The 228,274-nt window shown below is 71.8% G+C and carries 203 protein-coding genes, 5 tRNA genes, 4 pseudogenes and 1 riboswitch (1 of these 213 cut by a window edge); of the genes and pseudogenes, 122 read left to right on the top strand and 90 right to left on the bottom strand.

The features are described from left to right. Nucleotides 1-39, top strand: partial view of a tetratricopeptide repeat protein gene (locus tag ACIP4X_RS04685; protein WP_358736575.1) — the 3' portion only. 2,529 nt of this gene lie to the left of the window's left edge; the window shows 39 of its 2,568 coding nt (coding positions 2,530-2,568); the start codon falls outside the window, past its left edge; the stop codon is at nt 37-39. Nucleotides 40-73: 34 nt separating this feature from the next. Here ACIP4X_RS04685 and ACIP4X_RS04680 read toward each other — a convergent pair whose 3' ends face one another. The 5 genes from ACIP4X_RS04680 to ACIP4X_RS04660 form a co-directional block, all read right to left on the bottom strand. Then, nucleotides 74-565, bottom strand: coding sequence for a S26 family signal peptidase (locus tag ACIP4X_RS04680; RefSeq protein WP_358736573.1), 492 nt, complete (start codon nt 563-565; stop codon nt 74-76). 23 nt (nt 566-588) lie between these two features. Continuing rightward, nucleotides 589-2,388 (bottom strand): ABC transporter ATP-binding protein, encoded by a 1,800-nt coding sequence (locus ACIP4X_RS04675; protein ID WP_401346629.1) that lies wholly within the window; start codon nt 2,386-2,388, stop codon nt 589-591. 95 nt (nt 2,389-2,483) lie between these two features. After that, entirely contained in the window at nt 2,484-3,041 is a 558-nt protein-coding gene (locus ACIP4X_RS04670) for a hypothetical protein (protein WP_358736570.1), read from the bottom strand. A gap of 25 nt (nt 3,042-3,066) precedes the next feature. Continuing rightward, nucleotides 3,067-3,630, bottom strand: a complete 564-nt coding sequence (locus tag ACIP4X_RS04665) for a MauE/DoxX family redox-associated membrane protein (protein WP_358736569.1) — start codon at nt 3,628-3,630, stop codon at nt 3,067-3,069. Between the two features lie 186 nt (nt 3,631-3,816). Continuing rightward, a complete protein-coding gene (locus ACIP4X_RS04660; protein WP_358736567.1) occupies nt 3,817-4,008 on the bottom strand; it encodes a hypothetical protein in 192 nt (63 codons plus the stop codon). A 365-nt stretch (nt 4,009-4,373) separates the two neighbouring features. Between ACIP4X_RS04660 and ACIP4X_RS04655 the strand changes: the two genes are divergently transcribed. Both ACIP4X_RS04655 and istB read left to right on the top strand, forming a co-directional pair. Further along, entirely contained in the window at nt 4,374-4,934 is a 561-nt protein-coding gene (locus tag ACIP4X_RS04655; protein ID WP_358736566.1) for a Mu transposase domain-containing protein, read from the top strand. Between the two features lie 200 nt (nt 4,935-5,134). Beyond that, nucleotides 5,135-5,932 carry an IS21-like element helper ATPase IstB gene (istB, locus tag ACIP4X_RS04650; RefSeq protein WP_358736564.1) on the top strand — a complete coding sequence of 266 codons (798 nt, stop codon included), beginning with the start codon at nt 5,135-5,137 and terminating at the stop codon, nt 5,930-5,932. 2 nt (nt 5,933-5,934) lie between these two features. Here istB and ACIP4X_RS04645 read toward each other — a convergent pair whose 3' ends face one another. Both ACIP4X_RS04645 and ACIP4X_RS04640 read right to left on the bottom strand, forming a co-directional pair. Next, the gene (locus ACIP4X_RS04645; protein WP_358736562.1) at nt 5,935-6,720 is read right to left on the bottom strand and encodes a GNAT family N-acetyltransferase; all 786 of its coding nucleotides are present in this window, start codon (nt 6,718-6,720) and stop codon (nt 5,935-5,937) included. An 847-nt stretch (nt 6,721-7,567) separates the two neighbouring features. Next, a pseudogene (locus ACIP4X_RS04640) lies at nt 7,568-7,704 on the bottom strand (cupin domain-containing protein); the annotation flags it as partial. Nucleotides 7,705-8,076: 372 nt separating this feature from the next. On the opposite strand from ACIP4X_RS04640, the gene ACIP4X_RS04635 reads away from it, so the two are divergent. Beyond that, entirely contained in the window at nt 8,077-8,850 is a 774-nt protein-coding gene (locus ACIP4X_RS04635; protein WP_391454106.1) for an SDR family oxidoreductase, read from the top strand. 50 nt (nt 8,851-8,900) lie between these two features. Next, on the top strand, nt 8,901-10,283 hold the full coding sequence (locus tag ACIP4X_RS04630; RefSeq protein ID WP_391454104.1) for an MFS transporter: 1,383 nt from the start codon (nt 8,901-8,903) through the stop codon (nt 10,281-10,283). Between the two features lie 64 nt (nt 10,284-10,347). Here ACIP4X_RS04630 and ACIP4X_RS04625 read toward each other — a convergent pair whose 3' ends face one another. Both ACIP4X_RS04625 and ACIP4X_RS04620 read right to left on the bottom strand, forming a co-directional pair. Continuing rightward, complete coding sequence (locus ACIP4X_RS04625) at nt 10,348-11,109, bottom strand: IclR family transcriptional regulator C-terminal domain-containing protein (RefSeq protein WP_391454102.1); 762 nt, start codon at nt 11,107-11,109, stop codon at nt 10,348-10,350. Nucleotides 11,110-11,157: 48 nt separating this feature from the next. Continuing rightward, nucleotides 11,158-11,313 carry a hypothetical protein gene (locus tag ACIP4X_RS04620; protein WP_401346620.1) on the bottom strand — a complete coding sequence of 52 codons (156 nt, stop codon included), beginning with the start codon at nt 11,311-11,313 and terminating at the stop codon, nt 11,158-11,160. A 154-nt stretch (nt 11,314-11,467) separates the two neighbouring features. On the opposite strand from ACIP4X_RS04620, the gene ACIP4X_RS04615 reads away from it, so the two are divergent. The 4 genes from ACIP4X_RS04615 (at nt 11,468) to ACIP4X_RS04600 (ending at nt 16,752) form a co-directional block, all read left to right on the top strand. Further along, nucleotides 11,468-12,298, top strand: a complete 831-nt coding sequence (locus tag ACIP4X_RS04615; protein ID WP_391454099.1) for an SDR family oxidoreductase — start codon at nt 11,468-11,470, stop codon at nt 12,296-12,298. 74 nt (nt 12,299-12,372) lie between these two features. Further along, complete coding sequence (locus tag ACIP4X_RS04610) at nt 12,373-13,782, top strand: FAD-dependent oxidoreductase (protein WP_401346616.1); 1,410 nt, start codon at nt 12,373-12,375, stop codon at nt 13,780-13,782. Then, nucleotides 13,779-15,176, top strand: a complete 1,398-nt coding sequence (locus ACIP4X_RS04605) for an FAD-dependent oxidoreductase (protein WP_401346613.1) — start codon at nt 13,779-13,781, stop codon at nt 15,174-15,176. Before ACIP4X_RS04610 ends, ACIP4X_RS04605 begins: the two co-directional genes overlap by 4 nt. Nucleotides 15,177-15,204: 28 nt before the next feature. Continuing rightward, the gene (locus ACIP4X_RS04600) at nt 15,205-16,752 is read left to right on the top strand and encodes an FAD-dependent oxidoreductase (RefSeq protein ID WP_401346610.1); all 1,548 of its coding nucleotides are present in this window, start codon (nt 15,205-15,207) and stop codon (nt 16,750-16,752) included. A gap of 320 nt (nt 16,753-17,072) precedes the next feature. On the opposite strand, the gene ACIP4X_RS04595 is transcribed toward ACIP4X_RS04600, so the two are convergent. The 5 genes from ACIP4X_RS04595 to ACIP4X_RS04575 all read right to left on the bottom strand — a co-directional run bounded on the left by ACIP4X_RS04595 (nt 17,073) and on the right by ACIP4X_RS04575 (nt 20,354). Next, a complete protein-coding gene (locus ACIP4X_RS04595; protein WP_401346607.1) occupies nt 17,073-17,369 on the bottom strand; it encodes a hypothetical protein in 297 nt (98 codons plus the stop codon). A gap of 204 nt (nt 17,370-17,573) precedes the next feature. Further along, nucleotides 17,574-18,467, bottom strand: a complete 894-nt coding sequence (locus ACIP4X_RS04590) for a phosphorothioated DNA-binding restriction endonuclease (RefSeq protein WP_401346604.1) — start codon at nt 18,465-18,467, stop codon at nt 17,574-17,576. Between the two features lie 403 nt (nt 18,468-18,870). Continuing rightward, complete coding sequence (locus ACIP4X_RS04585; protein WP_401346601.1) at nt 18,871-19,317, bottom strand: hypothetical protein; 447 nt, start codon at nt 19,315-19,317, stop codon at nt 18,871-18,873. Beyond that, nucleotides 19,314-19,580, bottom strand: a complete 267-nt coding sequence (locus tag ACIP4X_RS04580; RefSeq protein ID WP_358738348.1) for a hypothetical protein — start codon at nt 19,578-19,580, stop codon at nt 19,314-19,316. The genes ACIP4X_RS04585 and ACIP4X_RS04580 overlap by 4 nt, the downstream gene beginning before the upstream one ends. 363 nt (nt 19,581-19,943) lie before the next feature. Continuing rightward, nucleotides 19,944-20,354 carry a hypothetical protein gene (locus tag ACIP4X_RS04575; protein WP_358738350.1) on the bottom strand — a complete coding sequence of 137 codons (411 nt, stop codon included), beginning with the start codon at nt 20,352-20,354 and terminating at the stop codon, nt 19,944-19,946. Nucleotides 20,355-20,410: 56 nt separating this feature from the next. Between ACIP4X_RS04575 and ACIP4X_RS04570 the strand changes: the two are divergent. The 3 genes and pseudogenes from ACIP4X_RS04570 to ACIP4X_RS04560 form a co-directional block, all read left to right on the top strand. Further along, a pseudogene (locus ACIP4X_RS04570) lies at nt 20,411-20,668 on the top strand (transposase); the annotation flags it as partial. 393 nt (nt 20,669-21,061) lie between these two features. Further along, entirely contained in the window at nt 21,062-21,529 is a 468-nt protein-coding gene (locus tag ACIP4X_RS04565) for a transposase (protein WP_391454421.1), read from the top strand. Nucleotides 21,530-21,695: 166 nt separating this feature from the next. Beyond that, nucleotides 21,696-22,010 carry a hypothetical protein gene (locus ACIP4X_RS04560; protein WP_358738352.1) on the top strand — a complete coding sequence of 105 codons (315 nt, stop codon included), beginning with the start codon at nt 21,696-21,698 and terminating at the stop codon, nt 22,008-22,010. Between the two features lie 174 nt (nt 22,011-22,184). Here ACIP4X_RS04560 and ACIP4X_RS04555 read toward each other — a convergent pair whose 3' ends face one another. The 3 genes from ACIP4X_RS04555 to ACIP4X_RS04545 all read right to left on the bottom strand — a co-directional run bounded on the left by ACIP4X_RS04555 (nt 22,185) and on the right by ACIP4X_RS04545 (nt 23,929). Next, complete coding sequence (locus tag ACIP4X_RS04555) at nt 22,185-22,676, bottom strand: HNH endonuclease (RefSeq protein WP_391454083.1); 492 nt, start codon at nt 22,674-22,676, stop codon at nt 22,185-22,187. Between the two features lie 12 nt (nt 22,677-22,688). After that, on the bottom strand, nt 22,689-23,234 hold the full coding sequence (locus tag ACIP4X_RS04550) for a GIY-YIG nuclease family protein (protein WP_401346597.1): 546 nt from the start codon (nt 23,232-23,234) through the stop codon (nt 22,689-22,691). 317 nt (nt 23,235-23,551) lie between these two features. After that, nucleotides 23,552-23,929 (bottom strand): MerR family transcriptional regulator, encoded by a 378-nt coding sequence (locus ACIP4X_RS04545; protein ID WP_358738282.1) that lies wholly within the window; start codon nt 23,927-23,929, stop codon nt 23,552-23,554. A 174-nt stretch (nt 23,930-24,103) separates the two neighbouring features. Here ACIP4X_RS04545 and ACIP4X_RS04540 point away from each other — a divergent pair, with 174 nt between their 5' ends. The 3 genes and pseudogenes from ACIP4X_RS04540 to ACIP4X_RS04530 all read left to right on the top strand — a co-directional run. Continuing rightward, a complete protein-coding gene (locus tag ACIP4X_RS04540) occupies nt 24,104-24,520 on the top strand; it encodes a carboxymuconolactone decarboxylase family protein (protein ID WP_358738284.1) in 417 nt (138 codons plus the stop codon). After that, nucleotides 24,521-25,237 carry an SDR family oxidoreductase gene (locus ACIP4X_RS04535; protein WP_358738285.1) on the top strand — a complete coding sequence of 239 codons (717 nt, stop codon included), beginning with the start codon at nt 24,521-24,523 and terminating at the stop codon, nt 25,235-25,237. Between the two features lie 294 nt (nt 25,238-25,531). Continuing rightward, nucleotides 25,532-26,186: pseudogene (locus ACIP4X_RS04530) on the top strand (tyrosine-type recombinase/integrase); the annotation flags it as partial. 67 nt (nt 26,187-26,253) lie between these two features. Here ACIP4X_RS04530 and ACIP4X_RS04525 read toward each other — a convergent pair. From ACIP4X_RS04525 to ACIP4X_RS04515, 3 genes are all read right to left on the bottom strand, one after another. After that, nucleotides 26,254-26,329 (bottom strand) — tRNA-Arg (locus tag ACIP4X_RS04525). Nucleotides 26,330-26,385: 56 nt separating this feature from the next. Further along, the gene (locus ACIP4X_RS04520) at nt 26,386-27,885 is read right to left on the bottom strand and encodes an IclR family transcriptional regulator C-terminal domain-containing protein (protein WP_391454419.1); all 1,500 of its coding nucleotides are present in this window, start codon (nt 27,883-27,885) and stop codon (nt 26,386-26,388) included. A 348-nt stretch (nt 27,886-28,233) separates the two neighbouring features. Beyond that, nucleotides 28,234-29,529, bottom strand: a complete 1,296-nt coding sequence (locus ACIP4X_RS04515; protein WP_358736284.1) for a M6 family metalloprotease domain-containing protein — start codon at nt 29,527-29,529, stop codon at nt 28,234-28,236. Nucleotides 29,530-29,868: 339 nt separating this feature from the next. Between ACIP4X_RS04515 and ACIP4X_RS04510 the strand changes: the two genes are divergently transcribed. Continuing rightward, the gene (locus ACIP4X_RS04510; protein WP_358736282.1) at nt 29,869-30,522 is read left to right on the top strand and encodes a TetR/AcrR family transcriptional regulator; all 654 of its coding nucleotides are present in this window, start codon (nt 29,869-29,871) and stop codon (nt 30,520-30,522) included. A gap of 210 nt (nt 30,523-30,732) precedes the next feature. After that, nucleotides 30,733-32,286, top strand: a complete 1,554-nt coding sequence (locus tag ACIP4X_RS04505; RefSeq protein WP_391454026.1) for a DHA2 family efflux MFS transporter permease subunit — start codon at nt 30,733-30,735, stop codon at nt 32,284-32,286. 18 nt (nt 32,287-32,304) lie between these two features. Here ACIP4X_RS04505 and ACIP4X_RS04500 read toward each other — a convergent pair whose 3' ends face one another. Then, nucleotides 32,305-32,844 (bottom strand): MarR family transcriptional regulator, encoded by a 540-nt coding sequence (locus tag ACIP4X_RS04500; protein ID WP_358736279.1) that lies wholly within the window; start codon nt 32,842-32,844, stop codon nt 32,305-32,307. 97 nt (nt 32,845-32,941) lie between these two features. Here ACIP4X_RS04500 and ACIP4X_RS04495 point away from each other — a divergent pair, with 97 nt between their 5' ends. Both ACIP4X_RS04495 and ACIP4X_RS04490 read left to right on the top strand, forming a co-directional pair. Next, entirely contained in the window at nt 32,942-33,727 is a 786-nt protein-coding gene (locus ACIP4X_RS04495; RefSeq protein ID WP_358736278.1) for a class III extradiol ring-cleavage dioxygenase, read from the top strand. Between the two features lie 438 nt (nt 33,728-34,165). Continuing rightward, nucleotides 34,166-35,164: a sigma-70 family RNA polymerase sigma factor gene (locus ACIP4X_RS04490; protein WP_358736276.1), complete on the top strand. Its 999-nt coding sequence runs from the start codon at nt 34,166-34,168 to the stop codon at nt 35,162-35,164. A gap of 445 nt (nt 35,165-35,609) precedes the next feature. Here the strand turns inward: ACIP4X_RS04490 and ACIP4X_RS04485 are convergent, their stop codons facing one another. Continuing rightward, entirely contained in the window at nt 35,610-36,659 is a 1,050-nt protein-coding gene (locus tag ACIP4X_RS04485; protein ID WP_401346591.1) for a helix-turn-helix transcriptional regulator, read from the bottom strand. 62 nt (nt 36,660-36,721) lie between these two features. Here ACIP4X_RS04485 and ACIP4X_RS04480 point away from each other — a divergent pair, with 62 nt between their 5' ends. The 5 genes from ACIP4X_RS04480 (at nt 36,722) to ACIP4X_RS04460 (ending at nt 43,021) form a co-directional block, all read left to right on the top strand. Next, complete coding sequence (locus tag ACIP4X_RS04480) at nt 36,722-38,320, top strand: MFS transporter (RefSeq protein ID WP_401346589.1); 1,599 nt, start codon at nt 36,722-36,724, stop codon at nt 38,318-38,320. 294 nt (nt 38,321-38,614) lie between these two features. Next, entirely contained in the window at nt 38,615-39,376 is a 762-nt protein-coding gene (locus tag ACIP4X_RS04475; protein ID WP_358736271.1) for a DeoR/GlpR family DNA-binding transcription regulator, read from the top strand. Continuing rightward, nucleotides 39,373-40,320 (top strand): 1-phosphofructokinase, encoded by a 948-nt coding sequence (gene pfkB, locus ACIP4X_RS04470; RefSeq protein ID WP_358736270.1) that lies wholly within the window; start codon nt 39,373-39,375, stop codon nt 40,318-40,320. Before ACIP4X_RS04475 ends, pfkB begins: the two co-directional genes overlap by 4 nt. Nucleotides 40,321-40,465: 145 nt before the next feature. After that, nucleotides 40,466-42,655: a fructose-specific PTS transporter subunit EIIC gene (locus ACIP4X_RS04465; RefSeq protein WP_401346585.1), complete on the top strand. Its 2,190-nt coding sequence runs from the start codon at nt 40,466-40,468 to the stop codon at nt 42,653-42,655. 111 nt (nt 42,656-42,766) lie between these two features. Beyond that, entirely contained in the window at nt 42,767-43,021 is a 255-nt protein-coding gene (locus ACIP4X_RS04460; protein ID WP_358736266.1) for a hypothetical protein, read from the top strand. A gap of 93 nt (nt 43,022-43,114) precedes the next feature. Here the strand turns inward: ACIP4X_RS04460 and ACIP4X_RS04455 are convergent, their stop codons facing one another. Continuing rightward, nucleotides 43,115-43,861, bottom strand: a complete 747-nt coding sequence (locus ACIP4X_RS04455) for a DUF6227 family protein (RefSeq protein WP_358736264.1) — start codon at nt 43,859-43,861, stop codon at nt 43,115-43,117. A gap of 206 nt (nt 43,862-44,067) precedes the next feature. After that, on the bottom strand, nt 44,068-45,096 hold the full coding sequence (locus ACIP4X_RS04450) for a P1 family peptidase (RefSeq protein WP_358736262.1): 1,029 nt from the start codon (nt 45,094-45,096) through the stop codon (nt 44,068-44,070). A 69-nt stretch (nt 45,097-45,165) separates the two neighbouring features. Here ACIP4X_RS04450 and ACIP4X_RS04445 point away from each other — a divergent pair, with 69 nt between their 5' ends. After that, nucleotides 45,166-45,348 (top strand): hypothetical protein, encoded by a 183-nt coding sequence (locus tag ACIP4X_RS04445; RefSeq protein WP_358736260.1) that lies wholly within the window; start codon nt 45,166-45,168, stop codon nt 45,346-45,348. Between the two features lie 28 nt (nt 45,349-45,376). Here the strand turns inward: ACIP4X_RS04445 and mscL are convergent, their stop codons facing one another. The 6 genes from mscL to ACIP4X_RS04415 all read right to left on the bottom strand — a co-directional run bounded on the left by mscL (nt 45,377) and on the right by ACIP4X_RS04415 (nt 51,044). Beyond that, nucleotides 45,377-45,838: a large conductance mechanosensitive channel protein MscL gene (gene mscL / locus ACIP4X_RS04440; RefSeq protein ID WP_358736258.1), complete on the bottom strand. Its 462-nt coding sequence runs from the start codon at nt 45,836-45,838 to the stop codon at nt 45,377-45,379. A gap of 63 nt (nt 45,839-45,901) precedes the next feature. Further along, a complete protein-coding gene (locus ACIP4X_RS04435) occupies nt 45,902-46,456 on the bottom strand; it encodes a hypothetical protein (RefSeq protein ID WP_391454417.1) in 555 nt (184 codons plus the stop codon). Nucleotides 46,457-46,741: 285 nt separating this feature from the next. Then, nucleotides 46,742-47,575: an S-methyl-5'-thioadenosine phosphorylase gene (locus ACIP4X_RS04430; RefSeq protein ID WP_358736254.1), complete on the bottom strand. Its 834-nt coding sequence runs from the start codon at nt 47,573-47,575 to the stop codon at nt 46,742-46,744. A 75-nt stretch (nt 47,576-47,650) separates the two neighbouring features. Next, a complete protein-coding gene (locus ACIP4X_RS04425) occupies nt 47,651-47,968 on the bottom strand; it encodes an FmdB family zinc ribbon protein (RefSeq protein WP_358736252.1) in 318 nt (105 codons plus the stop codon). Nucleotides 47,969-48,035: 67 nt separating this feature from the next. Continuing rightward, nucleotides 48,036-49,328 carry an MFS transporter gene (locus tag ACIP4X_RS04420; RefSeq protein ID WP_358736250.1) on the bottom strand — a complete coding sequence of 431 codons (1,293 nt, stop codon included), beginning with the start codon at nt 49,326-49,328 and terminating at the stop codon, nt 48,036-48,038. A gap of 204 nt (nt 49,329-49,532) precedes the next feature. Beyond that, nucleotides 49,533-51,044, bottom strand: a complete 1,512-nt coding sequence (locus ACIP4X_RS04415; protein ID WP_358736308.1) for a potassium/proton antiporter — start codon at nt 51,042-51,044, stop codon at nt 49,533-49,535. Nucleotides 51,045-51,258: 214 nt separating this feature from the next. Here ACIP4X_RS04415 and ACIP4X_RS04410 point away from each other — a divergent pair, with 214 nt between their 5' ends. Next, complete coding sequence (locus ACIP4X_RS04410; RefSeq protein WP_401346579.1) at nt 51,259-54,123, top strand: penicillin acylase family protein; 2,865 nt, start codon at nt 51,259-51,261, stop codon at nt 54,121-54,123. A gap of 113 nt (nt 54,124-54,236) precedes the next feature. Here the strand turns inward: ACIP4X_RS04410 and ACIP4X_RS04405 are convergent, their stop codons facing one another. Then, on the bottom strand, nt 54,237-54,851 hold the full coding sequence (locus ACIP4X_RS04405) for a 5-formyltetrahydrofolate cyclo-ligase (RefSeq protein WP_391454006.1): 615 nt from the start codon (nt 54,849-54,851) through the stop codon (nt 54,237-54,239). A 103-nt stretch (nt 54,852-54,954) separates the two neighbouring features. Here ACIP4X_RS04405 and galU point away from each other — a divergent pair, with 103 nt between their 5' ends. The 8 genes from galU to ACIP4X_RS04365 all read left to right on the top strand — a co-directional run bounded on the left by galU (nt 54,955) and on the right by ACIP4X_RS04365 (nt 61,514). Continuing rightward, nucleotides 54,955-55,881 carry a UTP--glucose-1-phosphate uridylyltransferase GalU gene (gene galU, locus ACIP4X_RS04400; RefSeq protein WP_358736245.1) on the top strand — a complete coding sequence of 309 codons (927 nt, stop codon included), beginning with the start codon at nt 54,955-54,957 and terminating at the stop codon, nt 55,879-55,881. A 4-nt stretch (nt 55,882-55,885) separates the two neighbouring features. Continuing rightward, the gene (gene glp, locus ACIP4X_RS04395; protein WP_358736243.1) at nt 55,886-57,208 is read left to right on the top strand and encodes a gephyrin-like molybdotransferase Glp; all 1,323 of its coding nucleotides are present in this window, start codon (nt 55,886-55,888) and stop codon (nt 57,206-57,208) included. A gap of 86 nt (nt 57,209-57,294) precedes the next feature. Then, complete coding sequence (gene moaC / locus ACIP4X_RS04390) at nt 57,295-57,807, top strand: cyclic pyranopterin monophosphate synthase MoaC (protein ID WP_358736241.1); 513 nt, start codon at nt 57,295-57,297, stop codon at nt 57,805-57,807. Beyond that, on the top strand, nt 57,804-58,346 hold the full coding sequence (locus tag ACIP4X_RS04385) for a MogA/MoaB family molybdenum cofactor biosynthesis protein (RefSeq protein ID WP_358736239.1): 543 nt from the start codon (nt 57,804-57,806) through the stop codon (nt 58,344-58,346). Before moaC ends, ACIP4X_RS04385 begins: the two co-directional genes overlap by 4 nt. 20 nt (nt 58,347-58,366) lie before the next feature. Further along, nucleotides 58,367-58,993: a GNAT family protein gene (locus tag ACIP4X_RS04380; protein WP_358736237.1), complete on the top strand. Its 627-nt coding sequence runs from the start codon at nt 58,367-58,369 to the stop codon at nt 58,991-58,993. Nucleotides 58,994-59,188: 195 nt separating this feature from the next. Continuing rightward, nucleotides 59,189-60,451, top strand: coding sequence for a gephyrin-like molybdotransferase receptor GlpR (gene glpR / locus ACIP4X_RS04375; RefSeq protein WP_401346572.1), 1,263 nt, complete (start codon nt 59,189-59,191; stop codon nt 60,449-60,451). Between the two features lie 74 nt (nt 60,452-60,525). Beyond that, a tRNA-Ala gene (locus ACIP4X_RS04370) sits at nt 60,526-60,599 on the top strand. A gap of 588 nt (nt 60,600-61,187) precedes the next feature. Next, entirely contained in the window at nt 61,188-61,514 is a 327-nt protein-coding gene (locus tag ACIP4X_RS04365; RefSeq protein ID WP_391454002.1) for a hypothetical protein, read from the top strand. Nucleotides 61,515-61,765: 251 nt separating this feature from the next. Here ACIP4X_RS04365 and ACIP4X_RS04360 read toward each other — a convergent pair whose 3' ends face one another. Beyond that, on the bottom strand, nt 61,766-62,248 hold the full coding sequence (locus ACIP4X_RS04360; protein ID WP_358736231.1) for a GNAT family N-acetyltransferase: 483 nt from the start codon (nt 62,246-62,248) through the stop codon (nt 61,766-61,768). An 82-nt stretch (nt 62,249-62,330) separates the two neighbouring features. On the opposite strand from ACIP4X_RS04360, the gene ACIP4X_RS04355 reads away from it, so the two are divergent. After that, nucleotides 62,331-63,134: an exodeoxyribonuclease III gene (locus tag ACIP4X_RS04355; protein ID WP_401346568.1), complete on the top strand. Its 804-nt coding sequence runs from the start codon at nt 62,331-62,333 to the stop codon at nt 63,132-63,134. A gap of 20 nt (nt 63,135-63,154) precedes the next feature. On the opposite strand, the gene ACIP4X_RS04350 is transcribed toward ACIP4X_RS04355, so the two are convergent. Then, nucleotides 63,155-63,775 carry a MerR family transcriptional regulator gene (locus ACIP4X_RS04350; protein WP_358736307.1) on the bottom strand — a complete coding sequence of 207 codons (621 nt, stop codon included), beginning with the start codon at nt 63,773-63,775 and terminating at the stop codon, nt 63,155-63,157. A 205-nt stretch (nt 63,776-63,980) separates the two neighbouring features. On the opposite strand from ACIP4X_RS04350, the gene ACIP4X_RS04345 reads away from it, so the two are divergent. The 4 genes from ACIP4X_RS04345 (at nt 63,981) to ACIP4X_RS04330 (ending at nt 67,869) form a co-directional block, all read left to right on the top strand. Further along, complete coding sequence (locus ACIP4X_RS04345) at nt 63,981-65,546, top strand: NAD(P)/FAD-dependent oxidoreductase (RefSeq protein ID WP_358736227.1); 1,566 nt, start codon at nt 63,981-63,983, stop codon at nt 65,544-65,546. 38 nt (nt 65,547-65,584) lie between these two features. Next, nucleotides 65,585-66,694, top strand: a complete 1,110-nt coding sequence (locus tag ACIP4X_RS04340) for an alpha/beta hydrolase (RefSeq protein WP_358736305.1) — start codon at nt 65,585-65,587, stop codon at nt 66,692-66,694. After that, a complete protein-coding gene (locus ACIP4X_RS04335; RefSeq protein ID WP_401346565.1) occupies nt 66,691-67,584 on the top strand; it encodes an SDR family oxidoreductase in 894 nt (297 codons plus the stop codon). Before ACIP4X_RS04340 ends, ACIP4X_RS04335 begins: the two co-directional genes overlap by 4 nt. Nucleotides 67,585-67,680: 96 nt before the next feature. Beyond that, a complete protein-coding gene (locus ACIP4X_RS04330; RefSeq protein ID WP_358736223.1) occupies nt 67,681-67,869 on the top strand; it encodes a hypothetical protein in 189 nt (62 codons plus the stop codon). Between the two features lie 131 nt (nt 67,870-68,000). Here the strand turns inward: ACIP4X_RS04330 and ACIP4X_RS04325 are convergent, their stop codons facing one another. Further along, nucleotides 68,001-71,939 carry a S41 family peptidase gene (locus ACIP4X_RS04325; RefSeq protein WP_401346562.1) on the bottom strand — a complete coding sequence of 1,313 codons (3,939 nt, stop codon included), beginning with the start codon at nt 71,937-71,939 and terminating at the stop codon, nt 68,001-68,003. A 155-nt stretch (nt 71,940-72,094) separates the two neighbouring features. Here ACIP4X_RS04325 and ACIP4X_RS04320 point away from each other — a divergent pair, with 155 nt between their 5' ends. The 4 genes from ACIP4X_RS04320 (at nt 72,095) to ACIP4X_RS04305 (ending at nt 75,807) form a co-directional block, all read left to right on the top strand. Then, nucleotides 72,095-72,694 carry a TetR/AcrR family transcriptional regulator gene (locus ACIP4X_RS04320; protein WP_358736219.1) on the top strand — a complete coding sequence of 200 codons (600 nt, stop codon included), beginning with the start codon at nt 72,095-72,097 and terminating at the stop codon, nt 72,692-72,694. 104 nt (nt 72,695-72,798) lie between these two features. Further along, nucleotides 72,799-75,015 (top strand): MMPL family transporter, encoded by a 2,217-nt coding sequence (locus ACIP4X_RS04315; protein WP_401346559.1) that lies wholly within the window; start codon nt 72,799-72,801, stop codon nt 75,013-75,015. Nucleotides 75,016-75,158: 143 nt separating this feature from the next. Next, entirely contained in the window at nt 75,159-75,659 is a 501-nt protein-coding gene (locus ACIP4X_RS04310) for a YbaK/EbsC family protein (protein WP_358736215.1), read from the top strand. Between the two features lie 74 nt (nt 75,660-75,733). Continuing rightward, nucleotides 75,734-75,807: transfer RNA gene (locus ACIP4X_RS04305), tRNA-Met, on the top strand. Nucleotides 75,808-75,920: 113 nt separating this feature from the next. Here the strand turns inward: ACIP4X_RS04305 and ACIP4X_RS04300 are convergent. Further along, nucleotides 75,921-76,085, bottom strand: coding sequence for a hypothetical protein (locus tag ACIP4X_RS04300; RefSeq protein ID WP_401346555.1), 165 nt, complete (start codon nt 76,083-76,085; stop codon nt 75,921-75,923). A 93-nt stretch (nt 76,086-76,178) separates the two neighbouring features. Here ACIP4X_RS04300 and ACIP4X_RS04295 point away from each other — a divergent pair, with 93 nt between their 5' ends. Then, nucleotides 76,179-76,454: a DUF1876 domain-containing protein gene (locus ACIP4X_RS04295; RefSeq protein WP_358736213.1), complete on the top strand. Its 276-nt coding sequence runs from the start codon at nt 76,179-76,181 to the stop codon at nt 76,452-76,454. A gap of 21 nt (nt 76,455-76,475) precedes the next feature. Here ACIP4X_RS04295 and ACIP4X_RS04290 read toward each other — a convergent pair whose 3' ends face one another. The 4 genes from ACIP4X_RS04290 to ACIP4X_RS04275 all read right to left on the bottom strand — a co-directional run bounded on the left by ACIP4X_RS04290 (nt 76,476) and on the right by ACIP4X_RS04275 (nt 80,412). After that, nucleotides 76,476-77,645: a serine hydrolase domain-containing protein gene (locus ACIP4X_RS04290; protein ID WP_401346552.1), complete on the bottom strand. Its 1,170-nt coding sequence runs from the start codon at nt 77,643-77,645 to the stop codon at nt 76,476-76,478. Between the two features lie 172 nt (nt 77,646-77,817). After that, nucleotides 77,818-78,576, bottom strand: coding sequence for an energy-coupling factor ABC transporter ATP-binding protein (locus ACIP4X_RS04285; RefSeq protein ID WP_401346550.1), 759 nt, complete (start codon nt 78,574-78,576; stop codon nt 77,818-77,820). Then, entirely contained in the window at nt 78,564-79,355 is a 792-nt protein-coding gene (cbiQ, locus tag ACIP4X_RS04280; RefSeq protein WP_401346548.1) for a cobalt ECF transporter T component CbiQ, read from the bottom strand. The genes ACIP4X_RS04285 and cbiQ overlap by 13 nt, the downstream gene beginning before the upstream one ends. 1 nt (nt 79,356) lies before the next feature. Further along, on the bottom strand, nt 79,357-80,412 hold the full coding sequence (locus ACIP4X_RS04275) for an energy-coupling factor ABC transporter permease (RefSeq protein ID WP_358736206.1): 1,056 nt from the start codon (nt 80,410-80,412) through the stop codon (nt 79,357-79,359). A gap of 165 nt (nt 80,413-80,577) precedes the next feature. Between ACIP4X_RS04275 and ACIP4X_RS04270 the strand changes: the two genes are divergently transcribed. Then, nucleotides 80,578-80,931, top strand: coding sequence for an SsgA family sporulation/cell division regulator (locus tag ACIP4X_RS04270; RefSeq protein WP_358736204.1), 354 nt, complete (start codon nt 80,578-80,580; stop codon nt 80,929-80,931). 33 nt (nt 80,932-80,964) lie between these two features. On the opposite strand, the gene ACIP4X_RS04265 is transcribed toward ACIP4X_RS04270, so the two are convergent. The 5 genes from ACIP4X_RS04265 to ACIP4X_RS04245 all read right to left on the bottom strand — a co-directional run bounded on the left by ACIP4X_RS04265 (nt 80,965) and on the right by ACIP4X_RS04245 (nt 87,400). Beyond that, complete coding sequence (locus tag ACIP4X_RS04265) at nt 80,965-82,635, bottom strand: penicillin-binding transpeptidase domain-containing protein (RefSeq protein ID WP_401346545.1); 1,671 nt, start codon at nt 82,633-82,635, stop codon at nt 80,965-80,967. A gap of 173 nt (nt 82,636-82,808) precedes the next feature. Then, nucleotides 82,809-84,437, bottom strand: a complete 1,629-nt coding sequence (locus tag ACIP4X_RS04260; protein WP_401346543.1) for a penicillin-binding transpeptidase domain-containing protein — start codon at nt 84,435-84,437, stop codon at nt 82,809-82,811. Nucleotides 84,438-84,590: 153 nt separating this feature from the next. Beyond that, a complete protein-coding gene (locus ACIP4X_RS04255) occupies nt 84,591-85,139 on the bottom strand; it encodes a DUF4142 domain-containing protein (protein WP_358736198.1) in 549 nt (182 codons plus the stop codon). A gap of 139 nt (nt 85,140-85,278) precedes the next feature. Next, nucleotides 85,279-85,488 carry a hypothetical protein gene (locus ACIP4X_RS04250; RefSeq protein ID WP_358736196.1) on the bottom strand — a complete coding sequence of 70 codons (210 nt, stop codon included), beginning with the start codon at nt 85,486-85,488 and terminating at the stop codon, nt 85,279-85,281. Nucleotides 85,489-85,651: 163 nt separating this feature from the next. After that, on the bottom strand, nt 85,652-87,400 hold the full coding sequence (locus ACIP4X_RS04245; RefSeq protein ID WP_401346540.1) for a dolichyl-phosphate-mannose--protein mannosyltransferase: 1,749 nt from the start codon (nt 87,398-87,400) through the stop codon (nt 85,652-85,654). 120 nt (nt 87,401-87,520) lie between these two features. Between ACIP4X_RS04245 and rsmI the strand changes: the two genes are divergently transcribed. The 6 genes from rsmI (at nt 87,521) to ACIP4X_RS04215 (ending at nt 93,535) form a co-directional block, all read left to right on the top strand. Next, nucleotides 87,521-88,369, top strand: a complete 849-nt coding sequence (gene rsmI / locus ACIP4X_RS04240; RefSeq protein ID WP_358736192.1) for a 16S rRNA (cytidine(1402)-2'-O)-methyltransferase — start codon at nt 87,521-87,523, stop codon at nt 88,367-88,369. 246 nt (nt 88,370-88,615) lie between these two features. Next, nucleotides 88,616-89,074 (top strand): hypothetical protein, encoded by a 459-nt coding sequence (locus ACIP4X_RS04235; protein ID WP_358736190.1) that lies wholly within the window; start codon nt 88,616-88,618, stop codon nt 89,072-89,074. A gap of 81 nt (nt 89,075-89,155) precedes the next feature. Then, nucleotides 89,156-90,034 (top strand): TatD family hydrolase, encoded by an 879-nt coding sequence (locus ACIP4X_RS04230; protein WP_401346537.1) that lies wholly within the window; start codon nt 89,156-89,158, stop codon nt 90,032-90,034. A gap of 53 nt (nt 90,035-90,087) precedes the next feature. After that, a complete protein-coding gene (locus ACIP4X_RS04225) occupies nt 90,088-91,680 on the top strand; it encodes a ubiquitin-like domain-containing protein (RefSeq protein ID WP_401346535.1) in 1,593 nt (530 codons plus the stop codon). A gap of 95 nt (nt 91,681-91,775) precedes the next feature. After that, nucleotides 91,776-92,645, top strand: a complete 870-nt coding sequence (rsmA, locus tag ACIP4X_RS04220; protein ID WP_358736184.1) for a 16S rRNA (adenine(1518)-N(6)/adenine(1519)-N(6))-dimethyltransferase RsmA — start codon at nt 91,776-91,778, stop codon at nt 92,643-92,645. Continuing rightward, nucleotides 92,642-93,535 (top strand): 4-(cytidine 5'-diphospho)-2-C-methyl-D-erythritol kinase, encoded by an 894-nt coding sequence (locus ACIP4X_RS04215; protein ID WP_391453972.1) that lies wholly within the window; start codon nt 92,642-92,644, stop codon nt 93,533-93,535. The genes rsmA and ACIP4X_RS04215 overlap by 4 nt, the downstream gene beginning before the upstream one ends. Before the next feature lie 14 nt (nt 93,536-93,549). On the opposite strand, the gene ACIP4X_RS04210 is transcribed toward ACIP4X_RS04215, so the two are convergent. Beyond that, nucleotides 93,550-94,155, bottom strand: coding sequence for a Uma2 family endonuclease (locus ACIP4X_RS04210; RefSeq protein WP_391453970.1), 606 nt, complete (start codon nt 94,153-94,155; stop codon nt 93,550-93,552). 145 nt (nt 94,156-94,300) lie between these two features. On the opposite strand from ACIP4X_RS04210, the gene ACIP4X_RS04205 reads away from it, so the two are divergent. The 8 genes and pseudogenes from ACIP4X_RS04205 (at nt 94,301) to galK (ending at nt 105,093) form a co-directional block, all read left to right on the top strand. Continuing rightward, nucleotides 94,301-96,115 (top strand): ABC-F family ATP-binding cassette domain-containing protein, encoded by a 1,815-nt coding sequence (locus ACIP4X_RS04205; protein WP_358736180.1) that lies wholly within the window; start codon nt 94,301-94,303, stop codon nt 96,113-96,115. 264 nt (nt 96,116-96,379) lie between these two features. After that, nucleotides 96,380-98,308 (top strand): PQQ-binding-like beta-propeller repeat protein, encoded by a 1,929-nt coding sequence (locus tag ACIP4X_RS04200; protein ID WP_358736179.1) that lies wholly within the window; start codon nt 96,380-96,382, stop codon nt 98,306-98,308. A gap of 103 nt (nt 98,309-98,411) precedes the next feature. Continuing rightward, on the top strand, nt 98,412-100,277 hold the full coding sequence (locus tag ACIP4X_RS04195; protein WP_401346528.1) for a PQQ-binding-like beta-propeller repeat protein: 1,866 nt from the start codon (nt 98,412-98,414) through the stop codon (nt 100,275-100,277). Nucleotides 100,278-100,444: 167 nt separating this feature from the next. Next, nucleotides 100,445-101,116 (top strand): response regulator transcription factor, encoded by a 672-nt coding sequence (locus ACIP4X_RS04190; protein WP_358734953.1) that lies wholly within the window; start codon nt 100,445-100,447, stop codon nt 101,114-101,116. A 64-nt stretch (nt 101,117-101,180) separates the two neighbouring features. Then, a pseudogene (locus tag ACIP4X_RS04185) lies at nt 101,181-101,801 on the top strand (RNA-guided endonuclease InsQ/TnpB family protein); the annotation flags it as partial. Nucleotides 101,802-101,911: 110 nt separating this feature from the next. Then, the gene (galT, locus tag ACIP4X_RS04180; protein ID WP_401346525.1) at nt 101,912-102,973 is read left to right on the top strand and encodes a galactose-1-phosphate uridylyltransferase; all 1,062 of its coding nucleotides are present in this window, start codon (nt 101,912-101,914) and stop codon (nt 102,971-102,973) included. Further along, a complete protein-coding gene (gene galE, locus ACIP4X_RS04175; RefSeq protein ID WP_358734949.1) occupies nt 102,970-103,938 on the top strand; it encodes a UDP-glucose 4-epimerase GalE in 969 nt (322 codons plus the stop codon). Before galT ends, galE begins: the two co-directional genes overlap by 4 nt. Continuing rightward, nucleotides 103,939-105,093, top strand: coding sequence for a galactokinase (galK, locus tag ACIP4X_RS04170; RefSeq protein WP_401346521.1), 1,155 nt, complete (start codon nt 103,939-103,941; stop codon nt 105,091-105,093). Nucleotides 105,094-105,247: 154 nt separating this feature from the next. Here the strand turns inward: galK and ACIP4X_RS04165 are convergent, their stop codons facing one another. Further along, the gene (locus ACIP4X_RS04165; RefSeq protein ID WP_358734946.1) at nt 105,248-105,691 is read right to left on the bottom strand and encodes a GNAT family N-acetyltransferase; all 444 of its coding nucleotides are present in this window, start codon (nt 105,689-105,691) and stop codon (nt 105,248-105,250) included. A 273-nt stretch (nt 105,692-105,964) separates the two neighbouring features. On the opposite strand from ACIP4X_RS04165, the gene ACIP4X_RS04160 reads away from it, so the two are divergent. Beyond that, entirely contained in the window at nt 105,965-106,738 is a 774-nt protein-coding gene (locus ACIP4X_RS04160; protein WP_358734944.1) for a response regulator transcription factor, read from the top strand. Between the two features lie 12 nt (nt 106,739-106,750). On the opposite strand, the gene tamR is transcribed toward ACIP4X_RS04160, so the two are convergent. After that, nucleotides 106,751-107,248 carry a MarR family transcriptional regulator TamR gene (gene tamR / locus ACIP4X_RS04155; protein ID WP_100571061.1) on the bottom strand — a complete coding sequence of 166 codons (498 nt, stop codon included), beginning with the start codon at nt 107,246-107,248 and terminating at the stop codon, nt 106,751-106,753. Nucleotides 107,249-107,387: 139 nt separating this feature from the next. Between tamR and ACIP4X_RS04150 the strand changes: the two genes are divergently transcribed. Next, the gene (locus tag ACIP4X_RS04150) at nt 107,388-108,206 is read left to right on the top strand and encodes a trans-aconitate 2-methyltransferase (RefSeq protein WP_401346884.1); all 819 of its coding nucleotides are present in this window, start codon (nt 107,388-107,390) and stop codon (nt 108,204-108,206) included. A gap of 3 nt (nt 108,207-108,209) precedes the next feature. After that, nucleotides 108,210-108,569 carry a VOC family protein gene (locus ACIP4X_RS04145; protein ID WP_358734942.1) on the top strand — a complete coding sequence of 120 codons (360 nt, stop codon included), beginning with the start codon at nt 108,210-108,212 and terminating at the stop codon, nt 108,567-108,569. Here the strand turns inward: ACIP4X_RS04145 and ACIP4X_RS04140 are convergent. Both ACIP4X_RS04140 and ACIP4X_RS04135 read right to left on the bottom strand, forming a co-directional pair. After that, complete coding sequence (locus tag ACIP4X_RS04140; RefSeq protein ID WP_358734940.1) at nt 108,566-109,240, bottom strand: TetR/AcrR family transcriptional regulator; 675 nt, start codon at nt 109,238-109,240, stop codon at nt 108,566-108,568. The two genes, ACIP4X_RS04145 and ACIP4X_RS04140, sit on opposite strands and share 4 nt — an antisense overlap. After that, on the bottom strand, nt 109,237-110,244 hold the full coding sequence (locus ACIP4X_RS04135) for an acyl-CoA desaturase (protein ID WP_401346517.1): 1,008 nt from the start codon (nt 110,242-110,244) through the stop codon (nt 109,237-109,239). Before ACIP4X_RS04135 ends, ACIP4X_RS04140 begins: the two co-directional genes overlap by 4 nt. A gap of 290 nt (nt 110,245-110,534) precedes the next feature. Here ACIP4X_RS04135 and ppc point away from each other — a divergent pair, with 290 nt between their 5' ends. Continuing rightward, nucleotides 110,535-113,264 (top strand): phosphoenolpyruvate carboxylase, encoded by a 2,730-nt coding sequence (gene ppc / locus ACIP4X_RS04130; RefSeq protein ID WP_391453955.1) that lies wholly within the window; start codon nt 110,535-110,537, stop codon nt 113,262-113,264. 71 nt (nt 113,265-113,335) lie between these two features. Here the strand turns inward: ppc and ACIP4X_RS04125 are convergent, their stop codons facing one another. The 6 genes from ACIP4X_RS04125 to ACIP4X_RS04100 form a co-directional block, all read right to left on the bottom strand. Then, nucleotides 113,336-113,842 carry a hypothetical protein gene (locus ACIP4X_RS04125; RefSeq protein ID WP_358734934.1) on the bottom strand — a complete coding sequence of 169 codons (507 nt, stop codon included), beginning with the start codon at nt 113,840-113,842 and terminating at the stop codon, nt 113,336-113,338. A gap of 52 nt (nt 113,843-113,894) precedes the next feature. Next, the gene (gene pth / locus ACIP4X_RS04120; RefSeq protein WP_358734933.1) at nt 113,895-114,497 is read right to left on the bottom strand and encodes an aminoacyl-tRNA hydrolase; all 603 of its coding nucleotides are present in this window, start codon (nt 114,495-114,497) and stop codon (nt 113,895-113,897) included. 79 nt (nt 114,498-114,576) lie between these two features. Then, a complete protein-coding gene (locus ACIP4X_RS04115) occupies nt 114,577-115,167 on the bottom strand; it encodes a 50S ribosomal protein L25/general stress protein Ctc (protein ID WP_358734931.1) in 591 nt (196 codons plus the stop codon). Nucleotides 115,168-115,367: 200 nt separating this feature from the next. Further along, nucleotides 115,368-116,342, bottom strand: a complete 975-nt coding sequence (locus ACIP4X_RS04110; protein ID WP_358734929.1) for a ribose-phosphate diphosphokinase — start codon at nt 116,340-116,342, stop codon at nt 115,368-115,370. An 87-nt stretch (nt 116,343-116,429) separates the two neighbouring features. Further along, nucleotides 116,430-117,878, bottom strand: coding sequence for a bifunctional UDP-N-acetylglucosamine diphosphorylase/glucosamine-1-phosphate N-acetyltransferase GlmU (gene glmU / locus ACIP4X_RS04105; RefSeq protein WP_358734928.1), 1,449 nt, complete (start codon nt 117,876-117,878; stop codon nt 116,430-116,432). Nucleotides 117,879-118,006: 128 nt separating this feature from the next. After that, nucleotides 118,007-118,079 (bottom strand) — tRNA-Gln (locus ACIP4X_RS04100). Nucleotides 118,080-118,176: 97 nt separating this feature from the next. Here ACIP4X_RS04100 and ACIP4X_RS04095 point away from each other — a divergent pair. Next, the gene (locus ACIP4X_RS04095) at nt 118,177-119,523 is read left to right on the top strand and encodes a histidine kinase (protein WP_391453951.1); all 1,347 of its coding nucleotides are present in this window, start codon (nt 118,177-118,179) and stop codon (nt 119,521-119,523) included. Between the two features lie 75 nt (nt 119,524-119,598). Here the strand turns inward: ACIP4X_RS04095 and ACIP4X_RS04090 are convergent, their stop codons facing one another. Together ACIP4X_RS04090 and ACIP4X_RS04085 are read right to left on the bottom strand one after the other, a co-directional pair. After that, entirely contained in the window at nt 119,599-120,123 is a 525-nt protein-coding gene (locus ACIP4X_RS04090) for an SUKH-3 domain-containing protein (RefSeq protein WP_358734925.1), read from the bottom strand. A 102-nt stretch (nt 120,124-120,225) separates the two neighbouring features. Then, entirely contained in the window at nt 120,226-120,741 is a 516-nt protein-coding gene (locus ACIP4X_RS04085) for a YwqJ-related putative deaminase (RefSeq protein WP_358734923.1), read from the bottom strand. 313 nt (nt 120,742-121,054) lie between these two features. On the opposite strand from ACIP4X_RS04085, the gene ACIP4X_RS04080 reads away from it, so the two are divergent. From ACIP4X_RS04080 to ACIP4X_RS04070, 3 genes are all read left to right on the top strand, one after another. After that, on the top strand, nt 121,055-122,074 hold the full coding sequence (locus ACIP4X_RS04080; RefSeq protein WP_358734921.1) for an SMI1/KNR4 family protein: 1,020 nt from the start codon (nt 121,055-121,057) through the stop codon (nt 122,072-122,074). An 8-nt stretch (nt 122,075-122,082) separates the two neighbouring features. Further along, on the top strand, nt 122,083-125,052 hold the full coding sequence (locus ACIP4X_RS04075; RefSeq protein ID WP_401346512.1) for an SUKH-4 family immunity protein: 2,970 nt from the start codon (nt 122,083-122,085) through the stop codon (nt 125,050-125,052). 172 nt (nt 125,053-125,224) lie between these two features. Beyond that, the gene (locus ACIP4X_RS04070; RefSeq protein WP_391453946.1) at nt 125,225-126,112 is read left to right on the top strand and encodes a cellulose-binding protein; all 888 of its coding nucleotides are present in this window, start codon (nt 125,225-125,227) and stop codon (nt 126,110-126,112) included. 19 nt (nt 126,113-126,131) lie between these two features. Here ACIP4X_RS04070 and ACIP4X_RS04065 read toward each other — a convergent pair whose 3' ends face one another. Further along, nucleotides 126,132-127,625, bottom strand: coding sequence for an MFS transporter (locus ACIP4X_RS04065; RefSeq protein WP_358734915.1), 1,494 nt, complete (start codon nt 127,623-127,625; stop codon nt 126,132-126,134). Between the two features lie 415 nt (nt 127,626-128,040). On the opposite strand from ACIP4X_RS04065, the gene ACIP4X_RS04060 reads away from it, so the two are divergent. From ACIP4X_RS04060 to ACIP4X_RS04035, 6 genes are all read left to right on the top strand, one after another. Next, nucleotides 128,041-128,859, top strand: a complete 819-nt coding sequence (locus tag ACIP4X_RS04060; protein ID WP_391453943.1) for an ATP-binding cassette domain-containing protein — start codon at nt 128,041-128,043, stop codon at nt 128,857-128,859. Beyond that, nucleotides 128,856-131,435: an FtsX-like permease family protein gene (locus ACIP4X_RS04055; protein WP_391453941.1), complete on the top strand. Its 2,580-nt coding sequence runs from the start codon at nt 128,856-128,858 to the stop codon at nt 131,433-131,435. The genes ACIP4X_RS04060 and ACIP4X_RS04055 overlap by 4 nt, the downstream gene beginning before the upstream one ends. Before the next feature lie 240 nt (nt 131,436-131,675). Next, a complete protein-coding gene (mfd, locus tag ACIP4X_RS04050) occupies nt 131,676-135,218 on the top strand; it encodes a transcription-repair coupling factor (protein ID WP_391453938.1) in 3,543 nt (1,180 codons plus the stop codon). A gap of 164 nt (nt 135,219-135,382) precedes the next feature. Beyond that, nucleotides 135,383-136,099, top strand: coding sequence for a DUF1524 domain-containing protein (locus ACIP4X_RS04045; RefSeq protein ID WP_391453936.1), 717 nt, complete (start codon nt 135,383-135,385; stop codon nt 136,097-136,099). A 162-nt stretch (nt 136,100-136,261) separates the two neighbouring features. Beyond that, a complete protein-coding gene (locus ACIP4X_RS04040; RefSeq protein WP_391453934.1) occupies nt 136,262-137,047 on the top strand; it encodes a hypothetical protein in 786 nt (261 codons plus the stop codon). Further along, nucleotides 137,044-138,600, top strand: a complete 1,557-nt coding sequence (locus ACIP4X_RS04035) for a protein kinase domain-containing protein (RefSeq protein WP_391453932.1) — start codon at nt 137,044-137,046, stop codon at nt 138,598-138,600. The genes ACIP4X_RS04040 and ACIP4X_RS04035 overlap by 4 nt, the downstream gene beginning before the upstream one ends. A 34-nt stretch (nt 138,601-138,634) precedes the next feature. Here ACIP4X_RS04035 and ACIP4X_RS04030 read toward each other — a convergent pair whose 3' ends face one another. Both ACIP4X_RS04030 and ACIP4X_RS04025 read right to left on the bottom strand, forming a co-directional pair. Beyond that, nucleotides 138,635-139,042, bottom strand: coding sequence for a hypothetical protein (locus ACIP4X_RS04030; protein WP_358734903.1), 408 nt, complete (start codon nt 139,040-139,042; stop codon nt 138,635-138,637). 58 nt (nt 139,043-139,100) lie between these two features. Next, nucleotides 139,101-139,817: a hypothetical protein gene (locus tag ACIP4X_RS04025; RefSeq protein ID WP_358734901.1), complete on the bottom strand. Its 717-nt coding sequence runs from the start codon at nt 139,815-139,817 to the stop codon at nt 139,101-139,103. A gap of 223 nt (nt 139,818-140,040) precedes the next feature. Here ACIP4X_RS04025 and ACIP4X_RS04020 point away from each other — a divergent pair, with 223 nt between their 5' ends. The 10 genes from ACIP4X_RS04020 to ACIP4X_RS03975 all read left to right on the top strand — a co-directional run bounded on the left by ACIP4X_RS04020 (nt 140,041) and on the right by ACIP4X_RS03975 (nt 150,270). Further along, entirely contained in the window at nt 140,041-140,871 is an 831-nt protein-coding gene (locus ACIP4X_RS04020; protein ID WP_326802773.1) for a glycoside hydrolase domain-containing protein, read from the top strand. Between the two features lie 220 nt (nt 140,872-141,091). Beyond that, entirely contained in the window at nt 141,092-141,739 is a 648-nt protein-coding gene (locus ACIP4X_RS04015; protein WP_358734897.1) for a SurA N-terminal domain-containing protein, read from the top strand. A 136-nt stretch (nt 141,740-141,875) separates the two neighbouring features. Further along, entirely contained in the window at nt 141,876-142,856 is a 981-nt protein-coding gene (locus tag ACIP4X_RS04010; protein ID WP_358734895.1) for a nucleoside triphosphate pyrophosphohydrolase, read from the top strand. A gap of 65 nt (nt 142,857-142,921) precedes the next feature. Next, on the top strand, nt 142,922-144,208 hold the full coding sequence (locus tag ACIP4X_RS04005; RefSeq protein ID WP_358734893.1) for a cytochrome P450: 1,287 nt from the start codon (nt 142,922-142,924) through the stop codon (nt 144,206-144,208). 222 nt (nt 144,209-144,430) lie between these two features. After that, on the top strand, nt 144,431-145,456 hold the full coding sequence (locus ACIP4X_RS04000) for a transglycosylase family protein (protein ID WP_391453928.1): 1,026 nt from the start codon (nt 144,431-144,433) through the stop codon (nt 145,454-145,456). Nucleotides 145,457-145,638: 182 nt separating this feature from the next. Beyond that, nucleotides 145,639-145,806: riboswitch (cyclic di-AMP (ydaO/yuaA leader) on the top strand. 4 nt (nt 145,807-145,810) lie between these two features. Next, nucleotides 145,811-146,533, top strand: coding sequence for a transglycosylase family protein (locus tag ACIP4X_RS03995; protein ID WP_391453926.1), 723 nt, complete (start codon nt 145,811-145,813; stop codon nt 146,531-146,533). Nucleotides 146,534-146,784: 251 nt separating this feature from the next. Beyond that, nucleotides 146,785-148,080: a phosphopyruvate hydratase gene (gene eno, locus ACIP4X_RS03990; RefSeq protein WP_358734888.1), complete on the top strand. Its 1,296-nt coding sequence runs from the start codon at nt 146,785-146,787 to the stop codon at nt 148,078-148,080. Between the two features lie 144 nt (nt 148,081-148,224). Further along, the gene (locus ACIP4X_RS03985) at nt 148,225-148,701 is read left to right on the top strand and encodes a septum formation initiator family protein (RefSeq protein ID WP_358734886.1); all 477 of its coding nucleotides are present in this window, start codon (nt 148,225-148,227) and stop codon (nt 148,699-148,701) included. A 25-nt stretch (nt 148,702-148,726) separates the two neighbouring features. After that, nucleotides 148,727-149,332 (top strand): DUF501 domain-containing protein, encoded by a 606-nt coding sequence (locus ACIP4X_RS03980; protein ID WP_358734884.1) that lies wholly within the window; start codon nt 148,727-148,729, stop codon nt 149,330-149,332. Then, a complete protein-coding gene (locus ACIP4X_RS03975; RefSeq protein ID WP_358734882.1) occupies nt 149,329-150,270 on the top strand; it encodes a Ppx/GppA phosphatase family protein in 942 nt (313 codons plus the stop codon). The genes ACIP4X_RS03980 and ACIP4X_RS03975 overlap by 4 nt, the downstream gene beginning before the upstream one ends. A gap of 4 nt (nt 150,271-150,274) precedes the next feature. Here the strand turns inward: ACIP4X_RS03975 and ACIP4X_RS03970 are convergent, their stop codons facing one another. Further along, entirely contained in the window at nt 150,275-150,544 is a 270-nt protein-coding gene (locus ACIP4X_RS03970; RefSeq protein WP_210875125.1) for a type II toxin-antitoxin system RelE/ParE family toxin, read from the bottom strand. Further along, a complete protein-coding gene (locus tag ACIP4X_RS03965) occupies nt 150,541-150,813 on the bottom strand; it encodes a type II toxin-antitoxin system Phd/YefM family antitoxin (protein WP_358734880.1) in 273 nt (90 codons plus the stop codon). Before ACIP4X_RS03965 ends, ACIP4X_RS03970 begins: the two co-directional genes overlap by 4 nt. Before the next feature lie 534 nt (nt 150,814-151,347). On the opposite strand from ACIP4X_RS03965, the gene ACIP4X_RS03960 reads away from it, so the two are divergent. Next, the gene (locus ACIP4X_RS03960; RefSeq protein WP_358734878.1) at nt 151,348-152,733 is read left to right on the top strand and encodes an NAD(P)/FAD-dependent oxidoreductase; all 1,386 of its coding nucleotides are present in this window, start codon (nt 151,348-151,350) and stop codon (nt 152,731-152,733) included. A gap of 245 nt (nt 152,734-152,978) precedes the next feature. Next, the gene (locus ACIP4X_RS03955; protein WP_358734964.1) at nt 152,979-154,289 is read left to right on the top strand and encodes a cyclopropane-fatty-acyl-phospholipid synthase family protein; all 1,311 of its coding nucleotides are present in this window, start codon (nt 152,979-152,981) and stop codon (nt 154,287-154,289) included. Nucleotides 154,290-154,385: 96 nt separating this feature from the next. Here ACIP4X_RS03955 and ACIP4X_RS03950 read toward each other — a convergent pair whose 3' ends face one another. Both ACIP4X_RS03950 and ACIP4X_RS03945 read right to left on the bottom strand, forming a co-directional pair. After that, nucleotides 154,386-156,917, bottom strand: coding sequence for an FtsX-like permease family protein (locus ACIP4X_RS03950; RefSeq protein ID WP_358734876.1), 2,532 nt, complete (start codon nt 156,915-156,917; stop codon nt 154,386-154,388). A gap of 53 nt (nt 156,918-156,970) precedes the next feature. Next, on the bottom strand, nt 156,971-157,741 hold the full coding sequence (locus ACIP4X_RS03945) for an ATP-binding cassette domain-containing protein (protein ID WP_391453920.1): 771 nt from the start codon (nt 157,739-157,741) through the stop codon (nt 156,971-156,973). Between the two features lie 426 nt (nt 157,742-158,167). Here ACIP4X_RS03945 and ACIP4X_RS03940 point away from each other — a divergent pair. The 3 genes from ACIP4X_RS03940 to ACIP4X_RS03930 all read left to right on the top strand — a co-directional run bounded on the left by ACIP4X_RS03940 (nt 158,168) and on the right by ACIP4X_RS03930 (nt 160,826). After that, nucleotides 158,168-158,254: transfer RNA gene (locus ACIP4X_RS03940), tRNA-Leu, on the top strand. A gap of 279 nt (nt 158,255-158,533) precedes the next feature. After that, on the top strand, nt 158,534-159,709 hold the full coding sequence (locus ACIP4X_RS03935) for a 4-hydroxybenzoate 3-monooxygenase (RefSeq protein ID WP_391453918.1): 1,176 nt from the start codon (nt 158,534-158,536) through the stop codon (nt 159,707-159,709). A gap of 205 nt (nt 159,710-159,914) precedes the next feature. After that, nucleotides 159,915-160,826: a Bax inhibitor-1/YccA family protein gene (locus tag ACIP4X_RS03930; protein WP_358734870.1), complete on the top strand. Its 912-nt coding sequence runs from the start codon at nt 159,915-159,917 to the stop codon at nt 160,824-160,826. A 117-nt stretch (nt 160,827-160,943) separates the two neighbouring features. Here the strand turns inward: ACIP4X_RS03930 and ACIP4X_RS03925 are convergent, their stop codons facing one another. Then, nucleotides 160,944-161,171 (bottom strand): DUF4287 domain-containing protein, encoded by a 228-nt coding sequence (locus ACIP4X_RS03925; RefSeq protein ID WP_141360416.1) that lies wholly within the window; start codon nt 161,169-161,171, stop codon nt 160,944-160,946. Between the two features lie 98 nt (nt 161,172-161,269). Here ACIP4X_RS03925 and ACIP4X_RS03920 point away from each other — a divergent pair, with 98 nt between their 5' ends. Continuing rightward, the gene (locus ACIP4X_RS03920) at nt 161,270-161,581 is read left to right on the top strand and encodes a hypothetical protein (protein ID WP_358734868.1); all 312 of its coding nucleotides are present in this window, start codon (nt 161,270-161,272) and stop codon (nt 161,579-161,581) included. Nucleotides 161,582-161,612: 31 nt separating this feature from the next. Here the strand turns inward: ACIP4X_RS03920 and ACIP4X_RS03915 are convergent, their stop codons facing one another. The 3 genes from ACIP4X_RS03915 to ACIP4X_RS03905 all read right to left on the bottom strand — a co-directional run bounded on the left by ACIP4X_RS03915 (nt 161,613) and on the right by ACIP4X_RS03905 (nt 165,252). Then, nucleotides 161,613-162,434, bottom strand: a complete 822-nt coding sequence (locus ACIP4X_RS03915) for a hypothetical protein (protein ID WP_358734867.1) — start codon at nt 162,432-162,434, stop codon at nt 161,613-161,615. A gap of 324 nt (nt 162,435-162,758) precedes the next feature. After that, nucleotides 162,759-163,979 (bottom strand): acetyl-CoA C-acetyltransferase, encoded by a 1,221-nt coding sequence (locus ACIP4X_RS03910; protein WP_401346493.1) that lies wholly within the window; start codon nt 163,977-163,979, stop codon nt 162,759-162,761. 193 nt (nt 163,980-164,172) lie between these two features. Further along, a complete protein-coding gene (locus ACIP4X_RS03905) occupies nt 164,173-165,252 on the bottom strand; it encodes an SGNH/GDSL hydrolase family protein (RefSeq protein WP_358734864.1) in 1,080 nt (359 codons plus the stop codon). A 159-nt stretch (nt 165,253-165,411) separates the two neighbouring features. Between ACIP4X_RS03905 and ACIP4X_RS03900 the strand changes: the two genes are divergently transcribed. Continuing rightward, nucleotides 165,412-166,803: a cystathionine beta-synthase gene (locus ACIP4X_RS03900; RefSeq protein WP_358734862.1), complete on the top strand. Its 1,392-nt coding sequence runs from the start codon at nt 165,412-165,414 to the stop codon at nt 166,801-166,803. A gap of 409 nt (nt 166,804-167,212) precedes the next feature. Here ACIP4X_RS03900 and ACIP4X_RS03895 read toward each other — a convergent pair whose 3' ends face one another. Then, a complete protein-coding gene (locus tag ACIP4X_RS03895) occupies nt 167,213-167,650 on the bottom strand; it encodes a hypothetical protein (protein WP_401346491.1) in 438 nt (145 codons plus the stop codon). A 293-nt stretch (nt 167,651-167,943) separates the two neighbouring features. On the opposite strand from ACIP4X_RS03895, the gene ACIP4X_RS03890 reads away from it, so the two are divergent. Next, complete coding sequence (locus ACIP4X_RS03890; RefSeq protein WP_358734858.1) at nt 167,944-168,786, top strand: MurR/RpiR family transcriptional regulator; 843 nt, start codon at nt 167,944-167,946, stop codon at nt 168,784-168,786. Between the two features lie 115 nt (nt 168,787-168,901). Next, complete coding sequence (locus ACIP4X_RS03885; protein ID WP_358734857.1) at nt 168,902-169,504, top strand: hypothetical protein; 603 nt, start codon at nt 168,902-168,904, stop codon at nt 169,502-169,504. Nucleotides 169,505-169,766: 262 nt separating this feature from the next. Here ACIP4X_RS03885 and ACIP4X_RS03880 read toward each other — a convergent pair whose 3' ends face one another. From ACIP4X_RS03880 to ACIP4X_RS03860, 5 genes are all read right to left on the bottom strand, one after another. Further along, nucleotides 169,767-170,141 (bottom strand): hypothetical protein, encoded by a 375-nt coding sequence (locus ACIP4X_RS03880; RefSeq protein WP_100571015.1) that lies wholly within the window; start codon nt 170,139-170,141, stop codon nt 169,767-169,769. A 22-nt stretch (nt 170,142-170,163) separates the two neighbouring features. After that, the gene (locus ACIP4X_RS03875; protein ID WP_358734855.1) at nt 170,164-170,664 is read right to left on the bottom strand and encodes a roadblock/LC7 domain-containing protein; all 501 of its coding nucleotides are present in this window, start codon (nt 170,662-170,664) and stop codon (nt 170,164-170,166) included. A gap of 13 nt (nt 170,665-170,677) precedes the next feature. Next, nucleotides 170,678-171,526 carry a transcriptional regulator gene (locus ACIP4X_RS03870; RefSeq protein ID WP_358734853.1) on the bottom strand — a complete coding sequence of 283 codons (849 nt, stop codon included), beginning with the start codon at nt 171,524-171,526 and terminating at the stop codon, nt 170,678-170,680. Then, nucleotides 171,523-171,915 (bottom strand): hypothetical protein, encoded by a 393-nt coding sequence (locus ACIP4X_RS03865; protein WP_358734851.1) that lies wholly within the window; start codon nt 171,913-171,915, stop codon nt 171,523-171,525. The genes ACIP4X_RS03870 and ACIP4X_RS03865 overlap by 4 nt, the downstream gene beginning before the upstream one ends. A 250-nt stretch (nt 171,916-172,165) precedes the next feature. Continuing rightward, entirely contained in the window at nt 172,166-173,551 is a 1,386-nt protein-coding gene (locus ACIP4X_RS03860; protein ID WP_358734963.1) for a diaminopimelate decarboxylase, read from the bottom strand. 204 nt (nt 173,552-173,755) lie between these two features. On the opposite strand from ACIP4X_RS03860, the gene hutU reads away from it, so the two are divergent. The 4 genes from hutU (at nt 173,756) to hutI (ending at nt 179,305) form a co-directional block, all read left to right on the top strand. Beyond that, entirely contained in the window at nt 173,756-175,474 is a 1,719-nt protein-coding gene (hutU, locus tag ACIP4X_RS03855; protein ID WP_401346485.1) for a urocanate hydratase, read from the top strand. Nucleotides 175,475-175,557: 83 nt separating this feature from the next. Beyond that, the gene (locus tag ACIP4X_RS03850; protein WP_391454413.1) at nt 175,558-176,760 is read left to right on the top strand and encodes an allantoate amidohydrolase; all 1,203 of its coding nucleotides are present in this window, start codon (nt 175,558-175,560) and stop codon (nt 176,758-176,760) included. Beyond that, nucleotides 176,757-178,106, top strand: coding sequence for a formimidoylglutamate deiminase (locus ACIP4X_RS03845; protein WP_358734847.1), 1,350 nt, complete (start codon nt 176,757-176,759; stop codon nt 178,104-178,106). Before ACIP4X_RS03850 ends, ACIP4X_RS03845 begins: the two co-directional genes overlap by 4 nt. Before the next feature lie 26 nt (nt 178,107-178,132). Next, entirely contained in the window at nt 178,133-179,305 is a 1,173-nt protein-coding gene (gene hutI / locus ACIP4X_RS03840) for an imidazolonepropionase (protein WP_358734846.1), read from the top strand. An 84-nt stretch (nt 179,306-179,389) separates the two neighbouring features. On the opposite strand, the gene ACIP4X_RS03835 is transcribed toward hutI, so the two are convergent. Continuing rightward, on the bottom strand, nt 179,390-180,325 hold the full coding sequence (locus ACIP4X_RS03835; protein ID WP_358734844.1) for an RNA polymerase sigma factor SigF: 936 nt from the start codon (nt 180,323-180,325) through the stop codon (nt 179,390-179,392). 237 nt (nt 180,326-180,562) lie between these two features. Between ACIP4X_RS03835 and ACIP4X_RS03830 the strand changes: the two genes are divergently transcribed. Then, nucleotides 180,563-180,940, top strand: coding sequence for an STAS domain-containing protein (locus tag ACIP4X_RS03830; RefSeq protein ID WP_100571008.1), 378 nt, complete (start codon nt 180,563-180,565; stop codon nt 180,938-180,940). Between the two features lie 250 nt (nt 180,941-181,190). Further along, nucleotides 181,191-181,739, top strand: coding sequence for an ATP-binding protein (locus ACIP4X_RS03825; protein ID WP_358734841.1), 549 nt, complete (start codon nt 181,191-181,193; stop codon nt 181,737-181,739). Nucleotides 181,740-181,804: 65 nt separating this feature from the next. Here the strand turns inward: ACIP4X_RS03825 and ACIP4X_RS03820 are convergent, their stop codons facing one another. Next, a complete protein-coding gene (locus ACIP4X_RS03820; protein WP_358734839.1) occupies nt 181,805-183,343 on the bottom strand; it encodes an oligopeptide:H+ symporter in 1,539 nt (512 codons plus the stop codon). Nucleotides 183,344-183,878: 535 nt separating this feature from the next. On the opposite strand from ACIP4X_RS03820, the gene ACIP4X_RS03815 reads away from it, so the two are divergent. After that, a complete protein-coding gene (locus ACIP4X_RS03815; RefSeq protein WP_100571005.1) occupies nt 183,879-184,556 on the top strand; it encodes a response regulator transcription factor in 678 nt (225 codons plus the stop codon). Between the two features lie 35 nt (nt 184,557-184,591). Then, the gene (locus ACIP4X_RS03810) at nt 184,592-185,863 is read left to right on the top strand and encodes an ATP-binding protein (protein ID WP_358734837.1); all 1,272 of its coding nucleotides are present in this window, start codon (nt 184,592-184,594) and stop codon (nt 185,861-185,863) included. Between the two features lie 19 nt (nt 185,864-185,882). Here the strand turns inward: ACIP4X_RS03810 and ACIP4X_RS03805 are convergent, their stop codons facing one another. Next, a complete protein-coding gene (locus ACIP4X_RS03805) occupies nt 185,883-186,425 on the bottom strand; it encodes a GtrA family protein (RefSeq protein ID WP_358734959.1) in 543 nt (180 codons plus the stop codon). Nucleotides 186,426-186,694: 269 nt separating this feature from the next. Between ACIP4X_RS03805 and ACIP4X_RS03800 the strand changes: the two genes are divergently transcribed. Genes ACIP4X_RS03800 through ACIP4X_RS03790 form a run of 3 tightly spaced genes read left to right on the top strand, consistent with a single transcriptional unit; the run spans nt 186,695 to nt 189,542 of the window. Continuing rightward, the gene (locus ACIP4X_RS03800) at nt 186,695-187,834 is read left to right on the top strand and encodes a 5-(carboxyamino)imidazole ribonucleotide synthase (RefSeq protein ID WP_358734835.1); all 1,140 of its coding nucleotides are present in this window, start codon (nt 186,695-186,697) and stop codon (nt 187,832-187,834) included. Further along, the gene (gene purE, locus ACIP4X_RS03795) at nt 187,831-188,358 is read left to right on the top strand and encodes a 5-(carboxyamino)imidazole ribonucleotide mutase (RefSeq protein WP_358734834.1); all 528 of its coding nucleotides are present in this window, start codon (nt 187,831-187,833) and stop codon (nt 188,356-188,358) included. The genes ACIP4X_RS03800 and purE overlap by 4 nt, the downstream gene beginning before the upstream one ends. Before the next feature lie 5 nt (nt 188,359-188,363). Next, nucleotides 188,364-189,542 (top strand): dipeptidase, encoded by a 1,179-nt coding sequence (locus ACIP4X_RS03790; protein WP_358734832.1) that lies wholly within the window; start codon nt 188,364-188,366, stop codon nt 189,540-189,542. A 67-nt stretch (nt 189,543-189,609) separates the two neighbouring features. Here ACIP4X_RS03790 and ACIP4X_RS03785 read toward each other — a convergent pair whose 3' ends face one another. Further along, on the bottom strand, nt 189,610-189,969 hold the full coding sequence (locus ACIP4X_RS03785) for a VOC family protein (RefSeq protein WP_358734957.1): 360 nt from the start codon (nt 189,967-189,969) through the stop codon (nt 189,610-189,612). Between the two features lie 118 nt (nt 189,970-190,087). On the opposite strand from ACIP4X_RS03785, the gene ACIP4X_RS03780 reads away from it, so the two are divergent. Beyond that, nucleotides 190,088-190,594, top strand: coding sequence for a CGNR zinc finger domain-containing protein (locus ACIP4X_RS03780; RefSeq protein ID WP_358734830.1), 507 nt, complete (start codon nt 190,088-190,090; stop codon nt 190,592-190,594). 123 nt (nt 190,595-190,717) lie between these two features. On the opposite strand, the gene ACIP4X_RS03775 is transcribed toward ACIP4X_RS03780, so the two are convergent. After that, the gene (locus ACIP4X_RS03775) at nt 190,718-192,061 is read right to left on the bottom strand and encodes a UDP-glucose/GDP-mannose dehydrogenase family protein (protein ID WP_358734828.1); all 1,344 of its coding nucleotides are present in this window, start codon (nt 192,059-192,061) and stop codon (nt 190,718-190,720) included. 171 nt (nt 192,062-192,232) lie between these two features. On the opposite strand from ACIP4X_RS03775, the gene ACIP4X_RS03770 reads away from it, so the two are divergent. Next, on the top strand, nt 192,233-193,390 hold the full coding sequence (locus ACIP4X_RS03770) for an acyl-CoA dehydrogenase family protein (RefSeq protein ID WP_391453897.1): 1,158 nt from the start codon (nt 192,233-192,235) through the stop codon (nt 193,388-193,390). Nucleotides 193,391-193,587: 197 nt separating this feature from the next. Next, complete coding sequence (locus ACIP4X_RS03765) at nt 193,588-193,950, top strand: four-helix bundle copper-binding protein (protein ID WP_358734825.1); 363 nt, start codon at nt 193,588-193,590, stop codon at nt 193,948-193,950. 75 nt (nt 193,951-194,025) lie between these two features. On the opposite strand, the gene ACIP4X_RS03760 is transcribed toward ACIP4X_RS03765, so the two are convergent. Then, nucleotides 194,026-195,324, bottom strand: a complete 1,299-nt coding sequence (locus ACIP4X_RS03760) for an LCP family protein (protein WP_358734823.1) — start codon at nt 195,322-195,324, stop codon at nt 194,026-194,028. Nucleotides 195,325-195,444: 120 nt separating this feature from the next. On the opposite strand from ACIP4X_RS03760, the gene ACIP4X_RS03755 reads away from it, so the two are divergent. Then, the gene (locus ACIP4X_RS03755; protein ID WP_358734822.1) at nt 195,445-196,002 is read left to right on the top strand and encodes an acyl-CoA thioesterase; all 558 of its coding nucleotides are present in this window, start codon (nt 195,445-195,447) and stop codon (nt 196,000-196,002) included. Nucleotides 196,003-196,028: 26 nt separating this feature from the next. Here the strand turns inward: ACIP4X_RS03755 and ACIP4X_RS03750 are convergent, their stop codons facing one another. Further along, nucleotides 196,029-197,519, bottom strand: coding sequence for an LCP family protein (locus ACIP4X_RS03750; RefSeq protein WP_401346475.1), 1,491 nt, complete (start codon nt 197,517-197,519; stop codon nt 196,029-196,031). Nucleotides 197,520-197,644: 125 nt separating this feature from the next. On the opposite strand from ACIP4X_RS03750, the gene ACIP4X_RS03745 reads away from it, so the two are divergent. After that, nucleotides 197,645-198,673 (top strand): glycosyltransferase family 2 protein, encoded by a 1,029-nt coding sequence (locus tag ACIP4X_RS03745; RefSeq protein WP_358734820.1) that lies wholly within the window; start codon nt 197,645-197,647, stop codon nt 198,671-198,673. A gap of 57 nt (nt 198,674-198,730) precedes the next feature. On the opposite strand, the gene ACIP4X_RS03740 is transcribed toward ACIP4X_RS03745, so the two are convergent. The 3 genes from ACIP4X_RS03740 to ACIP4X_RS03730 form a co-directional block, all read right to left on the bottom strand. Further along, the gene (locus tag ACIP4X_RS03740; protein WP_358734819.1) at nt 198,731-200,377 is read right to left on the bottom strand and encodes an LCP family protein; all 1,647 of its coding nucleotides are present in this window, start codon (nt 200,375-200,377) and stop codon (nt 198,731-198,733) included. Between the two features lie 93 nt (nt 200,378-200,470). Next, a complete protein-coding gene (locus tag ACIP4X_RS03735) occupies nt 200,471-202,228 on the bottom strand; it encodes an LCP family protein (protein ID WP_401346470.1) in 1,758 nt (585 codons plus the stop codon). Between the two features lie 499 nt (nt 202,229-202,727). After that, nucleotides 202,728-203,483, bottom strand: a complete 756-nt coding sequence (locus tag ACIP4X_RS03730; protein ID WP_391453889.1) for a TIGR03089 family protein — start codon at nt 203,481-203,483, stop codon at nt 202,728-202,730. Nucleotides 203,484-203,622: 139 nt separating this feature from the next. Here ACIP4X_RS03730 and ACIP4X_RS03725 point away from each other — a divergent pair, with 139 nt between their 5' ends. Both ACIP4X_RS03725 and ACIP4X_RS03720 read left to right on the top strand, forming a co-directional pair. Then, a complete protein-coding gene (locus ACIP4X_RS03725; protein ID WP_391453887.1) occupies nt 203,623-204,810 on the top strand; it encodes an N-acetylmuramoyl-L-alanine amidase in 1,188 nt (395 codons plus the stop codon). Between the two features lie 37 nt (nt 204,811-204,847). Beyond that, a complete protein-coding gene (locus ACIP4X_RS03720) occupies nt 204,848-205,930 on the top strand; it encodes an NDP-sugar synthase (protein ID WP_358734812.1) in 1,083 nt (360 codons plus the stop codon). 91 nt (nt 205,931-206,021) lie between these two features. On the opposite strand, the gene ACIP4X_RS03715 is transcribed toward ACIP4X_RS03720, so the two are convergent. The 4 genes from ACIP4X_RS03715 to ACIP4X_RS03700 form a co-directional block, all read right to left on the bottom strand. After that, the gene (locus tag ACIP4X_RS03715; protein WP_391453880.1) at nt 206,022-207,023 is read right to left on the bottom strand and encodes a DNA-3-methyladenine glycosylase family protein; all 1,002 of its coding nucleotides are present in this window, start codon (nt 207,021-207,023) and stop codon (nt 206,022-206,024) included. A gap of 46 nt (nt 207,024-207,069) precedes the next feature. Next, nucleotides 207,070-208,395, bottom strand: coding sequence for a coenzyme F420-0:L-glutamate ligase (locus tag ACIP4X_RS03710; protein ID WP_358734809.1), 1,326 nt, complete (start codon nt 208,393-208,395; stop codon nt 207,070-207,072). Then, nucleotides 208,392-209,375 carry a 2-phospho-L-lactate transferase gene (cofD, locus tag ACIP4X_RS03705; RefSeq protein WP_391453878.1) on the bottom strand — a complete coding sequence of 328 codons (984 nt, stop codon included), beginning with the start codon at nt 209,373-209,375 and terminating at the stop codon, nt 208,392-208,394. Before cofD ends, ACIP4X_RS03710 begins: the two co-directional genes overlap by 4 nt. A gap of 72 nt (nt 209,376-209,447) precedes the next feature. Continuing rightward, nucleotides 209,448-209,987 carry a cysteine dioxygenase family protein gene (locus ACIP4X_RS03700; protein ID WP_358734805.1) on the bottom strand — a complete coding sequence of 180 codons (540 nt, stop codon included), beginning with the start codon at nt 209,985-209,987 and terminating at the stop codon, nt 209,448-209,450. Nucleotides 209,988-210,642: 655 nt separating this feature from the next. Here ACIP4X_RS03700 and ACIP4X_RS03695 point away from each other — a divergent pair. The 3 genes from ACIP4X_RS03695 to ACIP4X_RS03685 all read left to right on the top strand — a co-directional run bounded on the left by ACIP4X_RS03695 (nt 210,643) and on the right by ACIP4X_RS03685 (nt 216,439). Then, nucleotides 210,643-210,906 carry a WhiB family transcriptional regulator gene (locus ACIP4X_RS03695; protein WP_003975777.1) on the top strand — a complete coding sequence of 88 codons (264 nt, stop codon included), beginning with the start codon at nt 210,643-210,645 and terminating at the stop codon, nt 210,904-210,906. A 194-nt stretch (nt 210,907-211,100) separates the two neighbouring features. After that, nucleotides 211,101-214,910 carry a glycosyltransferase gene (locus ACIP4X_RS03690; RefSeq protein WP_358734803.1) on the top strand — a complete coding sequence of 1,270 codons (3,810 nt, stop codon included), beginning with the start codon at nt 211,101-211,103 and terminating at the stop codon, nt 214,908-214,910. Further along, complete coding sequence (locus tag ACIP4X_RS03685; RefSeq protein WP_401346464.1) at nt 214,907-216,439, top strand: DUF5719 family protein; 1,533 nt, start codon at nt 214,907-214,909, stop codon at nt 216,437-216,439. The genes ACIP4X_RS03690 and ACIP4X_RS03685 overlap by 4 nt, the downstream gene beginning before the upstream one ends. Before the next feature lie 49 nt (nt 216,440-216,488). Here the strand turns inward: ACIP4X_RS03685 and ACIP4X_RS03680 are convergent, their stop codons facing one another. Then, on the bottom strand, nt 216,489-216,938 hold the full coding sequence (locus ACIP4X_RS03680; RefSeq protein ID WP_358734955.1) for a metallopeptidase family protein: 450 nt from the start codon (nt 216,936-216,938) through the stop codon (nt 216,489-216,491). A 315-nt stretch (nt 216,939-217,253) separates the two neighbouring features. Between ACIP4X_RS03680 and ACIP4X_RS03675 the strand changes: the two genes are divergently transcribed. The 8 genes from ACIP4X_RS03675 (at nt 217,254) to ACIP4X_RS03640 (ending at nt 225,571) form a co-directional block, all read left to right on the top strand. Next, nucleotides 217,254-217,676, top strand: coding sequence for a DUF3499 domain-containing protein (locus tag ACIP4X_RS03675; protein ID WP_358734799.1), 423 nt, complete (start codon nt 217,254-217,256; stop codon nt 217,674-217,676). Between the two features lie 111 nt (nt 217,677-217,787). Next, nucleotides 217,788-219,152, top strand: a complete 1,365-nt coding sequence (locus ACIP4X_RS03670; protein WP_401346461.1) for a phosphomannomutase/phosphoglucomutase — start codon at nt 217,788-217,790, stop codon at nt 219,150-219,152. Between the two features lie 148 nt (nt 219,153-219,300). Next, nucleotides 219,301-219,471, top strand: a complete 171-nt coding sequence (locus ACIP4X_RS03665; RefSeq protein ID WP_079103719.1) for a Trm112 family protein — start codon at nt 219,301-219,303, stop codon at nt 219,469-219,471. A 103-nt stretch (nt 219,472-219,574) separates the two neighbouring features. Then, entirely contained in the window at nt 219,575-220,702 is a 1,128-nt protein-coding gene (locus ACIP4X_RS03660) for an SIS domain-containing protein (RefSeq protein WP_358734795.1), read from the top strand. Between the two features lie 50 nt (nt 220,703-220,752). Next, nucleotides 220,753-221,904, top strand: coding sequence for a mannose-6-phosphate isomerase, class I (gene manA, locus ACIP4X_RS03655; protein WP_401346457.1), 1,152 nt, complete (start codon nt 220,753-220,755; stop codon nt 221,902-221,904). Nucleotides 221,905-222,033: 129 nt separating this feature from the next. After that, nucleotides 222,034-223,014 carry a cation diffusion facilitator family transporter gene (locus ACIP4X_RS03650; RefSeq protein WP_358734791.1) on the top strand — a complete coding sequence of 327 codons (981 nt, stop codon included), beginning with the start codon at nt 222,034-222,036 and terminating at the stop codon, nt 223,012-223,014. A gap of 285 nt (nt 223,015-223,299) precedes the next feature. Continuing rightward, complete coding sequence (gene ahcY / locus ACIP4X_RS03645) at nt 223,300-224,757, top strand: adenosylhomocysteinase (RefSeq protein ID WP_358734789.1); 1,458 nt, start codon at nt 223,300-223,302, stop codon at nt 224,755-224,757. Between the two features lie 196 nt (nt 224,758-224,953). Further along, on the top strand, nt 224,954-225,571 hold the full coding sequence (locus ACIP4X_RS03640) for a hypothetical protein (RefSeq protein ID WP_358734787.1): 618 nt from the start codon (nt 224,954-224,956) through the stop codon (nt 225,569-225,571). Between the two features lie 54 nt (nt 225,572-225,625). On the opposite strand, the gene ACIP4X_RS03635 is transcribed toward ACIP4X_RS03640, so the two are convergent. Continuing rightward, on the bottom strand, nt 225,626-226,672 hold the full coding sequence (locus ACIP4X_RS03635; protein WP_358734786.1) for an RDD family protein: 1,047 nt from the start codon (nt 226,670-226,672) through the stop codon (nt 225,626-225,628). 131 nt (nt 226,673-226,803) lie between these two features. Here ACIP4X_RS03635 and ACIP4X_RS03630 point away from each other — a divergent pair, with 131 nt between their 5' ends. Then, nucleotides 226,804-227,811 carry a stage II sporulation protein M gene (locus ACIP4X_RS03630; RefSeq protein WP_358734784.1) on the top strand — a complete coding sequence of 336 codons (1,008 nt, stop codon included), beginning with the start codon at nt 226,804-226,806 and terminating at the stop codon, nt 227,809-227,811. Nucleotides 227,812-228,274: the final 463 nt, after the last annotated feature.

The following is a 228,274-nucleotide window of genomic DNA, read 5'->3' as shown; positions in this document are numbered from 1 at the left end:
GCGGCGGCGCGGACGGCCCAGGGCGGCTCGGGCCCATAATCCCACCCCGAGCGGCGGGTGGCGGCCGTCGGCCTCACCCCGCACTGTGGTCCGCGATCCGCGTGATGGCGCCGCGGCGGATCCGGCAGAGGACCACCGAGGTGAGCAGATCGACCGGCACGGGCCCGGTATGGCGGGAATCGTAACTGGCTTCGTGGTTGTCACCCACAACGAACACATGCCGGGCAGGGACGACGTCCGTTGAGGAGTGCGGCCCCGGTATCCGGTCTCCGGGAAGGGCGGCGACGCGTTTGATCATGGAGGTGATCAGGGTGTCTCCGGGGGTGATGTCCTCCTCGTCCGCGCCGGCCGGGTCGGCCGCCGCTCGCATCTGGATCGCGACGACCGTTCCCCGTCGTACCAGGCGTGTCGGTACCCTGAGCGCCAGGAGCCGGTCCCCATCGCAGTAGGTGGGGAGCATGCTGGAGCCGCTGACGTCGAGCAGGTTGCAGCGGCGGCGGAGCAGGAACGCCGCCGCCGGGACCAGGGCCGTGAACGCAGTGACGGCCACTGCCACCGCGCACACGGAGCGCCCCTTCACCGCCCGCCTCACGAGCCCGGGCCGAGCAGGGGAAGGGGGTGTGTCACGTCGGCCTCCTCACCCGCGGTGTCGTCCGTCCGTTCGCGGTAGCCACGGGACTGGAGCGTGAACAGCCGGTGATAGGTGCCGCCGCGGCCCAGAAGGTGCGCGTGGTCGCCGAGTTCGGTGATCTGCCCGCCTTCCAGGACCGCGATGGTGTCGGCGTCCTTGACCGCACCGAGCCGGTGGGAGATCAGTACGCTGGTGTGTCCGGCGCGGCGGGCCCGCAGCCGGGTGTGGATCTCGTACTCGGCGACCGGGTCCAGGCTGGAACTCGGTTCATCGAGGATCAGCAGGTCCGCGTCCGTGCGCAGGAACGACCTTGCCAGGCCCATCCGTTGCCACTGCCCCCCGGACAGTTGCACGCCGGATGCGTTGTCGTCCTCGGCCCAGAACGTGCGGCTGAGGAGGGTGGAATATCCGTGCGGCAGCCGTGCGATGTCCTCGTGCAGGCCCGCCAGCCCTGCCGCCTTCTCGCACCGGCCCGGTGTGTCGAGGACGCTCGAGTCACCGATGCCGATGTTCTCCCGGACGGTGAGTTCGTAGCGCATCGGATCCTGGAAGGTGGCCGCGATGCGTCGCCGAAGCTCCGACGGTTCCATGTCGCGAAGGTCGGTGCCGTCCCAAAGGATGCGGCCGCGGGTGGGGTCGTAGAACCGGCATACCAGCTTCACCAGCGTCGACTTCCCCGAGCCGTTGACCCCCACGAGCGCCAGGGCCTTCCCGGCCTCGATCCGCAGGTCAACGCCGCGCAGCACCCAGGGCATCCCCTCCTCGTAGCGGAACCACACGTCCCGCAGTTCGATGGCGTCACGCAGGGGCGGGACCGGGGTGGGGCGACGGGGGGTAGGGAGGTCGGGGCCGAGCCCCACCACGGTGACGTAGTGATCGAACATCATCAGGGAGTGGTGTGCCTGCCCGGTCTCACTGGCCAGTCCGCCGATGCCGCTCTGGACGGCCGGGACGGCGGCCAGCAGCAGGGAGACGTCGCCGACCGTCATGGTTCCCCGTGCGGCGGACTCGACCGCCCACAGCAGTGCGGTCCCCGCCAGGACGGAGGCCGCGACCTGCAAAGACGACTGCACGCGCAGCTCTTTGCGGTCCATCAGCTCCCGGAGAGCGTCGGCCTTGCGGCGCTCGGCCAGCAAACGCTCCCGCAGGAAGCGCCCCGCGGCGTAGAGCCGGATCTCCTTCGCGGCCTCGACGCTCGACAGCAGCGCTGCGTAGAAGAGCTCCCGGCGCTCGGTGGGGCTGATTTCCCAGAAGGTGACGGCACGCCGGCGGCTGAGCATGACCTCCGCCCAGAGCACGGGGGCGCCGGACAGCGACACGACGACGGCGAGCAGCGGATGCAGGACCGCGAGGGAACCGATGAAACCGACGAGGAGGACGGAGCTGCGGACGATGCCCGCCAACCCCTGGACCACTTGGAAGGGGGCGAGCCCGCCGGCGTGCTGCGCCAGCCTGAGTTGGTCCAGGAATTCCGGGTTCTCGAAGCGGCGCAGTCCCACGAATCCGTCGACGGAGGCATGCAGTCGTTCCTGGACGAGAAGGCTGGTCGCGCGCGTGATCCTGGCCTGAAGGTAGCCGGTGAGCTGGGGGGCGCATGCCATCACCGCGCCGACAAGGGCCAGTGAGAAGGCAGGGGCGAAGACCTCTCGTACGCCGGTGCCCGCCGCGAGCCCGTCCAGGATGTCCTTGACCAGCCAGGTGACCACCACGGGTGCTGCGGCGGAGACCAGGGTCACTGCCAGATATCCGGTCATCATGACGGGAGTGGCACAGACGGCAAGACCGAGGGCCGGCATCACGGCGCGGTGGAGCGGCGCCGTACGGGGCGGTGCGGCGGTCCCCGGGGCGGGGCTCATGCCCGCCCGGCCGGTACGGCGTTGAGGACCGAGTCCCCGACGGCGGCCACCGTGGGCGGTTCCCCGTCCGGAGCCGAGACGGCGAACTGGGAGGGGAAGGCACTGACTCCGAACGCGGTCGTGCAGGGGCCGTCGGGTTCCTCCCGTACAACCCGTGCCATGGACGCGAGTTGCTCGGTCATCTCCCGGGCCTCTTCCTCGTGCTGCTGCTCGCCTCTGCCCGACACCACGACGGCGATCACCTGGCGGCGGCCTTGGAGTGCGGTGGCCTTCTCGACGAAGAGGGGCAGCTTGTCCCGGCACGGTTGGCAGCCCGGCGTGAAGAACGACACCACGGCGCCGTCGGTGAGATCGCGTTCCGTGAGCCGCACGCCCTCGGAGCACCGGGTGCTGAAGGGTGCCACGACCGTGCCTACGGAGATGCCGCCCTCCTTGGTGAGGACCGGGACGGCGGAGGACCGGTCCCGGAGCCGGCGAAGGACCGCGAGCGTCAGCATAAGGTCCAGTGCGCAGAGCGTGGCGACAACCACGAGGGCTATGGCCAGGTAGACCATGGTCGGCCTCTTCTCGGTAGAGGGATCAGATGCTCGTACCGGTCGGAGAGGTGGGGACGGGCCGCAGCAGCGTCACCAGTTCGTCTCCGACCACCAGGACGAGAGCGGCCGTCGCCCCGCACAGCCAGGCGGCGAACCGGGCCTGCCAGGAGAGGTGTCCGCTCTCCGCCACTCCGGGGATGGCCACCACCGCGACCACAAGGAGCACGGCGTTGCGTACAAGTTGGGGCGGGCCGACAGGGCCGGCCGAGGCGCCGAAGCACCGGCAGGCCACGCGTGTTCCGGCACGCAGAGCGCGGGCGACGGCGTAGGTGAACGAGGCCAGCAAGCTGATCGCCGTCAGGAGACCGATCACCGCTGGCAGTTGGTCGCCGTGCGGCCATGGAACGGCCAGGAGCAGCACGGTCGTCGCTTCCGCGCAGACGACTCCTGCCGCGAGGACACCCGCCCGTGCGGCGGATACCCGACCCAGTGTCGCCACGGCGTGCTTGAACGCGAGGAACGACGCCGTGTTCCTGATCTTGCCGAGGACAGCTGCTGCGAAGACGAGGACCAGCGAGGCCTGGCTCAATGCCGAGACGAACTCCATTGGGTCTCCTGGGGAGAGATCCGTGGCCCGGCCCTGGCTCGGGCCGGGCCACGGGACGAGTGTGCACGGTGCCCGAGGTGGAGCAGCCCCCTCGGCGGTGGCGGCAGGTGACGGCGCCAGGAGCCGAGGGGAGGGCGACTGCCCTGTGTCTCCGCAGGGGTTCACGGAGTCCGAGCAGGCCCCGGCTTACGAGCAGCCGCAGAACAGGAACTCGCGCCTGTTGAGGTCGCAGGACCAGACGCGCTGCGTGTAGTTGCTGTAGTTGGCGCACGAGCCGGTGATGCACCGGGGAATCCAGTAGCCGGTGCACGCGCTCACCGTCTCCTGCGGCACCAGGCGCTCCAGCATGCGGTCAGCCAACCCGCGTACGGTCTTCATGGTGTGACGTCCCTTCCGTCGGGTCTTCTCTGGCGATTGCGCCGGGGCGCCGGACCGCACCTGGCGGTCCTCCCTGCGGTGCGGGGTGCGCCCCACCGGTCGGCCGGCCAGGTGTCCGGGTCGGCCGGGGCAGCACAGAGTCTTCGCCGGGCTGCGGTCGGTGACAACGGCCAGAGGTGTTCGGGACTGTTCAGGACACTGCGCGAAAGGGGTGTCACGGCGCCTGGAGCGCGTGCAGCGACGTCTCGGTCCGGCGACCGCCGGGGCGCTCCGGTACGCGGTGGCTGTTCCTGCGGCACGGGGACGTTGACTGTCCGCTTCCGCGCGTGAAGTGCGCTACGCCGCCGTAGTCATCCGCCCCGCTGGTGTCACCGGCCGTCCGCAAGGTCGAAGAGTGCTTCGCGCTCGAGCAGCCGCTGCTGATGCCCCTGCCCGAGGAGCCGTTCGAGACGGGCCGGCTGTTCACCCCGCGGGTCGACCGCTACGGCCGGATCCCGGTCCGCACCAACCGCTACTCGGTGCCGATCCGGCTGATCGGCAAGCGGGTGCGGGTCGTCCTGCACGCTTCTCACCTGGTGGTCTACGACCAGAACGTGGAGGTGGCACGGCACGAGAGGCTGATCGCCACGGGCGCCGTCCGCCTGGACCTGGATCATTACCTGGAGGTCCTGGTCCGCAAGCCCGGCGCGTTTCCCCACTCGACCGCCCTGGAACAGGCCCGCTCGGCGGGCAGGTTCACTCCGGTCCACGACGCCTGGTGGGCTCAGGCCCAGAAGGTCCACGGTGAGCGGGACGGCACCCGGGCCCTGATCGAGGTTCTGCTGCTGGGCCGGCACCTGCCGCACGAGCACATCGTCGCTGGCCTGGCCGTGGCCCTGCGGGCCGGGGCGATGACCGCCGACGCGGTCGCGCTGGAGGCCCGCTAGGCCGCCCAGGCCGAGACCGAGCCCGCGCCGTCAGGCGGGCCGTCGCCCGGCAAAGCGTCGGCGAACGTGACGTCCCTGCATGAGTGGAAGCTGTCCCCTCTCCCGCCGGACACCAGGCCACTGCCGTCGGTGACCCCCTATGACCAGTTGCTCCTACGTCGTCGCGCCAGCGGCGGTGACCACCGAGAGGGAGAAGCACAGTGACCCTGCCCCGCCAGCGCGGCTTGACCGAGCAGGCCGCCGACGCCGCCATCGACTCCGCCTGCCGCATTCTGCGGCTGCCGTCGATCCGCAACGAGTTCCCCGAGATCGCCGACCGGGCGATGAAGGACCAGATGACCTACCGTGGCTTCCTCGCCGAGCTGCTGATGGCCGAGTGCGACGACCGGGCCCGCCGCCGCTCGGAGCGGCGGATCAAGGCGGCGGGCTTTCCGCGGGAGAAGTCGCTGCGGACGTTCGACTTCGACGCCAACCCGAACATCGACCCGGCCACCATCCATACCCTGGCCAGCTGCGAGTGGATCAAGAAGAGCCAGCCGCTCTGCCTGATCGGCGATTCCGGCACCGGCAAGTCGCACATGCTCATCGCGCTGGGCACCGAGGCCGCGATGAAGGGCTACCGGGTCCGCTACACGCTCGCGGCCAAGCTGGTGAACGAGCTGGTCGAGGCTGCGGACGAGAAGCAGCTGAACAAGACCATCGCCCGCTACGGCCGCGTCGACCTGCTCTGCATCGACGAGCTCGGATACGTGGAACTCGACCGGCACGGCGCCGAACTGCTGTTCCAGGTCCTGACCGAGCGTGAGGAGAAGAACAGCGTCGCCATGGCCTCCAACGAGTCCTTCGGCGGCTGGACCAAGACCTTCACCGACCCCCGCCTTTGCGCGGCCATTGTCGACCGCCTGACCTTCAACGGCACCATCATCGAGACCGGCACCGACTCCTACCGCCTCGCCAGTACCCGCGCACGAGCTGACGAGCCCTCCAAGGCCGGCTGAGCTCAGGGCGACCAGACATACGGTGTCGTCGTGGTGACCGCGTGCAGGCCAAGGCGGGTGAGGATCGGGGCGCTGTCGGCTGAGGCGTCGACGTAGACGTAAGGGACATCGCGGGCAGCAGCGAGTTGGGCTCGGTGGGCGACCATGGCCCGGTAGATGCCCTGTCCGCGCCATTCCTTGAGCGTTGAGCCGCCCCAGAGGCCGCCGAAGTCGACGCCGTCATTGAACACCAGCCAGGCGACGCAGACGACTTCGGTGCGTGCCTCGGCGACGAGGACGATGGTGTTCTCTGGGGCGTTCTCGATCCGGGCGGCCAGGTCGTCGGCGAGCCAACTCCAGTCCTCGCCCCAGACGGTGCTCTCCAGAGCGGCGATGCGCTGGAGGTCTGATCTGGCGGTGACACGGCGGAGGGTCACGCCGTCGGGCAGGACGGGGTCGGCGGCAAGGTCTGCGGACTGCCCGATGAGCACGGTCTCGCTGTCCTCGGCGACGAAGCCGGCCGCGGTGAGTCGGTCGGTGAGGTCGGCGGGGAGATCGTGAGCGCGAGTCTTCCATTCGACCGCCTCACCACGGGCAGCGTAAAAGTCACGCTGCCGCGCTATGAGCGTGTCGAGTTCTGCCCCGTACACACCGAGGTCGCATGGGCCCGTGACGAAGCCACGGTGCCAACCGACGACACGGGTCAACGGGCCGTCCTTCTCGACGCGGGCGCTGCCGCCAGGCGGGGTGACACCACGGAGTTGGGCGTCATACGCGGTGCGGAGTTCGTCGATCAGAGTGTCCTTCACTCGAACACCGTACGGACCGGGTCAAGTGAATAATCACCGGTCGAAACCGCGCGAACATCAAGGGCTGCACTGTCTCATCCGGCCACCGGAGATCAGAAACAGGTACTGGCCTCTGCCGCTACCTGCCTCGACGGCCAGCCGCCCTTCGGGCGGCTGGCCGTCCCCACGTTCGCATCCACGCAGTGCCGTCATTTCTCATCCACATTCCAGAGCCGGTTGATCACCAACTGCCTCCGGAAACCGTCGACAAACGCTGTTCTTGGAGATCAACGAAGCGTCGTCCGTCTCCTCAGGGCGTTCGTCCTCACGCCACCCGTCCGGGACGCGGAACACGTCCTGCACTGGATGGCCTGGCGCCGCCGCCATCAAGCCGCCGCGCAATCCTGCCACCAGCGCCGACACGCTCTCAACGACCAACCATGAGCGGAACTACAGCTGCCGTGTCCGAAGGGCGGTCGAACGGAGCACGCTGCCCAACGGCGCGTTCCCATGTGCTCCCATGAAAGGTCAAAATGCCCCTCGGAGATTTGCTCCGAGGGGCATTTCTGATGCTCCGATGCAGGTCAGAGCGGTAACACGTTGTGCCCCGGCAGGATTCGAACCTGCGACACCCGCTTCAGGAGTTTTCCCTGGCGGGGCTGTGACCTGCGGAGATTCGGGCCGCGGTGTGGCTGAACAGGGCTGAACACGTGCGGTGGATGCCGTTTGACGAACGGGTTGCTCGGGAAGCCGGCGAGCGGCCGCAGTGAGGTGCGGGCGTCCCGTCAGACCTTCTCGACTCGCACGGAGCGGCCTGCGACGAAGCATCCGCGGCGCCGGGTCCCCTCAGCGGGGGTCCGGTGCCGTGTTCGCCGCGGTTCGTCGGCACCGGGTCGCCGCCGACGACCGTCCACACGCCCGAGCCCTCGATGAAGAAGCGGAAGGCGTGCTGGGTGTGGCGGTGCTCGGGGCGTCCTCGCCGGGCATCAGGTACTGGATGGCCGCCAGCCTCTTCTGCGTCGTGACGGGGTGTGGGTCCTCCAGCCCGTCACCCGCTTCGCTGCGTCCCCGTTCCACTGAGGTCACCGGGGCGCTCGTTCAGTGGTGGGTGCTTGATCCGCTCGAGCGCCCCCGGGACCGAGCCCAGGGTGCGTTGCACTTCTGACGACGAACCGCCGCCGCTGTTCCCCCGGCCACCGTGCGGCCACCCAGCGATACGGAAGGCCTCCTCGGCACCCGCTACGCGCTCATTGCGCTCATCGCAACTTTTTCGCGAACGCTTTGCTACCACCGCAAGTGAGCTTACCGTCACACCATCCCGGGGCAGAGGCAGCGGCGCCTCGGTGAACAGCGGGCGACGTTCACAGGGAGAGCGACATGGCAGCAGATCATCAGCAGCGCGAACCGGGTGGCCGGGGCCGGGGCGAAGGGGCTCCGCAGGAGCAGCACGCGGTCGTGGTCGGCGCCTCCAGCGGCATGGGGGCCGCGATCGTGGAGACGCTGCGCGCGCGGGGGATCAAGACGCTGGCCCTGGACCTGCCGTCGGCCTCGTGGGGCGACGAGGTGGCGGGCATGACGGGCCCGGTGGACGTCACGGACGTGGCGTCGGTGGAGTCGGCGCTGAAGGGTGCCGAGGAGGCGTTCGGGGCGGTCGAGATCGTCGTGAACTGCGCGGGGATCCTCGGCCCGGTCGCCCCGACGGTGGAGACCTCGCAGGAGACGTTCGAGCGGATCGTGGACCTCAACCTGGGGGGTGCGTTCACGGTGACGCGGGCGGCGCTGGAGCTGATGCTGCCGCGCGGCTACGGACGGATCGTGCACATCGCCTCCGTGGCGGGCAAGGAGGGCAACCCGCAGATGGCGGCCTACTCGGCCTCGAAGGCAGGGGTGATCGGGATGGTCAAGGCCGTCGGCAAGGAGTATGCCGCCTCCGGCGTGACGGTGAACGCCGTCGCGCCGGCGTCGGTGGAGACGCCCCTGATCCAGGGCATGACGCCGGAGCGCCAGGAGGTGCAGAAGTCCCTGATCCCGATGCACCGCTTCGGCACCGTCCAGGAGATCGCGCACCTGGTCTCCTACATCGTCTCGCCCCAGGCCTCGTTCACGACCGGGTTCGTGTACGACGCCTCGGGCGGCCGGGCGGACTACTGACACCGAGGCGTGCGACGACGCGCGACTCCCGACGAACAGGACGACGCACCATGTCAACGACGAACAGGTCACCCGTCTCTCCCTCGGGTGTGACCGGGGTGCCGCTGAAGCCCGGCGCGGTCCCTGCCTCCACCGCCTCCGGCAAGGGCGGCCTCAGCCAGGGCAAGAAGGCCTCCGCTGCCGGTTTCGTGGGCTCTGCGCTGGAGTACTACGACATGTACATCTACGCCTCGGCCTCGGCCCTGGTGTTCAGCCAGGTGTTCTTCCCGGACGCCGGGGCGATGGGTCTGCTGCTGAGCCTGGGCTCCTACGGCGTGGCGTACGTGGCCCGCCCGCTGGGCGGATTCCTGGCCGGTCACATCGGTGACCGGTTCGGGCGCCGCAACATCATGATCATCACGCTGATGGTGATGGGCTTGGCGACGTTCCTCATCGGCTGCCTTCCCTCGTACGCGTCGATCGGCATGTGGGCGCCGGCCGCGCTGATCGCGCTGCGCCTGTTCCAGGGCCTGTCGGTGGGCGGCGAGGCCTCCGGCTCGGCGTCCCTGACGCTGGAACACGCCCCGGAGGGACGCCGAGGCCTGTACTGCTCGTGGATGATCAACGGCATCTGGGTGGGCTACATCCTGGCCACCTTGGCGTTCATCGGGGTGGCGGCGCTTCCCGAGAAGCAGATGATGGCCTGGGGCTGGCGGGTGCCGTTCTGGGCCTCCGCGGTCATCGTGATCGTGGGCGTGGTCATCCGCCGCACCCTGGAGGACCCGAAGGCGTTCCGGGAGCAGAAGGAGCAGGGCAAGGTTGCCAAGGCACCCATCGGCCTGGTCTTCAAGCACCAGCCGGCGGACGTGGTGCGCGTAGTCTTCGCGGCCTTCCTGATCGTCATCAGCTCGGTGGTGCCGGTGTGGGGCCTGACGTACGCGACGCACGTGGTGGGCATATCGTCCTCGACGATGCTGTGGGCGGTCGTGTTCGGGTACGCCACCGCCCTGGTGACGCAGCCGCTTTTCGCCGCGCTGAGCGACAAGGTGGGTCGCCGCCCGGTGCTGATCGGCGGCAACCTGTTCGGCGCCGTGGCGGTGTGGCAGTTCTTCTGGGCCGTCGGGAACGCGGACGTGCCGATGATCTACCTGGGCTTCTTCCTGTCCATCACGCTCGGGTTCGCCGCGACGAACGCCGTGTACCCGGCCTTCTTCAGCGAGATGTTCAACGTCCGCTTCCGCGTCAGCGGCATGGCTGTGGGCCTGCAACTGGGCATGATCCTGACCGGGTTCTCCCCGACGATCATCCAGGCCGTCTCCACCGCCACCGGCGACTCCTGGTGGCCGGCGGCCGCGCTCACCTCCCTGGCCTGCGTGATCTCCGCGATCGCCGTGGCCACGGCCCGCGAGACCCACAAGGTCCCCCTGGCGCAGCTGGGCCGCCAGATCGACTGACATCGCGTCCTTCACGTACCCGAGGCGGGGTAGGTGCCCTCACGACGAGGGTGCCCACCTCGCCTCAGCGTGCCCGGCCCTGGTCGGCGAGGTAGCGGTCGGCGACGGCGACGAGGGCCTCGCCGAAGCGGGTGACGTCGGCGCGGCCGCACCGCATGACGGGCAGGGCGATGCTGAGGGCGGCGTGCTGCCCCTCCTGGCTGCCGAGGCTGATGGCGAACGCGGCCACGCCGACCTCGCTCTCCTCGAAGTTGGAGGCGACGCGCTGCTTGCGCACCTTGTCCAGGGCTTCCCGCAGGCGGTCCATGTCGGCCCCGAGGGGGCGTCGACGGCGCCCGCTGGAGGCCACCTGGTAGCGGGCCTGGATGTCGTCGTCGGAGAGGCTGGCGAGCATGGCCTTGCCGGAGGAGGTGACGTGGGCGGACAGGCGCACGCCGGTGCGCAGACCGAACCGGATGACGTGCTCGGTGGCCTCGATGCCGTCGACGTGGTGGATTTCGGTGCCGACCAGGGTGGCGAGGTGGACGGTCTCGTTGACCTCCTCGAAGAGCTGCTCCAGATAGGGGCGCACCTGGTCGCGCAGGGTGGGGGCGGTGGCTGCGGCGGGGCGGGCCATCTCGGGGCCGGGGAAGTAGCGGCGGCGCTCGCCCTGCCGGGCGAACCCGTCTCCGACCATCGTGGCCAGCAGCCGCTGGGCGGTGGACGGGTTGACGTCGAGGGCGGCCGCGGCCTCTCTGACGCTCAACGAGCCCGCCGAGCTCAGCAGTTTGACGAGGACGAGCACGCGGTGCGCCGCCTCTACGCGAAACCCTTCATTGCGCTCCATGCAACGAGCCTACTTTTTATTGCACGGTTCGCAAGTGGCTCGCTACGGTCACATCGAGCCTGGGAGCGGGGCCACACCGACGTGGTCGTCCGGAAGAACCCGCAGCTCGATCCGTGTCGAGACAAGGAGTTTCAGGGTCACGCTCGGCATCACGGCCTTCTGGATCGCGTCGATTGCCGCCGCGCTGCTCGTGATGGCCCGCATGGGCGACTACCGCACGCTCGAGGGCGAGCGCCGTCACTTCGACCGCGGCCGTGCCACTGGCCGCGCCGGCGACCGGCCGGGGAAGCCGCCCTCACCAGCAGCGCCCTGTCCGCGGCCCCGCGGCAGGAGAACACCGACGTCGGAGGTTCCTGGCATGACCACCACCCCTGCCCTGCCCGCGCGGAGCCCGGAGGTCGCGGGGACCTCGACCCCGGAGCGCTCGGCGATCGTGACCGGCGGTGCCGGCGGCATCGGTTCCGTGATTTCGGCCCGGCTGGCGCAGTCCGGCTACCACGTGGTCGTCGCGGATGTCGATGGCGCCCGCGCGGAGGCCACCGCCAAGGGCCTGCCCGGCGAGGGCCACCTCGGCTTCAGTGGCGACCTGACGTCGTCGGCCGTGAACGCGGACCTCGCGGCGGCGGCCACGGGCCTGGCCCCGATCGGAGCGGTCGTGAACGCCGTCGGTATCTCCCCGAAGCGAGAGGGGCGCAAGATCGAGCTGGACGAGATCGACGACGCCCTGTTCCACCAGGTGATGGCGGTCAACGTGGCTGCCCCGTTCTTCCTGGTGCGGGAGGCCGCCCGGCTGATGCCCGACGACGGCAGCGCAAGCGTCGTGAACCTGCTGTCCATCGCGGGGCGCACGGGGACCGGCGGCCCGGCGGCCGCCCTCCACCCGCCGTTCCTGCCGTCGGCGATGGTCTACGGGGCCTCGAAGGCCGCGCTGGCGAACCTGACGATCAGCCTGGCGCACGAGCTGGCCGAGCGACGCATCCGGGTCAACGGGGTCGCCCCGGGGTTCGTGCAGACGCCGATGATGGGCCAGGTCCCGCCGACCGGCCCGATCGTGGAGCAGGTCCCGGCCCGCCGGTACGCGCGCCCGGAGGAGGTCGCGGCGGCCGTGGAGTTCCTGCTGTCCCCGCAGGCGTCCTACATCACCGGCACCAGCATCGACGTCGACGGTGGCTGGGCGCCCCGCGCCTGACCCCGCCACGGGGTCGCCCCGCGGCCACGCGCACGACCCCGTGCCCCGACCTCGACGAGGAGAGCGAGAGCACCATGCAGCACCGCGAGCACGACCTGGTGGTCCTGGGCTCCGGCATCGCCGGGCAGACCACCGCGACCACGGCCGCCGAGGCAGGGCTGGACGTCCTGCTGGTCGAGAAGCAGCCCACCCTGGGCGGCACCTCGACGATGAGCGGCGGCTGGTTCGCCTTCTCCGGCACGCCGGAGCAGGCCGAGGAGGGCATCAAGGACTCCGAGGACCTGTTCCGGCACGACCTGCTGGAGGGCGGCCGGCACCTGAACGACCCGGACCTGGTGAACGCCTACCTGGCCCACCAGCACGTCGCCTACCGGTTCCTGAAGGACCACGGAGTGTGGTTCCGGGAGGTGGCGATCAGCTCCGGGATGTCGGCCGCGCGCGGGCACAACAGCGCGATCAAGGATGTCCTGGCGACCCTGCACGCGGCGTTCGTCGCAGCCGGCGGCACCACATTGACGGGCACGGCCGCGCAGCGTCTGCTGACCGACGACGGCCGGGTCGTGGGCGTTCTGGCGGAGGGCCCGGACGGGCCGGTGGAGCTGTACGGGCGCCGCGGCGTCGTGCTGGCCACGGGCGGGTTCAGCCGCGGCACCGAGATGCTGAAGGTCTTCGCGCCGGAGCAGCTGGCAGCCATCCCGTACGGCGGGCGCGGCAACACCGGCGACGGCCTGCGCATGGCCTGGCGCCTGGGCGCGGGGATGGCGGACATGTCGTTCGTGGCGGCGACCTACGGCTCCCACCCCGAGACGGGCGAGGAGTTCCACGAGCTGCTGACCGCCTACTACATGGGCGCGATCGTCGTGAACACGGCCGGGAGGCGGTTCGTGGACGAGTCGATCGACTACAAGGCGCTCGGCCGAGCCGTCCTGGACCAGCCCGGCGGGCTCGGCGTGCAGGTGTTCGACTCCCGGGTGCGCGCGCAGTCCCACCGCGGCATCCCCCTGAAGGACATGGACACCCTGCAGGAGCTGGGGCACCTGCACGAGGCCGACACCCTGGAGGAGGTCGCCCGGCTGGCCGGCGTCGCCCCCGAGGGGCTGGCCGCCACGGTCGAGCGGTACAACGCCGCCGTCGCCCGGAAGGCCGCGGACGAGCAGGGCCGCACAGGCCTGTGCAACGGCGTGGGCGAGCTGATACCGATCGACGCCCCGCCGTATTACGCCTACCCCGCCAAGGCGCTGATGACGACGACCTACTGCGGGGTCACCGTCACCCCCGACGCTCAGGTCACCACCGTCGACGGTGAGCCGATCGACGGCCTGTACGCCGTCGGGGAGGTCGTGGGCGGCTTTCACGGGGCCACGTACATCACCGGCACGTCCCTGGGCAAGGGCGCGGTGTTCGGGCACATGCTCGGCGCCGCCCTCGCCGGACCCGGGCCGCAGAGCCGGGACAGAAGCGAGCAGGAAGAGGTCGCGGAATGAGCACCGTGCGCACGGAGAGGTTCGACGTCGTCGTGGTGGGGTCCGGTATCGCCGGGTCCTCGGCCGCGGTGGCGGCCGCGCGGCGGGGCGCCCGGGTGGCGCTCCTGGAGAAGCAGGACACGTTCGGCGGATCCACGGCCCTGTCGGCGGGCATGTTCTGGACGGCCCCCGACCTGGACGCCTACCGGCGCCGTATCCCCCTCGGGGACGAGGCCCTGGGCCGCGCCGTCGTGGAGGACTATGCCGAGTGCCTGCAGGAGCTGCGCGCCACCGGCGAGCGGGTGGCAGACACCCCGAAGACGGACATCATGACGTTCGGCATCGGGTACTCCACGGACATCCACGCGATCCTGGCCTGGTGCCGAGCCCAGGTGGAGGCGGGCGGTGGCGTGTGCCGCACCGGCACGGCGGCGCTGCAGGTGCTGCACGACGACGACGGCGCGGTCACGGGCCTGCTGGCCCGCACCGCACAGGGCCGGGTGCGGTACGAGGCCCCGGCGGTGGTGCTGGCGAGCGGCGGCTTCCAGGGGGCGCGCGACGAGCTGACCCGTGCGATGGGACCGAACGCCGACCGGCTGCTGCTGCGCTCCAACCCGGGCAGCGTCGGCGACGGCCTGCGCCTGGCCCGGCAGGCCGGGGCCGGCGGCAGCACCGCGATGAGCACGTTCTACGGGCACCTCATCGGGGCCCCCGTGAACAGCTTCGGGCCGGAGGACTTCCTGCCGAACTCGCAGTACTACTCCGACCACGCCGTCCTGGTGAACCTGGAGGGCCGCCGGTTCGTCGACGAGACCTTGGGCGACGAGATCCTCAACCAGGACCTCCTGCAGCAGCCGCAGGCCCGCGGCGTGCTGGTCTTCGACGACCACGTGCGCTCCACCGTCGGCACCGACGAGCCCTTCCCCGGGCTGGGTGTCGTGGACCGCTACCAGGTCGCGGTCGACAACGGGGCCCTGCACGCCCAAGCCGACACCCTGGAGGACTTGGTCGCGCAGGTGGCCGCCTGGGGGATCGACCCGGCCGTCCTGGGGCAGACCCTCCAGGACTACGTCTCGGCCGCCTCCGCCGGGGGCGGGTTCGCGGGCGGCCACCCGGTATCCGCGCAGGCCCGCGCCCCGCAGACCGGCCCGTTTTACGCGCTGATGGTGCAGCCCAGCATCACCTTCACGTTCGGCGGCGTCCGCATCGACGACCAGGCCCGCGTCCTGGACGCCGACGGCCGCCCCGTACCCGGCCTGCACGCCGCCGGGGCGGACATCGGTGGGCTGTCCAACCACGGGTATGCGGGCGGCCTCGCCCCTTCCTACATCACCGGACGGCGGGCCGGGCGCAGCGCCGTTCAAGCCGCGAGCGCCGGACCCCGCCCGCAGGCCGACGTACTGGCCGGCATCTGAGTCACGGAACCTGACGAGGGGAAGCATCATGGCCTACACCGCAGACGTCCTGATCGTGGGGGCCGGGGGTTCCGGCATGGCGGCCGCGATCTCGGCGGCCTGCAGCGGGGCGTCGGTCGTCGTTCTGGAGAAGTGCCCGCAGGTGGGCGGGTCCACCGCGCTGTCCGTGGGGTCGTTCACGGCGGCGAACACGAGCTACCAGTTCCGGGCCGGGGTGAACGACAGCATCGACCTGTTCGTCGAGGACATGAAGACGGCGAACGGTGCGTACGAGGCGCGGGAGAACCAGTCGTTGCGGCGGATCCTGGCGGAGAACGCCGGGCCGACGGTGGAGTGGTTGTCGTCGCTGGGGGTGCAGTTCCTGGGCCCGACGCCGGAGCCGCCGTACGACAAGCCGCGCATGCACAACGTGCTGCCGAACTCGCGGGCCTACCGGGACGCGCTGCTGCGGGAGTGCCGCCGGCTGGGCGTGACGATCTACACGTCGATGCGGGTGGACGAGCTGCTGCGCAACACCGCCGGGGAGATCATCGGTGCGGCGGCGAACGGCACGCGGTACTTCGGGCGCCGGGGCGTCGTCCTGACGACGGGCGACTACTCCGCCTCCACGGAGCTGAAGGCGAAGCACGTGGGCGAGGACGCGGCGAGGATCCCGCCGGTGAACCCGGCGAACACGGGCGACGGGTTCTACCTGGGTGAGAAGGCCGGCGGGTACACCCTGCAGATGGACCGCCTGTACGAGGGCCTGCGGTTCGCGCCGTCGAAGCGGCCGGACCTGATCAAGATGCTGCCGTCGGTCCCCGCGCTGAACCGGGTGATGCGGTTCGTGGTGGAGCGGCTGCCGAAGAACCTGCTGGCGTACGTGATCCGAGGTGCGCTGACCAGCTGGATCGGCCCGAACGTCACCATGTACCGGGCGGGAGCGATTCTCGTGGACGGTACGGGGCGCCGTCTGGCGAACGAGGACACGGACTCGACGATGGCCCGGGCGGTGGCCGCCACGGGGAGCAACACGGGGTTCATGGTGTTCGATGAGCAGGTCGCGCAGAAGTTCTCCGCGTGGCCGAACCCGGTCTCCACGTTTCCGGGTGTCGCGTACGCGTACGTGCAGGACTACAAGCGGTACAGGCCGGACGTGTACCACCGCGCCGACACCCTGGAGGAGCTGGCGGACGAGATCGGCGTCGACCCGGCCACCCTGCGCGCCACGGTGGACCGGTGGAACCAGAACGTGCAGGACGGCAAGGACGAGGACCACGGCCGTCAGCACTTGGGCAGCGGGGTCACGCAGGGCCCGTTCTACGCGCTGGGCCCCATGAACGCCTACATCACGCTCGCCGACGGCGGCCTCGGCGTCGACGACCAGCTGCGTGTGGTACGTGAGGACGGTACGCCCGTGCCCGGCCTGTGGGCCGCCGGGTCCACCGGTCAGGGCGGCCTGCAACTCCTCAACCACGGCCTGCACATTGGCTGGGCGATGGTCTCCGGCCGCATCGTCGGCCGGAACGTCGCGGCCTGCCCGCACCGCACGGACATGCGCGTCGCCTCCACGGGGCCCACGACGGCGGACGCCTGACCGTCCGCAGGCACGGCCCCCGCGACGCCGCACCAGCCCGTGGCGGAAAGGTACGGCGTCGTCGTATTGCCCGTGAGCCCATGCTGAACTCGCAGTGGATTGTTCGACTTGTCCCCACGAGGTCGAGTTCAAGGCCCCTGAAAGCAAGGGGCCATGGACTTCGACAGGATCGGCCGACGAGAAAGGGCGGTGGGATCGGGTCTGCCAATCGAACGGTGTAACCCCGAGGGCGCCAAGTTGGAGGCCGTACGTCACCAGGTACATGGGGCTGGTTCCTTCCGGGGACGGGCGCCCGGCTGCTCAGCCGGGCCCCGGGGCCGTTAGGTGGTGCGGCGGACCATGCGCTGCTGCGCGGGGTCCCAGTTGCGCTCGGCGTAGAGGCGGTTGAGGTCCGGCAGGGGCTTCGTGCCGGGGCCGAGGTCGATGACGAAGCCGTACTCGACGCACTCGGTCTCGCCGGTCCAGCGGCCGGTCCAGCGGGTGTTGCACTCGTTGGTGGTGTGGGTGCAGCGGGCGACGTCGCAGCCGTCGATGTGGAAGTTGCCGGAGCCGGCACCGCAGTCGGGGCAGTTGGTGGTCCGGGGTTCGGGCTTGGTGGTGTCGGGTTCGGTGGCCATAAGTTCTTCTTGCGGTATGGGTCGGGCCGCTCACCTGGTGGGGTGGGCGGCTCGGTGTGGGGGTGCGGTCAGGAAGTGGTGGGCTTGTCGGCGGCCGGCTCGGTGTCGGTGCGCTTGCGGGTGGGCGCGGCCTGTCGTCGGTGTCGGCGGCCGTGGTGTCGGCCGGCTTGGCGCGGCGGGGCCGCATCGGGATGACCGCAGCGGTCAGGCAGTCGTAGCAGGGCGCGGCTCGCCGTGGAAGACCTGACGGGTGTGCCAGTCACGGTGAGCGGCAGCAACAGGGCGCGCGCCGGGCTGCGGGCCGACGAGTGGACGGCCCGCGAGGGCTATGACGTGCTCGCGGGCGGCTGCGCTGTGGCCGACGAAGCGCTGTGAGACCAGGATGCGGTCGCCGTCTCCCACACCGAGGACACCCTTGTCGAAGAGCTTGTGGTGCAGCGAGCACAGGCATAGCCCGTTCTCGATGTCGTCGGGGCCGCCGAACGCCCACCAGCGCACGTGGGCGGCCTCCAGCCCGACTGGCACCGCGCCGATCCTGCCGTCGTAACCGCAGAAGGCGCACCGGTACTCGTAGGCGGTCAGTACCAGCTCCCGCATCCGCGGGTCCCGCTGCCTGCGCGCCGTCGAGAGCTGCTCGGTCTCCGCCGGCTCCAGCTCCAGGCCGACGGCTTCGCACAGTTCACTGTGGAGGGCAGGTGGGAAGTGCAGGTCGAGCAGCAATCGTGCGATGCTGGCGAGCAGTTGCGGTTCGCGTCGCAGCGCCGCTCTCAAGTCCGGCGCGAGTCGTCCGGTGGCGCCCGTCTCCCGGAGGTCCCGGACCCCACTTCCGGGGCTGCCAGGCCCGCGATCGGTGCGCACTTCCCATACGCCGTCGCTGACCAGGTGATGGAAGGGGTAGGCGGGCGTCGTCTTGTTGGGCGGGCCGTACTCGGTCAGCAGGCGCTGCAGGTCCTGCTCCACCGCGGTGTACTGCAGATCGCCATCGGCGTCCTCCTGGAACCGGCCGAGGGCGTACAGGAGCAGCAGCGGCTTGTGCGGAGCGCGAGTCCCACTCCTGGTCCACTGCCTCAGCTTCGCGATCCGCTCCAGCCAGTCCATGGCGGCTGATCGTAGACGGGCCTTCTCAGGCACATGGCGTGGGCGGGGTTGGAAAGCTCCACCTCTGCCCGCAGCCGCAGGCGGTGCCATATGCGTACCGCGAGTACGAAGGCCCTCCCGTCCGTCGGACGGAAGGGCCTCTGACCAGGCGTTTTGCTGTGCCCCCGGCAGGATTCGAACCTGCGACACCCGCTTTGGGAGTTTTCCCGGAGCGGGGCTGCGACCTGCGTAGACGTGGGCCGCAGGATGTCTGACCAGGGGAAGGACCCCTCAGCGGTGCTCACGTGTTCATGGTGCTTCCCGTCCTCATGTGTGCGGAATACGGGCTGGTGGACGCTGTCCGGCGAAGGTCATGGGTTGTTTGGGGCCCGGCGAGCGGCTGGAGTGAGGTGCGGGCGTCCCGTCAGACCTTCTCGACTCGCACGGAGTGGCCCGCGAGGAGTTGATTCATGTCGTCGGTGTCGGAGGTGAAGACGGTTGCCTGGGTCCCCTGTGCGGCTTCCCACCCGGCCACAGCCGCCAGAACGGCGTCGAGGGCGTACTTGTGCCCGTGCAGGCCGGCTGCCTTCAGCATGTCGCGTGCCATGGCGGTCACCTGGTCGTCCGTGTGCACGATGCGGATCCGGGACAACGTCCAGTTCCAGAGTGCCTGCCGCGACGCTTCGCTCGGGTCCCATGCCTCCAGGGTCGTGAGCGCCGAGGTGACGATCGGGATGTCGAGCCGCGGGGCCGTCTTGATCAGCGCGGCCATCTCCCGATCGCCCTGGACTGCCTTGGAGAGGGCCTCGGAGTCGAACACGAAGACACGCCGGCGCGGCCGGTGCAGCTTCGCTCGGGTGGTGCGGCTCACGCGGCCTCGCCCGAAGCCGATCGCTGCTCGTCGTGCCAGCCGTCGATGGCGGCGATGCGGTCCAGCGCTGCCTGCTGTTCCTCGTCCGTCACGGCGCCGTGCTCTTCCTCGAGACGGTCAGCCAACTCGCGCAGTCGGTCCATGGCGTCCTGATGGGCGGCGGCGGCCGCGATGTAGCTCGATACTCCGCGTGCGTCGACGCGCTCCTTGATCGATTCCACCAGCTCTTCCGGCACGGTGATGGTGATCTTCCGGGTTGCCATACTTCAAATATGCCACACTCTGTGCGGCGTGGCTTGGCTCCTCGAAGAAGCCGGCTCCGAAGAGCATGCGGTGCGCGGGAAGCCGCCCTCCATCCGGGCGAAGACTCCGGCTTGGCCGGCCACGTCCCGATCGGGCGCCGTGCCTCACGACCCGCGACAGGTCGTGAGGCACGGCGAAGTTGGTGAAGGGCTCTTCACTCGGCGTGGTCGGCGTGCGCCATGGCCTGCGGCGAAGGATGTCGCCGTTGCGCGCCTGACAAATGCTTCCCCGAGCAATCAGGGTCCGCCGCAGACGTCCCGCTGATCCGCCTCGGTCAGAATCCGCGTGACCGCCGCAAAGTCGTCGGCACGGTTCCCGGCGGCTCACACGTAGTCGCCCCTGGCCGCCGAGTAGTGCACCACGGCGGCCGGTGTGCCGTCGGCGAGGATGCCGGTGATCCGGAAGTACGACGTCTCGCCGAGCGGCAGGGGCACGGCGGCGCGGTAGATGCGGTTCGGGGCCGCGGCGATGGAGGTGACCGGTTCGTACGTCCTGGTGGCCACGTTCCAGCGCTCCAGGTGGTGCTCGGTGATGCCGGCGCAGGCCGTCATGTCGGAGCAGGCCCACTCCAAGCGGCCGGTTCTGGTCACGGCGTCGGGGTTGAGGACGGTGAGCACACCGGAGTCCTCGCCGAGGGCGTCGTCGGGCCTGTTGTCGAGTTCGGTGGTGGTGACGGTGGGAGCCAGGTCGGGGCCGATGTGGTTGCCCCATTCGTCGATCGCTATGACGAGCAAGGTCACAGTCTCGCCGTCCGCCGGCCCGGCGCACAGCATCGCGTTCGGCGCGTAAGGGGCACAACTACGGCACGATCCTGGTGGACATCGAGACCCGCACCCCGGTCGATCTGCTGCCCGACCGGGAAATCTCGACGGTGGCCCGGTGGCTCACCGACCACCCCGGTGTCGAGGTGATCTGCCGCAACCGCTCCGCCGCCTACGCCGAAGCCGGGCGGCTCGGCGCCCCGGACGCGGTCCATGTCGCGGACCGGTGGCATATCTGGAAGAACCTGGTCGAGGCCGTCGAGAAAACGGTCATCCAGCACCGCGCCCTGCTGCGCGAGCCGGAGGAGCCAGGCCCGGTTCGTCCCGCACCGGCCGAACAGATCACAGACCTGGCATCACGTTCCGCAGGCGAGCCACGGCAGTCCGGCCGCCTGTCCGACAGGGTCCGCGAGCAGCACACAGCCGTCCACGCCCTCCTGGACGAAGGGCTCGGGCTGCGGCCCATCGCCCGGCGGCTCGGTCTGGCCCGCAACACCGTCCGCCGTCTCGCCCACGCGGCCACCGCAGACGAGCTCCTGGTCGGCCGCTGGACCGGCCGGTCCAGCATCCTTGATCCCTACAAGCCCTACCTGCACCAGCGGTGGACAGAGGGCTGCACCGTCGCCCGCCGCCTGTTCGAGGAACTCCGCGAGCGCGGCTACCCCGGAGGCGAGAGCGTCGTGAAGAAGCACGTGCAGCGGCTCCGCGAAGCCCTTCCCCACGACGATCCGCCCCGCAAAGCCCCGTCCGTGCGGGACGTGACCGGCTGGCTCACCCGCCGCCCCGACCGTCTCGACGACGACCAGGAACAGCAGCTCAAGACGATCCTCGCCCGCTGCCCCGAACTCGACCGGACCGCCGGGCACGTGCGTGCCTTCGCCGAGCTGATGAACAACCGCCAAGGCCAGGACCTGGACAAGTGGATCGAGCGCGTTCAGGCCGACGACCTGCCCGCCCTGCACGGCTTCGTCAGCGGGATCGGCCAGGACCGCGACGCGGTCGTCGCCGGACTCAGCCTCAGCTACAGCTCCGGCGCTGTCGAGGGCCACAACAACAAGATCAAGATGCTGAAGCGGCAGATGTTCGGCCGGGCCAACTTCGACCTGCTGCGCAAGCGGATCCTCCTCACGGCGTGCGGCCGTTCATGATCGCGGTTGTGGTGACCCTCCGTGGCCCCAGCACGGAAAGTGATCCAGAACCACGGTTTTTTCAGAGAACGACGACACCCCGGAGTGCTGGCGTCCGGCGTCGTTGATGTCACTCGTAGATGTCAGAGCGGAGCAACCCGCGCGCGCTCGCTGGCACGATGAGCCCGTGGTTGATCTGGAGCGCATCAAAGCAGAGACCGTGGCGTACTTCCGAGCACTCGATGAGAACGCCACCCTGCGGCACCACTTCCGCGGCACTGACGAGGAGGGCGGTTTGTGGTACTTCGAGGCCGTGCCCGACCGCGGCGAGTTGATCGCTGTCAAGCAAGCCGAGCTGACCTCGGCCGGCCGACTCCACCGGTACAGCTGGGAGTACCTGGAGGACGAGCACGGCTTCCTGACAGACCAAGCGATCGACCCTGAAGAGGATCCGTTGGAGGCCATCCCGGCTGAAGAGTTCCAGCAAGTGTGGACTCGGTGAGCGGGCTGGACAACCACTTTAGGAGAGAGGCTGGGCCGTAGGGTAGGTGACCTGCGGTTTTGCTGGCCGAGCCAGCGGGCACGAGTGCGCCCGTCAGCCACCCTGGTTGACCGTGCCTGACCCCCACATCTGGCACGGTTGTGGCACGCGCCTTCTTCGTAGAGGCGTGCGCGGTCAGCGTCCTTCGCGTTCGTAGCGTTCCACCCGACGCGCCAACTTGGCGCGATACCTCTCAGGTGCGTGGGAAGCCCGAGAGCGGCGGACCATGTCCTCGGCCCTGAGGCTTTCTGCGTAGGCCTGGAGCGCGGGTATCCGGAGGAGGACAGCGCGCTGCGCTTCGGCTTCCTCGACAGTCCCCAGCGGGGTGCTGGCGTTGCGCTCATGGTTGCAGCCCCAATGGGTGAGGCGCACGTTGTCGCGCGTGTCCGCGCCGCCGGCCGCGATAGTGCGGACGTGGTCGATGCTCGGCGACCGAGGGTCTGGATGCCGGTAGGCCTGGTCCACTGGATCTTGGCATAGGCCACAGATCCAGCCGTCCCGTTCACCGATCTCTACCGCTGTGTAGCGTTCGACGCTCCCATTGCTCCGCATGCGCTCACGGCGACGCCGATCCTGGGCGCGCTTGACTTCGCTGCGCCGAGGGGTGGGCAGGTCTGCGTTGCTCACCTGTGCTTCTTTCTACGCGCTGATGGGCAAGGCTCTTGCCCGCTGCCGAGCTTTGGCGCGCACTTCTTTGAGGCGGTCGTGAAAGCCATTGTGGCGGTTCTGGTCGAGGTTCAGGGGAAGGTCATGCTGAGCGATGAGCTCCGACTCCAAAGTCCACGGTTCGTCGTGTTCCAGCCAGCACACTTGCGCGTGGTCGGCCATCCATTGGCTGAGGTCGGCTTCCCCGCTCTTACCGAACGTCAGGCGGTTCCCGCTACCTACGCGGCGTAGCTCGAGCCCGAGCAGGCAGCCAAGGGTGAGCCGCAGAGTCGATCCAGCCGCGTTGCCCCGGTAGTGGTACCGGACGCGCTTCCTGAGGTTCTGCGTGCTGGTCCGGTTGGACATGTGGCGCGGAGCTATGCCGACGTAGAGCAGTCGTCCGGGGGCCAAGTCGGGGTGGGGTGCCTCCTTGAAGTGCCACCCGTAGACTTCGGCCGCTGCTGATACAGGGCATTGCCGCACCAAGACCTCTCGCACCGACCACAGCCGTGCAGGACTGGTGAGGGCGGTCGCGTCCACAGAACCTCCAAAGCTAGAAAGTCCATTGGGCGCAGGCTACTTGGCGACAACGACACGAGACGTCCGCGGCATGCGGGCCACCCGGCGCGGACAACAGGAGACACTCAGCTCGGGAAGCTCGGGTTCTCTGGCCTGGGTCGCCGCGCTGACCTGTGGCTAAGGTCGCTGGCGCTCTGGCGGGCCACCGTTCGATACCCCGGTGTTCCCCGTGGTTCCCCGGTGGATCTGGCACGCGTCTGGCACGGATCTCTTCGTCCCGAACTCTCGGAGGGGCCGCCGTCCTGCCCGTCGCCGCCCCGCAGCAGCTTCCCTGATCGTCACCCGGCGGCTTGCGGTGACGGTTCGTCGTAGATCCCGACGCGTAGGACGTGCTCGATGACGCCGTCGAGCTTGTCGCGTGCCGCGGTCAGCTCGGTGATGCGCTGCTGGATGGCGTCGCGCTCGTGCCGGATCTTGTCGTACATGCTGCCGGTGACCATTCCCGTAGACACGCACGGCAGCAGATCGACGATCGTGTGGCTGGGCAGGCCTGCGGCGTAGAGCTGCTGGATGAGCTGAACCCGCTCGACCGCGCCCTCGTCGTAGGTACGCTGCCCGCCCGCGGTGCGGTCCGAGTCCAGCAGCCCCTGCTGCTCGTAGTAACGCAGCGAGCGCACGCTGACGCCGGCTCGATGCGCCAGTTCCCCGATCCTCATCGTGTCTCCCGTCACATTCGCCTTGGCGGATTTGTCTCTGACATCAGTGTCAGGTTCTAGCGTAGGCGACGGCTCCAAGAACGAAGACCACCACACACCCGGCCCCGTTCTCGCCCCCTGGTGCACGAGCAGACGGGACCGGGCAGAACGAATCGGCCTGAGGAGGCACACATCATGAGTGACAGCATCGACCTGACCGGCAAGAGCGAGCGGTACAAGAAGGGCATCGCCTACTACGAGTCGATCCACGGCGCGGCCGGCGCGCAGTCCTTCGACGCTTTGGAGGGCATCGCCCCTGGGTTCGCGGACCTGCTCATCGAGTTCACGCTCGGCGACATCCACTCCCGCCCCGGCCTGGACGTCAAGACGCGCGAGCTCCTCACCGTGGCCGCGCTGACCGCCATGGGCACCGCGAACCTCCAGCTCAAGACCCACGTTGACAGCGCGATGAACGTCGGCTGGACCAAGGAAGAGATCATCGAGACCATCACCCAGATGGCCGTCTACGCCGGGTTCCCCGCCGCTCTCAACGGGTTCTTCGCCGCGGCCGAGGTCTTCGCCGCCCGCGAGGCCGCCGGCCAGGAGGCCTGAATGGAGCTCGCCGGACAGACCGCCCTGGTCACGGGCGCGAACCGCGGCATCGGCCGCCGGTTCGTCGCCGAGCTCCTCGCTCGTGACGTGCGCAAGGTCTACGCCGGCATCCGCAACCCGGATGCCGCCGACCAGGAGATGCGTGAGGACCCACGCGTCGAGCTCGTGCGCCTGGACATCACCGACACCGACGCGGTCGAGGCGGCAGCACACCGGGCCGAAGACGTGTCGGTGCTGATCAACAACGCCGGGATCTCCACCTCCCAGCCCCTCCTGGAGGCCGACGTCGACACCGTCAGGCGCGAGATCGAGACACACGTGTTCGGGACCCTTTCCATGGCCCGGGCGTTCGCCCCCGCACTACGAGCGCACCAGGGCGCGATGGCCAACATCCTGTCCGCGCTGTCATGGTTCTCCTACCCCGGCTCCGGTGCCTACTCCGCGGCCAAAGCAGCCGAATGGAGCCTGACCAACAGCCTGCGTCTCGAGCTCGCCCCCGCGGGTGTCCTGGTCCAGGGCGTGCATCTGGGAGCGGCCGACACCGATATCAGCGCCGGGTACGAGGGACCCAAGATCGACCCCACCGACGTCGCACGCTTCAGCCTCGACGGGATCGAGAACAATCAGATCGAAGTCCTCGTCGACGACTGGAGTCGTACCGTCAAGGCCGCACTCACCAGCGAACCCAACGCCGTGCTCACCGCACTGGTCGGCTAGAAAAAGCCGACCACAGGTGTGTGACGTGCCGGCACGGACACTCCACACTCGGCCAGGGCCGCCACCCTCGCCTGCGGATACGCACACGAGGTCCCCCGTGGCTCCCGCCGGCACCGCCATGTCCCGTCCCTTCGGGCACATGAGGGGCACGCCGTCCGACGCGGCCCTGGGTGCGATGCAGGAGTAGGGCTGCGACGGGCGCCGTGGCCCTGGGCCCGACCTGGTGCGCTTCCCCTTACTGGAGCGGATGCGCCAGGAGATCACCTGGCTCCTACGGCACCAGCGAAGGGGACTGAACCGCCCCGCGTCAAGCAGCGGCAGATCCGCCCGTGGACGCTGGAGGAGACGCTGACCTTCCTCGAAGCCGCGCGCCGGGACCCGCTATACGCCGCGTTCGTGCTGGCCGTCGCCATGGGCCTGCGGCGCGGGGAACTGGTGGGTCTGCGCTGGTCGGACATGGACCTCGAAAACCGGGTGCTGCACGTCCGCCAACAGACCCAGCGACGCCGGGGCACGCTGTACGACGACGACCCCAAGAGCCGCCGCAGCCGGCGTGGTGCCGATGCCTGCGCTGTGCATCGCACCGCTGCGCTGGCACCGGCTGCGGCAGCGGGAGGCGTTCGCGCGCACGGGCGTCGCCTGGTCCGAAAACGGCTACGTCTTCGCCACGCGGAACGGCCGGCCGGTCGAGCCGCGCAACGTCTACCGGTCCTTCACTCGGGTCGCGGCCGATGCCGGGCTGCGGGTGGTGCGGCTGCACGACGCGCGGCACGGCTGCGCCACGCTGCTGACGGCCGCTGGCGTGGCGCCGAGGGTCATCATGGAAATCCTGGGGCACAGCCAGATCAGCATCACGATGGACGTGTACACGCACGTCGTGCACGACACCCAGCGCGAGGCGATCAGCCACATGGACCGGCTGCTCAAACGCCGTCTGCCGGCCGCCTGAGAGGCGACTGCCGTCAAATGCTGCCGTCAAAACGGCCCGGACCATGATCGGTCCGGGCCGTTTTGGCTGGTGCCCCCGGCAGGATTCGAACCTGCGACACCCGCTTTAGGAGAGCGGTGCTCTATCCCCTGAGCTACGAAGGCGGATCGTGGTCGTGTGGGCCACAGGCGTCAGCGTACCGGATTGGGGCGGTGGGGAGTCAGGTCAGGGCGACACGGGTGAAGCGGGAGGCCATGTGGAGGTCCTCCTCGATGTGGTGGGCGGTGCGGGTCAGGGCGGGGAGGAGGTGCTCGACGCATTCCTCGCGGGTGTGGCGGGCCGCGTGGAGGGCGATGTTCGTCGCGGCGACCGCTCGGCCCGCGCGGTCGTGGAGGGGGACGGCGATCGAGCGCAAGCCCTGTTCCAGTTCCTCGTCGGCCAGGGCGTAGCCGTGGCCGACCAGGAGGGCTCGGCCCAGGGACGTCGCCCGGGCCGGGAGGCGGGCGCCGACCGTGACGTCGACGCTCATGATGCGGCTCGTGGTGGCGCGGGCCGTGTACTGGATCTCCTCGCCCGACGGCGTCAGTACGGCGAGCGACGTCGTCTCGTGCACCCGCGCCGCCAGGTCCTCCAGATGCGGCTGCGCGATCCCGGACAGGGTGGCGCGGGAGAGCGGCGGGAAGCCCAGGGACAGGACCCGGGGGGTGAGCGTGAACGTGCGGCTCTCCTTCGACTGGCTCACCAGGCCCAGGTGCTCGTAAGTGATCAGCGCCCTGCGGGCCGTCGCCCTGGCCAGGCCCGTGGCCTTCGCCACCTCCGTCAGGGTCAGGGCGGGCCGGCCCTCGTCGAAGGCCGTCAGGACCGTCAGTCCGCGGGCCAGGGATTCGACGAAGTCGCGGCCCAGTTCCTGTTTCGAGGCGGCCGTCCAGCTCGCCAGCCCCGACGGCGGCGGCGCGGACGCCGGGGGCGGGGCCTCGCGCAGGTCCCGTTCCATGGCCGCGACCGTTTCCCGCAGGCGGGGCAGCAGCGTCGTGCGCAGATCGCGAGCCGAGTGGCGGCTGGTGTGGCTCACCACGCTCGCCACGCACACGATCCGGCCGCCGGCGGGGTCCCGTACCGGGACGGAGACCGCGACCAGCCCCGGTTCGATCAGCTGGTCGTCCAACGACCAGCCCTCGCGGCCTGCTTGAGCGGTTCGCTCCTCGAAGTCGTCCGGCCCTGGGGTGCGTTGCGGCACCGCCGGGAAGGTGCGGTCCTCCGGGTCCGCCGAGCGGCGCTCGTGCCAGCGGTGCCAGTCCTCGTCCGTCCACTCGGTGGCGAACAGCGCGCCCGGCGCGGTGCGTTCGGCCGGGAGCAGGTCGCCGATACGGAAGCTCAACGACATCGCGCGGCGCCGGGTCGCCTGGTGGATGAAGCGGATTCCGTCGCGGTCGCCGACCGCCAGCGACACCGACTCGTCCAGCTCGTCGGCGAGCGCGTCGGCGTGCGCTCCGAGCAGCGCCGGCAGGCGCAGCGCGGCCAGATAGGCGTTGCCCAGCGCCATCAGGCGGGGAGTGAGGACGACGTCCCGGCCGTCGAGGCGTACGTATCCCATCCGGGCGAGCGTCGCCGTGATGCGGTCCACCGTCGAGCGGGCGAGGCCCGTGGTGCGTTCCAGGGCGCTGGGGCTCAGCGCGCCCCCGGCCCGCGTCAGCTCCCGCAGTACGGCCACGCCCCGCATCAGGGGGGTCACGGCTTCGGCGGGTGCGGCGGAGGGTGAGGAGGGGGGTGCGGCCGGGTGCGCGCCTGCCGTGGAGGGCCCGGTCCGGGCGTTGCCCCCGGTCTGGGCGTTGCCCCCGGTCCGGGCGTCGTCGGCATCGGCGGCCTCATGGGCCTCCGGATCCGTCGTGGTGTTCGCGGGCATCGGTTCGGTTCTCCGGTACGGCGGTGGTCGCAGCAGGCCTACGGCGGCCTACGGTAGTCCGTTCGCGCGTCCGCACGGTCAGCGTCCGCACGGTCAGCGTGCGAACACTTCAGGTCCGTACGAATATCCGCTATCCGCTCCGCCCCCGTCCGCGCGGATCACACGTCACTGCCGCGTGACCCGTACCCGGTAGTTCCCCGCGCGGTCGGTCGGGAGCACGTCGACGCGGAGGTGTGCCTTGGGGTCCTTGAAGGACTCGCCCGGCGCGAAGGGCGCGTCCGAGAGTTCCGCCTCGACGTTGGGGCTGCGGGTGCAGCCGCCGGAGTTGGGGTGGGAGTCGCGGACCGTGATCGGGCCCTGCCCGGTGTCGACCTCGGCGTCGACCTTGTAGACCAGGATGCCGGGACGGCAGACGTCCTCGTCGTTGCCCGAGAGTGTGCGCAGTTCGAGGGCGTAACCGGTCCGTCCGTCGAGGGGGACGAAGACCAGTTTGTGGCCGCCCACGCGGCCCAGCGGGGTGAGGGTGTACTCGGTGGAGCCCTTCCTGGACGCGCAGCTCACCTGGGAGGCGTCCAGCCAGCCCAGCTTCCACTTGTGCCAGCCGAGCAGGTCGTTGTTGGCGCCCCAGTCCTCGCTCATGATGTCCCAGTGGCCGACCGCCTCCCCGCCCTCCTGGGTGTAGAGGTCGGGCAGTCCGAAGACATGGCCGTTCTCGTGGGGCAGGACGCGGAAGCCGGTGTTCTCGAAGGAGCCGGAGCCGTCGTCCTGGCGGGAGTAGATGAAGGAGACGTTGGCTATCGCGACGCCGTTGGCGACCGGTGCGTCCGAGTTGCCGGCGAAGGTCACCGACAGGACCGTGTCCAGGGCGGAGGGGCCCGCGTTCGGGGTCATGAGGATGTTGATCAGGTCGTAGTCCCGGAAGTCCACCGTCGGGCCGGCGGCCGCGACTATGTCCTTGATCAGCTGGCGGTAGCCCGGGTCGAACGGGGCGCCGCGCTCCAGGCCGTAGTCCTTGAACGCCTTCGGCATGCGCAACCACCGGGTGATCGGGGTCTCCGCGCGGTAGTCGAGGCGGCCGTACGAGGCTTTGTGGAACCACTCCTGGGTCTGCGGGAAGAACTCGTGGAAGCGGTCGAGCGCGTCGTCCTCGCCGGGCGCATCGGAGAAGTCGATCATCAGGGTCAGCGCGTGGACGGTACCGAGGGAGCGGGCGTAGCTGCCGGTCGTGGGGACGCCCTCCGACATCTGGACCGAGGAGGCTCCGCTGATCATGCAGGGGGTCAGGGCGGGGGAGCGGGCCAGCGCGGCCGTTCCGGTGTCGGGCGCCGTGCCGCCCGCCCTGAGGTGCCCGGTGCCCGCCGAGGTGCCGACCGCGAGGATCAGCGCCGTGACGGAGGCCATGGCGACCGCACGGCGCTTGGGTATCGGGCCTATACGGCGGCGGGGCGGCAGCGCCTGCATGCGTTCACCTTTCGCGCCAGGCAGCCACCGTTCCCGGCTGCACCCTTGCGATCACCCTGTGTCGCCTGGGCGTTCGGCGCGCGCTGGAGCGGTCCGGACGTGGGACGGGGCGCCCGGTCGTGGGAACGCGCGTGCCCAGCCGGGTGTGACTCAGGTCACGGGAAAATTCGCGGCAGCCGGGAAATAACCGGGGATCTCTTCCCCGTTTGGCTGTGTGTCCGCGCGAAACGGGGACTCGCTCCCCGGATCGCAACCACCCGACTGACCGGCAGTCGGCTGACCGACCGGCTGACCGACGGGCCGGCCCACCGGCCGACCCACCGACTTGAGGAGTGCACCGTGCAGGCCGCGACGACCGCGAACCCCGAGCAGCGCAAGGCGACCCGGCCTCGCGCCGATGCCCTGCGCAACCGGGAGCGCATCGTCACCGCCGCCGGCGAGATGTTCGTCGAGCACGGCCCCGAGGTGCCGCTCGACGAGATCGCCCGCCGGGCCGGCGTCGGCAACGCCACGCTGTACCGCAACTTCCCGGACCGTGACGCCCTCGTCCGCGAGGTCGTCTGCTCCGTCATGGACCGTACGGCGCGGGCGGCCGAGCAGGCGCTCGCGGAGACGGGTGACGCATTCGATGCCCTGGAGCACTTCGTGCACGCCTCCGCCGACGAGCGGATCAGTGCGCTGTGCCCGATGGTCTCCAGCACGTTCGACCGGCATCACCCCGACCTGGAAGCCGCCCGTGAAAGGATCGAACACCTCGTCGAGGAGGTCATGGACCGCGCCAAGCAGGCCGGGCAACTGCGCCCCGACGTGGGCGTCGGCGATGTGATGGTCGCCGTGGCCCAGCTCTCCCGGCCGCCGGCCGGCACCGGCTGCGGCAGCATCGACCGCTTCGTTCACCGTCATCTGCAACTGTTCCTGGACGGACTGCGGGCCCCGGCCCGATCCGTCCTGCCGGGCACGACCGCGACCTTGGAGGACCTCCGCCGGGCCTGACCGACCGGAAGCGCAACGGGTCCCGAGCCGGCCGTGAGGTCGGCCGCGACCTTCCGACGCCGTTTTCTCCGTCTTTTCCGGCTCGTTCCAGCCTCTTTCCGTAACTTCCCGACTCTTCTCCTCTCGCCCCTCTTCTTCTCCTCCCGTTCTTCTCGCCTCCCTGGCTCTCCCTGTCTTTTTCCGTCACGAAGTCCCGAAGTGGGTACACCCATGTCTGAAACAGCCGCAAAGGCTCCCGGCGTCCCCGAGACGTCCGGTGATCCCGGGCGCTGGAAGGCGCTCGTCTTCATCGCGCTCGCCCAGCTGATGGTCGTGCTGGACGCGACCATCGTGAACATCGCCCTGCCCTCCGCCCAGCGCGACCTGGGCATCTCCGACGGCAACCGGCAGTGGGTCGTCACGGCCTACGCCCTCGCCTTCGGCGGACTGCTGCTCTTCGGCGGCCGTATCGCCGACCTGTGGGGCCGCAAGCGGGCCTTCGTGACCGGTCTGACCGGCTTCGCGGCGGCGTCGGCGCTCGGCGGCGCGGCCACCACCGGCGCGATGATGTTCGGCGCCCGCGCGCTGCAGGGCGTGTTCGGCGCGCTGCTCGCGCCCGCCGCGCTCTCCCTGCTCGCGGTGACGTTCACCGACGCCAAGGAGCGCGCCAAGGCGTTCGGCATCTACGGCGCGATCGCCGGTGGCGGTGGCGCCGTCGGCCTGATCCTGGGCGGATTCCTCACCGAGTACCTGGACTGGCGCTGGACGTTCTTCGTGAACATCCCGTTCGCCGTCGTCGCCGCGGCCGGCGCCTACTCCGTCATCCGCGAGCCGGCCGGCGGCCGCAACCGCTCGCCGCTCGACATCCCGGGCGTGGTGCTGTCCACCCTCGGCCTGGTCTCCCTGGTGTACGGCTTCACCCGCGCCGAGTCCGAGGGCTGGAGCGACACCCTGACTGTCTCGATGTTCGTCGCGTCCGCCGTTCTGCTGCTGGCCTTCGCGCTGGTCGAGTCGCGGGTGAAGGCCCCGCTGCTGCCGCTGCGCGTGGTCACCGACCGCAATCGCGGCGGGATCTACCTGTCGCTGGGCCTGGCGGTCATCGGGATGTTCGGCCTGTTCCTCTTCCTGACGTACTACCTCCAGGTCGTGCGGGGGTACACGCCGGTGCGGACCGGCTTCGCCTTCCTTCCGATGGTCGTCGGCATGATCACCGGCTCCACCCAGATCGGCACCCGCCTGATGACCCGGGTGGCACCGCGACTGCTGATGGGCCCCGGCTTCCTGGTCGCCGCCACCGGCATGCTGCTGCTGACCCAGCTGGAGCTCGACTCCTCCTACGCCGCCCTGCTGCTGCCCGCGATGCTGCTGCTGGGCCTCGGCATGGGTACGGCGTTCATGCCGGCCATGTCCCTGGCCACGCAGGGTGTCCAGCCGCGTGACGCGGGTGTCGCCTCCGCGATGGTCAACACCTCGCAGCAGGTGGGCGGCGCCATCGGTACGGCGCTGCTGAACACGATCGCGGCCTCGGCCACGACCTCGTACATCCAGGACCACATCACGGGTGCCGCCACCAGGCCCCAGCAGCAGCTGGTGCAGTTGCAGGGCATGGTGCACGGCTACACCAGCGCGGTCTGGTTCGCCGTCGGCATCCTGGTCGCGGCCGCCGTGATAGCCCTGACCCTCGTCAACGCGGGGCGTCCGGGCGGCACCAAGGTGACCGGGTCCGGGTCCGGGTCCGGCGCGGGCTCCGAGGACGAGACGGCGGTGCCCGTCATCGCCCACTGAGGCACCGGGCGGATCCTCTCAGCGGAGCCAGGGCAGGTCCGCACCCGCTTCGTTCGGCTGGAGTCCCTCGGCGACGATCTGCATGATCTCGCCGAGGGACTTCTGCTGTTCCGGGGTGAGACGGTCGAAGAGCGCCTGGCGTACGGCGGTCACATGACCCGGCGCGGTGCGGCGCAGCACCTGGAGACCCTGGTCGGTGAGGACCGCGAACTGGCCGCGCTTGTCGGAGGGGCAGTCCTCGCGGCGCACCCAGCCGTTCTTCTCCAGGCGGGCGATCGCGTGGGAGAGGCGGGAGCGGGTGATCTTGGCGTCCATGGCCAGCTCGGTCATCCGCAGCCGGTACTGCGGGGCCTCGGCGAGCTTGACGAGGAGGCCGTAGTAGATGTGCGGCATGCCCGCGTCGCGCTGGAGCTGACGGTCGAGGTGGTCCTCGAGCAGGGTGGTGGCGTGCCGGTAGGAACGCCAGACGCGTTGCTCCTCGGCGGTGAGCCAGCGGGGGGCATCGGCCTCGGCGGGCTGGGGGGCGGGCTCTGGGGCGGAAGCGGGTGCCGTGTTCATACGCCCCACTGTACGAGCTACTCCTTGAAGCTTAAACAAATTGGGCGTAAGGTGTGGATTGAAGCTTTAGATTTCAAGCATCTTGCAGGGAGTCGCCATGTCCGCCGCCACCCGAGAGCGCATGCCCGCCCTCTACCTCAGCCACGGTGCCCCGCCGCTCGCGGACGACCCGGTCTGGCCCGGCCAGCTCGCCGCCTGGTCCGCCGAGCTGCCCCGCCCCAAGGCGATCCTCATGGTCTCCGCGCACTGGGAGGAGGCCCCGCTGGCCCTCGGCGCCGTCGAGACGGTCCCCCTGGTCTACGACTTCTGGGGCTTCCCCGAGCACTACTACCGGGTGCGCTACGAAGCCCCCGGCGCACCCGAACTCGCCGAGAGCGTGCGGAAGTTGCTGCGCGCGCCCGGAATGCCCGTGCAGGACGTCCCGGACCGCGGCCTCGACCACGGTGCCTACGTCCCGCTCGTCGAAATGTTCCCCGCGGCCGACATCCCCGTGCTCCAGGTCTCCATGCCGACCCTCGACCCGGTCAGGCTCATGGACATCGGCCGCAGGCTGGCGCCGCTGCGAGACGAGGGCGTCCTGATCGTCGGCTCCGGCTTCTTCACCCACAACCTGGCCGCCCTGCGGCACGCCGGGGTGCCGAGCTGGTCCGCGGAGTTCGACGACTGGGGCAGGCGCGCCCTGGAGGGCCGTGACTGGGACGCCCTGCTGGACTTCCTCGACAAGGCCCCGGCCGGACGGTACGCCCACCCGCGCACAGAGCACTTCGCCCCGCTGTTCGTGACCATGGGCGCGGCGGAGGCCGGCGGCGAGCTGGGTACGCAGAGGTCCGTGATCGACGGCTTCTGGATGGGCCTGGCCAAGCGTTCCGTGCAGTTCGGCTGAGACATGCGCGCCCCCGCTGCGTAAGACGAGGGTGTGGAGAGTCTTGGATTTTCCCGAGAGTCCGGGTTTGCGGCAACCTTCCACGGGTGCGATTCGTCCATCAGGGTGGAAGGTGGTCGAAGAGGACGCTCTTCCCTGAAGTGGCGCCATCGGTGTGAGTGGGGTCTCGCATCCGGGGCGGCCGGCGGGGTCCGTGGAGGATCCGGGACCGCTCTCGGCGCCGCCCTGACCTGCGGTTCCGCAGTCGTCGGCGGCAGAGTTCGACGGCTGTGGCGAGACAGGGTACTGCATGATCAGAAAATTGGGGGGCGGGTTGGGAATTCTGTCCGGATTCCAGTCGTTGTTTCCATCGGATGCCGGGCACCCGAGGAGAGTTCCGAGGCAGGTGCCGAGCATCTGAAGGACCACCCGCTGACCCACCATCGCAAGGGAGCACGCATGGCAACCCGTGCCGTCGCCCGTCGTCAGTCCGCCACCGGCGAGACGGCGAACGCGGCAAGCAGTGTTCGCGCCCATGGCGGCGAGATCGCCGATCGCGACCTGGTCGGCATGTATCTCGACGAGATCGCGCGTACGCCGCTGCTCGACGCCGCCAAGGAGGTCGAGCTGTCCCAGATCATCGAAGCGGGTGTGTTCGCGCAGCAGATCCTCGACGGGCACGAAGGGACGAAGACGGACGCCACCGACGAGGAGCTCCGGGGCCTGGTGGCCCAGGGGGAGCGGGCCAAGGACGTCTTCATCCGCTCCAACCTGCGGCTGGTCGTGGCGGTCGCCCGGCGCTACCCGCGCAGCGGCCTGCCCCTGCTGGACCTGATCCAGGAGGGCAACGCGGGCCTGGTGCGCGCGGTGGAGAAGTTCGACTACCGCAAGGGCTTCAAGTTCTCGACCTACGCCACCTGGTGGATCCGCCAGGCGATCACTCGCTCGATAGCCGACCAGTCCCGCACCATCCGGCTGCCCGTCCACCTGGTGGAGGAACTGGGCCGCATCCGCCGTGTCCAGCGCGAGTTCAACCGGGAGCACGGCCGCGATCCGGAGCCCGCGGAGATAGCCGAGGAACTCGGCTCGACGCCCGAGCGTGTCTCGGACGTCCTCGACTGGGCCCGCGACCCGGTCTCGCTGAACATGTCGGTGGACGACGAGGGCGAGACCCAGTTCGGGGACCTGCTGGAGGACACCTCCGCCGTCTCGCCGGAGCAGTCGGTCATGACGCTGCTGCGCAGCGAGGAGCTCGACGACCTCATCGGCCGCCTCGACCAGCGCACGGCCTCGATCATCAAGATGCGGTACGGCATCGAGGACGGCCGCGAGCGCACGCTGACCGAGGTCGGCAAGGAGCACGGCCTGACGCGTGAACGCATCCGCCAGATCGAGAAGCACGCGCTGCTGGAGCTGAAGAAGCTGGCCCGTGACACCGGGTTCGACGCGGCGGCGTGAGCCGTTCCGAGCGGGATCCGGCCATGGATTCGTCCAGGTGCGCGCCCGCGCCGTCGTCCTGGCTCACGGTTGTCCGGGCGGGCATCCTGGCCGGGGCGTGGTGAGACCGGGCGCGTGAGGCCGCGGGTGCGCCGGGCGACCGCGTACGCGGGGTGGCGAAAGGCCGCGCAAACATGGCCGTGTACCGTCGCTTGAAGCGGCGGGGGCACGGGAACAACCTTTCCGAGCCCAGGAGTTCGGTTCCCGGATGGTTCCGTCACCGGACCGGGCCCGTCCCCCTTCGGGGACGCACAGATTTCCAGAGCCACGTCCCGACGCACTCCCCCCCGGCGCCGGGACCTTCCCCGAGCCGGGTTTCGGCGCCTCTCCCCCCGGGGCGCCGGAGCCCGGCTCCACTTCTGCCCTCCGGGCACGATCCGGAGCAGGGCGTGGGTGCGACCCTGCCTTACGGAACCTTCCCCGTGAGACCGGAGGGCAAGACGGCCGCTCCGCCGTCTCCCTGCTCCGCCCGGCCCTCCCCCTGCTCTGCGCCGCCCCCGCCGGCCCGTGTCAGCCGTGCGCCCAACCGCCTTACGCACTGCACGAGTTCGTCGGGTTCCTGCACCGTGAACTCGTAGCCGAGCATCGCCAGCCGCACCGCGAGCCACTCCACCTTGTCGCCGACCGTGGCCCGCAGCCGGCAGCCGCCCGTGTCGAGCGGCTCCAGCGGGCCGAGCCACCCGGGCAGCCGCGCCGCGACCACCTCGGCCGGATCGGTGAAGGTCACCGTGAAGGTGTAGGTCTCCTGCCGCTGGTACACCGACTGCCGTAGGTACTCGGCCGCGCTCCCCGTCGGCAGCTCCCGCGGAGTGAACCGCGCACCGGTGGCGAAGGGTTCGCTCACCCGGTCGACACGGAACGTCCGCCAGTCCGCCCGGTCCAGGTCGTACGCCACGAGGTACCAGCGCCGACCGGTCGACACGAGCCGGTACGGCTCCGTCAGCCGCCGCGAGACGGCTCCGTCGCCGGCCCGGTACGCGAACCGCAGCCGTTCGTACCCCGCCACCGCGGAGGCCATGACGGTGAGTGTCTCCGTGGCGACACTCGCCCCGTCCCCGCTGGTCAGCGGGGTCGTCGCGGCTTGAAGTGTGGAGACGCGGTGCCGCAGCCGGGTCGGCAGCACCTGCTCCAGCTTCGCCAGCGCCCGTACCGACGCCTCGTCCATGCCCTCGATCGCGTGCCCGGCTCCCGCGCGCAGCCCGACCGCGATCGCCACCGCCTCCTCGTCGTCGAGTACGAGGGGCGGCATCGCCTTGCCCGCGACCAGCCGGTAGCCGCCGTCGGCCCCCTTGGTCGCCTGCACCGGATAGCCCAGCGCACGCAGCCGGTCGATGTCCCGCCGGACCGTGCGCCGGGACACCCCGAGCCGCCCGGCGAGTTCACCGCCGGGCCACTCCCGCGGGGTCTGGAGGAGGGACAGGAGCTGGAGCAGCCGGGCCGGAGTGTCCGTCGTCATACATACGAGAATGCCGTAGAACTAGGACATGGTCTGACCTAATGCCTGCATAGCGTGGCGTCATGTCCTCCACCGAAACCCCTGCCGACAGTCCGGCCCCGGTCCCGACGCAGGTCCCGACCACGACCCCGACCCCGACAGCGGCCCCGCCCGCCGACCGCCGTCGCTGGTTCGCGCTGGCGATCGTGATGACCGCGGCCTTCATGGACCTCGTGGACGTCACGATCGTCAACATCGCGATTCCGTCCATCCAGCGGGACGCCGGAGCGTCCTTCAGCCAGATCCAGTGGATCACCGCCGGATACGCCCTCGCCTTCGCGGCCGGTCTGATCACCGGCGGCAGGCTCGGCGACATCCACGGCCGCAAGCGGCTGTTCCTCCTGGGCATCGCCGGCTTCACCCTCGCCTCCGCGCTGTGCGGTTTCGCCGCGAACCCCGAGATGCTGGTCGCCGCCCGCATCCTGCAGGGCGCCATGGCGGCGATGATGGTCCCGCAGGTGCTGTCGATCGTGCACGCCACCTTCCCGGCGCACGAACGCGGCAAGGTCTTCGGCCTGTTCGGCGCGATCGTGGGCCTGGGCGCGGTCTCGGGCCCGCTGCTCGGCGCGCTGCTCACCGAGTGGAACCTGTTCGGGCTGGAGTGGCGGCCGATCTTCCTGATCAACCTGCCGGTCGGTGTCCTGGCCCTCGTCCTCGGCAACCGTTTCATCAGCGAGTCCAAGGCGCCTCGGGCGCTGAAGCTGGACCTCGTGGGGGCCGCCCTGGTCACCCTGGGCCTGCTGATGCTGCTCTACCCGCTGACCCGGGGCCGCGAGCTGGGCTGGCCGCTGTGGGGGTACCTCTCGATGGCGGGCGCGCTGGTGGTCTTCGCGGCGCTGGTGGCGTACGAGCGCGGCAAGGCGGCGCGGGACGGCTCGCCGCTCATCGAACTGTCGCTGTTCCGGGTGAAGAGCTTCGCCGCGGGCATCGCCGTGCAGACCGTCTTCGGTGTCGCGCTGGGCGTGTTCTTCCTGGTCTGGACGCTGTACATGCAGGTCGGCCTGGGCTGGAGCCCGCTGCGGGCGGGCCTGACGGGCGTACCGTTCTCGATCGCCGTGTCCATCGCTGCCGGGGTCTCCGTGCAGAAGCTGGTCCCGCGCTTCGGCCGCAAGGTGCTCCAGGCGGGCGCGCTGGTGATGGCGGCCGGCGTCCTGCTCTACATCGTGGAGTCCGAGCGGTACGGCCTGGGCATCGCCCCCTGGCAGATGGCGCTCCCGCTGGTCGTCATGGGCCTGGGCATGGGCCTGATCGTGGCGCCGCTGACCGACGCGGTGCTCTCGGAGGTCCCGCGCGAGCACGCCGGTTCGGCGTCCGGGCTGATCAACACCGTGCAGCAGATGGGCAACGCGCTGGGGCTCGGCCTGGTGTCGGTGGTGTTCTTCGGGGTCATCGACGACCGTCTGGCCCCGGCCGAGGTCGGCCCCGCCTTCGTCAACGCCTTCCAGCACGCGCTGGTGTGGGTGGCGGCGGTGCTGGGCGTCATCTTCGTCCTGATGTCGGCGCTGCCCAAGCGGCCGGGCCGGGAGGCGGAGGGCGCCGAGGAGGCCGGGCAGGCTGGAGGGACAGAGGACGCCGGGGAACGCTCCGTGGTGGCGGAGCGGACGGGCGAGCTGGTGGGCTGACCTGCGTGAACGTGGGCCGACGGGGCCCGGCACCCGAGGGGCGCCGGGCCCCGTCGGCGTGCGGGTGGCGCTGGGCCTCTGTCCGGCGCATCCCGGTGCCGGGCCTGTCCGGGGCACGGGCGGCGCCATGGCCTGTCCGGGGCGCGGGCGCTGCTGGGTCCCACCGTGACCCGGACACAACCGGAAGTCCGTTCATGCCCGGTTCCATGCCCGAACCTGTTTACTTCCTCGACATCTCGGCGTACGCTCCGAGAAGAAACCACAAGTTCGGGCATCAGTCGGAGGCGGACGGACATGTACGCACCGGAGCGGCAGCAGGAGATCCTCCGGCTCGCCCGGGACGGCGGCCGCGTGGACGTCGTGTCGCTCGCCGAGGAGTTCCAGGTGACGGCGGAGACGATCCGCCGCGACCTGAAGGCCCTCGACCGCGCGGGCCTGCTGCGCAGGGTGCACGGCGGCGCCATCCCGGCCGGCCGTCTCGACTTCGAGCCGGACCTCACCGAGCGCGAGTCCACCGCGGCCGACGAGAAGGACCGCATCGCCAAGGCGGCCCTGGCCGAACTGCCGGCCGAGGGCACGCTGATCCTCGACGCCGGCACGACGGTGGCCCGTGTGGCCGCCGCCCTGCCCCTGGAGGCCTCGCTCACCGTCGTCACGCACTCCCTGCCGATCGCGGCCCGCCTCGCGGACCACCCCGGTCTCCAGCTCCACCTCGTGGGCGGGCGGGTGCGCAACCGCACGCGCGCCGCCGTGGACGCCTGGGCGCTGCGGGCCTACGGCGAGATCCGCGCCGACGTGCTGTTCGTCGCCGCCAACGGCTTCTCCGCCGAACACGGTCTGACCACCCCCGACCTCGCGGAGGCCGCGGTGAAGCGCGCGGCCATGGCCGCCGCCCGTCGTGTGGTGCTGCTCGCCGACTCCGCCAAGCACGGCCAGGAGCACTTCGCCCGCTTCGGCGCTCTGGACGACGTGGACCTGCTGATCACCGACAGCGGATTGAGTCCCGATGACGCGGCCGCCATCGAGCGCGGCGGCACGGAAGTAGTACGCGCATGATCGTCACCGTCACCCCCAACCCCTCCCTGGACCGCACCTACGAGGTCCCCGCCCTCGAACGCGGCCAGGTCGTCCGGGCCACCGCCGAGCGCATGGACCCGGGCGGCAAGGGCGTGAACGTCTCGCGCGCCGTCGCGGCCGCCGGGCGGCGCACGGTCGCCGTCCTGCCCCTGGGCGGCGCACCGGGCGCCCTCGTCGCGGAGCTGCTCGACGCACAGGGCATCGACGTCGCGCCGGTGCCGGTCACCGGGGCCACCCGCTCGAACATCGCGCTCGCCGAGGCCGACGGCGTCCTGACGAAGATCAACGCGCCGGGTCCCGAACTCTCCGCGCAGGAGCAGGAGTCGCTCCTGGAGACCGTGCGGCGGCAGTCGGAGGGCGCCGACTGGATCGCGTGCTGCGGCAGCCTGCCGCGCGGGCTCGCGCCGTCCTGGTACGCCGACCTGGTCGCGCGGGCGCACACGGCCGGTGTGCGCATCGCCCTGGACACCTCGGGGCCCGCGCTGCTCGAGGCGCTGCGCGAGGGCCCGGACCTGGTCAAGCCGAACGCCGCGGAACTCGCCGAGGCCGTCGGGCGCTCGCTGGTGACGGTCGGCGACGCGGTGAAGGCGGCCGAGGAACTGCGCGGGCTCGGCGCGCGCACCGTGCTCGCGAGCCTGGGCGCCGACGGACAGCTGCTCGTGGACGGCGCGGGCGCCTGGTTCGGCAGCGCGCGCGTGGACGCCGTCCGCAGCAACGTCGGTGCCGGCGACTCCTCCCTCGCCGGGTTCCTGATCGCGGGCGGCACCGGTCCGGAGGCCCTCGCCCTGGCCGTCGCCCACGGCGCGGCCGCCGTCCAGCTGCCGGGCAGCCTGATGCCGACCCCCGCCGACCTGGACCCGGCGGCGGTGACGGTGACACCGGACGTGCCGGTGGACCGCGCGCTGACGGAGCCGGTGACATGACCGGCCGCCCGCCCCGCACCCGGTGCCGTACGACGCCTCCCACGGCCCGCACCGACGACGACTCTCCCCACACTCCCCGCACTGCCCCCGTCCCCACCCCCGCCCGCCTCACCGGCCGGGCGATACGCGCGCTAAGGAGCCCGCGATGAGCGACATGATCACCGCGGACCTGGTCGACCTCGACCTGTCCGCCGACACCAAGCAAGCCGCGGCGCGCTCCCTCGCCGAGCGGATGGTGGCCGAGGGCCGGGTGACCGACCTGGAGGGCTTCCTCGCCGACGTGGCCGCCCGCGAGGCGCAGATGCCGACCGGCCTGGACGGCGGCATCGGCATCCCGCACTGCCGCAGCGAGCACGTCGTCGAGCCGACGCTCGCCTTCGGGCGCAGCGCGGCCGGGATCGACTTCGGCGCGGCGGACGGCCCCGCCGACCTGATCTTCCTGATCGCGGCCCCGGCCGGCGCCGACGACGCCCATCTGAAGATCCTGTCCTCGCTGGCCCGGCAGCTGATGAACAACGAGTTCACCTCCGCGCTGCGCTCGGTGGATGACGCGGCGGCCGCCGCCGCGCTCATCCGCGGGGACGAGGCTCCCGGCGAGGCCGCGGCGGCTGCCGAGGGCGGCGCCGCGCGGGCGACGGACGCCCCCGAAGACACCGCCGCGACGCCGGGGGCGGCCTCCTCCGGCGCCGTGGCGGCCGACACGACCCCGGCACCGGACACGGCACCTGACGCGACCGTCACGGATGGGCCCGCCACGGACGCGAGCGCCACCACGGGCACTTCCGGCGCTCCCGGTGATTCCGGTACCGCCAGTGCTTCCGGCGACCGTCCGTTCCGGATCGTCGCCGTCACCTCCTGCCCCACCGGTATCGCGCACACCTACATGGCGGCCGAGTCGCTGGAGAACGCCGGCCGCGAGGCGGGCGTCGAGGTGGTCGTCGAGACCCAGGGTTCGGCCGGCTTCGACCGGCTCGACCCGGCGGTGATCGCGGCGGCCGACGGCGTGATCTTCGCCCACGACGTCCCCGTACGCGACAAGGACCGCTTCGCCGGAAAGCCGGTCATCGACGTCGGCGTGAAGGCGGGCATCAACCGGCCCGGCGAACTGATCACCGAGGTCCGCGCCAAGGCGGCGCGCGGCGAGGTGAGCGGCACGGCCCCCGCGCCCGGCGCCACACCGGTCGAGCGCGGCGGCGAACCGGGCGAGGGCTACGGCACGAAGCTGCGCAAGTGGCTCATGTCCGGCGTCAGTTACATGGTTCCCTTCGTGGCCGCGGGCGGTCTGCTGATCGCCCTCGGGTTCGCGATCGGCGGCTACGAGATCAACAAGGCGCCGTCGGTGATGGACCACTTCGTCTGGACCCAGGGCGACAGCTGGGCCGCCCTGCTGTTCCAGATCGGCGGCGTGGCCTTCGCCTTCCTCGTCCCGGTGCTGGCCGGCTACATCGCCTACGGCATGGCCGACCGCCCAGGCCTCGTCCCCGGCTTCGTCGGCGGCTCGATCGCGCTCACCGTCAACGCCGGTTTCCTCGGCGGTCTCGCGGCCGGTCTGATCGCCGGTGGTGTGGTGATCGCGATCCAGAAGGTGCGCATCCCGGCGGCCCTGCGCGGCATCATGCCGGTGGTGGTGATCCCGCTGATCTCCTCGGCGGTCGTCGGGTTCCTGATGTTCGTGGTCATCGGCAAGCCCATCGCCACCGCGCAGAAGGGCATGACCGACTGGCTGAACGGGCTGACCGGCACCAACGCCGTCCTGCTCGGCGCGCTGCTCGGACTGATGATGTGCTTCGACCTCGGCGGTCCGGTCAACAAGGTCGCCTACACCTTCGCCACCGCCGGTATCGCGGTCTCCAACCCCAGCGACTCCGCCATGAAGATCATGGCCGCGGTGATGGCGGCCGGCATGGTTCCGCCGCTGGCGATGGCCCTGGCCACGAGCGTGCGCGGCAAGCTGTTCACCCACACCGAGCGGGAGAACGGCAAGGCCGCCTGGGTCCTGGGCGCCTCCTTCATCTCCGAGGGCGCCATCCCGTTCGCGGCGGCCGACCCGCTGCGCGTCATCCCGTCGTCGATGGTCGGCGGCGCGCTCACCGGCGCCCTGTCGATGACGTTCGGCGCCACGCTGCGCGCCCCGCACGGCGGCATCTTCGTGGTACCGCTGATCGGCAACCCGTTCCTCTACCTGATCGCCATCGCGGCGGGCGTGTGCGTGACCACCGCCCTGGTGGTCGTCCTGAAGACCCTGCGCAAGCCGGCTCCGGGTGCGGCTGCCGCAGGGGCGGGCGAGGGAGCGTCGGCCGAGCCTGCCGACCGGAAGCAGCCGGTGGCGGCCTGATCCGCCTCTTGCCTCCTTGTCCCTTTGGTGCGCTGTGAGTTGTTCACGGCACCTGCGAGATACATCACGGTCCGGGGTCAAAGTCCCGGGCCGTGGTGTCTACTGGAACACATGCCTCAGCACGTCTCGACCCTGATGTGGATCGGTGTGGCCGTCCCCGCCGCGCTGACCGTCGCCTGCCTGATCGGGCTCGCCCGCATCCGGCGCACCATCCGTCTCGAGACCGCTCGGCAGCAGTCCGCCCCGAGGCTGCCGGGCCTGCCGCTGCAGCGCGGTACCGGCCCCGGCCGGGAGTTCGTCGAACTGACCCCGGAGGAGAAGGACGCCTTCGCGGGCCTGGTGCGCCGACTCGGCAGCGGCCGCTGAGGCTCACCCGGGCCGAGCGGGCGATCGCCAACGGCTGAAGGGCCCAAGGGTTCTACGGCTGAAGGGCTCTAGGGCAAGAGGCATCTAAAGGCTCTAGGACATCTGCGCCGCGCGCCGTTCCATGGCGCCGCGGGCGGCGTCCTCCGTCACGTACACCTCGCACATGTGGCGACCGTCCGGGGTCGCCGTGTGCTCGACCTCCCAGAGGGAGATCTCCACGCCGCCGTCCAGCAGGAAGGCGTGCTCGTAGAGCGAGAAGCACAGCCCGGCCCGGCCCGCGCGGCAGGGGCGGCCGAACGCCTGGGTGATCCGGTGGCCGGCCGCCGCCGCCAGCAGGGACGCGACGTCCGCGCCCGGCCGGTCGGCGTTCTCCGCGCGGCGCAGCAGACGGCGTGCGTGGTCGGCCGAGTCGTCGGACGCGTACGAGTGCCGTGCCTGGGGCGGCGGCGAGAGCTGGACCAGCACCGGCAGTTCGAACTCCGGCGCGTCCGGCGGGAGCGGCAACCGGGCGGTGGCGGTGCTCAGCTCCTCCTCGTCGTCGTACACCTCGTGCTGCACCTCGCTGCCCGGCGCGGTGTTGTGCACCAGCTCCCAGAGGGTGAGCGCGGAGCCGTCGGCGAGCAGCCAGGTGTGCCGGTAGGTCTCCCGGTGCCGTCCGGCGCTGTGGTGCGCCGAGTGCAACGAACCGTCGTAGGCCAGGGCGCAGTCGAGCCGCCGTATGGTCTCGTCCGGTAACTCGAAGGAGTTCAGGGCACGGCCGAGGAGCCGCGCGAGGTGCTCCTCCGGAGACTCCGGCGACTCGCGCGGCTCGTACGCTGTCGTCTCGTACGGAACGCTCAAGGTTTCTCCCGGCGTTGCTGCATGTCACCTTGTGGGTGCATACCGTAGCCCCTCGGTCGAGCATCATGTCCGCGAACCGAGAAAACGTCCATGACGAAAACGCCCGGCCCGCGCGAGAAGTTCCCGCCGGAGCCGAAGTTCCGTCAAAATCCGCTGGTCAAGGTCACGTTGCGAAGCGGGGTCCGGACTTCGGGCGGTGTGGAAGGTCAACGGGCGCCGTACAGCTCCTCGTAGGCCGGCCACTCCCCGCCCGGCCCGGTCACCGCCTCCGCGGCCCGCACCGCGCGGACGATCGCGCGGGTCACCTGGTCCGCGCCCGCCGCCAGGATCTCGTTCAGCGCGAGCGGGGCACCGGGGTCCAGCGGACGCGCACCGGTCGCCAGCGCGAACACCGTGTCCCCGTCGTTGAGCAGGTGCACCGGACGTACGGCGCGCGCGATGCCGTCGTGCGCCGTGCCGGCCAGCTTCTGCGCCTGCGCCTTGGTCAGGTCCGCGTCGGTGGCGACCACCGCCAGGGTGGTGTTCAGCGGAGGTGGCACGTTCCTCGCGGCGGCCTCGGCGAGGCGTCGCCGCGCGTGCTCGTGCACCCGCGCGTCCGGATACTTCACCGGTCCCTGGAACAACTCCCCGTACAGGACCCCCGTTTCCGGATCGACCGCCGATCCCGCCGCGTTGGCCACCACCAGCGCGGCCACCGTGACGCCCGAGTCGAGCACCGTGCTCGCCGTGCCGACTCCTCCCTTGAGCGGCCCCACGGCCGCTCCGGTCCCGGCGCCCACGCATCCCTCGGGCACGCGCCCGCCCACCTCGCTAGCCGCCGCGTTCTCGACCGCGGCGCGTCCGGTGGCCGCGTCCGGCCGGGCCCGGAAGTCACCGCCGCGGCCCAGGTCGAAGACGCAGGCGGCGGGTACGACCGGTACGACGTGCGAAGGATCGGGCCCGACCCTGACCCCGCGCCCCCGCTCCTCCAGCCAGGCCATCACTCCCGAGGCGGCGTCCAGCCCGTAGGCGCTGCCGCCGGTCAGGACGACCGCCTCCACCGTCCGCACCAGGTTGCGCGGATCCAGGGCGTCGGTCTCCTTGGTCCCGGGGCCGCCACCGCGCACGTCCACGGCGGCGACGGCGCCGCCCTCCGGGGCGAGCACGACCGTCGTGCCGGTGAGCCAACCGCCGCCCGTGCGCGTCGCGTGTCCCACCCGCACGCCTTCGACGTCCGTCAGAGCATCCACTGTCATGGGAGCCAGTCTCCCCGCCCGGCCCGCACGGAACGTCAGGCCGTCCGCCGTGGACCGTACCCTTGAGGCATGAGTACCGCCCCCGAGCCCGCCCCCGAACCGCGTGACCCGAAGGCCGCGCTGATCTTCGACGACCCGCTGAACCAGCAGTCCACGGACGACACCGACCGCGGGTGGGGTGAGCGCGGGGACGGCGACTCCGCGGCCGACCTCAAGCGCTTCCTGGACGAGAAGCCTCCCCACCACCTCTGAGGCACGCGGGCCCGCCGGAGCGCGAACGCTACCGCTCGCCGTACTCGGAGTTGCGCCGGGCGGCGACCAGCTCGTCGCGTATCTCCTTGAGCACCTCCAGCTCGGTCACCTCCACGGTCTCCTCCGCGCCCTCCCTGGCCTTCTTCCGTGCCTCCTGGCGGGCCAGGAACTTCGCCATGGGCAGGACCATCAGGAAGTAGACCACCGCGGCCGTGATCAGGAACTGGAGGGTGGCGCCGAGGACCGAGCCCCACATGATCCGGATGCCCTGATCGCCCTGGCAGGTGGCGCTCAGGCACGAGTCGTAATGGTCGAGGTTCTTGGTGCCGATCGCTCCGATGACCGGACTGATCACTCCCTTCACCACCGCGTTGACGATATTGGTGAAGGCGGCGCCGACGACCACCGCTACTGCCAGATCGACGACGTTCCCGCGCATCAGGAAGGCCTTGAAGCCCTCCCAGACGCTCGGGTCCCTCTTGTCGCTCACCTGTGGCCCCTCCTTGGACATGCGACTGCAACGTGCGGAACAAACAGCTCCGCAACCTACGGCTCACCACAGGGTCACCGCCAGCCTGGCCGTCGCGCTCGCCCCTGCCAGCCCCGCCGCGGTGGCTCGTGGTACCGACAGCGCGACCAGCGCCCCGCCCCCGGCCACCTCGTCCACGGGCTCCGGGACCCTGGCCACCCGGGCTCCGCGCGCGACCACCCGGGCCTGCCCGCCCGTCGCCGGATCCTCCGCGGCGATCACGTCGACCCGGTCGCCGGGGCGCAGCAGCCGGACCGTGGCCGCGTCCGCGATGCGCACGGGCGCGATCACCGTGCGCACCTCGTCCGCGCCGCGGCCACCGGCGGCCCGGCCGGCTCCGTCGGCCGGCGCAGGCTGCCCGCGGGCCGGTCCGCCGCGAGGGGGGTCCGGAGCGTCCCGCGGACCCGCGGCCACGAGCGCGGCCGCGGTCACGGCGAGCCCGGCCGCCACCGCCCGCCCCCGGTGCCGTACGAGCCGGCGCAGCCCGTACCGCCCGCCGCTCACGCGCACCGGCGCGAAGTGGGGCACCTCACACGTGTCCGGGGCGTCCGTGCCGGGCGCGTAGGAGGCAGAAGCCAGGCGCGGAGAGTGCGAGGGCGGCGACGGCACCGGCGAGAACGAATACGGCGGGGATGAAGACGAAGGCGCGTACGACGAGGACGGAGACGCACACGTCGAGGACGGAGGCGACGAAGACGGAGACGCGTACGACGAGGACGGCACGGACATGCGGACCACCACCAGTGACGGGGATTTCGGCTTGCCACGCCCACGATGAGGCATCGCGCCGCCGACCGCCGGAGCCCGTGTGCTACCCGCCGGTTGTGGACAACTCCCTCACCCGAAGGAGCAAGCCGCCACCCGCTACGGCAGCGTGAACCCCGGGTCCATCCCGCCCAGAGCGCCGGCGCACAGGCAGTCCCGTTCCCCCGTCGCGGGCAGCGCGGCCACCGCGTCGAACAGGACGCCCCGCAGCCGTTCCACATTGGCCGCGAAGACCCGGAGCACCTCCTCGTGGGAGACGCCCTCGCCGGTCTCCGCGCCCGCGTCCAGGTCGGTGACGAGGGTCAGCGAGGTGTAGCAGAGCTCCAGTTCGCGGGCGAGCGCCGCCTCGGGGTGACCGGTCATGCCCACCACCGACCAGCCCTGCGCCTGGTGCCACAGCGACTCGGCCCGGGTCGAGAAGCGGGGCCCCTCCACCACCACGAGGGTGCCGCCGTCCACCGCGTCCCAGTCCCGCCCGCGCGCCGCCTTCAGCGCGGCCGTGCGGCCCACCGGGCAGTACGGGTCGGCCATGGAGACGTGCACGACGTTCGGCACCGTGCCGTCGGTCCGCGGCAGCCCGTCGAAGTAGGTCTGCGCCCTGGACTTCGTACGGTCGACGAACTGGTCGGGCACGAGCAGCGTGCCGGGACCGTACTCGGGGCGCAGCCCGCCCACCGCGCAGGGCCCGACCACCTGGCGCACACCGACGGAGCGCAGCGCCCACAGGTTGGCCCGGTAGTTGATGCGGTGCGGAGGGAGGTGGTGGCCGCGGCCGTGCCGGGGCAGGAAGGCGACCCGCCGGCCGGCGACCTCACCGAGGAAGAGGGAGTCGCTGGGTTCCCCGTACGGCGTCTCCACCCGGACCTCGGTCACGTCGTCGAGGAACGAGTAGAAGCCGGAACCGCCGATGACACCGATCTCTGCGTTCGCCATGACCAGCACACTAGCGCCCGCGCGCACGCCGAGAACCCCACCGTCCTACGACGACGGGGTCCCGGAAAGTAGACGTCAGGCTGCGGAGCTGCCGGCCGAGCTCGTGGACGTCGAGGACGAGCCCGACGACGAGGACGAGCCGGAGGACGACTCCGACGAGGACGACGACGAGGAGCTCGACGACTTCGACGACGCCGGGCTGCTGCTCGACGAGGAGCCGCGGCTGTCGTTGCGGTAGAAGCCGGATCCCTTGAAGACAATGCCGACCGCGGAGAACACCTTCTTCAGGCGGCCACCGCAACCCGGGCACTCGGTGAGTGCGTCGTCAGTGAACTTCTGCACCGCCTCGAGGCCGTCGCCGCACTCGGTGCACTGGTACTGATAGGTGGGCACTGTCTTCCTCCTGGCACTCTCACTCGATGAGTGCTAACGACGGTCCATAGTGACGTATTCCCGAGGATCAGTCCACTGTGACGTGGGCTCGGTGACCGACGCCACGTGCGACCGTGCGGCCCTGCGCCCGGGACGCGAGCCGTGACCTGAGGGTCACCAGGGTCAGCAGGGCCAGCACCGTTCCGGCCATCGGCACCAGGAAGCCGGCGCCGCCCCACAGACGGTCCTCCAGCTGTCCGGCGACGGTGACCGCCGCCGCCTGGCCCAGCGCGACCGCGCCCGTGAGCCAGGTGAACGCCTCGGTGCGGGCGCCGGCCGGGACCAGGCCCTCCACCAGGGTGTAGCCGGTGATCAGGGCGGGCGCGATGCACATGCCGACCAGGAGGCCGAGCGCCGCCAGGAGCGGCACCGAGTGCGCGGTCCACAGGGCGGACGCGGCCAGCGCCAGGGCGATGTAGCCGACGAGGAGACGGTGCTGCGGGGCGGTCTTCCAGGCGATGGCGCCGCACACGACGCCGGAGAGCATGTTGCCGGCGGCGAAGGTTCCGTAGAGCACGCCGTTGAGGCCGGGCTCGCCGATCGACTCGGTGAACGCGGCCAGCGAGACCTGCATGCCGCCGAAGACCGAGCCGATGCCGAGGAAGGTCGCGATCAGCACCCGCACCCCGGGGACGCGGAGGGCGGAGGCGTGCTCCACGCGCGCGTGCCCGCCGGTGACGGGCGGCTGGGTGCGCTTCTGGGCGGCGAACAGCAGACCGCCGACGAGGGTGAGAGCGGACTCGGTGACCAGTCCGGCGGCCGGGGTGACAGTCGTGCACAGGGCGGTCGCCAGGAGGGGGCCGACGACGAACGTCAGCTCGTCGGTGACGGACTCGAAGGCGGCCGCGGTGGTCATCAGCGGCGAGTCCTTGAGCGTCACGCCCCAGCGGGCCCGCACCATCGGGCCGGCCTGCGGTACCGAGGCGCCGGTCGGCACGGCCGCCGCGAACAGCGCCCACAGGGGGGCGTGCGCCAGGGCGAGCGCGGTCAGCGTCAGCCCCGCGAGGGTGTGTACGAGAACGCCGGGGACCAGTACCGCGCGCTGCCCGTAACGGTCGGCGAGGCGTCCGCTGCAGGGAGCGAACAGCGCCATGGAGACGCCGGTGACGGCCGCGGTCGCGCCGGCCACGCCGTAGGAACCGGTGGTGTGCTGCACGAGCAGCACGATGGAGATGGTGAGCATCGCGAACGGCTGGCGCGCGGCGAAACCGGGAAGCAGGAACGTCCAGGCGCCGCGGGTACGCAGCAGCTGCCCGTATCCCGGGCGGGAGGATTCCGTCGCGTTCCGCGCCGGGTCGGTGCTGGTGACCGTGGATCCCACGGCCGTGCCTTTCCGCCGCCTGGTAGCGCGGGCCCGGGCGTACGGGCGCGGCCGAGAGCTGTCCTCTTGCGCGGACTGCGGTAGATGCCGGCGCCCGCTGTGGGGGGATGCCTGGCCGCCATACGGTCGCGCCAGCTCTGCGTCAGGCAGAGTTGGTTCGATCAGGGGTGCTCCCTCATCGTACAGGGGCGCGGGAAACGCCCCTCATCCTCGGTTGCCCGCCTCCGCGCCGCCGGCGCCCAGCCATCCGGCCAGCTTGCCGCCCCGGCCGACCGCGCGCAGCCGCTGTTCGGCCGCCTCCCGGACCGGGTCGGTGGCGACCACGAGAAGTTCGTCACCGCGGCGCAGAGTGGTGGCCGGCAGCGGTACGAACGACTTGCCCTCGCGGACGACCAGGGTGACCGCGGACCCGGACGGCAGCCGCAGCTCGCTGATCTCCACGCCGTGCATCCGCGACCCGTCGGGGATGGCGACGGACAGCAGATGGCCGCGCAGCCGCTCAAGGGGCGCCGACTCGATGCCGAGGTCGGCGGCCTCCTCGCCGGAGCCCAGCCGCAGCTTGCGGGCGAGCCAGGGCAGGGTCGGCCCCTGCACCAGGGTGTAGACGACGACCAGGACGAAGACGATGTTGAAGATGCGGTGGGTGGCGTCGACCCCGTTCACCATGGGGATCGTCGCCAGGATGACGGGCACGGCGCCGCGCAGTCCGGCCCAGGACATCAGGGTCTGCTCCTGCCACGGCACTCGGAACGGCAGCAGGCTCGCCACCACGCCCAGCGGGCGCGCGACCATGGTCAGCACCAGACCGATGACGAGGGCGGGCAGGGCGTCGTCGAGCAGCTCGTGCGGGGTGACCAGCAGGCCGAGCATGACGAACATGCCGATCTGGGCGATCCAGCCGAGTCCCTCGGCGAAGCCGCGGGTGGCGGGCCAGTGCGGCAGCTTGGCGTTGCCGAGCAGCATCGACGCCAGGTAGACGGCGAGGAAGCCGCTGCCGTGGGCCAGCGCGCCCGCGGCGTACGCCGTGACCGCGATGGCCATGACGGCGATCGGGTAGAGGCCGGAGGCGGGCAGCGCCACGTGCCGCAGCCCCCAGGAACCGAGCCAGCCCACCGCAAGGCCGACGGCCGCGCCGATCGCCAGCTCCAGGGCTATCTCGCCCACCAGGACGTACCAGTGCTCGATCGGTCCCGCGGTGGAGAAGGCGACGACCAGGATGACCACCGGGGCGTCGTTGAAGCCGGACTCGGCCTCCAGCGTGCCCTTCACGCGCGCGGGAAGGGGGATCTTGCGCAGCACGGAGAAGACGGCCGCCGCGTCCGTGGAGGACACCACCGCGCCGATGATGAGCGACTGGCGCCATCCCAGACCGCTCAGGTAGTGGGCGGCGGCCGCGGTGACGCCGACGCTCACGGCGACACCGACCACCGCGAGGGTCGTCGCGGCCGGAAGGACCGGCTTGATCTCCTTCCACTTCGTGCCGAGCCCGCCCTCGGCGAGGATCACGACGAGGGCCGCGTAGCCGATGACCTGGGTCAGTTCGGCGTTGGTGAAGCGGACGCCGCCGAGTCCGTCCGAGCCCATGACGACGCCGATCCCCAGGTAGACGAGCAGGCTGGGGAGCCCGCTGCGCGAGGAGACCCGGACCGCGGCGACCGCGACGAGCAGGACGACCGAGCTGGCGAGCAGGAGCTGGTTGAGGTGGTGAACAGTCAGCAGCGGTTCCTTCCGCGAGTTCCCGGTTTACTTCGTTACCTTACCTAACTCTTGACGCTTTCTTGACGCGGTCCGTGACGAAATGGGGATGCCCGACCAGCGCCGGACCCGACTCCGCGTCAAGTGCTACCGGGCCCTGCGCCTATGGTTGCTCCAGCGTTCATTCGAAGTCACAGCCCGACCTGCCGCTCGCGTTAGGACAGCAAGGACAGCGATGCCCCCGAACACCACCGCCTCAACGGGTGACAAGGCCGGCAAGTCCGGCAGGAAGAAGGGGCGAAAAGCCCGCTTGGCCGTGCTTGTCCTGGTGATGGCTCTCATCGGCGGCACCGCCTACGGCGCCTACTGGTCCGTCAGTACCGTGCGCGCCTCCTTCCCGCAGACCAAGGGCACCATCACGCTGCAGGGCCTCTCGGGTCCCGTGGACGTCAGACGGGACGGCTACGGCATCCCGCAGGTCTACGCCTCCGGAGCGGAGGACCTGTTCATGGCGCAGGGCTTCGTCCAGGCGCAGGACCGGTTCTACGAGATGGACGTGCGCCGGCACATGACGTCCGGGCGCCTGTCGGAGATGTTCGGCAAGGGGCAGCTCAAGAACGACGAGTTCCTGCGCACGCTGGGCTGGGACCGGGTCGCCCGGCAGGAGTACGACAAGACGCTGTCGGCCTCCACGAAGAAGTACCTCCAGGCGTACACCGAGGGCGTCAACGCCTACCTCAAGGGGCGGGCGGCCAAGGACATCTCGCTGGAGTACGCGGCCCTGGGCTTCGCCAACGACTACAAGCCCGGGCAGTGGACCCCCGTCGACTCGCTCGCCTGGCTGAAGGCGATGGCCTGGGACCTGCGCGGCAACATGCAGGACGAGATCGACCGGGCCCTGATGACGAGCCGCCTCGGCCCCAAGCAGATCAAGGACCTGTACCCGGACTACCCGTACAGCAGGAACAAGCCGATCGTCGGCGAGGGCCAGTACAACGAGCTCACCCAGGCGTTCGAGGCGGGCGGCGACACGACGGGCACGGGCACCGGAACCTCGACCGGCACCGGCACCGGCACCGGCACCGGCACCGGCACCGGCACCGGCATCGGTACCGGCACGGGCACCGGCACCGCGACCGGTACGGACGCGACGGGCACGGGCGGCGCCGGCACCGGGACCGGCGCGAGCGGCTCCTCCGACGTGCAGAGCCAGCTGATGGGCCTGCACGACGTCCTGGACGGCCTCCCGACGGCCGTCGGCGTCAACGGCAACGGCATCGGCTCCAACTCCTGGGTCGTCGCCGGCCGGTACACGATCACCGGCAAGCCGCTGCTCGCCAACGACCCGCACCTGTCCGCGTCGCTGCCCTCGGTCTGGTACCAGATGGGCCTGCACTGCCGCGAACTCTCCAAGGCGTGTCCGTACGACGTCACCGGCTACACCTTCGCGGGCATGCCCGGTGTGATCATCGGCCACAACCAGGACATCGCCTGGGGCATGACCAACTCCGGTGTCGACGTCACGGACCTGTACCTGGAGAAGCTCAGCGGCAACGGCTACCTGCGCGACAACAAGACGGTGCCGTTCAAGACCCGCCAGGAGACCATCAAGGTCGCCGGCGGCGCGTCCAAGACGATCGTCGTGCGCGAGACCGACGACGGGATGCCCCTGCTGTCCGACCGTTCCAGCGAACTGATGACGGTCGGCAAGAAGGCCACGGTCAACACCGCGGCGCCCGACCGCGGCGACGGCTACGCGATCGCCCTGAAGTGGACCGCGCTGGAGCCGGGCACCAGCATGGACGCCGTCTTCGCCATGGACGGCGCGAAGGACTGGAACTCCTTCCGGTCGGCCGCGGAGCTGTTCGACGTGCCCTCGCAGAACCTGATCTACGCCGACACCAAGGGCAACATCGGCTACACGCTGCCCGGCCGCATCCCCACGCGCGCGAAGAACGACGACGGCTCCGTCCCGGCGCCGGGCTGGGACTCCGGCTACGACTGGACCGGCTACATCAAGCCGCAGGAACTGCCCTACGAGTACAACCCCAAGCGCGGCTACATCGTCACCGCCAACCAGGCGGTCGTCGATCCGGCGTCCTACCCGTACACGCTCACCACGGACTGGGGCTACGGCACCCGTAGCCGGCGGATCACCGACCTGATCCAGAAGAAGATCGACGGCGGCGGCAAGATCTCCACCGACGACATGCGCCAGATGCAGATGGACAACAGCAGCGCGATCGCCAACCTGCTGGTGCCCAAGCTGCTGAACATCGACATCGGCGACAAGGACGTCCGCCAGGCGCAGAAGCTGCTGGAGGGCTGGGACCGCACGCAGGACGCCGACTCGGCCGCCGCCGCGTACTTCAACGCCGTCTGGCGCAACGTCCTCAAGCTGGCCTTCGGCAACAAGCTGCCCAAGGAGCTGCGGGTCAAGGGCCAGTGCCTGTGGGTGGAGCCGGCCGGCAACACGGGCCCCGCCGACGAGAACCAGAAGGTCCGCGAGTGCGGTCAGCGTGACGCCGACCAGGCGCAGCCCGACGGTGGCGACCGCTGGTTCGAGGTGGTCCGGGCGCTCGTCGACAAGCCGGACAGCGACTGGTGGAAGACGCCGGCGTCCGGCACCCGTCCCAAGGCGGACAACCGCGACGAGCTGTTCAAGCGCGCGATGATCGACGCCCGTTGGGAGCTGACCGCCAAGCTCGGCAAGGACATCGACACCTGGAGCTGGGGCCGGCTGCACCGCCTGTTCCTGAAGAACCAGACCCTGGGCACCGAGGGGCCGGGCGTCCTGCAGTACATCCTCAACCGCGGACCCTGGAAGCTGAGCGGCGGCGAGGCCGCGGTCAACGCCTCCGGCTGGAACGCCGCCGGCGGCTACGGCGTGGTGTGGGTGCCGTCGATGCGGATGGTGGTCAACCTCGGCGACCTCGACAAGTCCAAGTGGATCAACCTCACCGGGGCCTCCGGGCACGCCTTCAGCGCCCACTACACCGACCAGACGGGCAAGTGGGCCAAGGGCGAGCTGCTCTCGTGGTCCTTCTCGCCGGACGCGGTCGGCAAGAGCACGAAGGACACCCTGGTGCTCAAGCCGTGACCCGCTGAGGCCACCACGGCGGCGAAGGCCCTCCACGCGCACGCGTGGAGGGCCTTCGCCGTGCCGGGGCCGAGCCCCGGAGCCGTGCCGGCCGAGGCCGGGCGCCGTGCGCGTCAGGTGAAGCGGCGTACGCCCGACGGTGTCACCACGGCCTGCACCGGACGGTCGTGGGGCTCCTCGGGAATGTGCTCCACGACCTCCGCGTCGTACAGCAGGACCACGAGGGAGGGATGCGCCCGCGCCGCCTCCAGGCGGGCCAGGACGCGGTCGTAGGACCCTCCGCCGCGTCCCAGGCGCATCCCGCGCGCGTCGACGGCGAGGCCGGGCAGCAGGACCACGTCGGCGGTCGTCACGGCGTCCGGGCCGAGGCGCTCCCCGGCCGGCTCGAACAGCGCCATCCGCCCGCCGTGCTGCACGCGCGCGAGGGAGCCCTCCCCGGTGTACGCGCCCCAGTCCAGGTCGTTGTCGTGCAGCAGGGCGGGCAGCAGCACGCGCGCGCCCCGCGCGCGCAGCGCGTCGAGCAGCGGAGGGGTTCCCGGCTCGGTGCCCACGGAGACGTACGCGGCGATCGTGCGCGCCCGCGTCAGCTCGGGCAGTTCCAGGGCACGTGCCGCCAGCGCGTGAGCCGCCTCCCGCACTTCATCCACGGTCAATGTCTTCCTCACCGTGAGGATTTCTCGTCGCAAGGTGCGCTTGGCAGGCTCCGCACTGTGTCCGAAGTGGCTCACTTGTCCTTCCGTACCCTTCCTCAACCCGGCATCTCTGTTCATATGAGAGTCAATTAACCGGACAGGGAGATTCCGCGCAAAGGCAGCGGATAAGGTTGCGGCCATGACACAGGCGCACCCCAGGATCAGCAAGGCTGTCATTCCCGCGGCAGGTCTTGGCACCCGGTTCCTGCCGGCCACCAAGGCGACTCCCAAGGAGATGCTGCCGGTCGTCGACAAGCCGGCGATCCAGTATGTGGTCGAGGAGGCCGTCTCCGCGGGCCTCGACGACGTCCTCATGGTGACCGGCCGCAACAAGCGGCCGCTGGAGGACCACTTCGACCGCAACTACGAGCTGGAGTCGGCCCTGGAGAAGAAGGGCGACGGCGAGCGGCTCGCCAAGGTGCAGGAGTCCAGCGACCTCGCGACGATGCACTACGTCCGCCAGGGCGACCCCAGGGGCCTCGGCCACGCCGTGCTCTGCGCCGCCCCGCACGTGGGCAGCGAGCCCTTCGCCGTCCTGCTCGGCGACGACCTGATCGACCCCCGCGACCCGCTGCTCCAGCGGATGATCGAGGTCCAGGAGACCTACGGCGGCAGCGTGATCGCCCTCATGGAGGTCGCGCCCGAGCAGATCCACCTCTACGGCTGCGCCGCCGTGGAGCCCACCGGGGACGGCGACGTCGTCCAGGTGACCGGTCTGGTCGAGAAGCCGGACGTGGCGCAGGCCCCCTCCAACTACGCGATCATCGGCCGTTACGTCCTCGACCCGCACATCTTCGAGATACTCCGCAAGACCGAGCCCGGTCGCGGTGGCGAGATCCAGCTCACGGACGCCCTCCAGCACCTGGCCGAGGCGTACGCGTCGGCGACCACCGACGAGCAGCGGGCCGGCGGCCCGGTGCACGGCGTCGTCTTCAAGGGCCGCCGCTACGACACCGGTGACCGCGGCGACTATCTGCGTGCCATTGTCAGACTCGCGTGCGAACGTGAAGACCTGGGCCCGGACTTCAGGGCCTGGCTTCAGCGGTACGTAGCCGAGGAGATGTAACGAGTTGAGCAGCGCCGAGCCCCGCACCGCCGGCCCGGACCACCTGTGGTCGGTGGACGAGCACCTGGAGGACATCCTCACCACCGTCCGCCCCCTGGAACCCATCGAGCTGCAGCTGCTCGACGCCCAGGGCTGCGTCCTGGTCGACGACGTGACGGTGCCGCTCTCCCTGCCGCCGTTCGACAACAGCTCCATGGACGGCTACGCGGTGCGGGTCGCGGACGTCTCGGGCGCGAGCGAGGAGTTCCCGGCCGCCCTGGAGGTCGTCGGGGACGTCGCGGCGGGCGCGGTCGGCCTGCTCCGGGTGGGGCCGGGACAGGCGGCGCGGATCATGACCGGTGCGCCGCTGCCGCCCGGGGCCGAGGCGGTCGTCCCCGTGGAGTGGACCGACGGAGGGCTCGGCGAGGGCCCGGTGAGCACGATGCGCGCCCGCAGCCTCGCCCCCGAGGGCGACGGCGGGCACGTACGCGTGTACCGGCCGGCCGAGGCACGCGCCCACGTGCGCGCGAAGGGCAGCGACGTGGAGGCGGGGGAGTACGCCCTGCGGGCCGGGACGGTCCTCGGGCCGCCGCAGATCGCGCTGCTCGCCGCGATCGGCCTCGGCACGGTCCTGGTGCGCCCGCGCCCGCGCGTGGTGGTGATGTCCACCGGCAGCGAACTCGTCCAGCCCGACGAGCAGCTCGGCGACGGCCAGATCTACGACTCCAACAGCTTCGCCCTGACCGCGGCCGCCCGGGACGCGGGCGCCATCGCCTACCGGGTGGGCGCCGTGCCCGACGACGCCGACACCCTGCGCTCCACCATCGAGGACCAGCTCGTCCGCGCCGATCTGCTGGTCACCACCGGCGGGGTGAGCGTGGGGGCGTACGACGTGGTCAAGGAGGCGCTGTCCCACGTGGGCGACGAGGACGAGCCGGGCGGCGGAGTGGAGTTCCGCAAGCTCGCCATGCAGCCCGGCAAGCCGCAGGGCTTCGGGACCGTCGGCGCCGACCACGTCCCGCTGCTGGCCCTGCCCGGCAACCCGGTGTCGTCGTACGTGTCCTTCGAGCTGTTCGTCCGTCCCGCCATCCGCACGCTGATGGGTCTTCGGGACGTGCGCCGGCCGACCGTGCGCGCGACGCTGGCCGCGGACCGGGCGCTGAGCTCGCCGAAGGGACGCAGGCAGTTCCTGCGCGGAGTGCACACGGACGGCGAGGTCAGGCCCGTGGGAGGCGCCGGATCCCATCTGGTCGCCGCCCTCGCGCTGGCCGACGCGCTCATCGTCGTGCCCGAGGACACCGAGTCCGTCGAGCCCGGCACCGAGGTCGAGGTGGTCCTGCTCGGCTGAGCCGTGCGGGGTGGCGGTACCGTGTCGCGCACAACAGGCCCGTGCGCCGCACGGCGGCGGGCCCGGACCGGGAGCCCCACACGATCATGACTGTGCCTTCCCGGGGGGAGACCCCCGGACCCCCAGCGCCGGACCGGCTGACGCACATCGACGACGCGGGCGCGGCCCGCATGGTCGACGTCTCCGGCAAGGACGTGACCGCGCGCACCGCCCGCGCCAGCGGCCGCGTCCTCGTCTCGCCCCGCGTGGTCGAGCTGCTGCGCGGCGAGGGGATGCCCAAGGGCGACGCCCTCGCCACCGCGCGGATCGCCGGGATCATGGGCGCCAAGCGCACCCCGGACCTCGTCCCGCTGTGCCACCCGCTGTCGGTGTCGGGTGTGAGACTGGAGCTGTCGGTCGCGGACGACGCCGTGGAGATCGAGGCCACCGTGAAGACCACGGACCGCACGGGCGTCGAGATGGAGGCGCTCACCGCGGTGTCCGTCGCCGCGCTCACCGTGGTCGACATGGTCAAGGCGGTCGACAAGGGAGCGGTCATCACGGACGTCCGGGTGGAGGAGAAGACGGGCGGCAAGTCGGGCGACTGGAGCCGGGCATGACACAGGACGCATCGGCCTCGGGCACGCCGCTCGCGCCGTACAGCGCCCTGGTGGTCACGGCCTCCAACCGGGCCGCCGCCGGGGTCTACGAGGACACGGGCGGTCCGCTGGTCGCCGCGGGCCTGCGGCGCGCCGGCTTCACCGTCGACGGCCCGCGGGTCGTACCGGACGGAGACCCGGTGGAGGCAGCGCTGCGCGCCGCCGTCGAGGCCGGGTACGACGCCGTCGTCACCACCGGAGGCACGGGCGTCTCGCCCACCGACCGCACGCCCGAGGCCACCCGCCGGGTGATCGAGACCGAGGTGCCGGGCATCGCGGAGGCCATCCGGGCGTTCGGCATGCGCAAGGTGCCGACCGCGGCGCTGTCCCGGGGGCTGGCCGGAGTGGCCGGAGGAACGCTGATCGTCAACCTGCCGGGCTCGACGGGCGGGGTGAAGGACGGACTGGCCGTCCTGGAACCGCTGTTGAGGCACGCCGTGGACCAGCTGCGCGGCGGCGACCACGCCAGACCCGGTGCCGGCCGTGGGGGTGCGCGCTGAACAGCCCATCCTGGCCCGTCGTGCTCACGGAGGGCGATGTCGTCCTCCGGCCGATAAAGCTGCGCGACCAGCGGGCCTGGCGCGAGGTGAACCGGCGCAACCGGGACTGGCTCAGGCCCTGGGAGGCGACGATTCCGCCGCCCACGCCCAGCGGGCCCATCACGCACCGGCCGACCTACCGGCAGATGGTGCGCCACCTCAGGTCGGAGGCGCACGCGGGCCGGATGCTGCCGTTCGTCATCGAGTACCAGGGGCGCCTGGTGGGGCAGTTGACGGTCGCGGGGATCACCTGGGGCTCGATGTGCTCGGGCCACGTCGGCTACTGGGTCGACGAGTCGGTGGCCGGCCGCGGGGTGATGCCGACGGCCGTGGCGATGGTCGTGGACCACTGTTTTCGCACCGTCGGGCTGCACCGCATCGAGGTCTGCATTCGGCCCGAGAACGGGCCGAGCCGGCGCGTGGCGGAGAAACTCGGATTCCGCGAGGAGGGCCTGCGGCCTCGTTATCTCCACATCGACGGTGCCTGGCGCGATCACATGGTGTTCGCGCTCACCGCGGAGGAGGTGCCCGACGGACTGCTGAACCGCTGGCGCCGGACCCGTGCCCTGCGGGCGCCGAAGGGGAATCCCGCCTCACCCGGAAATTGAATAAGTGTTCGAAATTGATCGGCCGGCGATCTGAACCGGACCCGCTCGCGATCGTCCGGGGGACATTGAATTCGCGTCCTTGACGTCCTGCTGATCACATCGATCGCAAAAAAAGTTCGAAATATCAGCCAGATCGTGCGACACACCGGCGCAATTGGCAGATGGCCTCACGCAAACCCCTCTACCGTGTGAGGCGTGAGCAGCAGCGGCCTCATCTACGCAGTCATCGTCGGGGCCTGGGCCGCCTACTTGGTGCCGATGTGGCTCCGTAGGCAGGACGAGCTGAACGAGGCCCGTCCGACGGAACGCTTCAGCACCGCCATCCGGTTCCTGTCCGGACGGGCGGGGATGGAGCGCCGGTACGCCAAGGACCTCAGGGCGCGCTCCGCCGAGGAGGGGGAGCCCGCCGACGGGGAGCCGGGCGCAGCCACCGACTCGGTGGACGTCCGGGCCTTCGCCATGCCCCCGGACCGTTCTTCGCCGGAGCGCCGGCGGCCGCCGGCACGGGACGAGCGGGAACCGGCGCGCGGCCATGACGAGCGCGAGCGGACCGCCAAGCCGGCCGCCCGCGCCGCGTCACCGGCGGCGGCACCGCCCGTCGAGGGGCCGGCGCGTCCGCCCGCCGACGTGTCCGCGCGTCCGCCCGCCGAGGCGGCGGCGCGTCCCCGGGTTCCCGCGACTCGGCGCCCGCCGCGCCCGGAGGTGTCCGCGGCGCGTGCCCGGCGCTCGAAGGTCCTCGCGCGCCGCAGACGCACCACCGTCATCCTCTTCCTCGCCTTCACCCTCGGCGCGATCGTCGCCGCGGTTGGCGGGCTCACCTTCCTGTGGGCACCCGGAGTGCCCGCCGTGCTGCTCAGCGCGTACATCGCGTATCTGCGCTCCCAGGAACGGCGCCGCTTCGCCTACCAGATGGACCGCCGCCGCGCCGAGGTCGCCGCCCAGCGGCTGCGCGAGAGCCGCCGCCAGCCGCGTCGGCGCACCCCCCTGGACCCCGCCGCCGACGAGCCCGACGCGGGGCCCGAGCCGGAGACGGACCCCGACCTCTCCGCCCTCGCCGCCGACCGGCGGGCCCTGGTCGAGCAGACCGACCACGCCGAGTGGCTCGACCAGCAGCGCGAGCGCCAGCACCGCCCCGGCCAGGGCGACAGCTGGGACCCGGTGCCGGTGCCGCTGCCCACCTACGTCACCGCCCCGGTCGCCCCGCGCGCCACCTCCGACGTGGATCTCGGAGCGCCGGACGCCTGGAGCTCGGCGCGGTCCTCGGTCGCCGTGCCGGAACAGGAGGCGGCGGCCCCGGCCGCGCCCGAACCCGAGCCGCACACCGAGGACAGGCCCGCCGCCGACGGCCGCACCGACGCCCGCCGCGCGGCCTCGGCCCGCCGCTCCCGCGAGCGCGGCCGCACCCCGCTCTTCGACCAGTACGAGGAGGGCGACCGCCCTCGCGCGGCCAACGAGTGACTTGCGCCCCTGACCAGCCCGGCAACGGATTACCAACCACCCGGGCGAGGATGCTAGAGTTTCACTCGTTGCAAGGGCCTGTGGCGCAGTCCGGTAGCGCACCTCGTTCGCATCGAGGGGGCCAGGGGTTCAAATCCCCTCAGGTCCACGCAGCTCAAAGCCCCGGTCGGGAAACCGACCGGGGCTTTGACGTGTCGCCTACGGCGTCTGTGGGCCCAGGCGTGATCCCAACCCCGACTTCCTGCCGGAGCGTTGACCGGCCGGGCAGAGGTGAGCGGCATGCGATCGAGCGTCTACGACGCCGACCGGGATCTGTCACGCTCGAAGCGGCAAACGGTTGACAGTCCTCTCAAGATGCGATCGCTCGAAGGACGACTAGCGTAGGTGAGTGGGAGCCGGAACCCGGCAGTACGCCTTCCGGCTGACCCTTGAAGACCGCGGCCTCCGCGCATTCGTGAAACTCCCGCACCACGGGACTACGGAGCCGGGCAGGGAAGCTCTTCCCGCAAGACATGTGGGGGAATTCAAGATCACGTTGCGCATCCTCCTATGGCCGCGGCCGACAATCGCGCGTCCGACAGCGCGCAAGTCGATCAAAGGGAAGGCACAGATCATGCAGGCACAGCGTCTGAAGCACCTCTTTGCGGTCACCGCAGCAGGCGTTCTCGTGGCCGGTGGTGCCGCGATCGGTGCGGCGGGGACTGCATCTGCCGCTCCGACTCACGCTCCGGCATCGGTGAGCTCCTACGCTGACCACGGAGGCGGCGGCGGAGGCGGTGGCGGCGGCCACGGCGGCGGCGGCCACGGCGGCGGCGGCCACGGTGGCGGCGGTCACGGTGGCTACGGCGGCCGAGGCGGCGGCCATGGCGGTCACGGCGGCTACGGCGGCTACGGCGGCCGAGGCGGCGGCTACGGCGGTTATGGCGGCTACGGCGGCTATGGCGGCTACGGCGGCTACGGCGGCTACGGCGGCTACGGCGGTCACGGCGGCGGCTATGGCGGTCACGGCGGCTACGGCGGCGGTCACGGCGGCGGCCACGGCGGCGGCCACGGCGGCAGGTAGTCAGCGCCTTCGGAGCGCGGTGTGTGACCGTCGTGCGGCTCCTTGACCGGAGTGCACGCACACACCGCGCCTCTGCCGGCACCTGTGCCGAGACGGGCGACGAGCACGGTCGGTCAGAGTGACGCCGCGGGAAACCGCGATGAACCGTGGGCCACGGGTTCGAGTTTTCTCCGGTCCACACGGATCAAAGCCCTGGGCGGGAAACCGGCCGGGGCTTTGACGTGCGTGCGGAGTCCCCTCCCGGGCTCAGGTCAGGGCCGGAGCGGCTTTGCCAGGCAGATGCTCGATTCGGACGCGCGGTAGTAGCCGAACTTCGTGCACGGTTCGTAGCCGCTGGAGCCGTACAGGGCGACGGCCTCCGGCTGTTGGTCGCCGGTCTCCAGGACCATGCGCAGGCGTCCGGCGTCGCGGGCGTCGGCCTCCAGGGCGGCGAGGAGGCGGCGGGCCAGGCCGCGGCCGCGCATCGACTCGATCACGTACATCCGCTTGAGTTCGGCGTCGCCGTCCTCGTTGCCCTCGGCGTTCTTGTCCTGGGTGCGCCAGCCGCCCGTGGCGACGGGGGTGCCGTCCTCGTCGTAGGCGATCAGATAGACGCCTTTCGGCGGCCGGAAGTCGGCCGCGTCGAGCGGGGTGGCGTCGCCGCCGTCGCCGTAGCGGACGTGGTACTCGGCCTGCACCTCGTCGTTCAGCTTGACGGCGTCGGGGTGGTCGAAGGGCACGGGGCGGATGTTCATGTGGGAAACCGTATGTCCAGGCGGAGGAGGGAGGCGGAGGTCTCCGGGAAGACCTCGTCCAGTGTGCCGGTAAGGTGCCCGGGTGCTGACTGTGACCTCCGTCAATGTGAATGGACTGCGCGCCGCCGCCAAGAAGGGCTTCGTGGAGTGGCTCGCGGGGACCGGGGCCGACGTGCTGTGCCTCCAGGAGGTACGGGCCGAGCCGCACCAGTTGCCGGAGCCGGTCCGCACGCCGGACGGCTGGTACGTCGTGCACGCGCCGGCCGCCGCCAAGGGACGGGCCGGAGTCTCCCTCTACACCCGCCGCGAACCCGACCGGGTCCGGATCGGTTTCGGATCGGCCGAGTTCGACGGCAGCGGACGCTACGTCGAGGCCGACCTGCCCGGTGTCACGGTCGTCAGCCTGTATCTGCCGTCCGGCGAGGTCGGCACCGAGCGGCAGGACGAGAAGGTCCGCTTCATGGACGAGTTCCTCGCCCATCTCAAGGAGTTGCGCGAACGGGCCGCCGCCGACGGCCGCGAGGTGCTCGTCTGCGGCGACTGGAACATCGCCCACCAGCAGTCCGACCTCAAGAACTGGCGCGGCAACACCAAGAACTCCGGCTTCCTCCCGGAGGAACGGGAGTGGCTGAGCACGGTCTTCGCGCCCGAGGCCGGCGGGTACGTCGACGTCGTGCGCGCACTGCACCCCGACGGTGAGGGGCCGTACACCTGGTGGTCCTACCGGGGGCGGGCCTTCGACAACGACACGGGGTGGCGGATCGACCTCCACGTGGCCACGCCCGGTCTCGCCGCCAAGGCCGTCAAGGGATACGTCGAGCGGGCGGCCACCCACGCCGAGCGCTGGTCGGACCACGCCCCGGTGACGGTGGTGTACGACCTCTAGTGCTTTGACACCGGGCTCCGCTACGGCTGCTTGCGCAGTCGTCGGTCCAGGGCCATCGACACTTCCGCCTCCACCACGCTCTTGGCCAGTGGGCGCAGTCGCGTCAGGTCGTCCTCGGGGCCGTGGCGCAGGATCAGGGCGGTGAAGAGTTCGGCGAGGGCGTCGGCGTGTTCGCGGACGCGGCGGCCTGTCTCGAGGACCTCGGCGAGCGGGATGCCCTCGCGGACCAGGGCGGCGGAGACGTCCAGCAGACGGCGGCTGATGTGGACGAGTTCGTCGCCGTCGGTGCCCAGGTAGCCGAGTTCCATGGCGGCGGCCAGGTTCTCGGCGGTGACCTCGCCCGCGAAGTGGTCGGCGAGTTCCTCGGGGGTCAGGCGGACCGGGGTCTCCTCGGTGGGGGCGCCGAGGCCCAGCAGGTCGCCGACGTCGCGGCCGTGGTCGAAGGCCTCGGCCAGTTCGGCGATGCCGTTCAGCGTGTGGCCGCGCTCCAGCAGGGCCGAGATCGTGCGCAGCCGGGCCAGATGGTGGTCGTCGTACCAGGCGATACGGCCCTCGCGGCGCGGTGGCGGGATCAGTTTGCGCTCGCGGTAGAAGCGCAGGGTGCGCACGGTGATGCCGGCCAGCCGGGCCAGCTCCTCCATGCGGTACTCGCGTCGGCCGCCGCCTGCTCCACCGTCTCCTGCCACGGCAGCAGCCTATGTTGTACCGGCGGTAACTTTTCCTCGGTCGCACCCCTACCGATCGGTACGGACCTCCTCTACGCTCCCCATTGCGCCAGTGTTCACTGGCAGAGTCGCTGAAGGCCGCACGCGGGTCGCTGTACGCGAGTCATGGGAGGGGCGCTCAATGGCCGAGCACGAGGACGAGCAGGAGCACCGGCACAAGCGGACGGACCGGCACGTGCGGGTCGCGGTGATCGGGTCCGGCTTCGGCGGACTGGGCGCCGCCGTGCGGCTGCGCCGGGAGGGGATCACCGACTTCGTCGTGCTGGAGCGGGCCGGCAGTGTCGGCGGCACCTGGCGTGACAACAGCTATCCGGGGTGCGCCTGCGACGTGCCTTCGCACCTGTACTCGTTCTCGTTCGCGCCCAACCCCGACTGGCCGCGCACTTTTTCCGGGCAGGAGCACATCCGCGCCTATCTGGAGCACGTCACGGACGTCTTCGGCCTCCGCCCGCATCTGCGCCTCAACTCCGAGGTGACGAGGATGACCTGGGACGGCGAGCGGCTGCGCTGGGACATCGAGGCCACCGGCGGGAACCTGTCGGCCGACGTCGTGGTCAGCGCGACCGGGCCGCTGTCCGAACCGAGGATCCCGGACATACCCGGGCTCGACTCCTTTCCCGGCAAGGTCTTCCACTCCGCCCGCTGGGACCACGGTTACGACCTCACGGGCAAGCGGATCGCCGTGGTCGGCACCGGAGCGTCCGCGATCCAGATCGTGCCGTCCGTCCAGCCCGAGGCCGCCCGGCTCACCCTCTTCCAGCGCACCCCGCCGTGGGTGATGCCCCGCGTCGACCGCGAGATCAGCGGCGCCGAGCGCCGGATGCACCGCGCGCTGCCGCTGACCGCGCAACTGCGTCGCGGACTGCTGTGGGGCATACGGGAGTTGCAGGTCCAGGCGTTCACCAGGCACCCGGGCCAGCTCGGTTTCGTGGAGCGGCTGGCCAAGGCCAACATGGCCCGTGCCGTCAAGGACCCGGACCTGCGGGCCAGGCTCACCCCCGACTACCGCATCGGCTGCAAGCGGATACTGCTGTCCAGCACGTACTATCCGGCCCTCGCGCAGGACAACGTGGACGTCGTCGCCAGTGGACTGAGCGAGGTCCGCGGGTCGACCGCCGTCGCCGCCGACGGCACCGAGGCCGAGGTGGACGCGATCGTCTTCGGGACCGGCTTCCACGTCACCGACATGCCGATCGCCGAGCGGATCGTCGGCGCGGACAGCCGTACGCTCGCCGAGAGCTGGAAGGACGGCATGGCGGCGCTGCGCGGGGCGTCCGCGGCCGGATTCCCCAACCTGGTGACGATCATCGGGCCCAACACCGGCCTCGGGAACTCCTCGATGATCCTGATGATCGAGTCCCAGTTGAACTACCTGGCCGACTACCTGCGCCAACTGTGCGTCCTCGGTGGCCGGGCCGCCCTCGACGCCCGGCCCAGCGCCGTGAACGCCTGGAACCGCAAGGTGCAGGAGCGCATGAAGCGCACGGTGTGGAACACCGGCGGCTGCACCAGCTGGTACCTGGACGCGGGCGGCCGCAACACCACCGTCTGGCCCGGTACGACCACCGAGTTCCGGCAGGCCACACGGCGGGTGGACCTTGCGGAGTACCAGATCCTCCGGCCGCCCGGATCCCGGGGCACGGCGGGGCGGGCCCCGGCACGGCGGCCCGTGGAGGTGGACGCGTGAGCCGTCCCGCCCGCCGGACGGCCACAGGCCGCCCGGAAATCCACGCTGCCCAGGATCCCGCCCCCGATCCGTACGACCCTCCCGTCCCCGCCCGCGAACTCACCGCCGTCTCCACCGACGGCGCCCGGCTGCACGTCGAGGTGCACGGGCCGGTGGACGACCCCGGCGCCCCGGCCGTCGTCCTCGCCCACGGCTGGACCTGCTCGACCGCCTTCTGGGCCGCGCAGATCCGGGACCTGGCCGCCGACCACCGCGTCATCGCCTACGACCAGCGCGGGCACGGACGCAGCCCGGCGAGCCGGGGTTACGGCACCGACGCGCTCGCCGACGACCTGGAGGCCGTGCTCGCGGCGACGCTCGCACCCGGTGAGAAGGCGGTGATCGCGGGCCACTCTATGGGCGGGATGACGGTGATGGCCGCGGCCGGCCGGGCCGGCTTCCGGGAACACACGGCGGCCGTACTGCTGTGCAGCACGGGCAGTTCACGGCTGGTGGCCCGCTCGACCGTCGTACCGATCCCGGCCGGCCGCCCGCGCACCTGGCTGACCCGGCGCGTCCTCGGCTCCCGGGCGCCGCTCGGACCGGTCACTCCGCTCGCCCGGCGGATCCTCAAGTACGCCACGATGGGGCCCGGTTCGGCGCCGCACATGGTCGACGCGTGCGCGCGGATCGTGCACGCCTGCCCGCGCCGGGCGCGCCACGCCTGGTCGCAGGTGCTGGACGGGCTCGATCTCGACATCCACGTAAGGCAGTTGAGGGTGCCGGTGGCGGTCGTCACGGGCACGTCCGACCGGCTGACCCCGCCGGAGCACGCGCGGTCGCTGGCCGCCGCGCTGCCCGACTGCCTGGGCCTGACCGAGCTTCCGGGGCTCGGCCACATGACACCGGTGGAGGACCCGGGGACGGTCACCGGGAAGATCCGCGAACTCGCCGCCCGGTTCGTGGCCGGCCAGGTCACCGGGCAGGCCACCGGCCACGTGCCGGGTCAGGCCACCGGCCACGTGCCGGGTCAGGCCACGGGCCACGTGCCCGGGCAGGCCACCGGCCACGTTCCCGGCCAGGCCACGGGCCACGAGCCCGGTCGGGCCACCGGGCACGGAAGCGCACACGAGCAGCACGGCGTCGCACGGATCAGGGAGGGCGCATGAGCAGGGTGAGCCTGGAGGGGCAGGTCGCGGTCGTCACGGGGGCCGCGCGGGGCGTCGGTGAACTGCTCGCCCGCAAACTGTCCGCGCGGGGCGCGAGGATCGCGCTGGTCGGCCTGGAACCGGACCTGCTCGCGGAGGTCGGCCGGCGGCTGCACGGCGAGAGCGCCCACTGGCATGCCGACGTCACCGACCACGAGGCGATGGCCCGGGTCGCGGCGGAGGTCGAGGAGCGGTTCGGCAGGGTCGACATCGTGGTCGCCAACGCGGGTGTGGCGAGCGGCGGTCCGTTCGCCGACTCCGATCCCGAGTCCTGGCGGCGGGTGATCGAGGTCAACCTCATCGGATCGGCCGTCACGGGACGGGCGTTCCTGCCGGCGCTCACCGCGAGCCGCGGCTATCTGCTCCAGATCGCCTCGCTCGCCGCCATCACCCCGGCGCCGATGATGACGGCGTACTGCGCCTCCAAGTCCGGTGTGGAGGCGTACGCGCACAGTCTGCGCGCCGAAGTCGCCCACCGGGGCGTGCGGGTGGGCGTCGCCTACCTGTCGTGGACCGACACCGACATGGTGCGCGGGGCCGATCAGGACGACGTCATGCGGGAGTTGAGGCAACGGCTGCCGTGGCCGGCCAGCCGGACGTATCCGCTGGGCCCCGCGGTGGACCGGATCGTGGCCGGGGTCGAGCGGCGCGCGGCCCATGTGTACGGGCAGTGGTGGCTGCGCGGGATGCAGGGCGTGCGCGGGTGGCTGCCGGGTGTGGTGGGCACCGTGGGGCAGCGGGAGGTGCGGCGCTTCGCCGACCGGCTGTCGGGGGTGCGGACCGGCCTGGTCGGGGCGGGTGGGGAGGCCGACGAACGGCACCGGTCCGTACCGGCTACGCAACGTCACTGATCGACATGCGCAGGGTCACCGCCCGTGTGAATCTGGTCGAGGCCGGTCCCCCAGCCCACTTGGGGATCGGCCCCCAACCACACGGGAGTGAACAACATGGGTATGAAGGACAAGCACCAGGACCCGGGCGAGCAGCAGCGGCAGCAGGGGGGCCGTCAGCGCCCCGGTGAGGGCCGCGAGAAGGCCGGGCAGCGCCCGACCCAGCCGCGTGAGCGCGGGCGTCACGACGCCCAGGGCAGGCCTGACGAGATGGAAGACCGTCTCAACCAGGACTACGACCGCTAGCCACGGCCGGCAGTCGGCGTCGTCGCCGGGCTCGGCTTCGGCCGTGACGGCGTGAGGCGTGACGGCGTGGGGTGTTCCGGATGCCGGGGCACCCCACGTTCCTGCGGGAGCGGCCGCTCAAGTCCCGGCGCTCAGCGGCGCGGAGGCAGCTTCGGCCGTGAACGGTCGGGCACGTCGCGGTAGTCAGGCGGGACCGCCGCCGGATTGGCCTCCAGGAGTTCCAGGGCCAGTTCGATCGCGTCGTCCATCTCGACGTGGCGGCCCTCGGCCCAGTCCAGGGGAGTGCGCAGGCTCTCCACGTCGGGGGTGACGCCGTGGTTCTCGACGGACCAGCCGTAGGCGTCGAACCAGGCCGCGTTCATCGGCACCGTGATCACCGTGCCGTCGCCGAGGCGGTGCCGGCCGGTCATGCCGACCACTCCGCCCCAGGTGCGCTGGCCCACCACGGGGCCCAGCTTGAGCAGCTTGAAGGCGGCCGTGATCATGTCGCCGTCGGACGAGGTCGCCTCGTCGGCGAGGGCCACGACCGGCCCGCGGGGCGCGTCGGAGGTGTACGACACGGGCTGGGCGTTGCGCGTCAGGTCCCAGCCGAGGATGGTGCGGGTCAGCTTCTCGATGACCAACTCGCTGATGTGCCCGCCCGCGTTGCCGCGGACGTCGACGATCAGCGCGGGCCGGGACACCTCCATGCGCAGGTCCCGGTTGAACTGTGCCCAGCCGGAGCCGCCCATGTCGGGGATGTGCAGGTAGCCGCATCGGCCGCCGCTCAACTCCCGGACCACGGCCCGGCGTTTGGCCACCCAGTCCTGGTAGCGCAGCGGGCGCTCGTCGATCAGCGGCACGACGGCGACCCGGCGCGGCGGTCCCTGGCCCTCCGCGGGGGAGAAGGTCAGCTCCACCGTCGTGCCGCCCGTCCCCGCGAGCAGCGGGTAGGGGCCCGTGACCGGATCCACCGGGCGTCCGTCGACGTGGGTGAGGACCGCGCCTTCGCGGATGCCCGCGCCGGCCAGCGGCGAGCGGGCCTTGGAATCGGAGGAGTCGCCGGGCAGGATCCGCCGGACCACCCAACGGCCTTCGCGGTACGCCAGGTTGGCGCCGAGCAGGCCCTGCAGGCGCTGGTAGTGCGCGGGGCCCTCGTTGCGGCGGGCGGGGGAGACGTAGGCGTGGGAGGTGCCCAGTTCGCCCAGGACCTCGCGCAGCAGGTCGGCGAACTCGTCCGGGGACGCGACGCGTTCGACCAGCGGGCGGTACTGCGCGAGCACCGCGTCCCAGTCGATGCCGCACATGTCCGGCTCCCAGAAGTAGGCGCGGATCAGCCGGCCCGCCTCCTCGTACGACTGGCGCCACTCGGCGGCCGGGTCGACCACGTGCAGGATCCGGCGCAGGTCGATCCAGGTCGTCGTGTCGCTGTCGCCGATCTCCGTGGACGGCACCGCGCGCAGGTCGCCCTCGTCGACGACGACCAGGCGGGTGCCGTCGCCGCTGACCGCGAGGAAGTCGAGATGGCCGACGAGTTCGTACTTCTTGGCCCTGCTGATGTTGAAGTGCTCCAGGGTCGGCCGGCCGGTGGTGTCGTCCGGGTTGACGAAGGTCTCGCCCAGGGCGCCGGAGATGGGCCAGCGCAGCCAGACGAGGCCGCCGCCGGCGACCGGGTGCAGTGCCGAGTACTTGGAGGCGATGACGGGGAACGGGGTGACCCGGTTCGCCAGGCCCTCGACCTCCACGGTCACCGCGCCGGAGTCGCCCGTCTCCTCGTCCTCGACGGGGTCGAGACCGCCGGCGGCCGGCCGTCCCTCGGGGTTCAGCGCGAAGGGGGACGGGGTCGCGGAGGACAGCGGAACGAGGTACGGCTTGCAGCCGAGCGGGAAGGACAGGTCCCCGGTGTGCACGTCGTACACCGGGTCGAAGCCGCGCCAGGACAGGAAGGCCAGGTATCGGCCGTCCCGGGTGAACACCGGGTTCTCGTCCTCGAAGCGGCCGTTGGTGACGTCGACGATCAGGCGGTCCTGGATCCGCGCCATCCTGATCTGCCGCAGGGACCGTCCGACCCCCGGATGCGACCAGGTCAGCCACGCCCCGTCCGGCGAGAACGCCAGATCCCGCACGGGCCCGTTCGCGGAACGCACCAACTCGGTGAGCCGCCCCCCGGAGCCGTCACCGGCACCGACGGCGCCGGACGCCCCGGTCTCGCCCGCCGCACCGGCCCCGACGCCCCCGCGGCCGTCCGCGCCGGCGGCCCCACCCGCCGGGCCGGTCCCGAGGGGGCCACCCGTCGGTTCGGTGGCTGTCGGGTCGTCCGCCGTGCCGGTGCCGGACGGACCGTCGGTCGCTCCGGTCCCGAGGGGGCCGTCGGTCGGGTCGGTGGCCGTCGGGCCATCTGCCGCGCTGGTGCCGTGCGGACCGTCGGTCGCTCCGGCCCCGAGGGGGCCGTCGGTCGGGTCGGTGGCCGTCGGGCCGTCCGCCGCGCTGGTGCTGAGCGGGCCATCGGTCGCACTGGCCCCGAGGGGGCCGCCCGTCGCGGTGGTGGCAGTTGGGCCGTCCGTCGTGCCGGTGCCGCCGGTCGGCTCGGTGCCGGGCGGACCGTCGGTCGCTCCGGTCCCGAGCGGGTCGCCCGTGGCTTCGGTGGCCGTCGGGCCGTCCGCCGCACCGGCCCCGACGGGACCGTCAGTCGGGTCGGTGGCGGGTGGGTTGTTCTGCGCATCCGTATCGGGCGTCGCGCGCTCGGGCGTCTCCGTGCGGGCCTCGGGCGTGGCCGTGGTGGACGACGTGGTCACCGCCGTTTCCGGCGGCTCCTCGCCCCGTCCCGTGACCGCGGCCACCTCCTTCGCCGTCTCCTCCTCGTTCAGGTCGCTCACGTCGAGGAGGAGCAGGCGGCCGTCGTGGGAGGCGAGGGCCAGGCGGTCGCCGGCGGGGTCGGAGGCCATCTCCAGGACGCGGCCGAGGCGGCCGGAGGCGAGGCGCCGGGGCGGGCGGGCGCCGGTGGCGCGCGGGAGGTGGGTGATCTCGACGGCGTCCTCGCCGTCCGCGTCGGTGACGTAGGCGACCTGGCCCGTCCCGCCGAGCATCTCCGGCAGCCGGATGCGCACTCCGGGCGTGTCGATCAGGGTGCGGGCGGGGCCGTCGCGATGGGTCAGCCAGTGCAGGGAGCCGCGTACGACGACCGCGCTGGCCCGGCCCGTCTCGTCGACGGAGATGCCGTCGACGTGCTGGGCGGCCGGCACCTGGTAGCGGCGGCGGCCCGCCCGTGGCCCGCTGGTCCGCACCTCCAGCCGACGCGGGACCGAGTCCGCGGACAGGTCGTCCACCATCCACAGGTCGCCCGCGCACTGGTACACCACCCGCGTGCCGTCGCTGGAGGCGTGCCGGGCGTAGAAGGCGTCGTGGTCGGTGTGCCGGCGCAGGCCGGAGCCGTCGGGCGCGCAGGAGTAGAGGTTGCCCACGCCCTCGTGGTCGGAGAGGAACGCGATCCGGCCGCCGACGAACATCGGGGAGGCCAGATGCCCGCCGATGCCGGCGAGCAGCCGCTGCCCGTGCAGCCACAGCCGGCCCGTCGCACCGCCCCGGTACCGCTTCCAGGAGGCCGCTTCGTGCGGGGGCGTGCCGGTGAGCAGCAGGGTCTTGTGGCCGCCGTCCACGTCGGCGACCTGGAGGTCGGACACCGGCCCCCAGGGCAGCTTGCGGCCGGGGGAGCCGTCCGTGCCGACCTTGTAGGCCCAGGTGAAGTAGGAGAACGGCTCGCCGTGGGAGGCGACGGCGAGGATGTCGGTGCGGCCGTGCTCGTCCGGCGGCGCCCACCCGCACACCCGGGTGTCGGTGCTGCCCCAGTAGGTGAGCTGGCGGGCCGGTCCGCCGTCCACCGCGACCAGGTGGATCTCGGGCACCAGACTGCGCCAGCTCGTGTACGCGATGTGCCGCCCGTCGGGCGAGAAGCGGGGTGGGCCGACCTTGGTGCGGTCCACCGTGAGGCGCCAGGCGCGGCCCGCTCCGTCGAGCGGCGCCAGCCAGAGGTCGTCCTCGGCCACGAAGCACAGCAGATCGCCGCTGAGGTGCGGCAGGCGCAGATAACTCACGTTCCCATGCTTTGCCCGGGTATGGGCCGCAGCAACTTATGCGGAACCGACAGTCGTGACCCAGGACACGTACGAAACGGTTTCGTTTCGTTCGGCGGGTGCGCTACATTCTCCATGTACGAAACGGTGTCGTTCCCAGCGGGAAGGCGGAGGACATGGCCGAGGTCGCTACCGGGCGCCGCAGCCGTATCACGCCCGAGCGCGAGGCGGAGCTGTACGCCGCCGTGCTCGACCTGCTCCGCGAGGTCGGCTACGACTCCCTCACCATGGACGCCGTCGCCACCCGCACGCGGTCCAGCAAGGCCACCCTCTACCGCCAGTGGGGCGGGAAGGCCGAGCTCGTCGTGGGGGCCATGCGGCACGGCAAGCCGACACGGCTCGACGCGATCGACACCGGAGCGCTCCGCACCGACCTGCACGCCCTCGTCACCCGCGAGGACGACTGCGTCATGGAGCAGAACTCCGCGCTGATCCGGGCCCTGGCCATGGCCATGCACACCAATCCGGACCTCAGACAGGCCTTCCGGGAACAGCTCATCGAACCGGAGATGGCCGCGTTCCGCAGCCTGCTGCAACGCGCCGTCGACCGGGGCGAGATCCGGGCGGACTGCCCGGCGCTGGACTTCGTGGTGCACATGCTGGCCGGCGGGTTCGTCGTCCGCGGGCTCATCGAGGGCCTGCCGCCGACCCAGGGCTTCCTTCACTCGTACCTCGACGCCGTGGTCCTCCCCGCCCTCGGCGTACCGACTTCCTGACACCTCTCCCCAGCAAGCCCACCCTCTGACGTCACCGCTCACGTCGTCGGGCTGATCACCCCTGCCCACTTTCACCCCCACGACCTGACCGGGAGTACGTCAACGTGGCCACGTTCCTCTACAGACTGGGCCGCCTCGCCTTCCGGCGACGGCACTTCGTCGCCCTTGCCTGGCTGGTGCTGCTCACCCTCGCCGGCGTCGGCGCGGCCTCCGCGCCGGCCGCCGGGAACACCTCTTTCTCCATTCCGGGCACCGAGGCGCAGAAGGCCTTCGACCTGCTGGAACAGCGGTTCCCCGGCGCGAGCGCCGACGGAGCCACCGCCCGCGTGGTGTTCAAGGCACCGAGCGGCGAGAAGATGACGGACGCCGGGAACAAGGCGACCGTCGAGAAGACGGTCGAGGAGCTGTCCAGCGGCTCGGAGGTCGCCTCCGTCGCCGACCCCTACACCGCGCACGCCGTCAGCGAGGACGGCACGATCGCCTACGCGTCGGTGCGGTACAAGGTCTCCGGCATGGAGCTGGAGGACTCCTCCCGCACCGCCCTGAAGGAGGCCGCGCAGCACGCGAGGGACGCCGGGCTGACCGTGGAGATCGGCGGTGACGCCCTCCAGACCGCACCGGAGACCGGCGCGAGCGAGGTCATCGGCATCGCGATCGCGGCCGTCGTCCTCGTCATCACCTTCGGCTCGCTCGTCGCGGCCGGACTGCCGCTGCTGACCGCGCTCATCGGCGTCGGCATCGGCGTCTCGACGATCACCGCCCTCGCCAACACCCTGGACCTGGGCTCCACCACGTCCATCCTGGCCACGATGATCGGTCTCGCGGTCGGCATCGACTACGCCCTGTTCATCGTCTCCCGCTACCGCGCCGAACTCGCCGAGGGCCGCGAGCGCGAGGAGGCCGCCGGGAGGGCCGTCGGCACGGCGGGCTCCGCGGTGGTCTTCGCCGGCCTGACCGTCGTCATCGCCCTCGTGGGACTGTCCGTGGTCAACATCCCGATGCTCACGAAGATGGGCCTGGCGGCGGCCGGCACGGTCGTCATCGCCGTCCTCATCGCGCTGACGATGATCCCGGCGCTGCTGGGCTACGCGGGCCGACGGGTCAAGCCGATCGGCGCGACGAGCGGACTGCTTTGCCGCCGGCGCCCCGAGCCGCGGCCGGACCGGCCCAACATGGGCACCCGCTGGGCGAGCTTCGTGGTCCGCCGCCCGGTCGCCGTGCTGTCGCTCGGCGTGCTCGGCCTGGGCGCCGCCGCGATACCGGCCGGCTCCCTCGAACTGGGCCTGCCGGACGACGGCTCCCAGCCCGTCTCCACCACCCAGCGCCGCGCCTACGACCTGCTCTCGGAGGGCTTCGGACCCGGCTTCAACGGCCCCCTGCTGCTCGTGGTCGACGCCAGCGGCAGCGCCGACCCCAAGGCGTCCTTCACCAAGGTCACCGACGAGATCAAGGGCCTCAAGAACGTCGTGACGGTGACGGAGGCGCAGCCCAACGAGGCCGGCGACACCGCGACCGTGACCGTCGTACCCGACTCCAAGCCGTCCTCCACCGCCACCGAGGACCTGGTGCACGCCATCCGCGGCGCGGGTGGCGACATCGAGGCGAAGACCGACGCGAAGGTGCTCGTCACCGGGTCCACGGCGATGAACATCGACGTCTCGCAGAAGCTCAACGACGCGCTGCTGCCGTATCTGGCGCTGGTGGTCGGCCTGGCCTTCCTGCTGCTGATCGTGGTCTTCCGCTCGGTCCTGGTCCCGCTCAAGGCGGCGCTCGGCTTCCTGCTGTCGGTGCTGGCGGCGCTCGGCGCGGTGGTCGCGGTCTTCCAGTGGGGCTGGCTGTCGGGCCTGATGCACGTCGAGGAGACCGGCCCGGTCATGTCGATGATGCCGATCTTCATGGTGGGTGTCGTCTTCGGACTCGCGATGGACTACGAGGTGTTCCTCGTCACCCGGATGCGCGAGGCGTACGTGCACGGTGAGACGCCGGGCCAGGCCGTGGTGACCGGTTTCCGGCACGGGGCGCGGGTGGTGACGGCCGCCGCGGTCATCATGATCGCCGTCTTCTCCGGCTTCATCGGCTCCAGCGAGTCGATGGTCAGGATGATCGGCTTCGGCCTGGCGATCGCGGTGTTCTTCGACGCGTTCATCGTGCGCATGGCGATCGTGCCGGCGGTGCTGGCCCTGCTGGGCCGGCGGGCCTGGTGGCTGCCCGGCTGGCTGGAGCGCGCCCTGCCCGACGTCGACGTGGAGGGCACGGCCCTGCACACCGAGCAGCCGCTCCACGCCGACCCGGACGAACGGCGGGAGCTGGTCGGGGCGTGAGTTCGTAGCCCGCCGGGACGGAACGACCGGTGAGGGTGCCGTGGGGACGGCGCACCCTCACCGGTCTCGTCCGTCCCGGCCGCCTCGTCCACCCCGTGGGAATCCCCTCGTGATGTCCGTGACCGGCGGCTAGCCTGCCGTCCATGACGACGACACCCGAGTCGGGAGCCCACCCCCGCTTCGCCGACGCCCTGCGTGAGCTGGGGCTCGACGCGCTGCTCCCCGAGGTCCGCAGGTTCCCCGAGGCGACCAGGACCGCCGCCGAGGCCGCGGCGGCCATCGGCTGCGAACTGAGCCAGATCTGCAAGTCGCTGATCTTCGCGGCCGACAGGGAGCCGGTGCTGGTGCTCATGGACGGTGCCTCCCGGGTGGACGTCGAGCGGGTCCGTGAGGAACTTGGCGCCGAGAAGGTCACGCGGGCCAAGGCGGACGTCGTACGGGAGGCGACCGGGTACGCCATCGGCGGCGTACCGCCCTTCGGCCACCGGACCCGCACGCGCGTGCTCGCCGACCGTTCACTGCTCGACCACGACGTCATCTGGGCTGCCGCCGGAACCCCGTACACCGTCTTCCCGATGGCCCCCGGGGCGCTGGTCGCGCAGGCCGGCGGCATCCTCGTGGACGTGCGCGAACGCACCACATGACGCCGGCGGTCCTGTTCGCCGACCGGGGCTGGTCACCGGACGTCGCCGAGTGGCGTAGAGTATTCCCATACCGACGCGGGGTGGAGCAGCTCGGTAGCTCGCTGGGCTCATAACCCAGAGGTCGCAGGTTCAAATCCTGTCCCCGCTACTGCAAGAAGCGGAGCCTGTGCGTATACGCCAGGCTCCGCTTCGCATATTGCCGGGCGGTTTTCTCTCGGCCCAGCGAATGTTCAGCAGTGCTGACGCGCTGCACGGCCATGCTCAGCCCAGCGTCAGCCAGCGAATTCCCAGGCGGTCGACCTCCGCCGCCTCCTCCTGGGTGATCGGGTCGCGTCCTGTCGCTTTCCGCAGAAAGAGAAGCCGGCTCCAGCCCAGCTTCTCCAACGACGCCGCGCCGTTGCGCTGCGGAGCTGTGCGGTATCTCACCTCGAAGGCGGAGGTCTCCGCCGCGTCCCGTCTTGGGTGCGTCGGGGGCGGGGGAGGGGCACTCTGGAAGCAGGTGTTCCGGAGGTGACCGTCATGATGAAGACCGTTGTGGGATGGCACATCGAGATGGAGTTCCAGGAGGACGGGCAGCACACCCGGGCGGCGGCGCTGGTGCGGCTGCCCGACGGCAGTGAGGTCCGGGGGCACGGCAGGGCCAGCCGCCACCGTACCGACTCCGACCAGCCACGGGTCGGCGAGGAGATCGCCGGCGCGAGGGCCCTGAACGAGCTCGCCATGCAGCTCCTCACCAAGGCGCACGGCGAGATCGACGAGGCCTCGGGCCGTGTCTCGCAGCCCATCCACGTCTGACACCCGGGCGGGGAGGCGGGCCTACGCCAGGGACGCCCGCACCGCGTGGACCAGGGCCTGGGCCCTCGGGTCCGCCGTCACGTTGGAGTGGAAGCCGTTGGTGACATAGGCGAAGGCGACGGCCGAGTCCGGGTCGGCGAAGCCCAGGGCGCCGCCGCGGCCGGGGTGGCCGAAGGAGCCGGGGCCGAGCAGGGGCGACGCTGGGCTGTGCAGCATGGGGCCGAGGCCGAAGCGGGTGGGGGCCACCAGCACGCGGTCGGGCCCGGCGGAGTGCTCCGTGCGGGCCAGCTCCATGGTGCGCGGGGTGAACAGGCGGGTGCCGCCGTCCACTTCGCCGATCAGCGCCGCGTAGAAGCGGGCCAGACCGTCGGCCGTGGCGATGCCGTTGGACGCGGGCAGGACCGCCGCGCGGTAGGCGGGGTCGTTCTCGTCGGGCAGCGGGGTGATCGCCGCGAACGCCCGCCGGGTCAGCGACTCCGGGTCGGCGTACGCCTCGGCCACGGACCGCTTGGGGCGGGTGCGAAGGCCCGTGGCGGTACGCGGGGGCTCCACCTGGCCCACGCGTCCCACACGCCCGCTCTCGCCCGCCGGCAGCCCCACCCACAGGTCGGCCCCCACCGGGCCGGCCACCTCGTGCGCGATCCACTCGCCGATCGAGCGGCCCGTGATCCGTCGCACCAGCTCGGCCGTCAGCCAGCTGTACGTCTGCGCGTGGTAGCCGTGGTCCGTGCCCGGCTCCCAGGCCGGCGCCTGCGCGGCGACCGCCTCGGCGCCCAGCACCGGATCGGCGGCCTGCTCCGGTGTGAGCGGGCGGTCGAGGACGGGGACGCCCGCACGGTGGGCCAGCAGGTCGCGGACCAGCGTCCGCTCCTTGCCGGACGCCTTGAACTCGGGCCAGTACGTTCCCACCGGCGCGTCCAGGTCCAGTTCCCCGCGCTGGTGCAGCAGCAGGAGGACGGCCGCGGCGACGCCCTTGGTCGCCGAGCGCACGATCTGCGCGGTGCCCCGCTCCCAGGGTGCCGAGTCCGCCGTGCCGTCGACGTCCCGCGTCCCTGCCCACAGGTCCACGACCCGGTGTCCGTCCCGGTACACGGCCACCGCGGCGCCCCGCTCGCCGCGCAGCGCGAAGTTCGCCGCGAACGCCTCCCCGACCGGCTCGAAGCCCTCGGCCACTGTGCCGTGCACGTCCACGTCCGCCACTCCTTCCGCTCTTCGCCTGCGACAGTGGGTGCAACCGGCTGCCCCGGCCTGCGATTCCTGTGGTGGGCCGGCTTGGCACGATCGTTATGTCGGCGTTGCCGGGCGTCCGCTCACCTCGGGCGGCGGTCCCGACGCGGCGTCCCGGCGGCGGCGCCCCGACCCGTCACGCGCCCGTCGTCACGGACCGCGGGTCGAAGCCGAAGGGCAGCTCCAGGCGGTGGGCGCGCATCAGCGCGTCGTCGGCGAGCAGTTCGCCGGTCGCTCCGTCGGCCGCGATCACACCGTCGCTGAGGACGAGCGCGCGCGGGCACAACTCCAGCGCGTACGGAAGGTCGTGGGTGACCATGAGCACCGTCACGTCCAACGAGCGCAGGATGTCGGCCAGCTCACGGCGCGAGGCGGGGTCCAGATTGGACGAGGGCTCGTCCAGGACGAGGATCTCCGGCTCCATGGCGAGGACGGTCGCCACCGCGACCCGGCGGCGCTGGCCGAACGAGAGGTGGTGCGGCGGGCGGTCGGCGAACTCCGCCATCCCGACCCGCTCCAGGGCCGTGGTGACCCGCGCCTGGAGTTCCGGCCCCTTGAGTCCGGCCGCCGCGGGCCCGAAGGCCACGTCCTCCCGCACGGTCGGCATGAACAACTGGTCGTCCGGGTCCTGGAAGACGATGCCGACCTTCTGCCGGATCTCGGCCATGTGCTTCCGGCCGACCGGCAGCCCGGCGACCGTCACCGTCCCTGTGCCCCCGCCCAGGATGCCGTTCAGATGCAGCACCAGGGTGGTCTTCCCGGCGCCGTTGGGGCCGAGCAGGGCGACCCGTTCGCCGCGCCCGATGCTGAAGTCCACGCCGAACAGGGCCTGGTGGCCGTCGGGATAGGCGAAGGCGAGGCCGGAGACCTCCAGAGAAGCTGTCACAGGACCCATCCCAGCAGACAGACGGCGAACGCGGCACAGGGGAGGGCCAGGGCGTACGACCACTGCGCCAGGGACGCGGTCACCTCGTCGATGACCGGCATCGAACCGGCGTACCCCCGGCTCACCATCGCCAGGTGCACGCGTTCCCCGCGCTCGTAGGAGCGGATGAACAGGGCTCCCGCGGACTTGGCGAGCACGCCCCAGTGCCGGATCCCGCGCGCCTCGAAGCCGCGGGACTCGCGGGCGATCCGCATCCGCCGCATCTCGTCGGTGATGACGTCGCCGTAGCGGATCATGAAGGACGCGATCTGCACCAGCAGCGGCGGCAGCTTCAGGCGTTGCAGGCCGAGCAGCAGCTCGCGCAGTTCCGTCGTGCTCGCCAGCAGGACGGACGCGGCGACACCGAGGGTGCCCTTGGCGAGCACGTTCCAGGCGCCCCACAGCCCGTTCACGCTCAGCGACATCCCGAGGACGTCCACCCGCTCGCCCTGGGCCACGAACGGCATGAGCACCGCGAACGCGACGAACGGGACCTCGATCAGCAGCCGCTTGAGCAGGAACCCTGCGGGCACGCGGGCCACGGAGGCGACGGCGGCGAGCAGGGCGGCGTACGCGGCGAACGCCCACATCGCCTCCCTCGGGGTCGACACCACGACCACGACGAAGGCGAAGACGGCGGCCAGTTTGGTGTGCGGCGGCAGCGCGTGCACGGGGGAGTGCCCGTGCCGGTACAACCGGTGCGCTCCCCCACTGCTGAACGCGTGGGCGGTACCCCCATCCGCCCCCACGTCAGGCCGCCTGGGAGGAGGGGTGGGACGGCTCGGCGGCCGTGCGCCGCCTGCGGACCACCCAGAAGACCGTGCTGCCCGCGACGACGGTCGCCCCGACGCCGATCACGCCCGCGAGCCCGCCGGACAGCCGGGCGTCGGCGATGTCCTTCACCCCGTAGTCGGCGAGCGGGGAGTCGGCGGCGGCGTGCGCCTCCTCCTTCTTGTCGATGCCCTGGTCGTGGGCGATCTTCTCCAGACCGTCGGGGCTGGCCGAGGCGTAGAAGCTGACGAATCCGGCGAGGAGGAGGGAGGTGACCAGGCCGGTGATCCACACCTTGCGATGGGACCGGGCGGCGGCGGGCACGGGCTCCGGCTCGGCCGCGGGGGCGTCGACGAGTTCGCCGTTCACCCGCAGCTTCAGGCGCTGCTCCAGGCCGCGCGCGCCGTACACCAGGTCCGGGCGCACGGCGATGACGGCGCCGACGGTCAGCGCGGTGATCGCGGCCTCGCCGATGCCGATGAGGACGTGCACGCCGATCATGGCGGTGGCGACCTTGCCGATCGCCACGTCGGTGGTGCCGCCGACCGCGTAGATCAGCGTGAAGGCGACGGCGGCGGCGGGGACGGAGACGAGCGCGGCTACGAAGGAGGCCGCGGTGACCGAGCTGCGGCGCCGCGGGAGCACCTTGACCAGTCCGCGGAAGACGGCGTAGGCCACCACCGTCGTGACGATCGCCATGTCGGTGATGTTGACGCCGAGCGCGGTCAGGCCGCCGTCGGCGAAGAGGATGCCCTGCATGAGCAGGACGACACTGACGCAGAGGACCCCGGTGTAGGGGCCCACGAGTATCGCGGCCAGTGCCCCGCCGAGCAGGTGGCCGCTGGTGCCGGCCGCGACGGGGAAGTTCAGCATCTGCACGGCGAAGATGAACGCCGCGACGAGACCGGCCAGCGGCGCGGTCCGTTCGTCGAGTTCCCGGCGCGCACCGCGCAGGCTCACGGCGACGGCGCCGGCGGCGACGACTCCGGCGACGGCGGAGGTGGGCGCGTTGATGAATCCGTCAGGCACATGCACCGTTCGATGATAAGGGCTTGTTGCGAAGCTCTTGCAAGAGCGAGGGTGTCGTTGATGTGGCCGGCCCGCGAATGTTCAGGAAGCGGAATCCTGGAAATATGCGACATTGGAGGGAAAGCGGATGTCCAGCCCTCGCACAGGTCACACAGCGTTAGGGGTCGTCCGATGTCGGTGGTCGAACAGCACGCACGAGCCCACATCCTCACCGAAGACGTGCCCGACGACGTCGGGGCCGTCCCGGTCGTCCTTCGCTACGACTCCCTTCAGGACCCGCGCGCCGTCATGGTCGACCTGCCCGGCCCGCACGAGTGGACCTTCCCCCGGTCGCTGCTGGAACAGGGGCTGCGTGCCCCGGCCGGCAGCGGCGACGTGCGGGTGTGGCCCTGCGGGCGGGTGCAGGCCGTGATCGAGTTCCACTCCACGCGCGGTGTCTCGGTGGTGCAGCTCGACACGAAGGCGGTGCTCAGGTTTCTGAGGCGGACCTACCGGGCGTCACCGGCGGCGGTCACCCACGGGTGACGCCGCCGGTGCCCGCGGTGCGTCCGGCCGCCGTCAGCTCCCGGCCTTCAGCAGGGCCGCCACTATCGGACCGGCCGTGTCGCCGCCGTGGCCGCCCGCCTGCACGACGCCCGCGGCCGCGAGGTCGCCGCGGTAGGCGGTGAACCAGCCGTTGGCCTTCTTCTGGTTGTCGACCTCGGCGGAACCCGTCTTGGCGCCGTAGTCCGGGCCGAGTCCGGCCATGGCCTGGGCGGCCGTGCCGTACGCGGCGGTGTACTGCATCACTTCGCGCAGCTGGGACAGGGTGGACGCGGACATCGTCCGGGAGGCCGTGGCCAGCTTGCGGTGGTCGGCGTCCGGGGAGACCAGGTACGGCTGGTGGAAGACGCCCGCCTTGACCGTCGAGGCCACCGACGCCATGTTCAGCGGGTTCATCCGGACCCCGCCCTGCCCGATGAGCGAGGCGCCCATCGGGGCGGCCGTCTGCACCGGGACCGCGCCGTCGAAGGACGGCACACCGATTGCCCAGTTGTCCATCGCCAGGCCGAAGACCTGCTGGGCCTGCTGGGTCAGGTCGGCGTCCTTCAGCTTCTTCGCCTGGCTGATGAAGGCCGTGTTGCAGGAGCGGGCGAAGCTGGCCTTGAAGGTGCCGCCCTTGATCTCGAAGTCCTTGTCGTTGTGGAACTTCCAGCCGCCGTAGGTGAACGTCTTCGGGCAGGGGTGCGTCTTGTTCGCCGAGGCCAGGTCCTTCTCGAAGAGCAGCGACGAGGTGATGATCTTCATCGTGGAGCCGGGGGCGAGGGAACCCAGGAAGGCGGTGTTGAAACCGCGGTTGGAGTTCGCCACCGCGAGGATCTCGCCGGTCGACGGACGCATCACGACCACCGAGGCCCGTTCGGTCTTCGACACCTCCTTCTCGGCCGCCGCCTGGAGGGACGGGCTCAGCGTCGTCCTCACCGTGCCCGGCGTGCCCTGGCTCAGCTCGACGAGCGTCTTGTCGGACAGGTCCGCCTTCTTCGACTCCTTGCCGCGGATCACGCGCAGCTCCACGCCCGCGCTGCCGCCGGCCGTCGCGCCGTACTTCTCGCGCAGTCCGTCCAGGACCGGGCCGAGCGACGGGTACGTGGCGGTGGTCATCTCCGCGCCGTTCCGGTCCAGGGCCTTGACCGGCGGGGTGCCGGACTCGCCGGTGACGAGGGTGTCGCCGTCCTTCAGTTCGGGGTGGACGACGGCGGCGTGCCAGTCCACGACCGGCTCACCGTCCGCGGCGCCGCGCACGACGGTCAGCGCGCTCTCGTACGCCAGCGGCCTGGTCAGTCCCTTGTAGGACACCGTGGCCTTCACGGAGAACGGCACCTTGTCGCCCGCGGCGGTGCCCGCGGTCAGGGTGACGTCCTTCAGATGCGCGTCCTTGGCGTAGCCGGTGAGCAGGCCGGTGGCCGCCGTGGCGTCGCTGGTCGCGGCGGCCGCCTCGGTCGGCCTGCCCTGCTGCCAGGCCGCCAGGAAACGCTCGGACGTGGTCTGCACCTCGGCCGCCGACAGCGGCCCGGTCTTCTTCTCCGGCCCGTCCGCGGCCGTCGTGTGCGGCCGGTCGTCGGCGGCCGCACCGCCGCCGTACAGCGCGTAGACGCCGACGCCGGCCCCGCCGACGACGACGGCGATCACCCCGCCGACCACGGCCGGAGTCGTCTTCCGTCGCTCGGCGACGCGCCTTCTCTTCCCCACTGCCTTCCGTCCTCCGCCAAATCCCCCGGGGCCCCCGCTGCCCCACTGCCCCCACGGTCCTCAATGACGGCCCCACCCTAGGGCTTCTTCTCACGGGTGCACCCAGGGGGCGGGTCCCGGACCGAGCGGGGTGACGCGGTCCGGGACGGCGGACGGGCGGGTGTGTGCGGCGGTCAGCCCGCCGTGCGGAGGACGGACGCCACGATCGGGCCCGCCGCGTCGCCTCCGTGGCCGCCCTCCTGGGTCACGGCGGCCGCCGCCATGTCGTTGCGGTAGCCGGTGAACCAGCTGTTGGACCTTTCCTGGCCGTCGACCTCCGCGGAGCCGGTCTTCGCGCCGATGCTGCCGCCGAGCCCGGACATCGCCTGGGCGGCGGTGCCGCTCGTGGCGGTGCGGTACATCATCTGCCGCAGCTGGGCGACCGTGCCCGCCGACAGGCCCCGGGCGCGGGCCAGCGGGCGGCCGTCGAGCGTGGCGGACACGATGACGGGCTGGCGGAAGGCGCCGGTCATCGCGGTCGCCGTCACCGACGCCATGTTCAGCGGGCTCATCTGGACCTGGCCCTGGCCGATCAGGTTGGCGGCGGTGTCCGGGCCGCCCGAGGCGGGGACGGAGCCGTCGAAGGAGGGGATGCCGACCTTCCAGTCGTCCCGGCCGAGCCCGAAGCGCTCCTCGGCCTCCTTGGTCAGGGAGTCCACCTGGACGTCGTCCGCGTACTTCACGAACGCCGTGTTGCAGGACCGGGCGAAGCTCTCCGCGAGGGTGGCGTTCTCGTTGGGCGGCATGTTCTTGAGGTTGTGGAAGGTCTGGCTCTGCCACACCGCCTCGTTCGGGCAGGGCGCGGGCCCGGCGGCCGTCGTGATCCCGTTGTCGATCAGGGTGGCCGCGCTGAGGATCTTCATGGTGGAGCCGGGCGCGAGCCGGCCGAGGAAGGCCGCGTTGAAGCCGTCCGCCCGGTGGTTGGCGACCGCGAGCACCTCGCCGGTGGACGGCTTCACGGCGACCACGGACGACTCGGCGTACCGCTGCACGGCCTGCTCGGCCGCCGCCTGCGCAGTCGCGCTGAGGGTGGTGTGCAGCTTGCCCGGCCGGCCCTTGGCGAGGGTGATCAGCGGGGTCTGGGCGGCGCCGGAGGCCTCGTGCAGGATGCTCAGCTCGACCGCCGGTTCGCCGCCCGCCTTGTCGCCGTACTTGCCGCGCAGCTCGTCCAGGATCGGCCCGAGCGAGGGGTACTTGTCCTTGGTCAGCACGACGCCGTTGCGGTCGACGGCCTCGATCGGCGGTGACGGCGACTCCCCGGTGACGAGCGAGTCGCCCTTGGCCAGGTCGGGGTGGACGACGGAGGGCTGCCAGTCGACCAGCGGCTGGTGGGTGGACACGCCGCGTACGACGCTCAACCGGCTGGCGTAGGCCAGCGGTTTGGACTTCCCGTCGTACGACACAGTGGCCTTGACCGAGAAGGGCACGGTGGCCCCGGCGGCGGTGCCGGGGGTGATCCTCACGCCGGTGATGTGCGCGTCGTGTCCGTAGACGGTGAGCAACTGCTCGGCCGCCTCGGGGAAGTCGGTGTACGAGGCGGCCTCGGCGGGCTTGTTCTTCTCCCAGGCCGCGAAGAACTTCGCCGAGGTCTCCTTCACCTCGTCCCCGCTCGGCGGCCCGGTCCTGGCCGGCGCCGGGCCGCTGCCGCCCACCTCCGTGCTCCCGTTCAGCGCGGACACGAAGTTGTACGTCCCGTACCCCGCACCGCCGATCATCGCGGCGAACACCCCGCCGATGACCGCGGCCTTGACCCCCTTGCGCATGAAAGCGCTCCCTCTCCGTTGCGGACCACCGCACTGTAGGCGCCCGTCAGGGAGTCCGCGGGGCCGTTTTCGAATGGTGTCCGAACAGTGATCAGCCGGCTGAGGGAGGTCAGCCGGCTGACTGTGACTCATATCCGTGAGCCGGCGGGCGTCTTACGCGTGGCACACGCCGTGGTTGACCATGTCGGTGTGGCGTGCGACCACCGGGCGGGCGCTCTTGGCCAGGGCCTTGACTGCCGGGTTGTCGCCCGTGGCGATCTCCTTGTCGATGAGCGCGAGGGTCTGCGCGTGGGCGGGGTACTGGGCCTTGAGCCACGCGGTGTCGTACGCGCGTGTCCCGGCGAGGCGCTTGAGGGCGGCGGTCTGCCTCAGCTGCGCGTCCGTCTGCGTGGACGGCAGGACCACGCCGAGTCGGGTCGCGGTCTTGGTGACAGCGGCGTCGAGGGTGCGGTGGTCGCGGATGAAGTCCAGGCCGACCCGCTTGACGCAGGCGGTGGTCGCGGCGCTCTGAGCCTGCTCACTGGTCGTGATCTCCCACAGGTTTCCCTGATGGGCCGCGGTCAGGAACTGCTTGTCCAGCTTGGAGACCGCCGACGGCGAGGGCGACGACGAGGCGAGGGCCGGGAGCGACAGGGCACCCGTGACGCACAGGGTGGTGGCGCAGACGGCGGCGAAACGGGCACGGGATCGAGTCGTGTACATGAGTCCTCCACAGGTCGCACGGGCAAGCCTCGGGGAAACTCCGTCCTCTTTGCTCGAAGGTCCTGCGGGGCCCCGGCCGGGGGCACTTGCCTCCGGACGGGGTCGTCTCGGACAGCTTGGTGCCGTCTGTGGGCCGCGTCTACATCGACGTGATGGCGGCCCCGCCGTACTTCCCGCCGTTGCACACGTAGGCGCTGGGAGACGGGTTCACCACATAACCACCGCTGGAGGTGCAGTCGCCCCAGCTGATGCGAGGCGAAGCGGCCTGGGCAGTCGCGGCGTTGACGACGCCGAGCCCGGCGAGGGCGGCCGCGGCGAGGGCGGCGGTGAGAGCGCGTCGAATACGCATGTGGTCGCTCCTTTCGGCGCTTGCTCAGACGTCCTCTCAGTGTCACCGCGACGGCCGGGGCGCGCATCTTGAGACATCGCGCCCCACCTCCGCGGGTGAACTCGCCGCCGTGGAAGCCCTGTTGCTCGACACGTCGGCTCGGCTGCCGTGACGCCGGGCCCCGTCAGACCCAGGTGTCCAGCCACATCCGCGAACGCCAGGAGTCGATCGGGATCGACGTGCCCGTGTACAGCGGCCAGAAGTAGACGAAGTTCCAGGCGATCAGCAGGAACAGGACGCCCGCGCCGGTCGCGCCCGCGACGCGGCGGGTCTCCGAGGAGCCGGGCGGGCCCACGATCGCGCCGATCAGCATCGCCACGGCCAGGCAGAGGAAGGGCAGGAAGACGATGGCGTAGAAGAAGAAGATCGTGCGCTCCTGGTACAGGAACCAGGGCAGATAGCCGGCGGCTGCGCCGCAGGCGATGGCGCCCGCACGCCAGTCGCGGCGGAAGAACCAGCGCCACAGCACGTACACCAGCGCGGCGCAGGCCGCCCACCACAGCATCGGCGTGCCGATGGCGAGGACCTCGCGGGCGCACTTGCCGGCGGCGTCCGTGGGACAGCCCGCCGTGCCGGGGGAGGGCGACTCGTAGAAGTACGAGACCGGGCGGCCGTCGACGATCCAGCTCCACGGGTTGGACTGGTAGTTGTGCGGCGAGGACAGGCCGACGTGGAACTTGTAGACCTCGTGCTCGTAGTGCCACAGGCTGCGCAGCCAGTCCGGCAGGAAGGCGAAGCCTCCGCCCTTGCCGTCGTTCGCGGCCCAGTCGCGGAAGTAGCCGCCGCTGCCGTCGGCGGGGGAGCGGATCCAGCCGATCCAGGAGACCAGGTACACGGCGATCGCGACCGGGACCGTGGCCAGGAACGTGATGCCGGTGTCCCGCCTCAGCACGGCCGAGTACGGGTGCCAGGCGCCCGCCACCTTGCGGGCGCCCACGTCCCACAGCACGGCCATCACGCAGAACGCGGCCAGGACGTACAGGCCGTTCCACTTGGTGCCGAACGCCAGGCCCAGCATGAGGCCCGCCGCCCAGCGCCACGGGCGCAGCCCGAGGCGGGCCGTCTCGGCCGTGTACGCGTCGGGCCGCACCCGCCCGTCGTCGTCGGCCGGAAGCGCGGCGGCGAGTTTCGCCCGGCTCCGGTCGCGGTCGATCAGCAGGCAGCCGAAGGCCGCCAGCACGAAGAACATCAGCACGCCGTCGAGCAGCGCGGTCCGGCTCATCACGAAGTGCAGGCCGTCCACCGCCATCAGCGCGCCCGCCAGGCAGCCGAGGAAGGTGGAGCGGAACAGCCGCCGGCCGATCCGGCACAGCATCAGCACCGACAGCGTGCCGAGCAGGGCCGTCATGAAGCGCCAGCCGAACGGGTTGAACCCGAAGATCAGCTCGCCGAGGCCGATCACGTACTTGCCGACCGGCGGGTGCACGACATAGGCCGCGTCCGTGGGGATGGGGACGTGCCCGCCGGTCTGGAGGATCAGGTCGTTGGCGTTCTTGTCCCAGTTGACCTCGAAGCCGCGGTGGACGAGCGCCCACGCGTCCTTGGCGTAGTACGTCTCGTCGAATATCACCGCCTTCGGGCTGCCCAGGTTCCAGAACCGCAGCACGCCGGCCACCAGCGTGATCAGCAGCGGGCCGCCCCAGCCGGACCAGCGCACGAGCCGGTCGGCGAGGGTCCGCGGGACGCCCAGGGCCGCCCACAGGCGCCCGCCGGGCTGCGCATACGGCGGCACCAGCCGGTCGACGACGCCCCTCTCGCCGCTTGCGGGCCCCGCGAAGTGGCCGAAGCGGCGCAGGCGCTGCTGCCATGTCGGCCGCTGGTCGTGCGGAGCCGGGCCCTGCCGGGTGTCCGTGTGGGACGCGGTACTGGTCACCGCGCCATCGTAGGGAACCGTTCTGTGTGAGTCCCGCGCATGGCCGGTACCGGCCGGGACGCGTTCGCCCACGACGGCACGCGACATCCGCCCGCGGCGGCGCTTGAGAGGATGGGACGCGTGACTGGAACCCTTGTTTTGGCGGGCACCCCCATCGGCGACGTCCAGGACGCGCCGCCCCGGCTCGCCGAGGAGCTGGCCGGCGCCGACGTGGTCGCCGCGGAGGACACCCGGCGGCTGCGCCGGCTCACCCAGGCGCTCGGCGTCACCCCCAAGGGGCGCGTCGTGTCGTACTTCGAGGGCAACGAGTCCGCCCGCACGCCGGAGCTGGTCGAGGAGCTGCTCGGCGGGGCGCGTGTGCTGCTGGTGACGGACGCGGGCATGCCGTCCGTGTCCGACCCGGGCTACCGGCTGGTCGCGGCCGCCGTGGAGCAGGACGTCCGGGTGACGGCCGTGCCGGGCCCGTCCGCCGTGCTCACCGCGCTCGCGCTGTCCGGGCTGCCGGTCGACCGGTTCTGCTTCGAGGGATTCCTGCCGCGCAAGGCGGGCGAGCGGCTGGGCCGGCTGCGGGAGGTCGCGGACGAGCGGCGCACGCTGGTCTACTTCGAGGCCCCGCACCGGCTCGACGACACGCTCGCGGCGATGGCTGAGGTGTTCGGTGCCGAGCGGCGGGCCGCCGTCTGCCGGGAGCTGACCAAGACCTACGAGGAGGTGCGGCGCGGCGGGCTCGGGGAGCTGGCCGCGTGGGCCGCCGAGGGCGTGCGCGGCGAGATCACCGTCGTGGTCGAGGGGGCGCCGGAGAAGGGGCCCGAGGAGATCGGCGCCGAGGAACTGGTGCGCCGGGTGCGGGTGCGCGAGGAGGCCGGGGAACGCCGCAAGGAGGCCATCGCGGCCGTCGCGGTCGAGGCCGGGGTGCCCAAGCGTGAGGTGTTCGACGCGGTGGTCGCCGCCAAGCGCGCGGGGGCGTGAGACCTGGCTCACACCCGCTCTGAGCAGGGCGCTTCTCTCATGAGCGGGCGCCCCATGGAGCGGCAAAGAGCCGTCCGGGAAGGCAAAGGGACTTCGGCCGTCGGAGGGACCCTTTGGCAAGCGGGGCCCAAAACGCCTCCAACACTCCCCAGCCCTTGTGCGTCGCCGCCGGCGGAGGAGTTCACTGGACGACGGGACGGCAACCGTCCCCTTTGTCCAGCGGACACGCGGACACGAGGAGCTGGCATGAGCGACATCGAAGGGCGGGGCTTCGGCCACCGCGGTACGGCCACCGCCGTCGTCAACGAGTCCTATTCCTTCGCCTGCATGAGGTGCGGGCACGGGTGGGAGCAGTCGTACGAGATCGAGCACTACACGGACGGCGACGGCCACGAGTGCGTGCGGTACGTGGCGGACGGCCGCGTCGTGCCGTCCCCGCTGAGCCGGCCGAACTGCCAGAACTGCGACGGGCACGTCGTCCGGATCATGCGGGCCGGGCGGGTGTCGTCCGCGCAGAGCCATCTGCACCGGCACGAGGAGCACCGGCACGAGGAGCCGCGGCACCGTCCGGCGGCACCCGTGGCGGACCGGAGTGAGACGCCCCCGCCCGGGGAGGAGGCGGCGGACCGCGCGCAGGAGGCCCACGGCGACCACCACTGGCACCTCTCGGACCTGCTGCACCCCTTCCACCGCAAGGCCGGCTGACAAGGCGGGCTGAGGAGGGCGCGTCCCCGCTGCCGGCGGACGGCGAAGGGTGACGGCCGGCCCCTTCCGTAGGATCGGGTCATGCCTTCGAACGCCGACAAGAACGCGGCGCCCCCGCTTCCGGAGCCGCTCCGGATACCGGTCGCCGACTCCCACACCCACCTCGACATGCAGTCAGGCACGGTCGAGGAGGGTCTGGCCAAGGCCGCGTCGGTGGGTGTGGCGACGGTCGTCCAGGTCGGCTGCGACCTCGGCGGCTCGCGCTGGGCCGCCGAGACGGCCGCCGCGTACGACAGCGTCCACGCGACCGTCGCCCTGCACCCGAACGAGGCGCCGCGCATCGTGCACGGCGACCCCGACGGCTGGTCGCGGCAGGGGGCGCGCGAGCCGGGCGGGGACGCCGCGCTCGACGAGGCCCTGGCCGAGATCGACCGGCTGGCCGCGCTGCCCCAGGTCAAGGGCGTCGGCGAGACCGGGCTCGACCACTTCCGTACCGGACCCGAGGGCAAGGCGGCACAGGAGCGGTCCTTCCGCGCCCACATCGAGATCGCCAAGCGGCACGGCAAGGCCCTCGTCATCCACGACCGGGACGCGCACGCCGACGTCCTGCGCGTCCTCAAGGAGGAGGGCGCCCCCGAGCGGACGGTGTTCCACTGCTACTCGGGCGACGCGGAGATGGCCGAGGTGTGCGCCCGCGCCGGCTACTACATGTCCTTCGCCGGCAACGTCACCTTCAAGAACGCCCAGAACCTGCGGGACGCCCTCGCCGTCGCTCCGCTGGAGCTGGTCCTGGTGGAGACCGACGCGCCCTTCCTGACGCCGGCGCCGTACCGCGGACGGCCCAACGCCCCGTACCTCGTTCCGGTCACGGTGCGTGCGATGGCCGCCGTGCGCGGCATCGACGAGGACACCCTGGCGACGGCGCTCGCGGGCAACACGGCCCGCGCCTTCGACTACTGAGCGCACTCGGAGCGCTTTGGAGGGTGACGGGCGCTCCGCTAGGTTCTGGCCGCGTGAGCGATCTGCGGTACGAGACGTACGAGGCGTACGAGACGTACGAGGCGTACGGCGCATACGAGAACCACGAGGCGTATGAGCCCTACGGGCCGTACAACCCGTACGAGCAGTACGGCCTGTACGAGGGGTACGGGGAGTACGGGGAGTACGGGGAGTGCCTGGGGTACGGGGAGTGCGACCCGTATCAGCAGGTCCAGGTCGGCGTCCTGTACGAGCAGGGCGACCCGTACCGGCAGTACGAGCAGGCCGGTGTCGTCCCCCACGATGTGCACACCGCGCCGACGCTGCCGTACGGGCCCGAGGGACCGCCGTACGCGGACACGTACCGGCCCGCCTACGAGGCCGCCAGCTGGTCGGCCGCGCACGAGCCGACCCAGTTGGTGCCGCTGCCCCGGCAGACCCGGCCGGCCGGAAGCGGTACGGGGAGCGGCACGAGCGGCGGTGGCGGCACGCACCGGGGCGCGCGGCGGCGCAGGGCGCGGTACACGGAGCGGCCGGAGACGAGCGTGCGCCGGCTGCTGCCCCGCGCGCTGGTCGTCGCGTTCCTGGCGGGCGGGACCACCGCGTTCCTCGCCACGGACAAGGCGATCGAGCTCAGCGTCGACGGCAGCGGGCGCAGCCTGCACACCTTCGCCGACGACGTCTCGGGACTGCTGGCCGACGAGGGTGTGCGGCTCGGGCCGCACGACGTGGTGCTGCCCGGCCCCGAGACCGCGCTCACCAGCGGCGACGAGATCACCGTGCGCCGCGGGCGGCCGGTCCGGCTGACGCTCGACGGACAGCGCCGCGAGGTGTGGACGACGGCGCGCACGGTCGAGGAGGCGCTCGCGCAGTGGGGCGTGCGCGCGGAGGGCGCGTATCTGTCGGCCGCGCGCTCGCAGCCCATCGGACGCGCCGGGCTCGCGCTCGACGTGCGCACCGAACGCTCGGTGACCGTCATGGCGGACGGCCGCGCCCGCACGATCCGCACCAACGCGGCGACCGTGCGGGACGCGGTGAACGAGGCCGGGATCATGCTGCGGGGCCAGGACACCACCTCCGTGGCGCCGTCCAGCTTCCCGCGCGACGGGCAGACGGTCACCGTGCTGCGGATCACCGGGAGCCGGGAGACGCGCGAGGAGCTCATCCCGTTCGCCGTACGGCGCACCGCCGACCCGTCCCTGTTCACGGGGACGGAGGTCGTCGAGCGTGCCGGGCAGCCGGGGGTGCGCCGGGTCGTGTACTCCGTGCGTACCGTCAACGGCGTGCGGCAGCGGCCGTGGCGCGTGGAGTCGGAGGTGGTGCGGGCGCCGCGGACGCAGATCGTGAAGGTCGGCACCGGGGCCCACCCGCGGTCGGTGCGGGGCGCCGACCACCTCGACTGGCAGGGGCTCGCGCAGTGCGAGTCCGGCGGCAGGGCGGACGCCGTGGACCCCTCGGGCACGTACGGCGGCCTGTACCAGTTCGACGAGGGCACCTGGCACAGCCTCGGCGGCCGGGGCCGCCCCCAGGACGCCCCGGCGGAGGAACAGACCTACCGCGCGAAAAAGCTGTACGTGACCCGCGGCCCGACCCCCTGGCCCCACTGCGGCACCCGCCTACGGGGCTAGCCACACGGAGGCGGAGGCGACCCCCGCAGTCGGAGCGCGGCCCCTCGGCGGTGGGTGTGGCGGTTGGGCTGGTTGTGTCCCCGTACCCTTGTGCCGTGAGCAGCCCCGCCCCCGACGCCCTTCTGGGCCCCGCCGACATCCGCGAACTGGCGGCCGCACTCGGCGTGCGCCCCACCAAGCAACGCGGCCAGAACTTCGTGATCGACGCGAACACCGTACGCCGTATCGTCCGCACCGCCGACGTCCGGCCCGAGGACGTGGTCGTCGAGGTCGGCCCGGGGCTCGGCTCCCTCACCCTCGCCCTGCTGGAGGCCGCCGAGCGGGTCACCGCCGTCGAGATCGACGACGTGCTCGCCGCCGCGCTGCCCGCGACCGTCGCCGCCCGGATGCCGGACCGCGCCGGCCGTTTCGCGCTGGTGCACTCCGACGCGATGCACGTCACCGAGCTGCCGGGCCCCGCGCCCACCGCGCTGGTCGCGAACCTCCCGTACAACGTGGCCGTGCCCGTCCTGCTGCACATGCTGGAGACCTTCCCGAGCATCGAGCGGACCCTGGTGATGGTGCAGGCGGAGGTCGCCGACCGGCTCGCCGCGGCGCCCGGTTCGAAGGTGTACGGCGTGCCGTCCGTGAAGGCCAACTGGTACGCCGAGGTCAAGCGGGCCGGGGCCATCGGCCGCAATGTCTTCTGGCCCGCGCCCAACGTCGACAGCGGCCTGGTGTCCCTGGTCAGGCGCACGGAACCGATCGCGACCACCGCCACCAGGCGCCAGGTCTTCGCCGTCGTCGACGCGGCCTTCGCCCAGCGCCGCAAGACCCTGCGGGCCGCGCTCGCCGGGTGGGCCGGTTCGGCCGCGGCGGCGGAGGCGGCCCTGGTCGCCGCCGGGGTCTCCCCGCAGGCGCGGGGCGAGTCGCTGACGGTGCAGGAGTTCGCACGGATCGCCGAACACAAGGAGACCGGTAAGTGAGCGTCACCGTACGTGTCCCGGCCAAGGTCAACGCCCAGCTCGCGGTCGGCGCCGCCCGCCCCGACGGCTTCCACGACCTGGCGAACGTCTTCCTCGCGGTCGGCCTGTACGACGAGGTCACGGTCACCGAGGCCGACGAACTGCGCGTGACCTGCGCGGGCCCGGACGCGGGCGAGGTCCCCCTGGACCGTACGAACCTCGCCGCCCGCGCGGCCCTCGTCCTCGCCGAGCGGTACGGCCGCAGCCCCGACGTGCACATCCACATCGCCAAGGACATCCCGGTCGCCGGGGGCATGGCGGGCGGCAGCGCGGACGGCGCGGGCGCGCTGGTGGCCTGCGACGCGCTGTGGGGCACGAACGCCTCCCGCGACGAACTCCTCGACATCTGCGCCGAGCTGGGCAGCGATGTGCCGTTCAGTCTGGTCGGCGGGGCGGCGCTGGGCACCGGGCGCGGGGAGAAGCTGCGCCCGCTGGAGGTCGGCGGCACCTTCCACTGGGTGTTCGCGATGGCCGACGGCGGGCTGTCCACCCCGGCGGTGTTCCGCGAGTTCGACCGGCTCGCCGAGGGCACGGAGATTCCCGAACCGGTCGCCTCCGAGGACCTGTTGGCCGCGCTGGAGAAGGGGGACACCGCCGCCCTGGCCGCCGCGCTGTCCAACGACCTCCAGCCCGCCGCGCTCTCCCTGCGCCCGTCCCTCGCGGACACGCTCACGGCGGGCCGCGCGGCGGGCGCCCTGGCCGGGCTCGTCTCCGGGTCGGGGCCGACCACGGCGTTTCTGGTGGCGGACGCGGAGTCGGCCTTCGCGGTGGCGGAGGCGCTGCGAGCGTCGGGGACCTGCCGTTCGGTGCGTACGGCGTCGGCGCCCGCCCTGGGTGCGACGGTGCTCTGACGGGGCCGTGCGGCTCAGAGCCCGTCGATGGCCGCCAGGTCGATGTCGATGGCGTAGGGCTTCTCGACCTTGATCCGCTCGCGGTGCATGCCGATGTGCACGTATGCCTTCGTCATCGGGTCGACTTCGTAGACGTGGATGACGGGCCTGCCGGTCGCTCCGTTCTCTTCGACACGCCAGAAGTTCGGGATTCCCGCGGCGGCGTATTTCTGCGGCTTGGTCGTGCGGTCGCGGGACTCCGACTCCGGAGAGACGACCTCGACGGCGAGCAGGATGTCCTCGGCCTGGTAGCTCGTCTGGCCCGGTCCGGTGATCGCGTCGGCTCGGAGCACGCTCACGTCGGGTTCGGGACCGTTGCGTTTGTCGAGGATCACCGTCATTTCCCGGCTGACCCTGAATTCGTCGGGCAGACTGCTGCGCAGGCCATCGACGAGCAAGTCGATCACATTGCCGTGGAAACGGCGTTGCGGACCCACGAAGACCAGGCTCCCGTCGATCAGCTCGGTGTGCGGCGGGAGATCCGGCAGCGTGAACAGGTCGTCCACGGTGTAGCCGTCCAGCGGCGGCACCGGCCACTGGACGCGGTGCTCTACGGGCTCGGCGGTCATGGTTCCTCCCATGGACGGGATTCTGCTGCCTGCCCTCCACGGTAGCGGCCCGTTCCCGATCACGTCGTCACAAAGGGTGACGATCGCCTCGCGCGTCGCTCCTCATCTCCGAGGCCCTACGCTTGAAGGCTGACCGACCCCCGCGCACAGGAGTGAAATGGCCGTCAACCTGGTCAATGTCGAGAACGTCAGCAAGGTGTACGGCACACGTGCCCTGCTCGACGGCGTCTCGCTCGGTGTGTCCGAGGGGGACCGGATCGGGGTCGTGGGGCGGAACGGTGACGGCAAGACCACACTGATCCGGATGCTGGCCAGGCTGGAGGGCGCCGACACCGGACGGGTCACGCACGTGGGCGGGCTGCGGCTCGGCGTGCTCACCCAGCACGACTCCCTCGACCCGGAGGCCACCGTCCGCCACGAGGTCATCGGGGACATGGCCGACCACGAGTGGGCGGGCAACGCCAAGGTCAGGGACGTACTGACCGGACTGTTCGGCGGGCTCGACCTGCCGGGCTTCCCCAAGGGCCTCGACACGGTCATCGGTCCGCTCTCCGGCGGTGAGCGGCGGCGGATCGCGCTGGCCAAGCTGCTCATCGAGGAGCAGGACCTGCTCGTCCTGGACGAGCCCACCAACCACCTCGACGTCGAGGGCATCTCCTGGCTGGCCCGGCATCTGCGCGAGCGCCGCTCCGCGCTGGTGTGCGTCACCCACGACCGCTGGTTCCTCGACCAGGTCTGCACCCGTATGTGGGACGTGCAGCGCGGGGCCGTCTACGAGTACGAGGGCGGCTACTCCGACTACGTCTTCGCCCGCGCCGAACGCGAGCGCATCGCCGCCACCGAGGAGGTCAAGCGGCAGAACCTGATCCGCAAGGAGCTGGCCTGGCTGCGGCGCGGCGCCCCCGCCCGCACCTCCAAGCCCCGCTTCCGCGTGGAGGCCGCCAACGAGCTGATCGCCGACGTGCCGCCGCCCCGCGACAGCAGCGAGCTGATGAAGTTCGCCTCCTCCCGCCTCGGCAGGACGGTCTTCGACCTGGAGGACATCACCGTCCAGGCCGGCCCCAAGGTGCTGCTCAAGCACCTCACCTGGCAGCTCGGTCCGGGCGACCGGATCGGTCTCGTCGGCGTCAACGGCTCCGGGAAGACCTCCCTGCTGCGGGCCATGACGGCCGCCGCCCGCACCGAGGGCGAGGCACAGCCCTCCGACGGCCGGATCGCCGTCGGCAGGACCGTGAAGCTCGCCTACCTCTCCCAGGAGGTCGCCGAACTCGACCCCGACTGGCGGGTCCTGGAGGCCGTGCAGCGGGTGCGCGAGCGCGTCGACCTCGGCAAGGGGCGGGAGATGACCGCCGGGCAGCTGTGCGAGACGTTCGGCTTCGGCAAGGAGAAGCAGTGGACGCCGGTGGGCGACCTGTCCGGCGGTGAGCGGCGGCGGCTGCAACTGCTGCGCCTGCTCATGGACGAGCCCAACGTGCTCTTCCTCGACGAGCCCACCAACGACCTCGACATCGAGACCCTCACACAGCTCGAGGACCTCCTCGACGGCTGGCCCGGGTCGATGATCGTCATCTCCCACGACCGCTTCTTCGTCGAGCGCACCACCGACACGGTGTACGCGCTCCTCGGCGACGGCGCGCTGCGGATGCTGCCGCGCGGCATCGACGAGTACCTGGAGCGGCGGCAGCGGATGGAGCAGCAGGCCGCGGCCGCCGCCCCGGTCCCGGCGCCCGCCGCCGAGCAGGCCGCGCCCGAGCGGAGCGCCGCCGAACTGCGCGCGGCGAAGAAGGAACTCCAGAAGATCGAGCGGCAGTTGGACCGTGTCTCCGAGAAGGAGTCCACGCTGCACGCGCGGATCGCCGAGCACGCCACCGACTTCGCGAAGGTCGCCGAACTCGACGCCGAGCTGCGCGCGTTGACGGGGGAGCGGGAGGAGCTGGAGATGCGCTGGCTCGAACTCGCCGAGGACGCGTAGCGATCGGCCGGCGCGCCGGGGCGTACGCACGCGCCGTGTGAACGGGACGTGTCGGTTTTCCGGAGAGGGGTCCCCCGGGCCCGCCACGCATAACGGGCGCGTCACGGGCCGGTCCTCCCTTGGGAACAGGGGCTGACGCGCACCGGTGACGGCCGGGTCGCGAGTGATAGGAATGAGCCGTCCGGGAACTTTCCCGGACGGCTCTGGGTGCGTCGAGACCTCAGGGCGTGGCTAGAAAGCAGTGATTGAGGGGGAAGCGCGCTGATGTCCCAGCCGCCCAGCCGGCCGCCCCAGGGCGGCTTCGGAGCACCGCAGGATCAGCCGCAGCAACCGCAGGAACAGCCGCCGCAGTCCGGCGGTTTCGGTCCCCCGCAGCCGCCTCCCCAGCAGACCCCGCCGCCCCAGGCCCCGCCGGCCCAGGGCGGCTTCGGCGCGCCCCAGGACCCGCGCCGGGCCGCGCCCGCGCCCCCGGCCCAGCCGCCGCAGACCCCGCCCCCGCCCGCGGGACCGCCGCAGCCCCAGCCCGGCTACGGCTATCCGCAGCAGCCCGGGCCCTATGCCCAGCCCGGCCCGTACGGAGCGCCCGCCGCGCCCGGGCCGTACGGACCGCCCCAGCAGCCCGGTCCGTACGGTCAGCCCCAGCAGCCCGGTCCGTACGGTCAGCCCCAGCAGCCGGGACCGTACGGGCAGCCCGGCAACGGCTATCCGCAGCAGCCGCACTTCGCGGGCGCGCCCGGCACCCCGCCCCCCGGCGGCTCCGGCGGCCCGTTCAAGGGCAGGACCGCGGTCGTCATCGGCGCCGCGGTGGCCGCCCTGCTCGTCGTCGGCGTCAGCGTGTGGGCCTTCGGCGGCGACGACGACGGCAAGAAGCCGGTCGCCGGTGCGAGCGACGACGCGAAGCCCTCGAAGTCCGCCGCCTCCGACGCCCCGGTCGACCCCGGCGACGGCAGCGGCGACGGCAAGGGGGAGACGGAGGACCTCAACGCGGGCCGCAAGTCCGGCGAGGCGAAGGTGCTCTGGTACAAGGAGGCGCCCTCCGCGCCCGGTGGCGGCGCCGAGGCCCCCGGTATGTGGATCACCGGCAGGGCGGCGGTGAAGGCGGCGTACAAGCAGGTCTTCGCCTACAACGTCGCCGACGGGAAGCCCACCTGGGAACCGATCACGTTCCCGGAGAAGATCTGCGCGGTGACACCGCGGAAGACGGCCGACGACAAGGTGGTCGTGGCCTACATGAGCGGCAGCAGCGACCGCGCCAAGTGCAACCAGCTCCAGCAGATCGACCTGAACACCGGGGCGAAGGGCTGGACGGCCGAGGTCGCGGACGGCGAGCTGTTCGACAGCACGATCACCATCGAGATGACCGTGGCCGGCAAGACCCTGATGGTGGGCCGTTCGCAGTCGGGCACGGCGTACGACATCGACAGCGGCAAGAAGCTGTTCGACAAGCGGCGTTACGGCGACGCCTGCTTCCCCGGCGCCTTCGCGGGCGGTGCCCGGCTGATCTCGGTGGCGTCCTGCGGGGCAGGCCGTTCCAACGAGCACGACGAGGTGCAGGAGCTCGACCCCGCCACCGGCGCGGTCAGGTGGACCAAGAAGATCCCCAAGAACTGGTCGGTCGAGCGGGTCTACTCCGTCGACCCGGTGGTCCTGTACTCGGTCGACAAGGACAAGAAGCACTGGAACATCTCGACGCTGGGCAGCGGCGGCGCCATCCGTTCCCAGGTGGACAGCAAGGCGAAGTTCAACGCCCAGTGCGGCTGGGCGATCCTCGCCCGCAACCTCCAGGGCTGCCAGGCCGTCGCCGCCGACGCCGGCACCCTCTACCTGCCCACCGACGTCACCACGGGCGCCAACGAGATCGTCGCCATCGACCTCGCCACCGGCAAGGAGAAGTGGCGCGTGAAGTCCCCGACGGACACCTCGATGATGCCGCTCAAGGCGGAGAACGGTCAGCTCGTCGTGTACGTCGAGCCGTCGTACGGCGAGGGCGGCCAGGTCGTGTCCGTGGCGACGGCGGGCTCGGCCCACACCCCGGTGAAGCTGCTGCAGAACCCGGAGGGCACCGCGTCGATCGAGAACGGCTTCTACTCGCGGGCTGTCGACTGGGTCGACGGACGCCTCTACCTCTCCACCACCCGGCTGAGCGGAAAGGCCGACACGAAGGAGAAGCTGATGCTCGCCTACGGCAAGTGAGCCCGGCCGGGCCGCGTCCCACGCGGCCGGCGCCGCACGCCGTTCCGGCCACCCGGCTTCCCCGTCGTCCCGTCCCGCTCAGCCTTTCCGAGGTGCACTTGTCATGACCCAGCCGCCCCCGCCGCCCAACCAGCCGCCGCAGCACGGCGGTTACGGCACGCCTCAGGGCCCGCCGCCGCAGCAGCCCGTACCGCCCGGCCAGCCCGTGCCGCCCGCGCAGTCTCCGCAGACGCCGCCCGCGGGTGGTCCGGACCTCGCCAAGTCCCCCCAGCCCGCGCCCGGTTACGGCTACCCGCAGGCACCGCCGCCGCAGGGCGCCGGGCAGACGCCGCCCCCGGCCGGACCGCCGCAGCCCCCGTCCGGCTACGGCTACCCGGGAGGGCAGCCGAACCCCTACGCCCAGCCTCCCGCCGGGCAGCCGAACCCGTACGGCGCCCAGCAGCCCGGCTACGGCTACCCCGCCCAGCCGCCGACCGTGCCGGTGCAGCCGCAGGTCGGACAGCCCGGCGGCGGCCGGAAGGTCAACGCCCAGGTGGCGATGATCGTCTCGACCGTCGTCGTGATCGCGCTCATCATCGGCACCGGCATCTGGTACTCGCACCGTTCCGACGGCGGCAAGCAGGACACCGCGAACTCCAGCGGCGGCACCGGCGGCAAGGGGGACGACGGCAAGCCGGTCTCCGGCGGCACGGAGAAGGCGCCGTCCGACCCGACCGCCAAGGTCCTCTACCAGGTGCCGATGCCCGAGGTGAGCGACCTGGTCACCACCAGCGGCTCCTGGCTCACCGGCAAGGCGTACGTCAAGACCGGCGTCGCCGAGGTCGTCGGCTACGACCGGGACAAGGGCACCAAGCTGTGGACGATCACGCTGCCCGGCCCGGTGTGCCAGGCCAGCCTCCACGCCACCGCGGACGACCGCACGGCGATCGTCTACGAGCCCGCCATGCCGACCAAGGACCAGCCCACGCACGGCTGCAGCCAGGTCGCGGCGATCGACCTCGACGCCGGCCGGAAGCTGTGGACGCAGACCGTCAAGTCCGGTGACCAGCCCATCAGGCTCGACAACGTCACCGTCAGCGGCGCCACGGTCGCCGTGGGCGGCACCGGCGGCGGCGCCGCCTTCGGCATCGCGGACGGCAAGGCCCTGTGGGCCCCGAAGGCGGCCGACACCTGCTACGACGCCGGGTACGGCGGCGGCGCGAAGCTGGTCGCGGTGCGCAAGTGCGGCCAGTACGGGCAGCGCCAGCTGCACATCCAGACCATCGACCCGAAGTCCGGCAAGGTGATCTCGGATTACACGATGTCGCAGGGCATCGAGTACGCCGCGATCGTCTCGACCGATCCGCTCGTCGTGGCCGCCGACGTCGGCCAGAGCGCGGGCGACGGCAGCGGCATCTCCGACTTCTTCTCCATCGACAACGCGACCGGCAAGCTGCGCGCCCACATCTCGGCGCCCGGCGACACCTACGCGGCCCGCTGCGACGGCATCAGCAGGATCGAGGACTGCCACGGCCTCGCGGTCGGCAACGACCGGCTGTACGTGCCCACCGAGGACCACGACGGCAGCCAGGAGTTCCGCAAGACCAACGAGGTCGTCGCCTTCGACCTCGGCACCGGCAAGCAGACCGGCCAGCGCGCCGACGCGGGCGACGGCTACCACATCCACCCGCTGCGCATGGACGGCCCCGACGTCATCGCGTACAAGACCCCGCCCTACGACAAGGGCGGCCAGATCGTGAGCATCGACGGCAGCAGCTTCAAGCAGACCAGGCTGCTGGAGAACCCGGCCTCGCGGGACGTGCGCGACATCGAGACCTCCATGTCCCCGGAGCGCGCGGAGTTCCTCTACTCCCAGGGCCACCTCTACATGTCGTCGATCTACGCCCGCAAGGCGTCGTCCTCGCTCGGCAAGGACTACCTGGCGGTGGCCTTCGGAACGGCCGGCGCCCCCGCACGACCCCCGACATGAGTTTTGAATGCGAGGAATGCGAAAAGGTCGCTGATCCGGGGCACTTCTCGCCGGTAGGGCAGCGCGACGTCGAACAAGCGTGTAGCTTCCGGGGGCATGACGGGCGGCGTGCCGGGGGGCCGCCGCCCGGGCGGGATGTGGACATCCGTGGGGGACTGGGGGGCTTGATGGGAGTGCGGCTCATGGTGGTCGACGACCACCGGCTACTGGCCGAGGCGCTGGCTTCGGCGCTGAAGCTGCGCGGACACCGTGTGCTGGCCGCCGCCGCGCCGGCCGCGGGGGCGGCGGATCTGGTGATCAGCCGCGCACCGGAGGTGTGCCTGCTGGGCACGGCGATACCGGCCGAGCCCGGTACCTTCGAACCGGTGGTGAAGATCAAGCAGGAGCGTCCGCAGGTCGCGGTGGTCGTGCTCGGCCCGGTCCCGTCGCCGCGCGGTATCGCGGCCGCCTTCGCGGCGGGGGCCTCGGGGTACGTACGCCACGACGAGCGCATCGAGGGCGTCGAGCGGGCGATCATCAAGGCGAGGGCGGGCGAGGCCGCCGTCGCCCCGCAGCTCCTCCAGGGCGCCTTCGGCGAGTTGCTGAACCCCGCCGCCCCACAGGACGACGAGGGCCAGCGCCTGCTGCGCATGCTCACCCCGCGCGAGGTGGAGGTGCTGGTCCGGGTCGCCGAGGGCGAGGACACCCGCCTGATCGCGGCCGGTATGGGCATCGCCCCCAGCACCGCCCGGACCCATGTCCAGCGCGTCCTGATGAAGCTCGGCGTGGGCTCGCGGCTGGAGGCGGCGGCCCTGGCGGCCCGCACCGGCCTGCTCGACCGGGCGGGCCCGCTGACGTGACTCCGTCGTCCGGCCCGGCTCTCCCGCGCCGGACGGGGGCGCCCGGGTCACCTGCTCTCTTGCGAAACGCGGGGCCGATCCGACGCTGAACTGCACCCGGCGCGGGTTCCGGCTCAAGGACGGGCGGCTGCACCTGGCGGGCGGGCTCGTCCTGACCGTGGTGTGGTCCCGTCCCCTCCCGGCCGAACCCTCCTCGGTGCGCGTCTACCGCGACCACCTCGGCCACTGGTACGCCTCGTTCGTCGTCCCCGCCCGTATCGAGCCACTCCCGTCGACCGGTGCGGTGATCGGCATCGACTGGGGCGTCAAGGAGACCGCCACCACCACCTCCTACGCCCACGACCTCCCCCACGCTCAGCACGGCCAGAGGTCCCAGGCCGAGCTGGGCCGGTACGACCGGATGATGGCCCGCCGCAGGCCGAAGAAGGGGCAGGCCGCGTCGAACGGATATCGGGAGGCGACGAAGTGGTGGGCGAAGACCTACGCGAAGATCGCCCGGCAGCGCCAGGACACCGCCCGCAAGTGGGCGAAGAAAGTCGTGCGCGACCACGATGCGATCGCGGTGGAGGACTTCCGGCCCAAGTTCCTCGCGAAGACGACCATGGCGCGCAAGGCGGCGGACGCCGCGATCGGCGCCACCAAGCAGGCCCTGATCGAGATGGGCCGCAAGCACGGGCGGGACGTATAGGGGTGTGGTGAGTTGTGGCGTGTTATGTTTGATTGTGTTGGGTGATTGGGTGCCGACGGGGGCGGGCTCGCGGACCGGTGGCCCGGGGACCAGTAGGGAGTCCGACAGTGAAGAAGACCTCGACCTGGCTGGCCGACGGTCGTGAGCTCATCTACTACGACCTGCGGGACGACACCGTGCGCGAGGCGGTTGACCGGCGCCCGCTGGAACGGACGGTCACCACCTCGGAGGTCCGCCGGGACGCGCTGCTCGGCGACGCGGTCGCCGTCGCCTCCCACCGCCAGGGCCGCACCTACCACCCGCCGGCCGGCGAGTGCCCGCTGTGCCCCTCCAGCGGCGACCGTCTGAGCGAGATCCCCGACTCCTCCTACGACGTGGTGGTCTTCGAGAACCGCTTCCCCTCGCTGGCCGGCGACCTCGGCCGCTGCGAGGTCGTCTGCTTCACCCCCGACCACGACGCCTCATTCGCCGACCTGAGCGAGCGCCAGGCGCGGCTGGTCCTGGACGCGTGGACGGACCGCACCGCTGAGCTGTCCCGACTGCCCTCCGTGAAGCAGGTGTTCTGCTTCGAGAACCGCGGCGCCGAGATCGGCGTGACGCTGGGGCACCCGCACGGGCAGATCTACGCCTACCCCTTCACCACCCCGCGCACCGCGCTGATGCTGCGCTCACTGGCGGCCCACCGGGAGGCCACCGGCGGGGAGAACCTCTTCGACGCGGTCCTGGCACGGGAGTCGGCCGGCGAGCGGGTCGTCGTCGAGGGCGAGCACTGGGTGGCGTTCGTGCCGTACGCGGCGCACTGGCCCTACGAGGTCCACCTCTACCCCCGGCTCCGCGTCCCCGACCTGCGCGGACTCGACGAGGCCACGCGCGCGGAGTTCCCCGGGATCTACCTCGATCTGCTGCGGCGCTTCGACCGGCTGTTCGGTGAGGGCGACCCGCCGACGCCGTACATCGCGGCCTGGCACCAGGCGCCCTTCGGCGCGCTGGACGAGTTCGACGGCGTCACGCGCGACGACTTCGCGCTCCACCTCGAGCTTTTCACCATCCGCCGCACTTCCGGCAAGCTGAAGTTCCTCGCGGGTTCCGAGTCCGGCATGAACGTGTTCATCAACGACGTGCCGCCGGAGCGCGCGGCGCAGCGACTGCGGGAGGTAGCGGGTTCATGAGCGGGAAGTACCTGGTGACGGGTGGCGCGGGCTACGTCGGCGGTGTGGTCGCCCAGCACCTCCTTGAGGCCGGTCACGAGGTCGTCGTGCTCGACAACCTCTCCACCGGCTTCCGCGCGGGCGTGCCCGCGGGCGCCTCCTTCGTCGAGGGCGACATCCAGGACGCCGCCAAGTGGCTGGACCCCTCCTTCGCCGGGGTGCTGCACTTCGCCGCGTTCTCGCAGGTCGGCGAGTCGGTGGTGAAGCCTGAGAAGTACTGGGCCAACAACGTCGGCGGCACGATGGCCCTGCTCGCCGCGATGCGCGGGGCGGGCGTGCGCACGCTGGTCTTCTCGTCCACGGCGGCGACCTACGGCGAGCCGGAGCAGGTGCCGATCACCGAGACGGCCCCGACCCGGCCCACCAACCCCTACGGCGCCTCCAAGCTCGCCGTCGACCACATGATCGCCGGTGAGGCGGCGGCCCACGGCCTGGGCGCGGTCTCGCTGCGCTACTTCAACGTGGCCGGCGCGTACGGCGCGTACGGCGAACGCCACGAGCCCGAGTCGCACCTGATCCCGCTGGTCCTCCAGGTCGCCCAGGGCAGGCGGGAGGCGATCTCCGTCTACGGCGACGACTATCCGACCCCGGACGGCACCTGCGTGCGCGACTACATCCACGTGGCCGACCTCGCGGAGGCCCATCTGCTGGCCCTGGACGCGGCCCGGCCCGGCGAGCACCTGGTGTGCAACCTCGGCAACGGCAGCGGCTTCTCGGTGCGCGAGGTCGTCGAGACCGTCCGCCGGGTCACCGGCCACCCCGTCCCCGAGGCCGTCGCCCCGCGCCGGGCCGGCGATCCGGCGGTCCTGGTCGCCTCGGCGGCCGCCGCCCGCGAAAAGCTCGGCTGGAACCCGTCCCGCACCGATCTCGCGGGTATCGTCGCGGATGCCTGGGAGTTCGCGCAGCACATCGCAAGGGAGCGGTAAGTGGGGGCACTTGAGGTCCGAGAAGACTTCATCGAGCTGTACGGCGCCGAGCCGGAGGGGGTCTGGGCGGCGCCGGGCCGCGTCAACCTGATCGGTGAGCACACCGACTACAACGACGGCTTCGTGATGCCCTTCGCGCTGCCGCACGTGACGACGGCCGCGGTCGCGCGCCGCGACGACGGCGTACTGCGGCTGCACTCGGCGGACGTGCCGGGAGGGCCGGTGGAACTGCGGCTCGACGAGCTGACCCCGGAGTCCGACCGCGACTGGACCGCCTACCCGGCGGGCGTGGTCTGGGCCCTGCGCGAGGCGGGCCACAAGGTGACCGGAGCGGACGTCCACCTGACGTCGACGGTCCCCACGGGCGCCGGGCTGTCCTCCTCCGCGGCCCTGGAGGTCGTGGTCGCCCTGGCCCTGAACGACCTCTACGCCCTGGGCCTGAAGGGCTGGCGACTGGCCCGCCTGTGCCAGCGCGCCGAGAACGTCTACGTCGGCGCCCCGACCGGGATCATGGACCAGACCGCCTCGGCCTGCTGCGAGGCGGGCCACGCGCTGTTCCTGGACACCCGGGACCTGTCCCAGCGTCAGGTCCCCTTCGACCTGGCCGCCGAGGGCCTGCGGCTGCTGGTCGTCGACACCCGGGTCGAGCACGCGCACAGCGGCGGCGAGTACGGCCGCCGCCGGGCGGGCTGCGAGAAAGGCGCGGCGCTGCTGGGCGTGGACGCCCTGCGGGACATCCCCCACGACGGGCTGGACGCCGCGCTGGCCGAGCTGGCCGGCGAGGAGGAGGTGGCCCGGCTGGTCCGCCACGTCGTCACCGAGAACGGGCGGGCGGAACGGGTGGTGTCCCTCCTGGAGGCGGGCGACATCAGGGCGATCGGCCCGATCCTGACCGAGGGCCACGCCTCCCTGCGCGACGACTTCCGCGTCTCCTGCCCGGAACTGGACCTGGTCGTCGACACGGCCCTCGCCTCCGGCGCCCTGGGCGCCCGCATGACGGGCGGCGGCTTCGGCGGCTCGGCGATCGTCCTGACGGCCTCCGCCGAAGTCCCCACCCTCACCAAGGCAATAGAAGAGGCCTTCACCAAGGCGACCCACACACCCCCACGAGTCTTCGAGGCGATCCCTTCAGCAGGCGCCCGCCGACTGTCCTGACACCCGCCACCGGCGATGCCGGGCCGTGGGTTCGTGCTTCGACCTACGCCCTGACCGGTACCCACCGTGACCGGCTCAAGCTCGACGTGCCCTGCGAGATCGACATCGACGTCACCACGGAGTCGCTCGACGCGTTCTGAGGGTCGTCGGCCGTTCAGGGCAGGGGTTTGATCATGGTGTATTCGGTGACTCCCGGGGGGTAGTCGGGGATCGCGCAGACCACCTTGTAGTGGTGCCTGCGGTAGAAGCCGCGGGCCTGGAAGTCCCAGGTCTCCAGGCGGGCGGCGGTGCAGGCGCGGTCTCGGTGGGCGATGCGTTCTGCGCGGGCCAGGAGACGGGAGCCGAGGCCCGTGCCGCGGTGGGGGGCGTCGACCCAGAGGTGGGTCACGTGCAGCCAGGTCGCCCAGGTGTGGCCCACCAGGCCGCCCGCCAGCTCGCCGGAGTCGTTCAACGCCCAGAGGTGGAGGGGGACTTCCCGGGCGGCCGGGGTTCCGCGCAGGTCGGCGATGAACGGCGAGGCCGCGGTGTTCGTGTCACGGAGGCGGGAGCGGAGCAGATCGCGGCGCTCTTTGTCGACTTCTGCCTCAATACGAAACATGCGGCACACCCTAAACGCGTCGGCCGGTCAGTTCTGCGAATTGCCTTCCCCTCCTGCCCGCCGCCCGTACTCTGATGAGCGGCACCGGTGGGGGCCGGTGCTGGTCAGGGGGGCGAGAGGGCTCGGGCGAGACAGCGTCGGGCGCGGAGGCGGTCCGGTACGGCGAGCGCCGTCCGGCCACTCGGCCCCGGACGTCGGGCCCGCGCCCTCCGCGTTCTCCGGCGCCGGGAGACTCCCCTGCTCTGACCAGGAGCGAGGGGAAGGGGGTTTTCAGTGGTTCGTGTCCGAGTCCTGGTCGTCGACGACCACCGCATCTTCGCCGAGTCGCTCGCCGCGGCCCTGGCCGCCGAGCCCGACGTGGAGGTGTCCGCGGCCGGCTCCGGCCCGGCGGCGCTGCGCTGTCTGGAGCGGGCGGCCGCCGAGGGCCGCCGCTTCGACGTCGTGCTCGTCGACTCCGACCTCGGCGGCAACGTCCCCGGGGCCCGCCCCGCCGTTCCCGTGCGGGAGGGCGACGAGGACGGACTCGTGGACGGCATCTCCCTGGTCGCGGGGGTGCGGGCGGCCCAGCCCGGGGTGCGGACCGTCGTACTCGCCGAGAAGGACGACCCGCGCCGCGCCGCGCTCGCCCTCCAGGCCGGCGCCTGCGGCTGGGTCGCCAAGGACTGCTCGCTGTCCCGGCTGCTCACCGTCATCCGCGGGGTCCTGCGCGACGAGACCCATCTGCCGCCCGCCCTGCTCACCGGCGTGCTGCGGGAGCTGACCGCCGCCCGCAAGCACCGCACCGAGAGCGAACGCCTGGTGGAGTCGCTGACCCCGCGCGAGCGTGAGGTGCTGCGCTGCATGGTCGCGGGGCTCGGCCGCAAGGCCGTCGCCGAGCGGCTCTACCTGTCCCCGCACACCGTGCGCACCCATATGCAGAACGTCCTGGGCAAGCTCGGCGTGCACTCGACCCTGGCCGCCGTGGCCCTGGCCCGCCGGGCCGGGGTGGGGCCGGCCGATCTGGGACCCGCGGGGCCGATCGGGGTGGAGCAGAGCAGCAGCGCCTGACCCGGCGCCCCCTCAGCCGGGGATGTTGTCGAACGGGGCGGTCAACTGGCGCAGCAGTCCGGCCAGTTCACCGCGCTGCGCGGTCGACAGCTCGGCAAGCAGCGCGCGCTCCTGGTCCAGGAGCCCGGCCAGGGACCGGTCGGCGCGGTCCCGGCCCTCGTCCGTCAGCCGGACCAGCACCCCGCGCCGGTCGCTGGGGTCGGGGAGCCGCTCCACCAGGCCCTTCTTGGCCAGCCGGTCGATGCGGTTCGTCATCGTGCCCGAGGTGACCAGCGTCTGGGTCAGCAGCTGCCCGGGGGAGAGCTGGTACGGCGAGCCCGCGCGCCTGAGCGCCGTCAGGACGTCGAACTCCCAGGGCTCCAGGCTGTGCTCGGAGAAGGCCAGCCGGCGTGCGCGGTCCAGGTGCCGGGCCAGCCTGCTCACCCGGCTGAGCACCTCGAGCGGTTCCACGTCGAGGTCCGGGCGCTCCCGGCGCCATGCTGCGACCAGCCGATCGACCTCGTCCTCCATGGCGATCAGTGTAGTGGTTGTGTCGACGTGAAGTCTCTTGGCGTCAAGTCTCTTGACGTCGAGATAGATGCCGGGGAGAGTGGTGAGCGCAGCCGCCGACGACCACCCGCACCACGTCCCGCACCTCCTGGAGGCCGCCATGTCCGCCCAGAGTCCCGCCTGGGACCCCGCCCAGTACCTGCGCCACGCCGGACACCGGGCCCGCCCCTTCGCCGACCTCCTCGCCCGCGTCCCCGCGCTGCCCGGTGACTCGCCCCGCATCGCCGACCTCGGCTGCGGCCCCGGCAACGTCACCGTCCTGCTCGCCGACCGCTGGCCCACCGCGCACATCACCGGCTACGACAACTCCCCGGAGATGCTCGACAAGGCCGTGGTCGACCACCAGGGCCCCACCCCCGGCGGCGGCCGCCTCGACTTCGAGCCCGCCGACGCCCGCGCCTGGACCCCCGGCGAGCCGTACGACCTGATCGTCAGCAACGCCACGCTCCAGTGGGTGGCCGGGCACCCGGACCGCTTCGCCGACTGGGTGGCGGGGCTGCGTCCCGGCGGCACCTTCGCCTTCCAGGTGCCCGGCAACTTCTCCGCTCCCAGCCACCGGCTCATGCGCGAACTCGCCGGCTCCACACGCTGGCGCGACCGGCTCGGGGACACCCTGCGCCACGCGGACGCGGTGCTCTCCCCCGAGGCCTACCTGGAGCGGTTGACCGGCCTCGGCTGCGCGGCCGACGTCTGGGAGACCACGTACATCCATCTGCTGACCGGCGAGGACCCGGTCCTCGACTGGGTGAAGGGCACCGGTCTGCGGCCCGTGCTCACCGCCCTCGCCGACGATCCGGCGGCCCGCGAGGAGTTCCTGGCCGAGTACCGCACCGCCCTGCGCGAGGCCTACCCGGCCGGACCGCACGGCACCCCGTTCCCCTTCCGCCGCGTCTTCGCGGTCGCCACCAAGGAGGCCTGAACCATGCTCGCCGCCCTCGACCACGTCCAGCTCGCCGCCCCGCCCGGCTCCGAGGACGACCTGCGGGCGTACTACGCCGGGGTCCTCGGCATGACCGAGGTCCCGAAGCCGCCGGTACTGGCCGCGCGCGGCGGCTGCTGGTTCGAGGCCGGCGCCGTCCGGCTGCACCTGGGTGTCGAGCGGGCCTTCCGCCCCGCCCGGAAGGCCCATCCGGGGCTCGGGGTGACAGGCATCGAGGCCTTCGCCGCCCGGCTCACGGCGCACGGCGCGAAGGTCGTCTGGGACGACAACCTTCCGGGCCACAGGCGGTTCTACTCCGAGGACTCCGTCGGCAACCGTCTGGAGTTCCTGGAACCGCTCTAGGACTTGCGGTGCCCGATCAGCCGGGGCCGGGGCTCCAGCCCGTCGAGGCCGTGCCAGGCCAGGTTCACCAGGTGGGCGGCGACCTCCGCCTTCTTCGGGCGGCGCACGTCCAGCCACCACTGGCCGGTCAGGGCGACCATGCCGACCAGCGCCTGCGCGTACAGCGGGGCGAGCTTCGAGTCGAAGCCGCGGGACTTGAACTCGCGGCCCAGGATGTCCTCCACCTGGGTGGCGATGTCGGAGATCAGGGAGGCGAAGGACCCCGTCGACTGGGGGATGGGGGAGTCACGGACCAGGATGCGGAAGCCGTCCGTGTACTCCTCGATGTAGTCCAGCAGGGCGAACGCCGCCTGCTCGCACAGCTCGCGGGGGTGGCCCGCGGTCAGCGAGCCGGTCACCATGTCGAGGAGGCGCCGCATCTCGCGGTCGACCACCACCGCGTACAGGCCCTCCTTGCCGCCGAAGTGCTCGTACACCACCGGCTTGGACACCCCGGCCTTGGCCGCGATCTCCTCCACCGAGGTGCCCTCGAAACCCTTCGCCGCGAACAGCGTGCGACCGATCTCCAGCAGTTGCTGGCGGCGCTCGGCACCGGTCATACGGGTACGGCGCGTGCGCCGCGGCTTTTCATTGCTGGAAGTGCTGGAGTCGGTCGCCACGCCGTCAATCATGCCGCCTCGGCGGTCTTCCTCCGGCGCCGGGAGCCGCCCTGCTCGTCGTTGCGGCGGGAATCGATACGCGAGCGTGACGGCCAGCGCACGTCGTGGGCCCAGCCGAGCAACTCGAACCAGCGGATGATCCGGGCCGAGGAGTCGATCTGGCCGCGCTCCACGCCGTGCCGGGCGGAGGTCGGGTCGGCGTGGTGCAGGTTGTGCCAGGACTCGCCGCAGGACAGGATCGCCAGCCACCACACGTTGCCGGAGCGGTCCCGCGACTTGAACGGGCGCTTGCCGACCGCGTGGCAGATGGAGTTGATCGACCAGGTCACGTGGTGCAGCAGCGCCACCCGGACCAGCGAGCCCCAGAAGAACGCGGTGAACGCGCCCCACCACGACATCGTGACCAGGCCGCCGATCAGCGCCGGCAGCAGCAGCGACACCGCCGTCCACAGGATGAACTGACGGGAGATCGTCCGCATGGTCCGGTCGTTGATCAGGTCCGGGGCGTACTTGTCCTGCGGCGTCTGCTCCTCGTCGAACATCCAGCCGACATGGGCCCACCACAGGCCCTTCAGCAGCGCCGGTACCGTCTCGCCGTACCGCCACGGGGAGTGCGGATCACCCTCGTGGTCGGAGAACTTGTGGTGCCTGCGATGGTCGGCGACCCAGCGGACCAGGGGTCCCTCGACCGCCATCGACCCCGCGATCGCCAGCGCGATCTTCAAGGGCCGCTTCGCCTTGAACGAGCCATGCGTGAAATGCCGGTGGAAACCGATCGTGATGCCGTGACAGCCGAGGAAGTAGAAGAAGACCAGCAGGCCGAGGTCCAGCCAGCTCACCCCCCAGCCCCATGCCAGCGGCACCGCGGCGAGCAGTGCGAGGAACGGAACGGTGATGAAGAGCAGCAGCGTGACCTGCTCGATCGAACGCTTCTGCTCACCTCCGAGGGTGGCGGAGGGAAGAGAGGTGTCGGTCGCCTTCGGGGCGTCGTCGATCACATCGGAGCTTGTGGTCATGGGCGTCCCCTGTGGGGTCGAGGGTCGAGACGGGTCGTCGGGGTCAGGGAACCGGTCAGCTCCCTACGGTTCCGTAACCTACGGCGTCGTAAGTATGGCAGCGCGTCGCGCCGCGGCAAGAGCCCCTGGTCTGCGCGTCCCCCGCGACACCTAGACTTGGAGGCGGTCGGACAGCGCGGTCCGCTCTGAAGAATTCCTTCCCGGACGCTCGGCCCGTAAGCGGCAGCCGCCGCGCGGCACCCGTCCGGGTCCCCTCCCAGACGTGCTTCAACCCGCAAGGAGCCGCACCTGTGAGCAGTGCCGACGACCAGACGACGACCAGCGCCGAGCTGCGTGCCGACATCCGCCGATTGGGTGACCTGCTCGGGGAGGCCCTGGTGCGCCAGGAAGGCCCCGAACTGCTCGACCTGGTCGAGAGGGTCCGCCGCCTCACCCGGGAGGACGGTGAGGCCGCCGCCGAACTGCTGCGCGGCATCGAACTCGACACCGCGGCCAAGCTGGTCCGCGCCTTCTCCACCTACTTCCATCTGGCGAACGTGACCGAACAGGTGCACCGCGGACGCGAACTGCGCGTCCGGCGGGCCGCGGAGGGCGGGCTGCTGGCCCGCACCGCCGACCGCCTCAAGGACGCCGACCCGGAGCACCTGCGGGAGACCGTCCGGCACCTCAACGTCCGCCCGGTGTTCACCGCCCACCCCACCGAGGCCGCCCGCCGCTCGGTGCTCAACAAGCTCCGGCGCATCGCCGCGCTCCTGGAGGCCCCGGTCGCCGAGTCCGACCGCCGCCGCCTGGACACCCGGCTGGCGGAGAACATCGACCTCGTCTGGCAGACCGACGAACTCCGCGTGGTCCGCCCCGAACCCGCCGACGAGTCCCGCAACGCCATCTACTACCTCGACGAACTCCACGCGGGCGCCGTCGGCGACGTCCTGGAGGACCTCACCGCCGAACTGGAGCGCGTCGGCGTCAAGCTGCCCGACGAGACCCGGCCCCTCACCTTCGGCACCTGGATCGGCGGCGACCGCGACGGCAACCCCAACGTGACCCCCGAGGTCACCTGGGACGTGCTGATCCTCCAGCACGAGCACGGCATCAACGACGCCCTCGACATGATCGACGAGCTGCGCGGCTTCCTGTCCAACTCGATCCGCTACACCGGCGCCACCGACGCGTTGCTCCAGTCCCTCCGCACCGACCTGGAGAACCTGCCGGAGATCAGCCCCCGCTACAAGCGGCTCAACGCCGAGGAGCCCTACCGGCTCAAGGCCACCTGCATCCGCCAGAAGCTCGTCAACACCAAGCAGCGCCTGGCCACCGGCACCCCGCACGAGACGGGACGCGACTACCTCGGCACCGCCGAACTCCTGGGCGACCTGCGGATCATCCAGGAGTCCCTGCGCGAGAACCGCGGCGGACTGTTCGCCGACGGCCGCCTGGGCCGCACCATCCGCACCCTGGCCGCCTTCGGCCTCCAACTGGCCACCATGGACGTCCGCGAGCACGCCGACGCCCATCACCACGCCCTCGGCCAGCTGTTCGACCGGCTCGGCGAGGAGTCCTGGCGCTACGCCGACATGCCCCGCGAGTACCGCGCCAAGCTGCTCGCCAAGGAGCTGAGGTCCCGGCGGCCGCTCGGCCCGAGCCCGGCCCCCGTCGACGCCGCCGGCGCCAAGACCCTCGGCGTCTTCGAGACCGTCAAGCGGGCGCTGCGCGTCTTCGGGCCCGAGGTGATCGAGTCGTACATCATCTCCATGTGCCAGGGCGCCGACGACGTCTTCGCCGCCGCCGTCCTGGCCCGCGAGGCCGGACTCGTCGACCTGCACGCCGGCTGGGCGAAGATCGGCATCGTGCCGCTCCTCGAGACCACCGACGAGCTCAGGGCCGCGGACACCATCCTGGAGGACATGCTCTCGGACCCGTCCTACCGGCGCCTGGTCGCGCTGAGGGGCGATGTGCAGGAGGTCATGCTCGGCTACTCCGACTCCTCCAAGTTCGGCGGCATCACCACCAGCCAGTGGGAGATCCACCGCGCCCAGCGGCGCCTGCGCGACGTCGCCCACCGCTACGGCGTACGGCTGCGGCTCTTCCACGGCCGGGGCGGCACCGTCGGCCGCGGCGGCGGCCCCACCCACGACGCGATCCTCGCCCAGCCCTGGGGCACCCTGGAGGGCGAGATCAAGGTGACCGAGCAGGGCGAGGTCATCTCCGACAAGTACCTCATCCCGTCCCTGGCCCGGGAGAACCTGGAACTGACGCTCGCGGCGACCCTCCAGGCCTCCGCCCTGCACACCGCCCCGCGCCAGTCGGTGGAGGCGCTGGCCCGCTGGGACGCCGCGATGGACGTGGTGTCCAACGCCGCCCACGCCGCCTACCGCAGGCTCGTCGAGGACCCCGACCTGCCGGCGTACTTCTTCGCCTCCACCCCCGTGGACCAGCTCGCCGACCTGCACCTGGGCTCGCGGCCCTCGCGCCGCCCCGACTCGGGCGCCGGACTCGACGGACTGCGCGCCATCCCCTGGGTGTTCGGCTGGACCCAGTCCCGGCAGATCGTGCCCGGCTGGTTCGGTGTGGGCTCGGGACTGAAGGCGCTGCGCGAGGCGGGTCTCGACACCGTGCTCGACGAGATGCACGGGCAGTGGCACTTCTTCCGCAACTTCATCTCCAACGTCGAGATGACCCTCGCCAAGACCGACCTGCGCATCGCGCAGCACTACGTCGACACCCTCGTCCCCGACGAGCTCAAGCACATCTTCGACACCATCCGGGCCGAGCACGAGCTGACCGTGCGCGAGGTGCTGCGTATCACCGGCGAGAGCGAACTCCTCGACGCACAGCCCGTGCTCCGGCAGACCTTCGCCATCCGCGACGCCTACCTCGACCCGATCTCCTACCTCCAGGTCACCCTGCTCAAGCGGCAGCGCGACGCGGCGGCGGCCGGCCAGGAGCCGGACCCGCTGCTCGCCCGGGCCCTGCTGCTCACCGTCAACGGTGTGGCGGCCGGCCTGCGCAACACCGGCTGACCGGCACATGAATGCCCCCGGTCCCGTACGGAGATCCGTACGGGACCGGGGGCACTTTCATGTCCTACGGCTCACAGCGCCACGAAGACCGCCGTCAGCAGCGCGATCCCGGAGCCCGCCAGCACCCACGCCGCCCGGGTCTGCCGCAGCCCGCCCGCCACGACCACCGAGGCCAGCAGCAGCGCGCCGCCCAGCGGGGCCCACGCGTACAGGATCCCGGCGGGGCCCGAGCGGATCACCTCGTCGGTCCCCGGCTTCACGACGACGCTGTAGGTCTGCCCCTTGCGCACCGCCACGGTGTGGTCGATCACCGCCCGGTCGCGGGCCGTCGACCCCGTGGAGACCGGCGTGTAGGGCCCGGTGCACGTGTCGCCCTCGCACCGCGTCACCTCGATCGTGCCGTGCTCGCGTCCCTTGGTGAGCATCACGTACGGCGCGGTGTGCCAGGACGCCCACACGCCCGCGATGAGGATCAGCGCCGTGACCGTGCCCATGGCGGCGACCCGGCCGAACCGGAGCGCGGTGTGGGAGGCCTGGCGGGAACGACGGGCGGAGGCGGCAGGCATGGCCGGGATCATTGGCCATGTCGCTACGAGCGGTCAACTCCGAGGGGCACCGGTGGGGGACAAGTCAGGAGTTGTATGCGCTTTGCGCCCGCTCCAGACCCTCCGCCAGCAGACATTCCACTGAGTCCGCCGTCCGGTCCACCAAGTAGTCCAGCTCCTTGCGCTCGGCGGAGGAGAAGTCCTTGAGCACGAAGTCCGCCACCTGCATCCGGCCCGGCGGGCGTCCGATCCCGAACCGCACCCGGTGGTAGTCGGGACCCATGGCCTTCGTCATCGACTTCAGCCCGTTGTGGCCGTTGTCGCCGCCGCCCAGCTTCAGCCGCAGCACGCCGTAGTCGATGTCCAGTTCGTCGTGGACGGCCACGATGTTCGCGAGCGGCACCTTGTAGAAGTCGCGCAGCGCGTTCACCGGTCCGCCGGACAGGTTCATGAACGACATCGGCTTCACCAGGACCACGCGGCGGCTCTCCGGCCCGGGGGGACCGATCCGTCCCTCCACCACCTGGGCCTGCGCCTTGCCCGCCCGCTTGAACCGGCCCCCGATCCGGTCGGCCAGCAGATCCACCACCATGAACCCGACGTTGTGCCGGTTCATGGCGTACTCCGGTCCGGGATTGCCGAGGCCGACGATCAGCCAGGGAGCGTTCGCGGAGGTCGTCACGTCCATGTCTCCTCAATAGGCGTCATACGCGCCGGCCGCCGCCTCCCGAGGGAAGCGGCGGCCGGCGGAACGACGACGGTCGGGCTCAGGCCTGCGCGGCCTCTTCGCCTTCCTCGCCCGCCGGGGCCTCCTCGGCCTGCGCGGCCAGGACCTGCAGCACCACCGTGTCCTCGTCCACGGCCAGCTTCACACCGCTCGGCAGGGCGATGTCCTTGGCGTGGATCGCGGCACCGGCCGCCAGACCCTGTACGGAGACCGTGAGCTGGTCCGCGATGGTCGTGGCCTCGGCCTCGACCGGCAGCGCCGACAGGACGTGCTCCAGCAGGTTGCCGCCCGGGGCCAGCTCGCCCTCGGCGACGACGGGGATCTCGACGACGACGCGCTCGCCGCGCTTGACCATCAGCAGGTCCACGTGCACCAGGTGGCCCTTCAGCGGGTCGCGCTGCACGGCCTTCGGAATCGCCAGCTCGTTGGTCTTGCCGTCGATGTCCAGCGAGATCAGGACGTTCGGGGTACGCAGCGCCATCAGCAGGTCGTGACCCGGCAGCGTCAGGTGGATCGGCACCATGCCGTGCTCGTACAGCACACCGGGAACCTTGTTCTCACGGCGGACACGGCGGGCGGCACCCTTGCCGAACTCGGTGCGCGTCTCGGCGGCGAGCTTCACCTCGGACATGCTCTTCACTCCTCGTAGAGGTACACGGAAAACGGTCGGGGTCACCCGGCCACGAACGGCCTGCTACGAAGAGCGCGTCGATAACGGATCGCCGTACCTCGAGAACGAGTACGGCCTCCCTCGCCGAGCAACTGCAGCAGTCTACTCGGAGGGGGAGGCCGGACCCAAAACGATCTACAGGCGTTCCACAGGCGTGGTCGTCACTGCTCGTCGAACAGGCTCGTCACCGAACCGTCCTCGAACACCTCGCGCACCGCGCGCGCGATCGTCGGCGCGATGGACAGCACCGTGATCTTGTCCAGTTCCAGCTCGTTCGGCGTCGGCAGCGTGTTGGTGAACACGAACTCGCTCACCTTGGAGTTCTTCAGCCGGTCCGCCGCGGGACCCGACAGCACGCCGTGCGTCGCCGTCACGATCACGTCCTCCGCGCCGTGCGCGAACAGGGCGTCCGCGGCGGCGCAGATGGTGCCACCGGTGTCGATCATGTCGTCCACCAGGACGCAGACACGGCCCTTCACGTCACCGACGACCTCGTGCACGGTGACCTTGTTCGCCACGTCCTTGTCGCGCCGCTTGTGCACGATCGCCAGCGGGGCGCCCAGCCGGTCGCACCAGCGGTCCGCCACCCGCACCCGGCCGGCGTCCGGGGACACCACCGTCAGCTTCGAGCGGTCCACCTTGTTGCCCACGTAGTCCGCCAGCAGCGGCAGCGCGAACAGGTGGTCCACCGGCCCGTCGAAGAAGCCCTGGATCTGGTCCGTGTGCAGATCCACGGTCAGGATGCGGTCGGCGCCCGCGGTCTTCATCAGGTCCGCGATCAGGCGCGCCGAGATCGGTTCACGCCCCCGGTGCTTCTTGTCCTGCCGCGCGTAACCGTAGAACGGCACGATGACCGTGATGGAACGGGCCGACGCGCGCTTCAGCGCGTCGATCATGATCAGCTGCTCCATGATCCACTTGTTGATCGGAGCGGTGTGGCTCTGGATCAGGAAGCAGTCCGCGCCGCGGGCCGACTCCTGATAACGCACGTAGATCTCGCCGTTCGCGAAGTCGAACGCTTTGGTCGGGACGACCCCGACACCCAGCTCGTGGGCGATTTCCTCGGCAAGCTCGGGGTGGGCGCGGCCGGAGAAGAACATCATCTTCTTCTCGCCGGTCGTCTTGATCCCGGTCACAGCAGTGTCTCCTCAGCGGGTTTTCGCAGCGGGGTGGGGACGTGTGCACTTATCACGGTACGCCGTCTTTGGCGTGCCGCTTTCCGGTCAGGCTTCGCGCTCCGGCTGTCCGGATACCGCCTCGGCCGCCTTCGCCGCCGCGCTTCCGGGACGCTTGCGAGCCACCCAGCCCTCGATATTCCGCTGCTGGCCACGGGCCACGGCCAGCGAACCGGGCGGCACGCTCTTGGTGATCACGGACCCGGCAGCGGTGTAGGCGCCGTCCCCGATCGTGACGGGAGCCACAAACATGTTGTCCGAACCGGTCTTGCAGTGCGAGCCGACCGTCGTGTGGTGCTTGCTCTCCCCGTCGTAGTTCACGAACACGCTCGCCGCGCCGATGTTCGTGTACTCGCCGATGGTGGCGTCACCGACGTACGACAGGTGGGGAACCTTGGTGCCCTCGCCGATCGAGGCGTTCTTCGTCTCGACGTACGTACCCACCTTCGACTTCACCCCGAGCCGCGTACCCGGCCGCAGGTACGCGTACGGCCCCACGGAGGCCTGCGGGCCCACCACGGCGCCGTCGGACACCGTGTTGTCCACCCGCGCGCCCGCGCCGACCCGGGTGTTCGTCAGACGGCTGTTGGGGCCCACCTCGCAGCCCTCGCCGAGCCGGGTCGTCCCGTGCAGTTGCGTGCCCGGGTGCACGACGACGTCCTGCTCGAAGGTCACCGTCACGTCGATCCAGGTGGTCGCCGGGTCGACGACCGTGACACCGGCGAGCATCGCGTGCGTCAGAAGGCGGTCGTTGAGGGTCCGCCGCGCCTCGGCGAGCTGCACCCGGTTGTTGATCCCGGCGATCTCCCGGTGGTCGCCGGCCACGCAGGCGCCGACCCGGTGCCCGGCCTCGCGCAGGATCCCGAGGACGTCGGTGAGGTACTCCTCGTGCTGGCTGTTGTCCGTCCGGACCTGGCCCAGCGCCTCGGCGAGCAGCCGCCCGTCGAACGCGAACACCCCGGAGTTGATCTCCCGGATCGCCCGCTGGTCCTCGGTGGCGTCCTTGTGCTCGACGATCGCGGTCACCGCGCCGGTACCGGCGTCGCGCACGATCCGGCCGTAACCGGTCGCGTCCGGGACCTCGGCGCTGAGCACGGTGACGGCGTTGCCGTCCTCCTGGTGCGCGGTGGCCAGCCGCTGGAGGGTCTCACCGGTGAGGAGGGGAGTGTCGCCGCAGACGACGATCACGGTCCCCTCGACGGGCCCGCCGAGCTCTTCGAGGCCCGTCCGGACCGCGTGCCCGGTGCCCTTCTGCTTCTCCTGCACGGCGGTGCGCACCTCGGAGTCGACCTCGGCCAGGTGCGCGGTCACCCGCTCCCGCGCGTGCCCGACCACGACGACCAGGTTCTCCGGCTTCAACTCACGTGCGGCGGCGAGCACATGACCCACCAGTGACCGGCCGCAGAGCTCATGCAGGACCTTCGGTGTGGCCGACTTCATACGGGTGCCCTCACCCGCTGCGAGAACGACGACGGCTGCCGGGCGAATGGCGCTCACGGGATGCCCTTCGGCTGTGGATGGGTGGGGGTGGACATCCGCAGGATACCGGGGCGGTTGTGGGGGGATATGAGAGTGGGCCCCGGCCCGTGGGGGCGGGACCCGGAATGAGACCTTCTGCGCCGGAGCTCCCCCGCAAGGATTCGAACCTTGTCCTGCTGGTACCAAAAACCAGTGTGCTGCCAGTTACACCACGGGGGACAGCGCTTCAGACCTTACCGGAGACGTGCCCGGCTCAGGGCCACGATTCCGTTCCGCCCGCCCTCGGCGCCCCGGCCACCGCCCGTAGGCTGGAGCCATGACCACGACGGGGGAAGACCACGAGGCGGTCCTGACCGGGCCGTGGTGGTGGGCGCGACGGCGCAGCGCGGCACTCGACGGGGGACTCGCGCTGGTGTCCGCCCTGGAGTGCGGGGCCGAGGGCGTGCCGTTCGCCCGGGACGCGGGGATCCCCGTGTCCCTGGGGATCGTGTTCGGGGTACTGGCGGGGGCCGTGCTGCTCATCCGCCGGCGGTGGCCGATCGCCGTGGTGCTGGTGGCGATCGCCATCACACCGGCCCAGATGGGCTTTTTGATGGGCATCGTCGGGCTGTACACCCTGGCCTCGTGCGAGCTGCCCCGCAGAGTGATCGCCGCGCTGGCCGGGATGTCCCTGGTCGGGACGATGATCGTGACGTTCGTGCGGGTGCACCAGGACATGGCGCGCGGGGACCTGACTCTCGGCGACTGGTTCGTGCCCTTCGCCGCGGTGACCACCTCGCTCGGGCTGACGGCGCCTCCGCTGCTCCTCGGCCTGTACGTCGGGGCCCGGCGGCGGCTGATGGAGAGCCTGCGGGAGCGGGCGGACAGCCTGGAGCGGGAGTTGCAGCTGCTCGCGGAGCGGGCGGAGGAACGGGCCGAGTGGGCCCGCAACGAGGAGCGGACCCGGATCGCACGGGAGATGCACGACGTGGTCGCGCACCGGGTGAGTCTGATGGTGGTCCATGCCGCCGCGTTGCAGGCCGTGGCCCGCAAGGACCCGGAGAAGGCGGTGAAGAACGCTGCCCTGGTGGGGGACATGGGGCGGCAGGCGCTGACCGAGCTGCGCGAGATGCTCGGGGTGCTGCGCAGCACGGAGCCCGCCCAGACCCAGCCCCGGGCGCACGTGCCGGAGCAGGGAAGGTCCCGTGCGGCGGACGAGGTGCCGCTCGCCGCGGTGGCGGCCGCCGCGGCGGCCGCGGCCTCCCGCGCCGCCGACGGCGTGCCCGAGGGGCCGTGCCTGTCGGAGCTGGACGAACTGGTCGGGCAGTCGGCGGCCGCCGGGATGCCCGTGGACCTCTCGGTGCACGGCACGGTCCGCTCGTACGCGGCGGAGGTCGAGCAGACGGCGTACCGCGTGGTGCAGGAGGCGCTGACCAACGTCCACAAGCACGCGGCGGGGGCGCAGACATACGTGCGGCTGGCACACCGGACGGCGGAGATCGCGATGCAGGTGGAGAACGAGCCGCCGCCCGAACCCGCCTCGGCGTCGGCGGCGGGGCTGCCGTCGGGCGGGAACGGACTGCTCGGGATGCGGGAGCGGGTCGTCGCGCTGGGCGGAGTGTTCGTGTCGGGGCCGACGGACGCGGGGGGCTTCCGGGTGTCGGCGGTGATCCCGGCGTCGTAGCGGCCCCTTTGGCCGGCGCGCGACGAGCGGTACGCACGCGCGCGTGTGCGCACGCGCGTCTGTACGTACGTGTGCTCAGCCCGTGGTGAGCCGTACGGGTTCCGTGCCGGAGACGAGGGCAGACAGGGCCAGGTCGATGTCGGGGCCCAGGTACCAGTCGCCGGTGTGGTCGAGGGCGTAGACACGGCCTTCGGCGTCGATGGCGAGCAGGGACCGGCTGTCGGTCTCGGTGCCCAGCGGGCTGACCTCGGTGTCCAGGGCGCGGCCGAGGTCGCCGAGGGTGCGGGCCAGGTGGAGGCCGTGCAGCGGATCCAGATCGAGGACGGCGGGGGCGATCCGGCGGCCGGGGCCGGTGGGCGAGACGCGCAGGCCGCCGAACTCCGCCCAGGCCTCGACGGCGGCGGGGAACACGGAGTGGTGGTGGCCGGCGGGCGAGAGGTGTTCGCGCAGGGTGTCGGCCCACATCTCGGCCTGTTTTATGTCCCAGCGTCCCGGCCGCCAGCCGGCGGCGCGCAGCGCGGTCTCGACGGGCCCGGGGAAGCGTGCGGCTCCTCCCCCGTTCTCGGATTGTCGGGGGAAGGGGGCTCGGTCGGTGTGCATCTGCCCTTCGTTCGTGGGTCGTGCCGTGGCGGGTGGCGCCGTGGCGGGGTGCGGGTGGGGGGTTCGCGGGGGCCGCGGCCGGGGGGTTTCCGGGCCGGTGGGTCAGCCCTTGCCCGCGGTGGGGTCGACGACGCGGACGCCGAAGTGGGCGCTGAGCGCGGTGCAGGCCCGGCAGGGGCCGGCGAAGCTGCCGTGCAGGGGGTCGCCGTCCTCGCGGATGCGGCGGGTGGTGAGCTTGGCGTGTTTCAGGCTCTTGCGGGCCTCGCCGTTGCTCATGGGTTTGCGGGCGGCACGTTTGCTGCGCGCCGCGTCGGCGGCGGTGATGTGCCGGGAGATCAGGATGGTCTCGGCGCAGCGGCCGGTGAAACGGTCGCGCTGGGCGCTGGTGAGGGCGTCCAGGAAGTCCTGGACGAGGTGGTGCAGGGCCGGCGGCTCCTCGCCCCGGGCGGCGGTGCCGGTGAGGGTGGCGCCGCGCACGGAGAGCGCCGCGGCGACGGTCGGCAGGATGCCGTCGCGTCGGTGGCGGAGTGCCGGCGCGTGCGGTGTGTCGTCGCTGCTCCAGCCGACTCTTGGGTCTCCGGAAGCGCTCGTGTGCGGTCCCGTCTGCGTCGCGTTCATGATCGTCTTTCCCTCCCGTGCATCCCCCCGGAAACTCACAGAGTGCCAAATGGCGTGCCTGCTGCGGAAGCTGGGGCGGTGTGACACACCCCGTCCGGGGCAGTGCGTCACTGGAGGGTGACGGCTCGTCACGGCGGGGCCGGTTCGGCGGGTGGCGGCCCGGTGACCGGTGACGTCGTACCGCATAGGCTGTCGGCACGCCGCGGTGCGCGCGGTGCACGCGTCGGAGAGAAGTAGGGATACGGGCCTCGGCGGGGCGGAGCAGCGAGCCGGCCGCCGCGGGCCGTACAGAGTGCCTCAGGGGGCAGCAGCCATGACGACAGGTCGGCTCGGGCTGGGGGTACCACCCGGCCGCCAGGCTGGGGGACAGGCCGCGCCGCCGAACGCGGCCTATGCCGGGCAAATCGTGCACTTTCCGGATCCGGTCCGGGCCGCGCGTCACCCGAGAGGGGTGCGGGTGGACGACCGCGGCTTCCCCGACTTCTCGCCGTACGCGCGGGCCGCGGTGGAGATCGCGGAGCCGCCGCAGGGGTTCGGGGTCGACGAACTGCGGCTGACGGACTACGTGTCGGCGAACGCGGCGATGGCCGCGGCGCGGCACGAGCTGTGGGACACGGTGCCGAACGTGGCGACCCCGCACGGCTGGACGTGGCACCACGTGGCCGGCTGCCGGCGCCTGGAACTGGTCCCGGTGGAGGTGAAGGCGCTGCTGCGCCACCACGGCGGGATCGCGACCGCGAACGTCGACCAGAACAAGCGGGGCACCCGCCCGTTGCAGGAGACGCGGCCGGCGCACTTCCGGCTGCCGAAGACGGGTGCGGCGGTGTCGGAGCAGCAGGTGCAGGGGGTCGAGGAGGACCTCGGGTACCGGCTGCCGGGCGCCTACCGCTCGTTCCTGAAGGCTGCGGGCGGCTGCGCGCCGGTCGGGACGGCCCTGGACGCGGAGTTGGGGCTGCTGGTCGACCAGCCGTTCTTCACGGTCCGTGAGGAGGCTGCGGTCAACGACCTGGTGTACGTCAACAAGTGCCTGCGCGACCATCTGACCAAGGACTACCTGGCCGTCGGCTTCGTCCAGGGCGGACTGCTCGCGGTGAAGGTGAAGGGCGAGCGGTCCGGTTCGGTGTGGTTCTGCGCGTACGACGACGCGCGGGACGTGGATCCGTCCTGGCCGCAGGCCGACCGGGTGCAGCGGCTGCTGCTGCCGTGCGGTGAGGACTTCGACGCGTTCCTTTCCCGGCTGGCGGGTTCGCCGCCGGAGCTGGAGACGGTGGCGAACCTGATGGTCGACGGCGGGTTCGTTCGTGCTGCGGCCGTCCCGTCGGTGGGGGAGTGATTCGAGCGATGGTGACGTTCGCGCAGGCGCAGGAGCGCGCGGAAGAGTGGATCAACGGTGACGTGCCCGCGTACCAGCACCGCGAGGTGCGGGTACGGGAGTTCGAGCTGGGCTTCGTGGTGTGGGCGGAGGACCGCGAGGGCGGCCCGCGCCTGGACGGGGGCGCGCAGCGGCTGGTGATCGCCCGGGACAGCGGGGAGGCCACGCTGTGGCCCGCGCTGCCGGTGGGCGAGGTGGTGCGTCGGTACGAGGAGGAGTACGGCCGGGTCGAGCCGGCCGCCGCCGCGGCCCCGCCTCCGGCGCGGGTGGACCTGAACCAGACGTCCTTCCTGCTGACCCCGCCGGAGTGGCTTCAGGAGGCGGCGGACCGGATGGGCATTCCGGACCGGCGCGGTGAGTCGGGCGCGGCGGCCTCCGCCGCCGCGTCCGCGGAGGCGGCCGGGAGTGGGCCGCTTCCTCCGACGCAGGCGGGGGTGCCGCTGGGCGCGGGTGCGCCGGGTACGCCGGCGGGGGCGACCCCGTGGGCGGGTACGGACACCAACGCCGACACCGGGGACGACCGTTCCGTGCCGCTGCCGGCGACCGTGTTCGCGCCGCCGCTGAGCGGCTCCGACGACGACACTCCGCCGCCCGCCTCCCCGCCGGACGCCAAGACGGCGCTGATGGCGGGCGGCAGCGCCCTCCCGCGCACGACCGTCGGGCCGGCGGTCGGCGTCCCCGACGGGCCGGTGCCGCCGGGAGGTTCACCGGCCGGCGGCACACCGCCGCCGTCCGGGGCGGCGGGTGGAGCGGGCTACGGGTATCCGGGCGGCCCGGGTGGGCCGGGTGCTCCGGCTACGCCGCCTCCGCCGGTTCCGGGTGTGCCGGGTGGTGCGGAGTACGGGTATCCGCAGGGGCCGGGTGCCCCGGGGGCTCCGGGTACGAGTACGCCGCCGCCTCCCTCGTCGGCGTCCCCGGCCGTGGGTGGTGCGGAGTACGGGTATCCGCAGGGGCCGGGTGGGCCCGGTGCCCCGCTGGCTCCGGGTACGCCGCCGCCTCCGTCGTCCGTGCCCGGAGCCGTGGGTGGTGCGGGTTACGGGTATCCGCGGGGGCCCGGTGGACCGGGCACTCCTCCGGGTGCGCAGGCGCCCGGCGGTGGCCCTCACGGGCGGCCGCCGCTCGCGCCCGACGCCGGTGACATCGCCGACGCCGCGACCAGCAAGGCGGCGCCTCCGCCCCGCCGTGGGGGTGGTGCGTCCGCGCCTCCGCCGCCGGGTGCTCCGGGCACGCCGGGTGCGCGGCCCGGTGCCCCGCCCCCGCCGGGCGCCTCCGGCGGATACGTACCGACCCAGCTCGTGTCGTCGCTCGGCCCCGACGGGCCCGAGGGGCTCACCGGTCCGGGCACGCCCGGCGGTAGGCCCCCGGGCGGCGTCCACCACGCCGCCACGATGCTCGCCGACCCCGGCCAGAGCGGCGGGGGCGCCCCGCACCCGCCGGCCCCGCCCGGCGCGCCGCAGTCGACGCCGCCGCACGGTGCCTCTGCGGCTCCGGGCGCCCCGGGTGTGCCGCCGGGTGCCGCCGGCGCGCCGCCGCACGGTGCCCCCGCAGCTCCGGGTGCCCCCGGCATGCCGCCGGGTGCCCCGGGCATGCCGGCCGCCCCCGGCGCGCCGGGCGCCGTGCACCACGCCGCCACGATGCTGGCCGCGCCGCCCTCGGGCGGCCCCCACACGCCTCCGCCGCCCCCGGGCGCCCCTGGCGTGCCGGGGGTGCCTCCGGGCACCCCGCCGCCGACGCCGCCGGGCGCGGTACCGCCGCCGGGCATGCCGCCTGCGCCGGGTCAGGCCGTTCCGGGTCAGCCGCCCATGCCCGGTCAGGCCGTTGCGGGGCAGCCGCCCGCGCCCGGGCAGGCCGTGCCCGGACCGCCGCCCCCTCCGGGGCAGCCGCCCATGCCTGGTCAGGCGATGCCCGGTCAGCCGCCCATGCCCGGGCAGCGGCCGGGGGCCTACGGTTACCCCCAGCAGGGGCAGCCGACCGTGGGGCCCGGCTATCAGGCCGTGTTGCGCTACCGCGCGCACGACGGTTCCGAGCAGCAGCTGATCCGGCGCTCCGCGCCCGGCACGCCGCACCCGGAGTGGCAGATCTTCCACGAGCTGCGGGCCATGAACGTGCCGCCGGACCGGGTCCTCGAACTGCACACGGAGCTGGAGTCCTGCCAGTTGCCGGGCGCGTACTGCGCGCGGATGATCCGTGAGCAGTGGCCGCAGGCCCGCATCGCGTCCATCGCCCCGTACGGCACCGACCACGCGAGCCGCCAGCAGGGCATGCAGCAACTGCTCGCCCACCAGGGCGAGTTGCACCAGGTGGCGGACGGCCCGGCCCGTCCGGGACCGGTGCGCGCGCCGCTGCCGCCGGTGCAGCCGGTGCCGCCGATCCCCCCGGAGGGGATCGCGCAGGAGCTCGCGGCGGCGTTCGGGCCGGGGCTCTTCCGGTTCGAGCAGGCGGCGGTCTCCCGCCAGGGCGTACCGCCGGTCGTGGCGCACACCCTGGTGGTGGCCGGTCTGCCCATGGACATGGGCCCGTTCTTCTGGGCGCAGGCCCAGCCGGGCCGCCCGGTGCCGACGCTGGCGGAACTGGCGGCCGAGCGCGGGGTGCAGCCCGCCTCGGACGCGGGTTCCTACCTCGTCATGGGCAGCGATTTCGGCAAGGCGGTCTGTGTGCAGTACGGCACGGCGAACATCGTCGCGGTGCCCGTGGAAGGGGGGCCCGGCGGTGCGCCCGTGGCGCCGCAGTTCGTGAACACCGGCCTGCCGGAGTTCGCGCGCTGCCTGGCGCTGCTCGGCCGGATGTGGCGGCTGCGGTTCGGCCTGAACCAGGAGCAGGCGGGCCGCTGGACCGTCGACTTCCAGGCGCAGTTGGCCGCGCTCGACCCGGCCGCGCTCGGTTCGCCCGAGAGCTGGTGGTCGGTGCTGCTGGAGCAGATGTGGGACGGACTGCTGTGAGCGTGTGAGCGTGTGAGCGTTCGGCAAGGGCCGGGCCTGGTCGTGCGACCGGGCCCGGCCCTTTTGCGTTCGCGGCCGACCGCCGGTTGCGCCCGGAGTGTCGCGTTATGAACATTTCCGCCCAATCCCCGAAGATATGCGCGAAATCACCGTCGGCGAAGAGGGGTCCAGGATGGGCAGCGTACCGATGTCGCTCCACGGCTTCGTGGCCGTACGGGGACGCGGCTACCGCCCCGATCAGGCGAACGCCTTCGCGGACGCCCTCTCCGACGACCGGGACGCCGCCTGGGAACGGGCCGCGCGGCTGACCGTCCTGGCCAGGACCATGGAGGAGGACCTCGCGTCCCTGCGGCAGAGGCTCGCCGGGCTCGGCGAGCAGTCCTACGAGTCGCTGGGCGAGAGCGCCCGCCGGCTGTACGAACTGGGGCTGGAGGAGGCGCGGACCATCCGGGAGCGGGCGCGGCAGGCGGGGGACGAACTCCTGGCGGCGGCGCGGACGTACGCCGACGGGGTGCTCCAGGACGCGCGGGCGTACGCCGACGCCGTGCACGCCGAGGCCGACGAGCGGGCCCGGCTGCGGCTCCTCGCGGCCCAGGCGGAGGCCGAGGACGTCCGGATCTCGGTGCGGCGCGAGGTGAAGGAGTCGCGCGGCGAGGCACTGGCGGCGCTGCGGGAGGCGCGGCAGCGCGCGTCCGGGATGCTCACCGAGCAGACTCGCGAGCAGGCGGACGCGCTGGTGGACGCGGAGCACGAGGTGACGGAGCGTCAGGCGGAGCTGGAGGTGCGGCACGCCGAACGGGTGGCGGCCGCCGAGACGGCGCTGTCCGAGGCCGAGCAGGCCCTCGTCGACGCCCGGGAGGCGGCGCGGCGCGACCCGGAGGAGGCGCGTGCGCGGGCGGCGGAGATGCTGGCCGAGGCCCGGCTGCGGGCCGACCGGATCGCCCACGAGACCGAGCAGGTGCTGCGCGAGCACGGCGAGGTGTGGGACGCCGTACGGTCCCAGATGGACACCGTGCAGGACAGCATCACGGCCCTGAAGGAAGGGGCCTGGGCCGAGTAGTGCCCCGCGGCCGGCAGCCCTACTCCTTCAGTACGGGGAAGCGGCGCGGCGCCAGCACCAGCAGCACCGTGAACGCCAGCGCCGCCGCGCACCCCGCCCCCACGTACACGGCGTGGACCGCGTCCGCGATGGCCCGCCGGGTCGCCTCGGGGGCCGTGCCCGAACTCAGCGCCCTCGTCACCGAGTCCAGGTCGCTCGCGCCGCCGAGGCGTGTGGCCAGCACCCCGTTGGCGACCGCGCCGAAGACGGAGGCGCCGAGCGTCTGGCCGGTCTGGCGGCAGAAGAGGACGGAGGCGGTGGCGGTGCCCCGCTCCGACCACCCCACCGTCGACTGCACGCCCACGAGCAGGGGGAGCTGGAACAGGCCGAGGGCCGCCCCCAGCACCAGCATCAGAGCGGTCGGCTGCCAGGCCGCACCGGGACAGGGCAGGAACGGGAAGGCGAACAGGGTCAGGGCCGCCACGCCGATGCCGAGCATCGCGGTGTTGCGGAAGCCGATCCGCCGGTAGACGTGCTGGCTGAGCGCCGCCGACAGCGGCCAGCTCAGCGTCCAGACCGACAGGACGAATCCGGCCGCCACCGGTGCCAGCCCGAGCACCGCCTGGGCGTACGTCGGCAGGAAGACCGTGGGGGCGACCATCAGCAGCCCGAGGGCGCCCAGGGCGAGATTCACCGCGGCGATCGTACGGCGGCGCCACACCCAGCCCGGCAGGATCGGCTCGGCCGCCCGCCGCTCGATCACCACCACGGCGGCGGCCAGCGCGAGTCCCGTACCGAACAGGGCGAGCGACGGCGCCGACAGCCACGGCCAGGCCACCCCGCCCTGCACCACCGCGGTGAGCAGGGCGCCCGCGCACGCGAACACCGCCAGCGCGCCCGCCCAGTCGACGCGCGGGCGGGACCGCCGCTCCCGCTCGGGCTCGCGGAGATGGCGGACGATCAGCCACAGGGCGGCGGCACCGATCGGCAGGTTGACCAGGAAGATCCAGCGCCAGTCGGCGTAGGCGGCCAGGGCGCCGCCCAGCGCGGGTCCGGCGATCGCCGACACCGCCCACACCGTGGAGAGCCTCGCCTGGATCCTCGGGCGCTGTTCCAGCGGGTACAGGTCGGCGGCGAGCGTCTGGACCGTGCCCTGCAACGCCCCGCCGCCCAGGCCCTGCACGACGCGGAAGGCGATCAGCGCGCCCATGTTCCAGGCGCCGGCGCACAGCAGGGAGCCGAGGAGGAAGACGACCGCGCCCGCGACGAGCACCGGTTTGCGGCCGAAGGTGTCGGACAGCTTGCCGTAGACGGGCAGGCTCACCGTCACCGCCAGCAGATAGCCGGAGAACAGCCAGGAGAAGACGGAGAAGCCGCCGAGGTCCCCGACGATCTGCGGCACGGCCGTCGACACGATCGTCGAGTCGAGCGCGGCCAGCGCCATGGCCAGCATCAGCGCGGCGACGACCGCGCCCCGCCGGTCGGCCGTGCCGGGCCGGGCGACCTGCCGTGTCGCGGGTTCGGTGCCGCCCACTCCGGATCCTTTCCCCCTGCATCCATCTGCCGCAGGGCAGCTTCCCACTCGACCCTCCTGTGCGGGAGGGCGCGGGCCGGGGGCCCTGCGGCGGAGGCGACCCTGAGAACGGCTCCTCCCGCGGACGGGGACCCCCTAGGGGAAGCTCCGTACCCGGGGTGGGGGAGGGCTCGTACCGGCGGAGGACGAGCGGGGACGGTGCCGCTCCTTAACCTGGTCCTACGTCGCGGGGGCGGTACGCCACAGCGGCGGGGGTGGGGTTTTCCCCCGGAGAAGACTGCGCTGAGCACCAGCGCGCCGGACACCCCCCGTCGAGCAGACTCATCGGCGTACCGAGGCACACGACGTACACACCCACTTCGCACGTGACGCAGCACCGGACGCTTCATCACGGGACAGACATAGGAGACTTGACGTGACAACGGCTGTGACCATTCCCAGGCACGGGGGTACTGGAGGGACTACGGCCGTCGCCGCGCGGGCGCGGCAGGTCGTGAAGGCGTACGGGGCCGGGGAGACCCGGGTCGTCGCGCTCGACCACGTCGACGTGGACATCGACCGCGGCCGGTTCACCGCGATCATGGGGCCTTCGGGCTCCGGCAAGTCCACGCTGATGCACTGCCTCGCCGGTCTCGACACCGTGACGAGCGGACAGATCTTCCTGGACGACACCGAGATCACCGGCCTGAAGGACAAGAAGCTCACGCGGCTGCGCCGGGACCGGATCGGTTTCATCTTCCAGGCGTTCAACCTGCTGCCCACGCTGAACGCGCTGGAGAACATCACCCTGCCCATGGACATCGCCGGCCGCAGGCCGGACGCCAAGTGGCTGGAGCAGGTGGTGGAGACCGTCGGCCTCGCGGGACGGCTCAAGCACCGGCCCAACCAGCTCTCCGGCGGCCAGCAGCAGCGCGTCGCCGTGGCCCGGGCCCTGGCCGCCCGGCCCGAGATCATCTTCGGTGACGAGCCGACCGGCAATCTGGACTCCCGCGCGGGCGCCGAGGTGCTGGGCTTCCTGCGCCGCTCCGTGGACGACCTGGGCCAGACGATCGTGATGGTCACGCACGACCCGGTGGCCGCCTCCCACGCCGACCGCGTGCTGTACCTGGCCGACGGCCGGATCGTCGACGAGATGCACCAGCCGACGGCCGATCAGGTCCTCGACCGCATGCTGTGTTTTTCTGGGGGACACCCCCAGACCCCCGACTTCGACGCCCGGGGGCGTACGTCATGACCGTCCTGAAGACCTCCCTGCGCAACTTCTTCGCGCACAAGGGGCGCATGGCGCTGTCGGCCGTGGCGGTGCTGCTGTCGGTGGCCTTCGTCTGCGGCACTCTGGTTTTCACCGACACCATGAACACGACGTTCGACAAGCTGTTCCAGGCGACGTCCTCGGACGTGACGGTCAGTACCAAGGCCGCGTCCGACTCGGGTGAGACCACCTCCCGCACCGGCAAGCCGCCGGTCCTGCCGGCCTCCGTGCTCGGCGAGGTGCGCCGGGCCCAGGGCGTGCGGGCGGCCGAGGGAACGGTGTTCTCCACCTCCGTGACCGTCGTCGACGCCGACAAGGACAAGCTGTCGCCCAGCAGCGGCGCGCCCACCATCGTCGGCAACTGGAACGACAACGACTCCCGCACCATGAAGATCACCTCCGGTGCGGCGCCCAAGGGCCCGGACCAGGTGATGGTCGACGCCGACACCGCCGACAAGCACCACCTGAAGCTCGGCGACGAGATCGGTCTGATCACCGCGGTCGGCACCCACCGCGCGCACGTGTCCGGCATCGCCGCCTTCACCGTCACCAACCCCGGCGCGGCGATCTTCTACCTGGACACCCCGACCGCCCAGCGGACCCTGGTCGGCCGGACCGGCGTGTACACGAACGTCAACGTCACCGCCGCCCAGGGCGTCACCGACGAGCAGCTGAAGAAGAACGTGTCCGCCGCGCTCGGCGCCGGCTACAAGGTGCAGACGGCCAAGGAGGTCGCCGACGCCAACCAGAAGGACATCGAGAGCTTCCTGAACGTGATGAAGTACGGGATGCTCGGCTTCGCCGGAATCGCCTTCCTCGTCGGCATCTTCCTGATCATCAACACCTTCTCGATGCTGGTCGCCCAGCGCACCCGTGAGATCGGCCTGATGCGCGCCATCGGCTCCTCCCGCCGCCAGGTCAACCGGTCCGTGCTGATCGAGGCGCTCCTGCTGGGCGTGGTCGGCTCCGTGCTCGGCGTCGGGGCGGGCGTCGGCATCGCGGTCGCCCTGATGAAGATCATGGGCCAGGCGGGCATGAACCTGTCCACCGACGACCTCACGGTCGCCTGGACCACCCCCGTCATCGGCCTGGTCCTCGGCGTGGTCGTCACCGTCCTCGCCGCCTACCTGCCCGCCCGGCGGGCCGGCAAGATCTCCCCGATGGCCGCCCTGCGCGACGCGGGCACCCCGGCCGACGGCAGGGCCGGCACGATCCGCGCCGTCATCGGCCTGGTCCTCACCGGCGCAGGCGCCGCGAGCCTGTACGCCGCCGCCGAGGCCACGAAGGCCACCCAGGGCTCGGCGTGGCTGGGTCTGGGCGTAGTGCTCACCCTGATCGGTCTCGTCGTCGTCGGCCCGCTGCTCGTGGGCGGTCTGGTCCGCGTCCTCAGCGTGGTCCTGCTGCGGATCTTCGGCCCGGTCGGGCGGATGGCCGAGCGCAACGCCCTGCGCAACCCGCGCCGCACCGGCGCCACCGGCGCCGCGCTGATGATCGGCCTGGCCCTGGTGGCATGCCTGTCGGTGGTCGGCTCCTCGATGGTCGCCTCCGCCACCGACCAGCTCGACAAGACCGTCGGCACGGACTTCATCCTCCAGAGCGACAACGGCGAGGTCATCACCCCGCAGGCGGTGAAGGCCGTGAAGGACGTCCCGGGTCTTGAGCGGGTCACCGAGTACAAGCTCGTGGACGTCTCCCTGACCACGCCGGACGGCCGTACCTCCAAGAACGAGATGATCAACGCGGCCGACCCGACGTACGCCCAGGACCTGCGCACCAAGACGGTCTCCGGCACGCTCGCCGACGCCTACCGGGCCGACTCGATGTCCGTCCCCGAAGGCTTCGCCAAGAAGCACGGCATCAAGCAGGGGGCCACGGTCGAGGTCGGGTTCAAGGGCGGCAGGACGGCCGCGCTCACGGTCCGCGCGATCACCAGCGACGACGGCTTGATCGACAACGGCGCGATGTACGTCTCGATCGCCACGGTCGGAAAGTACCTGCCTGCCGACCGGATGCCGCTCGACCTGCTGCTCTTCGCCACAGCCAAGGACGGGCAGGAGACCGCCGCGTATCAGGCGCTCAAGTCCGCCCTGCATGACTACCCGCAGTACACCGTGCGCGACCAGACCGACTACAAGAAGGAGCTGGAGAACCAGATCGGCCAGCTGCTCGACATGGTCTACGCACTGCTGGCCCTGGCGATCATCGTCGCCGTCCTCGGTGTGGTGAACACCCTGGCGCTGTCGGTGGTCGAGCGGACGAGGGAGATCGGCCTGATGCGGGCGATCGGCCTCTCCCGCCGCCAGCTGCGCCGCATGATCCGCCTGGAGTCCGTGGTGATCGCCCTGTTCGGCGCGCTGCTCGGCCTGGGGCTCGGCATGGGCTGGGGCGCGACCGCCCAGAAGCTCCTCGCCCTGGAGGGCCTGAAGGTCCTGGAGATCCCCTGGGTCACGATCATCGTGGTCTTCGTCGGCTCGGCCCTCGTGGGCCTGTTCGCCTCCCTGGTCCCGGCCTTCCGGGCCGGCCGGATGAACGTCCTGAACGCGATCGCGACCGACTAGCGAGCGAGATGCGCCGCCTCCGCGGACGGGGGTCACGGAGGAGCCCGGTGCCGGGAAGTCAGGGGGACTTCCCGGCACCGGGCCTGTGCCGGAAGGGGCGGCGGGGGCGCGAGCGGGGTTGTCCACAGCCTCCGCGGGCCGACTGCCCGGCGGCGTACGCTGAAGGAACCCCCGGCCCGTCGCACGAGTCGGGTCCTTCGCGTTGCCCACCCTCGGACGGATTCGGACGGAAAGCCCCCCATGAGCCTGCACGGTCTGCTCGACGCCGTCGTCAAGGACCCCGCCCTCGCGGAAGCGATCACCGCGGCGGCGGACGGCAACCGCATGCACGTGGACCTCGTCGGTCCCCCCGCCGCCCGGCCCTTCGCCGTCGCCGCGCTGGCCCGTGAGTCCGCCCGTCCCGTGCTCGCGGTGACGGCGACCGGCCGCGAGGCCGAGGACCTGGTCGCGGCCCTGCGCTCGCTGCTGCCCGCCGAGGGCGTCGTGGAGTACCCGTCCTGGGAGACCCTGCCGCACGAGCGGCTCAGCCCGCGCAGCGACACCGTCGGCCGGCGCCTGGCCGTGCTGCGCCGCCTGGCCCACCCGAGCCCCGACGATCCGGAGACCGGACCGGTCTCCGTCGTCGTCGCCCCCGTGCGCTCGGTGCTCCAGCCCCAGGTCAAGGGGCTGGGCGACCTGGTGCCTGTGGCCCTGCGGGCGGGGCGGACCGCCGACCTGGGCAAGGTGGTGGACGCCCTCGCCGCCGCCGCGTACTCCCGCGTGGAGCTGGTGGAGAAGCGCGGCGAGTTCGCCGTGCGCGGCGGCATCCTCGACGTCTTCCCGCCCACCGAGGAACACCCCCTGCGCATCGAGTTCTGGGGCGACGAGGTCGAGGAGATCCGGTACTTCAAGGTCGCCGACCAGCGCTCCCTGGAGGTCGCCGAGCACGGACTGTGGGCCCCGCCCTGCCGTGAGCTGCTGCTCACCGAGGACGTACGCACGCGTGCGCGTGCCCTCGCCGAGCGGCATCCGGAACTGGGCGAGCTGCTGGGCAGGATCGCCGAGGGCATCGCCGTGGAGGGCATGGAGTCCCTGGCGCCGGTCCTGGTCGACGACATGGAGCTGCTGCTCGACGTGCTGCCCAAGGGCGCCATGACCGTGGTGTGCGACCCCGAGCGGGTGCGCACGCGCGCTTCGGACCTGGTGGCGACCTCCCAGGAGTTCCTCCAGGCGTCCTGGGCGGCCTCCGCCGGCGGGGGAGAGTCGCCCATCGACCTCGGCGCGGCCTCCCTGTGGTCGATCGCGGACGTCCGGGACCGGGCGCGCGAACTGGACATGATGTGGTGGTCGGTGTCGCCGTTCGCCGCGGACGAGACGGCGTACGAGGGCGACGGGGACGCGCTCAAGCTGGGCATGCACGCGCCCGAGACATACCGCGGGGACATCGCCAAGGCGCTCGCCGACACCAAGGGCTGGCTCGCCGACGGCTGGCGCGCCGTCTACGTCACCGAGGGCCACGGCCCGGCCTCGCGCACCGTCGAGGTGCTGGGCGGGGAGGGCATCGCGGCCCGCCTCGACGTGGACCTCGGCGGGCTGTCCCCGTCGGTCGTGCACGTGGCCTGCGGCGGCATCGACCACGGCTTCGTCGACACCGCGCTGAAGCTGGCCGTGCTCACCGAGACCGACCTGACCGGCCAGAAGACGGCCGGCCGCGACGGTGCGCGGATGCCGGTGCGGCGGCGCAAGACCATCGACCCGCTGACCCTGGAGACGGGCGACTACATCGTCCACGAGCAGCACGGCGTGGGCCGCTACATCGAGATGGTGCAGCGCACGGTGCAGGGCGCGACCCGTGAGTACCTGGTGGTGGAGTACGCCCCGGCCAAGCGCGGCCAGCCCGGCGACCGCCTGTACATCCCCACCGACCAGCTCGAACAGATCACCAAGTACGTCGGCGGCGAGGCGCCCACCCTGCACCGGCTCGGCGGCGCCGACTGGACGAAGACCAAGGCGCGGGCGAAGAAGGCGGTCAAGGAGATCGCCGCCGACCTGATCAGGCTCTACAGCGCGCGGATGGCCGCGCCCGGGCACGCCTTCGGCACGGACACGCCGTGGCAGCGCGAGCTGGAGGACGCCTTCCCGTACGCGGAGACCCCGGACCAGCTCACCACGATCGCCGAGGTCAAGGAGGACATGGAGAAGTCGGTCCCGATGGACCGCCTGATCTGCGGCGACGTCGGCTACGGCAAGACGGAGATCGCGGTCCGCGCCGCCTTCAAGGCCGTCCAGGACGGCAAGCAGGTCGCCGTCCTGGTCCCGACGACGCTGCTGGTGCAGCAGCACTTCGGCACGTTCTCCGAGCGGTACGCGCAGTTCCCGGTGAACGTCAGAGCGCTCTCCCGCTTCCAGACCGACACCGAGGCCAAGGCGGTCGTGGAGGGACTCGGCGACGGCGCGGTGGACGTCGTCATCGGCACCCACCGCCTGTTCTCCTCGCAGACGAAGTTCAAGGACCTCGGCCTGGTCATCGTCGACGAGGAGCAGCGCTTCGGCGTCGAGCACAAGGAGCAGCTGAAGAAGCTCCGCGCGAACGTCGACGTCCTGACCATGTCGGCGACCCCGATCCCGCGCACGCTGGAGATGGCGGTGACCGGCATCCGCGAGATGTCGACGATCACCACCCCGCCGGAGGAGCGGCACCCGGTGCTGACGTTCGTCGGGCCGTACGAGGAGAAGCAGATCGGCGCGGCGATCCGCCGCGAACTGCTGCGCGAGGGCCAGGTCTTCTACATCCACAACCGGGTGGAGTCCATCGACCGCGCCGCGGCCCGGCTGCGGGAGATCGTCCCCGAGGCGCGCATCGCCACCGCCCACGGCCAGATGTCGGAGGCGGCCCTCGAACAGGTCGTCGTCGACTTCTGGGAGAAGAAGTTCGACGTGCTGGTCTCCACGACGATCGTCGAGTCCGGCATCGACATCTCCAACGCCAACACCCTGATCGTGGAGCGCGGCGACAACTTCGGCCTGTCCCAGCTCCACCAGCTGCGCGGCCGGGTGGGCCGCGGCCGCGAACGCGGCTACGCCTACTTCCTGTACCCGCCGGAGAAGCCGCTGACGGAGACGGCCCACGAGCGCCTGGCGACCATCGCGCAGCACACCGAGATGGGCGCGGGCATGTACGTGGCGATGAAGGACCTGGAGATCCGCGGCGCCGGCAACCTGCTGGGCGGCGAGCAGTCCGGGCACATCGCGGGCGTCGGCTTCGACCTCTACGTCCGCATGGTCGGCGAGGCGGTCGCGGACTACCGGCGGCAGCTGGAGACGGGGGAGATCCAGGAGGAGCCGCCGCTCGAGGTCAAGATCGAGCTGCCGGTGGACGCGCACGTCCCGCACGACTACGCGCCCGGCGAGCGGCTGCGCCTCCAGGCCTACCGGTCCATCGCCTCCGCCGACTCCGAGGAGGACATCAAGGCCGTCCGCGAGGAACTCACCGACCGCTACGGCAAGTTGCCCGAGCCGGTGGAGAACCTGCTGCTGGTGGCGGGGCTGCGCCTGCTCGCCCGCGCCTGCGGTGTCGGCGAGATCGTCCTCCAGGGCAACAACATCCGCTTCGCGCCGGTGGAGCTGCGCGAATCGCAGGAGCTGCGGGTCAAGCGCCTCTACCCGGGCTCGGTGATCAAGCCGGCCGTGCACCAGGTCCTCGTGCCCCGGCCCAAGACCGCGAAGATCGGCGGCAAGCCGCTGGTCGGCCGTGAACTGCTCGGCTGGGTAGGGGAGTTCCTGGCGTCCATCCTGGGGTCGTAGCCCGCGCGTTCCCGGGGACGCGGTCGGTACGCGGCCCCCGCGTTCGCGCCCGGTGACCCCTGTACCCCCGTGTGGCCTGCGCATACTGCCCCGCTACGGTGGGCAGCAGGTGAAGGACGCCCGAACCAGGGGCGGAACCAGGCAGGTTAGGGGAGGGGCGCAGCGTGACGCGTCTGAGGGGTGGGGCGGTTGCGGCTGCCGTGGTGGCACTGCTGGCGACCGGGTGCACGGAGCAGTTGGACGGCGGTGCGAGCGGACCCGAGCCGGCGAGGACCGGCGGTGAGGCGCTCGCCGCCGCCGAGTCACTGACCGTCAAGGGGCGTTCGCCGAAGACCGGTTACGTCCGGGAGAAGTTCGGCACCGCCTGGGCGGACACCGACTCCAACGGCTGCCCCACCCGCGACGACATCCTCAAGCGGGACCTGAAGCAGGTGCGGTTCACCGACGGGAAGTGCAAGGTGGCGTACGGCGTGCTGGAGCGGGACCCGTACTCCGGCAAGGAGATCGTCTACCGGCGTGGGCGCAGCCTCGTCGACATAGACCATGTCGTCGCCCTCTCGGACGCCTGGCAGAAGGGCGCCGCGTACTGGGACGCGAGCAAGCGCATAGCGCTGGCCAACGACCCGCTCAACCTGATAGCCGTGGACGCGAGCGCCAACCGCTCCAAGGGCGACGGCGACGCGGCGACGTGGCTGCCGTCCGCCAAGGGCTACCGGTGCACGTACGTCGCCGCGCAGGTCGCGGTGAAGAAGAAGTACCAACTGTGGGTCACCGGGGCCGAGAAGGCCGCGATGAAGAAGGTCCTGTCCACCTGCCCCAGCCAGAAGCTCCCCTCGGGCGGCAACCCGACGAAGGCACCGGAGCGCTTCCACGCCCGCTGACCGCGGTGGGCGGGGACGGGCGACGACAACGGTTCGGTACATCCCAGGCCGGTTGTCCGAGTTGACCGATACTCTCGGAACACGCTCGGAGCACTCTCGGTTCCGCACCGTACGCACCGTCCCCGCAGGCGCCCCACCGGGGCTTCGCCACTAGGAGCAGTCATGCACGGCCCCGGCTACGCGCCGCCGCAGCCTCCGCGTCCCTCGACCGCGCTGGTGGTCGGACTCAGGGTGCTGTTCGTGGCCCTCTCGGTGCTGAGCGTCGGCTTCCTGGCCTGGGGCACGATGCTGCGCGTCGCCTGCATGACCCGAGCCCGGCGCGACTGGGTCCTGTTCGTCCTGTCGCTCGTCGTCCTGTTCACGGCCTGTGTGTTCATCGGCCTCGGCGGCACCGGCGAGGAGGGCGACCCGCAGACCTGGCACAGCGACGTCGGCGCAGCGCTGTTCCTGCTGTCCGCGTTCGGCAGCGTCGGCTACTTCCTGTACCGGGACCTCCGCCACCACGAGGCCCCCCTGACCGGCCGGTTCGCATCCGGTCCCATGGCCGCCACCGTGGCGTACGGCTACCCGCCGTCCCCCGCCCCGCAGAGCTACGGTCCGCCGCCCGCCCCGTACGGCGTGCCGCAGCTCGCGCCGTACTCCCCGCCGCAGCCGGGCCCGTACGCGCCGCCGCGGCCCGCCGCCTACCCGCCCGCGCCGAACCCGGCGCCCACGCCCGACGCGGCGCCCGGGCAGCCGCAGCGTCCCGCACCCGCCCGGATCGACCAGGTCCGCGCCGAACTGGACGAGCTGAGCGACTTCCTGCGCGGCCAGGACACCGGACCAGGCCAGGGCGGGCAGACCGGTCACGGGGGCCGGGGTCACGGCGGACGGTCCGGGCCGGGCGGAGCCGCCGACGGCGGTGACATCGGGTTCACCACGAGCTGGGGCCCGGAGGACGGCCGGTGACCGCACGCGTCATCGCCGGACGCTACGAACTGTCCACGCTCATCGGACAAGGCGGCATGGGCCAGGTGTGGACGGCCTACGACCAGCGGCTCGACCGCCGCGTCGCCGTCAAACTCGTGCGCCCCGACAAGGTCGCGGGATCCCACAGCCAGGACGCCACCGACCTGCGCCGCCGCTTCGTCCGCGAGTGCCGCGTCACCGCGCGGGTCGACCACCCCGGCCTGGTCACCGTGCACGACGCGGGCAGCGAGGCCGAGAACCTGTACCTCGTCATGCAGTACGTCGACGGCGCGGACCTCGGCGACCACCTCGCCGAGAACGAGCCGTACCCCTGGCCGTGGGCGGTCGCCGTCGCCGCCCAGATGTGCGCCGTGCTCTCGGCCGTGCACGCCGTACCGATCGTCCACCGCGACCTCAAACCGAGGAACGTGATGGTGAAGCCGGACGGCACCGTCACCGTCCTCGACCTCGGCGTCGCCTCCGTCCTCAACACCGAGACCACCCGTCTCACCCGCACCGGCTCACCCGTCGGCAGCCCCGCCTACATGGCCCCCGAACAGGCCATGGGCGGCGCCGTCGGCCCCTACACCGACCTGTACGCGCTCGGCGTGGTGCTGCACGAACTCCTCAGCGGGAACGTCCCGTTCGCCGCCTCCACCGCGGTCGGCGTGCTGCACCGCCACCTCCACGAGCCGCCGGTGCCCGTGCGCCGGCTGCGCCCCGAGGTCCCCGAAGTCCTCGAATCCCTCGTACTGCGGCTGCTCGCCAAGGACCCCCAGCACCGACCGGCCAGTGCCCAGGCGGTGTACGAGGACCTGCTGCCGCTGCTGCCTCCGCGCGGCCCGCACAGCGGCGGGCCGCTCGATCCCACCCGCCCGTTCCTGCGCCCGCACGCCCCCTGGCCGGACCGCGGCGTCACTCCGGCGCCGCGCCCCGCGCCCCGCCCCGAACCGTCCACCGCCGGGTCCGGCGGCCTCCACGACATCGCCACCGCCGTCGACGAGGTGAAGCGGCTGCTCGGCGAGGGCCGCGTCACCCAGGCCGTCGACGTCCTCGGCGCGATCCTCCCGGCGGCCGCGGCCCAGCACGGTGAGCACTCCCCGGTGGTGCGCACCCTGCGCAAGCAGTACGCGGCCACGCTGATGGACGACGGCCAGTACCGGCGCGCCCTGCCCGAACTGCGGCGCCTCGCCGACGAACGGGCCACCGAGGCGGGCCCCGCCGACCCGCAGTCCCTCCGGTTCCGCCACGACGCGGCGCAGTGCCTCGAACAGCTCGGCGAACCGGCCGCGGCGCTCGCCGAGTACCGGGCCCTGCTGCCCTACTTCGAGAACCGGCTCGCGGAGAACCCGTACACGGCCGCGGACCCCGACCTGCCCTTCGAGATCCGCCGCCGGATCGGGCACCTGCTGCTCGCCCTGGGCGACCGTACCGCCGCCCACGACACCCTGCTGCGCCTGCTGCACGACGCGGAGCGCCGGCACGGCCCCGCGCATCCCTTCCCGGCCGAGATCCAGCGCACCCTGCAGTGGCTGGGCCAGGTGCGCGGCTGAGCGGCGGGGCCGAGCAGGCGTACGCGGGTGCGGTTCAGCGTCCGTACGGGTAGCCGTACGGGCCCTGCTGCGCCGTGGGCGCGGACGGGGCCGCCCCGTACCCGGCCGCCGCCATGGCCTGGGGCGTTCGCGGGTCGAACATGGCGAACAGCAGCATCCCCGTCGCCGCCATCAGGCACAGGATGATCACGATGCCGAGCACCGCGGAGGCGTCGCTGTCGTCGGGCACGAGGAACAGTCCCGGTGTCATGGTGCACTCGTACACGACGAAGGCGGCGAACGCGCCCCAGTCCGAGCCGCGTCCGCGGCGGATCGCCACGTACAGGAACGGCACCCACGCCAGCAGGCCCAGTGAACCCCAGACCAGGACGGACCAGACGATCCGCTGGAACCAGCCGGCCTCCAGCCGCTTGTCCATCTCCACCCCCAAGCGCTCCGCCACCCGGGGACGGAGCCGTCGCAGGAAAGGTTAGGCCACCGGGCGGCGTGGACGGCCACCGTCAGGAAGTCTGCTTCAAGGCCGTGACGATCCGCTTCGTCAGCTTCTTCGCCGTCGCCGCCCCGTCGTCGTGGCCGTCCGTCGACATGACGCTGACGACGTTCGTGCCGACCCGGGCCGCGATGAGGGTCGTGCCGTTCTCCCAGGCGGAGTCCGTCAGGGTGATCGTGTAGGCCCCGTCGCCCAGGCCGGGCGTGGCCCGTCCGGTGACCTTGACCTTCGAGTGGGTCTGCGAGTCCGTGAAGCTCGTGCAGGCCGTGACCGCCTTCTCCAGGGCATCCATGACGCGCGCCGCGGTCTCGCCGCGGTAGGCGTCGATCTCCTGGCCGATGTCCTCGGAGGTGTTCTTGCTGACGTAGTCGTTCTGCGCGAAGGACACGCCGGTGATGCCGGTGATGTCGATCCAGGCGGTGCCGCCGAGCCGGTCGCACTTCGGCTTGGCCGCCGGGGCGGTCGACGGGGGCGTGTAGGTGTCGCCGGAGTCCCTGGCCCCGCTCGGGTCCACGGCGAAGCCGGAGGCGAAGAACGACGCCGGGGCGAGTGCCTTCTTCAGCTGGGCGCCCGTGAGCAGACCGGCGTTGGGGTCGTCGGGGGACGCCGAGGACGCGTGGCCGGCGGACTTGGACGAACCGGAGGAGTCCGACGAGCCGCAGGCCGTCAGGGTCAGGGGAAGCGTGGCCAGGGCGAGGACACGGGCGGCGCGGAACGCGAAATGCATGCGTGGTGCTTTCTCGGGCGTGGGCCACAGAGGCGTGGCAGCGGACCCTACGACGTCCGAGGAGGCCGGACCGGTTGCGGTCATCGACAACACGCATGTTTTTACGGCGTCTTGTGTGATTCTTGTGCCCTACGAGGCGATCGCTTTTCGGGCCGCGGGGTTTGGTCGGCTAGCGTGCCTCCGCACACGCGCAACATGCGCGTACACGACAACAGGGGTGGGGATGGCCGAGCACCGGCAATCGAAGAAGCGCAGGTACATCACATGGGCGGCGGCCGGGGCCGTCGTCGTCGCCGGCGCCGGGATCGCGGCCCAGACGTCCATGGCGGCCACCGCCTGGCCCGCCCAGAAGACCTTCACCGGCCGGGCCTTCGACACCTGCACGGCGCCCTCGCTGAGCGCCATGAACGCCTGGCGCACCGACAAGTACTACGGCGCCGCCGCCGTCTACATCGGCGGCAAGAACCGCGGCTGCGCCCAGCCCAACCTCACCGCCTCCTGGGTGAAGTCCGTCAGCGCCCAGGGCTGGAAGCTCATCCCGCTGTACGTCGGGGCCCAGCCGCCGTGCCAGAAGAGCGCCAACCCCGAGCGGCTCACCGCCGCCACCGCCGCCTCCCTCGGCACCGCCGACGCCAACGACGCGGTGGCCAAGGCCTCGGCGCTCGGCATGAAGGCGGGCAGCCCGGTCTACCTCGACATGGAGCCGTACGACATCACGGACAAGGCGTGCAACGACGCCGTGCTCACCTACGTCCGCGCCTTCGACAAGGTGCTGCGCGACAAGACCTACCGCGCCGGCTACTACGGCTTCACCAGCTCCAGCGCCAAGGCCATCGCCACCGCGACCAACAAGACCGACCTGCCGGGCAACCTCTGGTACGCCCTGTGGGACGGCAAGGAGACCACCACCACCGACTGGCCCTGGGGCGCCACCCAGTTCACCGACCACAGCCGCGCCCACCAGTACATGGTCAACAGCAAGGAGACGCGCGGCGGCGTCACCATCACCGTCGACCGCGACTGGTGGGACGCTCCGGTCGCCATCACCGGCTGACGGTTTTCCCCCTCGCCGGACGCCATGTGGGTCCTCCCCCTGTGCGACGGTGCCCGAAGTCGTGGTGAATCGTTGGTCGAATGGGTTGGCCGGAGCCCGGCCGCTGCCTACTATCGATCACCGCAAGACTTTGTGCGCCCGCCCGTCGCCCGACCACCACCCCTGGTGGAGGCGCTGCGCGCCGCACCTGTCGAAGCAATCTCCACCACGGGAGGTTTCCTTGCACCGCCGCCGTCGCACCGCGCTCGTCCTGTCCGCCGCGCTCCTCGCGGCAGCACCCCTGCTCACCGCCTGTGGAAGCGACGCGCATCCGGGCGCGGCGGCCGTGGTCGGCGGCCAGCGGATCACTTTCGGACAGTTGCAGAGCCGGGTGAGCGAGGTGCGCGAGGCGCAGCGGGCCGCGGTGACCGACGAGGCGCAGTACCAGCAGGCCGTCGCCTCGACCGGCACGCTCGCCCGGGACACGCTGCACCAGATGGTGCTCGACCAGGTCCTCGACCGCGCCGCCCGGAACGCCGGCCTCACCGTCAGCCGCAGCGAGGTCCAGCGGCTGCGCACCGGTCTCGAACAGCAGGCGGGCGGCGCCAAGGCGCTCGAGGACGCCTGGCTCCAGCGGTACGGGGTGCCGCCGCAGCGTCTCGACGACAACCTCCGCCTCCAGGTGAAGGCGCAGAAGCTCGCGACCCACCTGCACACCGACGCCGGCCAGCCGGCCTTCTGGAAGGCGCTGTCCGAGGCCTCCGCCGACCTCCACGTCGACCTGAACCCGCGCTACGGCACCTGGGACGTGGAGAAGAGCACCCTCGTGAAGGCGAAAACGCCGTGGCTGCGGGACGTCTCGGCGTCCCAGGCGCAGCAGTCGACCTGAGCGGACGGCGGACGGCGGACGGTCGCCGGGCGGTCGGGTGCCGGGCGGCCGGGCCTGTGGACAACCGGGCCGGGGGACGGCCCCCGGCCTGTGGACAACTCGGGGTGACCTCGGCCGCGTGCGTTACGTTCGGAGCGTGAACACCACCAGCGCGACCACCTCCGCAGCGGCCCCGGGCCGGATCGTCCTGCTCACGACCAGCCACCGGGTCGCCCCCGGCCTGCTGTCCTGGCCGGCCTGGCAGGCGCTGCGGGCGGCCGACCGGGTGCTGTGCGCGGACGGTACCCATCCGCAGCTGCCGTATCTGCGGGAGGCAGGCACAGCCGTGGACGAGGCGGCGCCGAGCGCGGAGGAGCTGGTGGACGCGTGCGCCGGCGGTCGTACGGTCGTCGTCGTGGCCACCGGCGAGGGCGAGCCCGCCCTGACCGACGGACTGGCCCGCCTGGCCGGATCCGGCCGTGTGCACATGCCGGAGCTGGAACTGCTGCCCGCCTCCTACGACCTGCCCGGCGCCCGCCTGCTCGACCTCGTCCAGGTCATGGACCGCATCCGCGCCGAGTGCCCCTGGTCGTCCCGGCAGACCCACAAGGGCCTGGCCAAGTACGGCATCGAGGAGGCGTACGAGCTGGTCGAGGCGATCGAGGACGGCGACCGCGAGGAACTGCGCGAGGAACTGGGCGACGTCCTGCTCCAGGTGGTCTTCCACGCCCGTATCGCCGAGGAGGACCCCGAGGAGCCGTTCTCCATCGACGACGTGGCCGGCACCATCGTCGCCAAGCTGATCCACCGCCACCCGCACGTCTTCGGCGACGAGACCGCCGACACCCCGGAGGAGGTCAAGGCGCACTGGCTGCGCACCAAGGCCGAGGAGAAGCGGCGCACCTCCGTCACCGAGGGCGTCCCCCTCGGCCAGCCCGGCCTCGCCCTCGCCGCCAAGCTGGCCTCCCGGGTCCGCACGGCGGGCCTGGACGTCCCCCTCCCGGCGGGAGAGGGCTTCGGGTACGAACTGCTGGCCCTGGCCGCCCGCGCCGAGGCGGCGGGCGTCGACCCGGAGGCGGCCCTGCGCGCGGCGGCGCGCGCGTACCGGGACGTGATCATAAAGACGGAGAGCAGCTGAGGCCCTGAGCGGCCGCGCGGCACGCGACTGCGCCGCGCGGACGCCCCGGCGCTAGGGTCGGCCCCATGCACGACCAGCCACCCACCCTGTTCACCTGGGAGTTCGCGAGCGACCCCTACCCGGCCTACGCCTGGCTGCGCGAGCACGCCCCCGTGCACAGGACCCGCCTCCCCAGCGGGGTCGAGGCCTGGCTGGTCACCCGGTACGCCGACGCCCGGCAGGCCCTGGCCGACCAGCGGCTGAGCAAGAACCCGGCGCACCACGCCGAGCCCGCGCACGCCAAGGGCAGGACCGGCATCCCCGGCGAGCGCAAGGCCGAGCTGATGACCCACCTGCTGAACATCGACCCGCCGGACCACACCCGGCTGCGCCGGCTGGTCAGCAAGGCGTTCACCCCGCGCCGTGTCGCGGAGTTCGCCCCGCGGGTGCAGGAGCTGGCCGACGGACTCATCGACGGGTTCGCGGGACGCGGCACAGCCGACCTCATCCACGAGTTCGCCTTCCCGCTGCCCATCTACGCCATCTGCGACCTGCTCGGGGTCCCCCGCGAGGACCAGGACGACTTCCGGGACTGGGCGGGCATGATGCTGCATCTGCCCGGGGGCGGGCCCCCGGACCCCCGGCGCCCCGGCAAGGGGCCCCGCGGCGGAGTGGCCCGCTCGGTGAAGATGATGCGCGCCTATCTCGCGGACCTCATCCACCGCAAGCGCGAGGCGCTGCCGGCCGAACCCGGCCCCGGCGAGGACCTCATCTCCGCTCTCATCCGCGCCTCCGACCACGGCGAGCACCTCACCGAGAACGAGGCCGCCGCCATGGCCTTCATCCTCCTGTTCGCCGGCTTCGAGACCACCGTCAACCTCATCGGCAACGGCACCTTCGCCCTGCTCACCCACCCCGAGCAGCGGGACCGGCTCCAGCGGTCCCTCGCCGAGGGGGACGGCGGTCCGCTGGAGACGGGGCTGGAGGAACTCCTGCGCTACGACGGACCGGTGGAAATGGCCACCTGGCGCTACGCCACCGAGCCGCTCACCCTCGGCGGGCAGGACATCGCCCCCGGCGACCCGGTCCTCGTCGTCCTCGCCGCCGCCGACCGGGACCCGGAGAGGTTCGACGACCCCGACGTCCTCGATCTCGGGCGACGTGACAATCAACACCTCGGCTACGGACACGGCATCCACTACTGCCTCGGCGCGCCGCTTGCCCGGCTGGAGGGCCAGACCGCGCTCGCCACCCTCCTCACCCGGCTTCCCGATCTCCAACTGGACGCGGATCCAGCCGACTTGCGCTGGCGGGGTGGGCTCATCATGCGCGGACTGCGGACGCTTCCGGTGCGGTTCACCCCCGGTCGGTAAGTCGGAGGGAAGCCGGACAAGGCCGGAAAAGGCGCCTGCCGCCGCATCACCCCTACCCACTGACGGCCCCGAAGATGACACAGTCTCAGCTGTGTGATCTTCACGTGATCTGTGCGGCATGAACTTGTAACAAGAGAGCGTCAGCGGCTACTTTCACCCATCAGCGTGGCGCCGAGTCGCGGCCGTCACGCGGGTCAGCGTTGTCGCACGAAAGGTCTCCGTATGCTCTCCGGGAACGGTCGTCACCGTCGGCCCCGTCAGGCTCCGGCCCTCCTCGTCGCCGCTGGAGTGACCGGATCCGCCATCGCCATCCCGCTGATGGCCGCCGGCGCCGCCAGTGCGGCCGACGGCAACACCTGGGACAAGGTGGCCAAGTGCGAGAGCGGCGGCGCCTGGAGCTCCAACGCCGGCAACGGCTACTACGGCGGCCTGCAGATGACGCAGGACGACTGGGAGAAGCACGGCGGCCTCGACTACGCGCTGAGCGCCGACCAGGCGAGCCGGTCCCAGCAGATAGCCGTGGCCGAGAAGGTGCTCGCCGACAAGGGCCCCGGCGCCTGGCCGACGTGCGGTCTGGTCTCCGGTCTCGGCGAGAAGTCCGAGGCGGCGAAGGTCGACACCGGCGTGGGTGACACGTCCGGATCCTCCAACTCCTCCGGAAAGTCCCTCACGGACGAACTCGGTCTGTCGAACTCGTCACAGACGCCGGCCGACTCCTCCGGCTCGGCCGGCTCGTCGGACACCGACCCCGGTTCGGCCGACTCCTCCGACTCCCCGAGCGCGTCCCCCGACACGTCCTCGCCCTCGCCGTCCGCGCCCGGCAAGAAGACCGGGCCGGGCAAGTCCGACACATCCCCCGATGTCGCCGCGAGCGGGTCCCAGTCGCCCGCCACCTCGCCCTCGGTCGCGCCGGACTCGGGCGACACGGACAAGTCCTGGCAGGTCGGCGGCAGTTCGGCCCTGGTCGACACCGGGGCGCTGGGCGGCGGACGGCACCGCGGCGGCAGTGCCGTCGAGAACCTGGTCGACAACCACACGGCCGCCTCCGCCGGCCGTCACGCCGCACGCACCGCCGACTCCTACACCGTTCGCGCCGGCGACTCCCTCGAGTCCATCGCCGACTCCCTTGGCGTGCCCGGCGGATGGGACGCGCTGTACGCCGCGAACAAGGGCGCGATCGGGTCCGACCCGAACCACGTCTCCGCCGGTCAGACCCTGAATGTCCCTACCGAAACGCCCCAAAAGTAGCGGGAGTTCGCGTCACGCTTCGCCCTGAATGTCCCTTTCGGGGAAAGTGTGGGATGAGTCTCAGAAGCCCTGATCGTCTTTGGAATTCGGCGGAGCGCGTGCCTACGGTCGTGACCGCTCGTCACCACGAGCCCCGGCTGCCGCAACGCCGAATCCTGCCAGCGGCCGCACGGGAACAGTCGTCGCGTCAAGCGCCGTGGGCAGGAGCGGGGGACCCAAGGTAGGCGCCGCGCCGGGCAGTTGGCCGGAGCGGCTAGGGGTGGAGCCGCGCCTCGTGTACGAGGCGCGGCCGGGCAACTCAACCGGCCCGAACCCGACAGCTCACCTCGCAGGCGTCGGTGAGGGGATCCTTCCATGCTGTTCTCCAGCAAGGGCAAGCACCGCCGTACGTCCAAGGCCACCCGTGTCGTCGCGCTCGCCGGTGTCGCCGGCGCCGCGGTCGCCGCCCCGCTGATGGCGGTCGGCGACGCCTCCGCAGCCACCGCCTCCCAGTGGGACGCGGTCGCGCAGTGCGAGTCCGGTGGCAACTGGTCCATCAACACGGGCAACGGCTTCTACGGCGGCCTCCAGTTCACCAGCTCCACCTGGGCCGGCTACGGCGGCACCGCCTACGCGTCGCGCGCCGACCTGGCCTCCAAGTCGGAGCAGATAGCCGTCGCCGAGAAGGTCCTCGCGGGCCAGGGCAAGGGCGCCTGGCCGGTCTGCGGCAAGGGCCTGTCCGGCGCCGCCTACACCGGCAGCGCCCCCGCGTCGTCCTCCTCCTCGTCCTCCCCGTCCTCGGCGGCCTCGTCGTCGGGTGGCGACTCCGCCAAGAGCACCACCACCCGCTCGACCGAGCGGCAGGCCGCCAACCGCTCCGCGACGCGTCCGGCCCCGAGCGGGACCGTCACCACGCCGACCGGCAAGAAGGTCGAGAAGGGCGACGGCGAGTACAAGGTGGTCTCCGGCGACACCCTCAGCTCCATCGCCGCCCGTCACGGCGTCCAGGGCGGCTGGCAGAAGCTGTTCGAGCTGAACAAGGACATCGTCGACAACGCCGACCTCATCTACCCGGGCCAGCAGCTCCACCTGAAGTAACGGCCCGTCCCCGCCCTCCACGGGCACCCCGCCCCGGCGCGTTCCCCCCTACGTGCCGGGGCGGGGCTTTTTTCGTCTCCCGCACGCCGGCCTGTTCCCGAAGATTCCCCTCCCCTTTGTTCCGAGCGGGAACAATGGGTACCGTCACCCTGTCCACGAGGCGGTCGGTCGGCCGGTCGCCGCCCCGGGACGGTTAGGCTCTAGTCGCAAGGCTCACGCCCCGCACTTTCAGCGTCACATCCCAGAAGGAGATGCTCGTGCCGTCCATCGACGTCGTCGTAGCCCGGGAAATCCTGGACTCCCGAGGCAACCCCACGGTCGAGGTCGAGGTCGGCCTCGACGACGGCAGCACCGGTCGTGCCGCCGTCCCCTCCGGCGCCTCCACCGGTGCCTTCGAGGCCGTCGAGCTCCGTGACGGCGACCCCAACCGCTACCAGGGCAAGGGCGTCGAGAAGGCCGTCCTCGCCGTGATCGAGCAGATCGGCCCGGAGCTCGTCGGCTACGACGCCACCGAGCAGCGTCTGATCGACCAGGCCATGTTCGACCTGGACGCCACCGACAACAAGGGCTCGCTCGGCGCCAACGCCATCCTCGGCGTCTCCCTCGCCGTCGCCCACGCCGCCTCCGAGGCCTCGGACCTCCCCCTCTTCCGCTACCTGGGCGGTCCGAACGCGCACCTGCTTCCGGTGCCGATGATGAACATCCTGAACGGCGGCTCGCACGCCGACTCCAACGTGGACATCCAGGAGTTCATGATCGCCCCGATCGGCGCGGAGTCCTTCTCCGAGGCCCTGCGCTGGGGCACCGAGGTCTACCACACCCTGAAGAAGGTCCTGAAGAGCAAGGGCCTGTCCACCGGCCTCGGCGACGAGGGCGGCTTCGCCCCGAACCTCGGCTCCAACCGCGAGGCCCTCGACCTCATCCTCGAAGCGATCAAGGAAGCCGGCTACGCGCCCGGCGAGCAGATCGCCCTCGCGCTCGACGTCGCCGCCTCCGAGTTCTACAAGGACGGCAAGTACCTCTTCGAGGGCAAGGACCGCTCCGCGGCGGAGATGACCGAGTACTACGAGGAGCTGGTGGCCGCCTACCCGCTCGTCTCCATCGAGGACCCGCTGTTCGAGGACGACTGGGCCGGCTGGAAGGTCATCACCGACAAGCTCGGCGACAAGGTCCAGCTCGTCGGCGACGACCTGTTCGTCACCAACCCCGAGCGCCTCGCCCGCGGCATCGAGGAGGGCGCCGCCAACGCGCTGCTCGTGAAGGTGAACCAGATCGGTTCGCTCACGGAGACCCTGGACGCCGTCGAGCTGGCCCAGCGCAACGGCTTCAAGTGCATGATGTCCCACCGCTCCGGTGAGACCGAGGACGTCACCATCGCCGACCTGGCCGTCGCCACCAACTGCGGCCAGATCAAGACCGGCGCCCCGGCCCGCTCCGAGCGCGTCGCCAAGTACAACCAGCTGCTGCGCATCGAGGAGATCCTCGACGACGCCGCGGTGTACGCGGGCCGCTCGGCCTTCCCGCGGTTCCGCTCCGCGCACCAGTAGGCACGACAAGGGCTCGGCCGCCACGGCGGCTGAGCCGCACAGCGTACGGCTTCGCCCGTCGCACGTACGTCCCCGTACCCGGTCCCGTACCGTGTCCGGGGACGTACGCACGTATGTGCGCGGGCACGAACGGGAGGCGGGACGATGGCCGTCAAGGACCGGGACCGGTTCTCCACCACGACCAGGATCAGGTTGCTCGGTGAGCAGACCGCGGCCCGCGTCTACCGTTCGCAGACCCGGCGCCAGGCCCGCCGCTCCCGCCTCACCGGCCGCGCGGCGCTGCTCGCGCTGGTGCTGTGCTCGATGGTGGTCGCCCTCGCGTACCCGATGCGGCAGTACGTCTCCCAGCGCGCCGACATCGCCGACCTGCAACGCCAGAAGCGGCAGGCCCAGCAGCGGGTGGAACAACTGCGCGACCTCAAGGCACGCTGGCAGGACGACGCCTACGCCGAACAGCAGATCCGGCGGCGGCTGCACTACGTGAAGCCCGGGGAGACCGGCTACGCCGTGGTCGAACCGGGCCCGGCCGAGCGGTCCCGCGCCGAGCGGGGGACGGCCCGCCGCCCCTGGTACGCCAACGTCTGGGACGGAGTCGACAAGTCCGACGCCTCCGACCAGTGAACTGACAGAGAGATGTACGCAAGGCATGGAAACCCCACCGCCGCCCACTGAGCGCACCGAGCCCACCGAGGCGGACGTCGAGGCCTTCAAGCAGCAGCTCGGGCGGCCGCCGCGCGGGCTGCGCGCGATCGCGCACCGCTGCCCCTGCGGTCAGCCAGACGTCGTGGAGACGGCACCGCGGCTGCCCGACGGCACGCCCTTCCCCACGCTGTACTACCTGACGTGCCCGCGCGCCGCCTCCGCCATCGGCACGCTGGAGGCCGAGGGCGTGATGAAGGAGATGACGGAGCGGCTGGCCACCGACCCGGAGCTCGCGGCCGCGTACCGGGCCGCGCACGAGGACTACATCCGGCGCCGCGACGAGATCGAGGAGCTGACGGGCTTCCCCAGCGCGGGCGGCATGCCGGACCGGGTGAAGTGCCTGCACGTCCTGGTCGCCCACTCGCTCGCCGCCGGACCGGGGGTGAACCCGCTCGGCGACGAGGCGATCGCGATGCTGCCCGAGTGGTGGCGCAAGGGCCCGTGCGTGGCGCCCGCGGGGCCGCCGTCCGGCGAGGGGTGGCAGACCGAGACCTCCGAGAGCGGCTGGTTCGGCGTCAAGCCCCTGGAGACCGAGGAGGACGGCGCATGACCCGGGTCGCCGCCGTCGACTGCGGTACGAACTCCATCCGTCTGCTGGTCGCGGACGCCGACCCGGCGACGGGCGAACTGCGCGAGCTGGACCGGCGCATGACCATCGTGCGGCTCGGCCAGGGCGTGGACCGCACCGGCCGGCTCGCCCCCGAGGCGCTGGAGCGGACCTTCGCGGCCTGCCGGGAGTACGCCGCGGCCGTCAAGGAGCACGGCGCCGAACGGCTGCGCTTCGTGGCCACCTCCGCCTCCCGGGACGCCGAGAACCGGGACGAGTTCGTGCGCGGGGTGATGGACATCCTCGGCGTCGAGCCCGAGGTGATCTCCGGTGACCAGGAGGCGGAGTTCTCCTTCACCGGCGCGACGAAGGAGCTGACGGGCCGTACGGACCTCGCCCGGCCCTTCCTGGTGGTCGACATCGGCGGCGGCTCGACGGAGTTCGTCGTGGGCGACGACCACGTCCGCGCGGCGCGCTCGGTGGACGTGGGCTGCGTCCGCATGACGGAACGTCACCTGGTGCGGGACGGGGTGGTCACCGACCCGCCGACCGAGGAGCAGATCGCCGCCGTACGCGCCGACATCGAGGCCGCGCTCGACCTCGCCGAGGAGACGGTCCCGCTGCGCGAGGCGCGCACCCTGGTGGGCCTGGCCGGCTCGGTGACGACGGTGTCGGCGATCGCCCAGGAGCTGCCCGGCTACGACTCGGCGGCCATCCACCACTCCCGCGTCTCCCGCGAGCGTGTCCGCGAGATCAGCGACCGACTGCTGCGCTCCACGCACGCCGAGCGCGCGGCCATCCCCTCCATGCACCCGGGCCGTGTCGACGTCATCGGCGCGGGCGCGCTGGTCCTGCTGGCCGTCATGGAGCGGATCGACGCGAAGGAGGTCGTCGTCAGCGAGCACGACATCCTCGACGGCATCGGATGGTCTTTGGCCTGACCGCCTACAGGTTGCGGTACACGTCCCGGCGGTCGCCCACCTTGACGACGAGGATGACGAGTTCACCATCGTTGATCTGGTAGGCGACCCGGTAGCTTCCGACCCGGAGCCGGTAGAGCCCGGACGGGCCGGTGAGCTTCTTGACGTCGGCGTCCTCGCGGTACGGGTCGTCACCGAGTGCGGTCAGCGCGGTCAGGATGCGCATGGCGTCGGGCCGGCTGACGGCCCGGAGCTGCCGCTGTGCCGCCGTGGTGAATCGGAAGGCGTACTTCACGCCGCCTCGCCGTCCTGCTCGGTGAACAGGTCTGCCAGCAGTTCCGCCATCGTCACTGTGGGACCGTCCTCGGCCAGGACCGCTTCGGCTTCGCGCGCCAGCATGACGTCGGCCGCTTCCTCCAGCGCTTCGAAGTCCGCGATCGGGACTACGGCTGCCACCGGAGCGCCGTTGCGCGTGATGACGGTCGGGACGCCTTCCTCCGCCCGGTTGATGTGGTCGGCGAGGTGCGCGCGGGCTTCCCGTACGGTCACGGTGTTCTCAGTCATGAGAGTAGTGTACGCGCTCGCGTGTACACGCGACCCGGTTCGGGAGTCGCGTTCGTGAGCGATGCTCGATGGCATCGCCTGGTCCGTGGCGTAGGCTCGTCCACCCCCGGTTCTACTGGCCGGTAGCCTGCGGTTGAGCAGTCCCAATACCGTGTGAGCGCACCCGGGGACCCGTTCGGCGCCCCTCGGTGACGCTCCCCCAGGAAAACTTCGTGAAGTTCTTCACAAGGAATTCGGCCGCGTCAAGGGCCGAAAGGGCCTCCGGGGGCCTTTTCGGGGTCTCAGCAGGAGGAAAACGGTGCTCGGGTGAGCGTCGGGAAGTGGTTCCGGAAGGGCCGCGTGGCCCCTCGGCGGGGGACCTTCTTCGGCCAGATGAGCAGCTCACGCGGTCTTGACAACGGTCCGAACCGGACGGCGGCCGCCTGCCGCCGCCGGACCCCGCAGAACGGGGGCGCGGAGTTTAGCACAGGGGCTGTCCAACCTTGTGAAGGGGCGCACGAGCGACCCCCCTGGGGCAGGGGGATACTCGATGCCATGAGCACCACGGAGCGTCCCAGGATCCTCGTAGTAGGCGGTGGGTACGTAGGCCTGTACGCAGCTCGGCGCATCCTCAAGAAGATGCGCTACGGAGAGGCGACCGTCACGGTCGTCGACCCCCGGTCGTACATGACCTACCAGCCCTTCCTCCCCGAAGCCGCAGCCGGCAGCATCTCGCCCCGGCACGTCGTCGTCCCGCTGCGACGCGTGCTGCCCAAGGCGGAGGTCCTCACCGGCCGGGTCACCACCATCGACCAGGACCGCAAGGTCGCCACGGTCGCCCCGCTGGTCGGCGAGGCGTACGAGCTGCCCTTCGACTACCTGGTCATCGCGATGGGCGCGGTGTCCCGCACCTTCCCGATCCCGGGCCTCGCCGAGCAGGGCATCGGCATGAAGGGCATCGAGGAGTCCATCGGACTGCGCAACCACGTCCTGGAGCAGCTCGACAAGGCCGACTCCACCACGGACGAGGAGATCCGCCGCAAGGCGCTCACCTTCGTCTTCATCGGCGGTGGCTTCGCCGGCGCCGAGACCATCGGCGAGGTCGAGGACATGGCCCGGGACGCGGCCAAGTACTACAACAACGTGTCCCGCGAGGACATGCGCTTCATCCTCGTCGACGCCGCCGACAAGATCCTCCCCGAGGTCGGCCCCAAGCTCGGCCAGTACGGCAGGGAGCACCTCGAGGGCCGCGGTGTGGAGGTCTACCTCTCCACGTCCATGGAGTCCTGCGTCGACGGCCACGTGGTGCTCAAGAACGGCCTCGAGGTCGACTCCAGCACCATCGTGTGGACCGCGGGCGTCAAGCCCAACCCTGTGCTGTCCCGCTTCGGTCTGCCGCTCGGCCCGCGCGGCCACGTCGACTGCGCGCCCACCCTCCAGGTGCAGGGCACGGACTACATCTGGGCCGCCGGTGACAACGCGCAGGTGCCCGACCTCGTCGGCCGCCGCGCGGGCAACGAGAACGCCTGGTGCCCGCCGAACGCCCAGCACGCGCTGCGTCAGGCCAAGGCCCTCGGCGACAACGTGATCTCCCGGATGCGGGGCTTCCCGCAGAAGGACTACGAGCACGCCAACAAGGGCGCGGTCGCGGGTCTCGGCCTGCACAAGGGCGTCGCCATGATCGTCATGGGCAAGATGAAGATCAAGCTCAAGGGACGCCTCGCCTGGTACATGCACCGCGGCTACCACGGTATGGCCATGCCGACCTGGAACCGGAAGATCCGCATCTTCGCCGACTGGACCCTCGGCATGTTCCTCAAGCGCGAGGTCGTCTCCCTCGGCGCCATGGAGAACCCCCGCGAGGAGTTCTACGAGGCCGCCAAGCCGGCGCCGGTGCCCGCCGCCGCGGGCAAGACCGAGGAGAAGGCCAAGGCCTCCTGACCCGGGCCTCCTGACCCGGGCCTCCGGGCCCTGCGGCCCGCCGGTCCGACGCACGAACCGAAGGACCTCCCGCCATCCGTGGTGCGGGAGGTCCTTCGGCGTTCCGTCCGCCGTGACGCGGAGCCGTTGCGGTGGAACGGTGGTGTTTGCCCAGTCGTAACTCCGTTGCGGGACTGCGCCCGGTGCGTCCCGGTGTTTACGTGGTGGATGACATTCCGGCGTTCGTCGTCATGGAGGTGTGCACCATGCCCGATGCCGCGCTGCGGCTCACACGACTCCTCGAACAACTGGTGGGAACCCCGCTTCCCGTGCGCGTCCGTGCCTGGGACGGTTCCGAGGCGGGGCCGCCGGACGCGCCGACGCTCGTCGTACGCAACCGCCGGGCCCTGCGTCGGCTGCTGTTCAAGCCGGGCGAACTGGGCCTGGCCCGCGCCTGGGTGGCCGGCGACCTGACCGTCGAGGGCGACCTCTACACCGTCCTGGAACGGCTCTCGGGCCTGATCTGGGAGCGCGGCGAGAACGCCCGCGGCCTCGCCGGGACGCTGCGCGACCCGCAGGCCCGCGCCGCCGTCCGCGGCCTGGTGAGGCTGGGCGGCCCGCCGCTGCCGCCCGCCCCGCCCCGCGAGGAGGTCCGCAGGCGCCGCGGCCACCTGCACACCAGGCACAGCGACAGGCGCGCCATCAGCCACCACTACGACGTCGGCAACGACTTCTACGAGCTCGTCCTCGGCCCCTCCATGGTGTACTCCTGCGCCTACTGGCCGGCCCCCGAACCCGTCGCCACCCTGGAACAGGCCCAGCACGACAAGCTCGAACTGATCTCGCGCAAGCTGGACCTGAAGCCCGGTCAGCGCCTGCTCGACGTCGGCTGCGGCTGGGGGTCCATGGCCGTCCACGCGGCCCGCGAGCACGGCGTGGGCGTCGTCGGCGTCACCCTGTCCCAGGAGCAGGCGGCGTACGCCCGCAAGCGCGTCGCCGACGAGGGGCTCACCGACCGGGTGGAGATCCGGATCCAGGACTACCGGGACGTGGACGACGGCCCCTACGACGCGATCTCCTCCATCGGCATGGCCGAACACGTCGGCGCCGTCTCCTACCTGGCGTACGCGCGCGATCTGCACGCCCTGCTGAAGCCCGGTGGACGGCTGCTCAACCACCAGATCGGCCGCCGGCCGCAGCGGGACGAAACGGCCTACCACGTGGACGAGTTCATCGACGCCTACGTCTTTCCGGACGGCGAGCTCGCCCCCGTCGGCACCACCGTCACCCAGTTGGAGCGGGCCGGCTTCGAGGTCCGCGACGTGGAGTCGATCCGCGAGCACTACGCGCTCACCCTGCGCCGCTGGGTGGCCAACCTGGAGGCGGACTGGGGCCGGGCGGTGCGGCTCACCAGCCCCGGACGCGCCCGTGTCTGGCGCCTGTACATGGCGGCCTGCGCGCTCGCCTTCGAACGCAACCGCATCGGGGTCAACCAGGTGCTGGCCGTGCGGACCCCCGTGTCCGGCGACTCGGGGATGCCCCTGAGGGCCCGCACCTGGGGCGCGCCGCCCGCCTAGTGCCTCCCGTGCGGCGCACGCTGCCTGGCACATGCCGGAGGGGCCCGTCCCATGACGGAACGGGCCCCTCCGGTGCCGAGGCCGCACCGGCGGCCGCTACTCCGACTTGATGGCCTGAAGCATGTTCAGCCGGGCCGCGCGCCGGGCCGGCCACAGGGCCGCCAGCACGCCGACCGCCCCCGCGAGCAGCAGGAAGACGACCAGCCGCGACCAGGGCAGGATCAGCTCGTACGTCGACAGGCTGGAGCCCAGCAGTTCACCGGCCGCCCAGCCGAAGAAGACGCCGAGCCCGATGCCGAGGACGCCGCCGAACAGGGAGATCACCAGGGACTCCAGGCGGACCATCCGCTTGATGCCCTTGCGGTCCAGGCCGATGGCGCGGAGCATGCCGATCTCCTGCGAGCGCTCGAACACCGACATCGCCAGGGTGTTGATGACTCCGAGGACCGCGACGATCACCGCCATGGCGAGCAGGCCGTAGAGCAGGTTCAGCATCAGGGTGAAGATCTGCGCGATGCCGTTGGAGATGTCCTTCTTGTCCTGGATCTTGATCGCCGGGTTGTAGCCGAGGGCCTTCACCAGCCGGTCCTTGGCCGCGTCGGACGCCCCGCCGGAGGTCTTGACCATGACCTGCATGTCGTTCGGGCGGGGCTGGTGCGGCGTGAGGGTGCCGTTGTCCAGCATGATCCCGCGGATCATCTCGTTGCCCTCGTAGACCCCGGCGACGGTCAGGCGCTGCTTCTTGCCGTCCTCGAAGGAGGCGGTGAAGACCGAACCGGCCTTCCAGTCGTGCGACTTGGCGGTCTTGTCGTCGACGACGACCTTCGTGCCGCCGACCGTGAAGGAGCCGTCGTCGACCCGGAGATCGGTCAGCTCGCCGATCGCCTTGCCGTTGACCCCGGTCAGGAACTCGGTCTGCCCGTCGATGCGGGAGGGCGCGTTGCGCAGCGGGCTCGTGGCCGTCACGCCCTCGGTGGCGCGCAGCTTGCTGTCGACGTCCGGGGAGAGGAAGTTGCCGTTCGCCATCGACACCACGTAGTCGGCGCGGATCGCGGACGAGGCCATCTTGTCGATCGCGTGCTGGAGGCTGCCCGCCATCACGGTCATGCCGGTGATGAGGGTCAGGCCGATCATCAGCGCGGACGCGGTGGCCGCCGTACGGCGCGGGTTGCGCACCGAGTTCTGCCGGGCCAGCTTGCCGGAGACGCCGAAGACGCGCAGGACGGGGGCCGCGGCGGCGATCAGCGGACGGGACAGCAGCGGGGTCAGGATGAACACGCCGATGATCAGCAGCACCGCGCCGATGCCCATGGGCGCCTGGGCGGACTGGATGTCGTCCATCGTCGTGGCCACCAGGACCGTGGCGACACCGGCGGCCGAGAACAGGGCGCCGATGGTGTTGCGCAGCACCAGCGACTTGGCGGTCGCCTGGGCGTGCAGGCTGCTCATCGCCGCCACCGGCGGGATCCTGGCGGCCCGGCGGCCGGGCAGCCACGCGGCCAGCATGGTCACGAGGACACCGACCGCGAGGGCGGCGGCGACCGTGCCGGGCGTGACGACCAGCGGCCCGTCGGGCACGGTGGCGCCCATCGAGCCGAGCAGGGACTTCAGTCCGGCACCGATGCCGATGCCCGCGACCAGACCGGTCACCGCGGCCACGGTGCCCACCAGGAACGCCTCGATCAGCACGGACCGGGTGACCTGGCGGCGGGAGGCGCCGACCGCGCGCAGCAGGGCCAGTTCCTTGGTGCGCTGGGCGACCAGCATGGTGAAGGTGTTGGCGATGATGAAGGTGCCGACGAACAGCGCGATGCCGGCGAAGACCAGCAGGCCCTGACGCAGTCCGCTCATCGAGTCCGAGATCATCTGCGCCTGGTCGTCGGCGAGCTTCGTGGCGGTGGTCGTCTCGGTCCTGCCCTTGGGGAGCACCCGGTCGAGCTGCGTCTTCAGCGCCGCCTGGCTGGTGCCCGCCTTCGCCCGCACGTCGATCTCGTCGTACGTGCCCGGCTTGCCGAACAGCTTCTGGGCGGTCGCCGTGTCGAACAGGGCGAGGCTGCCGCCGGCCGCGACGTTGCCGTCGTCGGTGGTGAAGATGCCGCTGACGGTGGGCGTCAGGACGGGGCCGTCGACGGAGACGCGGATGGTGTCGCCGACCTTGTACCCGCCGCGCCGGGCGGTCTCGGAGTCGATGAGGACCTGGCTCTCGCCGTGCGGGGCGGCGCCCGACGTCAGCGGATACCGGGGGTCCTTCGTGCCCCAGTAGTTGCCGCCCTGGGACTGGAAGCCGCCGCCGATCAGCTTGCCGTCCTTGTCGGCGATGGCGGTGAAGCCGTGCACGACGCCGATGACGGAGCCGGCGCCGGGGACGCGGGCGCTCTCGTCCAGCAGCGCCTGGGTCAGCTCGGGCCGCCTGCCGACCTGGTCGCCCTTGCTCTGCTGGAACTTGGACCGCACGGCCACGTCGACATGGTCGAAGCCCTTGGCGGAACTCTTCTGGAACGCGGCGGAGATGGTGTTGGTGAAGACCAGGGTCCCCGACACGAAGGCGACGCCGAGCATCACGGCGAGCACAGTCATGAGGAGCCGGGCCTTGTGCGCGAGTACGTTGCGCAAGGCTGTGCGGAACATGGGTTCGTCTCAGTCCAGGGTGTACGAGGGGGCGGGGGGAGGAAGGCGGGAGGTCAGCTGGTGCGGCCCTTGCCGTCGAACTGCTTCATGCGGTCGAGGACCGCGTCCGCCGTGGGCTCGTACACCTCGTCCACGATCCGCCCGTCCGCGAGGAACACCACCCGGTCCGCGTACGCCGCGGCCACCGGGTCGTGGGTCACCATCACCACCGTCTGGCCCAGATCGCGCACGGAGTTGCGCAGGAAGCCGAGCACCTCGGCGCCGGAGCGCGAGTCGAGGTTTCCGGTGGGCTCGTCACCGAAGATGATCTCCGGCTTGGCGGCCAGCGCCCGGGCGACGGCGACGCGCTGCTGCTGACCGCCGGAGAGCTGGGAGGGCCGGTGGCCGAGCCGGTCGGCGAGCCCGACCATCCCGATCACGGAGTCGAGCCACTCCTGGTCCGGCTTGCGGCCGGCGATGTCCATCGGAAGCGTGATGTTCTCCAGGGCCGTGAGCGTCGGCAGCAGGTTGAACGCCTGGAAGATGAAGCCGATCTTGTCCCGGCGCAACCGGGTGAGCTGCTTGTCCTTCAGCGAGCCGAGTTCCGTGTCGCCGATGCGCACCGAACCGGAGGAGAACGTGTCCAGGCCCGCGACGCAGTGCATCAGCGTGGACTTGCCGGACCCGGAGGGGCCCATGATCGCGGTGAACTCGGCCTGGTGGAAGTCGACGGAGACCCGGTCGAGGGCGACCACCTGGGTCTCGCCCTGTCCGTAGATCTTCGACAGATCCGTGGCACGCGCGGCCACGGCGGTGGTCCGGCCGGCGATGGAAGAGGTGGTCACGGGTGGGTGCTCCTGACGGGACGACGACGGTTCGCGGGACATTCGCGGGACATGGACCATCGTCGCGGCCGATCGGGCCCGTGCAGTCAGCCGCTGTTCCCGTTCCGGGGGCCGACTCGGGTCGGAGGCAGGCGGGGCACGTCATACCTGGGGATGAGGGCCGTCCCTGATACCCGGCGATGAGCTGTGTCTTTCCGCTCGGCCGTGAAGAACGGGGGGAGCGCCCCGGTTCGGACGGTGAAATTCCGTCATTCCCTGTGCGCGCCCGGCGCTCGCCCGCAAGGCTGCTGGCAAGTGCCGATGGCCACCCCCGAGTGCTGATGCTCCCTCAGTTGCCAATAAAATCAGACAACATGAGTCCACCCGCCCGCTGTTCGGGCAAGGGGCCCCGATAGGGTCGGAGCCGCAGCGCGGAGCCCATGGCCTGCCCGGATGGTGGAAAGCAGACACGGCGAGCTTAAACCTCGCTGCCCCTTCGCGGGCGTGCCGGTTCAAGTCCGGCTCCGGGCACCACCCACGTCGCACACGGTCTCACCGGCGTGCCGTGGTCCACGGCAGGAGAGCGGGTCCGAGCAGGTCTCCCCGCATCCGCGGCCCGCGCCCCTCCCCGTAGCCCGTGACGCTACGCCTCGGCCGCCGGCGCGCGTCGACGCGAACCCTCCTCGACGCGGACAACCATTGACATCGGACGGGTCCCGACGGAAACTCAGGGCGCAGCACAGTGAAAGAAATTTCACCAGACGAACAGACGAACGCACCCGTGCGGCGACGCCCACCCGAAGGGAACGACCGATGCGCACCACCGTCGGCATCATCGGAGCCGGACCGGCCGGCCTGCTCCTCGCCCGGCTGCTCCACAACGCCGGGATCGACTCGGTCGTCCTGGAGAGCCGCGACCGCGCCTACGTCGAGCACCGGCAACGCGCCGGAATCCTGGAGCAGGGCACCGTCGACGTGCTGCGCGCGGCCGGGGCGGCGGAGCGGATGGACCGCGAGGGACTGCGGCACGACGGGATCGAGCTGCGCTTCGACCGGCGCCGGCACCGTGTCGACTTCCCCGCGCTCACCGGTGGGCGGTCGGTGATGGTCTACGCCCAGACCGAGGTCTGCAAGGACCTCATCGCCCTCCAGCTCGACGAGGGCGGCCCGCTGCTGTTCGAGGCGGAGGCGCTGGCCGTGGAGGGGGCGGAGAGCGACCGGCCCTCCATCAGGTTCCGCCACCAGGGGCGCGAGGACGTCCTGGAGTGCGACTACGTCGTCGGGTGCGACGGCTTCTGGGGCGTGGCCCGCAAGGCCGTCCCCGCCTCGCTCTCCCAGGTGTTCGAGCGGACGTACCCCTTCGGCTGGCTCGGCATCCTCGCCGACGTGGCCCCCTCGCACGACGAACTGGTCTACGCCCGCCACGACCGCGGTTTCGCCCTGCTCTCCATGCGCTCCCCGTCCGTCTCCCGCCTCTACCTCCAGGTGCCCGCGGACACCGACGCCGAGGCGTGGAGCGACGAGCAGATCTGGGACGAGCTCGAACGGCGGCTGGAGACCGACGACGACTGGACCCTGCGCCGCGGCCCGATCACCCAGAAGTCGGTGACCCCGATGCGCTCCTACGTCCACGAGCCCATGCGGCACGGCCGCCTGTTCCTGGCCGGGGACGCCGCCCACATCGTGCCGCCGACCGGGGCCAAGGGGCTGAACCTCGCCGTCGGCGACGTCGTCACCTTCGCGCGGGCGCTCGTCCACGAGAGGGAGACGGGATCCGCCGCGCTCCTCGACGCCTACTCGGCGACCTGCCTGCGGCGCGTCTGGCAGGCCGAGCGCTTCAGCTACGACATGACGACGATGCTGCACCGCGACCCGGACGCCACCGCCTTCGAGGGACGCCTGCAACGGGCCCGTCTGGACCGGATCAGCTCCTGCCGGGCCGCCGAGACCGACCTCGCCGAGGGCTACACCGGGTTCCCGATCGGCTGACGGGCACCCGGGTGGTCTCCGCCCGGTTCCGGACGTGTTCCGGGTCGGTCAGGATCGGGGCCCCTCCTGGCCGGGAATCAGTCGGCGACGTAGCGTGTTCCGGAGCATGGCAGGGGAAAGATCCTTCCGAGGTACTAGGGTCAGTCCTTTGCCTTTCCATTACTCTTGAGGCCAAGGCCGCGCCGTGCGGCCATGGAGGAGTGAGATGAGGAGCAGAAACCCGGTCTTCTCGCGACGGGGGTTCAGCCGCGACAACGGCTACGCGGGCTTCAACGCCCCGCCGCAGGCCGGGGGTCCCGCTGTCGGCACGCAGGGCAATCCGTACGCGCAGGGCAACCCGTACGCCCAGCCGAGCGGCAACCCCTACGCGCAGAACCCTTACGCTCAGCAAGACCTTCAGCAGGGCGCGCCGCCGCAGGCCCCGGCCACCACCGGCCGGATGACGATGGACGACGTCGTCCTGCGCACCGCGTCCACACTCGGCACCCTGGTCGTGACGGCCGCGCTCGCCTGGGCGCTGCTGCCGGTCGACAGCGCCAACATCAACCGTTCCTACGGGATCGGCATCGGCGCCATGGTGATCGGCATGGTCCTGGCCCTGGTGCAGTCCTTCAAGCGCAAGGCCTCGCCCGCGCTGATCCTGACCTATGCCGCGGTCGAGGGCGTGTTCCTCGGCGTCGTCTCCAACATCGTCGACACCCATGTCGCCAGCGGCGCTGCCATGCAGGCCGTGATCGGCACGATGGCCGTCTTCGTCGGCGTCCTGCTGGCGTACAAGGCGGGCTGGATCCGCGTCACCCGCCGCTTCTACGGCTTCGTGATGGCGGCGGCGCTCGGCTTCGTGCTGCTGATGATGGTCAACCTGCTGTTCGCGGTGTTCGGCGGCGGTGACGGCCTCGGCTTCCGCAGCGGCCCGCTCGGCATCCTCTTCGGCGTCATCGGCATCATCCTCGGCGCCTGCTTCCTGGCCCTGGACTTCAAGCAGGTCGAGGACGGCATCGCCTACGGCGCGCCGCGCGAGGAAGCGTGGCTCGCGGCCTTCGGCCTCACGCTGACGCTGGTGTGGATCTACATGGAGTTCCTGCGCCTCATCGCGATTCTCAACCAGAGCGACTAGTCCGCGCCGGACACGAGCGCCGGACAGGAGCAAGGACAAGGGCCCCGGGTCTTCCCGGGGCCCTTCGTCGTTCGGCACCGTGTCCCCCCGTGCGGCGCCGGTCGCCGCACCGCACGCCTAGAGCAGCTTGCGGGCGGCCCTCCTCAGGTCGTACTCGTGGATGAGCGCCTTGGCGTGGCCGTACGCGAGGTCGTGCTCGTGGCGGAGCCAGCTGACCTTCTCCTCGAAGCGGAGCGCGGGGCCTTCTTCGACGGTGCGCAGCCAGTCGGAGATATCACGACCGGTGCAGTGGGGGATGCGGGCGAGCAGATTGCGATGGGTCTCTTCGGAGAAGACTTGGGACATCGGCGCCTCCGGACGCACTCGAAGCCGGTCCTTCACGTCACCGTGCCTGAGGGTTCGCGTATTGGCAACAGTCGTGCCGCGGCGCGTACCCTCGCGGCGTGGTTGACACGACATCTCTGACCAAGGCAGTGGATCACTTCGCCGACCGCCTCAGGGCGGCGCCGCAGAGCCGGCTGCAACGGGCGGGCGCGGCGGAGGCACTGGCGCTGGCCAGGGAGTTCGCCCGGCGGGCCCAGCTCGCCGAATGCCCCGGACGCGAGCCGCGGGAGATGCCGGACGCGGGGATGTTCGCCGCCGCGGACCAGGTCACGGTCGCCGGGCACGACCTGGCGCTCGTACTGAAGAACGACGCCGAGGTCGAGGAGGCCGTCCGTCTGGTCCAGGAGGCACTGAAACGCGCCGGGGTCTGAGAGGAGAACCGGTTCGGGTCCCGCGTGCGCGCTACAGCGACGCGATGACCCGGTCGGCCAGGATGTACACCTGTTCCGTGCCGCAGGTGAAGGTGAGCGTGTACGCGCCCGACACGCCGGAACCGCCGAGCAGTACCGGGGTCTCGCCCGCGCGCAGGGCGTCGGCCAGGCGTTCCGCGGTCTCGCGGTGCCCGGGGGTCATGCACAGGGTCGTACCGTCCGCGAAGACGTAGACGTCGAGGGTGCCCAGCGGGCCCGGGCGGACGTCGGCGAGTTCCACGCCGGACTCGGCCAGGTCCTCCAGCGTGGCGAGCGTCTGCTCGTGGTCGCCCCCGACGGGCGAGGGGTGCGGGGTGAAGTCCGGGTGCGAGGGGTGCCTGCGGCGGGCCGCGGCCAGCTCGGGGGACTCACCGGAGGTACCGCCCTGGACGCAGTCCTTGCCGGACAGTTCGTCGGCCTCCGGGCCGGACTCGGTCACCGGCTCCAGGTGTTCGAGGCCGGTCAGATCGGCCTGCCGGGGCAGGAACAGCTCGCTGTCGGGCAGTCCCAGCAGGGAGGGCGCGTCGGCGACGTCCCTGGCCTCCTGCGCGGCCCAGAAGGCGCGCGCCTCGGCCAGCTCCCGCTCCCGCTCCTCGGCGAGCGCCTCCACCACGGCCGTGCGTATCTGCTCCGTGTCCGCGTGACCGCGGGCTGCGGGCAGCAGTGCGCGTGCGGTGGCCGCGTGGTTCTCCGCGAGCTGCGCGTGCAGGGCCGCGACCTGGCGGCGCAGCACCCACAGGGCACGTAGAACGGCGACGCCCACGGCGCCGGTGGCGGCCGTGGTGAGCAGCAAAGCGATGGGCATGGCGCTCACTGACGTACTCCCGGGTTCAAGGTCGACCCCCGACTTCCTACATCAGCTTGAAGGGTGGACTATCCAAGTGTCAGTGCGTAATGTCACGAAACGGACAGAATTATGGCGCGATGCAGCCCTAGAACCCTTCCGGGTGAAGCGCTGACCTGCGTAAACCTCTCCGCCAAGGGAGATTGGTCACATCCTGAGTGAGATTGGATCACAAAAAGGCCCGGAACCAAGGGGTTTCCTGGATTCCGGGCCGTTCGATCACTGCCGGTGGTAAAGCGGCCACTGACGGTCTTTCACTGACGGTCTTTCATGTGGCCCTGGTGACGCGGTGAATCAGCTGAGGCGTTCGACGACCATCGCCATGCCCTGACCGCCGCCGACGCACATCGTCTCCAGTCCGAACTGCTTGTCGTGGAACTGGAGGGAGTTGACGAGTGTTCCGGTGATGCGGGCGCCCGTCATGCCGAAGGGGTGGCCCACGGCGATCGCGCCGCCATTGACGTTCAGCCGGTCCAGGTCGATGCCGAGGTCGCGGTAGGACGGGATCACCTGGGCGGCGAACGCCTCGTTGATCTCGACCAGATCGATGTCGCCGACAGTCAGCCCGGCCCGCTTCAGGGCCTGCCGGGACGCCTCGACCGGGCCGAGTCCCATGATCTCCGGGGACAGGGCCGAGACGCCGGTGGAGACGATCCGGGCGAGCGGGGTGAGGCCCAGCTCGCGGGCCTTGGTGTCGGACATGATGACGACCGCGGCGGCGCCGTCGTTGAGCGGGCAGCAGTTGCCGGCGGTGACCAGGCCGTCCGGGCGGAAGACGGGCTTGAGGCCGGCCACGCCCTCCATGGTCACGCCGGGGCGCGGGCCGTCGTCCTTGCCGATCACCGTGCCGTCGGGCAGCGTCACCGGGGTGATCTCCCGCTCCCAGAAGCCGTTCTTGAGGGCCTCCTCGGCGAGGTTCTGCGAGCGCACGCCGAACTCGTCCATGTCCTGGCGGGTGACGCCCTTGAGGCGGGCCAGGTTCTCCGCGGTCTGGCCCATCGCGATGTAGGCGTCCGGGACCAGTCCGTCCTCGCGCGGGTCGTGCCAGGACGAGCCGCCCTGCTCGGCCCTGGCCGCGGTGCGGGCCCCCGCCTCCGCGAACAGCGGGTTGTGCGTGTCCGGCAGGCTGTCGGAGTTGCCCTTGGTGAACCTGGAGACCATCTCGACGCCGGCCGAGACGAACACGTCGCCCTCGCCGGCCCTGATCGCGTGCATGGCCATCCGGGAGGTCTGGAGCGAGGAGGAGCAGTAGCGCGTGATCGTGCAGCCGGGCAGGTGGTCCATGCCCATCTGCACGGCGACGATCCGGCCGAGGTTGTTGCCCTGCTCGCCGCCGGGCAGTCCGCAGCCGAGCATCAGGTCGTCGATGTCCCGGGGGTCCAGCTCGGGGATCTTCGCGAGCGCCGCCTGGATGATCGTGGCGGTGAGGTCGTCGGGGCGCAGGTCCTTGAGGGAGCCCTTGAAGGCGCGGCCGATGGGGGAGCGGGCAGTCGAGACGATGACGGCTTCGGGCATCACGACTCCATGTCGATAGGGCGGCGCGCCGCGCTCGTGGAGGGCGGTGGTCGGGGGACCGGGCGGCCGTGTGGTCGATTGCGGGCGGCTGCTTGGAAGTTACCCGTACGTACGGTCAGGGTCACTCCTGCCGGGGTGTGACCCTGACCGCAATTTTCTAAGCGCTTGCTTTCTCTGCTCGGCCGGGCCCGTCTCAGACCGCCCGGAGACCGCCCCCGGACTCGTCCCAGCCCGTCGGAGCGAGGGGCTCCTCGGACGGGCCGGAAGAGGCCGGGTCGGGCTCGGGCACCTGGCGCCGCCGGCGCCGCTTGAGCAGGGCCCAGGGCCCGCGCGGACCGGTGGGCAGGGCCGCCGTGACCTCCGTGCCCGCCTGCGACGCGGCCTCGGCCGCCGCGCGGGCCACCGGCAGGAAGCCCTCGCTGCGGAAGACGTCCGGGCGCTCCTCCTCGGCCGGCCACAGGCCCAGCGCCGCGCACACCGTCGGCAGCACCGCCATCGCCGCCGTCGCGTACCCCTCCGCCGAGGGGTGGTAGTTGTCCGGACCGAACAGCTCCCGCGGGTTCGCCGCGAACTCCGGACCCAGCAGGTCGCCCAGGGACACGGTCCGGCCCCCCTGCTCCACCGCCCCGATCGTCTGCGCCGCCGCGAGCTGGCGCGAGGCCCGCCGGGCCAGCCACCGCAGCGGCTGCTGGACCGGCTCGATCGTGCCGAGGTCCGGGCAGGTGCCCACGACGACCTCCGCGCCCGCCGTGCGCAGCCGCCGCACCGCCGCCGACAGATGGCGCACCGAGCGCGTCGGCGGCATCCGGTGGGTCACGTCGTTCGCGCCGACCATGATCACGCAGATGTCCGGCACCCGCTCAGGATCGCCGAGCACCAGCGCCACCTGGCGGTCCAGGTCGTCCGACCGGGCACCGGGCAGCGCCACGTTGCGCATCAGCACCGGGTGTTCCGCCACCGCCGCGAGCCCCGACGCCAGCAGCGCGCCCGGTGTCTGCCCCGACCGGTGCACGCCCTGCCCCGCGGCCGTGGAGTCGCCGAGCATGACCAGGCTCAGCGGCGGCTCGCCGGGAGTCTCGTAGGCACGGCCGTACAGGCCGTCCGCGACCGGTACGTGGTTGTCCGTGCCGTTGCCCACGTGACGCTTGGCCATCTGCACCTCGGCCAGCAGCAGGCCGACGGCCGCGGCGCCGACCAGACCGAGTCCGCCGCCGCCGTACGCGGCGCCGGCCGCGATCCGCCGGGCCACTCTCGCCCTCGACATGTTCGTCATGCCAGCCGACACCTCCTCGTAGCCGTACATCCACTCCTTGCCCCGTACGGACCGTCGTCCAATCTCGACGGGGAGTGAACGCCCACGCCCGGGCGGTCCCCCTGGCCTTAGGCTGGCGGCACACCACGACCACATCTTTTGCAGCAACCGGAGACAACGGTGCAATTCCACGACTCGATGATCAGCCTCGTCGGCAACACCCCGCTGGTTCGGCTCAACAACGTCACCAAGGGGATCAAGGCGACCGTCCTGGCGAAGGTCGAGTACTTCAACCCCGGCGGCTCCGTGAAGGACCGCATCGCCCTGCGCATGATCGAGGCGGCCGAGCGGAGCGGGGAGCTCAAGCCCGGTGGCACGATCGTCGAGCCGACCAGTGGGAACACCGGTGTGGGACTGGCCATCGTGGCCCAGCAGAAGGGCTACAAGTGCATCTTCGTGTGCCCGGACAAGGTCTCCACGGACAAGATCAACGTGCTGCGCGCGTACGGCGCCGAAGTGGTCGTGTGCCCGACGGCCGTCGCGCCGGAGCACCCGGACTCCTACTACAACGTCTCCGACCGGCTGGTCCGTGAGACCCCCGGAGCCTGGAAGCCCGACCAGTACTCGAACCCGAACAACCCCCTGTCGCACTACCACTCCACCGGTCCGGAGCTGTGGGAGCAGACCGAGGGCAGGATCACGCACTTCGTGGCCGGCGTCGGCACCGGCGGCACCATCTCCGGCACCGGGCGCTATCTGAAGGACGCCAGCGACGGCAGGGTCAAGGTCATCGGCGCCGACCCGGAGGGCTCGGTGTACTCCGGCGGCTCCGGGCGGCCGTACCTCGTCGAGGGCGTCGGTGAGGACTTCTGGCCGACCGCCTACGACCGGACCGTGGCCGACGAGATCGTCGCCGTCTCCGACAAGGACTCCTTCCAGATGACCCGCCGCCTCGCCAAGGAGGAGGGCCTGCTGGTCGGCGGTTCCTGCGGCATGGCCGTCGTCGGGGCGCTGCGGGTGGCCGAGCGTCTCGGCCCGGACGACGTCGTGGTGGTCCTGCTGCCGGACAGCGGGCGCGGGTACCTGTCGAAGATCTTCAACGACGAGTGGATGGCCGACTACGGCTTCCTGGAGGGCGAGGGCCCGAGCGCCCGCGTCGGCGACGTGCTGAGCGACAAGGAGGGCGGCTCCATCCCGTCCCTGGTCCACATGCACCCGGACGAGACCGTCGGCGAGGCCATCGAGGTGCTGCGCGAGTACGGCGTCTCGCAGATGCCGATCGTGAAGCCGGGCGCCGGCCACCCGGATGTCATGGCGGCCGAGGTGGTCGGCTCGGTGGTCGAGCGGGAGCTGCTGGACGCGCTGTTCACCCAGCGGGCCGCGCTGGAGGACCCGCTGGAGAAGCACATGTCGGCCCCGCTTCCCCAGGTCGGTTCCGGTGAGCCGGTCGCCGACCTGATGTCCGTGCTGGGCTCGGCGGACGCGGCGATCGTGCTGGTGGAGGGCAAGCCGACCGGCGTCGTCAGCCGGCAGGACCTGCTCTCCTTCCTGGCCAGGGGCGGAAAGCGCTGACGCGCCGGCGCCGCGGCCCATGTGCCGGCACGCCGGCGGGGAACGCGCGGTGACCCGCGGCTGAGAGGCAGTCGCGGAAACGGTACGCGCGTGTCACGTGCGCGCAGCACCCGCTTAACACGCGTCCGGCACATTGGTGGGCGTCGGAAGGGGCGGGGATCGCCTCCCGGGCGCCGGGCGCCCGGGGGAGGCCGTCCGCCCCCGCCGGCGCCGTGCGGCGTCGCGGACCTCCGGAGCGGCTCCCGGACCTCCATGGACGCCACGGACGCGAGGCACCGGTCCTGACCCGGCTCGCGTCCCCCGCGGGGACCGCCGTCGTCCCGCCCCCCGTTCCACGGGGGTGCGGCGGTCCCCGCGCATACGCTTCGCGGAAGTTGAACGGCTACGGGGCTCGCCCCCCGGCTGCCGCTCAGTCCTTCCAGGTGTCGTCCTCCGCGCGGTCGCGGCGGTGGGCGGTGAACAGGCCCGGGGTGGTGCGGGCGGCCTGGACGGCGTTGACGCCCACGATCCCGATCCAGGCCACGATGAGGCCGGGCAGGTGCGCGACGGCCCCGCCGACCGCGGACAGCGGCACCGCCAGCACCAGCGACACGATGCCGAAGCCGAAGCGCTCGCCCCAGGAGTCGGTGGCCTTCGGCGCGCGGGAGCCCCGCGCCACCGTCATCTGCTGCTCGGCGAACTGCCGGCGCATCCGGCGCTCGACGGCCCCGTCGATGCGCTGGTCGACCTTCTCCAGAAACGAGTCGACCAGCGCCGACTCGTACTCCTCGCCCAGCTCCCTGCGGGCCTGCAGGGAGGCGTCGAGGTCCTTCTTCAGATCCGTGTCCCGCGCGTCCATTCCGCTCATGCGGACCAGGCTAGGAAGCCGGGCCGCCCGCCGCACTGGGGATAGCCCCCCAGTCGGGGCGGGGGCGGGCCGCCGTCGGCGTCGCCGGGGCTGCGGCCGGCGACACCGACGGGGCCTGCTCACACTAAGCGCACCCATTGTCACATTCTGAGCATTTATGGCCGGGTTTAATGACACTTGGTCGTTCTCTTGCCCTGACTGTATGGCCTCATGCAGAGTTCTTGGTGTCTGAATAGAAACTGGTCGGGGAGATACCCTCCCGGGGCGTCGACGACATCTAGGGGGAGCACGTCATGAGCGTGACCGACAGCCCTGCCGCACGGCTGCAGGCGCTCTTCGAGGGGCACCGCCTCACACCGACCCAGCGGCGCATCGCGCACAGCATGGTGCGCAGGGCCGCCGACGTGCCCTTCCTGTCCAGCGTGGAGCTGGCCGAACTCGCCGGGGTCAGCCAGCCGTCGGTGACCCGCTTCGCGGTCGCCCTGGGCTTCGACGGCTACCCGGCGCTGCGCCGGCACCTGCGCGAGGTCGCGCCCGCCGAACCGGTGGCCCAGCCGGCCTCGTACAACGAGTACCAGCAGGCGGTCGAGGCCGAGATCGAGAACCTCAGGCACCTGGCGGAGGCGCTGGCCGATCCGCGGCCGGTGCGCAGGGCGGGACAGGTGCTCGCCGCCTCACGCCCGCTGCCGGTCCTCGGCCTGCGGGCCGCCGCCGCCCAGGCCTACGGCTTCGCGTACTTCGCCGCCAAGGTCCACCCGGACGTACGGCTGCTCGACGAGGGCGGCACGATGATCGAGGACCGCATCGACGGCGCCGTACGGGCGGGCGCCACGGCGCTGCTGTGCTTTGCGCTGCCGCGCCACCCGCGCGAGGTGGTGGACACCCTCGCCCACGCCAAGGAGGCGGGGCTGACCGTCGTCACGGTCGCGGACTCGGCCTTCGCGCCGGTCGCCAGGCACACCGACCTGCTTCTGCCCGCCGCCGTGGGCACCGGGCTCGCCTTCGACACCGCCTGTGCGCCGATGCTGCTCGGCCGGGTGCTCCTGGAGGCGATGTGCGACGACCTGCCCGACGCGCAGGCACGCCTGGAGGAGTTCGACGGGAAGGCCGCGGCGCGGGGTCTGTTCGTGGAGTGACACCGCGCGGCGCCCGGGGTCCGGGTGCTCCCGGAGGTGCTCTCAGACTCGTCTCACCAACGCTCGCTAGCCTGCCCGCCCGAACGAGGGTGCCGCGACGACGAGGAGGCAGGGCATGGCGCGGGCTGGTCGCACAGGTCGAGGAGGGCAGGGCCTGGCCCGGGTGGCCGTCGTGGTGCGGGCGGGAGCCGCGCCGCTGTGGTGGCTCGGGGTGTTCGCGGCGGGGATCGGCGTACTGGTGCCGGGGCTGACCGGGCGCCGGATCGGCGTCCTGGCGGGGGCCGCGCTGTTCCTGGTGACGGCGGCCGTCGTGGCCTGCGCCCGGCGCCGGCGCTACCGGGCCCTGGCCCGGGGCGCCTCCCGGGCCGGACGCCACGACGTGCTCCAGGACCGGGCGGTGAGCGTGCGCGTCTGGCGCCGGGGGCACCGCTGGTGGCTCGTGCCGGCCTTCCTGGCCGCGCTGGGCGGCTCCCTCGTCCTGCCCGCGGCCGGCGGGCTGCTGCTGGCCGGCGCCGGGGTGGGCCTGTGGCTCAAGGCCGGCTGGCTCGGGCGGCTGGAGCGGGCCGACAACACGCTGCTGTGGGTGCGCGTCGACTGGCTGGGCCGACGCGGCGGGCGCCCCGCGGGCAGGACGGTGCGGGGCTACCGCGGTACCGGCCTCGCGGCGGGCGACGCGGCCCCGGGCGGAGCACGCCGCCGCACCGCGGCGCTCGGCTAGTGCTGTGACCGGGAAGGTTTGCCGGAAAGCTCGCGGCGTCCGGTGATGGGGGTACCTCCCACGCCGTCCAGGCAGTGGGGGAGCATCGCAAGGCGGAGCATCGCCCGTGTACTGGATGTACTCGGGTGATGCGACAACGCGGCTGGGGGTCCCCCCTGCTCGAAGAGCTTGGGGGGAGCCGTGCCGGGCGTCGCGAGCCGGTGCACCTTCCCGGTCGCAGCACTGGGACAGATCCCGGAGGTCCGGCCCCGGCGGGTCGGAGTCAGACCTCCAGTTCCTCCTCGATTCTCCTCAGCTGGTGGCGGGCCATCGCCAGGTTGGCCCGCTTGGCGTCCAGGACGAGGTAGAGGAACAGCCCGTTCCCGCCGCGCCCGCTGATCAGGCGGATCAGGTGGTACTGGTCGCTCAGGGTGATCAGGATGTCCTCGATCTGCGCCTTGAGGCCGAGGTGTTCCATCGTGCGCATCTTGGCCCGCACGACGTCGGTGTTGCCCGCGGCGGCGACGTTCAGGTCGAAGCTCTTGCTGCCGCCCATCGTGCCCAGCGCCATGCCGCTGGTGTAGTCGACGAGCGCGACGGCCGTCGCCCCCTCGATGGAGGCGAGCGCTTCTTTCAGGCAGGTCTCGGTATTGGCCATGGCCAGGGGTCTCCTTGTTCCGTCAACTTTCGGTGGTGGTCCGCGCGTTGGTCGCGGTGGTGCGCGGCGCGCGGGTGGTTCTGGTCCGTGCGGTGCCGGTCCTGGTGGCCGGTTTCAGGGCCCTCGCGGCCGTCGTGCCGGGAGCCTTGGCCGCCTCGGCGTCCATCAGTTCCCCGATGCGGGCCCCCGCCCGGCGGCCCTCCAGGTGCAGACGGCCGACGTTGACGCGGTCCTGCGCGAGCAGGGTCAGCACCGCGGTGCGGCCCGCCGCGTAGGTCGCGACATAGCCGTGGACGCCCCGCACGAGCAGTTCGCGCAGATCGCCCTGGCCGGTCACGTCCGCCATGCGCACGGCGACGCCGAGCGCGGTAGCGGTGAGCGCGGCCACGCTCTCCGGCTCCACGCCGGGGGTGTCGTGGGCCAGTACAAGGCCGTCGACACTGGCGGCGAGGGCGCCGGTGAGCTGGGGTACCCGGGCTCTGAGCCGACGCAGCTCTTCCAGGATCTCGGGCTCGGCTGCCATCCGGTGTCTCCTCTCAAAGGGCCTCCAGCGCATCCCTGAGCCTCTTCAGCAGCGTGATGTGGGGGTCGGTGGTGTACGCCAGCCGGTCGGCGAGCGTCGCGGTCTGCCCGGCGCCGTCCGGCACGGGCTCGGCCTCCGGTGCGACGGCCGGCGCGACGAGCCCGGCGGCCGCCAGACGCCGCACGTCCACCAGGGTGTGGAACGCCTGCCGGCCAAGTTCCCCGGCCAGGTCGGTCGCCGTGCGGGTGCCGTCGATCCGCTCCAGAAGCGTCTGCTGGCGGGGCGTCAGTTTCGGTGCCGCGGTGGTGTGCGTCCGCACCAGCGGGGCGCTGTCCGGCGCGGCGTCGGGCCAGACGCGGTGCAGCAGCTCGCGGCGGCGCAGGATCTCGCGCTCCAGGGCGGCCAGCGGGACCGGCAGGACGGGACCGAGCGGGTGGGCGATGCCGTAGCGGAACCGGCCCGGGGTGCTGCTCGGGGCGAGCGCGAAGTAGGCGGCGTCGTAGAGCGCGCCCAGATGGCACAGCTCCAGGGCGCCCTCGGTCAGATGGCCGCCGGCCAGCAGCAGGTGGGCGGCGCCGTGCCGGTCGTCGGCCCGCACGACCGCGTCCTGCCACGCCTCGGCCGTCAGTGTGCCGTGGGCGGTGAGCAGCAGGGCGAGGCCGGGGCTCAGCTGGCTCTCGGCGTGCGCCACACGGCCCTCGTCGAGGTAGAGCGTGCCGTGCTCGCGGACCAGGACACCGGTGGCGTGCTCGGCGGCGAGCCGGGTCAGCATCGGCGAGAGGCCGCCCCAGGCCCGGTCGTCGTCGGCCGGCTTGTTGCGCACCGGCAGCTGGGGCGGGGGCGGAATGTCGACCACGGTCATCCCAGCACCAGCCGCTCGGCCATCTCGCCCAGGCGTATGCGAGCCAGGGCGAGGTTGCCTTCGGCGCGGGCCAGCCACAGGTGCAGGAACACGCTGCTGTCGAAGGACGTGTCCACGAACCGCAGCAGGTGGTAGCTGTCGCGGTTGCTGACGATCAGGTCCTCCACCGGGGGACGTTCGCCGTCGGGGTCCTCGGCGGCGGCGAAGGCGCCGTGCTCGGCGGCCAGCCGGGCCAGCTCGGCGGCCTCCGCCGCGGTGGTCTCGTGGTCACCGCCCGGGGACTCCCCGACGGTGCCCAGGGCAAGTCCGCTCGTCCAGTCGACCAGCGCGGCGCCTCTGGCACCGGGCAGCCGCATGGCTTCCAGTAGGCACTCGTCGATTCCGGGCACCGTTGTTCCTCTCCCACCGGGGGTTCGGCTGAGTGATGCCGAGGCTACGCACGGTGCACGGTGGTGGTGAGGGTTACGGGCATTTTCCGGTGGAACATGCGACCGAGGGGCTAATGTGGGTCGACTGAACCGGATTTCGGGCGGGTCGGGCCGCATCCGCGGTGCGCCTCAAGGGCTTTGACGTGCGGCAGCGCCGTGAACGCGCACGTGCCTCACCGTCCAGGACGTGCGCCACGGCCCCTGGCGTTCCTCAAGCGCGCTCGGGTGCGCCCAAGGTGGTGAGCGCCGACGCGTGCGCCCCTCCGGACTCGGCCACGATCTCCTCGACCGACTGCGGCTCGCGCACGAGGGCGAAGGCGACACCTCCGGAGCCGTCCGGGACGTAGCCGTGGATCCCGGGCCGGGGCAGGGAGTTGTAGGCGTAGTGGTGGGCGAAGCAGTAGGCCCCGGTGTCCAGCGCGGCCACATGGTCGCCCGGTTCGAGCGGGGGGAGCGCGCGGGCCTCGGCGAGCAGGTCGCCCGCGAAGCAGGCGGGACCGGCCACGTCCTGCACCACCTCGGGTCCCGGCTTGGGCCGCCCCTTCGCGTCGTACGCGGCCAGGCGCAGCGGCCAGGACCGCGGCACGTAGACGGTGCGCGTCGCGACCTGCACGCCCGCGTGGGTCACGGCGACCGGCCGCCCCCCGGCGCTCTTGGTGTACTCCACCCGCGTCACCGTCGTGCCCTGCTCGGCCAGCAGCGACCGCCCGAACTCGGTCACCAGCCCGTACCGCCCCTCGCACAGCCCCGGCACCACCTCGCGCAGCAGCCGCGCATAGTGCGCGTACGTCGGCGCGGTCGCCTCGGAGCCGAAGTTCACCGGCAGCCCGCCGCCGATGTCGAGGGTGTCGATCTGCCGTCGCCCCGCGCGCGCGTTGATCTCCTCGGCGAGCTCGTACGTCCGCGCCACGCCCTGCGCCATCAGGGAGAGCGGGATGCCCTGGGACCCGGTGTGGGCGTGCAGCCGGGTCAGCCACGGACGGTCGAGATACGCCCGCACCACCCACTCGCGGGCGCCCTCGTCGCGCAGCGCCACCCCGAACTTCGAGGTCGCCGTGGCCGTCGACAGCGCCTCGATGGCACCCCCGCCGACCTGAGGGTTCACCCGTATCCCGAGCGGCGAGCGAGGGGTGGCGGAGCCCACGAGGGCGTCGATGCGGGCCAGCTCCTGGGGGTTGTCCACGTTGACGGCGATGCCCAGCTCCAGCGCCTCGCGCAACTCGGCCGGCGTCTTCGCGGGGGAGTCGAGGACGGTACGGGCGGGCGGCACCCCGGCCGCCCGCGCCAGCGCCAGTTCCCCCGGGCTCGCCACCTCGGCGCCGAGGCCCTCCTCGTGCAGCAGCCGCAGGACGGGCACGAGCGGGGTCGCCTTGACCGCGAAGGCGTGCAGCACCGGGGTTCCCGGCGCCAACACCGCCTCGAATGCCGCCCGGAGCGCCGCCGCGGACTCCCGGATGCCGGTGACGTCGAGCAGGCCCACGACGGGGGAGCCGGGGCCGAGCAGTCCCCGCGCCACCGCGGCCCGCACCGCCTGGTCCCGCCGCACGGCCCGCTCGCGGTCCGCCTCGGCGAGGCTCCGGTCCATGCCCTCGTTCATGCCGTCGTCGATGTCTTCGCCCATGCCGCGCCCCCGGTCCCGTCGGTGTGTCTCCAGGTCCTGCCTTCCTGACCTGGGGCGGGTCAAACATCGGCCCGTCGCGCGCGGCGGCCCGTGCCGCACGTATTGACTAGCTCTATTCATCACGCCAGGATGTGAATAGACGCAGTAATAATCACGGGAGCACCCACCAGGAGGCAGACCATGTCAGGACCCCGCCCGCCCGTCTCCCGCCGCCACCCTCAAACGAGGCCCTACGGGCCGCCCCCTGGTGGAGTACGAGCGCCGCGCGGTACGGAACTGAGCGCCCTGGGATGGCAGCAGGAAGCCGCCCTGCGGATGCTCCAGAACAACCTCGACCCCGAGGTCGCCGAGCACCCCGACAAGCTCGTCGTCTACGGCGGCACCGGCAAGGCCGCCCGCGACTGGCGCTCCTTCGACGCCATGGTCCGCACGCTGCGGACCCTCAAGGCCGACGAGACCATGCTCGTCCAGTCCGGCCGCCCGGTCGGCGTCATGCAGACCCACGAGTGGGCCCCGCGCGTGCTGCTGGCCAACTCCAACCTCGTCGGCGACTGGGCCAACTGGGAGGAGTTCCGCCGCCTGGAGAACCTCGGCCTGACCATGTACGGCCAGATGACCGCCGGGTCCTGGATCTACATCGGCACCCAGGGCATCCTCCAGGGCACCTACGAGACCTTCGCCGCCGTCGCCGCGAAGAAGTTCGGCGGCACGCTCGCCGGGACGATCACCCTGACCGCCGGCCTCGGCGGCATGGGCGGCGCCCAGCCGCTCGCCGTCACCATGAACGACGGCGTGGCCATCTGCATCGACTGCGACCCGCGCGCCATCGAGCGGCGCATCGAGCACCGCTACCTCGACGTGAAGGCCGGCTCCCTGGAGCAGGCACTCCACCTGGCCGTGGAGGCGCGCGACCAGCGCAAGCCCCTGTCGATCGGCGTCCTCGGCAACGCCGCCGAACTCGTCCCGCAGCTCCTCGCCATGGGCGCGCCCATCGACATCGTCACCGACCAGACCTCCGCCCACGACCCGCTGGCCTACCTGCCGCTGGGCACCGACTTCGACGACATGGCCGACGCCGCCGCCAAGGACCCGGCCGGTTTCACCACCCGGGCCCGCGAGTCCATGGCCCGGCACGTCGAGGCCATGGTCGGCTTCATGGACGCCGGCGCCGAGGTCTTCGACTACGGCAACTCGATCCGCGGCGAGGCCCAACTCGCCGGGTACGACCGTGCGTTCGCCTTCCCCGGCTTCGTCCCCGCCTACATCCGGCCGCTGTTCTGCGAGGGCAAGGGCCCGTTCCGCTGGGCCGCGCTGTCCGGTGAGGCGTCCGACATCGCCAAGACCGACAAGGCGATCCTGGAGCTGTTCCCCGAGAACGAGTCCCTGGCGCGCTGGATCAAGCTGGCCGGCGAGCGCGTCCACTTCCAGGGCCTGCCCGCCCGCATCTGCTGGCTCGGATACGGCGAGCGCGACAAGGCCGGCGAGCGGTTCAACGACATGGTCGCGAGCGGTGAGCTCCAGGCGCCGATCGTGATCGGCCGCGACCACCTCGACTGCGGCTCCGTCGCCTCCCCGTACCGGGAGACCGAGGCCATGCTCGACGGCTCCGACGCGATCGCCGACTGGCCCCTGCTGAACGCGATGGTGAACGTGGCCTCGGGCGCGTCCTGGGTGTCGATCCACCACGGCGGCGGCGTCGGCATGGGACGGTCCATCCACGCCGGGCAGGTGACGGTCGCCGACGGCACCGCGCTCGCCGGGGAGAAGATCCGCCGGGTGCTCACCAACGACCCCGGCATGGGCGTGATCCGGCACGTGGACGCCGGGTACGACATCGCGGAGTCGGTGGCCGGCGAACGCGGGGTGCGCGTGCCCATGCGCGAGGGCGAGGAGGCGTGACGCGGCAGCCCGCCGACCCGGGCGAGGTCCGTCCGGCCGCTGCGCGGACCCCGGCGCCCGCCGCGGGCGACTCCTTCCACACGATGTGGCGGGAACTGCTCCCCATCGGGCGCCACCCCGAGTCCGGCGGTTACCGGCGCTTCGCCTGGACCGCTGCCGACGCCGAGTGCCGGGCCTGGTTCCGGCAGCAGGCGGAGGACCGCGGCCTGGCCTACGAGGTCGACCGCAACGGCAACCAGTGGGCCTGGCTCGGCGACCCCGCGGCCGGGGACGCCGTGGTCACCGGGTCGCACCTGGACTCCGTGCCCGACGGCGGGGCCTTCGACGGGCCGCTGGGCGTCGTGTCCTCCTTCGCCGCCCTCGACGAACTGCTCGGCAGGAACGCGCGGTTCACCAAGCCGCTCGCCCTCGTCAACTTCGGTGACGAGGAGGGCGCCCGGTTCGGTCTTGCCTGCACCGGCTCGCGGCTCACCGCCGGGCACCTCACCGCCGAGCAGGCGCACCGGCTCACCGACGCCGACGGGGTCACACTGCCCAGGGCCATGGAGGCCGCCGGGTACGACCCCGACGCGATCGGACCCGACCCGGAGCGGCTCGCGCGCATCGGCGCCTTCGTCGAACTGCACGTCGAGCAGGGCCGCGCCCTCGACGTGACCGGCGACGCCGTCGGTGTGGCCAGTGCCATCTGGCCGCACGGGCGGTGGCGGTTCGACTTCCGGGGCGAGGCCAACCACGCGGGCACCACCCGGCTCGCCGACCGGCGCGACCCGATGCTGCCGTACGCCGAGACCGTGCTCGCGGCCCGGCGCGAGGCCGCGCTCGCGGGCGCCGTCGCCACCTTCGGCAAGATCGCCGTCGAGCCGAACGGCGTCAACGCGATCCCGTCCCTGGTGCGTGGCTGGCTCGACTCCCGCGCCGCCGACCAGACGACCCTGGACACCGTGGTCACCGGCGTCGAGAAGGCGGCCCGCGATTACGCCGCCGCGCACGGCGTCGACCTGGACGTGGTCCGCGAGTCCTTCACCCCCGTCGTCGAGTTCGACCACGCGCTGCGCGACGAACTCGCCCGCCTCCTGGGCGCGGACGCCGACCTGAAGGTGCCGGTGCTCGGCACGGGCGCCGGACACGACGCCGGAATCCTGTCCGGGACCGTCCCGACCGCCATGCTGTTCGTGCGCAACCCCACCGGTGTCTCGCATTCCCCGGCCGAATCCGCGGCCGAGGACGACTGCCTGGCCGGGGTGCGCGCGCTCGCCGACGTACTGGAAGGGCTGGCCTGCACGTGACCCCCACCGAGCAGACGCGGACGTACTGGCTGGAGCAGGCCTGGCTCGGCACCTACGTCGAGCCGGGCGTGGCGCTCGACGTGCGCGGCGGCCGCGTCGCGGCCGTCCGCACGGGCGTCCCCGTCCCGCCGCCGGGCGCCGAGGTGCTGCGGGGACTCACCGTCCCGGGACTCGCCAACGCGCACAGCCACGCCTTCCACCGGGCCCTGCGCGGCACCGTCCAGGTCGGCTCGGGGACCTTCTGGACCTGGCGCGAGGTCATGTACTCCACCGCCGACCGGCTCACTCCCGAGACGTACCACGCGCTGGCCCGCGCGGTGTACGCCGAGATGGCGCTGGCCGGCATCACCGCCGTCGGCGAGTTCCACTACGTCCACCACGCGCCGGGAGGCACCCGGTACGCCGATCCGAACGCGATGGGCGAGGCACTGATCGCGGCCGCCGCCGAAGCCGGGATCCGCATCACCCTCCTCGACACCTGTTACCTGTCCTCCGGGTTCGGGCAGTCGCCCGACACCCACCAGCTCCGCTTCTCCGACGGCACGGCCGAGGCCTGGGCCGAACGCTGTTCAGTTCTCAAGGAACACGATCACGCGCGGATCGGTGCCGCCGTGCACTCCGTACGGGCCGTGCCGGCGCGGGAACTGGCGACGGTGGCGCGGTGGGCCGAGGAGCGGCGGGCGCCGCTCCATGTGCACCTGTCGGAGCAGACCGCCGAGAACGACGCCTGCCGGGCCGCCCACGGGTGCACCCCGACCCGGCTGCTGGCCGACCACGGCGTCCTCGGCCCGCGCACGACCGGCGTGCACAACACCCACCTGACCGACGAGGACATCACCCTGCTCGGCGGATCCGGCACCGGCACCTGCATGTGCCCGACCACCGAGCGGGACCTGGCCGACGGCATCGGACCCGCCGTCGCCCTCCAGCGCGCCGGCTCCCCGCTCTCCCTGGGCTCCGACAGCCACGCCGTCATCGACCTGCTCGAAGAGGCCCGGGCGATGGAGCTGAACGAGCGGCTGCGCACCCGCACCCGCGGCCACTGGACGGCCGCGTCCCTGCTGCGGGCCGCCACCGCCGACGGGCACGCCGCCCTCGGCTGGTCCGACGCGGGCAGCCTCACCCCCGGCGCCCACGCCGACTTCACGACGCTCGCGCTGGACTCGGTCAGGACAGCGGGGACGCTGCCCAGGCTCGGCGCCGAGACGGCCGTATTCGCGGCGACCGCGGCCGACGTACGCCATACGGTCGTGTCCGGCCGGCACATCGTGCGGGACGGCGCCCACACCCTCGTACCGGACGTGCCGTCGGCGCTGGCAGGCGCCGTCGAGGCACTGCGCGGCTGAATCCCCCCGTCACCCCTGAGGACACCATGAGCAGCACCGTCATCACCAACATCGCCACGCTGGTCACCAACGACCCCTCCCTCGGTGACGGATCCCCCCTCGGACTGGTCCGGGACGCGGCCGTCGTCATCGACGGCGACCACATCGCGTGGACCGGTGAATCCAGCAAAGCACCCGCCACTGACAACCGGGTCGACGCCGACGGCCGGGCGGTGATCCCCGGCTTCGTGGACTCCCACTCCCACCTGGTCTTCGCGGGCGACCGCACCGAGGAGTTCAACGCCCGCATGTCCGGCCGGGCCTACAGCGCCGGCGGCATCCGCACCACGGTCGCCGCCACCCGCGCCGCCACCGACGCGGAGCTGGAGGCCAACCTCACCCGCTACCTCGCCGAGGCCCTGCGCCAGGGAACGACCACGTTCGAGACCAAGTCCGGCTACGGCCTCACCGTCGCCGACGAGGCCCGCGCCCTGCGCATCGCCGCCGCGCACACCGACGAGGTCACCTATCTCGGCGCCCACATCGTCTCCCCGGACCACGCCGGGGACCCGGCCGCGTACGTCGCCCTGGTCACCGGGGAGATGCTGGACGCCTGCGCCCCGCACGCCCGCTGGATCGACGTCTTCTGCGAGAAGGGCGCCTTCGACGGCGACCAGGCCAGGGAGATCCTCACCGCGGGCATGGCCAGGGGCCTGCTCCCGCGCATCCACGCCAACCAGCTCAGTCATGGCCCCGGCGTCCAGCTCGCCGTCGAGCTCGACGCGGCCAGCGCCGACCACTGCACGCATCTGACCGACGCGGACGTGGACGCGCTGGCGAACGGGAACACGGTCGCCACGCTCCTGCCCGGCGCCGAGTTCTCCACCCGCGCCCAGTGGCCCGACGCCCGCCGCCTGCTCGACGCGGGCGTCACGGTCGCCCTGTCCACCGACTGCAACCCGGGCTCGTCCTTCACGTCCTCGGTGCCCTTCTGCGTCGCGCTCGCCGTGCGCGACATGGGCATGACCCCGGCCGAGGCGGTCTGGGCGGCGACGGCGGGCGGTGCGAGGGCCCTGCGCCGCGACGACGTCGGCCGGCTGTCCCCGGGCGCACGCGCCGACCTGGCCGTCCTGGACGCGCCCAGCCACGTGCACCTGGCCTACCGGCCGGGTGTCCCGCTGGTCACCGAGGTCTGGCGGCGCGGCGTGCGGGAGGTCTGAGCAGGACGCTCGGAGCGGCGGTGAAGCGCCGGCCGCGGCCGTCAGGGCCTCCCGCCGGCGCTTCGCCGCCGCCCCGTCATCCGCTCACTCCTCGAGTGTCAGGCCCTTGCGCAGCCGGCTGAGGGTGCGGGACAGCAGCCGGGAGACGTGCATCTGCGAGATGCCCAGTTCCTCGCCGATCTCCGACTGGGTCATGTTGGCGACGAACCGCAGGGACAGGATCGTCCGGTCCCGGGAGGGCAGCTGCGCGATCAGCGGCTTCAGCGCCTCCACGTACTCGATGCCTTCGAGGCCGTGGTCCTCGTAGCCGATGCGGTCCGCGAGGGCGCCCTCGGAGTCGTCCTCCTCGGGCTGGGCGTCCAGCGACGAGGCGGTGTAGGCGTTGGAGGCGGCCATGCCTTCCACCACCTCGTCCTTGGACAGACCGAGGTGCTCGGCGAGTTCGGCGACCGTGGGGGCGCGGTCGAACCGCTGGGCCAGTTCGTCACCGGCCTTGGCGAGGTCCAGCCGCAGTTCCTGGAGCCGGCGCGGGACGCGCACGGACCAGGAGGTGTCGCGGAAGAAGCGCTTGATCTCGCCGATGATGGTGGGCATCGCGAACGTCGGGAACTCCACGCCCCGGGTCAGTTCGAACCGGTCGATCGCCTTGATCAGGCCGATGGTGCCGACCTGGATGATGTCCTCCATCGGCTCGCTGCGGGAGCGGAAGCGGGAGGCGGCGAACTTGACGAGCGCGAGGTTGAGCTCGACGAGCGTGTTGCGGACGTACGCGTAGGCGTGCGTGCCTTCCTCGAGGGACTCCAGCCGCTCGAAGAGGGCCTTGGACAGGGCCCGGGCGTCGTCGGGGGCCACTTCGTCGTACGGGGGGATGTCCGGAAGTCCGGCCAGCGCGTCGGCCTGATCGGCCCGCTCGGCGCGTACGTCGGGAAACTCGATGGGATCCAGGTGCTCCGTGGGGGATGCCGACGTCGCCATCCGGGTATGCGAGGCGTCGAGCCGGGGTGACATAATGTCCTCCATCGTTCTCGGCATATGGCTGCCGAAGCCAATTCGTGCACTGCGGTGTGCGGCGCCTCCAAAGCCGGCCGTGTCGGGTGCGGGTCTCTACTAGCCCTACCCGCTTTCCCAACACCGCCGCAAGTTCCTTGTGTGGGGCTATGTCCGGTTGTGTGTGGTTGTTCGGGTGCCGGAGCGGTGAGGGAAGGCGTAGTGTTCGAGGGCGTCAGTCAGCAGCCAAGACCCCGGGAGAGAGACGGCATGGACCGCGGGACGGTCGGCAGCGCACAGTCGGGCCGGCTTCTGGTGGAGGTGCGGCAAGAGGGCTCCAGTGCCGTCGTGACGCCGGCGGGCGAGCTCGATCACCACACGGCCGACCTGCTGCGCGAGCCGCTAGAGGAATGCCTCGACAAGGGGCGCTCGCGCCTGGTGGTGGACTGTTCACGCCTGGAGTTCTGCGACTCCACGGGGTTGAACGTCCTGCTGGGCGCTCGGCTGAAGGCGGAGGCGGCCGGAGGGGGTGTGCATCTGGCCGGGATGCTGCCGGTGGTGGCCCGTGTGTTCGAGATCACAGGGGCGGACGCGGTCTTCACCGTGCACGACTCCCTGGAGGACGCGCTGGCCGACGAGGCCGGCTGAGCCGGTCCCGGGACCGTCGACGTGCCCCTTCCGTGTTCCGCGCCCGGCGTACGCCGGGCGCTCGCACGGCGGGCCGAAAACGGGGGTGTTCCCCCCGAACGGTCGGGCAGGAGACAACCTGAGTGGATCGGCGGCCCTCGCGAGCCGGCGACCGGCATTCGGCGGATGTACGGACGTACCGACCGTGTACGTGTGAAGTGACGGGTGACTTTTGAATCGTGAACTGGTGAATCGGTGAGGTGAAGCGCTGATGAGCACCACCCGGCCTTACTCGCCGGGCGACCGCGGCCCGGAGCCCAGCGGCGCTTCCGGGGTGTCCGAGGGGGACGCGCCGGCGGGCGCGCCACCCGCAGGGGGTGCGACGGCCGCGCCGGCGGCCCCGTCCGGGAGTCGCCAGATCCGCAGGCTGAGCTTCGACGGCGAGAGCGGCGTCGTACCGCTCGCCCGTGACTTCACCCGCCAGGCGCTGTACGCATGGGGCTGGCTGCCCGCCGCGACCGCCGACCAGCGGGCCGCCGCCGAGGACGTCCTCCTCGTCGTCTCCGAACTGGTCACCAACGCCTGCCTGCACGCCGAGGGCCCCGACCAGCTGGAGATCACCTGCGACAACAAGGTGATCCGCCTGGAGGTCTCCGACCGCGGCACCGGACAGCCCGCCCCGCGCACCCCGCACAGGGCCGGACGCCCCGGCGGCCACGGCATGTTCATCGTCCAGCGGCTGTGCCTGGACTGGGGCGTCGTCCGCGCCCCCGGCGTCACCGGCAAGAGGGTGTGGGCCGAGCTGGGTGCCCCCGGCTGAAAGAACGGCAGTACGAAAGGGCCGCCCCCCAAGGGGGCGGCCCTTTCGTCGACCGTGGGGGGACGTCAGTGGACATCGCCCATCAGGGACTTCACCTTCCGGCGGTACATGTACACCGCCACACCGGCGAGGGTGGCGAGGACCGCCTCCAGGGCGACCGCTCCCGTCCCGCTGAGGTCGACCCCGGCCACGGCCGGGTTGGACAGCAGGCTGGTGATGGAGTCGCCCGCGGTGACCGCGAGGAACCACACGCCCATCATCTGGCTGGCGTACTTGGCCGGCGCCATCTTGGTCGTCACCGACAGGCCGACGGGGGAGAGGCACAGCTCGCCGACGGTCTGGATCAGGTAGATGCCGACCAGCCACATCGGGCTGACCATGGTGTCGCCGCCGGCCATGCCCAGCGGCAGCAGGAAGAAGAAGAACGAGACGCCGATGAAGAACAGGGCGGCCGCGAACTTCGCGACCGTGCTCGGCTCCTTGCCCTTGCGGCTCAGCCACAGCCAGAACCAGGCGAAGACCGGGGCCAGCGCCATGATGAACACCGGGTTCAGCGACTGGTACCAGGAGGAGGGGAAGCCGAAGCCGAACAGCGAGGAGGAGGTCTTGGTCTCGCCGAACGCCTGGACCGTCGAACCGCCCTGGTCGTAGATCATCCAGAAGGCGGCGGCCGCGACGAAGAACCAGATGTAGCCGGTCATCCTGGACTGCTCGACGCCCGACAGTTCCTTGTCGCGCTTGATGCGCAGCAGGACGCCGGCCGGGATGACCAGACCGATGACGGTGAGCGGGATCATCGCCCAGTTCAGGGTGAAGTGGCCGGTGAAGCCGACGATGCCGTAGAAGACGGCGGCGACGGCCAGCCAGGTCAGGCCCTTGCGCAGCCAGGAGGCGCGCTCGGCGGCGTCCAGCGGCTTCGGCACGACGTTGCTCTGCGGGCTCAGGTTCCGGGTGCCGATGAGGAAGGCCGCGAGGCCGATCGCCATGCCCACGGCGGCGAGGCCGAAGCCCAGGTGCCAGCTGACCTGCTGACCGACGGTGCCGATGATCAGCGGGGCGAAGAAGGCACCCATGTTGATGCCCATGTAGAAGATCGTGAAGCCACCGTCGCGGCGCGGGTCGTCCGGGCCCTTGTAGAGGTGGCCGACCATGGTGGAGATGTTGGCCTTCAGCAGACCGGAGCCGAGCGCGACCAGCGCGAGACCGGCGAAGAAGGGCGCCTGGCCACCGGGCAGCGCCAGCACCGCGTGGCCCGCCATGATCGTGATCGCGGCGATCGCCACCGTCTTGCGGGGACCCCAGACGCGGTCGCCCAGCCACCCGCCCGGCATGGCGAGCAGGTACACCATCGACAGATAGACGGAGTAGATGGCGGTGGTGGTGGCCAGATCCATGCCGAGCCCACCGCTCATGCTCCCCTTCTTGGCGTCGGGGCCGCCGGAGAGCAGGTACACGACGAGAAGGGCGCGCATGCCGTAGAAGCTGAAGCGCTCCCACATCTCGGTCATGAAGAGGGTGGCCAGGCCGCGGGGGTGGCCGAAGAAGGTCTTCTCGGAACCGGGGGTGCCCGGATGGACCGAGTCCTTCGTCAGGCTGGACGCCATGGTCGTTCCTTGCTGGTCGGGACGCGCCGCCCTCGGCGGTGACGCGCCCGGTGGGGGGTAGCCGGCACCGGCAGGCCCGAGGTCCACCCCACGCCCAGGGGGAGTCCGCTCCGGATCGCGAAGCGGGGGACGACGGCCACCGGGATCCACACCTCTGCCCGCGTCGACGCGCGTACGAGGCCCGGCCCTAGGTCGTTCTTTCAGGGCCGGCCCGGGCCGACCCGATCACAAAAGAGACCTTCAGCGTCAATACGATCGCCAAAGGTCCCCTGTGTGCATCAGACGTTCAATCCACCATACGGCAGGACACTGCCGGATATGGAAGGACTTGAGAGATGGATCACAGGTCCCTGGGGAACCCTGCCCTGCTTTCGAAGGTCTATTACCGAAGTCCCAAACGATCGCATCCGGGCCGACCCGTCCGCGGAGTGTGCCGCCGAAAGGGCGCCCGGCCGGCCGCCAGGTAAGAACCGCGCGTGTCGATCACACCGCAGGACCGCCCCAGCGGGCGGCGCGGGCGGACTACCATCGGCTCATGACCCGTGTACTGCTCGCCGAGGACGACGCGTCCATCTCGGAGCCGCTGGCTCGCGCACTGCGCAGGGAAGGTTACGAGGTCGAGGTGCGTGAGGACGGACCCGCCGCGCTCGACGCCGGAATGCAGGGCGGTGTCGATCTGGTCGTGCTGGACCTCGGACTGCCCGGCATGGACGGCCTGGAGGTCGCCCGCCGGCTGCGCTCCGACGGCCACACGGTCCCCATCCTGATCCTGACCGCGCGCGCCGACGAGGTGGACACCGTCGTCGGCCTCGACGCGGGCGCCGACGACTACGTCACCAAGCCCTTCCGGCTCGCCGAACTGCTCGCCCGCGTCCGGGCCCTGCTGCGGCGCGGCGCCGCCGAGCCGCAGCAGCCGCCCGCCACCCACGGCGTGCGCATCGACGTCGAGTCCCACCGCGCGTGGATGGGCGACGAGGAGCTCCAGCTCACCGCCAAGGAGTTCGACCTGCTCCGGGTGCTCGTGCGGGACGCGGGCCGGGTCGTCACCCGCGACCAGCTGATGCGCGAGGTCTGGGACACCACCTGGTGGTCGTCCACCAAGACCCTCGACATGCACATCTCGTGGCTGCGCAAGAAGCTCGGCGACGACGCGGCGAACCCCCGGTACATCGCGACCGTGCGCGGCGTGGGCTTCCGCTTCGAGAAGAGCTGAGCCGGCCGCCCCGCGCTTTCGTCAGGTAGGAGTACATGCGCCGCCGACTGATCCAGTCCACGCTTGCCGTGGTCCTGGTCGTGATCGCCGTCTTCGGTCTCTCCCTGGTGATCGTGGAGACCCGCACCATCAGCAGCAGTGCCCAGGAGCGCGTCGACTCCGAGGCGCTGCGGCTGGCCAGCATCGTCGACAGCAGGCTGCTCGGCGAGGCGACGGTCAACGCGGACATCCTGCGCCACCAGGTGGCCGACGGCCAGTACGCCGTGATCGGCATCCCCGGGCAGCGGCCCATCCAGGTCGGCGAGAAGCCGGCCGGCGACGTGATCCACTCCACGGCCACGGGGGAGCAGGGCGAGACCGTCCGGGTGGAGGAGCCGCGCTCCTCGGTGACCCGCGAGGTCGGCCGCACGCTGCTGATCATCGGGCTGGTGGCGCTGCTCGCGGTGGTCGCCGCGGTGCTGCTCGCGGTCCGCCAGGCCAACCGGCTCGCCTCCCCGCTGACCGACCTCGCCGAGACCGCCGAGCGCCTCGGGTCCGGCGACCCGCGCCCCCGCCACAAGCGCTACGGCGTTCCGGAGCTGGACCGGGTCGCGGACGTGCTCGACGGATCGGCCGAGCGCATCGCCCGGATGCTGACCGCCGAGCGCCGGCTCGCCGCCGACGCCTCCCACCAGTTGCGTACGCCGCTGACCGCGCTGTCCATGCGCCTGGAGGAGATCACCCTCACCGACGACCCGGAGACGGTGAAGGACGAGGCGAACGTCGCCCTCGCCCAGGTCGAGCGGCTGACCGACGTGGTGGACCGCCTGCTGACCAACTCCCGAGACCCGCGTACCGGCTCCGCCGTCTCCTTCGACCTCGACGAGGTCATCCAGCAGCAGATCGCCGAGTGGCGCCCCGCCTACCGCAGCGCCGGCCGGGCGATCGTCAGCTCGGGCAAGCGGCACCTCCGGGCCGTCGGCACGCCGGGCGCCGTCGCGCAGGTGCTGGCCGCGCTGATCGAGAACTCCCTCATGCACGGCGGCGGCACGGTGGCGCTGCGCACCCGCGTGACCGGCAACCAGGCCGTGGTGGAGGTCACCGACGAGGGCTCCGGCGTCCCCGCCGACCTCGGTGCCCGGATCTTCGAGCGCACCATCAGCGGCCGCAACTCCACCGGCATCGGACTCGCCGTCGCCCGCGACCTCGCCGAGGCCGACGGCGGCCGCCTGGAACTGCTCCAGGCCCAGCCGCCCGTCTTCGGCCTGTTCCTGTCCCGCACCCCGCCGCTGAAGAAGGAGCCGCAGGACCACCCGACGGTGCGCTGACCGCCGGCGCCCGGGAGACCTACCGGAACGCCCTGGTCCGGGGCGTCTTCGACTCGGTCTGGAGGAAGGACTCCGCGCCCGCCACGGCCTGCCGGGCCGGGGTGCGGAAGACCCAGGTGCGGTACGACCAGAAGCGGAACAGGGTCGCGATGCCGATGCCGAGGAACTTGAAGACGTTGCTCTGCAACGGGCTGTCCCAGCCGAAGCCGTACGTCGCCAGGTACAGCACGCCGTTCTCGATCACCAGGCCGACCACGCTGAACAGCAGGAACAGCGTCAGTTCCTTGGTGCGCCCGCTCTTGTCGCGGTCCCGGTACGTGAAGTAGCGGAAGCCGATGTAGTTGAAGACGATCGCGACGACGGTCGCGATGACGCTGGCCCGCACCACCTGGAGTCCGGTCGTGTGCCGCACCAGGTTGAACACGAGCAGGTTGACCAGCAGCCCCGCCCCGCCCACCGCGCCGAACTTGACGATCTCGCGCCAGAGCTGGTCCACGCGCCTGCGCAGGGCGCCGCGGGACGCCGGGGGCGCCGGTCGAAGCCCCGAGGAACCATGTTCCATGGTCGTGCAGGCCCCCGTCTCGGTCGGTTCGGTCAACCCGGCCATGCTAACCAGCGCCGCACGCCCGCGCCCGTGCACAAGGCATCAGCTCGGGAACGGGTCGGAAAGAGTCCGGGAAAAGGCGGGAAAGAGCCGTCGAAGCGACTGGTAAGAACGGCGGGGCGCCGCCACGTACATCGGTGCGGGGGGTGACGAGTCCCGGGAGGCGTCGGCACGGCCCCGGCGGGCGCGGAAGCGGGGCGCGGCGTGGCGGCCATTACCCTAGGAGCGTGACGTTCCCGGTAGTCGGCATGGTCGGCGGTGGCCAGCTCGCTCGTATGACACACGAGGCGGGCATCCCGCTGGGCATCAGGTTCAAGCTCCTCAGTGACACTCCCCAGGATTCCGCGGCGCAGGTGGTGAGCGACGTCGTCATCGGCGACTACCGCGACCTGGACACGCTGCGCGCGTTCGCGCGGGGCTGCGACGTGATCACCTTCGATCACGAGCACGTCCCCACCGAGCACCTGCGGGCCCTGGAGGCGGACGGCATCCCCGTGCGCCCCGGCCCCGACGCGCTCGTGCACGCCCAGGACAAGGGCGTGATGCGCGCGCGGCTCGACGCGATCGGTGTGCCCTGCCCACGGCACCGGATCGTCGGCGATCCGCAGGACGTGGCCGCGTTCGCGGCCGAGGGTGACGGCTTCCCCGTGGTCCTCAAGACCGTCCGCGGCGGCTACGACGGCAAGGGCGTGTGGGTGGTCGACTCCGTCGAGGAGGCCGCCGAGCCCTTCCGCGCCGGTGTGCCCGTCCTCGCCGAGGAGAAGGTCGACTTCGTCCGGGAGCTGGCCGCCAACGTCGTACGCTCCCCGCACGGCCAGGCCGTGGCCTACCCGGTCGTGGAGTCGCGGCAGGTGAACGGCGTCTGCGACACCGTGATAGCCCCGGCGCCCGACCTCGACGAGGGCCTCGCCCTCAAGGCCGAACAGCTCGCGCTGACCATCGCCAAGGAACTCGGTGTCGTCGGCCACCTCGCCGTCGAGCTGTTCCAGACCCGCGACGGCCGCATCCTCGTCAACGAGCTGGCCATGCGCCCGCACAACTCCGGCCACTGGTCGATGGACGGCGCCATCACCTCCCAGTTCGCCAACCACGTCCGCGCGGTCCTCGACCTCCCGCTCGGCGACCCCCGCCCGCGCGCCCGGTGGACCGTCATGGTGAACGTCCTCGGCGGCGACTACCCCGACATGTACTCCGCGTACCTGCACTGCATGGCCCGCGACCCCCAGCTCAAGATCCACATGTATGGCAAGGACGTGAAGCCCGGCCGCAAGGTGGGCCACGTCAACACCTACGGCGACGACCTGGACGACGTGCTGGAACGCGCCCGTCACGCAGCCGGCTACCTGAGAGGCACCATCACCGAATGAGCCCAGTTGTTGGCATCGTCATGGGGTCGGACTCCGACTGGCCCGTCATGGAGGCCGCCGCCGAGGCGCTCGACGAGTTCGAGATCTCCTACGAGGTCGACGTCGTCTCCGCGCACCGCATGCCGCACGAGATGATCGCGTACGGCGAGCGTGCGGCGGACCGCGGACTGAAGGCGATCATCGCGGGCGCGGGCGGGGCCGCCCATCTGCCCGGCATGCTCGCCTCCGTCACCCCGCTGCCGGTGATCGGTGTACCCGTCCCGCTGAAGTACCTGGACGGCATGGACTCGCTGCTGTCGATCGTGCAGATGCCGGCCGGAGTCCCGGTGGCGACCGTGTCCGTCGGCGGCGCCCGCAACGCGGGTCTGCTCGCCGCCCGGATGCTCGCCGCGCACGACGAGGAACTGCTCGCCCGGATGCGGGAGTTCCAGCAGGAGCTGAACGATCAGGCCACCGAGAAGGGCAAGCGGCTGCGCGCCAAGGTCGAGAACTCCGGCGGCTTCGGCTTCGGTATGGGGAAGTGACGCCGATGACCTCGCTGGACGAAGCCCGTGACCTGCTGCGGGAGTTCCCCGTCGTCGACGGCCACAACGACCTGCCCTGGGCGCTGCGCGAGCAGGTCCGCTACGACCTCGACGCCCGCGACCTCGCCACCCCTCAGAACGCCCATCTGCACACCGACCTGCCGCGCCTGCGCGAGGGCGGCGTCGGCGCGCAGTTCTGGTCGGTCTACGTCCGCGCGGACCAGCCCGACCCGGTACCGGCGACACTGGAACAGATCGACTGCGTACGGCAGTTGCTCGCCCGTCACCCGGCCGACCTGGCGCCCGCGCTGACCGCCGCCGACATGGAGGCGGCGCGTGCGGAGGGCCGGATCGCCTCCCTCATGGGCGCCGAGGGCGGCCACTCCATCGCCGACTCCCTCGGCACACTGCGCGGGCTGTACGCGCTCGGCGTGCGGTACATGACGCTCACCCACAACGACAACGTGGCCTGGGCGGACTCGGCGACGGACGAGCCGGGCGTGGGCGGTCTGTCGGCCTTCGGCCGCGAGGTGGTCCGGGAGATGAACCGGCTCGGCATGCTGGTCGACCTCTCCCACGTGGCCGCGACGACCATGCGGGACGCGCTCGACACCACGAGCGCGCCGGTGATCTTCTCGCACTCCTCCGCACGGGCCGTGTGCGACCACCCCCGCAACATCCCGGACGACGTGCTGGAGCGGCTGCCCGCCAACGGCGGCATCGCGATGGTGACCTTCGTGCCGAAGTTCGTGCTCCAGGCTGCCGTGGACTGGACGTCCGCCGCCGACGAGAACATGCGCGCGAACGGCTTCCACCCTCTCGACAGCACCGCCGAGGCGATGAAGGTCCACCACGCCTTCGAGGAGGCCAACCCGCGCCCGGTCGCCACGGTCGCCACGGTCGCCGACCACCTCGACCACATGCGCGAGGTCGCCGGCATCGACCATCTGGGCATCGGCGGCGACTACGACGGCACGCCCTTCACCCCGGACGGCCTCAGCGACGTCTCCGGTTACCCGAACCTGATCGCGGAGCTCCTGGACCGCGGCTGGTCCAGGACCGACCTGGCCAAGCTCACCTGGCAGAACGCGGTCCGCGTCCTGGGCGCCGCGGAGGACGTCGCACGTGACGCGCAGGCCACCCGGGCACCGTCCAACGCGACGATCGCCGAACTGGACGGCTGAGTTCCCGTACCGGACGGCAGGGACCACGCGCGCGTGGTCCCTGCCGTCCGGCGCGTACGGGCGCTTTTCAGCAGGCGCACAGGCAGAACGGGTGCCCGACGGGGTCGGCGTAGACGCGGAATCCGCGCGTCCGGTCCGTCGTGTCCAGCGGCTGCGCGCCGAGCGCCAGCACCCCCTTCTCCGCCGCGTCCAGGTCCTCCACGACCAGGTCCAGGTGGAACTGCTGCGAGGCGTCCCCGGCCGGCCACTTCGGCGGCACGTGCTCCGGCGCCCTCTGGAACGCCAGCGCCGAACCGTCCGGCACCTTCAGGTCCACCCAGTCGCCCTCGCCCTCCACGGTCCCGCCGAGGACCTCGGCGTAGAAGCCGGCGAGGGCGCGCGGGTCGGGACAGTCCAGGACGACGACACCCAGCTTGGCGAGAGCCATGACTTCCTCCCAGTCGGAGATGGTGTTACCCATAGAAGGGGGTAACCAGTAACCGTTACCGCATGCTTCCGTAGAGCGGGTAACGGCGCAACCGTATTGAAGAGGTAACGTCGCCGACATGAGTGAGAGATCGTCCGCGCCCGGGGGCCTGGCGCTGGTCGAGGCCCTGGTGAACACGCTGGACATCGAGACGGGCGCCGACTCGCTCGACACGGCGGAGGGCCGGGCGCGCCTGGGAATCCCCGAGGCGGAGCTGGGGCGGGCGCGCGAGCTGCGCGAGTCGCTGCGGGCGGTGCTGCTGGCCCACGCCGGTCACCCGCCGCACCGGCGGGTGACGCCGCTGGGCGAGCTGCTGGCGCGGGCGCCGCTGCTGGTGTCCGTCGATGGCCGGGACGGCTCGGCCACACTTGCGCCCGCCGACGACGGCCCGCTGCTCTCCCGGGTCGCGGCCGCCGTCGCCGAGGCCCTCGTCGCGGGCACCTGGACCCGGCTGAAGGCCTGTGAGGCGGCCACGTGCCACTGGGCGTTCTACGACCGCAGCCCGGCCGGCCGCGGCCGCTGGTGCTCGATGCGGGTGTGCGGGGCGCGCGCGAAGATGCGCCGCTACCGGGCGAAGCAGACCTGATCCACAGGCCGTTCGTCGTTCACACCGGCCCGGGTGGTGCACAATGCGTGCAGACGCCGGTTCGGCCGACTGAGCCTCGGCCGAACCGGCGTCGCCTGTTCTCGGGCGCCTGCCCGCGCGGGACTACGCGGTCGGACGTCCCATCGCCCGGTACGTCCAGCCGGCCCGCCGCCACAGCTCCGGGTCCAGCGCGTTGCGCCCGTCGAGGATCACCCGGGCGGCCGCGACCTCGCCAAGACCGGCCGGGTCCAGCTCGCGGAACTCCCGCCACTCCGTCAGATGCAGGACGACGTCGGCGCCGCGCACGGCCTCCAGCGCGGAGTCGGCGTACCCGAGCGTGGGGAACACCCGCCGGGCGTTCTCCATGCCCTTGGGGTCGTAGACCGTCACCTGGCCGCCCTGGAGGTGGATCTGCCCGGCCACGTTGAGCGCGGGGGAGTCCCGTACGTCGTCCGAGTCCGGCTTGAAGGTGGCGCCGAGCACCGCGACCCGCTTGCCGAGGAACGGCCCGCCGCCCAGCGCCTGCCGGGCCAGCTCCACCATCTGCCCGCGCTGGCGCATGTTGATCGAGTCGATCTCGCGCAGGAAGGTCAGCGCCTGGTCCGCGCCCAGTTCACCGGCGCGTGCCATGAAGGCCCGGATGTCCTTGGGCAGGCAGCCGCCGCCGAAGCCGATGCCGGCCCGCAGGAACTTCCGGCCGATCCGGTCGTCGTGCCCTATGGCCTCGGCCAGCTTGGCCACATCGCCGCCCGCGGCCTCGCAGACCTCGGCCATCGCGTTGATGAAGGAGATCTTCGTGGCCAGGAAGGAGTTCGCGGAGGTCTTCACCAGTTCCGCGGTGGGGAAGTCGGTGACCACGAACGGGGAACCCTCGCCGACCGGCGTGGCGTACACCTCGCGCAGCAGCTTCTCCGCCCGCTCGCTGCGCACGCCGACCACGATCCGGTCCGGGTGCAGCGTGTCCTGCACGGCGAAGCCCTCGCGCAGGAACTCCGGGTTCCAGGCCAGCTCCACGTCCGCGCCCGCGGGCGCGAGCTCGGCGATCGTACGGGCCAGACGGTCGGCGGACCCCACGGGCACGGTCGACTTGCCGACGACGAGCGCGGGGCCGGTCAGGTGCGGGGCGAGCGAGGTGACGGCGGAGTCGACGTAGCTCATGTCGCAGGCGTACTCGCCGTGCTTCTGCGGGGTGTTCACGCAGACGAAGTGGATGTCGCCGAAGCCGGCGGCCTCCGCGTAGTCCGTCGTGAAGCTCAGCCGCCCGGTCGAGCCCTCGAATCCGGCCACGTGCCGGCGCAGCAGCTCCTCGAGACCGGGCTCGTACATCGGGACCTCGCCCCGACGGAGCATCTCGATCTTCTCAGGGACCACGTCGAGACCCAGCACCTCGAACCCGAGCTCGGCCATGGCCGCGGCGTGTGTCGCGCCGAGATAGCCGGTCCCGATCACAGTGATCTTGAGGCTCATGGGTGCTCCAGGAAAGACGACGGTGATGCGGTGCCCGAGCATATCGGGGGCATGCGACGGGCCTTCGCCGGGCAATGTCCCCGCTGTCGCCAAGCTCACGTATCACTGGCGGGGGCGGGCGCATAAAATTTGGGTTACTTAACGGTAATTAGCGTTGGAGCGTGAGAGACCTTGGCCGGATCGGCTGACTTCGACCTGTACCGCCCGTCCGAGGAGCACGACATGCTCCGCGACGCCGTCCGCTCACTGGCCGAGGCGAAGATCGCGCCGTACGCCGCCGTGGTGGACGAGGAGGCCCGCTTCCCGCAGGAGGCCCTGGAGGCACTGGTCGCCAACGACCTGCACGCGGTGCACGTGCCCGAGGAGTACGGCGGCGCGGGCGCGGACGCCCTCGCGACGGTGATCGTGATCGAGGAGGTGGCCCGCGTGTGCGCGTCCTCCTCCCTCATTCCGGCCGTGAACAAGCTGGGCTCGCTGCCGGTGATGCTCTCCGGCTCCGAGGAACTGAAGAAGCGGTACCTCACCCCGCTCGCCAGGGGCAACGCGATGTTCTCGTACTGCCTGTCCGAGCCGGATGCGGGCTCCGACGCGGCCGGTATGAAGACCAAGGCGGTCCGCGAGGGCGACACGTACGTCCTCAACGGCGTCAAGCGCTGGATCACCAACGCGGGTGTGTCCGACTTCTACACGGTGATGGCCGTCACCGACCCCGACAAGCGCAGCAAGGGCATCTCGGCGTTCGTCGTCGAGAAGTCGGACCCCGGGGTCTCCTTCGGCGCCCCGGAGAAGAAGCTCGGCATCAAGGGCTCCCCGACCCGCGAGGTCTACCTGGACAACGTCCGCATCCCCGCCGACCGCATGATCGGCGCCGAGGGCACCGGCTTCGCCACGGCGATGAAGACCCTGGACCACACCCGCATCACCATCGCGGCGCAGGCCCTCGGCATCGCCCAGGGCGCCCTCGACTACGCCAAGGGCTACGTCAAGGAGCGCAAGCAGTTCGGCAAGCCGATCGCCGACTTCCAGGGCATCCAGTTCATGCTCGCCGACATGGCCATGAAGATCGAGGCCGCCCGCAACCTCACCTACGCGGCGGCCGCCAAGTCCGAACGGGGCGACTCCGACCTCACCTTCCAGGGCGCCGCCGCCAAGTGCTTCGCCTCGGACGTCGCCATGGAGGTCACCACGGACGCCGTCCAGCTCCTCGGCGGCTACGGCTACACCCGCGACTACCCGGTCGAGCGCATGATGCGCGACGCCAAGATCACGCAGATCTACGAGGGCACGAACCAGGTCCAGCGCATCGTGATGGCCAGGAACCTTCCGTAGCGGGTCTCTTCATGGCTCTTCGACGGCCTCCGGCAGCGCGCCGGGGGCCGTTCGCGTCGCGGCGGGCGAGGGCCGCCGTAAGCCGAACGGCGGTATCCGGTGCGGGGTCCGTGCCGGATGGCGCGGGGGTCCGGGCGGGCGTACGACGGAAGTGAACAGGGCCCCGACCCGGTGCCCTTCACCCCCCAGGAGGAGCCATGACCCAGCCCGGAACCATGACCCCCATGAGCAAGGAGATGCAGGACTGCGTCCAGGCCTGCATGACGTGCCACACCGTCTGCGAGGAGGCCATGAGCGGCTGCATGCAGATGGGCGGCCAGGCGCAGATGCAGATCATGCGCGCGGTCATGGACTGCTCCGAGATGACCCGCATGTGCGCGGACATGATGATGCGCCGCTCGCCCATGGCGGCCGAGATGTGCGCGATGTGCGCCAAGGCCTGCGACATGTGCGCCGAGGCGTGTATGTCCATGCCCGAGGACAAGATGATGATCCGCTGTGCGGAGGCGTGTCGCCGCTGCGCGGAGATGTGCCGCGCGATGGCGGGCGTCAGGATGTGACCTGAGCCCGACCGGACGGCGAAAGCCCCGCGGTGCCGGCCGGCACCGCGGGGCTCTCCTGGGAGAGGGCCCGGGTCAGTTGCCCGTGACCGTGACCTTCTCGTCGTTCTTCAGCTCGTTGACCAGAGTCTTGACCTTCGGCATGTCCCAGACGAGGTTGCCGCCGGTGGAGCCGGATATCGGCATGTTCATGGAGGTGCCGTCGCCGCCGCTGACGTTCTTCATCGCCCAGAACATGGAGGCCAGATTCCACAGGCTCATGTCCTTGTCGACGATCAGGGAGTCCAGGCCCGCGCCCAGCGTCGGGTAGAGCTTGAACGGGTTCAGGACGGTCGACGGGGTCGCCACCTCGTGGGCCAGGGCGGCGAGGAACTTCTGCTGGTTCTTGGTGCGCTCCAGGTCGGAGGCGGCGAAGGCGTGCCGGGTGCGGACGAAGGCCAGGGCCTGCCGGCCGTCCAGCGTCTGCTTGCCCGCCTTGAAGTCGGCGCCCGAGTACTTGTCCTTGAAGCCCTTGTCGATGGTGAGTTCCACGCCGCCGACCGCGTCCACGATGTTCGCGAAGCCGGCGAAGCCGATCTCCACGTAGTGGTCTATGTGCAGTCCGGTGTTGTACTCGACGGTGCGGACCAGCAGCTCCGGGCCGTCGAAGGCGTAGGCCGCGTTCAGCTTGTTCGGTCCGAGCGGGCCCTTGATCTTGCCGGACTCCGAGCCGCGGAACTGCGGGATCGTGACGTTGGAGTCGCGTGGCAGGGATATCAGCGTGTCGCCGTTGTCGCCGGTGTGCAGGATCATCATCGAGTCCGTGCGCTTGCCCTCGGCCGACCCGGTGTGCAGGTCCTTCTTCTGCTCCGAGGACAGGCCCTCACGGCTGTCGGAGCCGACTATGAGGTAGTTCGTGCCCTTGCCGGCCTCCGGGCGGTCGATGACCTTGGACAGGTCGACCTCGCGGCGGAGCTTGGAGTCGGCCCAGAAGTAGGTCGCGACCGAGGTCACCACCAGCAGCGTGACCAGGGTGATCACGGACCACTTGAAGCGGCGGCGCCAGTTCGGCGCGGGACGGTAGGCCCGCTGGTCACCGCCGCCCGGTCCGCCGGGACCGCCGTAGACGTGGCCGGAGCTGTAGCCGTCGTAGCCGCCGGGATCGTCGTATCCCCCTCCGCCGACGTACGACGGCTGCTGCGGGATGCCGTACGGCGGTGCCGAGGGGCCGGGGCCGCCGGGTCCCGGATACCCGCCCTGCCCTGCGGGGCCACCCGGGCCGCCGCGCCGTACCTGGCGCATCACACGCGCCCCTTCCGGCGTCGCGCCGGCGCTGCCGCGTCCGTATCGGGGTCCGCGGTCGCCGCCGGACCGCCCCTGGGGCCAATCAGTCATGCGCCCCAGTGTGCAGGGCACCGCTGTGTGCCTTACAAGGGCCGTCGGCGAATAAGGGCGCCGCTGTTGCCAAGCTGACACAAAATTCCCCGGATGCCGCCTCGGCATAAGGTAGGGGTCATGACAGAGCAGGCCTCCACCGCCGAGTCCGAGATATCGGACATCCCCGGCAAGCCGACTTCGGCGTCCCGGACCACCCTGAGCCACATCATGACCCACAACGACACCAACCTGCTGGGGACGGTGCACGGCGGTGTGATCATGAAGCTGGTCGACGACGCGGCGGGCGCGGTGGCCGGGCGGCACAGCGGCGGACCCGCCGTCACGGCGTCCATGGACGAGATGGTGTTCCTCGAACCCGTCCGGGTCGGCGACCTCGTCCATGTCAAGGCCCAGGTCAACTGGACCGGCCGCACCTCCATGGAGGTCGGCGTGCGGGTCCTCGCCGAACGCTGGAACGAGTCCACCCCGACCACCCGCGTCGGCTCCGCCTACCTGGTCTTCACCGCCGTGGACGCCGACGGCAAGCCGCGCCCCGTGCCGCCGGTGATGCCCGAGACCGACCGGGACCGGCGGCGCAACCAGGAGGCCCAGATCCGCCGCACCCACCGCCTGGCCCGCCGCCGCGCCATCAAGGAACTGCGCGAGAGGCGCGCCGCCGAGGGCTTCGAGGACTGACGGCCGCCCGGCCGGTCCTCACTCCGTCAGCCGCACAGCACCTCGTCGCCCGTCATGACCGTCGCGGCACCCTGCTCCGGGTCCTCCACCCGCACCGGACGCACCTGGCGGTAGTCGCTTCCCGCGATCACCTTGAGCGTGGGCCCCTGCCCCGGCACGGCCCGCAGCTCACTGCCCGGCAGCGCCGCGGCGAGCGACTTCGCCGACCGGTCCCACCGGGGGTCGTAGAGCACGACCGTGCGGCGCGCGGTGCGGTCCTCGGCGTCCGCGGGCGCCCCCGTCGTACGGAACCCGGCCGCGGCCAGCGCCTGGTCCACCCGATTGCCGAGCCCGGCGGCGGTGGTGCCGTTCTCCACCTGGACGCGGATCTGCTGCGGGGCGACCTGCACGCTCACCGGAGGGTTCGCCGGCCGCGGCCGGCGCACGGTCAGCGGCCGGTCCTCGCGCAGCGCCTGGAAGAGCCGGTCGGCCTTTGTCCGGTCCCACTTCACCGTCGAGCCGAGGCCCTTGACGGGATACGACGGCTGCGCGATCGGGACGGTGGTGAACTCCGAGGAGGACGGAGAGAAGTTGCGCATCGCCCGCCCGAGGTCCAGCAGCTCGTCGGTGTGGAACCCCTGGTCCGCGCGCACCGAGCCCAGCACGGTCAGCGCCACGTTCCGGAACTTCATGGGGTTCAGCAGCACCCGGGAGGAGGCCGCCTGCTCGATCAGGGCGGCCAGGAAGCGCTGCTGGCGCTTCATCCGGCCCAGGTCGCTGGCCCCGTCGACGTGCCGGGAGCGGACGTACTGCAGGGCCTGGCCGCCGGAGAGCGTGTGCGTGCCCGCGGCCAGGTCCAGGCCCGAGTAGCTGTCCCGCATCGGTTCGGAGGTGCAGATCTGCACCCCGCCGAGGACGTCCACGGTCCGCATGAACGTGGTGAAGTCCACCTCCAGATAGTGGTCGATCTTCAGACGGGTCAGGTCCTCGACCGTGCGCACGGTCAGATGGGGCCCGCCCTCCGCGTACGCCGCGTTGAGCTTGACGGGGTGCGGTCCGTGCCGCCGGCCCGAGTTCTGGTCGACGTGGCCGGCGAGCTCGGCGTAGGAGTCCCGGGGCAGGCTCACCACGCTGGCCCGCTGCCGGTCCTGCGACACGTGCACGATCATCATCGTGTCGGTGCAGTGGCAGGCCTTGCCGCCCAGCCGGTACTGGCGCCGCTCCTGCTCGGTGATCCGGTCCCGGCCGTCGGTGCCGACCAGCAGCACGTTCATGCCGTGGCCCGCGCGCGGGCGGTTCTTCATGTCCCTGAAGGGGTCGACCCGGGCGATGTCCGCGTCCAGGCTGGAGACCACCGCGTGCCCGATCCCGGCGGAGGCGAGCACCACCACCGACAGTGTGGTCGCCGCTCGCATGGCCCAGCGTGGTCTTTTACGCGGGACGGACGCGTACGGGACCCGGGCCGGCCGCGGCGCTGCGGGGCGGCGCTGCGGGGGGCGCGGTGACCGCGGGCGGGGCCGGGACGGCGTGGTGGGCATGGAGACACCTCCGCATAGGCGTGGGTGGGCACCGTGAGCACCGTAGGGCCATACGATCTGCTGACCGGCGCAGTGACCCCCACGGCGCGCAACGGTGTCCCCCGTTCGCGGTAACGTGAGCACCGATGAACGCCAAGCCCGACGTGCGGCTCCCCGCCGTTTCTGTGATCATGCCCGTCCTCGACGAGGAGCGGCACCTGCGCGGAGCCGTCGAAGCGATCCTCGCGCAGGAGTACGACGGCGAGATGGAGGTGGTGATCGCCCTCGGCCCGTCCACGGACCGCACGGACGAGATCGCCGCCGGACTCGTGGCCGACGACCCGCGCGTGCACACGGTCCCGAACCCCACCGGCCGCACCCCCGCCGCGCTCAATGCCGCGATCAAGGCCTCCCGCCATCCGATCGTGGTCCGTGTCGACGGCCACGGGATGCTCTCGCCGGACTACATCGCCACGGCGGTACGGCTCCTCGAGGAGACCGGCGCGCAGAACGTCGGCGGCATCATGCACGCCGAGGGCGAGAACGCCTGGGAGCACGCCGTCGCCGCCGCCATGACCTCGAAGATCGGGGTGGGCAACGCCGCCTTCCACACCGGCGGCCAGGCCGGCCCGGCCGAGACGGTCTACCTGGGTGTCTTCCGCCGCGCGGCCCTTGAGCAACAGGGCGGCTACAACGAGGAGTTCATCCGGGCCCAGGACTGGGAGCTCAACTTCCGCATCCGGGAGGCGGGCGGCCTGATCTGGTTCTCGCCCGAACTGCGGGTGTCCTACCGGCCCCGCCCGAACGTGCGGGCGCTCGCCAAGCAGTACAAGAACTACGGCCGCTGGCGGCACGTGGTCGCCCGCTACCACCAGGGCTCCATCAACCTGCGCTACCTCGCCCCACCGGCCGCGGTGTGCGCCATCGCGGCCGGAATCGTGGTGGGCGCCGCCCTGACCCCGTGGGCCCTGGTGATCCCCGGCGGCTACCTGGCGGCGATCGCCGCCGGCTCGCTCCCCGCGGGCAGGAACCTTCCCCTGGCCGCCCGGCTGCGCATCCCGGTCGCCCTGGCCACCATGCACATGTCCTGGGGCTGGGGCTTCCTGACCAGCCCCAGGTCCCTGGCCAGGAGGGTCATCGCCGCACGACGGCCGGCGGTCCCCGCCGCCGACTGAGCGTTCCCGCCAGAAGTTCCGCAGGGCCCCTCTCCCGGGAGAGGGGCCCTGTTCGCGCTACCAGCGGTAGGGCGCGTACACGTCCATGCACTGGTTCTCGTCCGAGCCGTTGATGGCGTCGGAGTTTTCGGGCAGGTCGCCGGGCTTCGGCGTGGCCTCCTTCGGATAGGCGGTCCCCGTACGCCAGTCGGCGCCGACGACGACCGTGACACCGGAGACGTCGGTCGACTTGCGCACCGAACTCAGCGGAATCCCGAGGGCCTTGGCGACGCTCTGCGCGTCGCCCTCCATGTCCGCGCTCGGATAGCGCACGAGCGTCTCGTCCTCCGCCAGCGCCGGCGAGGTGTCCGCGGCGGCCCGGGGGAAGCCCTTGCCCGCCAGTTCCTGGCTGATCTCCCGCGCCCGGCCACCGACCGGGGCCGCGGTGGCGGTGCGGGTGGCGTTCTGCACCAGGACGCCCAGCCGGTCGGCCGGGACCGAGGGAGTCCTGGCCGCCGCGTCCTTGCCGGTCTGCTTCTTCGCGGCAGGCGACGTGCCCTTGTCGTCGAAGGGCACGTCGTCGCGGAGCATCTTCCACATCTTCGCGGCGTTCGCGCCGTCCGGGAGCAGGTGGTTCTTGTCCTTCCAGTCCTCGATGTTGGGCATCGTGGTCATGGTGATGCGGTCGCTGGGGATCGTCTTGAGCTGCATCCCGAGGTCGTACAGCTTCTTGACGTTGCCGATCTCCTCGGAGACCTCGAGCGACTTCGTGGCCGTCTCCGCCAGGTTCATCAGCCGGCCGGTGTCGGTGAAGACGTTCTGGTGCTGCAGCGTGCGGATCATCGAGTTCAGGTACATGTGCTGGCCCCTGGCCCGCATCTGGTCGCTGCCCCAGGCGTGCCGGGTGCGCAGCCACTGCAGGGCCTGCTTGCCCTGGACCTTCTGCTTGCCCGCCTTCAGTTTCAGACCGGAGCCGCCGGGCGCCAAGGGCGTGGGGTGGTCCCACACGTTCTGCTTCGTGCAGACCTCGACGCCGCCGATGGCGTCCGCCATCTTCACCACGCCCGCGAAGTCGATCGTCATCCAGTGGTCGATGTACACACCGGTGAGGCTCTCCCAGGTGGCGAGCGTGCAGCCGGCGCCGCCGCGGGCCAGCGACTCGTTGATGATCTGGTTGACCGGCGGATAGACCTCGCCGGTGTCGGGGTCGGTGCACTTGGGGATGTCGACCCGGGTGTCCCGCGGGATGCTCACCACGGCGGCGCTCTTGCGGTCCGCGGCCAGGTGGATGACCATCTGCACATCGGCCCGCGGCGGGGTGCCGCGATTGTCCCGGCTGCCGCCCAGCGCGACGTTCGCGTCGGAGTTACGGCTGTCGGAACCGATCAGCAGGATGTTCATGGGCGTCTGGCCGGCCGCGTTCGGCCTCGACCGCTGCGCCTTGGAGTCGCCGCTGCTGCGCGCGCCCTTGCGGATGTTGTCGTTCAGGTGCTGGTAGTAGAGGTATCCGGCACCGGCCGTGCCGAGCACGACCAGCGCGAGCACCGTGGCCGACCAGCGCAGTACGCGCCGCGCGGGGCTTCTGCCAGCGGTGCCACGCCTCTTCCCGCCGCGTCCTCCACCGCCGTGCCGGCCGCGGCCGTCCGATGCGCTGCCCTTGCGCGGCGCGGGAGGTATCGCTTCCTCGACCGCCGAGTCCTCCCCGCGCAGACTGCTCTGCGTCACTCCCCGTCCTCCCACCCTGGTGCCATGCCATGAAACAGGCCTGCCATGCGCCGGGTTAGACGCATGGCAGGCCCATAAGGTGGTGCTGTGCGCTCAACTTGCGCACTGAACCTTGTCCGCCGTGGACTTCCCGTCGACATCGGGGGCCTTCGTCGGCGGGGTGAGCGGCACGCCGGCACCCTTGAAGTCCTTGCCCAGGGTCAGCGTCATCGTGGGGAGCCCCTGGGAGTTGGTGAAGCTCTTGCCCGGCTTCAGCGCGGCCCCGGACAGTCCCATGAGCGCAGCGAGCTTGCGTGCCTGCGGCGCCTGGTCGGGCGCGTACTCGAGCGTGGTCTTGGGGATTTCCCCGGGCGCGTTGGCCGCGTTCTCCGACTTGAGCACGCCCACGGAGTTCTGCAGCCAGGCGACGGTCTCCCCGGCGGCACCGGAGGCGGCCCCTCCGTTGAAGACCCGGACCCGGACCTCGGAGGCCTCGGACTGGGTGCCCTTGAGCCGGGCGGCTGCGGCGCTCTTGTCGGCCTTCTGCTTCTTCTTCACGTCGGTGAAGGAGACGTCGTTGGCGATGGCGTTGAAGACCTCGGGCGCGGTGTTCTTGTCGACGACGACCGTCGCGCGGACCTTCTCGGCCGGGTTGTCGACCACCGGCACCGTCAGGAAGGTGATGTTCTTCGTCGGCACTTTCTTCAGCTCCAGCGCCACGTCCGTGAGGGTGCTGACCTTGCCGATGCCGGTGTCGACGGTCAGCGCCTTGGTGGCGGCGTTCGCCAGGTCGAAGAGCTTGGCCGGGTCGGTGAGCGTGTCCCCGGAGGCCATCTTGCGCATCAGCGAGCTGAGGAACTGCTGCTGCACCTTGATGCGGTCCAGGTCGCCCTGGTTGCCCCAGGCGTGCCGGGTGCGCACGAAGGCCAGCGCCTCCTCGCCCTCGACTTTGGACTTGCCGGCGGGCAGGTTCAGGTGCGATTTGTTGTCGTTCACAGCGTGCTTGAGGCACACGTCGACTCCGTCGACCGCCGTCGTCAGCGTCTTGACCGCGTTGAAGTCGGCCATCATGAAGTGGTCGGGCTGAATGCCGGTGACCTCTTTGACCGTGCGCATGGTGCAGCCCGGGTCGCGGCCGTCCTGGCCGAGGCTCGTGTTGAAGCGGACGCCGGTCGTTCCGGGGACGACCTTCGTACTGCCGTCGGGCTGCTTGGTCGGGCAGTCCGGGACGTCCACGATCAGGTCGCGCGGGATGCTCAGCGCGGTCGCGTTCGTACGGTCCTTGGAGACGTGCAGCAGGACGTTGGTGTCGGCGTGGCCCACGCTGCCCTTGTCGCCGTAGCCCTCGTTGCCTTTGCCGGTCCGCTTGTCCGTGCCGATGATCAGTATGTTGAAGGCTTCGTCCTTGCTGAAGCCGTTCTTGGCCGCGCTGCCCACGTCGGTGGTGGTGACGTTGCCCTCGAGGTGCTTGAAGAAGAGGTAGGCGGTCGTGCCTGCGGCCACCACGACGAGCGCCATGGTGCCGCCGGTCCACATCAGGACCTTCTTGGTCTTCGACTTCTTCTTCTCCGGCCGGCGGCCCCGCCGTCCTGGCGTCGGCTCCTCCTCCGCCGGCGCCGCCCGGCGCCGGCGCGGCGCGGGCACCGTTTCGGCGGGAGCGGCCTCGCGGGTCTTCTGCCCGCCGGGCGCCGCCGGGTGCTCCCCGGACGCGTTGCCCCTGGCCCTGCCGGCGGACGGTCTACGGGGACCCGGCACCGCAGACTGCGGAGCGGAAGGGGTCAGTCGCAGTTCGTATTCGCCGGTGTCCGGGTTGATTACCCACTGGTCTGCGGGGTCGACATTGTCCGCCCGCCCACGGCCTTGCGCGTCCACGGTTGTCCGAATCCTCCGTCGGGGCCACGCGGCGCCTGCCCTTCTCGGCGCCAGGTCTGCTTCGCACAGTGCTCGACCCCAGGAAGACCTCGCGGTCAGTCGCACCGGATCGCTCACACTATCCGGCTGATTCAACATCGAGCGACGCTGGTGACAAATTCCACTTCCCCACAAGGGGGCAATTCGCCCATTTCCTTGGACAAAAGTTCGCCTTTGGCCGTGGCTTTACCCCCAGGGGGCCCGGAGTTGGCGGTGTTGTCGTGGAACGGCGGCGTGGATCGGGGTGCGTGCCGGGGGCCGCTCCAGCACTCGGCACGCGTCGCGCACAAGCCCTCGGAATACCCACCGTAGTCGTGCGACTGCGTAGGTGAATCCCTTTCCGGCCCGGAATCCGAATCCCCTCGGCGGCGGAATTAGTGCCGTTCGCCCCGAATCCAGCATTCCGCGGGATTCGGGGCGAAGGAGTGGTGCGGAGATTCGGGCGCGGGGCCCGGTCGCGTCATCGGGCCGTGGCCGTGACCCGTTCGGACTCGATGCGCTTGGCGAGGGCGTCTTCGGGCAGACGGTCCAGGTTGCGGCACAGGACGACCGAGGCGCCGGCGGTGAGCGGCGCGTACAGGCCCGCGCTGAGGCCCTCCCAGGTGTCGTACGGCAGCGCCGACAGCAGGCGGGAGCCCGGACCGGTCAGGTTCAGTTCCGGGGCGTCGCCGCGGGCCCGCTCCACGACCTCGGCCGCCGTGTACTCGGCCCCGGCCACGATCAGCGCCGGCTCCTCCGGGTCCACCGGTGCGAAGGGCGCGAACACGTCGCCCTGCCCGGGCACCTCGACGGCGTAGTCCATGAAGCCCTGCGGCGGCTGCGGGAAACGCCCGCCCAGCGGCCGCAGCGCCAGCGCCACCCGCTCCCCGGAGCAGGCGCGGGCCGCGTCCAGCGTGTCGGGACCGCTGACCACGACGTCGGCCGCGCCCGGGTTCCCGCCGACGTCGGCCGTCGCGCCCACCGACGCGCACGCCAGCAGCCACACCGCCGTCTGCCAGTGCGACGGCAGCAGCAGCGCGACCCGGTCGCCGGGTCCGGTGCCGAGGTCTCCCTGGAGGAGGTTCGCGGTCTTGGCCACCCAATTGGAGAAGGTGGCCACGGACAATTCGACGCGTTCGCCCGTGGCGTCGTCGTAGAAGGTCACCAGCGGGCGTCCGGGATCCGCGGCGAGCGCGGAACGCAGCAGGTCGGCAGGGGTGCGTTCGGTGGCGTTCACCCACGCAAGCGTACGCGGCGCCGGTCGCGCGCACCGCGTGGCGGGCCAGGCGCGGGCCACCGGTTCGGCGCAACGGCAGCCGACGGCCCGTCAAGTCCCCGATGGACAGGTTTGTCTGACCATGTCCAGGATCAGCGGCATGCGTCGATACGGATTCCTCGCCTCCTCGATCGGTGTCACGTGCACGGCCGCCCTCGCCATCGCGCCGGGCCTGACGGGCGGTCGGGCGAGCGCTCAGCCGGCACCGGCGGCCGGGGCGGCGGCCGCCGGCGGCAGCACCCGGTCCCTGCCCCTCGCCCCGCTCACCCGTGACCCCGATCCCGGCGGCGCCGCCCTCGAACAGGGCCTGCGCCGCACGGACGTCCGCCGCTTCTCACTGGCGGGCGTCGTCTGGAACGACCCGGACGCCGAGCTGCACGGCACCGTCCGGATCCGCACCCGCTCCGCCGCCACCGGCGCCTGGTCCGGCTGGCAGGACCTCGACACGCACAACGGCGACCACGGCGCCGACCCCGGCACGGCCGAGCGCACCTCCGGGCATGTGCACGGGGCCACCGCGCCGCTGTGGGTGGGTGACTGCGACGGCGTCGACGTACGCGTCCGCGCCGATGCCGGGAGCCGCGACCCGGCCGCCCGTCCGGTCCCGCTGCCCGAGGGGCTGCACCTGGAACTCGTCGACCCCGGCACCCCGTCCACGACGCGGGCCCTGAGCGCCCGGGCCCCCGTAGGACCGCGGCCGGGTATCGTCACGCGCCACGGCTGGGGCGCGGACGAGTCCCTGCGCGAGCGGGGCTTCGTCTACACCCAGAAGGTCAAGGCGGCGTTCGTGCACCACACCGCCTCCGGCAACAACTACACCTGCGCGCAGGCCCCGGCGGTGATCCGCGGCATCTACCGCTACCACGTCAGGAGCATGGGCTGGCGCGACCTCGGCTACAACTTCCTGGTCGACAAGTGCGGGACCATCTACGAGGGCAGGGCCGGCGGGGTGGCGAAGGCCGTGCTGGGCGCCCACACCATGGGGTTCAACAGCAACAGCGCGGGCATCGCCGTCATCGGCACCTACGACACCGCCAAGCCCTCCTCGGCCGCGGTGACGGCCCTGGCACGGCTGACCGCGTGGAAGCTGGGCCTCCACGGGATGAATCCCCTCGGAAAGACATATCTGACGTCCGGTGGTGGCAACCTCTACCAAAAAGGGAAGAGCGTACGCCTGAATGTGATCTCCGGCCACCGGGACGGCTTCGCCACCGACTGCCCGGGACAGCAGCTCTACGGCAAGCTCGGCGCCGTCCGCTCGGCCGCCGCGCGCTACCAGGGCCGCTGAGGGCGGACCGAGGACGAACAGGAAGCGGAGACGACAGGTGACAGAAGCGATCCTCCTGGTCGGCGGCAAGGGAACACGGCTGCGCCCCCTCACGGTGCACACGCCGAAGCCGATGGTGCGGGCGGCGGGAGTGCCCTTCCTCACCCACCAGCTGGCGCGGGCGAGAGCGGCGGGCGTCGAGCACGTCGTGCTCGCCACCTCCTATCTGGCCGAGGTCTTCGAGCCGTACTTCGGCGACGGCTCCTCGCTCGGGCTCCACCTGGAGTACGTGACCGAGGAGGAGCCCCTGGGCACGGGCGGCGCCATCCGCAACGTCGCCCCCCTCCTGCGCTCCGGCCCCGACGAGCCGGTCCTCGTCTTCAACGGCGACATCCTGACCGGACTGGACATCCGGGCGCTGGTGCGCACCCACGGGACGACGGGCGCGGACGTCTCCCTGCACCTCACCAAGGTGCCGGACCCCCGCGCCTACGGTCTGGTCCCGACCGACGGGACCGGCCGCGTCCTCGCCTTCCTGGAGAAGCCGCAGACCCCCGAGGAGATCGTCACCGACCAGATCAACGCGGGGGCCTACGTCTTCCGGCGCTCGGTCATCGACACGATCCCGCACGGCCGGCCGGTGTCGGTGGAGCGGGAGACGTTCCCCGAACTGCTCGCGGCGGGCGCCCACCTGCAGGGCATGGTCGACTCCACCTACTGGCTGGACCTGGGCACCCCGGCCGCCTTCGTACGCGGCTCCGCGGACCTGGTCCTCGGCCGCGCGCCCTCCCCGGCCGTGCCCGGTCGCTGCGGCGACCGTCTGATCCTGCCCACGGCCGTCGTAGCCCCCGGGGCCAAGCTGACCGGCGGCACGGTGGTGGGCGAGGGAGCGTTCGTCGCCGAGGGCGCGCGGGTGTTCGGCAGCGCGATCCTGCCCGGTGCCGTCATCGAGTCCGGGGCCGTCGTCACCGACTCCCTCATCGGCAGCCGCGCCCGCGTCGGCACCCGCTCCGTCCTGAGCGGCACGGTCGTCGGCGACGGGGCGGTGGTCGGCGCGGACAACGAGCTGAGGAACGGCGCGAGAGTGTGGTGCGACGCGACGATCCCGGCCGGTTCGGTGAGGTTCTCCTCGGACCAGTAGCCCGGCACTCGCGCCGCGGGCGCCGCGGGGCGCCTGCCCGGCCTTCGAGGCCCCCGGCTCTGGGGACGGGCAGGCCCCAGGACGCCCCGGCTCACAGGCGCCCGATGTCGCCCCTCGGCATCCGCGGCGCCCGACGGGGCGGTATCCGCCCGCTCATCAGGATCAGCCGGGCCGCCCGGTGCCGCTGCCCGGCGTACGGCTCCAGCAGGCGCAGCATCTCCGCGTCGTCCGCGTTCCGGTTCCCGGCCAGCGCCCAGCCCACGACTCCCGGCAGGTGCAGATCGCCGACCGTCACGGCGTCCGCCGCGCCATGACTGCGCTGCACGGTCTCCGCCGACGTCCACGGCCCGATGCCGGGCACCAGTTCCAGGCGCTCCCGCGCCCGCTCCGGAGTCATCCGCGCCGACTCCTCCAGCCGCGCGGCCACCCGCACCGCCCGCAGCACGGTAGACGCCCGCTTGTCGTCGACCCCGGCCCGGTGCCACTCCCACGACGGGATCAGCGCCCAGGTCCGCGCCGCCGGCATGACGTACATCCCGTTGGGGGCGGGCCCGGGCGCCGGCTCCCCGAACGTGCGCACCAGCGTCCGCCAGGCCGCGTATGCCTCGACCGTCGTCACCTTCTGTTCCAGGACCGAGGGGATCAGCGACTCCAGCACCAGCCCGGTCCGCGTCAGCCGCAGCCCCGGCCGGCGGTGGCGGGTCAGCGCCAGCAGCCGGTGCCGCGGTACGAACGCGGACGGGTCGTCGGTGGCCCCGAGCAACTCGGGCAGTTGCTCCAGCAGCCACGCGGCCCCCGGCCCCCACGCCTCGCCGCGCACCTCCCCGCCACGGGCGGAGACGCGCAGCGTCCCGGGTCCGAGCGGTGTGCGGCCGGTGCGCCACACCGAGCCGTCCGGCGTCGCCCGGAACGTGGGGTCGCCCTGCCCCCGCCGCAGCGGCCCGAGCACGAGCCCCAGGTCCAGCGGCCCGTCCGGCGTCCAGGCGCGCGCCTGGCCCGGCGCGGCGGCCTGCCGGGGCACGGCCGCGGGTACGCCGGCGTGCCCGCCGCGCACGGTCGGACGCGGGGGCCGCGGAGCGAAACGTCCTGCCACGAGTGAGATCCAGGGTTGCCTTGGGATGCCGTACGAGCCTATGCGGTCACAGGGAGACGACGAACGCCCCCGCGTCGCGCTCCGGCCGCGGCTTCGGCCGCTCCGCCGGATGCCCGACGGCCACCGCTCCCATCGGGTCCCAGTCCGCGGGAAGCCCCAGCGCCTCGCGCACCACGTCCCGGCAGAACATCGTCGAGGACACCCACGCCGAGCCGAGCCGCTCCCCGGCCAGCGCGACCAGGAAGTTCTGCACCCCGGCCCCGGCGGCGACCACGAACATCTCCCGCTCGGCGCCGTCCCGACGCTCGTCGCCGTACTCGTGCGAGCCGTCCATGACCAGGCACGGCACCACGAGGTACGGCGCGTTGCGCAGCACGTCCCCGCGCCGGATCCGCCGGGCGATCGACTCCTCGCTCCTCCCGTCCCGCCGCAGGTCCGCGATCCACGCCTCGCGCATCGCGTCGAGCAGCCGGGTGCGCGACTGCGCGGACTCCAGCAGCACGAACCGCCACGGCGTGGTGTGGTGCGGCGCGGGCGCGGTCACCGCGGCGGCCACCGCCCGCCGTACCGCGCCGGGGTCGACGGGCTCGTCGGTGAAGGAGCGCACGGTACGCCGCTGGGTCACCGCCTCCCGCACGGCCTCGGAGGTCCCCAGCCGGAACATGTCGTCGCGCGCGTCCCGCACCATGCCCCGCGCTCCTTCCCCGTCCTGCTCGGCCACCACGTGCCGCAGCCCGCGCACCACGGCGACGGGCAGCCCGGCGGCCTTGCCCTTGACCAGGTCGCCCGCGGCGGCGAGTTCGTCCGCGGTGGCGACGACGGTGGCGCTCAGCGGGTTGCCGTGGGCGTCGGTGCCGCCGCGCAGATCGTCCAGCACGCGCACGCCCGCGGCGCCGATGGCGACGTCGGTCAGTCCCGCGCGCCAGGGCCGCCCGAAGGTGTCGGTGACGAGCACGCCGACGGTGACCCCGAGGGCGTCGCGCAGCCCGTCCCGGATCGCGCGCGCGGACGCGTCCGGGTCCTCCGGGAGCAACAGGACCGTGCCCGACGGAGTGTTGGACGCGTCGACTCCGGCGGCCGCCATGACGTGCCCCTGCCGGTTCTGCACGATCCGCAGCGGCCCGCGCCGGGCCACGACCCGTACGGTCTCGGCGTCGATCGCGGCCTCCCGGTCGGCCGCGTGGACCAGCCGCCCCTCGGCCTTGGAGACGATCTTCGAGGTGACGAGCAGCACGTCCCCGTCGGCCAGCCCGGGCTCCGCGCCGGCGATCAGCTTGGCCAGATCGTCGCCCTGAGCGACCTCGGGCAGCCCGGGCACCGCCCAGACCCGGAACTCCGGGGCGGCCGGCGACTGCTCCGTCGTGCCGCTCATGCCCCGCGCACCTCCTCGGCCAGCGCGAGCGCCTCGTCCGCCATCCGGGCGGTGGCGTCGATGTCGGTCATCATCAGCGGCACCGCCCGGCACCGGATGCCCGCGGCCTCGACCCGCTCGATGGCGGCCCCGTCGACCGTGTCGACGAGCCAGCCGTCCAGCAGCCCCGAGCCGTAGTGCTCGGCCACGGCCGCGGCCGTGGACTCCACGCCGACCGCGGCGAGGACCTTGTCGGCCATGCCGCGCACCGGCGCGTCCCCGACGATGGGGGACAGGCCGACCACCGGTACCCCGGCGTCGGCGATGGCCTCGCGGATGCCGGGCACCGCGAGGATCGTGCCGATGGAGACGACGGGGTTGGACGGCGGGAAGAGGATCACGTCGGCCGCGGCGATCGCCTCCAGCACCCCGGGCGCCGGCTTGGCCTGCTCCGCGCCGACCGGCACCACCGCGTCGGCCGGCACCGAGGCCCGCAGCCGCACCCAGTACTCCTGGAAGTGGACGGCCTTGCGCTCGCCGGGCCCCGGGGTGGCCCCGCTGTCGGGCAGCGTGACCGCGACATGCGTCTCCACCCGGTCGTCGGTCATCGGGATCAGCCGCACCCCCGGCTTCCACCGGTCGCACAGCGCCTCGGTCACCGCGCTGAGCGGATACCCGGCGCCGATCATCTGAGTGCGCACGATGTGCGTGGCGAAGTCGCGGTCGCCGAGGCCGAACCAGTCCGGTCCGACGCCGTACGCCGCGAGCTCCTCCTTGAGATGGAAGGTCTCCTCGGCCCGGCCCCAGCCCTGCTCCTCGTCGATGCCGCCGCCGAGCGTGTACATCACCGTGTCCAGGTCCGGGCAGATCTTCAGCCCGAAGAGGTGGATGTCGTCACCGGTGTTGCCGATGACCGTGACGTCCGCGTCCGGCGCGGCCCGCTTCAGGCCGCGCAGGAACCGGGCACCACCGATGCCGCCTGCCAGAACCACAATCCGCATGGAAACAGTGTGTCAGCCGCCGGGCCGACGCGTGGCGGCCTGTGGACGACGGACATGTCCCCCGCGGGCGGCTCAGGCGCCGGTCGCGCCCGCCGGGTCGGGGAGGGCACCCGCGCACCGTGCGGCGGAGTGGGCCGCCCCGGCCGAGGACCGGGGGTGCATGGGCATCTCGGTCAGACCGGGGAAGTACACGTGCAGGCTGACCGCCGGCTCCAGCGTGTCGTTGACGACCTCGTGTGCGTAGCCGGGTGCGAACACGCGCTGCACCCCCGCGCCCAACGCGCGCGTGACCCGCGCGGTGCGCTCGGTCAGCTCGCCGTCCAGGACCGTGAGGACGCCGGAGGAGGGACCGTGATCGTGCGGTCCGCTGCCCTGTCCGGGCACCCAGGACAGCAGCCACACCTCGTAGCCCGGGCCGGTGCGCAGCCGGTGGTACCAACGGGTCGTCGCGTCGTAGCGGACGAGGTGCGCCCACTGGGCGCGGTCGGCGGCGATGGAGCGGGCCAGCCCGACGAACTCGGCCACGGTGGAGGGGTGTTCGCGGGGGGCCTGGAGCAGATGCGGGACTTCGAGGATGTCGCCGGCGATCTGGAGGTCGCTGTCGCTGTTCATGAGGGTGGGGTTCCTCGGTGAAAGAAGGTCAGAGGGAACGGGGGCCCGGGCGCGGAGGACCGGACGACGGCTGGAGCACGCGTGCGCGCGTGGGGCTCAACAGCCGCAACAGCGACAGCTGTGGCGAACGTGGGCAGCACCGCGGGACCCGGCGGTGCGGGTCGAGGTGAGTACCGAGTTCGCGAGCATGCCCCCTAGGACAGCGGCTCACACCTTCACTGTCAACTCGACGCCCGGAATGTGGGACATGTTTCACCTCATCCGGTTCATCTCGCAGGCGAAAGGTTTGCTCGCGGGGCTACCGGGACACATGGCGTCCATGCCGGGCGCGCAAGCCCCGTTGCGATCCCGTGATCAGACCGTGATCCGGGTCGCTTCGGTGCCTGTGCCGGAACGAGATCGAAGTCCGGGTCGTCCTTCCCTGTGCGGGCTCCGCGCGGGGTGCGAGACCCTCGGGGCCTCGGCGGCGTGTCAGGATTTATCCCGATTTGAACACTTTCCGCATGGGCTTGGTTCCGCAGAGTGAATAAGGGGCTCAATAGCAGATCTCGGCTTGACTCGCCCGGAGCAGCACACTTGTAATTTCACTCGTGTCGTTCAGCCGGACAGATAACGGCTGCATCACGGGGACGCGAAAGACAGACGAGGGGCGCACATGACCGAGCTGGTGCAGCAACTGCTGGTCGACGACGCGGACGAGGAGCTCGGCTGGCAGGAGCGCGCGCTGTGCGCCCAGACCGACCCCGAGTCCTTCTTCCCCGAGAAGGGCGGCTCGACCCGCGAGGCCAAGAAGGTCTGCCTCGCCTGCGAGGTCCGCTCCGAGTGCCTCGAGTACGCCCTCGCCAACGACGAGCGCTTCGGCATCTGGGGCGGCCTGTCCGAGCGGGAGCGCCGCCGGCTGAAGAAGGCCGCCGTCTGACCGCCGAACCACCACAGGCTCCGCTCGCTTCCCCCCGAAAAACGTCACGAACGGCCCGTCGCACGTGGGTTATCCACAGGCGGCGGGCCGCCCTGTTGGCCAGCCGATAGTGTGGTCGCTCGTCCGACACGCCCCCCTGCCCCCAGCGGGCGCGGGCGTCCACCGCAGACCACCGAACCGGGGCCCGTATCTCGATGTCCGTGCACAGCCATACGGCAGCCCACTACGACGGCGCTGCCCCAGCGCCCGACCCCGCGCGCGCCACGGTGTCCGACCAGACCGGCACACCGGAGTACCCGCGCCACGTCGTCACCGCCGTGCTCGTCTCCCACGACGGCGCCCGCTGGCTGCCCGACGCGCTCGCCGGCCTGCTCGGCCAGGAGCGCCCCGTCCAGTACGCCGTGGCCGCCGACACCGGCAGCGGGGACGCGTCCGCCCAGGTGGTCACCGACGCCCTCGGCCCCGACCGCGTCGTGCACCTCGCCCGGCGCACCGGTTTCGGACAAGCCGTCGAGGAGGCCGTCCACAGCGCCCCGGTCCTCACCCCGGACGACCTGCCGTACCTCAAGCGCCCCAGCAGCTGGGACCCCGTCACGCGCACCTGGCGCGACGACGCCTACGACCTGCCCGAACTGCCCCACGGGGAGCCGGTGCAGTGGCTGTGGCTGCTGCACGACGACTGTGCCCCCGAGCCCGACGCCCTGGCCGAGCTGCTGCGCGTCGTGGACAACGAGTACGAACTCGGCCGCGACGACGTGGCCGTCGTCGGCCCCAAGCTGCGCGGCTGGTACGACCGCAGGCAGCTCCTCGAAGTGGGCGTCAGCATCGCCAACTCCGGACGCCGTTGGACCGGACTCGACCGGCGAGAGCAGGACCAGGGCCAGCACGACCACGTACGGCCCGTGCTGTCGGTGTCCACCGCCGGAATGCTGATCCGGCGTGACATCTTCGAGGAACTGGGCGGGTTCGACCGCAGGCTCCCCCTTATGCGCGATGACGTCGACCTGTGCTGGCGTGCCCTCTCCGCCGGCCACCGCGTCCTGATCGCCCCCGAGGCCGTCGTACGGCACGCCGAGGCGTCCTCCCGGGAGCGCCGCACCGTCGACTGCGCCGGCCGCACCGCCGCCTCCCCGCACAAGGTCGACAAGGCCGGCGCCGTCTACACCCTACTCGTCAACGTCCGTACGGCGGCGCTGCCCTGGGTCCTGCTGCGGCTCGTCCTTGGCACCCTGCTGCGCACCGTCGCCTACCTCGTCGGCAAGGTGCCGGGACAGGCGGTGGACGAGATCCGCGGCCTGATGAGCGTCCTGCTCCGGCCCGAGCGGATCATCGCGGGCCGCGGCAGACGCGGCAGGCCGCAGATCGACAAGGGCGAGCTGCGTGCGCTGCTCCCGCCGCCGGGCGCCACCATCCGCGCCACGGTGGAACAGGTGGCCGGCAACCTCGTGGGCGGCTCCGACGCCGAGGCGTCCTCGGCCGGCCGGCACGGCGGAGCGATCGAGTCGGGGCCCGGCGGCGACGACGCCGACTTCCTGGAGGTCGAGCAGTTCGCCCGCCTCAAGCGCATCGCCCGCAAACCCGGCCCGGTGCTCTTCCTGGTGCTGCTGCTCGTCTCCCTGGCCGCCTGCCGCGACCTGCTCGGCGGCGGCGCGCTCTCGGGCGGCGCCCTGCTGCCCGCACCCGCCGACTCCGCCGAACTGTGGTCGCGCTACCTCGACTCCTGGCACCCGGTGGGCGCCGGCGGCACCCCGTCCGCGCCGCCGTACCTGGCGATGGTCGCGACGCTCGCGTCCCTGCTGCTCGGCTCGACCGGACTCGCGGTCACCGTCCTGCTGGTCGGCTCGGTGCCCCTGGCCGGGTTCACGGCGTACTTCGCCTCCCGCCCGCTGGTCCCCTCCCGTCTGCTGCGCGCCTGGGCCGCCGTCGCCTACGCCTTCCTGCCCGCCATCACCGGCGCGCTGGCCGGCGGCCGCATCGGCACCGCCGTGCTGGCCGTGCTGCTGCCGCTGATCGCCCGCGCGGGTGTCGCGGCCGCCGGCCTTGCCAAGTTCCCCGGTTCCCGCGGCAGTTGGCGCGCCACCTGGGCGTACGCCCTGCTGCTGACCATCACCACCGCGTTCACGCCGATCGTGTGGCCCATCGCGCTGCTGCTCGGCCTCGCCGTGCTGGTCGTCCGCCGCGACGACATCGTGGCTCACGGGCTGCGCTTCCTGGCCCAGTTGGGCACCCCGCTGCTGGTCCTCGCGCCCTGGTCGCTGTCGCTGCTGCCGTTCGGCTTCTTCCACGAGGCCGGAATGGAGTACGGCGCCTCGGCCGCCTCCGCGCTCGACCTGCTCGGCGCCGGCCCCGGCGGACCCGGCACGATGCACGGGCTGATGCTCATCGGCATCGTCCTGGCCGCGCTGGCCGCCCTGCTGCGCTCCGAGCGCCAGTTCGCTGTCTGGACGGCCTGGGCGGTCGCCCTGGTGGCGCTCGTCTTCGCCGTGCTGTCCAACGGCTCCACCTGGGCCGGCCCGGCCACCCTCGTCTACGGCCTCGCCCTCCTCGCCGCCGCCGCGGTCGGCGCCGACGGGGCACGCGCCCGCGTGGCCGAGCAGAGCTTCGGCTGGCGCCAGCCGGTCGCCGCGCTGATCGCCTTCGCCTCGGCCGCCGGACCCCTGCTCGTCGCCGTCGGCTGGATGATCGGCGGCGCCGACGGTCCGGTGGAGCGGCGCGACCCCGTGCAGGTGCCCGCGTTCGTCGCCGAGGAGAGCGCCACCCGCGACCAGGCCCGCACCCTGGTCCTCGACAGCGACTCGCCCGCCCACGTCGGCTACATGCTCGTACGCGGCTCGGGCGCCCGCATGGGCGACGCCGAACTCGCGGCGGTGAACGGCGCGAACAAGCAGTTGGACAAGGTCGTCGCCAACCTGGTCGCCGGCTCCGGCGCCGACCAGGCAGGGCAGCTCGGCGGCTACGCCGTGCGCTACGTCCTGGTCCACAAGGGCGCGCCCCGCGACGTCAGCCGCGTCCTGGACGCCACGCCCGGCCTCACCCGGCTCAGCCAGCAGGACGGCAGCGCCCTGTGGCGGGTGAACCAGGAGGTCTCGCGCGCCGCCGTCGTGTCCGCCTCGGGCTCGGGCACCGCCGAGCCCGTCGCCGCGGGCCCCGTCGAGATCCACACCACCATCCCGTCCGGGGCCGAGGGCCGCGTGCTGCGCCTGGCCGACTCCGCCGACGCGGGCTGGACGGCCACCCTGGACGGCAAGCCGCTCACCCGCACCACCGTCGACGGCTGGGCCCAGGGCTTCCAGCTCCCCGCGTCCGGCGGCAAGCTGGACGTCACCTTCGACGACCCGTTCGCCCACACCGCCTGGCTGTGGGCCCAGGGTGCCCTCGGCGTCGTCCTCGTCGTGCTCGCCCTGCCCGGCCGGCGCCGTGACGTCGACGACGACCTGCCCGAGGAGGAGATCGTTCCCGCCGAGGCCGTCACCGGAGAGGGCCGCCGCGCCCGCAGGCTCCGGGCCCAGGCCGAGGCCGAGGAGGCCGGACAGGACGAGGCCGGTCACGAGGGGTTCGGGCCGGAGGAGGCCCGGCAGCAGGAGCCCGGACAGCCGGAGTTCGCGCCGGAACCGGGCACCGTGCCGCCTGCCGCCCCGGACGAGGCCGCCGCCGTCCCGCACCAGCAGGCCTACGACGAGTGGGACACCAGCGCCTACGCGGGAACCACGGCCGAGTACGCCGCCTACGGCGACAACCAGTACCAGGACGAGAGCCAGTACCAGAACGACGGCCAGTACCAGGGCGCCCAGCCCCAGCAGTACCCGGCGGGCGGCTACGACCAGGCCTACCAGGCCGACCCGTACCAGGGCGCCCCGTACGACCCGTACGGCTACGGCGGCCAGACGCCGGCGGCGCCCTATGACCAGACGACGTACCAGCAGGGATACGAGGAGCCGTACGACCCGGCTCAGCACCACCCGCACGGCAACGGCAATGAGCGCCCCGACGGGAGCCAGCAGTGAACCGCACGACCCTGTCCCTGATCGCCGGCGTGACCGCGCTCGCCGCCGTCACCGGATTCGCCGCGCTGGAGACACCGGAGGCCACCGGCGCCGGCACCGCCACGGGCGCCGCGCAACTGCCGGTCGAGCGCACCACCCTGGTGTGCCCGGCGCCGAGCACCTCGGACATAGCCGACACCGCGTACACGTCCTTCACCCCCGTGACCACGGGCACCGGCGGCACGGGCAGGGCCCAGTTGCTGCCCGCCACCGAGTCGTCGGACACCGGCGGCGGGAAGGGCACGGCCAAGGGCGGCTCCACGGGCGGGACCAAGGACGGCGGAAAGAACAAGACCGCCAAGTCCGTCCTGGAGCCCAAGGAGCCCGGCACCCCCGTCACTCACGACACCTCGGGCGGGGACGGGACCGCGCTGATCGGCACGGCCGAGGGCAAGTTCGCACCCGGCTGGACGGTGCAGCAGACCACCGAGGTCGCCGTGGGCGCCGGCCGCGGTCTCCTGGGCGTGACCTGCACCGCGCCGGACACCCAGTTCTGGTTCCCCGGCACCAGCACGGCCGCCACCCGGTCCGACTACATCCACCTCACCAACCCGGACGACTCCCCGGCCGTCGTCGACATCCAGCTCTACGGCACGGAGGGCGTCGTGAAGTCGCCCGCCGGCGAGGGCATCACCGTTCCGCCGCACTCCAGCGAGCCGGTCCTGCTCTCCACGCTCGCCGACTCCCCGCAGCAGGACCTCACCGTGCACGTGAGCGTGCGCAGCGGCCGGGTCGGGGCGGCGGTGCAGTCCCTCGACAACAGTCTGGGCGGGGACTGGCTGGCGGCGTCCGCCGACCCGGCGGGCAGCCTGGTGCTCCCGGGCATCCCCAAGGACGCCACGGACGTACGGCTGGTCGCCTTCACGCCCGCCGACTCCGACGCCGACCTGACGGTGCGCCTCGCCTCCCCGTCCGGGCTGATCACGCCCGCGGGGCACGAGACGGTCCACCTCAAGGGCGGGACGACGACCGTCGTCGAGCTCGGCGAGGTCACGCGCGAGGAGGCGGGCTCGCTGGTGCTGACCCCGACCTCGCGGTCGGTGCCCGTGGTCGCGGCGCTGCGGATCCTGCGGGGCAAGGGCGACCGGCAGGAGACGGCGTTCATCCCGGCGACCGGACCGGTCGTGACCCGGGCGACCTCGCCGGACAACAGCGCCAAGGGCTCGACGCTGTCGCTGACGGCTCCCACCGCCACCGCGGAGGTCAAGGTCACCGCGTCGGCGGGCAGCGGCGGTGGCACGGCCGTGTCGAAGACCTACACCATCAAGGAGGGGACGACCCAGGACATCGTCCCGCCGGTGCCGTCCGGTCTGAAGGGGACCTACGCGGTCACGGTGGAGCGGGTCTCCGGCGGCCCGGTCTACGGGGCGCGCACCCTCACGACGTCGCGGGAGGGCAGCTCCGCCTTCACGATCCAGACGCTGCCGGACGACCGGGGGATGGTCGCGGTGCCGCACGCGGAGCAGGACCTGTCGGTGCTGCAGAAGTGAGCCGGGCGGCCCCCGGCGGGCAGGGGCGCTCCTCGTCGCGGCGGGGCGGTCAGTCCTCGCCGTACCGGGGGTCGACCGTCTCCGGGGTGAGCCCCAGCAGCTCGGCCACCTGCTCGACCACGACCTCGTGCACCAGGGCGGCCCGCTCGTCGCGGCCCTTGGTGCGGATCTCCACCGGCCGCCGGTAGACCACCACGCGCGCGCGTCGGCCCTCCCGCGACGCGACCGTGCCCCCGAGCGGCACCGCCTCGTCGCTCCACCCCTGCCCCGGCCCGTCCAGCCGGGGCACCTCCACCACGAAGAAGTCGATGTCGGCCAGTTGCGGCCAGCGCCGCTCAAGACGGTCCACGGAGTCCTGCACCAGATCCGCGAACACCTCGGCGCGGCTCGCGGCAAGAGGCACCTGCGGCGGGGCGATCGGGCCGCGCATGCCCCGGCCGTGGCGATCACGTCGTCGGGGCCCGGGGCCGGCGGCACGGGGCGGTACACGGTTGTCCATCACTGCTGAAGGGTAGTCCCCGGCGTCCGCGCGCGCCCGGCTCCACGCGCCGTCCCGGACATCGCGCGCCGTCCCGGACACCAGGCCGGACGCCGTGTCACGGCCACTGCCACGGTGAGCATTTCAGCCAAGCTGGGGCTCGATTCCATATCTCTACGGGACCGTCAATATCAAGGTAATTGACTGATTTTGTACCCGGTCGTGACCGGATCCGACGCGCCCGAGGTCCCGTCAGGCCGCGTTCGCGCAGGTCAGGGAAGTGTGACAGAAGGCGCTTCCGGGACGTTTCACGCCGCGACACGGTGGAGTGACCTGGTGGAGAGTCGTCGCGGCCCGCTCAAGAGTGCGGTACCGTCCAACGTCGTGAGCCTTGTACGTCGCTGTTCGCGCACCGCTTGCGGCCGTCCCGCCGTAGCGACGCTGACGTACGTCTACGCCGACTCGACCGCCGTCCTCGGCCCGCTCGCCACCTACGCCGAACCCCACTGCTACGACCTGTGCGCCGAACACTCCGAGCGCCTCACCGCCCCGCGTGGCTGGGAGGTCGTCAGGCTCCTCGACGGCTCGGCTCCCGCGCGGCCCAGCGGCGACGATCTGGAAGCGCTTGCCAACGCCGTGCGCGAGGCCGCCAGGCCCCAGGAACGGGCGGCCGAGGCCGGTGGCGGAGCGCGTTCCGCGGATCCGATGGAGGTCGCCCGCCGCGGCCACCTGCGCGTGCTCCGCTCGCCCGACAACTGACTCCGTCGGCCGCGCACTCCTTCCGTCACCCGCGCCCCGCGCCTTCGCCGCCCGGTGTTCGCACACCGGCGGTAGTTTGTGGTGACCGATAGGACCTCAGAAGGGCTGGCCGTGGCTGCTGATCTGTCGCAGATCGTGAAGGCGTACGACGTACGCGGGGTGGTCCCGGACCAGTGGGACGAGTCGCTGGCCGAGCTCTTCGGCGCCGCCTTCGCCCAGGTGACCGGCGCCGAGGCCCTCGTGACCGGCCACGACATGAGGCCCTCCTCGCCCGGCCTGGCCCGCGCCTTCGCCCGCGGCGCCGCCCGTCACGGCGCCGACGTCACCGGCATCGGGCTGTGCTCCACGGACCAGCTGTACTACGCCTCCGGCGCCCTGGACCTGCCCGGCGCGATGTTCACGGCCTCGCACAACCCGGCCGAGTACAACGGCATCAAGATGTGCCGCGCGGGCGCGGCCCCCGTCGGCCAGGACTCAGGACTGGCGGAGATCCGCGAACTGGTCGAGCGGTGGCTCGTCTCGGGTGCCCCGGAACCGGCCGACCGGCGGGGGACGATCAGCCGGCGCGACACGCTGCACGACTACGCCGCGTACCTGCGCTCCCTCGTTGACCTGGACTCCCTGCGCCCCCTGAAGGTCGTCGTCGACGCGGGCAACGGCATGGGCGGCCACACCGTCCCGACCGTCTTCGACGGGCTGCCCGTCGACCTCGTCCCGATGTACTTCGAACTGGACGGCACCTTCCCCAATCACGAGGCCAACCCCCTCGACCCGGCCAACCTCGTCGACCTTCAGAAGCGGGTCCGCGCCGAGGGCGCCGACCTCGGCATCGCCTTCGACGGCGACGCCGACCGCTGCTTCGTGATCGACGAGCGCGGCGAGCCGGTCTCGCCGTCCGCGATCACCGCGCTGGTCGCCGCCCGCGAACTGGCGAAGAACGGCGGCAAGGGCGTGATCATCCACAACCTCATCACCTCCTGGTCGGTCCCGGAGGTGGTGGAGGAGAACGGCGGCACGCCCGCCCGCACCCGCGTGGGCCACTCCTTCATCAAGGCCGAGATGGCGAGGACCGGCGCGATCTTCGGCGGCGAGCACTCCGCGCACTACTACTTCAAGGACTTCTGGAACGCCGACACCGGCATGCTCGCCGCCCTGCACGTCCTCGCGGCCCTCGGCGGCCAGGACGGCCCGCTGTCCGCCCTCGTCGCCCAGTACGACCGCTACGCCGGTTCCGGCGAGATCAACTCCACGGTCGCCGACCAGACCGCCCGCCTCGCCGCCATCAGGTCGGCCTACGAAGGCCGCGCGGACGTCACCCTCGACGAACTCGACGGCCTCACGGTCAGCGCCGCCGACTGGTGGTTCAACGTCCGCCCGTCCAACACCGAACCGCTGCTGCGGCTGAACGCCGAGGCCCGCGACGAGCCGACGATGGCCAAGGTGCGCGACGAGGCCCTGGCGATCATCCGGGGCTGAGAGACCGTCCGCCCCGGTGGCGGCGGCGCCACGGCATGAGGGCCCCGGCCCGCCCCCGCCACGCCGCCGCCACCGGCGGTACCCTGACCAGGCACGTCCGTACGACCGCAACCGACGCGTCCATCCCGCCCGCCCGAAGGGAAACCCCATGCCGCTCGAAGCCGGCCTCCTGGAGATCCTCGCCTGCCCGGCCTGCCACGCCCCCCTCAAGGAGCAGGAAACCGAGCTGGTCTGTACCGGGCAGGACTGCGGTCTGGCGTACCCCGTCCGCGACGGCATCCCCGTCCTGCTCGTCGACGAGGCCCGCCGCCCGGCGTGACACCGGCCGGTCCGGAGGAGGCCCACCGCCTCGTCCGGACGACTTCCGCTGCCCGCACGAAGACGACCCAGGCGCTCGGTGCCCGATCGGGAGGCTGCCGCCCATGCTCGACGAATCGCTGCTCGACGCCCCGGAGGGGCTCGCCGAGGCGGACCGCCGCGGACTGCTCCGCGGTGCCGCCGAGGCCGGCGCCCGCGTCCGGACCGCCGCCCGGAACGCCGTCGAGGCCGGCGTGGCCGGCCTCAGGCCCGACGGCCGTCCCCGCGCCGTCCTGATCGCCGGCCCCGGAGCCGCCGCCACCCAGGCGGCCGACCTGCTCGGCACGCTCGCCGGCGCCGGCAGCCCCGTGACCCGGCTGGCGCCCACGGGCGTGGCCTCCGCCGCCGGCGCCCTGCGCTGGGAGCTGCCCGGCTGGGCCGGCTCCGTCGACCTGCTGCTGATCGCCACCCCGGACGGCACCGAACCGAGCCTGTCCCTGCTCGCCGAGCAGGCCTACCGGCGCGGTTGCACGGTCGTCGCCGTGGCCCCGGCCGGTACCCCGCTCGCCGCGGCCCTCGAAGGCGCCCGCGGCCTGTTCATCCCCATGGCCACGGCCCCCTACGACCACGACGAACCCCTCGCCGGATCCGCGCCGGGCGTCCTGTGGGCGCTGCTCACCCCGCTGCTGGCCCTCCTGGACCGCGTCGGCCTGCTCACGGCCCCGCCGGACGCCTTGGAGAAGGTCGCCGACCGGCTGGACCACATCGCCGAGCGCTGCGGACCCGCCATCGTCACCTACAGCAACCCGGCCAAGACCCTCGCCGCCGAACTCGCCGACGCGCTGCCGGTCATCTGGACCGAGGGCGCCTCCGCGGGACCCGCGGGCCGCCGCTTCGCCGCCGGACTCGCCGAACTGTCCGGCATCCCCGCGATCGTCGCCGAACTGCCCGAGGCCCTCGCCGCGCACACCGCGCTGCTCGCCGGTCCGCTGGCCGCCAGCGCCGACCCGGACGACTTCTTCCGCGACCGTGTCGAGGAACGGCCCGCCCTGCACGCGCGCGTGGTGCTGCTGCGCGACCGCCCGCTGGGCGGCCTGACCGCCGCCCCGGCCGCCCGGGACCTGGCCCTCAGCCACGACACGCCGATCAGCGAACTGGAGCCGGACCCCGGCGACGAGATCGAGACCCTCGCGGAACTGATCGCCGTCACGGATTTCACCGCCGTTTACCTGGCGCTCGCCTCCGGCACCTGATCTGTCCTTGAGAACAGCCGAGAACAGCCCAGAACCGCAGAGAGAAGCGCATGGACCGCCTCGACAACACGATCCGCCCCTACGCCTGGGGTTCCACCACCGCCATCCCGCACCTGCTGGGTGTCGAACCGAGCGGCGAACCCCAGGCGGAGCTGTGGATGGGGGCCCACCCGGGCGCACCCTCGCGCACCGCGCGCGGCACCCTCTCCGACGTCATCGAGGCCGGCCCCGAGGAGGAACTCGGCGCCAGGACGGTCGCGAAGTTCGGCCCGCGTCTGCCCTTCCTGCTGAAGATCCTCGCCGCCGGCGCCCCGCTCTCCCTCCAGGTCCACCCCGACCTGGAGCAGGCCAAGGAGGGATACGCCGACGAGGAGCGCCGAGGCGTCCCCGCCGACGCCCCGCACCGCAACTACAAGGACGCCAACCACAAGCCCGAACTGGTCTGCGCGCTCACCGAGTTCGACGGCCTGTGCGGCTTCCGCGCGCCGAACCGGGCCGCCGACCTGCTCGAAGCCCTGGGCGTCGACTCCCTCAAGCCGTACATCGAGGTGCTGCGCACCCGCCCCGAGGAAGCCGCCCTGCGCGAGGTCCTCACCGCCCTCCTCACCGCCGACCGCGAGGAGATGGCCGCGACGGTCACCGAGGCCGCGGCCGCCTGCGCCCGCCTCGGCGGCGACCACGCCCCCTACGCCGGCATCGCCCGCCACTACCCGGGCGACCCGGGCGTGCTGGCCGCGATGCTCCTCAACCACTTCCGCCTCAAGCCGGGCGAGGCGGTCTTCCTCGGCGCCGGTATCCCGCACGCCTACCTCGACGGCCTGGGCGTGGAGATCATGGCCAACTCCGACAACGTCCTGCGCTGCGGCCTGACCCCCAAGCACGTCGACGTCCCCGAACTCCTGCGCATCGTCCGCTTCGAGGCGCGCGACCCCGGCATCCTGTCCCCGGAGCCCGGCCCCGACGGCGAGGAGGTCTACGACACCCCCGTCGACGAGTTCCGCCTGTCCCGCTACGTCCTGCCCGAGGGCGCCACCGACGTCGACCTCACCCTCGGCACCCCGCAGATCCTGCTCTGCACGGCCGGCTCCGTCCGGGCCGGCGAGCAGCAACTGACCCCGGGACAGTCCGTGTTCGTCCCGGCCGGCCAGAAGACCGGGGCCTCCGGCACCGGCACCCTGTTCCGGGCCACCGTCGTCGCATGACCGTGCGGGCGGCGGCCCGGGAGGCCGCCGCCCTCGTACCGTCGCCGGACCGGCTGCCACAATGACCCACCGGCCGAGGACGGGTCACGGCCGCGACGGCGTACAACGGCGAAGGGACAACGCGAACAGATGAGCGCGTCAGGCGGTACCAGGGCGATCATGGCGGCACTCGGCGCCAACCTCGCCATCGCGGCAGCCAAGTTCGTGGCGTTCGCCTTCAGCGGCTCCTCGTCGATGCTCGCCGAGGGCGTGCACTCCCTCGCCGACTCCGGCAACCAGTTCCTGCTGCTGATCGGCGGCAAGCGGGCCCAGCGCGAGGCGACCCCGCAGCACCCCTTCGGCTACGGCCGCGAGCGCTACGTCTACGCCTTCCTCGTCTCCATCGTCCTGTTCTCCGTCGGCGGCATGTTCGCCATCTACGAGGGCGTCGAGAAGATCAGCCACCCGCACGAACTGGAGCACTGGTACTGGCCGGTGGGCGTCCTCCTCTTCGCGATCGCCGCCGAGGGCTTCTCCTTCCGCACGGCCCTCAAGGAGGCCGACCAACTGCGCGGCAAGCTGTCCTGGCCACAGTTCATCCGCCGCGCCAAGGCACCCGAACTGCCGGTCGTGCTCCTGGAGGACTTCGGCGCGCTGATCGGTCTCGTCCTCGCCCTCGGCGGTGTGGGTCTCTCCCTGCTCACCGGCGACGGGATCTGGGACGGCATCGGCACGGTCTGCATCGGCGCCCTGCTCGTACTGATCGCCCTCGTCCTGGCCGCCGAGACCAAGTCCCTGCTGCTCGGCGAGGCCGCTGGCACCGACGTGGTCCGGCAGATCGAGACCGCCATGGTCGACGGCGACACCGTCACCGGCGTCATCCACATGCGCACGCTCCACCTCGGCCCCGAGGAACTGCTCATCGCCGCCAAGATCGCCGTCCGGCACGACGACACGGCAGCCGAGGTCGCCGCCGCCATCGACGCGGCCGAGGCCCGCATCCGCGCCGCCGTCCCCATCGCCCGCGTCATCTACCTGGAACCGGACATCTACAGTGAGGCCGAGGCCGCCAAGGGCCCCGACCGCGAGGCCACCCCGGGCGGCCCCGCCCCGCACCCCACCGGTCACTGATCCAGGCCGGCCCGGCGACGATCACGAGGTCCGCGAAAGGCCCCGAGTGTCCGGACGTGGACTGTGGGCCGCCTTGCTTCGCGGTGTAGCTTGGGACGGAGCCAGACGTCGCTGCTGATGGCGGTCGGGCGGCCCGAGCAGGGGCCGGCCGAGGGAGAGAGGGCCTCCGACGGACTGCGCTGCGCGCACGCGGACATGCCTGTGTCCTTCTTCGGGCACCCCTGTGTCCGCCGCCGCGCAGATCAGCCGTACCCACCTCGCCCCAACCCCGAGGAGCAGCACCCCATGACGACTGTCGAGAACCGACAGGACTTCAAGGTCGCCGACCTGTCCCTGGCCGAGTTCGGCCGTAAGGAGATCTCCCTCGCCGAGCACGAGATGCCGGGCCTGATGGCCATCCGTGCGGAGTACGCCGAGAGGCAGCCGCTCAAGGGCGCCCGCATCACCGGCTCCCTGCACATGACCGTGCAGACCGCCGTCCTGATCGAGACCCTGACGGCCCTCGGCGCCCGGGTCCGCTGGGCGTCCTGCAACATCTTCTCCACCCAGGACCACGCGGCCGCCGCCATCGCCGTCGGCCCCGACGGCACCCCCGACAACCCGCAGGGCGTCCCGGTCTTCGCCTGGAAGGGCGAGACCCTCCAGGAGTACTGGTGGTGCACCGAGCAGGCGCTGACCTGGCCGGACAGCCCCACCGGCGGCCCGAACATGATCCTGGACGACGGCGGTGACGCCACGCTGCTGGTCCACAACGGCGTCGAGTACGAGAAGGACGGCAAGGTCCCCTCGCCCGACACCGCCGAGTCCGACGAACACCGCGTCATCCTGGAGCTGCTGAACCGCACCCTGGGCGAGAACCCCCAGAAGTGGACCCAGCTGGCCTCCGAGATCCGGGGCGTCACCGAGGAGACCACCACCGGTGTGCACCGCCTGTACGAGATGCAGCGCGAGGGCACCCTCCTGTTCCCGGCGATCAACGTCAACGACGCCGTCACCAAGTCGAAGTTCGACAACAAGTACGGCTGCCGGCACTCCCTGGTCGACGGGATCAACCGCGCCACCGACGTCCTGATCGGCGGCAAGACCGCGGTCGTGTGCGGCTACGGCGACGTGGGCAAGGGCTGCGCGGAGTCCCTGCGCGGCCAGGGCGCCCGCGTGATCGTCACCGAGATCGACCCGATCTGCGCCCTCCAGGCGGCGATGGACGGCTACCAGGTCACCACGCTGGACGAGGTCGTCGAGACGGCCGACATCTTCGTCACCACCACCGGCAACAAGGACATCATCCTCGCCTCCGACATGGCGAAGATGAAGCACCAGGCCATCGTCGGCAACATCGGCCACTTCGACAACGAGATCGACATGGCCGGCCTCGCCAAGATCCCCGGCATCGTCAAGGACGAGGTCAAGCCGCAGGTCCACACCTGGACCTTCCCCGACGGCAAGAAGATCATCGTGCTGTCCGAGGGCCGCCTCCTGAACCTGGGCAACGCCACCGGCCACCCGTCGTTCGTGATGTCCAACTCCTTCGCGGACCAGACCCTGGCCCAGATCGAGCTGTTCACCAAGCCCGACGAGTACCCGACCGGCGTCTACGTGCTGCCCAAGCACCTCGACGAGAAGGTCGCCCGCCTCCACCTGGACGCCCTCGGCGTCAAGCTCACCACGCTGCGCCCCGAGCAGGCCGCGTACATCGGCGTGGAGGTCGACGGCCCGTACAAGTCGGACCACTACCGCTACTGACCGCCACCGCCGAGCCGCACCCCGCGTCTCAGCCAGGTCCTCCGAGGCAGGCCCCCGCACCCCCGTGTCGGGGGCCTGCCCCTTTGGACCGGATGGACCGGACCGGCCGTTTCGACCGGACCGGCGGTCGTCACGCCGCCCGCCTGCCCCGAAGCACCGGGGCGGCCGGACCGCCCCGTCACACCCCAGGACCCCCATGCCCCGCGGCCGTTATTCGCTCCACGATCCGCACGATCACACCCCCCTCGCAGAAGAGCACTTCCAGTGCGCCCCCGGCCCCTCCGGCTGGCGCTACGTGTCGCAGGTGACCTCCCCCTCGGGCACTCATCTCGGCTCCGTCGACCTGGCCCTGGACGACCTCGGCCGTCCCCTCCGCCTCGAACTCCACGCGGGAAGCTGGCAGGTGCGCGGTGCCGCCCTCGACGGCGTCACCTGGGTCCGCACCGACCCCACCGGCATCCATGCCACCGAAGGCACTGCGCGCGCCCACACCTTCACCGGCACATCGCCCGCGTTCCTCGTCGCCACCGCCCGTCTCCTGCGCCTCACCCCCTCTTCCTCCGCGACCCGCGTCCGCCTCGTCGCCTTCACGGATCCGGTCCTCGCCCCCCGCACCGTGGACCAGTCCTGGGCTCTGCTGGAAAGAGAAGCACACGCCACTGACAACGGCCCCCTGACCGTGGACGAATACCAGGTCACAGCCCTGGACACGGGCGAGCAGCACACCGTGCACATCGCCGGGGACGTGGTGCTGGCAGCCCCAGGCATCGAGCTCGACGACCTCCAGTCGCCCCCGTCGGTCTTCGGCTCCTGAGCCCGCGGGGCGAAGCGGCCGGGAAGATCCGAACGGTCCGGACCGGCCGACGCGTCAGGCCGGCGGCACGAACCCGGTGCCGGGACGCTCGGTCCGCGGCGTGTCCTCGGGAGCGGCGTGCTGCGACGGGAGATCCGCGGTCGGGGCGCCCCAGGAAGGGGTGTCCTGAGACGCGGCGGGTGAGGCCGCGGCGGACACGGGAGCGCCCGCATGCTCGCCCGCGCCGTACGCCTGCCACTGCGGCGCGCCGTACACCGGCGGTTGCGGCGGCGGGAAGCCGGGAGCACCCGGCGCCGCACCGAACCCGGCGACCGGGACCCCGCCCCCCGCTGCGGACGCACCGGCCCCGGAGCCGCCGCCGAACGTGCGCCGGGCCTCACGCGCCTGCCGCTCCTGCAGCAACGCCGCCAGATACATGGCCGGCGGAATCTCGCGCGGTGCCGGAGTCCCGGTACTGGCGGCGAGATCGGCGGCGAGCCGCTCGGACATGTTCCAGGCGACCTGCGGATCCAGGTACTGCATCCGCGTCAGGTACTGCCGGACCGCCAGCCAGAGCCCGTCGGGCACCGCTGACAGATCGAGTTCCGAGAAACGCCCCGCCAGCCAGGGCGGCGGCGGAGGCACGGCGGTCGCCTGCCCGGCCGGCACCCGCTCCCGCACGACCAGGGTGCCCGCGAACACGTCACCCAGCCGGCGCCCCCGCGCCGACACCAGGGAGGCGACACAGGCGACGACCCCGAAGGTCATCAGAATCTCGACCACACCGATCGCGCCACGCACCAGCGCGTGCCGGAACCGGATCGGCCCACCGTCGTCCCGGACCACCCGCAGCCCGCAGGCCAACTTTCCGAGGGACCGGCCGTGGCTGAGTGTCTCCACGGCTATCGGCCCCCCGACCAGCACGAGCAGGAACGCCGCGATCGACACCGCGATCTGCGCCGCCTCGTCCAGAGAAGCCGTGGCCGCGAGGAGGGCGAAGGACACGACCATGTAGACCGTCACCGTCACGACGAGGTCGAGCAGCACCGCCATTGCCCTGCTGGGCAGCCTCGCCGGGCGCACCTCCAGCGCCACGGCCTCACCCGTCACCAGCTCACTCATGCCCGTCGTCCTTCCCCTGGCCTGCCCCGAGACCGGCCAGTCTGCCAAGCTGAGGGCGACCGCGCCGCAGTAGGACAAGCTGACACAGCCGACGAGTTGTCGAACAACCAGCCGAGGAGCAGGCAGGCACGATGGACCTGGACGTCTTCGTCTCCGCCCACCGAGCGGAATGGGACCGCCTCGACACCCTGCTCCGCCGCAGGCGCAGGCTCAACGGCACGGAGGCCGACGAGCTCGTCGCCCTCTACCAGCGCACCGCCACCCACCTCTCCCTGATCCAGTCCAGCGCCCCCGACCCGCAGCTGACGGGCCGGCTCAGCCAGCTCGTGGCAGGCGCGCGCAGTGCCGTGACGGGAACCCGCCGCGCCTCGTGGCGGGATGTCACCCGCTTCCTGCTGGAGGGTTTCCCCGCGGCGGTCTACCGAGCCCGCCACTGGTGGGTTCCCGCCGCGCTGGCATCCACCGTCGTCGCGGCGCTCCTGGGGTGGTGGATCAGTACGCACCCCGAGGTGCAGGCCGCGATCGCGGCGCCCGACGAGCTGCGGCAACTCACCCGTCCCGGCGGCGAGTACGAGACCTATTACTCCAGCCACCCCGCGGCCGCCTTCGCCGCCCAGGTCTGGACGAACAACGCGAAGGCCGCCGCGATGTGCCTGGTCCTGGGCGTCTTCCTGGGGCTGCCGGTTCTGTGGATCCTCTTCGAGAACATGCTCAACCTCGGTGTGGGCATCGGCCTGATGTCCTCGGCCGGCCGTCTCGACACCTTTCTCGGTCTCGTCCTCCCTCATGGTCTGCTCGAACTGACCGCGGTCTTCGTCGCCGCCGGTGCGGGACTGCGCCTCGGCTGGACGGTCATCGACCCCGGCCCCCGCTCCCGCCGCACCGCTCTCGCCGAAGAAGGCCGGGCCGCGGTGGGCATGGCGATCGGTCTCGCCCTCGTTCTCCTCGTCTCCGGAGCCATCGAAGGCTTCGTCACGCCGTCGGGCCTGCCCACCTGGGCCCGCATAGGCATCGGGATCGTCGCCGAGCTGGCCTTCCTGGCCTACGTCTATGTCCTCGGCGGTCGAGCGGCGCGGGCCGGCGGCACAGGGGACGTGGAGCCAACCGAGCGAAGCGCGACCGTGCCGACCGCCGCCTGATGTGCGTTTGAGCCCGCCGAGCTGCTAGTCTCCTCTTCGCCGCACCGGAGCCGTTGACACGGGTCGGGTGGGGAGGTAGATTCAAACAGTTGCCCGGAGATGGACAGGGTCCACGAGGGTGACAGTGAGCATCTATCTGCTTCTGTGCATGTCGACAAGATCGAACATGGAGAAGCCATTCCCGATAAATCGGAAATGAAGGCCGGTCAGACCGGCTCAAAACTTCTGATAAAGTCGGAACCGCCGGAAAGGGAAACGCGAGAGCGGAAACCTGGAAAGCACCGAGGAAATCGGATCGGAAAAAGATCTGATAGAGTCGGAAACACCGAAGGGAAGCGCCCGGAGGAAAGCCCGAGAGGGTGAGTACGAAGGAAGCGTCCGTTCCTTGAGAACTCAACAGCGTGCCAAAAATCAACGCCAGATATGTTGATACCCCGTCTCCAGCATCAGCTGGGACGAGGTT

The organism is Streptomyces sp. NPDC088817, from assembly GCF_044750345.1.
Lineage (GTDB): Bacteria > Actinomycetota > Actinomycetes > Streptomycetales > Streptomycetaceae > Streptomyces.
This window is presented reverse-complemented; position numbering and strand designations above follow the sequence as displayed.

Coding starts and splice junctions, on each gene's coding strand:
- ACIP4X_RS03965 (WP_358734880.1), bottom strand. CDS start 150,813: ATGACTGAGAACACCGTGACCGTACGGGAAGCCCGCGCGCACCTCGCC.
- ACIP4X_RS03815 (WP_100571005.1), top strand. CDS start 183,879: ATGACCCGTGTACTGCTCGCCGAGGACGACGCGTCCATCTCGGAGCCG.
- ACIP4X_RS04285 (WP_401346550.1), bottom strand. CDS start 78,576: ATGGGTCCTGTGACAGCTTCTCTGGAGGTCTCCGGCCTCGCCTTCGCC.
- ACIP4X_RS04085 (WP_358734923.1), bottom strand. CDS start 120,741: ATGAACGCGACGCAGACGGGACCGCACACGAGCGCTTCCGGAGACCCA.
- ACIP4X_RS03790 (WP_358734832.1), top strand. CDS start 188,364: ATGACCTCGCTGGACGAAGCCCGTGACCTGCTGCGGGAGTTCCCCGTC.
- ACIP4X_RS03885 (WP_358734857.1), top strand. CDS start 168,902: ATGGCGCGGGCTGGTCGCACAGGTCGAGGAGGGCAGGGCCTGGCCCGG.
- ACIP4X_RS03975 (WP_358734882.1), top strand. CDS start 149,329: ATGACCCGGGTCGCCGCCGTCGACTGCGGTACGAACTCCATCCGTCTG.
- ACIP4X_RS04660 (WP_358736567.1), bottom strand. CDS start 4,008: ATGAAGACCGTACGCGGGTTGGCTGACCGCATGCTGGAGCGCCTGGTG.
- ACIP4X_RS04080 (WP_358734921.1), top strand. CDS start 121,055: ATGACGACAGGTCGGCTCGGGCTGGGGGTACCACCCGGCCGCCAGGCT.
- ACIP4X_RS03810 (WP_358734837.1), top strand. CDS start 184,592: ATGCGCCGCCGACTGATCCAGTCCACGCTTGCCGTGGTCCTGGTCGTG.
- ACIP4X_RS04075 (WP_401346512.1), top strand. CDS start 122,083: ATGGTGACGTTCGCGCAGGCGCAGGAGCGCGCGGAAGAGTGGATCAAC.
- ACIP4X_RS03630 (WP_358734784.1), top strand. CDS start 226,804: ATGGACCTGGACGTCTTCGTCTCCGCCCACCGAGCGGAATGGGACCGC.
- eno (WP_358734888.1), top strand. CDS start 146,785: ATGCTCGTGCCGTCCATCGACGTCGTCGTAGCCCGGGAAATCCTGGAC.
- ACIP4X_RS03785 (WP_358734957.1), bottom strand. CDS start 189,969: ATGGCTCTCGCCAAGCTGGGTGTCGTCGTCCTGGACTGTCCCGACCCG.
- ACIP4X_RS04195 (WP_401346528.1), top strand. CDS start 98,412: ATGACCCAGCCGCCCCCGCCGCCCAACCAGCCGCCGCAGCACGGCGGT.
- ACIP4X_RS04670 (WP_358736570.1), bottom strand. CDS start 3,041: ATGGTCTACCTGGCCATAGCCCTCGTGGTTGTCGCCACGCTCTGCGCA.
- ACIP4X_RS04090 (WP_358734925.1), bottom strand. CDS start 120,123: ATGCACACCGACCGAGCCCCCTTCCCCCGACAATCCGAGAACGGGGGA.
- hutI (WP_358734846.1), top strand. CDS start 178,133: ATGAGCAGCACCGTCATCACCAACATCGCCACGCTGGTCACCAACGAC.
- tamR (WP_100571061.1), bottom strand. CDS start 107,248: ATGGAGGACGAGGTCGATCGGCTGGTCGCAGCATGGCGCCGGGAGCGC.
- ACIP4X_RS04145 (WP_358734942.1), top strand. CDS start 108,210: ATGCTCGCCGCCCTCGACCACGTCCAGCTCGCCGCCCCGCCCGGCTCC.
- ACIP4X_RS04310 (WP_358736215.1), top strand. CDS start 75,159: ATGACGACGACACCCGAGTCGGGAGCCCACCCCCGCTTCGCCGACGCC.
- ACIP4X_RS04625 (WP_391454102.1), bottom strand. CDS start 11,109: ATGGAGCGCAATGAAGGGTTTCGCGTAGAGGCGGCGCACCGCGTGCTC.
- ACIP4X_RS04665 (WP_358736569.1), bottom strand. CDS start 3,630: ATGGAGTTCGTCTCGGCATTGAGCCAGGCCTCGCTGGTCCTCGTCTTC.
- ACIP4X_RS04460 (WP_358736266.1), top strand. CDS start 42,767: ATGCCTCAGCACGTCTCGACCCTGATGTGGATCGGTGTGGCCGTCCCC.
- ACIP4X_RS04260 (WP_401346543.1), bottom strand. CDS start 84,437: ATGCGCAAGGGGGTCAAGGCCGCGGTCATCGGCGGGGTGTTCGCCGCG.
- ACIP4X_RS04135 (WP_401346517.1), bottom strand. CDS start 110,244: ATGACCACAAGCTCCGATGTGATCGACGACGCCCCGAAGGCGACCGAC.
- ACIP4X_RS04600 (WP_401346610.1), top strand. CDS start 15,205: ATGGCCTACACCGCAGACGTCCTGATCGTGGGGGCCGGGGGTTCCGGC.
- galU (WP_358736245.1), top strand. CDS start 54,955: ATGACACAGGCGCACCCCAGGATCAGCAAGGCTGTCATTCCCGCGGCA.
- ahcY (WP_358734789.1), top strand. CDS start 223,300: ATGACGACTGTCGAGAACCGACAGGACTTCAAGGTCGCCGACCTGTCC.
- ACIP4X_RS03875 (WP_358734855.1), bottom strand. CDS start 170,664: ATGGCAGCCGAGCCCGAGATCCTGGAAGAGCTGCGTCGGCTCAGAGCC.
- ACIP4X_RS04450 (WP_358736262.1), bottom strand. CDS start 45,096: ATGACAGTGGATGCTCTGACGGACGTCGAAGGCGTGCGGGTGGGACAC.
- ACIP4X_RS04320 (WP_358736219.1), top strand. CDS start 72,095: ATGGCCGAGGTCGCTACCGGGCGCCGCAGCCGTATCACGCCCGAGCGC.
- ACIP4X_RS04490 (WP_358736276.1), top strand. CDS start 34,166: ATGGCAACCCGTGCCGTCGCCCGTCGTCAGTCCGCCACCGGCGAGACG.
- ACIP4X_RS04475 (WP_358736271.1), top strand. CDS start 38,615: ATGTACGCACCGGAGCGGCAGCAGGAGATCCTCCGGCTCGCCCGGGAC.
- ACIP4X_RS03820 (WP_358734839.1), bottom strand. CDS start 183,343: ATGGCGTCCAGCCTGACGAAGGACTCGGTCCATCCGGGCACCCCCGGT.
- ACIP4X_RS04590 (WP_401346604.1), bottom strand. CDS start 18,467: ATGGACTGGCTGGAGCGGATCGCGAAGCTGAGGCAGTGGACCAGGAGT.
- ACIP4X_RS04620 (WP_401346620.1), bottom strand. CDS start 11,313: ATGCGGGCCATCACGAGCAGCGCGGCGGCAATCGACGCGATCCAGAAG.
- ACIP4X_RS04255 (WP_358736198.1), bottom strand. CDS start 85,139: ATGTACACGACTCGATCCCGTGCCCGTTTCGCCGCCGTCTGCGCCACC.
- ACIP4X_RS04005 (WP_358734893.1), top strand. CDS start 142,922: ATGCACGACCAGCCACCCACCCTGTTCACCTGGGAGTTCGCGAGCGAC.
- manA (WP_401346457.1), top strand. CDS start 220,753: ATGGACCGCCTCGACAACACGATCCGCCCCTACGCCTGGGGTTCCACC.
- ACIP4X_RS04595 (WP_401346607.1), bottom strand. CDS start 17,369: ATGGCCACCGAACCCGACACCACCAAGCCCGAACCCCGGACCACCAAC.
- ACIP4X_RS04055 (WP_391453941.1), top strand. CDS start 128,856: ATGACCGTCCTGAAGACCTCCCTGCGCAACTTCTTCGCGCACAAGGGG.
- ACIP4X_RS03775 (WP_358734828.1), bottom strand. CDS start 192,061: ATGAGCCTCAAGATCACTGTGATCGGGACCGGCTATCTCGGCGCGACA.
- ACIP4X_RS03660 (WP_358734795.1), top strand. CDS start 219,575: ATGCTCGACGAATCGCTGCTCGACGCCCCGGAGGGGCTCGCCGAGGCG.
- ACIP4X_RS04235 (WP_358736190.1), top strand. CDS start 88,616: ATGAGCGACATCGAAGGGCGGGGCTTCGGCCACCGCGGTACGGCCACC.
- ACIP4X_RS04485 (WP_401346591.1), bottom strand. CDS start 36,659: ATGACGACGGACACTCCGGCCCGGCTGCTCCAGCTCCTGTCCCTCCTC.
- ACIP4X_RS04070 (WP_391453946.1), top strand. CDS start 125,225: ATGGGCAGCGTACCGATGTCGCTCCACGGCTTCGTGGCCGTACGGGGA.
- ACIP4X_RS03950 (WP_358734876.1), bottom strand. CDS start 156,917: ATGTTCCGCACAGCCTTGCGCAACGTACTCGCGCACAAGGCCCGGCTC.
- ACIP4X_RS04125 (WP_358734934.1), bottom strand. CDS start 113,842: ATGATCCCGGCCATGCCTGCCGCCTCCGCCCGTCGTTCCCGCCAGGCC.
- ACIP4X_RS03960 (WP_358734878.1), top strand. CDS start 151,348: ATGAGCACCACGGAGCGTCCCAGGATCCTCGTAGTAGGCGGTGGGTAC.
- ACIP4X_RS03665 (WP_079103719.1), top strand. CDS start 219,301: ATGCCGCTCGAAGCCGGCCTCCTGGAGATCCTCGCCTGCCCGGCCTGC.
- ACIP4X_RS03825 (WP_358734841.1), top strand. CDS start 181,191: ATGAGCACCACCCGGCCTTACTCGCCGGGCGACCGCGGCCCGGAGCCC.
- ACIP4X_RS04150 (WP_401346884.1), top strand. CDS start 107,388: ATGTCCGCCCAGAGTCCCGCCTGGGACCCCGCCCAGTACCTGCGCCAC.
- ACIP4X_RS04635 (WP_391454106.1), top strand. CDS start 8,077: ATGGCAGCAGATCATCAGCAGCGCGAACCGGGTGGCCGGGGCCGGGGC.
- ACIP4X_RS03890 (WP_358734858.1), top strand. CDS start 167,944: ATGAGCGTGACCGACAGCCCTGCCGCACGGCTGCAGGCGCTCTTCGAG.
- ACIP4X_RS04210 (WP_391453970.1), bottom strand. CDS start 94,155: ATGGGAGGAACCATGACCGCCGAGCCCGTAGAGCACCGCGTCCAGTGG.
- ACIP4X_RS04095 (WP_391453951.1), top strand. CDS start 118,177: ATGACCACGACGGGGGAAGACCACGAGGCGGTCCTGACCGGGCCGTGG.
- purE (WP_358734834.1), top strand. CDS start 187,831: ATGAGCCCAGTTGTTGGCATCGTCATGGGGTCGGACTCCGACTGGCCC.
- ACIP4X_RS03850 (WP_391454413.1), top strand. CDS start 175,558: ATGTGGCGGGAACTGCTCCCCATCGGGCGCCACCCCGAGTCCGGCGGT.
- ACIP4X_RS04190 (WP_358734953.1), top strand. CDS start 100,445: ATGGGAGTGCGGCTCATGGTGGTCGACGACCACCGGCTACTGGCCGAG.
- ACIP4X_RS04540 (WP_358738284.1), top strand. CDS start 24,104: ATGAGTGACAGCATCGACCTGACCGGCAAGAGCGAGCGGTACAAGAAG.
- pfkB (WP_358736270.1), top strand. CDS start 39,373: ATGATCGTCACCGTCACCCCCAACCCCTCCCTGGACCGCACCTACGAG.
- ACIP4X_RS03860 (WP_358734963.1), bottom strand. CDS start 173,551: ATGAACGAGGGCATGGACCGGAGCCTCGCCGAGGCGGACCGCGAGCGG.
- ACIP4X_RS03755 (WP_358734822.1), top strand. CDS start 195,445: ATGACAGAGCAGGCCTCCACCGCCGAGTCCGAGATATCGGACATCCCC.
- ACIP4X_RS04610 (WP_401346616.1), top strand. CDS start 12,373: ATGCAGCACCGCGAGCACGACCTGGTGGTCCTGGGCTCCGGCATCGCC.
- ACIP4X_RS03805 (WP_358734959.1), bottom strand. CDS start 186,425: ATGGAACATGGTTCCTCGGGGCTTCGACCGGCGCCCCCGGCGTCCCGC.
- ACIP4X_RS04250 (WP_358736196.1), bottom strand. CDS start 85,488: ATGCGTATTCGACGCGCTCTCACCGCCGCCCTCGCCGCGGCCGCCCTC.
- ACIP4X_RS04205 (WP_358736180.1), top strand. CDS start 94,301: ATGGCCGTCAACCTGGTCAATGTCGAGAACGTCAGCAAGGTGTACGGC.
- ACIP4X_RS03930 (WP_358734870.1), top strand. CDS start 159,915: ATGAGGAGCAGAAACCCGGTCTTCTCGCGACGGGGGTTCAGCCGCGAC.
- ACIP4X_RS04115 (WP_358734931.1), bottom strand. CDS start 115,167: ATGTCCGAGGTGAAGCTCGCCGCCGAGACGCGCACCGAGTTCGGCAAG.
- ACIP4X_RS04505 (WP_391454026.1), top strand. CDS start 30,733: ATGTCTGAAACAGCCGCAAAGGCTCCCGGCGTCCCCGAGACGTCCGGT.
- ACIP4X_RS04535 (WP_358738285.1), top strand. CDS start 24,521: ATGGAGCTCGCCGGACAGACCGCCCTGGTCACGGGCGCGAACCGCGGC.
- ACIP4X_RS04020 (WP_326802773.1), top strand. CDS start 140,041: ATGGCCGAGCACCGGCAATCGAAGAAGCGCAGGTACATCACATGGGCG.
- ACIP4X_RS04465 (WP_401346585.1), top strand. CDS start 40,466: ATGAGCGACATGATCACCGCGGACCTGGTCGACCTCGACCTGTCCGCC.
- ACIP4X_RS04480 (WP_401346589.1), top strand. CDS start 36,722: ATGTCCTCCACCGAAACCCCTGCCGACAGTCCGGCCCCGGTCCCGACG.
- ACIP4X_RS04430 (WP_358736254.1), bottom strand. CDS start 47,575: ATGGCGAACGCAGAGATCGGTGTCATCGGCGGTTCCGGCTTCTACTCG.
- ACIP4X_RS03905 (WP_358734864.1), bottom strand. CDS start 165,252: ATGACGAACATGTCGAGGGCGAGAGTGGCCCGGCGGATCGCGGCCGGC.
- ACIP4X_RS03895 (WP_401346491.1), bottom strand. CDS start 167,650: ATGAGCGGAATGGACGCGCGGGACACGGATCTGAAGAAGGACCTCGAC.
- ACIP4X_RS04515 (WP_358736284.1), bottom strand. CDS start 29,529: ATGCAGGCGCTGCCGCCCCGCCGCCGTATAGGCCCGATACCCAAGCGC.
- ACIP4X_RS04345 (WP_358736227.1), top strand. CDS start 63,981: ATGGCCGAGCACGAGGACGAGCAGGAGCACCGGCACAAGCGGACGGAC.
- ACIP4X_RS04605 (WP_401346613.1), top strand. CDS start 13,779: ATGAGCACCGTGCGCACGGAGAGGTTCGACGTCGTCGTGGTGGGGTCC.
- ACIP4X_RS03925 (WP_141360416.1), bottom strand. CDS start 161,171: ATGTCCCAAGTCTTCTCCGAAGAGACCCATCGCAATCTGCTCGCCCGC.
- pth (WP_358734933.1), bottom strand. CDS start 114,497: ATGGACGTGACGACCTCCGCGAACGCTCCCTGGCTGATCGTCGGCCTC.
- ACIP4X_RS04025 (WP_358734901.1), bottom strand. CDS start 139,817: ATGCATTTCGCGTTCCGCGCCGCCCGTGTCCTCGCCCTGGCCACGCTT.
- ACIP4X_RS03640 (WP_358734787.1), top strand. CDS start 224,954: ATGCCCCGCGGCCGTTATTCGCTCCACGATCCGCACGATCACACCCCC.
- ACIP4X_RS04270 (WP_358736204.1), top strand. CDS start 80,578: ATGTCGGTGGTCGAACAGCACGCACGAGCCCACATCCTCACCGAAGAC.
- ACIP4X_RS04630 (WP_391454104.1), top strand. CDS start 8,901: ATGTCAACGACGAACAGGTCACCCGTCTCTCCCTCGGGTGTGACCGGG.
- ACIP4X_RS04545 (WP_358738282.1), bottom strand. CDS start 23,929: ATGAGGATCGGGGAACTGGCGCATCGAGCCGGCGTCAGCGTGCGCTCG.
- ACIP4X_RS04350 (WP_358736307.1), bottom strand. CDS start 63,775: ATGGAGGAGCTGGCCCGGCTGGCCGGCATCACCGTGCGCACCCTGCGC.
- ACIP4X_RS04445 (WP_358736260.1), top strand. CDS start 45,166: ATGAGTACCGCCCCCGAGCCCGCCCCCGAACCGCGTGACCCGAAGGCC.
- ACIP4X_RS04580 (WP_358738348.1), bottom strand. CDS start 19,580: ATGGCAACCCGGAAGATCACCATCACCGTGCCGGAAGAGCTGGTGGAA.
- ACIP4X_RS03635 (WP_358734786.1), bottom strand. CDS start 226,672: ATGAGTGAGCTGGTGACGGGTGAGGCCGTGGCGCTGGAGGTGCGCCCG.
- ACIP4X_RS04000 (WP_391453928.1), top strand. CDS start 144,431: ATGCTCTCCGGGAACGGTCGTCACCGTCGGCCCCGTCAGGCTCCGGCC.
- ACIP4X_RS04495 (WP_358736278.1), top strand. CDS start 32,942: ATGTCCGCCGCCACCCGAGAGCGCATGCCCGCCCTCTACCTCAGCCAC.
- ACIP4X_RS04675 (WP_401346629.1), bottom strand. CDS start 2,388: ATGATGACCGGATATCTGGCAGTGACCCTGGTCTCCGCCGCAGCACCC.
- ACIP4X_RS03880 (WP_100571015.1), bottom strand. CDS start 170,141: ATGGCCAATACCGAGACCTGCCTGAAAGAAGCGCTCGCCTCCATCGAG.
- galE (WP_358734949.1), top strand. CDS start 102,970: ATGAGCGGGAAGTACCTGGTGACGGGTGGCGCGGGCTACGTCGGCGGT.
- ACIP4X_RS04410 (WP_401346579.1), top strand. CDS start 51,259: ATGCCCCCGAACACCACCGCCTCAACGGGTGACAAGGCCGGCAAGTCC.
- ACIP4X_RS03835 (WP_358734844.1), bottom strand. CDS start 180,325: ATGGAGGACATTATGTCACCCCGGCTCGACGCCTCGCATACCCGGATG.
- ACIP4X_RS04200 (WP_358736179.1), top strand. CDS start 96,380: ATGTCCCAGCCGCCCAGCCGGCCGCCCCAGGGCGGCTTCGGAGCACCG.
- ACIP4X_RS03690 (WP_358734803.1), top strand. CDS start 211,101: ATGTCCGTGCACAGCCATACGGCAGCCCACTACGACGGCGCTGCCCCA.
- ACIP4X_RS03745 (WP_358734820.1), top strand. CDS start 197,645: ATGAACGCCAAGCCCGACGTGCGGCTCCCCGCCGTTTCTGTGATCATG.
- ACIP4X_RS03870 (WP_358734853.1), bottom strand. CDS start 171,526: ATGACCGTGGTCGACATTCCGCCCCCGCCCCAGCTGCCGGTGCGCAAC.
- ACIP4X_RS03995 (WP_391453926.1), top strand. CDS start 145,811: ATGCTGTTCTCCAGCAAGGGCAAGCACCGCCGTACGTCCAAGGCCACC.
- ACIP4X_RS03680 (WP_358734955.1), bottom strand. CDS start 216,938: ATGGACAACCGTGTACCGCCCCGTGCCGCCGGCCCCGGGCCCCGACGA.
- ACIP4X_RS03725 (WP_391453887.1), top strand. CDS start 203,623: ATGCGTCGATACGGATTCCTCGCCTCCTCGATCGGTGTCACGTGCACG.
- ACIP4X_RS03935 (WP_391453918.1), top strand. CDS start 158,534: ATGCGCACCACCGTCGGCATCATCGGAGCCGGACCGGCCGGCCTGCTC.
- moaC (WP_358736241.1), top strand. CDS start 57,295: ATGACTGTGCCTTCCCGGGGGGAGACCCCCGGACCCCCAGCGCCGGAC.
- ACIP4X_RS03760 (WP_358734823.1), bottom strand. CDS start 195,324: ATGACTGATTGGCCCCAGGGGCGGTCCGGCGGCGACCGCGGACCCCGA.
- mfd (WP_391453938.1), top strand. CDS start 131,676: ATGAGCCTGCACGGTCTGCTCGACGCCGTCGTCAAGGACCCCGCCCTC.
- ACIP4X_RS04360 (WP_358736231.1), bottom strand. CDS start 62,248: ATGAACATCCGCCCCGTGCCCTTCGACCACCCCGACGCCGTCAAGCTG.
- ACIP4X_RS04615 (WP_391454099.1), top strand. CDS start 11,468: ATGACCACCACCCCTGCCCTGCCCGCGCGGAGCCCGGAGGTCGCGGGG.
- ACIP4X_RS03695 (WP_003975777.1), top strand. CDS start 210,643: ATGACCGAGCTGGTGCAGCAACTGCTGGTCGACGACGCGGACGAGGAG.
- ACIP4X_RS04040 (WP_391453934.1), top strand. CDS start 136,262: ATGCACGGCCCCGGCTACGCGCCGCCGCAGCCTCCGCGTCCCTCGACC.
- ACIP4X_RS04520 (WP_391454419.1), bottom strand. CDS start 27,885: ATGCGGGGCGTGGCCGTACTGCGGGAGCTGACGCGGGCCGGGGGCGCG.
- ACIP4X_RS04230 (WP_401346537.1), top strand. CDS start 89,156: ATGCCTTCGAACGCCGACAAGAACGCGGCGCCCCCGCTTCCGGAGCCG.
- ACIP4X_RS04295 (WP_358736213.1), top strand. CDS start 76,179: ATGATGAAGACCGTTGTGGGATGGCACATCGAGATGGAGTTCCAGGAG.
- ACIP4X_RS03955 (WP_358734964.1), top strand. CDS start 152,979: ATGCCCGATGCCGCGCTGCGGCTCACACGACTCCTCGAACAACTGGTG.
- ACIP4X_RS03985 (WP_358734886.1), top strand. CDS start 148,225: ATGGCCGTCAAGGACCGGGACCGGTTCTCCACCACGACCAGGATCAGG.
- ACIP4X_RS03980 (WP_358734884.1), top strand. CDS start 148,727: ATGGAAACCCCACCGCCGCCCACTGAGCGCACCGAGCCCACCGAGGCG.
- ACIP4X_RS03750 (WP_401346475.1), bottom strand. CDS start 197,519: ATGCCCACCACGCCGTCCCGGCCCCGCCCGCGGTCACCGCGCCCCCCG.
- ACIP4X_RS04165 (WP_358734946.1), bottom strand. CDS start 105,691: ATGTTTCGTATTGAGGCAGAAGTCGACAAAGAGCGCCGCGATCTGCTC.
- ACIP4X_RS03710 (WP_358734809.1), bottom strand. CDS start 208,395: ATGAGCGGCACGACGGAGCAGTCGCCGGCCGCCCCGGAGTTCCGGGTC.
- ACIP4X_RS04140 (WP_358734940.1), bottom strand. CDS start 109,240: ATGATTGACGGCGTGGCGACCGACTCCAGCACTTCCAGCAATGAAAAG.
- ACIP4X_RS03910 (WP_401346493.1), bottom strand. CDS start 163,979: ATGCCCGAAGCCGTCATCGTCTCGACTGCCCGCTCCCCCATCGGCCGC.
- ACIP4X_RS03830 (WP_100571008.1), top strand. CDS start 180,563: ATGGACCGCGGGACGGTCGGCAGCGCACAGTCGGGCCGGCTTCTGGTG.
- ACIP4X_RS04335 (WP_401346565.1), top strand. CDS start 66,691: ATGAGCAGGGTGAGCCTGGAGGGGCAGGTCGCGGTCGTCACGGGGGCC.
- cofD (WP_391453878.1), bottom strand. CDS start 209,375: ATGCGGATTGTGGTTCTGGCAGGCGGCATCGGTGGTGCCCGGTTCCTG.
- ACIP4X_RS04385 (WP_358736239.1), top strand. CDS start 57,804: ATGACACAGGACGCATCGGCCTCGGGCACGCCGCTCGCGCCGTACAGC.
- ACIP4X_RS04330 (WP_358736223.1), top strand. CDS start 67,681: ATGGGTATGAAGGACAAGCACCAGGACCCGGGCGAGCAGCAGCGGCAG.
- ACIP4X_RS03780 (WP_358734830.1), top strand. CDS start 190,088: ATGAGTGAGAGATCGTCCGCGCCCGGGGGCCTGGCGCTGGTCGAGGCC.
- ACIP4X_RS04500 (WP_358736279.1), bottom strand. CDS start 32,844: ATGAACACGGCACCCGCTTCCGCCCCAGAGCCCGCCCCCCAGCCCGCC.
- ACIP4X_RS03650 (WP_358734791.1), top strand. CDS start 222,034: ATGAGCGCGTCAGGCGGTACCAGGGCGATCATGGCGGCACTCGGCGCC.
- ACIP4X_RS03700 (WP_358734805.1), bottom strand. CDS start 209,987: ATGAACAGCGACAGCGACCTCCAGATCGCCGGCGACATCCTCGAAGTC.
- ACIP4X_RS03765 (WP_358734825.1), top strand. CDS start 193,588: ATGACCCAGCCCGGAACCATGACCCCCATGAGCAAGGAGATGCAGGAC.
- hutU (WP_401346485.1), top strand. CDS start 173,756: ATGTCAGGACCCCGCCCGCCCGTCTCCCGCCGCCACCCTCAAACGAGG.